The sequence below is a fragment of the Cryobacterium serini genome (genome assembly GCF_004404025.1).
In the GTDB taxonomy this organism is placed as follows: domain Bacteria; phylum Actinomycetota; class Actinomycetes; order Actinomycetales; family Microbacteriaceae; genus Cryobacterium; species Cryobacterium serini.
The window spans coordinates 288,358-475,562 of sequence record NZ_SOHN01000008.1; the positions used below are offsets into that span (position 1 = coordinate 288,358).

General features: G+C 64.9%; 169 protein-coding genes (1 of these 169 running past the window's edge). 88 read left to right on the forward strand and 81 right to left on the reverse strand.

The genetic code is table 11. The features are described 5' to 3' along the window. The 3 genes in view from E3T51_RS04700 to E3T51_RS04710 are tightly spaced (each overlapping or abutting the next) and all read left to right on the forward strand, a layout consistent with a single transcriptional unit that may run on beyond the window. Window positions 1-672, forward strand: partial view of an aldo/keto reductase gene (locus tag E3T51_RS04700; RefSeq protein ID WP_134528125.1) — the 3' portion only. It extends 285 nt beyond the left edge of the window; only the last 672 of its 957 coding nucleotides appear in the window; its start codon lies beyond the left edge, outside the window; it ends in the stop codon at window positions 670-672. After that, window positions 669-1,538: an amidohydrolase family protein gene (locus E3T51_RS04705; RefSeq protein ID WP_134528128.1), complete on the forward strand. Its 870-nt coding sequence runs from the start codon at window positions 669-671 to the stop codon at window positions 1,536-1,538. Before E3T51_RS04700 ends, E3T51_RS04705 begins: the two co-directional genes overlap by 4 nt. Further along, entirely contained in the window at window positions 1,532-1,945 is a 414-nt protein-coding gene (locus E3T51_RS04710) for an RbsD/FucU family protein (RefSeq protein WP_104191734.1), read from the forward strand. Before E3T51_RS04705 ends, E3T51_RS04710 begins: the two co-directional genes overlap by 7 nt. A gap of 45 nt (window positions 1,946-1,990) precedes the next feature. On the opposite strand, the gene E3T51_RS04715 is transcribed toward E3T51_RS04710, so the two are convergent. Beyond that, the gene (locus E3T51_RS04715) at window positions 1,991-2,860 is read right to left on the reverse strand and encodes a sugar phosphate isomerase/epimerase family protein (RefSeq protein ID WP_134528131.1); all 870 of its coding nucleotides are present in this window, start codon (window positions 2,858-2,860) and stop codon (window positions 1,991-1,993) included. Window positions 2,861-3,071: 211 nt separating this feature from the next. Between E3T51_RS04715 and E3T51_RS04720 the strand changes: the two genes are divergently transcribed. From E3T51_RS04720 to E3T51_RS04730, 3 genes are all read left to right on the forward strand, one after another. Then, the gene (locus tag E3T51_RS04720; protein ID WP_134528134.1) at window positions 3,072-4,583 is read left to right on the forward strand and encodes a sugar ABC transporter ATP-binding protein; all 1,512 of its coding nucleotides are present in this window, start codon (window positions 3,072-3,074) and stop codon (window positions 4,581-4,583) included. A 5-nt stretch (window positions 4,584-4,588) separates the two neighbouring features. Then, complete coding sequence (locus E3T51_RS04725; protein WP_174844560.1) at window positions 4,589-5,608, forward strand: ABC transporter permease; 1,020 nt, start codon at window positions 4,589-4,591, stop codon at window positions 5,606-5,608. A 169-nt stretch (window positions 5,609-5,777) separates the two neighbouring features. Beyond that, window positions 5,778-6,758, forward strand: coding sequence for an ABC transporter substrate-binding protein (locus E3T51_RS04730; protein WP_134528137.1), 981 nt, complete (start codon window positions 5,778-5,780; stop codon window positions 6,756-6,758). Between the two features lie 96 nt (window positions 6,759-6,854). Here E3T51_RS04730 and E3T51_RS04735 read toward each other — a convergent pair whose 3' ends face one another. From E3T51_RS04735 to E3T51_RS04785, 11 genes are all read right to left on the reverse strand, one after another. Further along, window positions 6,855-8,492: a fucose isomerase gene (locus E3T51_RS04735; RefSeq protein WP_134528140.1), complete on the reverse strand. Its 1,638-nt coding sequence runs from the start codon at window positions 8,490-8,492 to the stop codon at window positions 6,855-6,857. Continuing rightward, on the reverse strand, window positions 8,489-10,057 hold the full coding sequence (locus tag E3T51_RS04740; protein WP_134528143.1) for an FGGY-family carbohydrate kinase: 1,569 nt from the start codon (window positions 10,055-10,057) through the stop codon (window positions 8,489-8,491). The genes E3T51_RS04735 and E3T51_RS04740 overlap by 4 nt, the downstream gene beginning before the upstream one ends. Before the next feature lie 73 nt (window positions 10,058-10,130). After that, entirely contained in the window at window positions 10,131-11,093 is a 963-nt protein-coding gene (locus tag E3T51_RS04745; protein WP_134528146.1) for a LacI family DNA-binding transcriptional regulator, read from the reverse strand. A gap of 28 nt (window positions 11,094-11,121) precedes the next feature. Beyond that, window positions 11,122-12,132, reverse strand: coding sequence for a phosphotriesterase family protein (locus E3T51_RS04750; protein WP_134528148.1), 1,011 nt, complete (start codon window positions 12,130-12,132; stop codon window positions 11,122-11,124). Then, complete coding sequence (locus tag E3T51_RS04755) at window positions 12,129-13,043, reverse strand: shikimate dehydrogenase (RefSeq protein ID WP_134528151.1); 915 nt, start codon at window positions 13,041-13,043, stop codon at window positions 12,129-12,131. Before E3T51_RS04755 ends, E3T51_RS04750 begins: the two co-directional genes overlap by 4 nt. Beyond that, complete coding sequence (locus tag E3T51_RS04760) at window positions 13,040-13,693, reverse strand: bifunctional 4-hydroxy-2-oxoglutarate aldolase/2-dehydro-3-deoxy-phosphogluconate aldolase (protein ID WP_134528154.1); 654 nt, start codon at window positions 13,691-13,693, stop codon at window positions 13,040-13,042. The genes E3T51_RS04755 and E3T51_RS04760 overlap by 4 nt, the downstream gene beginning before the upstream one ends. Window positions 13,694-13,695: 2 nt before the next feature. Continuing rightward, window positions 13,696-14,679: an NAD(P)-dependent oxidoreductase gene (locus E3T51_RS04765; RefSeq protein WP_134528157.1), complete on the reverse strand. Its 984-nt coding sequence runs from the start codon at window positions 14,677-14,679 to the stop codon at window positions 13,696-13,698. Continuing rightward, window positions 14,652-16,151 (reverse strand): xylulokinase, encoded by a 1,500-nt coding sequence (gene xylB / locus E3T51_RS04770; protein WP_134528160.1) that lies wholly within the window; start codon window positions 16,149-16,151, stop codon window positions 14,652-14,654. The genes E3T51_RS04765 and xylB overlap by 28 nt, the downstream gene beginning before the upstream one ends. Beyond that, a complete protein-coding gene (locus tag E3T51_RS04775; protein WP_241989175.1) occupies window positions 16,148-16,735 on the reverse strand; it encodes a glucose-6-phosphate isomerase family protein in 588 nt (195 codons plus the stop codon). Before E3T51_RS04775 ends, xylB begins: the two co-directional genes overlap by 4 nt. 90 nt (window positions 16,736-16,825) lie before the next feature. Further along, entirely contained in the window at window positions 16,826-17,677 is an 852-nt protein-coding gene (locus tag E3T51_RS04780) for a GntR family transcriptional regulator (RefSeq protein ID WP_134528165.1), read from the reverse strand. Between the two features lie 39 nt (window positions 17,678-17,716). Then, a complete protein-coding gene (locus E3T51_RS04785) occupies window positions 17,717-18,679 on the reverse strand; it encodes a ribokinase (protein ID WP_134528167.1) in 963 nt (320 codons plus the stop codon). A 130-nt stretch (window positions 18,680-18,809) separates the two neighbouring features. On the opposite strand from E3T51_RS04785, the gene E3T51_RS04790 reads away from it, so the two are divergent. Then, on the forward strand, window positions 18,810-19,475 hold the full coding sequence (locus E3T51_RS04790; RefSeq protein ID WP_134528171.1) for a transaldolase family protein: 666 nt from the start codon (window positions 18,810-18,812) through the stop codon (window positions 19,473-19,475). A 6-nt stretch (window positions 19,476-19,481) separates the two neighbouring features. Here the strand turns inward: E3T51_RS04790 and E3T51_RS04795 are convergent, their stop codons facing one another. The 3 genes from E3T51_RS04795 to E3T51_RS04805 all read right to left on the reverse strand — a co-directional run bounded on the left by E3T51_RS04795 (window position 19,482) and on the right by E3T51_RS04805 (window position 22,582). Then, on the reverse strand, window positions 19,482-20,162 hold the full coding sequence (locus tag E3T51_RS04795; protein ID WP_104191717.1) for a FadR/GntR family transcriptional regulator: 681 nt from the start codon (window positions 20,160-20,162) through the stop codon (window positions 19,482-19,484). A 69-nt stretch (window positions 20,163-20,231) separates the two neighbouring features. Then, complete coding sequence (locus E3T51_RS04800) at window positions 20,232-21,212, reverse strand: Gfo/Idh/MocA family protein (protein ID WP_134528174.1); 981 nt, start codon at window positions 21,210-21,212, stop codon at window positions 20,232-20,234. Window positions 21,213-21,271: 59 nt separating this feature from the next. Further along, on the reverse strand, window positions 21,272-22,582 hold the full coding sequence (locus tag E3T51_RS04805) for an MFS transporter (RefSeq protein ID WP_134528177.1): 1,311 nt from the start codon (window positions 22,580-22,582) through the stop codon (window positions 21,272-21,274). A 204-nt stretch (window positions 22,583-22,786) separates the two neighbouring features. Here E3T51_RS04805 and dnaK point away from each other — a divergent pair, with 204 nt between their 5' ends. From dnaK to E3T51_RS04830, 5 genes are all read left to right on the forward strand, one after another. Beyond that, a complete protein-coding gene (gene dnaK, locus E3T51_RS04810) occupies window positions 22,787-24,661 on the forward strand; it encodes a molecular chaperone DnaK (protein WP_134528180.1) in 1,875 nt (624 codons plus the stop codon). A gap of 9 nt (window positions 24,662-24,670) precedes the next feature. After that, a complete protein-coding gene (locus E3T51_RS04815; protein WP_104191713.1) occupies window positions 24,671-25,297 on the forward strand; it encodes a nucleotide exchange factor GrpE in 627 nt (208 codons plus the stop codon). After that, entirely contained in the window at window positions 25,290-26,291 is a 1,002-nt protein-coding gene (locus tag E3T51_RS04820; RefSeq protein ID WP_134528183.1) for a DnaJ C-terminal domain-containing protein, read from the forward strand. Before E3T51_RS04815 ends, E3T51_RS04820 begins: the two co-directional genes overlap by 8 nt. A 2-nt stretch (window positions 26,292-26,293) precedes the next feature. Then, window positions 26,294-26,707 (forward strand): heat shock protein transcriptional repressor HspR, encoded by a 414-nt coding sequence (locus E3T51_RS04825; RefSeq protein WP_104191711.1) that lies wholly within the window; start codon window positions 26,294-26,296, stop codon window positions 26,705-26,707. A gap of 171 nt (window positions 26,708-26,878) precedes the next feature. Continuing rightward, window positions 26,879-28,003 (forward strand): class I SAM-dependent methyltransferase, encoded by a 1,125-nt coding sequence (locus tag E3T51_RS04830; protein WP_241989189.1) that lies wholly within the window; start codon window positions 26,879-26,881, stop codon window positions 28,001-28,003. Between the two features lie 12 nt (window positions 28,004-28,015). Here E3T51_RS04830 and E3T51_RS04835 read toward each other — a convergent pair whose 3' ends face one another. The 4 genes from E3T51_RS04835 to E3T51_RS04850 all read right to left on the reverse strand — a co-directional run bounded on the left by E3T51_RS04835 (window position 28,016) and on the right by E3T51_RS04850 (window position 34,093). Further along, window positions 28,016-28,609: a histidine phosphatase family protein gene (locus E3T51_RS04835; protein WP_134528189.1), complete on the reverse strand. Its 594-nt coding sequence runs from the start codon at window positions 28,607-28,609 to the stop codon at window positions 28,016-28,018. After that, window positions 28,606-29,928, reverse strand: coding sequence for a glycosyltransferase 87 family protein (locus tag E3T51_RS04840; RefSeq protein WP_134528191.1), 1,323 nt, complete (start codon window positions 29,926-29,928; stop codon window positions 28,606-28,608). Before E3T51_RS04840 ends, E3T51_RS04835 begins: the two co-directional genes overlap by 4 nt. 76 nt (window positions 29,929-30,004) lie before the next feature. Then, window positions 30,005-33,472 (reverse strand): DEAD/DEAH box helicase, encoded by a 3,468-nt coding sequence (locus E3T51_RS04845; protein WP_134528194.1) that lies wholly within the window; start codon window positions 33,470-33,472, stop codon window positions 30,005-30,007. A gap of 120 nt (window positions 33,473-33,592) precedes the next feature. Further along, on the reverse strand, window positions 33,593-34,093 hold the full coding sequence (locus E3T51_RS04850) for an Lrp/AsnC family transcriptional regulator (RefSeq protein WP_134528197.1): 501 nt from the start codon (window positions 34,091-34,093) through the stop codon (window positions 33,593-33,595). Between the two features lie 294 nt (window positions 34,094-34,387). Here E3T51_RS04850 and E3T51_RS04855 point away from each other — a divergent pair, with 294 nt between their 5' ends. Genes E3T51_RS04855 through E3T51_RS04870 form a run of 4 tightly spaced genes read left to right on the forward strand, consistent with a single transcriptional unit; the run spans window position 34,388 to window position 37,477 of the window. Beyond that, on the forward strand, window positions 34,388-35,359 hold the full coding sequence (locus tag E3T51_RS04855) for a thiamine pyrophosphate-dependent enzyme (protein WP_241989190.1): 972 nt from the start codon (window positions 34,388-34,390) through the stop codon (window positions 35,357-35,359). Further along, window positions 35,352-36,386, forward strand: a complete 1,035-nt coding sequence (locus E3T51_RS04860) for an alpha-ketoacid dehydrogenase subunit beta (protein ID WP_134528202.1) — start codon at window positions 35,352-35,354, stop codon at window positions 36,384-36,386. The genes E3T51_RS04855 and E3T51_RS04860 overlap by 8 nt, the downstream gene beginning before the upstream one ends. Continuing rightward, window positions 36,379-36,708: a biotin/lipoyl-containing protein gene (locus E3T51_RS04865; protein ID WP_134528205.1), complete on the forward strand. Its 330-nt coding sequence runs from the start codon at window positions 36,379-36,381 to the stop codon at window positions 36,706-36,708. Before E3T51_RS04860 ends, E3T51_RS04865 begins: the two co-directional genes overlap by 8 nt. Next, the gene (locus E3T51_RS04870; protein WP_134528208.1) at window positions 36,698-37,477 is read left to right on the forward strand and encodes an alpha/beta fold hydrolase; all 780 of its coding nucleotides are present in this window, start codon (window positions 36,698-36,700) and stop codon (window positions 37,475-37,477) included. Before E3T51_RS04865 ends, E3T51_RS04870 begins: the two co-directional genes overlap by 11 nt. A gap of 82 nt (window positions 37,478-37,559) precedes the next feature. On the opposite strand, the gene E3T51_RS04875 is transcribed toward E3T51_RS04870, so the two are convergent. From E3T51_RS04875 to hisC, 4 genes are all read right to left on the reverse strand, one after another. Beyond that, window positions 37,560-38,351, reverse strand: coding sequence for an ABC transporter ATP-binding protein (locus tag E3T51_RS04875; RefSeq protein WP_134528211.1), 792 nt, complete (start codon window positions 38,349-38,351; stop codon window positions 37,560-37,562). Between the two features lie 7 nt (window positions 38,352-38,358). Beyond that, window positions 38,359-39,273, reverse strand: coding sequence for an ABC transporter permease (locus E3T51_RS04880; protein ID WP_134528213.1), 915 nt, complete (start codon window positions 39,271-39,273; stop codon window positions 38,359-38,361). Window positions 39,274-39,305: 32 nt separating this feature from the next. Then, on the reverse strand, window positions 39,306-40,301 hold the full coding sequence (locus E3T51_RS04885; RefSeq protein WP_134528216.1) for an ABC transporter substrate-binding protein: 996 nt from the start codon (window positions 40,299-40,301) through the stop codon (window positions 39,306-39,308). A 67-nt stretch (window positions 40,302-40,368) separates the two neighbouring features. Beyond that, entirely contained in the window at window positions 40,369-41,436 is a 1,068-nt protein-coding gene (gene hisC, locus E3T51_RS04890; RefSeq protein ID WP_198417839.1) for a histidinol-phosphate transaminase, read from the reverse strand. 267 nt (window positions 41,437-41,703) lie between these two features. Here hisC and E3T51_RS04895 point away from each other — a divergent pair, with 267 nt between their 5' ends. Next, window positions 41,704-43,866, forward strand: coding sequence for an ATP-dependent Clp protease ATP-binding subunit (locus E3T51_RS04895; RefSeq protein WP_134528221.1), 2,163 nt, complete (start codon window positions 41,704-41,706; stop codon window positions 43,864-43,866). A 45-nt stretch (window positions 43,867-43,911) separates the two neighbouring features. Next, complete coding sequence (locus E3T51_RS04900; RefSeq protein WP_134528224.1) at window positions 43,912-44,961, forward strand: zinc-dependent alcohol dehydrogenase family protein; 1,050 nt, start codon at window positions 43,912-43,914, stop codon at window positions 44,959-44,961. A 78-nt stretch (window positions 44,962-45,039) separates the two neighbouring features. Here the strand turns inward: E3T51_RS04900 and E3T51_RS04905 are convergent, their stop codons facing one another. Further along, window positions 45,040-45,225 (reverse strand): nitroreductase family protein, encoded by a 186-nt coding sequence (locus tag E3T51_RS04905; protein ID WP_134528227.1) that lies wholly within the window; start codon window positions 45,223-45,225, stop codon window positions 45,040-45,042. Window positions 45,226-45,397: 172 nt separating this feature from the next. Between E3T51_RS04905 and E3T51_RS04910 the strand changes: the two genes are divergently transcribed. Then, complete coding sequence (locus tag E3T51_RS04910; RefSeq protein ID WP_134528230.1) at window positions 45,398-45,757, forward strand: hypothetical protein; 360 nt, start codon at window positions 45,398-45,400, stop codon at window positions 45,755-45,757. 9 nt (window positions 45,758-45,766) lie between these two features. Here the strand turns inward: E3T51_RS04910 and E3T51_RS04915 are convergent, their stop codons facing one another. The 9 genes from E3T51_RS04915 to E3T51_RS04955 all read right to left on the reverse strand — a co-directional run bounded on the left by E3T51_RS04915 (window position 45,767) and on the right by E3T51_RS04955 (window position 56,224). Continuing rightward, on the reverse strand, window positions 45,767-47,452 hold the full coding sequence (locus E3T51_RS04915; protein WP_134528233.1) for a long-chain-fatty-acid--CoA ligase: 1,686 nt from the start codon (window positions 47,450-47,452) through the stop codon (window positions 45,767-45,769). Beyond that, complete coding sequence (locus E3T51_RS04920) at window positions 47,449-48,531, reverse strand: threonine aldolase family protein (RefSeq protein WP_134528236.1); 1,083 nt, start codon at window positions 48,529-48,531, stop codon at window positions 47,449-47,451. The genes E3T51_RS04915 and E3T51_RS04920 overlap by 4 nt, the downstream gene beginning before the upstream one ends. 24 nt (window positions 48,532-48,555) lie before the next feature. Then, window positions 48,556-49,668: an ABC transporter permease gene (locus E3T51_RS04925; RefSeq protein WP_134528238.1), complete on the reverse strand. Its 1,113-nt coding sequence runs from the start codon at window positions 49,666-49,668 to the stop codon at window positions 48,556-48,558. After that, the gene (locus E3T51_RS04930; RefSeq protein WP_134528241.1) at window positions 49,665-50,549 is read right to left on the reverse strand and encodes an ABC transporter ATP-binding protein; all 885 of its coding nucleotides are present in this window, start codon (window positions 50,547-50,549) and stop codon (window positions 49,665-49,667) included. Before E3T51_RS04930 ends, E3T51_RS04925 begins: the two co-directional genes overlap by 4 nt. A gap of 98 nt (window positions 50,550-50,647) precedes the next feature. Then, a complete protein-coding gene (locus tag E3T51_RS04935) occupies window positions 50,648-51,343 on the reverse strand; it encodes a response regulator (RefSeq protein WP_134528243.1) in 696 nt (231 codons plus the stop codon). Then, window positions 51,340-52,671, reverse strand: coding sequence for a sensor histidine kinase (locus E3T51_RS04940; RefSeq protein ID WP_134528246.1), 1,332 nt, complete (start codon window positions 52,669-52,671; stop codon window positions 51,340-51,342). The genes E3T51_RS04935 and E3T51_RS04940 overlap by 4 nt, the downstream gene beginning before the upstream one ends. A 69-nt stretch (window positions 52,672-52,740) precedes the next feature. Next, entirely contained in the window at window positions 52,741-53,931 is a 1,191-nt protein-coding gene (locus tag E3T51_RS04945) for a hypothetical protein (RefSeq protein WP_134528248.1), read from the reverse strand. A 224-nt stretch (window positions 53,932-54,155) separates the two neighbouring features. Beyond that, window positions 54,156-54,824, reverse strand: coding sequence for an SDR family NAD(P)-dependent oxidoreductase (locus E3T51_RS04950; RefSeq protein WP_134528251.1), 669 nt, complete (start codon window positions 54,822-54,824; stop codon window positions 54,156-54,158). Then, on the reverse strand, window positions 54,824-56,224 hold the full coding sequence (locus E3T51_RS04955; RefSeq protein ID WP_134528253.1) for a DUF6421 family protein: 1,401 nt from the start codon (window positions 56,222-56,224) through the stop codon (window positions 54,824-54,826). The genes E3T51_RS04950 and E3T51_RS04955 overlap by 1 nt, the downstream gene beginning before the upstream one ends. Window positions 56,225-56,536: 312 nt before the next feature. Here E3T51_RS04955 and E3T51_RS04960 point away from each other — a divergent pair, with 312 nt between their 5' ends. Together E3T51_RS04960 and E3T51_RS04965 are read left to right on the forward strand one after the other, a co-directional pair. Continuing rightward, a complete protein-coding gene (locus E3T51_RS04960) occupies window positions 56,537-58,219 on the forward strand; it encodes a multicopper oxidase family protein (protein ID WP_134528256.1) in 1,683 nt (560 codons plus the stop codon). 1 nt (window position 58,220) lies between these two features. Further along, window positions 58,221-59,246 (forward strand): hypothetical protein, encoded by a 1,026-nt coding sequence (locus E3T51_RS04965; RefSeq protein WP_134528259.1) that lies wholly within the window; start codon window positions 58,221-58,223, stop codon window positions 59,244-59,246. Between the two features lie 208 nt (window positions 59,247-59,454). Here the strand turns inward: E3T51_RS04965 and E3T51_RS04970 are convergent, their stop codons facing one another. Both E3T51_RS04970 and E3T51_RS04975 read right to left on the reverse strand, forming a co-directional pair. Then, entirely contained in the window at window positions 59,455-60,345 is an 891-nt protein-coding gene (locus tag E3T51_RS04970) for an amidohydrolase family protein (protein WP_241989177.1), read from the reverse strand. Between the two features lie 171 nt (window positions 60,346-60,516). Further along, window positions 60,517-60,654 (reverse strand): hypothetical protein, encoded by a 138-nt coding sequence (locus tag E3T51_RS04975; RefSeq protein ID WP_420898404.1) that lies wholly within the window; start codon window positions 60,652-60,654, stop codon window positions 60,517-60,519. Between the two features lie 94 nt (window positions 60,655-60,748). Here E3T51_RS04975 and E3T51_RS04980 point away from each other — a divergent pair, with 94 nt between their 5' ends. Beyond that, complete coding sequence (locus E3T51_RS04980) at window positions 60,749-61,150, forward strand: DUF3592 domain-containing protein (RefSeq protein ID WP_241989178.1); 402 nt, start codon at window positions 60,749-60,751, stop codon at window positions 61,148-61,150. A gap of 68 nt (window positions 61,151-61,218) precedes the next feature. On the opposite strand, the gene E3T51_RS04985 is transcribed toward E3T51_RS04980, so the two are convergent. Further along, complete coding sequence (locus tag E3T51_RS04985; RefSeq protein WP_134528261.1) at window positions 61,219-61,506, reverse strand: MmyB family transcriptional regulator; 288 nt, start codon at window positions 61,504-61,506, stop codon at window positions 61,219-61,221. Continuing rightward, window positions 61,397-61,687 carry a helix-turn-helix domain-containing protein gene (locus tag E3T51_RS17495; RefSeq protein ID WP_420898405.1) on the reverse strand — a complete coding sequence of 97 codons (291 nt, stop codon included), beginning with the start codon at window positions 61,685-61,687 and terminating at the stop codon, window positions 61,397-61,399. Before E3T51_RS17495 ends, E3T51_RS04985 begins: the two co-directional genes overlap by 110 nt. On the opposite strand from E3T51_RS17495, the gene E3T51_RS04995 reads away from it, so the two are divergent. Next, entirely contained in the window at window positions 61,668-62,396 is a 729-nt protein-coding gene (locus E3T51_RS04995) for a class I SAM-dependent methyltransferase (RefSeq protein WP_134528264.1), read from the forward strand. The two genes, E3T51_RS17495 and E3T51_RS04995, sit on opposite strands and share 20 nt — an antisense overlap. 134 nt (window positions 62,397-62,530) lie before the next feature. Continuing rightward, window positions 62,531-62,890, forward strand: a complete 360-nt coding sequence (locus tag E3T51_RS05000) for a hypothetical protein (protein WP_134528266.1) — start codon at window positions 62,531-62,533, stop codon at window positions 62,888-62,890. 31 nt (window positions 62,891-62,921) lie between these two features. Here the strand turns inward: E3T51_RS05000 and E3T51_RS05005 are convergent, their stop codons facing one another. Then, the gene (locus E3T51_RS05005) at window positions 62,922-64,064 is read right to left on the reverse strand and encodes a cation:proton antiporter (protein ID WP_134528269.1); all 1,143 of its coding nucleotides are present in this window, start codon (window positions 64,062-64,064) and stop codon (window positions 62,922-62,924) included. A gap of 73 nt (window positions 64,065-64,137) precedes the next feature. Here E3T51_RS05005 and E3T51_RS05010 point away from each other — a divergent pair, with 73 nt between their 5' ends. Together E3T51_RS05010 and E3T51_RS05015 are read left to right on the forward strand one after the other, a co-directional pair. Then, window positions 64,138-64,974: an SDR family NAD(P)-dependent oxidoreductase gene (locus tag E3T51_RS05010; protein ID WP_134528272.1), complete on the forward strand. Its 837-nt coding sequence runs from the start codon at window positions 64,138-64,140 to the stop codon at window positions 64,972-64,974. 191 nt (window positions 64,975-65,165) lie between these two features. Next, window positions 65,166-67,040, forward strand: coding sequence for an HNH endonuclease signature motif containing protein (locus E3T51_RS05015; RefSeq protein ID WP_134528274.1), 1,875 nt, complete (start codon window positions 65,166-65,168; stop codon window positions 67,038-67,040). A gap of 10 nt (window positions 67,041-67,050) precedes the next feature. Here the strand turns inward: E3T51_RS05015 and E3T51_RS05020 are convergent, their stop codons facing one another. Further along, the gene (locus E3T51_RS05020; protein ID WP_134528276.1) at window positions 67,051-71,007 is read right to left on the reverse strand and encodes an SCO7613 C-terminal domain-containing membrane protein; all 3,957 of its coding nucleotides are present in this window, start codon (window positions 71,005-71,007) and stop codon (window positions 67,051-67,053) included. A 335-nt stretch (window positions 71,008-71,342) separates the two neighbouring features. Then, a complete protein-coding gene (locus E3T51_RS05025; protein WP_134528279.1) occupies window positions 71,343-72,158 on the reverse strand; it encodes an alpha/beta fold hydrolase in 816 nt (271 codons plus the stop codon). An 80-nt stretch (window positions 72,159-72,238) separates the two neighbouring features. On the opposite strand from E3T51_RS05025, the gene E3T51_RS05030 reads away from it, so the two are divergent. From E3T51_RS05030 to putP, 3 genes are all read left to right on the forward strand, one after another. After that, a complete protein-coding gene (locus E3T51_RS05030; RefSeq protein WP_134528282.1) occupies window positions 72,239-73,159 on the forward strand; it encodes an AEC family transporter in 921 nt (306 codons plus the stop codon). 16 nt (window positions 73,160-73,175) lie between these two features. Then, entirely contained in the window at window positions 73,176-73,898 is a 723-nt protein-coding gene (locus E3T51_RS05035; protein ID WP_134528284.1) for a fumarylacetoacetate hydrolase family protein, read from the forward strand. Window positions 73,899-74,241: 343 nt separating this feature from the next. Next, complete coding sequence (putP, locus tag E3T51_RS05040; protein WP_134528287.1) at window positions 74,242-75,744, forward strand: sodium/proline symporter PutP; 1,503 nt, start codon at window positions 74,242-74,244, stop codon at window positions 75,742-75,744. A 111-nt stretch (window positions 75,745-75,855) separates the two neighbouring features. Here putP and E3T51_RS05045 read toward each other — a convergent pair whose 3' ends face one another. Continuing rightward, window positions 75,856-77,808 carry a PKD domain-containing protein gene (locus E3T51_RS05045; protein WP_134528290.1) on the reverse strand — a complete coding sequence of 651 codons (1,953 nt, stop codon included), beginning with the start codon at window positions 77,806-77,808 and terminating at the stop codon, window positions 75,856-75,858. A gap of 87 nt (window positions 77,809-77,895) precedes the next feature. After that, window positions 77,896-78,732 (reverse strand): exodeoxyribonuclease III, encoded by an 837-nt coding sequence (locus E3T51_RS05050; RefSeq protein ID WP_134528293.1) that lies wholly within the window; start codon window positions 78,730-78,732, stop codon window positions 77,896-77,898. A 109-nt stretch (window positions 78,733-78,841) separates the two neighbouring features. Here E3T51_RS05050 and E3T51_RS05055 point away from each other — a divergent pair, with 109 nt between their 5' ends. Both E3T51_RS05055 and E3T51_RS05060 read left to right on the forward strand, forming a co-directional pair. Further along, window positions 78,842-79,843: a TIGR03557 family F420-dependent LLM class oxidoreductase gene (locus tag E3T51_RS05055; RefSeq protein WP_104190980.1), complete on the forward strand. Its 1,002-nt coding sequence runs from the start codon at window positions 78,842-78,844 to the stop codon at window positions 79,841-79,843. A 48-nt stretch (window positions 79,844-79,891) separates the two neighbouring features. Beyond that, window positions 79,892-80,686, forward strand: coding sequence for a coenzyme F420-0:L-glutamate ligase (locus E3T51_RS05060; protein WP_134528613.1), 795 nt, complete (start codon window positions 79,892-79,894; stop codon window positions 80,684-80,686). Here E3T51_RS05060 and E3T51_RS05065 read toward each other — a convergent pair. Beyond that, window positions 80,683-81,033 carry a nuclear transport factor 2 family protein gene (locus E3T51_RS05065; RefSeq protein ID WP_134528296.1) on the reverse strand — a complete coding sequence of 117 codons (351 nt, stop codon included), beginning with the start codon at window positions 81,031-81,033 and terminating at the stop codon, window positions 80,683-80,685. The two genes, E3T51_RS05060 and E3T51_RS05065, sit on opposite strands and share 4 nt — an antisense overlap. Window positions 81,034-81,141: 108 nt before the next feature. Between E3T51_RS05065 and cofC the strand changes: the two genes are divergently transcribed. After that, window positions 81,142-81,822, forward strand: coding sequence for a 2-phospho-L-lactate guanylyltransferase (gene cofC, locus E3T51_RS05070; RefSeq protein ID WP_134528299.1), 681 nt, complete (start codon window positions 81,142-81,144; stop codon window positions 81,820-81,822). A gap of 1 nt (window position 81,823) precedes the next feature. On the opposite strand, the gene cofD is transcribed toward cofC, so the two are convergent. Genes cofD through E3T51_RS05090 form a run of 4 tightly spaced genes read right to left on the reverse strand, consistent with a single transcriptional unit; the run spans window position 81,824 to window position 85,605 of the window. Further along, window positions 81,824-82,801, reverse strand: a complete 978-nt coding sequence (gene cofD / locus E3T51_RS05075) for a 2-phospho-L-lactate transferase (protein WP_134528302.1) — start codon at window positions 82,799-82,801, stop codon at window positions 81,824-81,826. Next, window positions 82,798-83,586: an ABC transporter ATP-binding protein gene (locus tag E3T51_RS05080; RefSeq protein ID WP_134528304.1), complete on the reverse strand. Its 789-nt coding sequence runs from the start codon at window positions 83,584-83,586 to the stop codon at window positions 82,798-82,800. The genes cofD and E3T51_RS05080 overlap by 4 nt, the downstream gene beginning before the upstream one ends. Beyond that, window positions 83,577-84,593 carry a putative F420-0 ABC transporter permease subunit gene (locus E3T51_RS05085; RefSeq protein WP_134528307.1) on the reverse strand — a complete coding sequence of 339 codons (1,017 nt, stop codon included), beginning with the start codon at window positions 84,591-84,593 and terminating at the stop codon, window positions 83,577-83,579. Before E3T51_RS05085 ends, E3T51_RS05080 begins: the two co-directional genes overlap by 10 nt. A 22-nt stretch (window positions 84,594-84,615) precedes the next feature. Continuing rightward, window positions 84,616-85,605 (reverse strand): putative F420-0 ABC transporter substrate-binding protein, encoded by a 990-nt coding sequence (locus tag E3T51_RS05090; RefSeq protein ID WP_134528310.1) that lies wholly within the window; start codon window positions 85,603-85,605, stop codon window positions 84,616-84,618. Between the two features lie 203 nt (window positions 85,606-85,808). On the opposite strand from E3T51_RS05090, the gene E3T51_RS05095 reads away from it, so the two are divergent. After that, window positions 85,809-87,260 carry an FGGY family carbohydrate kinase gene (locus E3T51_RS05095; protein WP_134528312.1) on the forward strand — a complete coding sequence of 484 codons (1,452 nt, stop codon included), beginning with the start codon at window positions 85,809-85,811 and terminating at the stop codon, window positions 87,258-87,260. Window positions 87,261-87,315: 55 nt separating this feature from the next. Here the strand turns inward: E3T51_RS05095 and E3T51_RS05100 are convergent, their stop codons facing one another. Beyond that, complete coding sequence (locus E3T51_RS05100; protein ID WP_134528315.1) at window positions 87,316-88,683, reverse strand: aminotransferase-like domain-containing protein; 1,368 nt, start codon at window positions 88,681-88,683, stop codon at window positions 87,316-87,318. 152 nt (window positions 88,684-88,835) lie between these two features. Between E3T51_RS05100 and E3T51_RS05105 the strand changes: the two genes are divergently transcribed. From E3T51_RS05105 to E3T51_RS05145, 9 genes are all read left to right on the forward strand, one after another. Beyond that, window positions 88,836-89,699 (forward strand): nitrilase-related carbon-nitrogen hydrolase, encoded by an 864-nt coding sequence (locus tag E3T51_RS05105; RefSeq protein ID WP_134528318.1) that lies wholly within the window; start codon window positions 88,836-88,838, stop codon window positions 89,697-89,699. Between the two features lie 27 nt (window positions 89,700-89,726). Continuing rightward, window positions 89,727-91,160, forward strand: coding sequence for a dihydropyrimidinase (hydA, locus tag E3T51_RS05110; protein WP_134528321.1), 1,434 nt, complete (start codon window positions 89,727-89,729; stop codon window positions 91,158-91,160). 8 nt (window positions 91,161-91,168) lie between these two features. Then, the gene (locus tag E3T51_RS05115; RefSeq protein WP_104190969.1) at window positions 91,169-92,185 is read left to right on the forward strand and encodes a TIGR03842 family LLM class F420-dependent oxidoreductase; all 1,017 of its coding nucleotides are present in this window, start codon (window positions 91,169-91,171) and stop codon (window positions 92,183-92,185) included. Window positions 92,186-92,193: 8 nt separating this feature from the next. After that, entirely contained in the window at window positions 92,194-93,150 is a 957-nt protein-coding gene (locus E3T51_RS05120; protein WP_134528323.1) for an ABC transporter permease, read from the forward strand. Beyond that, a complete protein-coding gene (locus E3T51_RS05125) occupies window positions 93,147-93,974 on the forward strand; it encodes an ABC transporter ATP-binding protein (protein ID WP_134528326.1) in 828 nt (275 codons plus the stop codon). Before E3T51_RS05120 ends, E3T51_RS05125 begins: the two co-directional genes overlap by 4 nt. Continuing rightward, entirely contained in the window at window positions 93,971-94,741 is a 771-nt protein-coding gene (locus tag E3T51_RS05130) for an ABC transporter permease (RefSeq protein WP_134528329.1), read from the forward strand. The genes E3T51_RS05125 and E3T51_RS05130 overlap by 4 nt, the downstream gene beginning before the upstream one ends. Window positions 94,742-94,789: 48 nt before the next feature. Further along, a complete protein-coding gene (locus E3T51_RS05135) occupies window positions 94,790-95,938 on the forward strand; it encodes an ABC transporter substrate-binding protein (RefSeq protein ID WP_134528332.1) in 1,149 nt (382 codons plus the stop codon). A gap of 88 nt (window positions 95,939-96,026) precedes the next feature. After that, window positions 96,027-97,349, forward strand: a complete 1,323-nt coding sequence (locus E3T51_RS05140; protein WP_134528335.1) for an aspartate aminotransferase family protein — start codon at window positions 96,027-96,029, stop codon at window positions 97,347-97,349. A 23-nt stretch (window positions 97,350-97,372) separates the two neighbouring features. After that, on the forward strand, window positions 97,373-98,872 hold the full coding sequence (locus E3T51_RS05145; protein WP_104190963.1) for a CoA-acylating methylmalonate-semialdehyde dehydrogenase: 1,500 nt from the start codon (window positions 97,373-97,375) through the stop codon (window positions 98,870-98,872). Window positions 98,873-98,952: 80 nt separating this feature from the next. Here the strand turns inward: E3T51_RS05145 and E3T51_RS05150 are convergent, their stop codons facing one another. Beyond that, on the reverse strand, window positions 98,953-99,867 hold the full coding sequence (locus E3T51_RS05150; protein WP_134528338.1) for a LysR family transcriptional regulator: 915 nt from the start codon (window positions 99,865-99,867) through the stop codon (window positions 98,953-98,955). 392 nt (window positions 99,868-100,259) lie between these two features. Here E3T51_RS05150 and pyrE point away from each other — a divergent pair, with 392 nt between their 5' ends. Next, complete coding sequence (gene pyrE / locus E3T51_RS05155) at window positions 100,260-100,808, forward strand: orotate phosphoribosyltransferase (RefSeq protein ID WP_134528341.1); 549 nt, start codon at window positions 100,260-100,262, stop codon at window positions 100,806-100,808. After that, entirely contained in the window at window positions 100,808-102,091 is a 1,284-nt protein-coding gene (locus E3T51_RS05160) for a hypothetical protein (RefSeq protein ID WP_134528343.1), read from the forward strand. Before pyrE ends, E3T51_RS05160 begins: the two co-directional genes overlap by 1 nt. A 62-nt stretch (window positions 102,092-102,153) precedes the next feature. On the opposite strand, the gene E3T51_RS05165 is transcribed toward E3T51_RS05160, so the two are convergent. From E3T51_RS05165 to E3T51_RS05185, 5 genes are all read right to left on the reverse strand, one after another. Continuing rightward, entirely contained in the window at window positions 102,154-102,954 is an 801-nt protein-coding gene (locus tag E3T51_RS05165) for an HAD-IIA family hydrolase (RefSeq protein WP_134528346.1), read from the reverse strand. Window positions 102,955-103,044: 90 nt separating this feature from the next. Then, window positions 103,045-103,689, reverse strand: a complete 645-nt coding sequence (locus E3T51_RS05170) for a metal-dependent transcriptional regulator (RefSeq protein WP_134528349.1) — start codon at window positions 103,687-103,689, stop codon at window positions 103,045-103,047. Between the two features lie 19 nt (window positions 103,690-103,708). Beyond that, window positions 103,709-104,980 (reverse strand): Nramp family divalent metal transporter, encoded by a 1,272-nt coding sequence (locus tag E3T51_RS05175; RefSeq protein WP_134528352.1) that lies wholly within the window; start codon window positions 104,978-104,980, stop codon window positions 103,709-103,711. Window positions 104,981-105,066: 86 nt separating this feature from the next. Then, window positions 105,067-105,891, reverse strand: a complete 825-nt coding sequence (locus E3T51_RS05180; protein WP_134528355.1) for an ABC transporter permease — start codon at window positions 105,889-105,891, stop codon at window positions 105,067-105,069. Further along, on the reverse strand, window positions 105,888-106,805 hold the full coding sequence (locus E3T51_RS05185) for an ABC transporter ATP-binding protein (RefSeq protein ID WP_134528358.1): 918 nt from the start codon (window positions 106,803-106,805) through the stop codon (window positions 105,888-105,890). The genes E3T51_RS05180 and E3T51_RS05185 overlap by 4 nt, the downstream gene beginning before the upstream one ends. 122 nt (window positions 106,806-106,927) lie before the next feature. Here E3T51_RS05185 and E3T51_RS05190 point away from each other — a divergent pair, with 122 nt between their 5' ends. From E3T51_RS05190 to E3T51_RS05225, 8 genes are all read left to right on the forward strand, one after another. Continuing rightward, window positions 106,928-107,566, forward strand: a complete 639-nt coding sequence (locus E3T51_RS05190) for a TrmH family RNA methyltransferase (protein ID WP_420898409.1) — start codon at window positions 106,928-106,930, stop codon at window positions 107,564-107,566. A gap of 42 nt (window positions 107,567-107,608) precedes the next feature. After that, window positions 107,609-107,977: a nuclear transport factor 2 family protein gene (locus E3T51_RS05195; protein WP_104190955.1), complete on the forward strand. Its 369-nt coding sequence runs from the start codon at window positions 107,609-107,611 to the stop codon at window positions 107,975-107,977. Between the two features lie 61 nt (window positions 107,978-108,038). Continuing rightward, window positions 108,039-108,524, forward strand: a complete 486-nt coding sequence (locus E3T51_RS05200; RefSeq protein ID WP_134528361.1) for a DUF3151 domain-containing protein — start codon at window positions 108,039-108,041, stop codon at window positions 108,522-108,524. Continuing rightward, complete coding sequence (locus E3T51_RS05205; protein ID WP_134528364.1) at window positions 108,525-109,811, forward strand: adenylosuccinate synthase; 1,287 nt, start codon at window positions 108,525-108,527, stop codon at window positions 109,809-109,811. Window positions 109,812-109,895: 84 nt separating this feature from the next. Then, window positions 109,896-110,753, forward strand: coding sequence for a GNAT family N-acetyltransferase (locus tag E3T51_RS05210; protein ID WP_241989180.1), 858 nt, complete (start codon window positions 109,896-109,898; stop codon window positions 110,751-110,753). Window positions 110,754-110,900: 147 nt separating this feature from the next. Then, window positions 110,901-111,875, forward strand: a complete 975-nt coding sequence (locus tag E3T51_RS05215) for a DMT family transporter (RefSeq protein ID WP_241989192.1) — start codon at window positions 110,901-110,903, stop codon at window positions 111,873-111,875. Between the two features lie 4 nt (window positions 111,876-111,879). Continuing rightward, window positions 111,880-112,269 (forward strand): chorismate mutase, encoded by a 390-nt coding sequence (locus E3T51_RS05220; RefSeq protein WP_134528367.1) that lies wholly within the window; start codon window positions 111,880-111,882, stop codon window positions 112,267-112,269. 4 nt (window positions 112,270-112,273) lie between these two features. Continuing rightward, on the forward strand, window positions 112,274-113,197 hold the full coding sequence (locus E3T51_RS05225; protein ID WP_134528370.1) for an SDR family NAD(P)-dependent oxidoreductase: 924 nt from the start codon (window positions 112,274-112,276) through the stop codon (window positions 113,195-113,197). A 179-nt stretch (window positions 113,198-113,376) separates the two neighbouring features. On the opposite strand, the gene purL is transcribed toward E3T51_RS05225, so the two are convergent. After that, complete coding sequence (gene purL / locus E3T51_RS05230; RefSeq protein WP_134528373.1) at window positions 113,377-115,683, reverse strand: phosphoribosylformylglycinamidine synthase subunit PurL; 2,307 nt, start codon at window positions 115,681-115,683, stop codon at window positions 113,377-113,379. 221 nt (window positions 115,684-115,904) lie between these two features. On the opposite strand from purL, the gene E3T51_RS05235 reads away from it, so the two are divergent. The 3 genes from E3T51_RS05235 (at window position 115,905) to E3T51_RS05245 (ending at window position 117,319) form a co-directional block, all read left to right on the forward strand. Further along, the gene (locus tag E3T51_RS05235) at window positions 115,905-116,270 is read left to right on the forward strand and encodes a GNAT family N-acetyltransferase (protein ID WP_134528375.1); all 366 of its coding nucleotides are present in this window, start codon (window positions 115,905-115,907) and stop codon (window positions 116,268-116,270) included. Then, entirely contained in the window at window positions 116,267-116,656 is a 390-nt protein-coding gene (locus tag E3T51_RS05240) for a GntR family transcriptional regulator (protein WP_134528378.1), read from the forward strand. Before E3T51_RS05235 ends, E3T51_RS05240 begins: the two co-directional genes overlap by 4 nt. 138 nt (window positions 116,657-116,794) lie before the next feature. Further along, window positions 116,795-117,319, forward strand: a complete 525-nt coding sequence (locus tag E3T51_RS05245) for a GNAT family N-acetyltransferase (RefSeq protein WP_134528381.1) — start codon at window positions 116,795-116,797, stop codon at window positions 117,317-117,319. A 214-nt stretch (window positions 117,320-117,533) separates the two neighbouring features. On the opposite strand, the gene E3T51_RS05250 is transcribed toward E3T51_RS05245, so the two are convergent. Both E3T51_RS05250 and E3T51_RS05255 read right to left on the reverse strand, forming a co-directional pair. Continuing rightward, complete coding sequence (locus tag E3T51_RS05250; RefSeq protein ID WP_134528384.1) at window positions 117,534-118,310, reverse strand: hypothetical protein; 777 nt, start codon at window positions 118,308-118,310, stop codon at window positions 117,534-117,536. Further along, window positions 118,307-119,020, reverse strand: a complete 714-nt coding sequence (locus tag E3T51_RS05255; protein WP_134528387.1) for an ABC transporter ATP-binding protein — start codon at window positions 119,018-119,020, stop codon at window positions 118,307-118,309. The genes E3T51_RS05250 and E3T51_RS05255 overlap by 4 nt, the downstream gene beginning before the upstream one ends. Before the next feature lie 160 nt (window positions 119,021-119,180). Between E3T51_RS05255 and E3T51_RS05260 the strand changes: the two genes are divergently transcribed. From E3T51_RS05260 to E3T51_RS05305, 10 genes are all read left to right on the forward strand, one after another. Further along, window positions 119,181-120,308 carry a sensor histidine kinase gene (locus E3T51_RS05260; protein ID WP_134528390.1) on the forward strand — a complete coding sequence of 376 codons (1,128 nt, stop codon included), beginning with the start codon at window positions 119,181-119,183 and terminating at the stop codon, window positions 120,306-120,308. Continuing rightward, complete coding sequence (locus E3T51_RS05265) at window positions 120,305-120,952, forward strand: response regulator (RefSeq protein WP_134528393.1); 648 nt, start codon at window positions 120,305-120,307, stop codon at window positions 120,950-120,952. Before E3T51_RS05260 ends, E3T51_RS05265 begins: the two co-directional genes overlap by 4 nt. Window positions 120,953-121,029: 77 nt before the next feature. Beyond that, window positions 121,030-121,368, forward strand: a complete 339-nt coding sequence (locus E3T51_RS05270) for a hypothetical protein (protein WP_134528396.1) — start codon at window positions 121,030-121,032, stop codon at window positions 121,366-121,368. 93 nt (window positions 121,369-121,461) lie between these two features. Continuing rightward, window positions 121,462-121,989 (forward strand): PadR family transcriptional regulator, encoded by a 528-nt coding sequence (locus E3T51_RS05275; RefSeq protein WP_134528399.1) that lies wholly within the window; start codon window positions 121,462-121,464, stop codon window positions 121,987-121,989. After that, entirely contained in the window at window positions 121,986-122,669 is a 684-nt protein-coding gene (locus E3T51_RS05280) for an ABC transporter ATP-binding protein (protein ID WP_134528401.1), read from the forward strand. The genes E3T51_RS05275 and E3T51_RS05280 overlap by 4 nt, the downstream gene beginning before the upstream one ends. Then, window positions 122,666-124,885 carry an FtsX-like permease family protein gene (locus E3T51_RS05285; RefSeq protein WP_134528404.1) on the forward strand — a complete coding sequence of 740 codons (2,220 nt, stop codon included), beginning with the start codon at window positions 122,666-122,668 and terminating at the stop codon, window positions 124,883-124,885. Before E3T51_RS05280 ends, E3T51_RS05285 begins: the two co-directional genes overlap by 4 nt. A gap of 137 nt (window positions 124,886-125,022) precedes the next feature. Beyond that, window positions 125,023-125,397 carry a hypothetical protein gene (locus tag E3T51_RS05290; RefSeq protein WP_134528406.1) on the forward strand — a complete coding sequence of 125 codons (375 nt, stop codon included), beginning with the start codon at window positions 125,023-125,025 and terminating at the stop codon, window positions 125,395-125,397. Beyond that, window positions 125,394-126,377 (forward strand): hypothetical protein, encoded by a 984-nt coding sequence (locus tag E3T51_RS05295; protein WP_134528409.1) that lies wholly within the window; start codon window positions 125,394-125,396, stop codon window positions 126,375-126,377. The genes E3T51_RS05290 and E3T51_RS05295 overlap by 4 nt, the downstream gene beginning before the upstream one ends. After that, window positions 126,374-127,561 carry an alpha/beta hydrolase family protein gene (locus tag E3T51_RS05300; protein WP_134528412.1) on the forward strand — a complete coding sequence of 396 codons (1,188 nt, stop codon included), beginning with the start codon at window positions 126,374-126,376 and terminating at the stop codon, window positions 127,559-127,561. The genes E3T51_RS05295 and E3T51_RS05300 overlap by 4 nt, the downstream gene beginning before the upstream one ends. A 172-nt stretch (window positions 127,562-127,733) precedes the next feature. After that, the gene (locus E3T51_RS05305) at window positions 127,734-129,101 is read left to right on the forward strand and encodes an NAD-dependent succinate-semialdehyde dehydrogenase (protein ID WP_134528415.1); all 1,368 of its coding nucleotides are present in this window, start codon (window positions 127,734-127,736) and stop codon (window positions 129,099-129,101) included. A gap of 20 nt (window positions 129,102-129,121) precedes the next feature. Here the strand turns inward: E3T51_RS05305 and E3T51_RS05310 are convergent, their stop codons facing one another. Continuing rightward, entirely contained in the window at window positions 129,122-130,714 is a 1,593-nt protein-coding gene (locus E3T51_RS05310; protein WP_134528418.1) for an AMP-binding protein, read from the reverse strand. A 195-nt stretch (window positions 130,715-130,909) separates the two neighbouring features. Between E3T51_RS05310 and E3T51_RS05315 the strand changes: the two genes are divergently transcribed. From E3T51_RS05315 to E3T51_RS05325, 3 genes are read left to right on the forward strand one after another with little or no spacing between them, the layout of a single operon-like run. Then, a complete protein-coding gene (locus E3T51_RS05315; RefSeq protein WP_241989181.1) occupies window positions 130,910-132,442 on the forward strand; it encodes a TIGR03364 family FAD-dependent oxidoreductase in 1,533 nt (510 codons plus the stop codon). Further along, window positions 132,439-133,185, forward strand: coding sequence for a phosphonatase-like hydrolase (locus E3T51_RS05320; RefSeq protein ID WP_134528421.1), 747 nt, complete (start codon window positions 132,439-132,441; stop codon window positions 133,183-133,185). The genes E3T51_RS05315 and E3T51_RS05320 overlap by 4 nt, the downstream gene beginning before the upstream one ends. A 2-nt stretch (window positions 133,186-133,187) precedes the next feature. Beyond that, the gene (locus E3T51_RS05325; RefSeq protein WP_241989182.1) at window positions 133,188-134,390 is read left to right on the forward strand and encodes an alcohol dehydrogenase catalytic domain-containing protein; all 1,203 of its coding nucleotides are present in this window, start codon (window positions 133,188-133,190) and stop codon (window positions 134,388-134,390) included. 97 nt (window positions 134,391-134,487) lie between these two features. Here the strand turns inward: E3T51_RS05325 and E3T51_RS05330 are convergent, their stop codons facing one another. The 7 genes from E3T51_RS05330 to kynA are packed head-to-tail and all read right to left on the reverse strand — an operon-like array spanning window position 134,488 to window position 140,397. Continuing rightward, the gene (locus E3T51_RS05330; RefSeq protein ID WP_134528424.1) at window positions 134,488-134,949 is read right to left on the reverse strand and encodes a DUF3817 domain-containing protein; all 462 of its coding nucleotides are present in this window, start codon (window positions 134,947-134,949) and stop codon (window positions 134,488-134,490) included. 37 nt (window positions 134,950-134,986) lie between these two features. After that, complete coding sequence (locus E3T51_RS05335) at window positions 134,987-136,276, reverse strand: MFS transporter (RefSeq protein WP_134528427.1); 1,290 nt, start codon at window positions 136,274-136,276, stop codon at window positions 134,987-134,989. A gap of 3 nt (window positions 136,277-136,279) precedes the next feature. Then, window positions 136,280-136,978 carry a phosphoribosylformylglycinamidine synthase subunit PurQ gene (purQ, locus tag E3T51_RS05340; RefSeq protein WP_134528430.1) on the reverse strand — a complete coding sequence of 233 codons (699 nt, stop codon included), beginning with the start codon at window positions 136,976-136,978 and terminating at the stop codon, window positions 136,280-136,282. Next, complete coding sequence (locus E3T51_RS05345) at window positions 136,978-137,262, reverse strand: phosphoribosylformylglycinamidine synthase subunit PurS (protein WP_104190931.1); 285 nt, start codon at window positions 137,260-137,262, stop codon at window positions 136,978-136,980. Before E3T51_RS05345 ends, purQ begins: the two co-directional genes overlap by 1 nt. Window positions 137,263-137,315: 53 nt before the next feature. Further along, complete coding sequence (locus E3T51_RS05350; RefSeq protein WP_241989183.1) at window positions 137,316-138,650, reverse strand: kynureninase; 1,335 nt, start codon at window positions 138,648-138,650, stop codon at window positions 137,316-137,318. Continuing rightward, window positions 138,647-139,546, reverse strand: coding sequence for an amidohydrolase family protein (locus tag E3T51_RS05355; RefSeq protein WP_134528433.1), 900 nt, complete (start codon window positions 139,544-139,546; stop codon window positions 138,647-138,649). Before E3T51_RS05355 ends, E3T51_RS05350 begins: the two co-directional genes overlap by 4 nt. Further along, window positions 139,543-140,397, reverse strand: a complete 855-nt coding sequence (gene kynA / locus E3T51_RS05360) for a tryptophan 2,3-dioxygenase (protein WP_104190928.1) — start codon at window positions 140,395-140,397, stop codon at window positions 139,543-139,545. Before kynA ends, E3T51_RS05355 begins: the two co-directional genes overlap by 4 nt. A 96-nt stretch (window positions 140,398-140,493) precedes the next feature. Here kynA and E3T51_RS05365 point away from each other — a divergent pair, with 96 nt between their 5' ends. Beyond that, window positions 140,494-141,228, forward strand: coding sequence for a TetR/AcrR family transcriptional regulator (locus E3T51_RS05365; protein WP_134528436.1), 735 nt, complete (start codon window positions 140,494-140,496; stop codon window positions 141,226-141,228). Between the two features lie 54 nt (window positions 141,229-141,282). On the opposite strand, the gene E3T51_RS05370 is transcribed toward E3T51_RS05365, so the two are convergent. From E3T51_RS05370 to E3T51_RS05380, 3 genes are all read right to left on the reverse strand, one after another. Continuing rightward, on the reverse strand, window positions 141,283-142,134 hold the full coding sequence (locus E3T51_RS05370) for a VOC family protein (RefSeq protein WP_134528631.1): 852 nt from the start codon (window positions 142,132-142,134) through the stop codon (window positions 141,283-141,285). Between the two features lie 111 nt (window positions 142,135-142,245). Beyond that, on the reverse strand, window positions 142,246-143,196 hold the full coding sequence (locus E3T51_RS05375; protein WP_134528439.1) for a phosphoribosylaminoimidazolesuccinocarboxamide synthase: 951 nt from the start codon (window positions 143,194-143,196) through the stop codon (window positions 142,246-142,248). A 14-nt stretch (window positions 143,197-143,210) separates the two neighbouring features. Beyond that, on the reverse strand, window positions 143,211-143,912 hold the full coding sequence (locus E3T51_RS05380; protein WP_134528441.1) for a FadR/GntR family transcriptional regulator: 702 nt from the start codon (window positions 143,910-143,912) through the stop codon (window positions 143,211-143,213). Window positions 143,913-144,039: 127 nt separating this feature from the next. Here E3T51_RS05380 and E3T51_RS05385 point away from each other — a divergent pair, with 127 nt between their 5' ends. The 3 genes from E3T51_RS05385 to E3T51_RS05395 are packed head-to-tail and all read left to right on the forward strand — an operon-like array spanning window position 144,040 to window position 148,181. Beyond that, on the forward strand, window positions 144,040-145,407 hold the full coding sequence (locus tag E3T51_RS05385; protein ID WP_134528444.1) for an SLC13 family permease: 1,368 nt from the start codon (window positions 144,040-144,042) through the stop codon (window positions 145,405-145,407). Window positions 145,408-145,444: 37 nt separating this feature from the next. Continuing rightward, complete coding sequence (locus E3T51_RS05390; RefSeq protein ID WP_134528447.1) at window positions 145,445-146,653, forward strand: CaiB/BaiF CoA transferase family protein; 1,209 nt, start codon at window positions 145,445-145,447, stop codon at window positions 146,651-146,653. 19 nt (window positions 146,654-146,672) lie between these two features. Further along, complete coding sequence (locus E3T51_RS05395) at window positions 146,673-148,181, forward strand: acetyl-CoA carboxylase carboxyltransferase subunit alpha/beta (RefSeq protein ID WP_241989184.1); 1,509 nt, start codon at window positions 146,673-146,675, stop codon at window positions 148,179-148,181. A 79-nt stretch (window positions 148,182-148,260) separates the two neighbouring features. On the opposite strand, the gene purD is transcribed toward E3T51_RS05395, so the two are convergent. Continuing rightward, window positions 148,261-149,541, reverse strand: a complete 1,281-nt coding sequence (gene purD, locus E3T51_RS05400) for a phosphoribosylamine--glycine ligase (protein ID WP_134528453.1) — start codon at window positions 149,539-149,541, stop codon at window positions 148,261-148,263. Window positions 149,542-149,593: 52 nt separating this feature from the next. Between purD and E3T51_RS05405 the strand changes: the two genes are divergently transcribed. Next, a complete protein-coding gene (locus E3T51_RS05405; protein WP_134528456.1) occupies window positions 149,594-149,971 on the forward strand; it encodes a sterol carrier family protein in 378 nt (125 codons plus the stop codon). Window positions 149,972-150,403: 432 nt separating this feature from the next. After that, entirely contained in the window at window positions 150,404-154,969 is a 4,566-nt protein-coding gene (locus E3T51_RS05410; RefSeq protein ID WP_134528459.1) for a lamin tail domain-containing protein, read from the forward strand. 66 nt (window positions 154,970-155,035) lie between these two features. Here E3T51_RS05410 and E3T51_RS05415 read toward each other — a convergent pair whose 3' ends face one another. Further along, window positions 155,036-155,953 carry a ribokinase gene (locus tag E3T51_RS05415; RefSeq protein ID WP_134528462.1) on the reverse strand — a complete coding sequence of 306 codons (918 nt, stop codon included), beginning with the start codon at window positions 155,951-155,953 and terminating at the stop codon, window positions 155,036-155,038. 38 nt (window positions 155,954-155,991) lie between these two features. Here E3T51_RS05415 and E3T51_RS05420 point away from each other — a divergent pair, with 38 nt between their 5' ends. From E3T51_RS05420 to purM, 3 genes are read left to right on the forward strand one after another with little or no spacing between them, the layout of a single operon-like run. Then, complete coding sequence (locus E3T51_RS05420; RefSeq protein WP_134528465.1) at window positions 155,992-156,417, forward strand: hypothetical protein; 426 nt, start codon at window positions 155,992-155,994, stop codon at window positions 156,415-156,417. 12 nt (window positions 156,418-156,429) lie between these two features. Beyond that, a complete protein-coding gene (gene purF, locus E3T51_RS05425; protein WP_134528467.1) occupies window positions 156,430-158,019 on the forward strand; it encodes an amidophosphoribosyltransferase in 1,590 nt (529 codons plus the stop codon). Next, entirely contained in the window at window positions 158,016-159,119 is a 1,104-nt protein-coding gene (purM, locus tag E3T51_RS05430) for a phosphoribosylformylglycinamidine cyclo-ligase (RefSeq protein ID WP_134528470.1), read from the forward strand. Before purF ends, purM begins: the two co-directional genes overlap by 4 nt. A gap of 144 nt (window positions 159,120-159,263) precedes the next feature. Here the strand turns inward: purM and E3T51_RS17315 are convergent, their stop codons facing one another. Then, window positions 159,264-159,560 carry a DUF3073 domain-containing protein gene (locus tag E3T51_RS17315; protein WP_104190914.1) on the reverse strand — a complete coding sequence of 99 codons (297 nt, stop codon included), beginning with the start codon at window positions 159,558-159,560 and terminating at the stop codon, window positions 159,264-159,266. Between the two features lie 152 nt (window positions 159,561-159,712). Here E3T51_RS17315 and E3T51_RS05440 point away from each other — a divergent pair, with 152 nt between their 5' ends. Beyond that, window positions 159,713-160,798: an NAD(P)-binding domain-containing protein gene (locus tag E3T51_RS05440; protein ID WP_134528473.1), complete on the forward strand. Its 1,086-nt coding sequence runs from the start codon at window positions 159,713-159,715 to the stop codon at window positions 160,796-160,798. A gap of 18 nt (window positions 160,799-160,816) precedes the next feature. On the opposite strand, the gene E3T51_RS05445 is transcribed toward E3T51_RS05440, so the two are convergent. The 4 genes from E3T51_RS05445 to E3T51_RS05460 all read right to left on the reverse strand — a co-directional run bounded on the left by E3T51_RS05445 (window position 160,817) and on the right by E3T51_RS05460 (window position 165,587). Then, window positions 160,817-162,958, reverse strand: a complete 2,142-nt coding sequence (locus tag E3T51_RS05445) for an APC family permease (RefSeq protein ID WP_420898406.1) — start codon at window positions 162,956-162,958, stop codon at window positions 160,817-160,819. 132 nt (window positions 162,959-163,090) lie between these two features. Then, a complete protein-coding gene (locus E3T51_RS05450; protein ID WP_134528478.1) occupies window positions 163,091-163,828 on the reverse strand; it encodes a PadR family transcriptional regulator in 738 nt (245 codons plus the stop codon). Next, window positions 163,825-164,748 (reverse strand): DUF4097 family beta strand repeat-containing protein, encoded by a 924-nt coding sequence (locus E3T51_RS05455; RefSeq protein ID WP_166806389.1) that lies wholly within the window; start codon window positions 164,746-164,748, stop codon window positions 163,825-163,827. Before E3T51_RS05455 ends, E3T51_RS05450 begins: the two co-directional genes overlap by 4 nt. Before the next feature lie 86 nt (window positions 164,749-164,834). Next, complete coding sequence (locus E3T51_RS05460) at window positions 164,835-165,587, reverse strand: CPBP family intramembrane glutamic endopeptidase (RefSeq protein WP_338145144.1); 753 nt, start codon at window positions 165,585-165,587, stop codon at window positions 164,835-164,837. A gap of 154 nt (window positions 165,588-165,741) precedes the next feature. Between E3T51_RS05460 and E3T51_RS05465 the strand changes: the two genes are divergently transcribed. Continuing rightward, the gene (locus E3T51_RS05465; RefSeq protein WP_134528483.1) at window positions 165,742-166,902 is read left to right on the forward strand and encodes a M20/M25/M40 family metallo-hydrolase; all 1,161 of its coding nucleotides are present in this window, start codon (window positions 165,742-165,744) and stop codon (window positions 166,900-166,902) included. Here E3T51_RS05465 and yczE read toward each other — a convergent pair. Beyond that, entirely contained in the window at window positions 166,899-167,522 is a 624-nt protein-coding gene (gene yczE / locus E3T51_RS05470; protein ID WP_198417840.1) for a membrane protein YczE, read from the reverse strand. The genes E3T51_RS05465 and yczE overlap by 4 nt on opposite strands. A gap of 52 nt (window positions 167,523-167,574) precedes the next feature. On the opposite strand from yczE, the gene E3T51_RS05475 reads away from it, so the two are divergent. After that, window positions 167,575-170,685, forward strand: coding sequence for an efflux RND transporter permease subunit (locus E3T51_RS05475; protein ID WP_134528489.1), 3,111 nt, complete (start codon window positions 167,575-167,577; stop codon window positions 170,683-170,685). Between the two features lie 47 nt (window positions 170,686-170,732). On the opposite strand, the gene E3T51_RS05480 is transcribed toward E3T51_RS05475, so the two are convergent. Continuing rightward, window positions 170,733-172,307, reverse strand: a complete 1,575-nt coding sequence (locus E3T51_RS05480; RefSeq protein ID WP_134528492.1) for a M23 family metallopeptidase — start codon at window positions 172,305-172,307, stop codon at window positions 170,733-170,735. A gap of 225 nt (window positions 172,308-172,532) precedes the next feature. After that, window positions 172,533-174,119 carry a histidine ammonia-lyase gene (hutH, locus tag E3T51_RS05485; protein WP_134528495.1) on the reverse strand — a complete coding sequence of 529 codons (1,587 nt, stop codon included), beginning with the start codon at window positions 174,117-174,119 and terminating at the stop codon, window positions 172,533-172,535. A gap of 143 nt (window positions 174,120-174,262) precedes the next feature. Between hutH and E3T51_RS05490 the strand changes: the two genes are divergently transcribed. Next, complete coding sequence (locus tag E3T51_RS05490; protein WP_134528497.1) at window positions 174,263-175,033, forward strand: IclR family transcriptional regulator; 771 nt, start codon at window positions 174,263-174,265, stop codon at window positions 175,031-175,033. 96 nt (window positions 175,034-175,129) lie between these two features. Here E3T51_RS05490 and E3T51_RS05495 read toward each other — a convergent pair whose 3' ends face one another. Next, on the reverse strand, window positions 175,130-175,591 hold the full coding sequence (locus tag E3T51_RS05495; RefSeq protein ID WP_104190988.1) for a GNAT family N-acetyltransferase: 462 nt from the start codon (window positions 175,589-175,591) through the stop codon (window positions 175,130-175,132). Between the two features lie 259 nt (window positions 175,592-175,850). Between E3T51_RS05495 and E3T51_RS05500 the strand changes: the two genes are divergently transcribed. The 7 genes from E3T51_RS05500 to paaZ all read left to right on the forward strand — a co-directional run bounded on the left by E3T51_RS05500 (window position 175,851) and on the right by paaZ (window position 184,974). After that, on the forward strand, window positions 175,851-177,902 hold the full coding sequence (locus tag E3T51_RS05500; protein WP_134528500.1) for a DEAD/DEAH box helicase: 2,052 nt from the start codon (window positions 175,851-175,853) through the stop codon (window positions 177,900-177,902). 187 nt (window positions 177,903-178,089) lie between these two features. Next, window positions 178,090-179,334 (forward strand): metal-dependent hydrolase family protein, encoded by a 1,245-nt coding sequence (locus E3T51_RS05505; protein ID WP_134528503.1) that lies wholly within the window; start codon window positions 178,090-178,092, stop codon window positions 179,332-179,334. A 64-nt stretch (window positions 179,335-179,398) separates the two neighbouring features. Further along, the gene (locus tag E3T51_RS05510) at window positions 179,399-179,629 is read left to right on the forward strand and encodes a hypothetical protein (RefSeq protein ID WP_134528506.1); all 231 of its coding nucleotides are present in this window, start codon (window positions 179,399-179,401) and stop codon (window positions 179,627-179,629) included. Between the two features lie 38 nt (window positions 179,630-179,667). Further along, on the forward strand, window positions 179,668-180,645 hold the full coding sequence (locus tag E3T51_RS05515; protein ID WP_134528509.1) for a hypothetical protein: 978 nt from the start codon (window positions 179,668-179,670) through the stop codon (window positions 180,643-180,645). Window positions 180,646-180,788: 143 nt separating this feature from the next. Continuing rightward, window positions 180,789-181,973, forward strand: coding sequence for a thiolase family protein (locus tag E3T51_RS05520; RefSeq protein WP_134528512.1), 1,185 nt, complete (start codon window positions 180,789-180,791; stop codon window positions 181,971-181,973). Beyond that, window positions 181,973-182,866, forward strand: a complete 894-nt coding sequence (locus tag E3T51_RS05525) for a 3-hydroxyacyl-CoA dehydrogenase family protein (protein WP_134528515.1) — start codon at window positions 181,973-181,975, stop codon at window positions 182,864-182,866. Before E3T51_RS05520 ends, E3T51_RS05525 begins: the two co-directional genes overlap by 1 nt. Before the next feature lie 50 nt (window positions 182,867-182,916). Further along, window positions 182,917-184,974 carry a phenylacetic acid degradation bifunctional protein PaaZ gene (paaZ, locus tag E3T51_RS05530; protein WP_134528633.1) on the forward strand — a complete coding sequence of 686 codons (2,058 nt, stop codon included), beginning with the start codon at window positions 182,917-182,919 and terminating at the stop codon, window positions 184,972-184,974. A 108-nt stretch (window positions 184,975-185,082) separates the two neighbouring features. Here the strand turns inward: paaZ and E3T51_RS05535 are convergent, their stop codons facing one another. Together E3T51_RS05535 and E3T51_RS05540 are read right to left on the reverse strand one after the other, a co-directional pair. Next, window positions 185,083-185,460 (reverse strand): DUF7882 family protein, encoded by a 378-nt coding sequence (locus E3T51_RS05535; protein ID WP_134528518.1) that lies wholly within the window; start codon window positions 185,458-185,460, stop codon window positions 185,083-185,085. A 179-nt stretch (window positions 185,461-185,639) separates the two neighbouring features. Further along, entirely contained in the window at window positions 185,640-186,890 is a 1,251-nt protein-coding gene (locus tag E3T51_RS05540; protein WP_166806390.1) for a low temperature requirement protein A, read from the reverse strand. Window positions 186,891-187,205 lie beyond the last annotated feature (315 nt).

Here is a 187,205-nt window from a genome sequence, read left to right on the forward strand (position 1 = left end):
TTTGCGGTGCCGGCTGATCAGAAGCGGGTATGGGATTTCTCACCCGACGGCATCCGCTCAAGCCTCGATGAGTCGTTGCGGCGCACCGGGCTGGACCGCTTCGACGTGGTCTACCTGCACGATCCAGAACGTCATGATCTGCAGGACGGCATCGACCGTGCTATTCCTGCCCTCGTCGGCCTGCGCGAAGCCGGCCTGGTCGATCGAATCGGAGTGGGATCGATGACCACGGCCGCTCTGCTGGCGTGCGTTCACACCGGTTACCTCGACCTCGTGATGATCGCCGGCCGCTATACCCTGGCCGACCAGTCGGCGGTGCCCGAACTGGTGACGGCTTGCCGTGAACACGGAGTCGGAATTGTGAATGCCGCTGTGTTCAATTCCGGGCTTCTAGCCACGGATTTTCCCGGATCCGATGCTCGCTATGACTACGGCGCGGCTCCCGACGGGCTGCTGCACCGCGTGCAACGCATTGCCGCGCTGTGCCGGGAGGCCGGAGTCTCGCTGGCCGCCGCGGCGCTGCAGTACTCTCTGCGGGAACCCTTGGTTCGAACCGTCGTCGTTGGCGGAAGCAGCCCGCAGCAGATCCGCCAGAACGCGTCCCGGCTGCACGAAGTGATCCCGGCCGAACTCTGGCAGCGATTGATCGAGCAAGAACTCACCACGGCATGACCGGATCGGCCCCGCGCATCGACGGACACCTGCACGTGTGGGACCTCGACGTGTCTGCCTATGGCTGGCTCGGCTCGCAACACGGCCTTCTGAACGCCAGTTGGACACCGCAACAGGCGGCGGTCGAACTGCAGACTGCCGGCATGCACGGCGCCGTGCTGGTGCAGGCCGAAGATTCGCACGCTGACACGGCCTACCTGCTCGATGTTGCCACGCGCTACCGCTGGGTGCGCGGCGTCGTCGGCTGGGTGCCACTGGACGACCATCGGGCGAGCGCCGAGGCGCTCGCCCGATGGAGCGAGCATTCGGCTTTCTGTGGCGTGCGCACCCTGCTCAACGATGACCCGCGCGAGGATTTTCTGGAGTTACCGGCCGTGCGGAACTCCCTGGCTGACGTCGCGGCGCGCGGGCTTCCGTTTGACCTGCACGATGCCTGGCCGCGTCACCTCGGCCAGGCCGAGCGCCTCGCGGGGGACCTCCCCGGGCTGACCCTCGTCGTCGACCACCTCGGCAAGCCGCCGCGGGAATCGGACGCTTTCGAAGCCTGGCACCTGGCGCTTGCCCGCGTCGCCCGCCATCCCCACACCGTGGCGAAATTCTCCGGACTGTGGAACGTGAGCGGCCCGTATTCGGTGGATGCGCTGCGCCGGGTGTGGGAGATCGCCCTCGATCTTTTCGGCCCGGACCGCCTCATGTACGGTGGCGATTGGCCCATCAGCGAGCTCAACGGCGGCTACCAGCCCGCCTGGCAGGTCGTCGACGGACTTGCAGCCGAACTGAGCGAACCCGAACGCTCAAGCATTCTGGGCGGCACGGCCGCACGGATTTACCATCTGCCCCTTAACGATTGGACCTGGCCATGCTGAACGGAATCAACCCCCTCCTCACCGGAGAACTGCTCAACCACCTCGATGCCATGGGGCACTCGGACACGGTGCTCATCGTGGATGCCCATTTTCCGGCCGCCCGCCTCGCCAACCGCCTGGTTGAACTTCCCGGCACGACGTCGCCGGAGGTGCTCGCGGCTATTCGCAGCGTACTGCCCCTCGATGATTCCCCTGCGGTGGACCTTATGACCTCAGCCGATGGCTCGGTGCTGCCGGTGCAGACCGAACTGCTTCGGGCCGCCCAGGTGGTGTCGGACGCGGCTCGGTTCGTCGACCGCTTCGATTTCTATCGTGACGCAGTCGACGCCTATGTAATCGTGCGCACCGGTGAAACGCGCACTTACGGCTGTGCCATTGTGCGCAAGGGCCTGGTCGGGATCGAATAGCCACGTACAGCGCCGCTCGCGCCGTGCGGTCGAATGCCCTCCAACCTAGTGCAGGGCGATCGACTGCACCGCCCGCAGCTGATTGCGGATAAACGTGTTGGCATGCGCCGCCAGGTCATCGGAGTCTTCCCACAGGTTGCGCCAAATACCCAGGGTGCGGCTCAGGTCACGATTTACGACGGACGAGGAGAACGACTCAAACACGACGGGTCCGTCGTACTCGATCCGGGCCAGACCGCGGAAGAACGATCCGAAATCAACCGTTCCGGAGCCCAGGTAGCCCCGGTGGCTTTCGCCGATGTGCACGTACCCGAGGCGATCCGCCACATCCAGTACCGGGGAGAACAAATCGGACTCTTCGATATTCATGTGGTAGGTGTCGAGGTGCACGGAGACGTTGTCGTGATCGATCTCATCGAGAAACCCCAGGGCCGCTCGCCCGGTGTTCATCACGTTCGTTTCGTACCGGTTCACCACTTCGAGTGACAAGTGGATGCCGAGCCCGGCCGCCCGAGACGCCAGCCGGTTGATTGCGGCCGCACTCGACGCCCGACCTGATGGAGTAACGGGTTCCATGTATTTCTGCATTGCGCTGTAGAGCACACCGCACAGTCGCGTGCCGCCGAAAGCATGCACGATGTCCAGGCACTCCTCCAGCATCCGCTCACCGGCCGCGACACACGCGGGATTCGCGCTCGTAAGGTCCGTTGATTGGCTGAGTCCCAGCGACGCCGTGGCGACGAGGTCGTAGTCGGATAGTAGCCGACTCGCCAGCGCACGGTCGAAAGTCGCCGGATCCATCAGCGGAATTTCGATCAGGTCGAAACCCGCCTGCTTGGTCTTCTCGATCGCGAGAGTTAAGCCTGCCTGGTCAAAAGATCCTGTAAAGACGAGGGCGTGGGCGCCGATTTGCATGTGGACTTCTCTCTGAAAAATTTCTTCATCGAATGCTGATTTGCGAAAAATCCAACACCCTCGCACTATTGTTCCTGGCTGGTTTTAGATACATTATGATACAACTCAGAGTCAATCGATTGTTTCGCAATTGGTCTGATCTTTGACGCAATATCTGTCATGATCGAGTTGCTCATAATCCAGGTCCATCCTCCGATGAAGTAGGTGATGTATGTCAAACCAGTTGTTGAGAGTCACCGGAATCAGCAAGAGCTTTCCGGGCGTTCAGGCGCTCAAAGACGTTCAGTTTGAACTCGATCGTGGGGAGGTCCTCGCGCTTGTCGGAGAGAACGGTGCCGGCAAGTCCAGCCTGATGAAAATCTTGTCCGGGATCTACACAAAGGACGAGGGCAGCATCTTCCTCGACGGGGTGGAGGTGAACATTGACAGCCCAAAGACCGCCCAGGCGCTTGGTGTCAGCATCATTCATCAGGAGATGAACCTGATGGCGCACCTCACAATTGCGCAGAACATCTTTATTGGACGTGAGCCGCGGGACGGATTGTTTTTGCGCGAGCGGGCGCTCAACCGCAAAGCGGACGAGTTGCTCAAGCGCCTCGGCATCAACCTGGACCCCAAGGCTCTCGTGGAAACGCTCACAGTCGCGAAGCAGCAGATGGTGGAGATCGCCAAGGCTTTGTCTTTCGACGCCAAGGTGCTCATTATGGACGAGCCCACATCGGCACTGACTGATGTGGAGACCGAAACGCTGTTCACGCTGATCGAAGCACTGAAGCGCTCGGGCACCGGCATCATCTATATCTCGCACCGCATGGACGAATTACGTCGGATCACCGATCGCGTCACTGTGCTGCGGGATGGTGAATACATCGGAACCTTGCAAAAAGAGCAACTGGATATTCCGACGATCATTGAGATGATGGTCGGTCGCCATATCGAAGAGGGTGCGCGGCCGAAGGCGCGCGAGCATTCGAGCGACGAGGTGGTGCTCAAGGTGGAGGGTCTAAATACCCGCCAGCTGCTGAAAGACATCTCCTTCGAACTCAAGCGTGGCGAGATTCTCGGCTTCGCCGGCATGATGGGTGCGGGGCGCACGGAGGTGGCCAGGGCCATTATCGGTGCCGACCTCTCGGAGGGCGGGCGCGTGCACATCAACGGCAAGCAGGTCAAGATCAGGCAGCCCTCAGATGCGGTTTCGCACGGAATTGGCTATCTCTCGGAGGACCGCAAAGCTTACGGTCTCCTGCTCGAGCAAGACGTGAACACCAACGTTTTGCTGGCCTCCCTGCGCGACTACACCGATGCCCTCGGCTTCGTGCACACCATGAAGGGCAAACAGAAGTCGCGCGAATACGTCGCTTCTCTGCGAATCAAGACCCCTTCGATTTCGGCGACGACCAAGAACCTCTCAGGGGGTAACCAGCAAAAGGTCGTCATTGCCAAATGGCTTGCGCGGGACTGCGACATTCTGATCTTCGACGAGCCGACCAGAGGCATCGATGTCGGCGCCAAGGAGGAGATCTACAAGCTCCTAAACGATCTCGTGGCCGCCGGTAAGTCGATCATCATGATCTCCTCCGAATTGCCGGAAGTGCTGCGTTTGTCGCACCGCATCGTAGTGATGGCGAATGGCCGAATCACCGGAATTCTCGACAACGAAGATGCCGATCAGGCAAAAATAATGGATTACGCCACCCGCATGGGTGACGAGAGAGAGTTGTGACGGCCATGAACGCTACCCCCGTAACTGACCAGACACGCGTTGGGGGAGGGGCCCCGGAACCGCGTCGTTCGGCCAAAAGCTTTTTGCGCACCCAGATCCAGCAATCGCTCGCGTTTGCAACGCTCGTCGTTTTGCTGGTCTTCTTCTCGTTCGCGAGCAGCAACTTCTTCACCTGGAGCAACATCTCCGGCATCCTGCTCTCGACGGCCGTAATCGGAATCCTCGCCCTCGGTACGACCTTCGTGATCATCACGGGCGGGATCGACCTGTCGATCGGCACCGGTATGACGCTCGCGGCGGTCATGACCGGAATCTTCCTGGTCAATCTCGAGCTCCCGCTCATCGTCGGAGTGATCGGTGGAATCCTCACCGGTGGCCTGATGGGTTTTGTAAACGGCTTCAATATCGCCATTTTGAGACTTCCGCCGTTCATCGCCACCCTTGCGATGATGCTTATCGCGCAGGGACTCGCGCTTGTCATCTCCGGAGTGCGCCCGATCTATTTCAGCGGCGTCGTCGGGTTCAAGAACATCGCGCTTGGGTCCGTCATCCCTGGCCTGCCGAACGCAGTGTTGATCTTGTTCGTGCTCGCACTGCTGGCGTATGTGCTGCTGAGTAAGACCTTGCTCGGGCGCTACACCTTTGCCATCGGCAGCAATGAAGAAGCGACTCGGTTGTCGGGCGTCGATACCCGCAAGTGGAAAATTGTCATCTACACGGTCGCCGGCCTGTTCACCGGTGTCGCCGGCGTCGTCATCGGCGCCCGACTGGACTCAGCCCAGCCGCAGTTGGGCACCGGCTATGAGCTGCAGGCCATCGCTGCCGTCATCATCGGCGGAACGTCGCTGTTGGGCGGTCGAGGATCGATCCTCGGTACCCTGATCGGTGCCCTCATCATGAGCGTGCTGATCAACGGGCTGCGGATCATGTCGATCCAAACCGAATGGCAGAACGTGGTCATCGGCGTCGTAATTCTGATCGCCGTATTTACTGATGCCCTGCGGCAACGTCGGGACGCGTCCTAGCGCTGACGCGTTCGCGGGACTGATTTTTGAAATCGGTTGCATCCGCGTGATTGCGCCAATGTAACGATCTTGTACCTGCCTGTACTCAAGCGGTATTTTAAGCACTAATTTCGCTAGCATTACGTGATAACTACGAAGTTGTCCGCCGAATAAACAATGGAGTTAATCGATGAAAAAGAAAGTTGTCTTTCTAGCCGCTGCGGCTGCGATCTCGCTCGCCCTGGCCGGTTGTTCGGCTGGCGGCTCAGACGCCGGTGACGCTGCTGCCGACAGTGACAAGCCGTATATCGCCCTGGTCTCCAAAGGCTTCCAGCACCAGTTCTGGCAGGCCGTAAAGAGCGGAGCGGAAAGCAAGGCCGAGGAGCTCGGTGTGACCGTCACCTTCGACGGACCGGCTTCCGAAACCGAGGTCGACAGCCAGCTGCAGATGCTGCAGGCCGCCATCGACAAGAAGCCGGACGCGATCGGCTATGCAGCACTTGACCCGGAAGCCTGCGTCTCTCTCATGGACGCGGCGAAGACAGCATCGATTCCCGTCGTGCAGTTCGACGCTGGCTGTAACAGTGACTACCCACTGAGTATCGCTAAAACCGATAGCCTCGGCGCCGGTGCGCTTGCTGCCGACCACATGGCGGAGCTGATCGGTGGAAAAGGTGAAGTAGCCATTGTCGGCCACAGCCAGATCAACTCCACCGGAGTTGAACGTCGCGACGGGTTCGTCGAACAGATTGAAGCCGAATACCCCGACATCACGATCGTCGACATCCAGTACGGCGACGGCGACCACCTCAAGTCGGCAGATATCGCCAAGGCCATGATCGCGGCGCATCCCGACCTGAAGGGTCTCTACGGCACCAACGAGGGCTCTGCCATCGGCATCGTCAACGCCGTCGGCGAGCTCGGACTGGACGCGGGCGAACTGACCGTGATCGGATTCGACTCCGGCCAGGCACAAATCGATGCGATCACGAACGGCCTGATGGCTGGCGCGATCACGCAGAACCCCATCGGAATCGGCGAAGCAACGGTTCAGGCCGCCTTCGACGCCATTAACGGGAAGACCCCGGAAAAGGTCATTGACACCGGCTACTTCTGGTTCGACAAGACCAACATGGAAGACTCGGAAATAGCAGCAGTTCTCTACAAGTGACCCCGTGGCCGGGCCGTAACGGCCCGGCCGCATCACGATAGACACAAGGAAGCCCCCACCCGATCGGGTGGGGGCTTCCTTGTGTGGCGCGGGCTGCTACGCGATCACGTCACCGCACAGGTGTACGAGAACTCCGAGCTCCTGGAACAAGGCGGCCTTAGCGACCAGCGCGCGGTCGGCGGTGTCGGCATCCGGCGCATAGACGACCTGCGCGTGGTTAGCCTTGTGCCGACCCATCAGCTGGTTGCGAGTGACGCCGTGCAAGACGGCGTTCATGATCGGCCACTGCGGATCGGTCGCGTCGAGGCGGCGCTGGGTCTCCGCGGCTGGCAGATCCGCGACGTGCCCCCGACCCAGGTCAACGTGGAGCACGCCGTCCATGATGAACACCCGTGACCAGACAATTTCACCGGGCCTGGAAATTCCACTGAGTGTTCCGCCGCCGAGGGGGAAGAACATTGGGGGCTGACGCATGCTGTAGCTCTTGTCATAGCCGCCGTTGTGGGAGGCCGGAACGGAACCGGAGATCTCGAAGACCCAGACGAACTCACCGTTGTATTCTTCACCCCAGCGCACATCGTGCAGGGTATTCGCTGGGTCGAGACCCATCGCGGTCCAGACCCGGTTGGTGATCAGAGCATCGACGGCGACGCCCTCATCCACCTCGTTGAAGTGGGGCAGCGCGAGGCCGGCATAAAGCTCCCGGCTGCCATCCCGCGAGAAGACGGGAGGACGTTCGACGTTATTGAGCAGACCCTCGGCGAGGTCGCTTGCGGGAACGAGGTCCTTGAGTCCCTGCTGATATTGGATTCCGACCGCATCAAGTCCGTAGTCATCCGAGATGCGCAGCGCAGCGATGTACATTTTGAACTGGCTGTGCACCTGGTCGGGGGTCAGTTCGGCGGCGTCGTCCTGGCCGAAGTGGAACGTAAATCCGGCGTCGTCCAGCCAAGTCTTGACCGTCTCGGCCTCCGCGTCGGTCACGCGAGCCATTTCGGCGAACAGGGCGCTCTGCGAGAGGCGTTCCTTGTAGATTCCAAGCGGGTTGAGCAGCTCGTCGTCAATGATCGCGTTGTACATGCCCATGCAGCCCTCATCGAAGATCCCGATGATGGCTTGCTCCTGCTGCAACTGGTGCGCCAGCGCCACCCCCAGAACAACTTCGGGCTGGGCTGCATCCAGCACGGGAAGGTCACGCACGTGGCTTTCGTCGGGAACGATGCGGCCAGTTTGGAGCCAGGTGCGCAATTGCGCGACGGCCCATTCGTCGGTGAAGTCGGCACTCCACAGCGAGGAGTACGCGATACCGGCCTTGGTGAGGCTTGCTGTGAGATTGAGCAGGCCGACCAGGCCGGGGAAATCGCCGGCCCAGTTGGCCACGACGAGAATTGGCCCACGGTGCGCCCGCAAACCGGCGAGTACGTGGTGGCTGTACTGCCAGACTGCCTCGACCACCACGACTGGGGCATCGCTCGGGATGGTCTTGAAGACCTCGATACCCATGCGTTGGCTGTCTATGAATCCATGGCCGCTTGCCGTATCGGCGGAGTGAGCGCGCTGCACCGACCAACCGATCCGATTCACCGCTGAACTGAAGTCTGCTTCGAGCTGTTCCTGTGTTGGCCAGCATTTGAGATTCGCGGCCTGGCGGAGATCTCCGTTAGCGACGGTGAAAATTGTTCGTTCCGGCGCCGGCGCCCGAACGAGTGGTGTGGGCAGGAGGTAGCTGGTCATACGGGATTCGCTTTCTGATCGCTGGTGCTGGAAGGGGACGTACTGGTCTGGGTTGCGGCAGTCGCGGAGTTACCAAGTCGGCCGGCCCGAGCGGCGAGAGCATGGGAAATATCGCGGGTAGCCGGATACAGCTGGCGGTACAGTGAGTACAACTCGTTGTACTCACCCGCCAGGGTCGGATTCGGTCTGCGCACTTCGGCCGGCGGATTCCACGTGTCGATGTCGACTGTCGTGACGGCCAGTGCCGCGAGGAATGCGGCGCCGTAGCTGGCTCCGATCAGCACACTGGGGATCACCTGCGGTAGTCCGGTGACGTCGCTGACGATCTGTGTCCACAGGTTTCCCTGGGCGCCGCCCCCGACCGCCACGATGCGCTCGATCGACCCACCGGCGTCCCGCATGGCCTCTATGTTGTGCCGCACGCCGAACGCGGTTGCTTCCAGGGCCGCGCGATACAGATCGCCGGCGGAATGCGAGACGGTGAGGCCGGCGATGACGCCGCGTGCCTGCGGATCTTGAATCGGTGTGCGTTCTCCGGCGAAGTAGGGCAGCATGAGCAACCCCCGCGCGCCGGGACCAGACGCCGCAGCCAGCGCGATGAGCTCTGGAAAATCACCGGCGCCGAGCAGGTCGCGCAGCCAGCCGGTGATCGCACCGGAAGTGGCCATTCCGCCCGCGAGGTTGTGCGTGCCGGGAAATGCGCCCACTGTTCCCCACAGCCCGACGGCCGTGACCGGTTCGGGTACCGTGTTGACCAGGAACATTGTGGTCCCGTACATGAGCATGAGGTCTCCGGCACGTTGCGCGCCGACGCTTACCGCCTCCGACCAAGCATCGATCGTGCCGGCGATCACGGGAATGCCAGCTGGCAATCCCGTTTCGACGGCAGCGGCAGCGGTGACCTGGCCAGCCACGTCGCCGGGCCAGCAGAGCGCGGGAAGTTCGATGGGGCCAATGATGGGCACCGCCCACGGTTCGTACCAGGAGTGCGAACCGGCATCGTAGAGCGGCGTGCACTGGCTGGCGGAGTGGTGGTCAAGCAGGTACGCCCCGGTCAGGTGCCAGGCCAGCCAGGAACTCGGCATGAACAGGCGGCGGGCGCGGGCGAAGATCTCGGGTTCGTTGTCGGCGAGCCAGGCCAATTTCGGCCCGACCGCCTGGGTGGACAGCGCGGAGCCGCTGCGGGCCATGATCACGTCATCGCCGCCCAGTGCGAGCGTGAGATCCACGATTTGCCGGGTGGCCCTGGTGTCAACGCCATAGAGGATGGCGGGGCGCAGGGGGAAGCCGGCCGCATCGGTGACCAGCACGCACGGGCCCATGCCGCTGACTCCCACCGCTACAATCACCACGTCAGCGGCCGTGGCAGCTTCGGCCAGTTCGCGGGAGATGGCTACGAATTCGCTCCACCACAGCTCTGCGTCCATCTCGACCCAACCCTCTCGGGGTCGTGTGGGGTCGTGCGTGCGGCTGGCTGAACTCAGAACGGTTCCGTCGAGGGCAACGAGCACGCCCTTGCTGCTTGACGTGCCGATATCTACTCCGATAATCGCGTCAGTGCTCATGCACTCAGCCTAAATGAAATCGATTTCAGGGTCAAGGATGCGCCGCGCCCTGCGGCCCAGAGCGGTGCCAGATTCAGGCCGAGTTGCCGAGCCTGATCGCTTGACGAGGTCGGTCGTCGCCATGCAGGCGCTCGATCAGCAGTTGGGCGGCTGCTTCACCGAGCAGGCGTGCCGGAAGCCGGATCACGGTGACGCCACGCGGCGACAGCGTCGCGAACGGCAAATCGCCAAAACTGGCCATGCCGACGAGCGGGGGGGTGAGGTCGTGCTCGATCAGCGCTCGGAGGGCGCCGACCGCCATGAGGTTGTTGGCGACAAACACGGCATCCGGGGGTTCCGGAAGATTCAGCAGATCGACCATTGCCGCGTGACCACCCTCGACCCGAAAATCGGCATGGCGCAGGTAGCGATCTAAGTCTGCGTGCACCGTGGAAGTGGTCATCAGCACCTCTCGCCATCCATCGGCGCGGCCCTCGGCGGTGGTGCGCCCGCGCGGTCCGGTGATGCAGGCAATCCGTCGGAAGCCCTGTTCGACCAGAGCCCGAGTGGCATCGCGTCCGCCCGCGACATTATCGACGGTCACGGTATCCACATCGGGCAGGCTGCGGTCAACGGCGACGACAGGTCGTCCGCGCCGGGTCAGGTCGGTCAAATCCACGAGGTCGCTCGCCGCGGCAAGGATGATGCCCGCCATATTCTCCGACACGACGACGTCGAGATAGCGTGCTTCCTTCTCGGCGTCCTCGTCGGTATTGCACAGCACCACCGAGTACCCGGATGCCTGGGCCACGTCTTCGACGCCGCGCGCCAACGCCGTGAAAAACGGGTTTTCAATGTCCGGAATGATCAGGGCGATGACCTCGGACGATTGCTTGCGCAGCGTGCGGGCGGTCCGGTTGGGAGTGAAGGACAGCTGCTCGGCCGCCGCACGAACCCGCTCGCTGCGTTCGGCCGAGACCGTGATGCCGTTGAAGACCCGGGACACGGTCGCCGGGGAGACTCCGGCAAGCGCGGCGACGTCGTAAATCGTGGCCATGGAGGTCCTTTCGTGGAGCGTCTCCACTTTACTGATCCTGGCCGACGCTCGGCTCGTCTGGTTGGGAGGACAGAAGACGGCCGGATTGACCTGGCGTCCAGGTGAGAAACCGTGCCGCGTTTTCACGCAGGATCGTGTCTACTGGCCCCTGACCGATTCTGGCGCGCAGCGCCGGCAGATAGCGGGTGCCGAGATAGGCCAGTCCCGGCATTCCGCCATAGGCAATGTATCGGCTGCGCCTCGCCACATCGCCGCCGATGAGAATGTGTTGCAGGCCCCCGCCAACGATGACGGCTTCGGTGAGGTCGAGCAATTCGGCATCGCTTCGGGTGCGCGGCCGGGCGATGCCGTCGTAGCCGAGCCAGGCCCCCCTCGCCACGAGTTCCAGGTGCAAGGCCGGGTTTGGATCGCGATCGGCGTGAGCCAACACCACCCCGCTCGGCTGAACGCCGAGCGTCAGGAGAAGGTCAAGCACTTCGTGGGCCGCCGTGCAGTATTCAAGGTGCACCATGATCGGAGCGCCGGTCGCTGCGTGGGCGATGGCAACGGCCACGAGAGTCTCGCGTTCAAAGGCGGAGATCGACCAGTAGTCGATGCCCGCCTTCAGCACACCGGCACGTACGGGGTCGCCGGCCGGCGTCTGCGCCCGTGCCTGGTGATGGTCGAGGCGGGGCATGCCCTCACGCAGGTCGGTGAGGAACAGGTCGGCGCGACGACGGGCATCCAACCGGCGCAGCCAGTGATCGGGCGAATAGTGCGCGTCGCGGTGCGCGCCGGTGGTGGCGATCACGGTCAGCCCGGTGGACTGACTGATTCTAGCCACCGCTTCCGGGTCGCGGCCGAGCCCAATCGGGGTCGCGTCAATCATGGCGTCGAACCCGCTCGTGCGCAGAAGCTGAGCTTCGGTTGTTGATGCCGATTCATCGCGCAACTCATCACCGACGAGCAAAGGGCTGACCTGAAACAGGTGCTCATGATAGTTGACCCGGCCGAGCCCGGACGGGTCTACATCGCCGAGCACACTGCGAATCAGGTTCATCGCGCGATCAACGCCGCCTCGGACAGCGCAGTAACCAGATCTTCGGTGAGTTCGATGTCGAAGACCTCGGCGATGACCTGCGACCAGCCGTGGATGAAATAACGCCAGCCGTCAACGATCGTCAGTTGCGCTGCATCCGCTTGCGTACGTGCCTGCGCGAGAAACTCCAGGGTGCCGCGGTAATTGAATTCCCACACGTAGGCGGCTGACGGAAACGGTGTTTCGGAGGGCAGGGGGCTTCCTGGGCGGTCCTTGCCCAGGCCGCTCGCATTGACGATCAGGCTGTGCGCCGGAGCGGAAGCGACTACGTCGCGGGTGACCTGGTCGTCGTCCACCAGAACGTAGCGGATGAGGCCAGCGGGTGTTCCGCGGCGCTCATGCACACCCCTGAGGTGATCGAGTCGGCTCTGAGCGGTGTCAGTCACGACGATCAACTCTGGGACGTCTGTTCGCTCGGCCAGATACCAGGTAAGTGCGGCGCCGGCGCCGCCGGCGCCCAGGCAGACGACCTGGCCGGCGGTGCGCGCGAAGTGATCGTCGGGCAGGAATTCGCGAGCCGCCAGCCCCGCGGTCAACGGGTCTTTGGCGTGGCCGATCAGTCGCCTTCCACGTTTGGAGATGCTCGACAGCTCTCCGCAGAGGATGCTGAACTCGTCGAGTTCGTCGAACAGGTCGTGGGTTGCCGAATACAGGCCCATCTTGTGGGTGGTGACGAGGGCGCCCAGATGATTCGGGTCGTCGCGAATCTGTTCGACAAGCTGCACATACTGCTGCGCGGTCGCCCCAACGGGGAGGTCATGGCCGATCAGGGTTCGGGTAGGCAGGTCGAGGATCCGGGCCCACACCGGAAAGATTGACATGATCGACGACTGCGCGGTGCTCACACCGACGAAGCCCATATAGCCGTTCATGCCCCGACCTCCGTCGTGTGCGGGTGCACGCCGGCAGAGATGAACCGGGCCGCCAGACGTTCGATGTTGCCATAATTCTCGGTCGCCAGATCGACCGCGGAGACCAGATCGCCACCAACGCCGACAGCGATCGCACCCGCATCGAACCAGGCACCGATATTGTCCGGCGTGACACCGCCGGTGGGCATGAGCGGAACATGGGGAAACGGACCGCGAAGCGACTTGAGAAAAGCCGGCCCGCCCAGGGAGGCGGGAAAGATCTTGACAACGTCGGTGCCGTATTCCACCGCAGCCATCAGTTCACTCGGGGTGAGTGCGCCGGTGATGACGAGCAGCCCGGTGGCCTTCATCGCAGTGGTAAGTGCCCGCCGCGTGCCGGGGCTGACCAGAAACTGCGCCCCTGCCGCTGCCGCACGCATCGCTTCATCGCTCGTCGTCACGGTTCCGGCGCCTAGATAGATATCGTCGCCGTAGCGTGCGGACAGCTCGCGGATGACGGCTGGTGCGTCGGGCGTGGAATAGGTGATCTCGAGCCCGGTGATGCCGCCCGACACCAGGGCATCCGCTGCCCGCAGTGCGCTGGCGGCGGAGGGGGCGCGCACAACAGCCAGCACGCGAGTGTTCTGGAGTCGGGTCAGGGGATTCGTCATGGTCACGCTTTCGTTGAGACGGGATTGGCCGGGGGGTCACCCGCAAGAACGGCGAGCAGGTTGTCGACGGCCATCGAACCCATGTTGTCGACTGCCTGCACGGTTTGCGCGCCGAAATGCGGGGTCACGATCACCCGGTCCGCCAGGTCGGCTGCCAGCAGCGGGGACGACAGGCCGCGGGCATCGCCGGCGAGGGTGTCGGCGGCGAATCCGCCGACGGACTGCGCGCGCAATGCCTGGGCGAGAGCGGGTTCATCGATGAGCTCCGCGCGGGCGGTGTTCACGATGACGATCCCGGGCCGGGTGCGGGCGAGCCACTCGTTGGTGATGATACTGGCGCCGCCGGGACTGTGCAGGGTGACCAGATCGCATTCCGACGCCATGGCGAGGATTCCCTGCGGGATGGCCCCTGCCTTATGGACGGCGTTATCGCCGAGCCACGGGTCGTGCGCCAGAATGCGGGAGCCGAAGCCCCGGAGGCGCCGAGCGACGCCCTGCCCGATCCGGCCGAAACCAATGATTCCGACGGAGAGGGCTCCGAGTTCGCGCCCGCGCAGCACGGACCAGTCGTTGGCGCGAACGCGACGGTCTCCCGCCGTGGTGCCGCGCAGAATGGCGAGCATCAGCCCGACCGCGTGATCGGCGACCGCATCGCTGTTGGCGCCGGGAGTGTTGGTCACGACGATTCCCTGCTCGGCGGCCGCGGCAATATCCACGGATTCCACGCCGACGCCGTAGCGGGCAATCACCCGCAGGTGCGGCGCCGCGTCGAGGTGTTGCCGGGTGATCACACCCGTCCCGGCGATCCACCCGACCGCGTCGGGCAGGAGCGCGCGCAGTTCGGCGATATCGTGGCTCGGCGAAGCTGTGACGACGGTGTGCCCGGCGTCGGCGAGCCGGCCCACCTCATCGATACTGCCGGAGGAAAAGGACCGACTGGTGACTAGAACGGTACCCATCAGCGGCCGGCCCGAGTCGCGAACCACGGTTCCAGGCGCTCATAGCCGTCGACGAAAACGACGTGGCGGTCGAGATAATCGTTGTGACGGCCGTGGTCGGGGATGAATTCTGCCGATACCTCGGAGAGACCGCGCGCGGCACTGAAATCATCGACCAGTCCGAGGCCGACGGCCGCGGTGACCGCGGCACCGAGGCTGTTTGCCTCTTCGACGATGGTGCGGCGCCGTACGGGAATTCCCCAGACATCCGCGAGGATCTGCAGCCAGACGTCGCTGGCCGCTCCGCCGCCGATCGCGTCAACGCGTTCAATGGACGCGCCGGCCTCCCGGAAGGCCTGCACGCAGGTGAGCAGGTTGAAAGCCACGCCCTCAAGCACCGCCCGGGTCATTTCGGCACGCCCATGATGACGGTTGATTCCGATGAACGCTCCCGCGGCATCCGGATTCCAGTACGGCGAACGCTCACCGAGCAGGTATGGCAGAAAGTAGAGACCGCTTGATGCGGCTGATGCGGTCGATGCTTCGGCGACGAGGGCCGCCAGGCTCGCGCCCGTGGGCGCCGGGTCGAGCAGTTCCGACACCCAGGCCATCGCGCCGCCGCCGGCCTGCATTGTTGCGGTGGGCACGTAGTGATGGGGAATCACGTGATCGAAGGTCATTGTGCGCTGCAGCCGGTCGTGCACGGGGGCCGTGCTCGTGAAGGAAATCCACGACGAGGTGCCCAAGCACACGTAGGCGCCGTCTTCGGGGGTGACAATGCCTGCCCCGACCGCGGCGATGGGGCCGTCGCCGCCGCCGAGCACAACCCGGGTCGTTCGGGGCAGCCCGATCGCGCTCGCCGAATCGTCAGTCAAGGTGCCCACTACGGCAGTGGCATCGAGGATCTCAGGAAAGAGGTGCGCGCCCAGGCCTGCAGCCGCGAGCATTTCGGACGACCACTCGCCGCGTTGCTGGTCATAGGCGTTCGTGGCGGATGCGTCGGACCGATCGGTGACGAGGCGCCCAGTGAGCCGGTGCACAACGAAGTCTTTGGCCAGGCAGAAGTGGCGAACGCGAGAAAACTGGTCGGGTTCGTTGTCGCGCACCCACATGATTTTTTCCAGCGAGTAGGTGGGGTTGAGCCGATGCCCGAGCAGGGAGTATGCACGGTCCTGGCCGATGATGCTTTCCAAATGTTGCGCCTGTTTCGTGCTGCGCGTGTCTGCCCAGATGAGTGCGGGACGCACCGGCAGGTAGTCGGAATCCAACAGCACCGCACCCATCATTTGGCCGCTAACGACGAGCCCGGTCACCTGGGAGGGGTCGACGCCGGACCGGGTCAGGAGCCCGCGGGTGGCTTCCACCACCGCGTTCCACCAGTCATCTGGGTTTTGCTCCGCGATACCGCCGTCGGCGAAGAATGCGCCGTAGTTGGCGGTCACCGAGGCGACGAGTCGTCCGTCGTCGCGGTGCAGGGATGCCTTGTTTCCGGTGGTGCCGAGGTCGTGGGAGATGATCATGACGAGGCCTCCGCGAAGTAGCCGCCGAAGGCCACGCCGTCATCCTGACGCCACACTCGCTGGCCCAGGCCGTATTCCAACACCCAGCCATAGTCATGGCCGGCGCCGCCGGGGTAGACGGCGAGGAACGAATACGGTTTACCGCCGACGTTGACGCTGCGGTGCGCCCAGCCCGGTGGGATATAACCGATGGTGCCAGGGGTCATGTCCACCCAGCGGGTATCCGTCCCGTCGAACATGAGCAGCCCCCCGCGTCCCGAAATTCCGAGATAGATTTCACCCTGGTGGTTGGGATGCTGGTGGCCCTTGGTCATCCAGAATTCCCCACCGGTGGAGCCCGGCTGGATGGTCGTGATCGATTGCGGAAGTTCGCGATCGGCTTCCGGTACCAGGCTCGACACGACGGAATAAACGATCGGGTCGCCGTCGGCGACGGCGGTCCGCCACGCATTCTGATCGAGGAACAGCCCTTCGAGGTCGGACATGCGTCGAGTAAGTTCCGGACCTGCGGGGCTCAGAGTGCCAGCCGCTTGGTCGAAGCGGATAGACATGGGCGGAACGGGCAGTACGGAGTAATCAGACAAGTCGTCTCCTGGCTCGGGGCAGCGGCGGTGCTGCAGATCCAGAGTACCTGTACTTACAGGTGACATGTAATTACAGGCAAAATTCTTTCGCTATGGTGCCGTTTGCCTGGCGGTGCCAGTATGGCGTAGCGCAGCCGTGCTCTGGGTGGCGGACGAGGCGCTCAACTGGAACTCGAAGCGACTGCGGTCTCCGCGATGATACGCAATGAAGTATTCCATTGGCTGTTCCTGCTCGTCGTAGCTGACGCTTCGCAGTACCAGCAAAGCCTGGCCGGAACCGACCTTGAGCAGTGCTCCCTGTGCCCGATTCGCGGATACCGCTTCGGCAGACCGGACTCCACGCACTGCGCGGATTCCGTGGGTAGCCAGCAGCGCATACAGTGACTTGTCCCGCAGATCTTCGTGCAGGACCAGCAATCCGATGTCGTGCGGCAGGTACGTCGTCGTCCACGACCAGGGTTCGTCATCGACGTAGCGCAGCCGCTCGATCACGACGACCGGCGACTGCGGAGGGACACCGAGGGACTCTGCAACATCGTCTTCGGCCAGGATCACCTCCTGCCGACGAACCTCGCTGAGAACGTGCCCGCCGCGGGCGGCTACTTCTTCGTACAGCCCGGTCAGCGTGTGCACGAGGCTTTCCGGCACCTTCTGGTGCGCTACAAACGTGCCTTTGCCTTTGACCCGTTCGATGATCCCCTGATTCTCCAGCTGGGAGAGCGCCTGCCGCACTACTGTCCGGGAGACATTGAATTTCTCACACAATCGGTGTTCGCCAGGGAGCAGATCGCCCGCTCGCAACCCCTGGCTGGCGATGTCGTCGATGATTCGACGCTTCAGTTGGTGGTACATGGGTGTCGCGGCGAGCCGGTCGATATCTGGGGGCGTATGGGTGCTGCGGGCTGGCCCGACGGAGTCGAGCGGGGACGGTTGCTTGTTCATCGTGTCACTCTCTGTGGGTCGGCATGAGAACATCCGGAGTCAGTGCGCCACACCGGCATACACGTCGAGCAGCGCCTCCACGGCGGCGCGCTGCGGAAGGCTCGGCGATGCGCCGCGCTGGGTGACGGTGAGCGCGCCGGCGGCCATCGCCTGGCTGATGGCATCCGCTAAATCATCGCCGCGTGCGAGTGCCGCGCCGAGGTAGCCGGCGAAGGCATCGCCGGCCGCTGTCGTGTCGACGGCTACCACCGGAATGGCGGGAAAATGTTGGGTCGCGGTTTCTGAGACCAGGATGGCGCCGGCCGACGCCATGGTGATCAACGCGTGGCCCGCTCCCCGCGCGGTAAACCACCTGCCGGCGGCCGTGGCGGAGTCAGCGTCGCTCACGACGATGCCGGTGAGTCGGCTGGCTTCCGTCTCGTTGGGCGTGACGATGTCAACCAGGGGCCAGATCGCTTCGTCGAGCGGGGTCGCGGGGGCCGGGTCGAGGATTACGATGAGCCCGCACTCGTGTGCCCTGCGGATCGCGTGCTGGGTGAGTGCCCAGGGGATTTCGAGCTGGGTCAGGAGCACCTTTGACGACGAGGCGCGGGCCAGAAAGGCGGCGTCGATCTGCGCCGCGCTTAGTGCGGCATTGGCCAGGGGAACCATGACGATGTCATTCTCACCGGAGTCATCGACGCGGATATGGGCGATTCCGCTTGGGCCCGGAACCTGGGCGACATGTTCGATATTGACTCCGGCCTGCTGCAGGCCATCCGTGAGCATCGGTGCGAACAGATCGGTGCCGACGCAGGAGACCATATAGGCCGAGCCGCCGGCGAGAGCGGCTGCGATGGCCTGGTTGGCACCCTTGCCGCCGAGCACCAGCGTGAAGTCATCGCCCAAAATGGTCTCGCCCGGGGACGGGAGGCGGTGGGAGAAGGTCGTGAGGTCTGCCGTGGTACTTCCCACGATCAGGATTCCGTCGGTGCGGGGTGCCGACGACTCTGTCTGGCTCATTGGTGCCTTTCCTGGTGCGTGCGCCATGTGACGTGTAAGTACATTACCGGACAGGTGGCGACAGGGCCCTATTCCTGGTTGCTAGTGTCGAGTGCCGGAGCTTATCGGCGGATCGAAGGAGAGAGCCTCGATGAGTCGAGATCGTCGTTTTTATGTTGACAGCGCCCAGGTAGCCGATGTCAGTGAATTGCTTCGTGACGGGCTGGTGCACGGTGTGACAACGAACCCCACGATTCTCGAACGAGCCCAGCGCAGTGCCGCGGATTCGCCCGAACTCTACGCGCGCTGGGTGGCCGAAGGCGCGCAGGAAGTGTTCTTCCAAGCCTGGGGGGAGAATACCCGGGCGCTTCTGCGCAATGCTGAGGGCATCCTGGCGCTCGGGTCGAAAGTCGTCGTCAAGGTTCCGGCGACGCGCGCCGGGTTCGCTGCGGCCGTCGCACTGCACGGGGAAGGGGCGACGGTTCTGCTCACGGCCGTCCACTCGCCGAGCCAGGCCCTCATGGCGGCGAGTCTGGGTGTGCGCTACATCGCTCCCTATCTCGGCCGAATGCAGGACAGCGGCCTCGACGGCGTCGCCGAAATAGCTACTATGACCACCATGGTGGCCGACACCGCCACCGACGTTCTCGCCGCGAGCCTGCGCTCCCCGGACGCCATCGTGGCGCTCGCCGAGGTGGGGGTGCGCTACTTCACCGCGGCACCGGCAGTTATTCTGGCCGTGCTGCAGCACGACGTGAGCGACCGCTCGAGTGCTGAGTTCGAGGCGGCCGTCGCCCGCGGAGCAGCGCGGATCTAGGTGCGGTCAGGCCGCGACCAGCGCGTCACGCAGCCACTGTTCAATACCGGAGATATGCACGATGGTCAGGGCGTGTGCGAGCTCTGCATCGTGGCCCTCAAGGGCGTCGGCAATCGCTTCATGTTCGGCAAGCGTGCGTTCGACGGAGTGCTCCTGGGTGAGGCCACGCCAGATCCGGGCGCGCATCGTGTGGCTCGATAGAGAATCGATCAGGCTGGCCAGGTAGGCATTTCCGGAGGCCGCGGCGATGGCTCCGTGAAATTGGATGTCCGCCGTCACCAACCCCTCGACGTCGGTCGACTCGTTCACCAGCTCGAGCAGGGCGCGCAGTGTGGCCAGCTCGTCTGCGCTCATGCGCACTGCGGCGAGTGCTGCTGCGGCCGGTTCCAGGATGCGCCGCACTGCGAATAGTTCCAGCACGGACGAATCGGTGTGCAGGTCTGTGATGAACGTCATCGCTTCAAGAAGGAGGCGTGGTTCCAGGCTGGTGACGTAGGTGCCGTCACCGCGCCGCACGTCGAGCACACGAATGACTTCGAGCGCCTTGACCGCCTCCCGCAGTGAGCTGCGGGAAAGGCCGAGCCGCTCACTCAACTCTTTCTCCGGGGGGAGTTTGTCGCGGGGTTTGATCTCACCGCTCAAGATCATGTCTTTGATCTTGAGAATCGCTTCATCGGTGACGGCCATAAGCAGATTCTATCTGTCGTCGAAATCCCGACCCGGCTGCAGGGCCAGCATGTACCGGGCCGGGACGACTCAGTTGAACTGTCGGTTGATGCCGGCCGCGGCATAGATGGCATCGATGACGATCATGTTGTTGACCGAGTCAGCACCCTCTGTGGGCATCGGAGTGTGCTGGGCCAGGGCGGTGACGATCGCATCCAGCTGGTGGTCGTAGGTGGTGAGACCGGCTACGGTGCTGACCCGGGTTATGCCATCGACGGTTTCACTGATGCTGTGGCCAGCGGAGGGGAAGACGAGATTATCCACGTGTGCGGTGCCGCGAGAACCGACGATGTCAAGTGTTGACGTCTCGTTCGGGCCGGCTTCCATGCTTGCCGAGACGTGGGCTGTGGTGCCGGACGGGAAGCGCAGCTCTGCCTCAATGCTCATGTCGGCGCCGAGTGGGTTCGTCGTTGCGATTGCACTCACGATGGCGGGTTCCTCGTTCATCAAGCTGCGCACCCAGTGCAGGGGATAGCAGCCAAGGTCCATCAGCGCCCCGCCGCCGAGGGCGGGTACGTGGCGGATACCGCGGGGTTCGAACGGGTTGCCGACCGAGAAGTCTGCGCGCAGCGCCACGATGTCACCGAGCCGGCCCGACGCGATCAGGGCATCGATTTCGAGGCTTAGCGGATGGTAGCGATCGTGGAAGGCCTCGATCAGGCGGTGGCCGGTAGCCTGCGCCGATTCGAGCATACGCTCGGCCTGTGCGGCATTCATGGCGAACGGCTTTTCGCACAGCACGTCCTTGCCGGCTTCGAGTGCCGCGATCGACCACTCGGCGTGTTCGGAAGGAGGCAGAGCGTTGTACACGAGATCGATGTCGGGGTCGGCCAATAAGGCGCGGTAGTCGTCGTAAAAACGCTCGATTTTGTGGACGGAGGCATAGTCGGCGGCCGCCGACGGGCGGCGTGACGCCACGGCCATAACGGTGACGTCGGTTCGGCGCTCGGCCGGGTGGATGATTGCTGCCGGGGCTATACCTGACGCGCCAAGGAGGCCAATACGAAGCACAGTGTCTTCCTTCAAAAGCTGTTGTCGGTACGAAGTCGTGTTGTGTTGCGCTCCACAGGCTACGCGATCTGCTGCTGTCTGGCCGAGACGGGAATGAGCAGCAGCAGGCCCAGGAGCAGCACGAGCATGATGCCGAGAATGCCCCAGTAGGTGGCGCCGAAGATCGACACGAAGACCGCGAAGGCAGTCGGGGCCAGAAAGCTGACGGCGCGACCGGTCGTCGCATAGAGCCCGAAGACTTCGCCCTCGCGGCCGGGGGGAATGAGACGCGCCAGAAAGGTGCGACTGGCCGATTGGGCCGGGCCGACGAACAGGCACAGGGTCAGTCCCGCCGTCCAGAACACGATCTGCCCGCCGTCGTGCAGCAGAAACACGAGCATCCCGCTCACTAACAGGCCGACGAGTGCGGTCACGATCACCGGTTTCGCACCGAGACGGTCATCGAGCACGCCGACCGCCATGGTGGCGATGCCGGCGACCACATTGGCGGCGATAGCGAAAATGATCACCTCGCCCGGCGAGAATCCGAAAACGGATGCCGCGAGCACTCCACCGAAAGTGAAGACGCCGGCCAGGCCGTCACGAAAAACGGCACTCGCCATCAGGAAGTAGACGGTCGGACGGCTGGTGCTCCAGAGGCGCTTGACGTCGCGGGCGAGAACGGCATAGCTCTGCAGGAAGCCGATCTTCTCGCGGCGCATGGCCGCGGGCGCCCGATATTCGGGCACCTGCAGCAGCACCGGCAGCGCGAAGAGCGCGAACCAGGCCGCGGCAACGAGCATGGTGACGCGCACGGCCAGACCGTTCTCACTGGTCACGCCAAATAGTCCCACCTCGGGAGCGATAAAGCCGAAGTAGACGATGAGGAGCAGCACGATCCCGCCGAGGTAGCCCATGCCCCAGCCGAACCCGCTGACCTTGCCGATGCTGCGGGGAGTGGATACCTGGCTGAGCATCGCGTTGTAATTGACGCCCGCGAATTCGAAGAAAACGTTGCCCGCGGCGAGCAAAACGAGCCCGAGCATCAGATAGCTGGGACTGGCCTCGACGAAGAACATCGCCGTGGTGAGGCCGACGACCACGAAGGTGTTGGCACCCAGCCAGAATTTACGCCGCCCCGAGGTGTCAGATCGTTGCCCGGTGATGGGGGCGAGTACCGCCACCAGGAGTCCGGCAATGGCCAGTGCCCAGCCCAATTGCGCGGAGACGACGTCTTCGTCGCCAAAGGACGAGCCGGTGATGTAGACGCTGAAGACGAACGTCGTGACGACGGCGTTGAAGGCCGCCGACCCCCAGTCCCAGAACGCCCAGGCCACCACCCGTCCGCGCGTTGGAGCGGTTCCCGCGTCTACGGCGACTGTCTCGGTCATGTCCACAATCTACTGCCCGGTGGTAAACATCTGGATTCGCCGCGTTGCCGCATCCGCTTCTTAAAGTTGAGTCACTCACACTCAACTTTCAGCCGCAGAAATTGACAGGGATGCGACGGCGCTGGAATACTTGAGCCATCGAGGCTCAAGTCTTGAGATTACTTAGTAGTTCGTTTCGCACATGAATGAAGGAGAACAACCCACATGGCTCGTGCAGTAGGTATTGACCTCGGAACCACCAACTCTGTGGTGGCCGTGCTCGAAGGTGGAGAACCCACCGTCATCGCCAACGCTGAAGGCTTGCGCACCACCCCCTCGGTGGTCGCGTTCACCAAGGACGGCGAGGTTCTCGTCGGAGAAACCGCCAAGCGTCAGAACGTCACCAACGTCGACCGCACCATCTCCAGCGTCAAGCGCCACATGGGCACCGACTGGAACGTCGCCATTGACGACAAGAAGTACACCCCGCAGGAGATCTCCGCTCGTATTCTTGCCAAGCTCAAGCGTGACGCCGAACAGTACCTGGGCGAAAAGGTCACCGACGCCGTCGTGACCGTACCCGCGTACTTCAACGACGCCGAGCGTCAGGCTACGAAGGAGGCCGGCGAGATCGCCGGACTCAACGTGCTGCGCATCATCAACGAGCCCACCGCCGCCGCGCTGGCCTACGGCCTCGACAAGGGCAAGGAAGACGAGCTCATCCTGGTCTTCGACCTCGGAGGCGGAACCTTCGACGTGTCGCTGCTCGAGGTGGGCAAAGACGACGACTTCTCTACCATCCAGGTGCGTTCGACCGCCGGCGACAACCGCCTCGGCGGCGACGACTGGGACCAGCGCATCGTTGATCACCTGATCAAGCGCTTCAAGGAGACCACCGGCGTTGACGTGTCCAAGGACAAGATTGCCAAGCAGCGCCTCAAGGAAGCCGCTGAGCAGGCCAAGAAGGAACTCTCCTCGAGCATGTCGACGAGCATCCAGCTGCCCTACCTGTCGCTGACCGAAAACGGCCCGGCCAACCTCGACGAGACGCTCACCCGCGCCCAGTTCGAGAAAATGACCGAAGACCTGCTCGACCGCACCAAGAAGCCTTTCCAGGACGTCATCCGTGAAGCCGGCGTCAAGGTCGGCGACATCGCCCATGTCGTTCTCGTCGGTGGTTCCACCCGTATGCCCGCCGTGTACGAGCTCGTCAAGAGCGAGACCGGCGGCAAGGACCCGAACAAGGGCGTCAACCCGGACGAGGTCGTCGCCGTTGGCGCAGCCCTGCAGGCCGGCGTGCTGAAGGGCGAGCGCAAGGACGTTCTGCTCATCGACGTCACCCCGCTGAGCCTCGGCATCGAGACCAAGGGCGGCATCATGACCCGTTTGATCGAGCGCAACACGGCCATCCCCACCAAGCGCAGCGAAACCTTCACCACGGCCGACGACAACCAGCCGTCCGTGGCGATCCAAGTCTTCCAGGGCGAGCGCGAGTTCACCCGCGACAACAAGAACCTCGGCACCTTCGAGCTCACCGGCATCGCGCCGGCACCGCGCGGCATCCCGCAGGTCGAGGTCACCTTCGACATTGACGCCAACGGCATCGTGCACGTGTCCGCCAAGGACAAGGGCACCGGAACCGAGCAGTCGATGACCATCACGGGCGGATCCTCGCTCGCGAAGGAAGACATCGAGCGCATGGTGCGCGAGGGTGAAGAGCACGCCGCCGAAGACAAGCGCCTGCGCGAAGTCGCCGAGACCCGCAACACGGCCGAGCAGCTCGCCTACTCGATCGAGAAGCTGATCAAGGACAACGTCGACAAGCTCCCCGAAGACGTGAAGAATGAGGTGCAGGCTGATGTCGACGCCCTCAAGTCCGCTCTCGCCGGCGACGACGACGACGCGGTGAAGACCGCGTTCGACAAGCTCAACGAAAGCCAGGGCAAGCTCGGCGAAGCCATCTACAAGTCCAGCCAGGCGGATGCCGCAGCCGGCGCCGACGAAGCCGGTACCGACGAGACTCCCACCGCGGAGAACAAGGATGAAGACGTTGTCGACGCCGAGGTTGTTGACGACGACGAAGACGACAAGAAGAAGTAGGCCGCAACCATGGCTGACAAGAAACATCCAGACAACGACGCTGCGGGGGTGCCCGATGACGGCACCGCCGCGGCCGGCGCGGGCGTCCCTTCGGAAGCGGCGCCCGATGCGGCATCCGCTGCTGACGGCCAGGCTCCGGCCTCGGCCGACGGGATCGAAGAAGACGAATTGACCGTTCAGGATATTCTGGACGCGGCAGAACGCGAAGTTGCCGAGCCGACGAGTGAACACCTCGCCGACCTCAAGCGAGTGACGGCCGAGTACGCCAACTACCGTCGGCGCACTGAAGCCAACCGTGCCATCGAAAAAGAGCGCGTGACCGGGGATATCGTCAAGATACTCATTCCGGTACTCGACGACATCTACCGGGCGGAGAAGCACGGCGACCTCGTGCCCGACTCCGCCTTCGCGACGATCGCGGCCAAGCTGCGTTCGAGCGTTGAGCGTCTCGGACTCACCTCGTTCGGTGCGGTCGGCGACCCCTTCGACCCGACCATGCACGAGGCGATCTTCCAGCAGCCCAGTGCAGCCGTCGACACCGAAACCGTCGGCGACGTCGCGGAGACCGGGTATTACCTCGGTTCCACGCTGTTGCGCGCGGCCAAGGTCGTCGTTCAGGTACCGAGCGATGGCTAGCCAAGACTGGTTCGACAAAGACTTCTATAAGGTTCTCGGGGTATCGAAAGATGTCACGCCGGCCGAATTGAAGAAGGCGTACCGCAAGCTCGCTCGCAAGTACCACCCGGACTCCAACCCGGGGAACCCCGCCGCTGAGGCGAAGTTCAAGGAACTGAGCGAGGCGCACTCGGTGCTGAACGATGCAGCCCAGCGCAAAGAGTATGACGCCGTGCGGGCCATGGGCAGCGGGGCGCGGTTCGCCGCGCCCGGCGGCCGGGCTCAGAGTGGCGGCTTCGAGGATGCTTTCGGAGGCATGTTCGGCGGCGGAAGCCGTCAGCAGAGTTACACCTTCGAGCAGGGCGGTTTCGACGATATCCTCGGGGGTATGTTCGGCAGAGGTGGCGGAGGCGGGGGCGGTTTCGGCAACCCCACCGGCGGCTACCGCGGGTCAGGCGCACCCACCCGCGGCCGCGACGTGATCGCCTCGACGACCATTGACTTCATCACCGCCACGCAGGGCGATCAGATCAGCCTGCAAACCCAGGACGGGCGACCGATCAAGGTCAAGGTTCCGGCCGGAGTCGCCGATGGGCAGAAGATTCGTCTGCGTGGCAAGGGGCAGCCAAGTCCGGACGGCGGAGAAACCGGCGATATCGTGCTGACGATCACCGTGCGCAAGCATCCGGTTTTCGAGCGCGACGGCCTCAACCTGCGGGTTACCGTACCGGTCACTTTCGTCGAGGCCAGCCTCGGCGCGACGATCGAGGTACCCACCCTCGGCGGCAGCCCGGTCAAATTGCGCGTAGCCCCCGGTACTCCCGGTGGCCGTGTGCTGCGGGTCAAGGGGCGTGGCGTCACTACGGCCAAGGGTACGGGCGACCTGCTTGCCGTCGTGCAGGTCGCTGTGCCCTCGCACCTGTCGAAGGATGCGGAAGAGAAACTCGCCGCGTTCGCCGAGGCGCTGCCCAAGGAAAACCCGCGCGATGAACTGATCGCTCGGGCCAAGGGCTGATTATGGACGAGACCACCCGGGTTTTCGTGATTTCCACGGCCGCTGAGCTTGCGGGCATGCACCCGCAAACCCTGCGCCAATACGATCGCCTGGGCCTCGTCAGCCCGGAACGCACCCCCGGCAAGAGCCGACGGTACTCCATGCTCGACGTGGCAAAGCTCCGTGAAATTGCGGAACTAGGCTCGGAAGGCGTGAGTCTGGAAGGCATTCGTCGTATCCTCGAACTCGAGGATCATGTGCGCGGGCTCGAAAATCGCCTGCGCGAGTTGGAATCGACGCTCGCCGACGAACTACTGAACCGACCGGGCCGCCGCGTTTTCGCGGCTGGCTCGGCCGGCGACGTTATTTCGATGAAGGCGGGCACCCGCACCAGGCGCAGCAACCAGATTGTCATCTGGCGGCAGCCCAGACCATAGTCAGTTATCTGTATCAAGCTTCACGTTTCTGTTTCACAGCACGAACTGGTTGCACCAGCACTACTCTCAGGGGGAACCATGTCCAAATTGGACGCGTTTGACCAGTCCGCGCCGCGGAACACTACCGCCGGCACCACAGCGAGCACGCAGTTGAAAGGCGCCGCCCCGAACGTGAACGAATTTGATTTTGACCGGCTGCGTCGTCGCCCCGATATCGAGGCGGAGAACCTCTTCGCCGTCGACGCGAGCGACCGGCTCATTCTCGATGAGGCCGCCGGCGCGATCGCCGCCTACCGTTCCGGCGGCGTCGTCGTGCTCGAGGACCGATACGGCGCCCTGACGCTCGGTGCCGCAGCCCTGCACAACGCCCGCGGTATCCGCGTGTACCAGGACGCGCTCTCGGGCGAATACGCGCTCGACAGTAACGCCTCCGGCGTCAACCTGACGGAGGCCTACCGCTCACTGCCGCTCGGCGAAGAACTGCTAAGAGACGCCCATGTCGTGCTGCTGCAGCTGCCGAAAAGCCTCGACGCGCTCGACGAGATCGCCGGTGTCATCGCCAGGTACGCCGCCCCAGACGTGATCGTCTTTGCCGGCGGCCGCATCAAGCACATGACCGTGAGTATGAATGAGGTGCTGCGCCGCCACTTCGGCGCCCTCAACGTGCGCCCGGCCCGCCAGAAGTCCCGGGTTCTCATTGCCTCCTCGCCACTGGCCGCTCTAACGACCGACTGGCCGCACAGCGAACGGCACGACGACTTCGACCTCACCGTGCGCGGCCACGGTGGCGTGTTCGCCGGAACCAGCATCGACATCGGCACCCGCGCGCTGCTCGAGGTGCTCGACCGGATGAAGCCCGACGCCGAGCGTGCCATCGACCTGGGCTGCGGCACCGGAGTGCTCGCTGCGGCATTGGCTGCCCAGCGCCCGCTGCTGCAGGTACTCGCGACGGATCAGTCAGCCGTGGCCGTCGCATCCGCTCGCGCAACCGTTGACGCCAACGCGCTCGCCAATCGCGTCACTGTGGTGCGCGCCGATGGACTATCCGGCCAAGCGGATGACTCCGCCGATCTCATTCTGCTCAACCCGCCGTTTCATATTGGAGCGTCGGTGCATGCGGGCCTCGCTGAGAAACTCTTCATCGACGCGGCGCGCGTGCTCGCACCGGGCGGCGAACTGTGGACCGTGTGGAACACCCACCTCGGCTACCGTCCGATGCTCACCCGTATCGTCGGTTCGACCCGCCAGGTTGGCCGCAACACCAAGTTCACGGTGACGGTGTCGACCGGTCGTTGACGGATCGCCCGCTCAGGCGCGAACGAGCGCCTCGCCGTTGAGCACGTCGAGCTGCCACGCTGCCCCGCCATTCGCGGGGGCGTAGTGGTGGTGCACGAGGTTGATCGAGGCGTTATTGATGCTGCCGATGGGCTGGTCGAGGGCGTTTTCGAGGCTCAATCGAATGAGCGTGCCGTGCGCGACGACGATGATGCGGGCTCCGGGGTGATTTCGAGCGAGCTCGCACAGGGCATCGATGCCACGCGCGGCGACGGCCGCCTCGGTCTCGGCGCCGTGGAATCCGCCTGGAAAACGCAGGGCGTCGAGCTCGGCGCCAGCGTGGAGGCCCTCGGCTGGTCCGTAGTCGCGCTCGATCAGCCCCGGAATGCGTCGGGCCGCGTCGAGGCCGAGCTCTTCGCCGATCAGGTCAGCGGTTTCGGCCGCACGCGAAAGCGGCGACGAGACGATGAAGTCCCAGTCGTAGTGTTTTAGCGGGGCAACGGCATCCGCTGCCTGGCCTCGCCCCACGTCGTTGAGCGGTATGTCGGTGGCGCCCTGGATGCGCGCGGCGGCGTTCCAATCGGTCTGGCCGTGGCGGATGAGGGCGAAGGTCGTCGTCGTGGTCACTCGTCTATTCTGCCTTGGCCGACTGGGAGTGCGCGGCGGGCCCCAATGTGAGCTTCCCGTTCCGGCGCGGCCCAGGCCATCCGGGCCAGGGCCGTGATCGCCCAGCCCAGCAGCACGACGAGCAGCGCATTGCGCGCCGTCAGCAGCAGCAGGGAGAACAGGTCGCCGTCGATGAGCGGTAGATAGAAAATGGGAAAGATCAGCGTTGTCAGGCCGGAGATGGCCAGCGTCAGCACGGCGGGCACCCGCCACTCAGCCCAGCTTCGGCCAACCCCGACCGCGACCACCGGCACCAGCCACAACATGTACTGCGGTGAACCGACCTTGTTGAAGACGATGAACGCGCCGACCAGGGCGAGGGCTCCGAGCAGCAGCAGCTGGGCGGCATCCGCTCGCCGATGCTGGGCGATGAGCATCAGCACGAAGATCGCCGCGATGGCGCCAAACATGACCGGCGTCATCAGGGAAGCGACAAGGTTCGTGCCGGGTCCGCTCACCTCACGGGTAGCGATGGCAAAATTCTCGTAGATGACCGTGCTGGGCTGACCGAGCGTGGCCAGCCACACCCACACAGTAGTGATGGGCGCCTCGAGTTGCAGGGCGCGGTCAGACTGCTCGGTGACGAAACCGGTAAGAAATTGCAGGCCCCCGACCAGCCAGACGAATGCTGCCACCCCCGCCGACACCGCCGCGCCGGTGAGTACCACCGTGCGACGGCGAGGCGAGACGGTGACCACCGCGAGGAACACGGCGGCTGGCCAGACCTTGATCCAGGTGGCGAGGGTCAGAACGACCGCGGCGACAACCGGCCGGCGCGCGAGCAGCACGAGCGCGACGATGACGAGCGGTGCCGTGAGTCCTTCCAGTCGGAGCAGCCCGACCGGGCTCAGCAGAAACGATGCGAACAGCCAGTACCAGGCGGATTTGAAGCCGCTGCGGCGGCGTCCCCAGTCGGTGAGCGCACCGACCGCGACGGCATTCAACGTTGTGGTGAGCAGAAACCAGAGCAGCTGGTAAAGCAGCGGACCGGCGATGCCCGCGAACGCGATCGGCAGCATGGCGCCGATCGGATACACCCACTCGGTATCGATACCCTGCCAGACGCCGTACTCCAGGCCGAGTTCAGCCCAGGTGCGGTACAGCGGAAGGTCACCGAGTACCCCGCCGGTCAGGATGGTGGGCAGCAAGGCGAACAGGAACACCGCGTGCAGGCCGAGAAAACCGAGCGCAAGGGTGCGAGGGCGTTGCAGCGTGAGGCGGCGAGACGGAGTCAGCGTGCGCGCCAGGCGGGCGTCGACCCGATCGAAAATGGTGGACATGGGACCGTTTCTGCAGTGTGCGACATGGTGCTGTCGCGTGCAGTCTAGGGGGGCTGGATGAACTGTTGGTGTCGCCTCAGGCCAGGAGTTCGCGAATATCAGCGGCGGTCAGGGCGGTACCCTGCGGTGCTCCGTCGGTCATGACGCTTTCGAACAGGCGCGCTTTGGTGGCCTTGAGAGCCATGACCTTTTCTTCGATGGTGTCCTTGGATACCAGACGATAGACCATGACGTTCTTGGTTTGGCCGATGCGGTGCACGCGGTCGACGGCCTGGGCTTCGGTCGCCGGGTTCCACCACGGGTCGAGCAGAATGACGTAGTCGGCCTCGGTGAGGTTGAGGCCGAATCCGCCGGCCTTGAGGCTGATCAAAAAGACGGAACTCGTGCCCTCTTTGAAGTCGCTGATGGCTTTGGCCCGGTTGCGGGTCTTGCCGTCGAGGTAGGAGTAGCTGATGCCGGCGGCGTCGAGCCGGTCGCGTGCCTTACCGAGGTACTGCGTGAACTGGCTGAAGATGAGGGTGCGGTGGCCCTCGGCAACGGTGTCTTCGAGTAGCTCGAGCAGGGCGTCGAGTTTGGTCGAGGGAACACTGTCGTACTTCGCGTCGTACAGGCTCGCATCGAGACTGAGCTGGCGCAGCATGGTGAGCGAGCGAAAAATCTCGAAGCGGTTCGCGTTCATGTCCTCGATCAGTCCGAGCACCTTCTGACGCTCGCGGGCAAGGTGCATGTCGTAGACCTTGCGGTGCCTCGGGTGCAGGTCGAGTTCGAGCACCTGTTCCTGCTTCTCCGGCAGGTCGCTGGCGACTTCGGCCTTGGTGCGCCGCAGCATGAAGGGACGGATGCGGCGGCGCAGCTGCGCGAGCCGGTCGGCGTCGGCATCCGTTTCGATGGGCTTGCGGTAGTAGTCGGCGAAGCGGCTCGGGCTTGGGAACAGGCCGGGCGCCGTGATGGAGAGCAGCGACCACAGTTCCATCAGGTTGTTTTCCATGGGGGTGCCGGTGATAGCGAGCTTGAACGGGGTGCGCAGACGGCGGGCGCAGACGTGCGCCTTACTCTGGTGGTTCTTCACGAACTGCGCTTCGTCGAGCAGCAGTCCGGCCCAGTCCTTGGCGTTGTACTCCTCGAAGTCGAGTCGGAACAACGTATAGGAGGTGATCACGACATCCGCTTCGCCGATTTCATCCTGAAGGCTGGAGCCGCGCTTGCCGGCGGTCTGCGTGATGGCTGCTGTCGCGAGGTCTGGCGCAAACCGCGCGCATTCGGTGGCCCAGTTGGAGACGACGCTTGTGGGAGCGACCACGAGGAAGGGCTTGCGAGTGGCGCCTTGCGTGGCGCGTTGGCTGTCGCGGGCGTGGGCAATGAGGGCGATGGCCTGCAGGGTCTTGCCGAGTCCCATGTCATCGGCCAGCACGCCGCCAAGCTGGTGGTCGTAGAGAAAGCTGAGCCAGTCGAATCCGGTCTGCTGGTAGGCACGCAGGGTGGCGTGCACGGCCGGCGGGAGCGGGCGTTCGGCGAGGGGGGCGGCCTCGGCCGAGCCCTGCAGGGCGGCGAGACCCTCCACGGCGCTGCGCCAGGACGCGGCCTGCTCGGCGACGACACCGAGCAGCTGCAGCTCGTCCCACAGGTCGGCCTGAAAGCGGCTAAGACCGAGCGCGCCTGCGTTGCTCTCCTGCAGGCCTCGCGCCTCTTCGATCAGCCGTCGCAGCTGCTGCAGTTCGGGGCGGTCGAGACTGAAGTAGGTGCCACTGTCAAGGATCATCAAGTCCTGATCGGTGGCCAGTGCCCGAAACAGGTCGTCGAAGGGGATGTCTTCGCCCTCGATAGTGACGGTCACGGCGAGGTCGAACCAGTCACGGGTGTCGGTACTTTCGGTGGTGGCGAGGCTGATCACCGGCGCTTCGTCAGCTTCGCGGTAGCTCGGAGCGTCGGCCGAGACCTGCACGACAATGCCGGCAGCCTCGAGTTTTGGCACGGCCTCGCTAAGAAACGTGATCATGACGGCGCTGCGAAGCTCCGACCGCTCGAGCAGCCGGGCCGGGCTGATCGGCGTGGCAGGTTGCCAGAGCCCCGCGAACGAGGCGATCTCGCGGTCGACCGTTTGCAGCGTTTCGTCTTCGCGGGTCAGGTCACGAAACCGGGTGTCGCCGGGCGTCGGGCGCAGCGGGTGGCGGTACAGCACGGGGGCCGGTTCAACGGCGTCCGTGCTGACTGCGTTCGGGGCTGGGGCGGTGCCCGATTCGGTGGGGGCGAGGTACTGCCATTCCCAGGCGAGGGTGATCCGGGCATCCGTTTGATGGATGATCGTCAGCGCCAGCTGGGGGCGGGCCGTTTTGGGCAGCTCGAACGAGGCGTCATGGCTGGTCAGGGTCAATTTTTGCTGCAGGAACGGGTAGTAATCGGAGAGGAACGAGGGCTCGTCGTCGGCTGGAATGTCAAAGCCCCCGGTGACAGCAAGCGCGCGGATCTCAGAGCTGACCAGCACATTCAGCGGTGCGAGCACGAGCTGCCTGCCGGTCGCAAGCGGGTCAGCGGGGCCGGTGAACGTGTAGGCGCCGTGCGCCGGATCCCCGATGAAGCCGAATTCGGCGCCGCGGTGCAGCCGTTCGCCCAGCATGAGCAACGGGGTCAGTTGCAGGCCCGCATCGTCGCGGCGAATATTCAACTCCAGCGCGGCCGGCGTGGGTGAGAGCAGAACCGGATTCTGGGCATCCGTCGCGCAGACCAGCGGCAGCCCGCTCAACTGTGCTTCGTGCAGCAGGTCCCAGAGGGCCTTGTTTTCGAAGTTGTCGAGGTAGAGCCAGTGGTCGGTGTAACTGTAATAGCGCTGGCCCGTGGCCGAGAGTGCGTAAAGGGCGTTGAGAATTTTGCGGTGGCCGCGATTGTAGGTTCCCGGGGTCCAGGACAGGTTGTCCCAGGTGAGGGAGCCTCGAATCCACTTGCCCTTCTTGCCCATCACCATGGGGCGTGCGCCAAGACGGCGGGGTCCCGGGCGTCTGTTCGCGCTGTAGGCCGGGTCGAGCAGGTCGAATTGCAGCGCCAGGGCCGTGCTTGTGACGGTGTCGCTGGCAGTCGGCTTGGCGATCGGTGCCAGGGCGGCACGCCAGGCAGGCACCGGCGGGCGAATGGGAATGACCGGTGCAGGGGAGGGCGGCTGGTATGCGCCTGGGACGAAAGTCGATTCAAACACCGGGGTGCGGCGGTCGCCGATGGCGCGCACGTTCGACGCGGCGCGCTCAGCGTTCAGCTCGGCGGGAGTACTTCGGCTGGCCAGGAGCAGGGCGGCGACGTGCTTGCAGTTGCTGCCCATGGGGCAGGTGCAGGTTCCGCTGGCCCGAACCGCCTGGCCGGCGGCATTGAGCGTGAACGAGACGAGTACGGTATACGGTTGCGGGCTGGTGCCACTGACCCGACCGGTGAGGTGTGTTCCCGACTGGGCCCAGGACTGTTCGGTGACGTGCCCGTTTCGGGCGTAACGTTCACCGCGCGAGAACGACTGGCTGCCGACGATGCGAGCGATCTCGTGAGTGCTGAGGGAATGGGCCATAGGTGAGGGAGCTCCGTAAGAAAAAGGGACCAACCTCTATTATCTCACGGGAGCCTGAAGGGCCCCGCTCAATGTGAGGTGTCACGGGGCTGCGCGGTGGAGCGTGCCAAATCTCCTGAATTAGCCGCCAAAACCGGCCGGTGCGGCGGCGGGAGTGGCGGCGGTGGCCTGCAGGAGGGCCAGGGCCTGCGCTTCAATGTGGGTCTGCAGCACGATCACGCTCGACGAGCGCACGACCGTCTGCGTTGCGACGATCAGGTCGAGAACGCGCTGCACGTCGGCGTTCGACCGGGCGACGACCCGTGCCAGCATGTCGCTGTCGCCGGAGACCGTGTGCAGTTCGAGGATCTCGGGGATCTGAGCGAGGGCCGCGACGACAACGGCGTGGCCGGAATCCTGCCGCACGGTGAGTGAGCAGTAGGCGGTGACCGGATAGCCGAACTCGCTTGGGTTGAGCATGGGCGCCCACGATTTGATCACCCCGCGGCTCATCAGCCGGTCGAGGCGGGCCTGCACCGTGGCTCGCGCGACCTTTAGCAGCCGCGAGGCCTCGAGTACCGAGAGCTTGGGCCGTTCGCAAAACAGGGTGACGAGGCGGGAATCCAAAGAATCGACATCCATGGGCGTGACCTTTCGTGTGCCAGCGGAGCTGCGCTGCCGCGCCGGGCCGCTTTGCCGAACAGCATTGTGTACCAATTGTATGGTGTTTAGCGCAAAGAGCAAACAAATATTCGCAAACTGTGCACTCTAATTAGTCACTGTGGCAGACGCCCGGCAAAGTCACTAACTTTGCTGTACCCCGCCCGAACACCCATTAAAGGAGCCAGCATGGCGCCTCGCGCCCTTGACACCCTTTCTACGCGAATAGCGGATGCCGGAGCTCCCGGCCCGGATCAGCTCCGCGACCTGTACCGGATGCTGTCGAACGTGCGGCAGCTCGACACGGCGGCGGTCGCCTGGCAGCGGCAGGGCCTCATTCCCGGCTACGCGCCCATGCTCGGTCAGGAGGCCGCCCAGGTCGGTGCCGGCGCCGTAGTGGACACAACCCGGGACTTCGTTTTTCCGACCTACCGCGAGATGGGCGTCGCCTACACGCTCGGCGTGAACATGGTCGAGTACATGTCGACGCACAAGGCGCTCTGGCATGGCGGGCTCTACGATCCGGCCGCCACCCACTTCGCACCCTTTCAGGCGGTCGTCGGGGGATCCGTACTGCACGCGGTCGGCTGGGCGCACGGCCAGACCCTGAACGGTGCGTCCACTGTCGGGCTCGGCGTCGCCCTGGCCTTTCTCGGCGATGGCGCAAGCTCGCAGGGTGATGTGCACGAGGCCATGAACTTCGCCGCCATTTTGACGGCGCCGGTGGTGTTCTTCGTGCAGAACAACGGTTGGGCCATCTCGGTGCCGACCGAGCAGCAGGTGGCTGGCGGTTCAGTCGCCGCGCGCGCTGCGGGTTACGGAATGCCGGCCGTGCGGGTTGACGGCAACGATGTGCTCGCCGTACTCGATGCCACCCGGCGTGCCGCCGCCCACGCCCGGGCCGGCCTCGGCCCTGTCGTGGTTGAGGCCATGACCTATCGGCGCGGTCCGCACTCCACGAGCGATGACCCCGGCCGCTATCGCACCCTGGATGACGAGAAAATCGATGGCGGAGAAGACCCGCTGAGCCGGTTCCGTGCGGTGCTGCTCGAGCGCGGCGTGGCCGATGCGGCTTTCTTCGCCGAGGCCGACGCGCAGGCCCAGACACGGGCCGACGAGATCCGCGACGGCGTCACAGCCCTTACCAGCCGGCCCGGCAGCGAAATGTTCGACTTCGTTTTTCAAGAGTCAACCCCGACGCTCGGCGCCCAGAAACGCCAGTGGAAAGAGGAATCCGAGCATGTCTAAAGTCCTTGAAGGTGTGCGGGAGACCGCGCCAACCCCGCTCGTGCAGCTCTCGATGCAGCAGGCCATCAACCGGGCGCTCGGTGAGATTCTCGAGCGCGACGACCGCGCCCTCATCTTCGGTGAAGACGTCGGCGTGCTCGGCGGTGTTTTTCGGGTCACCGACGGTCTGCAGCAACGTTTCGGCGCGAACCGGGTGTTCGACACCCCGCTGGCAGAGTCGGGCATTCTCGGCACCGCGATCGGGCTGGCCATGGCCGGGTTCCATCCCATTCCCGAGGTGCAGTTCGATGGCTTCGCCTACCCGGCCGTGAACCAGATCATCACGCAGCTCGCCCGCATGAACTATCGCAGCCGCGGACGCCTGCCGATGCCGGTCACGCTGCGGGTGCCGAGTTTCGGCGGCATCCGCGCCCCTGAGCACCACGGCGAGAGCCTCGAATCGCTGTTTGCACACGTGCCCGGGCTCAAGGTTGTCTCGCCGTCCAACCCGCAGCAGGCCTATCACCTGCTCAAGCACGCCGCCTCGATGCCAGACCCGGTGATCTTCATGGAGCCGAAGGCGCGTTACTGGAACAAGGCCGCGGTCGACCTGACTGATGACCAGGGCAGCGTTTCCCTCGAGGGTTCGGTGATTGTCCGGCCGGGCAAGCACGCCACCCTCATCGCGTGGGGCGCCATGGTTTCCCGCTGCCTGCAGGTCGCGGAGCTGGCCGCGGAAGACGGCATCGAACTCGAGGTGCTCGACCTGCGCTGGCTGAAGCCGATCGACGAGGCGGGGCTGGCGACATCCGTTTCGCGCACCCGCCGCGCCATCGTCGTGCACGAGGGGCCACGCACCGCTGGCCTCGGTGCCGAGGTCGCGGCGCTCGTTTCGCAGAGCTGCTTTGAGACGCTGCGGGCGCCGGTTGAGCGAGTGACCGGCTTCGACGTGCCTTACCCCTCTGGCGATCTCGAAGACGAGTACGTCCCGAACATTGATCGAATTCTCTTCGGAGTTCAGCGAGTATTGGAGTACCGCCGTGGCTGAAATCTCATTTCCACTGCCCGACCTCGGTGAGGGGTTGCTCGAAGCGACCGTACTCGAATGGCTCGTCAAGGTGGGCGACCAGGTTGAACGCAACCAGCCCTTCGTCGAGGTCGAAACGACCAAGTCGTCGGTAGAGCTGCCCTCGCCGATCGCAGGCATTGTGCTCACGCTGCACGGCAAGCCTGGCGATGTCGTGCTCGTCGACAGGCCGCTGATCACCTTCGCGGTCTCCGACGATTCCGCCGGCATTGTCGGCACAGTGCCGCAAGAGGCCGCTCCGAAGCGCCGGGTTCGTCTCTCGGTCGTGCTCGATGAGGACTGACCTCGCCAGCACCCTGCACTGGCAGCAGCACGAGCCCGCTCTCGACGCTGGCCGCGCTCCGGTGCTGCTCGTGCACGGCTTCGCCTCGTCGACCGCACTCAATTGGGAGGCGACCGGCTGGGTGCAGGGCCTCAACAACGCCGGGCGGCGCGTGCTCACGATCGACCTGCCCGGTCACGGCGAGAGCCACGCCCCGCTCGAAACGGATGCCTACGCCCCCAGCCGCCTGCGCGCGGCCGTTCTCGAGGTGCTCGCGCTGGCCGGCGCTCGAACCCGTGAGACCGGCAACCCCGCCTCCGGCGTCGACCTGGTCGGCTACTCGCTCGGCTCACGCCTGGTCTGGGAACTCGCCGCCGAACGCCCCGACCTGTTTAATCGCGCGGTGCTCGGCGGAATGAGCGGCGAGGATCCGCTCGCCGACTTCGACCTCGATGCGGCCCACCGGTTTCTCGCCGATTTCAGGGCGATCGCGCACGAGTCGACCGCGTCCCTGATGACCCTGATGCAGCTCGCACCTGGTGCCAACACCCCCGCCCTGCTTCGGTTGGTCGCTGCGATCAAGCAGGAACGGTTCGAGCCGGGCGCATCCGTTCCTGTCCGGCCGTTGCTCTTTGTGACCGGCGACCGCGACGTGCTCGCGACCGGAACCGCCGAGCTTGCGGCGCTCGCCGCCGATTCTGAGATGCTGTGGTTGCCCGCCCGCACCCACACCAACGCGGTGAGCTCCCGAGCCTTCAAGCAGGCGGCGATCGAGTTTCTCGCCCGCTGAGCCACTAAACCGCTAGACCATGAAAACGCCGATCCGGCCCGCTCTGACGCAGTTCCGGGTCGGTGTGTTTCGGCGTCGCCAACTACCCGAGCAGCGCCCGGTCGTCGAGCGAGGCACCCTTGATCTTCGCGAACTCGGCGAGCAGGTCTGGCACCGTCATGGTGGCCTTGCGCTCGGCGTCGACGTCGAGAATGATCTGGCCTTCGTGCATCATGATGAGCCGGTTGCCGAGGCGCAGCGCCTGCTCCATATTGTGCGTGACCATGAGCGTGGTCAGATGGTGCTTCTCGACGATGCTCTCGGTGAGAGTCGTCACCAGCTCAGCCCGTTGCGGGTCGAGGGCGGCGGTGTGCTCATCGAGCAGCAGAATGCGCGGCTGGGTGAAACTTGCCATGAGCAGCGACAGCGCCTGCCTCTGGCCGCCCGAAAGCAGCCCTACCCGAGCCTTGAGCCGGTTTTCGAGGCCGAGTTCGAGTGAGAGTAATTCCTCACGAAAAAATGCGCGACGCTTGTGGGTGACACCCCAGGCGAGCCCGCGACGCTGACCGCGGCGCAGCGCGAGCGCAAGGTTTTGTTCGATGCTCAGATCGGGCGCGGTGCCGGCCATGGGATCCTGGAACACCCGGCCGACGTGCGCGGCGCGCGCGTAGTCGGGCATCCGCTTGACGGAACTGCCATCGATCGACAGGTCGCCGGAGTCGATGGGCAACTTGCCGCTGATCATGTTGAGCAGGGTGGATTTGCCGGCGCCGTTGCTGCCAATGACGGTGACGAAATCACCGGTTTTTAGCTGCAGTGATACGTCGTTGAGGGCGACGCGTTCGTTGATTGTGCCGGGAAAGAAGGTCTTGGTGATGTTCTGAATGAGCAGCATGAGACTCCTAGGTGGCCTTGCTGTAGTTGGCACTGCCGGCGGCGCCGGAACGCATTTGGTGCAGCGAGGGGATGCGTTTCAGGACGCCCCAGCGCGGCAACAGCAGCGCTGCGACGACGAGCAGCGCCGAGATGAGCTTCATGTCGTTCGGGTTGAGGCCGGCGCCGAGGGCAAAAAAGATCACCAAGCGGTAGATGACGGCGCCGCCGATGACGGCGAGCGAGGCTAGAAAAATGGTGCGACGCCCGAAAACGGCCTGGCCGACGATGACGGAGGCGAGTCCGACCAGAATGAGACCGATGCCCATGCTGACGTCGGCGAAGCCCTGGTACTGCGCAATGAGTGCGCCGCAGAGTGCGACAAGCCCGTTGGAGATCGCGAGGGTGAGAATCGTCGTGCGGTGCGTGTTGACACCGAGGCTGCGGATCATTTGTTCGTTGTTGCCGGTCGCCTGAATCGACAGACCGAGGTCGGTGCTGAGGAACCAGTCGATGGCGAACTTGATGATGAGGGCCGCAACGGCGAAGATCAGGATGCTCCAGGGTCCGCCGAGCAGACCGGCGTCACGCAGCGGCGTCATCATGGTGTCTTCGCGCAACAAGGGCAGGTTGGATTTACCCATGATGCGCAGGTTGATCGACCACAGCGCGATCATGGTCAGGATGCCGGCGAGCAGGCCGTCGATGCGCCCCTTGGTATAAAGCACACCGGTGACCAGACCGGCCACCGCTCCCGACGCCGCACCGGCGAGGGTGGCGAGGGGAGCCGACACACCATTGATGATGAGCGACGCGGCTACCGCGGCCCCGGTCGTGAAACTTCCGTCGACGGTGAGGTCGGGAAAGTTGAGGATTCGAAACGTCAGGTAGACACCCAACGCCATGATTCCGTAGAGCAGGCCGAGTTCGACAGCCGCATTCATCTGGTTATTCCTTCGGGTATGAGGAGCGGCTGTTATTCGATGATTCGGTCGGCCTTGGCGATGAGTTCTTCGGTGAGGGTCACTCCCATGCGCTCGGCAGCGGCCGGGTTGAGGATGAACTCGATCGTGTCAAGGGTTTCAACGGGCATGTCGCCCGGGTTCTCCCCGTCTTCGAGGATACGGATGGCCATCTGGCCGGTCTGGTAGCCGAGGTCGGTATAGCTGATGCCGTAGGTCGCGATGGCGCCACGCTCGACCTGGCCGTTTTCGGCACCGAACAGCGGAATCTGGTTCGACTCGGAGTACTGAATGACGGCTTCAAGGCCCTCGGTGACGCGGTTGTCGGTGGGAATATAAATGGCGTCGACATCGCCGAGCGATACGGTGGCCTGGGCGACCTCGCTCGAGTTGGTGACGGTGGCTTCCTTGATGGTCAAGCCCAGGTCTTTGGCCGCCTCCTTGGCGAGCTCAACCTGCACGTCGGAGTTGACCTCGCCCGAGCTGTAGATGATGCCGACCGACTGGGTGTCGGGTAAAATCTCCTGGATCAGTTCGAGCTGTTCCTTGACCGGGTTCAGGTCACTCGTGCCACTGATGTTGCTGCCCGGCTTCTCCCAGCTCTCGACCAGTCCGGCTTCTTCCGGCTCGGTGACAGCGGTGAACAACACGGGAATGTCGATGATCGTCTGCGCGGCGGCCTGCGCGGTGGGCGTGGCGATCGCCAGCACGAGGTCGACCTTGTCGGCGGCGAACTTAGCAGCGATGGTGCTCGCGGTTGCCTGCTCGCCCTGCGCGTTCTGCTCGTCGAACTCAATGTCGGTGCCCTCGACGTAGCCGGCGTCTGCGAAGGCCTGCTTGAAGCCCTCGCGGGCGTCGTCGAGCGCCTGGTGTTGCACGATCTGGCTGATGCCGATCGTGATCATCTCGTCTGCAGTGGATGCTGTCGGCTCGCTCCCCGCGCAGCCGCTGAGTGCGAGGGCGCCCGCGGCGACCAGGGCGAGGCCGGATAAAGACCTGGTGTGTTTCATGCTAGAAATTCTCCTTTGAATTTATGCTGGTACGGCACGCAGGAATCTGCGGCCGGACGGTCAGGGGCTAGACGGTTGCCGGCGCGAGGGCGGCTGTCGCGGCGACCAGGAATCGGTCGTTTTGCTCGGCCGTGCCGATCGTCACGCGCAGTCCCTCGCTGGGGAAAGCCCGGGCCAAGATGCCTCCGGTGATGAACGCGGCGTTCACCCGGTCGGTGTCGTCGCCGGTGCGCAGCCAGATGAAGTTTCCCTGCGAATCGGTGACGCGCCATCCGTTCGCCCGCAATGCGGTCAAAACCCGGGTGCGTTCGGCGACAATCTGGTCGATGCGCACGGTCAGTTCGGCCTCCGCGTCGAGGGAGGCGAGGGCTGCGCGCTGGGCGAGCGCGGTTACGCCGAACGGCAGCGCCACTCGGCGCAGGTTCGCAGCAACAGCGGTCGGTGCAATCGCGTAGCCGATGCGCAGGCCAGCCAGGCCGTAGGCCTTGGAGAAGGTGTGCAGCACGGCCACGTTGGGGTAGCGGTGAAAAAAATCAATGCCAACGGCGGAGGAGGCGTCGCGGTTGAAGTGCACGTAGGCTTCGTCGACGACGACCAGCACGTTCTCGGGTACCCGCGCCAGGAACGTGTGCAACTCGTCGATGGTGACGAAGGCGCCGGTTGGGTTGTTCGGATTGCAGACCAGAATGAGCCGGGTCTGCGGGGTGATCGCGTCAGCCATGGCGTTCAGGTCGTGGCGTTCATCGCTCGTGAGAGCGACCGGAACGGGCGTCGCTCCGGCGACCTGCACCAGGATCGGGTAGGCCTCGAAGGATCGCCAGGCGAAGATGACCTCGTCGCCGGCTCCGGCGCTCGCGTGGATGATCTGGGACAGTACCTCGACCGAGCCCGCACCGAAGGCCACGTTCGAGGCGTCAACGTCGAATCTGGCGGCGATGCGGTCGGTGACCTCGGCCACGGCCATGCTCGGGTACAGGTGGATCTCCCCAAGAGCGGACGCGAGGACCCCAGTCACCGAGGCGAGCGGTGGGAACGGGTTCTCGTTCGACGACAGTTTGAATGCTCCCGAACCATCCGCTGCGGCGCCCTGCTTGTAGGCGGGCAGCCTGCTGATGGCTTCGCGTTGCTGCACCATAATCTTTCAACCTCACTCGTAACCGGGTGCCAGACATGCTCGGCGAGTAAAGCGTCGGCAATGACGGGTCTGGTTTAAAGCGTAGTGATGTAGCAGAAGTTTGACAATTCGACTAATCAGCACGTCACAAACTGCACTATCTGACTGGTGCTAAGCGGGCTGTACCGAACAAATTGTCCAGTTTTGGAATTTTCGGTGGCCTATTTCGACTGTCGGCCGCGGGGGACTAAACTTGAGCCAATAAGGCTCAACTTTGAGGAGACAGCGATGCAAGCTGGTCAGCGACCACCGCAGCACGACGCCAAGACGGCCCTCGAACTGTATGGGGTGAACCTCACCGACATTGCCCGCAGCGGCAAGCTCGACCCGGTGATCGGGCGTGACGCCGAAATTCGCCGGATCAGCCAGGTGCTCACTCGGCGCACCAAGAACAACCCCGTGCTGATCGGCGAACCCGGCGTCGGCAAGACGGCCGTGGTCGAGGGGCTGGCCCAGCGCATCGTGGCCGGAGACGTCGCCGACTCACTCAAAGACAAGCAACTCGTCTCACTCGACCTGGCTGCCCTCGTGGCCGGCGCCAAGTATCGCGGCGAGTTCGAGGAACGACTCAAGGCCGTACTCAAGCAGATCAACGACGCCGACGGGCAGATCATCACCTTCGTCGACGAACTGCACACCCTGATGGGTGCTGGTGGCGGCGAAGGCTCCGTGGCGGCCAGCAATATGCTCAAGCCCATGCTCGCCCGCGGCGAACTGCGCCTGATCGGCGCCACGACGCTCAACGAATACCGCGAATTCATCGAGAAGGATGCCGCGCTCGAGCGCCGCTTTCAGCCGGTGCTCGTCGATGAACCGTCGGTCGAAGACACCGTGGCCATTCTGCGGGGGCTCAAGGAACGCTATGAAGCTCACCACAAGGTGACGATCGCCGATTCTGCCCTCGTGGCCGCGGCATCCCTCTCGAATCGCTACATCACCGCGCGCCAGCTACCCGACAAGGCCATCGACCTCATCGACGAGGCCGCGAGCCGGCTGCGTATGGAGATCGATTCCTCCCCGGTGGAGATCGATGAACTGCGGCGCAGCGTCGATCGGCTCAAGCTCGAAGAGCTCGCTCTCAAGAAGGAGAAGGACGAGGCCTCGAAGGCGCGGCTGGTGAAGCTGCGGAGCGATCTGGTGGAGCGCCAGGCCACCCTCAAGGAGTTGCAGGCGCGCTGGGACAGTGAGCGGGCCTCGCTCAACCGGGTCGGCGAGCTGCGCGAGCGGCTCGACGCCGCCCGCATTGAATCTGACCGGGCGCAACGTGAGGGAGACCTCGAGAAGGCGTCCCGGCTGCTCTACGGAGACATTCCGGTCATGGAGCGGGCACTTGCCGACGCCGAGAAGGAAGAATCCGTCGGGCCGCGTATGGTTAACGACCAGGTCGCGAGCGAGGACATCGCCGCCGTGGTCGCCGCCTGGACCGGCATTCCGGTCGGCCGCCTGTTGCAGGGCGAAACCGACAAACTGCTCAACCTCGAAAACGAGCTTGGTCACCGCCTGATCGGCCAGAAACGCGCCGTGCGAGCGGTCGCCGACGCTGTGCGGCGTTCGCGGGCCGGCATCTCCGACCCCGACCGGCCGACCGGATCCTTTCTATTCCTCGGCCCGACCGGTGTCGGCAAGACCGAGCTGGCCAAGGCGCTCGCCGAGTTTCTGTTCGACGATGAAAAAGCCATGGTGCGCATCGACATGAGCGAGTACGGCGAGAAGTTCTCGGTGTCGCGCCTGGTCGGAGCGCCTCCGGGCTATGTCGGCTACGAGCAGGGTGGCCAGCTGACCGAGGCAGTTCGGCGTCGCCCCTACTCGGTGATTTTGTTCGACGAGGTGGAGAAGGCACACCCCGAGGTGTTCGACGTGCTGCTGCAGGTGCTCGACGACGGCCGCCTCACCGATGGCCAGGGACGCACGGTGGATTTTCGCAACACCATTCTCGTGCTCACCTCGAACCTCGGCTCGCAGTTTCTGGTCGACCAGAGCCTCTCGGTGCAACAGAAGGAAGACGCCGTGCAGGCGCTCGTGCGGCAGGCCTTCAAGCCCGAGTTCATCAACCGGCTCGACGACATCGTGGTGTTCTCCTCGCTCACGACGGAGGAGCTCGGCGAGATCGTCGAACTCGACGTCGACCGTTTGCAGAAGCGTCTCGCCGAGCGCCGGCTGGAACTGGCCGTGACACCGGATGCCCGCCGCTGGCTGGCCGAGCGTGGTTACGACCCGATCTACGGCGCTCGCCCCTTGCGCCGCCTGATGCAGCGCGAAATCGACGACCGCCTGGCCCGGGCGCTGCTCTCCGGTGATATTCGTGACGGTGACACGGTGCTCGTGGAGCTCGCCGAAGGCGGCGACGCGCTCACCGTGGCATCCGCTCCGGCGCTCGCAGCAAAAATGTGACCCGAAAGGGGGGTAGATCCGGGTTGGGCGGGTTAGGGTTTAGCAATGAAAGCAACCGTGATTTATGGCGAAAGAGATATTCGTCTCGAAGAAGTTCCTGACCCTGTACTTTCGACCGGTGGCGACGCCATCGTTCGGGTGGTCGCGGCCTGCGTCTGTGGGTCTGACCTGTGGCCATACCGCGGTGTGACCGCCACCAAGGAGCCCCACCGCATTGGGCACGAGTTCGTGGGCATCGTCGAAGAAATTGGCCCAGACGTTTCCACCGTCAAGGTAGGAGATTTTGTCATTGCGCCGTTCTACGACTGCGACAATACCTGCGTCAACTGTCGCAATGGCGTGAGCTTTTCCTGCCTCCACCTTGTTCCGTGGGGCGAGAAAGACGACATGGGCGGCTTCGCCGACGGCGCCCAGGGCGAGCGGGTTCGCGTTCCCCATGCCGACGGTACGCTCGTGGCAACCCCCGAAGTGCCGGACGACGCCCTGATTCCGGGACTGTTGACCCTCTCGGACGTGATGGGCACCGGACACCACGCGGCCCTCTCGGCCGGTGTCACCGCCGGAAGCACCGTCGTCGTCGTCGGCGACGGAGCCGTCGGGCTTTGCGCCATACTCGCGAGCAAGCGACTCGGCGCGAGCCGTATCGTGGCCATGTCGCGCCACGCTGACCGCCAGGCTGTGGCCCGCGAATTCGGTGCGACGGACATCATCGAAGAACGTGGGGATGAGGGTGTTGCCGCAGTGCAGGCACTGTTTGACGGAATCGGCGCCGACTGCGTGCTCGAGTGCGTCGGCACCAAGGAATCCATGGATCAGGCCATCCGGTCAACCCGCCCCGGTGGGATGGTGGGCTATGTCGGCGTGCCCAACGGCGGCGCCGAGCTGCCCATCCGCTCGCTCTTTGGACGCAACGTGGGCGTAAATGGCGGCGTGGCATCCGTTCGCGGCTATATCGAGGAATTGCTGCCCGAGGTGCTTTCGGGCCAGATCAACCCCGGACGGGTCTTCGACCTAGAGCTGCCGCTTGCTGAGGTAGCCGAAGCCTACGCCGCGATGGACGAACGCCGGGCCATCAAGGTGTTGCTCCGCCCATAATTAATTCGCGAGAGCGAAAAAAGTGCCGCTTCGGATGCCTCGAAGCGGCACTTTTACGCTCTCGTGAGCAGTTGAGACCTAGTCGCTCGTGAGGAGCAGCTCGGCGAGGGGCTTGCGGCTGCGGGGGGCGATTTCACGCTCGCGGAGCTCCGGGGTGAGGTCGCTCGGCTTGCCGAGCACTCCGATCGCTGTGACGGAAACGACGGCCTGGTCATCGGTGAGTTTGCGTGCTGCGGCGATGGCGCCGGCGTGCAATCCGCCCATCTGGTGCGTGTGCAGTCCTTCGTGCTGGGCCTGGACGGTGAGGTGTGCGACGGCTTGGCCGAGGTCGCAGCTGCAGGATGCGGAGCTGGGCGCGCTCGGCTACCGGACACTGAAAGTAGCCCCAGACGGGGTGCAGACCCATGTTGACACTGAGTTCAACTACGCGCCCACCATGACCAGCGATGATCTTCTGGCTAAGGCGTACTACGAACCTCAGTGGCTCGACTTTCTGGTGGGCGAATTCGGCCGCACCGGCCAAGTGGGTGCTTATAGCGGTGGCCAGGGTGATTTCTTTGAGTCTGCGAAACCGTCCGATCCCCAGATCGGGGTGTCCATCATGGGCTTTCAGACCGGCCAAGTCAGCGTTCCCTTCGACCTCACCTGTGCCGGTGACGAGGTTGGCGCCGGCGTGCTGACCACGAGTGCGAGCCCGTTGATCAGCACCATGGTGTTCTGTGGCGAGCAAGCCAGTGCGCCCGCCATCGACCAGAACTGTCTCGTGCAACTCCGCACCTACTGCCCTGCGAGTTAGCGGCGCAGCCTACTTTCCCTGGAGGCGGTTGCGCACCTCGCGGCGCAGCACCTTGCCGAGGAGGCTGCGCGGCAGGTCGTCGACCTCCACGATGCGGCGCGGTACCTTATAGGACGACAGCCGGGTGCGGCAGTACTCGCGCACCGCGGAAACGTCGAGTTCGACCCCGGGCCGCAGCACCACGACCGCCACGACGTCTTCGCCGCCGTTTGGGCTCGGCAGCCCGACCGCGGCCGCGTCCGTGATGTCGGGATGCGAGAGCAGGGTCTCTTCAACCTCGGACGGCGACACGTTGAAACCGCCGGTGATGATGAGTTCCTTCAGGCGATCGACGATGGTGATGAAGCCGTCGGCGGAGACCCGCACGATGTCACCGGTGCGCAGCCAGCCGCCGGGCAGCAGCACCTCGGCGCTCTCGCTCGGGCGATCCCAATAGCCGGAGAAGACCTGCGGGCCGGCTACGAGCAGCTCGCCCTCCTCGTCGAAGCCGCGCTCGATCGTGGGGTTCTCCGGGTCGACCACGCGAATATCGGTGCTCGGAAATGGCACACCGACCGTTCCGGGGCGTCGGCTCGGGCCGATCGGGTTGCCGGCGACGATGGGTGACGCCTCTGTCATGCCGTAACCCTCGACGAGCAGTCCACCGGTGGCCGTCTCCCAGCGTTCCACGATGGACACCGGCAGGTTCATCGCACCCGAAATAGCAAAGCGGATGCCCGCGAGGCTCACCTTTTTCTTCGCCGCGGCCGTGACTAAGCGATCGTAGATCGGCGGCACCGCCGGCAGGAAGGTGGGCGGCGCGTGCCTGGCCGCGTCGAGCACGAGCTTCTCGTCGAACTTCGGAAACAGCACGAGGCGGGCGCCGATGCTCATCGCGAAGGTGAGGCAGAGAGTGAGGCCGTAGGCGTGGAACATCGGAAGAACACCGTAAACGGTCTCCTCGCCGGGGCGGAGGCCTGCCACCCAGGCGGAACCCTGTGCGGCATTTGCGCGCAGGTTGTAATGGCTCAGGATGGCGCCCTTCGGGGCACCGGTCGTGCCGCTCGTGTACTGCAGCACAGCCGTATCCGTGAGCACAGGCCGCTGGTGTGTCGGGTGCAGTTTGCGGGCACCCACGATCGACTCCCAGCTGATCGCGCCCTTTCCGGGCCCGGCGGTGAGCGAAGCGCGGGCGTCCTGCGCCTTCTTGATCGGCAGTTTGAGGGCCAGCCGTTTTGAGAACGGCATCGCACGGGTGAGGTCGACGGTGACGACATCCGCTACCCCCATGTCTTTGGGGAAGGCGCGCACCGACTCATACACTTTGTCCCAGACGATCGCGATGCGCGCGCCGTGGTCTTCGAACTGATGGCGCAGTTCCCGGTCGGTGTAGAGCGGATTGTGCTCGACCACGATGGCGCCGAGGCGCAGCACGGCATAAAAAGCGACGACGTGCTGCGGACAGTTCGGCAATACGAGGGCAACGCGGTCGCCCGGACTCACGCCAAGCTTGCGCAGGCCGTTCGCGGCGCGAGAGATCTGCTCACCGAGCTCGGCGTAGGTGGTGCTGGAACCGAAGAAGTCCAGTGCGACGGCCGGCGCAAACCGCTTCGCCGAGGTCTCCATCATGTCGGTGAGGGTTTCGGTGGTCTCGGCGATCGTGTCGGGAACGCCGGGCGCATACGAGGCAAGCCACGGCTGGTGCTGGAAGGTCACGACAACTCCCGGATGATCGCGGCCACGAACGTGTCGATGTCGTCCTCGGTGGTGTCGAAGCCGCACATCCAGCGCACCTCGTTCTTGGTAGCGTCCCAATCGTAGAAGCGAAAGGATTCGCGCAGCCGGTCGGCGACGCCGGCGGGCAGGGTGGCGAAGATGGCGTTTGCCTGGGTGGCCTGGTTGAAGGCCAGCCCGGTGATGGTTCCCTGGGCGAGCTCGGTCTCCAGCGCACCGCGCAGCCGAGCGGCCATGGCATTCGAGTGGCAGGCGTTGCGCAGCCACAGATCGCCGTCGAGCAGCGCGATGAGTTGCGCGGAGATGAAACGCATCTTGCTGGAGAGCTGCATGTTCGACTTGCGCAAAAACTTCAAACCAGTGGATGCCGCCGGGTTCAGTACCACGATGCACTCACCGAGCATCATGCCGTTCTTGGTGCCGCCGAAGCTGAGCACGTCGACGCCGGCGTCGCGGGTGAAGGCGCGCAGCGGCACCCCGAGGCTCGCCGCCGCGTTGGAGATGCGAGCACCGTCCATGTGGAGCGTCATACCTTTGGAGTGGGCGTGATCGGCGATCGCGCGCACCTCGTCGACCGTGTAGGCCGTTCCAAGCTCGGTGGTCTGGGTGATGGCCACGACGAGCGGCTGGGCGCGGTGCTCATCGCCCCAGCCCCAGGCCTCCTGGTCAATGAGTTCGGGGGTGAGCTTGCCGTCGGGGGTGACGACCGGAAGCAGTTTGAAGCCGCCGACGTGCTCGGGGGCGCCACCCTCGTCGTTGTGGATGTGAGCGGTGGCGGAGCAGATCACGGCGCCCCAACGTGGCAGCATCGACTGCAGCCCGGTGACGTTGGCGCCGGTGCCGTTGAACACCGGAAAAGCTTCGACGCCCGCGCCGAACTGTCGGACGAAGACCTCCTGCAGCCGTGCCGTATAGACGTCTTCGCCGTAGGCGATCTGGTGGGCGCCGTTAGCCTCTGTCATCGCCTCCAGAATTTCCGGATGAATCCCGGAGTAGTTGTCGGAGGCGAAACCGCGGGAAGTCAGATCATGGAGTTGGGTCACTCCTCCATCCTCCCGCATTCGGCTGGACGCCGCCCAACCTGCCTACTTGTGCAGAGCCTCCCGCAGCGAGACCCGGGCACCCATGCGCAGCAGCGCGTTCGAGTAGATGCGTGATCCGATCAAAATCACCACCATCGTCGACAGAGCGAGCACGATAAGGGAGAGCACGGGCTCCCACCATTCGGCCTGACCCAGGAAGATGCGCACGGGCATGCCGACCGGCGCGGAGAACGGAACGTACGACATGATCGCCAGCACGAGCGGGTTGTCGTTGAAGAAGATCACCAGAAAGTACGGGATCATGACGAGGAACAGTACCGGTGAGGTCGCCGAGCCCACGTCTTCCTGCCGGGAGACCATCGACGCCGTTGCCGCATAGAGCGCGGCAAGCAGCACGAATCCGAAGGCGAAGAACACGGCGAACCAGACGATGGCCGGGCCGACATCGGCCAGGAGCACCCGCTGCCCGGTCACCGCCAGGCCGATCGATACCAGCAGGCCGATAGACACGATCTGCCCGAATGCCATGAGGCTGTTGCCGAGCACCTTGCCGGCCAGCAGTGCCCGCACCGAGATGGTCGACATGAGAATCTCAACGATGCGGGTTTGCTTCTCCTCGACCACACTCTGGGCGATGGTGGCGCCGAAGGTGGTCGCCGACATGAGAAAGATGACGCCAAAGCCAATGGCAACGAGGTAGGCGAGAAAACCATCCTGCGAGGCCGGCTCAAGAATTTTTACATCGGGGCTCACACTCAGCGTCCCGAGGACATCGCGCGGCGTCGAATCCAGAGCGATCACCGTGATGCCGAGCAGCGAATCGACACTGTCGGATGGCACAACGGCCGCGTCCACTGTGCCGTCGCGCACGAGCGCTTCGGCGCCCTTGACGGTGTCGGATTCGACGATGTCGAAGGCCTCGGTCTGTTCGACGACACTGATGGCCGTGCCGACTACGGCGACCTTGGTCAGGCTTTCATTCTGGCTGACCAGACTGCCGACGACGACCGACGCCACGGAGATGAGCAGCAGAATTCCCGTCGCAATAAGAAAGGACTTGCTGCGGAGGCGTGCCGTGATCTCGCGGTTGGAAACCAGCCAGACGCTCTGGGCGAAGGTGGGCGCGGTGTGCACGGGGCGTGTGAGGTTGCTCATGCGATGACCTCCTTGAAGATGGTGGCGAGTGAGGGTCTTTGCTGACTGAAAGTATGGACTGCGCCGAGCGTGATCGCGTGTTGCAGAACGGCCTGGCTGGCGACATCCGTTTCGGCTTCAAAAACAGCGAAGTCGCCGTCGAAGTCGATCACGGTGATGCCCGGCTGCGCACGAATCCAGCCGGTATCGCCCGCCGTGCGAATCTCGAAGCGGGGGCTGCTGTGCTGCTCGCGCAGGGCCTCGCGCGAGCCGTTCGCGCGAATTTCGCCGTCGGCGATAATGACGAGGTCGTCGCAGAGCCGTTCGACAATATCGAGCTGGTGCGAGGAGAACAGAACGGGCGCGCCCTGGGCGGCGTAGCCGGCGAGCACGCTCATCACCACCTCCACCGCGAGCGGGTCGAGGCCGGAGAATGGCTCGTCGAGCACGAGAAACTCGGGATCGTGCACGAGAGCGGCGGCGATCTGCGCGCGCTGCTGGTTACCGAGCGAGAGTGACTCGACGGTGTCGCCGGCGCGTGCGGTGAGGCCGAGACGCTCGAGCAGGTCGTCGGTATTGCGGCGAGCGGATGCCGGTGACAGGCCGTGCAGGCGCGCCAGGTAGACCAGCTGTTCGGCGACCTTCATCTTCGGGTAGAGGCCGCGTTCCTCTGGCATGTAGCCGAACCGGCGGCGGTCGTTCGCGGTGACCGGCATGCCGTCGATGAGCACGGTGCCCTTATCGGGCGAAAGCACACCGAGGATGATGCGCATCGTCGTGGTCTTACCGGCGCCGTTCGCGCCGACGAAGCCGGTCATGCGCCCGTCCCCGACCGTGAAACTCACGTCGGTGAGCACCTCCCTCGTGCCATAGCTCTTGGTGACTCCCCTGATGTCGAGCATTCCCCGCCCTTTCGTTGTGCGTGTCTTCACGGTAGCGCGGGGGCGTACGCCCTCACATCCGCCTGGCGGGTGAACCGGGTCTCCGCCATGCGGGGGATCTACGCGTCGAGCGCGCCGCCAGGCACGATGACACGGTGCTCGTAGGCGTAGACCACTGCTTGGATCCGGTCGCGCAGGCCCAGCTTCATCAGCACCTTCGAGACGTGCGATTTCACCGTGGCCTCACCGAGGAAGAGTTGCGCGGCAATTTCAGCGTTGGCCAGCCCCTGGGCGAGCAGCGCAAACACCTCGGACTCGCGTTCGGTCAGGTCGTGCAGTTCCCTGGGCGGGGCAGCAGCCAAAACGGATGCCCCGCCCAGGTTCACGCACCGCTCAATCACGCGCCGGGTGACGTCGGGGGCGAGCAGGGCGTCGCCGCGGGCCAGCACCTGCACGGCCTCGATCAGCGCCTCGGGTGTGGAGTTCTTCAGGATGAACCCGCTCGCACCGTGTTGCAGTGCGGCAAAGAGATAGTCCTCGCGGTCGAAGGTCGTGAGCATGAGTACAGCAGCGTGGATCGACGGGTCGTCGACGATGGACCGGGTGGCGGTGAGGCCATCGACGCCGGGCATCTGTACGTCCATGCAGATGACGTCGGGGTGGAGGGTGCGGGCCAGGTCGAGCGCTGCGGCGCCGTCGGAGGCCTCCCCGACGATATGAATGCCCGGCTCGGACTGCAGAATAATGCGAAACCCGGCGCGCACCAGCGCCTGGTCGTCGACGAGGAGCACGCGGATGCCGGCCGGCTCGCTCATGCGTTCTCTCGCTTCGTGAGCGGAAACCGCGCGCGTACGAGGTAGCCGCCGCGTGGGCGACCGCCGAGGTGCAGATCGCCGCCGACGGCAGCGACCCGTTCGCGCATACCGCGCTGCCCTAGCCCGGTCGTGGGGCTGGTGGCCTCCCCGGAAGCGCCGCCCGGCAGGACCGTCGCAAATTGTCGCCGGGGGCCGACTCCGTCGTCGGTAATCTCAAGCTCGACGGCATCCGTTTCGTAGCGCAGCCGCAACTCGGTGCTGACGCCGGGGCCGGCGTGTTTTCGGGTATTGGTCAGGGCTTCCTGGGCGATGCGATAGATGCTCAGGCCGATGATCGCAGGAATCGCCCTTTCGTCGCCGACGACCGACAGGCGCACGGGAACGCCGGCGGTGCAGCTTTCGTCGGCGAGCTCACCGAGCTGGGCGATGCCACGGGTGCTGTTGCTCTGGCTGGTCGGTTCGGCGCTCTGAGTGTCGTCACCGCGCAGTGCGCCAAGCATGGTGTGCAGCTCGTCGACGGCGCTGCGAGCGCTCTGTTCGATGATGGTGAGCGCGTCGGCCGCCTGATCCGGATCGCTTGAGAGGATGCGGCGGGCCGCGCCGGCCTGCACGCCCATGACCGACACGTGGTGAGCGACGACGTCGTGCAGCTCGCGGGCAATGCGCACGCGTTCCAGTGTGATCGCCTGGGCGGCGCTGCGTTCGCGCTCGCTGGCGAGCTCGGCGGTGCTGTTCTCCAGTGCGGCGTTATTACGGGCGGACTTCCAGGCAGATTCCCCGAAATACCAAGCGGCACCGAAATAGACCAGGTTGATCAAGACCTGCAACACCCCGAATGCCGCGTACGGCGAGAAGAAGCCGTCGCGCGAGAGCTCGGGCATCATGGTCATCTGGTTGGCCTGCACCATGATCTGCGCGAACAGCCAGATGAACATGCCGGCAACGATCACGACACGCACCCACTTGGCGGCGTCTCGGTGGCGACTCCAGGCCCCAACCGAATAGAGAGCGATGTACAGGCAAATGTTGGAGAAGAGCATGTCGCTGGCTTCGAGCATGGCACCGGCGGTGAAGACGACGGAAGCCCCGACGGCCACTATCTCAGGCCACCGACGACGCAGTGCGAGCGGCAGGCTGATGAGCGCTACCCAGAGCGCCACCTGCCAGACCGGCGCATCGGTGAAGACGCCGGCGCTGCGAGTGAGCGACACGCTCAGGGCGGTCGCGCCGGCAAGAACCAGCGCGACCCACAGGTCTGTGCGCAGGCTCGGCCCGCTCGGGGTCGGCCTCTGCCACTCGTCGCCGAGGGGGGAGTCTGTGGTGCTCATGACTACACGCTAGCGTGCACGCAAAAGGGGCGTGGCCAGTTGGCCACGCCCCTCCATGTTGTTGCGGAGTTACGCGAGCGTGCGTCGGCGACGCACGACGACGAGCGCTGCACCGAGCAGAAGCAGCAGCGCTGCAGAACCGAGCGGCACGATGGGATCGACACCGGTGGCGGCGAGGGTCTTCGTGATGCTGAATGCGACGGCCTGAACGGCGCCCGAGGACTGGCCCGAGACGACGAGGGTGTGCGAGCCTGCAGCAAGCGCGCTGAGCATGGCGCTGCTCAGCACGACGTGCACCTGACCGTTGACGATGGGGAACGTGCCGACAAGGGTCGGCGTTGAGTACGCGTAGACGTCGACGAAACCGTCGGCGGCCGCCCAGTCCACGGTGGCCGTGTAGGGCTTGGTCACGTCGAGGCCGGTTGCCGGCAGCCCAGCGGATGCCGCGGTGCCGGTTACGACGCCCGCCGCGGTGAGGAAGGCGGTCAGCTGGGCCGAGGTGGCGACCGGTGCGGTATCGGCGGGCGCCTGCGCGGCGGGCACGGTGGCGACCAGTGCGGTATCGGCGGGCGCCTGTGCGGCGGGCACGGTGGCGACCGGGGTGGTGGCTGGGGGAACAATATCAGTCGTCGTAGCGAGAAAATACTCCTCGAAGCCAGGGAGGTTCACGTAAATCATGGCAGCAATGTGCAGACCTACTTTATCTGCGGGCACGGTGAACGTTCTGCCGGTGGCGCCTTCGATCGAGTCTCCGAACTCGCCATCGTTATAGCCCCAGTAGTAGTTGATCGTGGCGCCCTCGGGCCAGTCGGCGGCCGTGGCGGTGAGCACATTGCCGACGACGGCCGAACCGGAAATGGACAGCGTGCCTGCGGTCATGAGCGGCCGCAGGACACGAACACTATTGGAGGACGTGATTTCCGTCGCGGTGCCAGATAGGGTTCCAGTCACCGTGACCTCGAGATAGTCCCAGCGCTCGGCGTCAGTCAGCAGCAACGAATCCGAGGTTGCGCCCGCAACGTCGGCTCCATTGTGCGACTGGTGCCACTGATACGTGAAGGTCGTCCCGGCGTCCCAGTCACCCTTATCAACGGTCAGGGTCTGCCCGATGATCGGCTCGCCGATGATGGTTACCGGGCCCGATTCAGCACTGTTGGCGCTGGCCGGCGCGGCGAACAACGTGCCGAATGCGAGTACGGCCGCGATCGTCAGGGCCACGGCAGAGCCGCGGTGTCGAAAACGAGAACGTGCAAAAGTCATTGGAGCCAATCTTGATGTTGGGACGTGGGAGTCGCGCTGGTGGCGAACCGCTGGTCGAAAAAAGCTGATCGTGGCAGGGAGTCGCCTATCCGCTGGCTCAAGTTCTGACCACAAAGCATTGTGGTGCTGCAAGGATCGCCACGTGCAGCTTATGGAATACACACAGTGCAGAAACGCGTTTCGGCCAGACTGGGGGTGAAAAAAGCCTGCGACCTGAGTGCGCGTCAGGTTTTGGGGTTCTTCGGCACCAGCACAACTCGACTGCCATTAGCGGATGCTGCCGCCTCGTCCCAGAGCCCCGTCACGCGGGTAGCCAGCTCGGTTTCGAGCCCGTCGAGCGACTGCACGACGAAAATCACCGCCGCGGCGGTGTCACCGGCCTTCGCGAATCCCGCACCGACCGCTCGCACCCACGTTTCGGCCGCGGACTTCGCGGCCGCATAGTTCGCGCCGCCGGCTTGAGGCCGGTCCACCGATACGCTCGAGATAATCGCGAGGCGCCCAGCGGGCGAGGCCAGCAGGTCGGCGTTGAAGGCCCGGGTGGTGTTTCGCAGCGTGGTGACCACGTGCGAGTGCAGAAAATCCCAGTCTTCGTCGGTCTGGCCGGCGAGGCCCCCGCCGCCGCGCCAGCCGCCAACGAGGTGGATGAGCCCGTCGATAGGCGAGAGCTGAGCCGCCAGAGCAGTCACTGCGGAAAAATCCGTCAGGTCGCACTCATACAACGCAGCGTCCGGCGCGACAGCGAGTACCGACTGGAGGCGTGCGAGATTGGAGCCGACGGCGATGACGCGCGCGCCGGCATCCGCCAGTGAAGCGGCGACGGCCAGACCGGCCGTGCTGGTCGCACCGGCGATCAGCACGGTGCGGCCAGCGACGGCCGGTCTGGCATTCATCAGTCGACCGCGCTGCCGGTGATGCCGGCCGTCGACTCGATGACCGTGCGCATCTTCTTCTCGAGCGCCTCGAAGAACATCGACAGCGGAAATTCGTCGTCGAGCACCTGGTCGGTGTAACCCTTCGGAGAACCGGCGAGCACCTCGTTCGAAAGCCCGCGGGCCCAGGTGGAGGCCGGGTTCGGCGTGAGGGTCTTCGAGATCATCTCGTAGGCTGCGAGCCAGTGTGCCTTCTTCGGTCGGTCGATCGACGCCCAGTACAGCTCGTCGATCTGCGCTCCGAGCGCGATGACCACCTCGGGCACGGCGTCCCAGTCAAAGCTGAGGCGGGTATCGGTCCAGTGCAGCACGCCGTGCTGGTGCATCCAGGCGAACAGTAACTGACCGCCGAGGCCGTCATAGTTGCGCACCCGGTTGCCGGTGATCGCGAACCGAAAGATGCGGTCGAAGATGACCGCGTACTGCACCAGTTTCGCGTGCCGACGCGCCTCCGGGCTCGCCAGCTCACTGCCCTCGATCGTGACCGATTCGCGAAAAGCGGTCAGGTCGCAGCGCAACTCCTCAAGGGAGTAGAGGAAGAACGGCATGCGCTGCTTGATCATGAACGGGTCGAACGGCAGATCCCCGCGCATGTGCGTGCGGTCGTGGATGAGGTCCCACATCACGAAGGTTTCTTCAGTGAGGTGCTGGTCGCCCAGTAGCAGGGCGGCGTCGGCGGGCAGCTCGAGCCGGGTGATGTCGGCTGCCGCGCGCACGACTCGGCGAAAACGGGCGGCTTCGCGGTCGGCGAAGATCGCCCCCCAGGTGAACGTGGGAATCTCGCGCATCGCGACCGTCTCGGGAAACAGTACGGCCGAGTTCGTGTCGTAGCCCGGAGTGAAATCGAGAAAACGAATCGGTACGAACAGCTTGTTCGTGTAGCCGGCTTCGAGTTCGCCGATGAATTCCGGCCAGATGACCTCGATCAGAACGGCTTCGACCAGGCGATTGGCGCTGCCGTTCTGGGTGTACATCGGAAACACCACGAGGTGTCGCAGCCCGTTCACGCGGTGCTGCTGCGGCTGGAAGGCCATCAGGGAGTCGTAGAAGTCGGGCACGCCGAATCCGTCTGACGCCCAGCGGTCGAAGTCCACGACCAGGGCCGCCAGATATGCGGCGTCGTGTGCGAAGTGCGGCGCGAGGTCGTCGAGTGCTGCGGTGATGCGCGCAACAAAGACGTCAGCATCCGCGTGCCGTTCGGCGTCGGTTACCGACCCGTTCTGCGACTGCACAGCCTGCAGCGAGGTCGCAGCTGCCTTGAGGCTGAGCCAGGAGGGGTGCTGCGCGAGGCCGTCTTCGAGAACCTCGGGCTCTCCGACCAAAGCGTTAGCTACGTGTGCTTTTTCAACAGATATCGACATGGGAACCTCCGATTCGAATGAGTGCCGCGGTCGCAGCGGGCGTGCAACTTCAGCGTATCGGGCGATGCGCGGCGTTTTCTTGCGATTTCTCGCAACGAATCATCGCTTCTGAGGCGTAATGGCGCTTGAATTCACCGCGGCAGGCCGAATGCTGAGAAACGACGACGGCATTTCGATTGTCACAGGTAAGCAGGGCAACGGGTCAGTTCTCAAGCGTGCACACAAACACCGCGCCCGCGCGCAAGGTTTCCACAAGGCCGCGGCGGCAGTATACATCATGGACTCATCTCGACGCACCGCTCTGGAGTGATCATGTCAACACGTAGGGAAATACTGCAGTTGGGCGCAATCGGTGCCGTCGGCGCGATGGGCACCCTCGGCATGGCCAGGATGGCGGACCCGGTCCCCACCCCCAGCCTGCTGGCGCCAGTGAACATGCCGGTTCCGTACGCGGGCGTATTCCGCCGCCCGCCCGAACTGGTGCCGTATGCCACGGGGTTCGACGATGGCGACCCGGCGCGGCCATTCGCCAAGTTCGCCCTCACCGAGAAATTAGGGCAGGCCCAGATCCTTCCGGGGCTCTCCACCACCCTGGCGGGGTACAACGGTATCTTTCCCGGCCCGACCATTCGGGTGCGGCAGGGTACCCGAACCGAGATACGCATCCGCAACGCTTTGCCGGCGGCAGGGCTCCTGCACCCGGCGGCGTTCAACACCGTCACCCACATGCACGGCTCGGCGTCGTTGCCCCAGTATGACGGGTACGCCAACGACTTCACGGCTCCGGGCAAAGTCAAGAACTACCAGTACCCCAACTGGCAGTCCGCGCGCACGCTCTGGTACCACGACCACAACCACCTGGTCACGAGCCAGAACGTGTATTCAGGACTCGCGGGGTTCTACCCGATGTCGGACCGGTACGAGCAGGCGCAGCTCCCTCAGGGCGAGTTCGACGTGCCGCTGATGATCTCGGACGCAATGTTCAACGCCGACGGCTCCCTGGGGTTCAACGACAACGGCCACGCGGGGCTGTGGGGCGACGTGATCATGGTCAACGGGATACCGTGGCCGACGATGAAGGTCAAGCCGCGCATCTACCGCTTTCGAGTGCTCGTGGCCTCGATCACACGCTCCTATCGACCCACACTGTCCACCGGTGACCCCTTCTACGTCGTCGGCACCGACGGCGGTCTGACGCCCAAGGTGGAGGCGGTGCAGTCCTGGCGGCAGGGCACGGCAGAGCGCTACGAGATCCTGATCGACTTTCGCAAGTACAGGGTCGGCCAGATGATCGAGATGCGCAACCTGAGCAACAAGAACAACGTCAGCTACGCCAACACGAACAAGATCATGCGGTTCCAGGTGGTGGCCGACTCGGGCTCGACGACCGGGTCGATCTCCGCCATCCCCACCACCCTCGACGACGGCGGCTCGGCAAACCCCGAGCGCGGCGGCCTCGACGTGATGAAACTGACCCCGGAGATGGCGGTAGCGAAGCGGATACTTCGAGTGCAGCGCCAGGGCGGAGAGTGGACCATCAACGGGGAGACGTGGGAGGACGTTGAGGCATCCGGGTTCTCCCGGTGCTTCGGCAGCCCCCAGCCGTACTCCGTTGAGCAGTGGACCATCACGAACGAGTCCGGAGGCTGGTTCCACCCCGTGCACATCCACCTGATCGACGCCAAGATCATCGCCCGAAACACCAATGGCGGTAAGCCGTTCCCGTGGGAGGGTGGGCCCAAAGACGTCTTCTATGCGGGAGAGAACGAATCCATCACCATGCTGATGCAGTTCAACACCGGTGCCCACACCGGCGGGCGGTACATGGTGCACTGCCACAACCTGGTGCACGAAGATCACGACATGATGGTGCAGTTTTCGGTAGGCGACTGGCGAAACAACGACCCGATCAGCTCCGACTATCCGGTCGTCGACACCACCCCCATGAATTCCTATCCGCCGGTGTACCGGCCGGGGTTTGCGACGGGAACCTAAGATGAACAATCTCACCAAGATTGTTACGGCGGCACTTATCGCGTTCGCACTGAGCGGATGCACTGCAGTGGCGGCACCCCCTACAACCGCTCCCGTTTCGGCCGGCCTGATCGGCGATGCTGAGACGGGTACCGATGCGGGCAACGACCGACCTACCGTGACCTACGACGGGCTGATGGTTCGACGCCGGGTGGCGATCGCAATCCACTCGACTCCCGACGCTGATCTCGCCGCGCTTCGCACGGTGCTCGATGATGCGGCGAATCAAAGCCAGATAACCCTGTCCGACATCTCTCCCGACGTACTCGACCCCGCCTCGCTTGAGCACCTCGTGCCGGAGCTGATCGTGGTCCTGCCGATGGGGGGTACCGTTGCCGAAGCTGGCGAACTGGTCAACCGAGCGTACTTCCAAGACCCAGTGGTTGCCGGGGTGGACCATTACCACGTCGCCGAGGTCTTGGTACACGATCTCCGGTTCGCGGTTCGGGCGACCAGCCCTGCTGCACTGGAGGAGTCCATCGCGAGGGAAGGCATCTTGTCGGACGCGCTCGGCAACTACTTCACCACCCTCCGCACTGGTGAGCTCGACGTGACCTACACCGGCCCACTACTCAGCGATGATCTTATAAAGTCCGTTCAGAACGGCATCGCGCGCGCAGCGCAGACCAAGCTGGAAGCCGTCACCGTTTCCCCCCGCTCGACCGTCGGCGTCGGTGTGGACATGGCAAAGGAGCCAGCGCCGGCAGTCACCGAAGCTGCTTCGGACCATAACCACGACGCCGTGCCCGACGACAGCGACGGACGCATCGGATCGGGCAACGGTAGTGACGACGCTCCCGATGACAGCGACGGACGAGGGGAAGGCAGCAACTCCGGCCCCGACGTCGACGACACGGTCGACGACAGCGGCAGCTCGGGCCATGGGACTAATTCGGGCCACGACGTCGACGAGAACAGCGGCCACGGCAGCCAGGACGACTCCGATAGTGGCGACTCGGGCAACGAAAACGAAAGCAACGACGATTAGCGCCGGGATGCTTTCAGCCGGGCGATCAACACAGACGAGTCGGTAGCCCGCTCCGCGTACCGTCCAGGCAGGAGGAGCTGGACCAAACCGTATATTTCTACTAGTGGGCCTGGTGGATCTGGTCGGTAGCCTATTGGAAGCTGACCGGAGGATCAATGAATTCACCAGTCCAAGCTCGGTGAGGACCCAAAAGTACATGCGCGGCGTTTTATTCGCCGATCAGCCGCAGACCGTTGTACCAGCAGACGGCGCGCAGCCAGTCGTCATCGAGGCGCGGCTCTCGGTCGCGCAGGCGTTCGAGCGACTCCAGCTGGTGCGCGTACGGGTACGGGATATTGGGAAAGTCGCTGCCCAGCACTACCCGGTCGGGCAGATCGGCCAGCCGCGGCAGCAGCGCGGGGTCGAACGGCGCGAGTTGCTCGAAGTAATCAGTGAAGGCCATGGTGGTGTCGAGGTGCACCCACGGATAGCGCTCGGCGAGATCGAGGAACTCTCCGTATTCCGGGGCGCCGAGATGGGCGACGACGGCCGTCAACAGCGGATGCCGCGCCAATACCCCCGCAAGCTTGTCCGGCCCGGTGATACCCGGCCGCGATACCGGCGCGCTGCCGACATGGATCACGACCGGAATCCCGGCGTCTGCGAGCAACCCCCAGACCGGGTCGAGCACCGGTTCCCGCAGGTCGAAGGCGCCGACCTGCGCATGGATCTTGAATACCCGCGCGCCGCGATCGAGGGCGGACTGCACCTGCCCGAGCACGCCTTCCTCCGGGTAAAACGTGGCACTCGGCACGCAATCGGCGTGTTCAGCGGCCAGATCGAGCGAGAAATCGGTCAGGGAAGCCGCCATGCCCGGGCGATGCGCATAGGACAGCGCGGTGAAACGGCGCACACCCAGCCGGCGAATCGTTGCTAGCCGAGACTCCTGGTCGTCGCGGTACTGGATCGGCCACTCCTGGCCGATCAGCGGTTCGATCTCGTCGAAGTGGGCCCAGACGCGCCGCAGCATCCGCTCTGGGAGAAAATGGGTGTGTAGGTCGACCAGTCCGGGCAGGCCCAGGCCGCGCCACCACACCGGTACCTCGTTGTCGAGCATCATTGACCCCAGTGTGTCAGACCTTGACAGGCGGCTGCCCCAAGCCTATTTCTTGCGGCGAGAAGGGGTAACGAAATGAACACTCTGACGGTCACCGTCGCGCCCAACTTGTGACGACCCGCTGAGGCCCTATTTCAGCAGCGTCATGCAACCGCTGACGCCAGCACAAATTCCTTATGAGACCCAGATCGATTCCCACGCACCGGCATCAGCGTGAGCGGCCAAGCCACTCATCGTTGCCCACTGCAGAGCCGGTTCGATTCCGACCAGATCGCGTCGCCAGTCCTGAGGTACAAAGAGTCCAAATCGCATGGTTTGAGCCTAGAGACCCGTCGGTGCGGAGCTAAACGATACGCTTTAGCCATCGGGGTATGCGCCGCGAGCAGACGACAGAAAACGGACGGCGGTGGCAGTGCACGCGCTCGACTTCGCCGGTATCATGAGCGAGATTCTCACACTCGTCGGCCTCATCATCGGAGCGGTCCTCTATATCGTCGGCCTGTCCGTACGCGGCATTAGTGGCCGCTGGACTCGCACGACCGCCGTAATCGCCGCGTCGGGGCCGGCCACGGTCATCCGCTGGTTTGATAACGACGGCGATGTGCACGAGTGCCCTGCCGACACCCACGAGACGCAGAATCTGGTAGCGGGCGATGACGTGCGCGTCTGGTTTCGCAATCGCTGGCCCGAAAAGTGCCGCACGCACGACCCCGACCTCGACGGCAAGGGCCTGCGCCTGATCGGCCTGGTGCTGCTCGGCATTGGTGTTCTCGCCGGTGTCGCCGGCATCGTGCTGATGTTCCTCTGACGCATCCCGGTTGGGGAACGAAGCGGTTGCCTGTGGCGCGACAAAGGCTCAGAGGTTTTCCGACCCCGTCAGGTTTCTGGAAGCCAGATGGTTACGCGTATCCCTTCGTCGGGGAGGCGCAATACTTCGTAACGGCGCGCAATGGTCTCGCCGTCTGGGGTGCGTAGGTGCTTGAGCGAGGCTCGTCGGCGCTCGACGATGTGCTCGTCCCACCACTCCCCGAACAGGGGGCTCTGCTCGCGCAGCTCAGCGACAAGCGCCTTCAACTCGGTGTCGTGAAGGTTCGAGTGCGTAGGCGGGGTTCGGCCGGACGGCCTCGACCAGAGCCGCCATGCGTTGGCCGAGTATGAACTCATCTCCGCGCGCACTCCGGGGCGACGAGGTAGCCGCGCGGAGACGGTAGAGATGCTCGCTGGCATCGACGTTTAGCTGGAGCGCGCGAGCGAGCGCATCTAGCACCGGGTCGCTGGGATGTGTTTCTCGTCCTTGCTCAAGGCGTGTGTAATGGTCGACGCTGATGCCCGACGCGGCCGCCACTTCTTCGCGGCGCAATCCAGCTACCCGGCGGCGGTTCGCACCGGCGTTCGTGAGAGGTTCCAGTTCTGCGTCGCTTCGCTGTTGCCCGGGTCAGATCGACACCGCCGCGCTCGATCTGACCCGGGCAACAGCGAACGAGCGAGGCGTGACCAATATCGATTTTTTTTCGCCTGCGGACATCCACGCTCTAGAGTTCGACGACGCCACCTTCGACGTAGCCCACGCGCATCAAGTGCTGCAGCACGTCGCCGACCCCGTGCAGGCATTGCGCGAGATGGCGCGGGTGACCAAGCCGGGCGGCATCGTGGCGGTGCGCGACAGCGATTACGCCGGCTTCTGCTGGTGGCCGCAGATCCCGGCTCTCGATAGGTGGCTTGAGCTGTATCGCGCTGCTGCGCGAGCAAACGGTGGTGAGCCAGACGCTGGACGCCGCTTACTTTCGTGGGCTCGCGCCGCTGGGCTCGAGGAAGTCACCGCTACCTCGAGCACCTGGTGCTACTCCACTCCCGCAGAGCGAGCCTGGTGGGGAGGCATGTGGGCCGACCGCATCCTCAACTCGGCGATTGCAGGGCAACTCATCGAATCGAAACTAGCGACATCAGAGGATCTCCAGGAGATCAGCGACGCGTGGAAAGAGTGGGCCGCGAGCAAAGACGGCTGGATCTCCATCCTCCACGGCGAGCTGATCTACCGCGTGATCCCCACGTAACCTCCAGGCCCTGTAACCCATGGTACTCATCGGCGGGCACACCCCAGAGGGAAAACCATCTCTGCCTTTTCCTCGGAACAAAGAAGGACAGTATTACTACCGACTATCAAGGAATCGAGATGAGACTGACCTAGATGCGCAGGCTTGCGTGGGGGCAGTCTGTGCATGTCGCGATGGCGCGCATTGAGCTGCTGCCGCGTGTCACTTCCGTGAAGGTGAGCCAGGTCACGTCCTTGAACGGCTTCACTCGAGTTGGGTCAACCTTTGTAGACATAGGGTCCGGCGGCGAGGGCCGGGGTTTGCGCGGCGTTGCCCGCCCGAGTGTTGCCCCGGTCGTGCGCGTGGAAATCAACATGTTTACACGACCGGAGACTCCGATGCTTCCCGCCCGGTCGAAGGTCGCCAGCGACAGGGTGCTGGTCACCTATGTCCGCGCCGCAGCAGATGCGCCCCTGCCGACGTTCCTTCGGGTGGGTCGCGCCGCGGGAGCCTAGCTTCGTGCTTCGCCAGCCGTGGACCGTCAGGTCAGGCCGGCGCAGCGGATGCCGCGCGCGGCTTGGCCCATCCGCTCGCCACCGCGGTCACCGCGATGGTCACGAGCGCTCCGAGCAGCAGGGCCGCAGCCTCCCCGGGGGCGAGCACGCGCAGCTGGGTGCCGATCGTGGCGGCCGCGATCGGAATGCCGAGCTGGGCGGCCGAGAGCATTCCAAACGACAGCGGGAGGCCCAGCACGCGCGTGGTCGCGTGGGTGAGCAGGGTAGCGACGCCGAGCACGAGTCCGAGCGCGATCATCTGCGGCTGGTCGACAAGGTCACCCAGGGCGAGCGAGGCGCCGAGCCACACGAAAAACAGCGGTCCGAAGAATCCGTCGGCGAGGGCGAAGAGCTGCCGGGCCAGGCGGCGCGGTTCGCCGACCGCTGCGACGGCGAGGCCGAACGCGAACCCGGCGAGCATGACCGAGACGTGGCTGAACACGGCCACCGCTGAGAGTGCGAACAGAATGGCCAGCTGGATGCGCAGCTCGAGCGCGAACTTGCGGTTCTCCGACAGCTTGTGCAACTGGACGCGAGAGCCGTTGCGTTCCAGCCAGGCCAGCACGAAGTAGAGCGCCACTGCCAGTACCCCGACCAGGGCAGCGCCGAGGGCGGCACGGCCCGCATTCGGCGGGTCAATGGCCAGCGGCAGCGCCACAATCGCGGCAATATCGGCGATCGCGACCTGCGCCGTGAGCTCGAGCATCGATCGGCCGCGCAGCCCCAGCGAATGGATGAGGGGCAGAACAAGCGCGGCCGACGAGGAGGCGAGCAAGACTATATAAAGGAGCGCATGATTTGTGCCGAAGATCATCGCGATAACCACGCCGAGGGCGATCGCGGCGAGCGTCACCAGAATTGCGCGCACCAGGCCGGCCGACAGCGCCGCACGAATCGCGCCGGAGCGAACGGGCACGTGCGTGCCGGCCACGAACATGATCAACGCGAACCCGACATCCGCTAAGAGGGTCAGCGTGGGGTCGCTCGCGTCAACAAAGCCGAAACCGGTGCGGCCGACGATCACACCGGCGCCGAGCTGACCGATCACGACGGGAATGTTCCACCGGCGCGGTGTCGCAAGCAGCGGCCCGAGCAGTGCGATCACGGAGATGATCGCGAGGGTCTGAAAGTCCATACGCACCTCCCCGATTCTGCCGCTGGCCCGAGCGTAGTCCCGCAATAGAGCGCGCAGGCGGCATGATGGGGGTATGAGTCGAACCGTCGCCGGAGCCCGCGTGCTGATTACCGGAGCCGCTATGGGAATGGGCCGCCTGTATGCCGAACGCTGCGTCGCTGAGGGGGCGAAAACGGTCATTATGTGGGACCGCGACGGTGCCGCGCTCGCCCAGGCCGCCGCCATCCTGTCTGAACGTTCCTACGGACGGACGCAGGTCGTCCCCTACGTCGTCAATATCGCCGACCTCGGCGCCATCGCGCAGACCGCGCAGCGGGTGCGCACCGAGATCGGCGACCCCGACGTGGTCATCAACAACGCCGGAATCGTGCGTGGCAAGTATTTCTGGGAACACGACAACGGCGCCGACACCCGCCCGACCATGCAGATCAACGCGCTCGCCCCGATGTACATCACCCGCGAGTTTTTGCCGGCGATGATTGCGAGCGGATACCGCGAGTCACGCATCGTGAACATCGCGTCGGCCGCCGGCACCCTCAGCACCCCGCGTATGAGCGTCTATGCCGCTTCGAAAGCGGCCATGATCGGCTGGAGCGATTCGCTGCGGCTCGAACTGGTGCAGCAGGGACACGGCCATGTCAAGGTGACAACGGTATGCCCGAGCTACATCGACACCGGAATGTTCACGGGGGCCCGCGGGCCGCTGCTCACCCCGTTGATGACGCCGGAATACGTGGTTGATCGGGTCTGGCGGGCGATGCTCGCCGGCAAGCCGCAACTGCTGTTGCCGTGGACGGTGAACCTGTCGAAGGTGCTGCGCGGGGTGCTGCCGTTGGCGGCCTGGGACGCCGTGGCCGGTCGCGTTTTCGGTGTCTACCGGTCAATGGACCGCTGGGTCGGTCGCGGGTAGCTGCCCAATTCGCGGTAGGAGGACAGGCTCCGGGCAGACCGGTACTGGCATCGAATTCTGCGCGTTGATCTCTTTTTCAACGCGAACCGGTCTCGAAAAGCGAAATATGGCCCGAATGTAGCTTCGCATAGAAATCCAAAAGTCACTGAGAATCCCTCGACTTCAGGCAATGGTTTTGGTAGAATCGAAGCATGAGCCAGAGCGGCGACACCCCCCGACCGGGCTTCGTCGATTCCGGCTTCGACGACGTTTGTGAGGGGGAGTTCGTCGAGTGGTCGTTCTCGGCTGAAGAACGCGCATTCTTCGACGCGTTCCGGCTGCAGTGCCTGTGTGAGTGGCAGGCCGAAGACGAAGCCGAAGCGGCGGCACAGGCTGCCGCCGCTTCACTTGCGGTGAAGTTTCGGCAGGACGTGCAGCTCGCCGACGGTCCGACCATCCCGACCGACCTCGATCTCGCCGAAGTGTTCGCCGCCGTGCCGCCCGAGCACTTGTTCGACGAGAACCTCCGCGAGGAGTTTATCTTCGCCGAGTACAACGCTCTCCAGCACCACGCCGATCCGTGCGTCGCCGACCCGTCCTCCGCTGACCCGTGCGCTGCCGATCCGTGCGCCGCTGACCCGTGCGCCGCCGATCCGTTCGGCCCTGTCCCGTTCGACTCGGCTGCCGCTGGCTCAGCCGAATTCGACCCGGCTGCTGCTGGCTCAGCCGCGCTTGGCGTGCTCACTGACGTGAACCCGTTCCAGCGGCGGCAGGCGCAGTTCGTCAACCGGGTGCTTTATTTCGAGAGGGTCATTGCTTGGGCGCAAGCGAGTAAGGCTGAGGTTCTTACGGAGGCGTGGGATTACACTACCAACACCGCCGAAACCGGCCGGCCGCAGGCTGGGCCGCAACACGAGCACGATTGGGACGCCACGTTCGCCGCCCAGCAGGGCTTGGTCGCGGAGGTGGCGTGTGCGCTGCGCATCCCGGCCGGCACCGCGTCCGGTCTCCTGCAGGAGAGCCGGGTGTTGGTCGAGTCCCGCCCGCAGACCCTCGATGCGCTGCGCACCGGGGACATTTCCCTGCGGCATGCGCGGCGGGTGCTCGACCAGCTCGACTCCGTGCCCCCGCCCGCCCGGGCCGAGCTGGAAGCGGTGCTGCTGCCGCACGCTCGCAGGCTCACTCCGGCGCAGTTCGACGGCAAGGCCCGCAAGCTGCGGGAACGGTTCCATCCCGATAGCATCACCGTTCGCCGCACCAAATGCCTGGCCGACCGCAAGGTTATGTTCTACCCGGACAAAGACGGCATGGCCACGCTGTGGCTGCGCGCTGCCGGTGACGACCTGCACGGCATCTACACCCGCGTCACCGACGCCGCCATTAGCCTGCAGGGCCCCGACGAGCCCCGCACGCTCAGCCAGCTCCGCGCCGATGTCGCCGTCGACCTCCTCGCCCACGGGGTCACCAGCTCCGGTCTCGGCGCCGGCCTTGCCGCGAACGTGAATATCACCGTGCCGGTTCTCACCCTGATGGGCACGAGCGAGGAGCCGGGCGAACTCGAAGGGTACGGGCCGATCGCCCCGGAGGTCGCCCGCCGCCTCGCGGGCACAGCGACGAGTTTTCTGCGCATCCTCACCCACCCGCACACCGGCATCGTGCTCGACGTCAGCGCGGAACCGTTTCGGGTGCCGGCAAGCTTGAAGAAATATTTGCGCCTGCGGGATGGGACCTGCCGGTTCCCTGGCTGCAACCGCTCCGCCGGGCACAGCGACCTCGACCACACCCGCGACAAACAATTCGGCGGCCCCACCATTGCCGCCAACCTGCACCACCTCTGCCCCGCTCACCACAACCTCAAGCACTACTCCGCCTGGACCGTCACCGCCGACCTTGACGGCACCCTCAACTGGACCAGCCCCGCCGGCAAACACTACGCCACCGACCCCGCCACCCGCATCAGCCCCCTGCGACAACAGGCCGACACGTCACCACCCCCACCGCAACCCGAGCCCGCAGTCGAACCGGCTCCGCCCAACCCGTGGGCCTCGGCCTGGGACATCACCGACCCCGACCCGCAGCCGTTCTAGGTGTAACCGGCTACCGCAGCGCGCTGATGCGCAGGGCAACCGACTTGAAGTTCGCTATGCGCTGTTCGTAGCGTGCAGCGAGAACGATAAGCAGGATGCCACCGCCACCGAGCCAGAGGAACCACGGAACCACGCTGTAGGCGAGGGCGATCCACGGCCAGAGCTGGGCGACACCGTGGATCAGCAGTACGGCAGCACCGATCACGAACGGCGCTTGCAGTCGCCGCGTGCTGCCGATCACGAGCACCATAATTGCTACGACACCGAGGCTGACGATGCGCCACAGGTCGTTGTAAGTGAGATCGAGCAGCAGCGACGGCACCAAAAGTAACAACAGTCCCGGACCAAACCAGGGCCAGCTGCGTGCTCGTGGATCGCTGTGCAGGCGCAGCCAGCCCGACCCAATCAGCGCGAAGGCTACCGGCACGGTGACGAGTTCGAATGGGTCGACCACGCCAGAGCTGGCCACCGTGATAGCGGCCAGGGCAGCCAGTGCGAGCACGCTCCAGGCGGTGATTGCCCCCAGCGGCGCCCGGGGCCGCGCGAGGGAAAATACATGTACCGCAGAGAGAGCGAGCACGAGTAGAACAGCCCGGGGCGTCGACAGTCCGGCATCTGCGGGGGCGCTGACAACGGTGACTTCGACCCAGGTCAGAACGGATGCCCACGCCAGCACAAGCGCGATGCCCGCGCCGCGTCGGAGCGCCATTGTTTCGGCATCCGTTTGGCGAACCAGTAAAACCGCGGTCGTGATTGCCGCCATGGCGGGAAGGACCAGCCAGAGTTCGAGTCGCCCATCGGGGGCGCCGGGCGCACCGACCAGGCGCTGCGTCTGTGCGAAGGCTGTCACGACCAGGGCAATCGCGCCGACCAGACCGGCCGCAGCCAGATAGGTCGACGACGGTGGAGCCCAGCGCACCAGTGCGGCACCGATCATGAGGGTTACAGACACGAGAGCCAGCACGATTGGACGCACCAGCGACCCCGACTCGGGCGACACGGCGAGCGGTACCAGAGCAATGAGCAGTCCGGCGAAAGTCAGGAGGCCAGCTACCGGACTTGCTTCACTCGAGCGATCGGTTGTGCCGAAGCGGCGAATCAGTGCGGCCGTGGTGAGCACGATGCCGGCGACCGGCAACACGTACGGTTCGAGTGCGACGATCCCGGCTCGATCGAGGCCGAGCCAGAGGCCGGCTGTGCCGAGGAACAGGGCAAGCCAGCCGAAGTGGCGGCGTTTCGACCGGGATCCAAACAGCCCGTCAGGCGCGATCGCCATGATGAGTGCAACGATGCCGGCGAACACGATCACCAGCCAGCCGAGGGAACGGAACGTGACTACTGCGGTGAACAGGGCTGGCACGAGCACAATCGCGGCGCCGATTTCGAGGGCGACCCGGTCGCGGCGGGCAAACGAATCCACGTCCAGCGCACCGGTCGCACCAGCCGCGTCGTTGACAGCGGGGCTGGCCGTGACGCTGTCGGTGTTGCCGCTACGGTTTGTACCGTGCAACAGCGCGAGCGAGCAGACTACGAGGGCGACAGCCGGTGCTGCGAGTATGAAAACGGATGTCACGGCAGCCGTTGCGAACAAAATCTCGCGAACAAGTAGATACATTGCCGGAGCCAGGACGATGGCGGCGATGGCACGTTCCCAGTGCAGCACGCCATCGTTGGCGCGCAGAAAGACCCACAAAGCACACGCGGCGACCAGAATGCCGGCGCGCAGGATGGATCCAAGCGGTTCGGGCTGCAGGAGAGATTCGTCGGCGGCAAGAGACCACAATCGAATCGGAAGGACGAAGACAATCGCGGTCGGAACGAGAAGGGCGAAGAATGCCCAGCGCCGATCGAGAGATGAGAGCGCCGTCGGCCAAAGCGCTGCCGCAGCGACGAGCAGGTGCAGGAGGGCCGTGGCGAGGGCAATGGCAGCCGTGACGTTGGCCAGATTGATCGCGTCAGACCAGAGCTGTTCCGGCGCGAGGGCCAGGGGAACGTGGCCAACCCCGACCAGGGCGATCATGATCGCCGCGGCCAACAGCGCTCCGCGGGCCTGAGCCCGGGAATCACTGGCGAGCACGGGGCTGGCGAGCACGGGGCTGGCGAGCATGGGCCCTGCTGCCCTGCGCGTGACCAACAGTCGGGAGAACCAGAGCGCGACGACGAGCGATACCGTGCCAAACCACCAGGTTGTGGGATGTCCCCAGCTGATGACATAGCCCAAGGTCTCGCCAGCGACGAGGAGCGTGATGATGGCCGGCACCAGAAAGCCGAGCGAGAACCGACCCCTGTCATCGTTTTTGGGCGGCACCGCTGTTGGCACAGAGGATCGCGCGAGGAGCAGACCGATGAGGGCGCCCGCGCCCAGCAGCAGGTAGAGCGCGACGATAACCCCGATGGGCGGGGAGAAGGGCACAGCGAGAACGACAACGGCCAGGCCGAGCGCGGTCACGATCTGGCGCCGGGCGCGGAGCAAACCGCCTAGGGCCCAGCCGATGAACAGGATTGCGCCGACTCCGACCAGCGCAAGCAATGCCCAGACGTTATCGGCGTTGGCGAGGTCAGGGACGACCTCACGGTCGCGTAGTCCGTTTGCCGTGGCTTGGATGAGTGGCCAGGCGGCGTACCCGGTAGCGAGGAGCAGCGGAATGGCCGCGACAATGGTGGCCGAAACGGCTGCCACCAACCCGGCCGTGCGTGCGGCTGAGGCCGCGGCGAGGTGACGAGCGAAGAGTTCGAGTGCCACGGCCAAAGCGGAGGCGACGAGCACGGGCACGGTGAGTGAAAACGGCAGACTGTCGTAGCGACCGGCAACGACCGGCGCGATACCAGCCGCCGCGAACGCGGCCAGAGACGCCGCCAGATAGGCGAAAGCCCGGTATTCCCCCATGAGCCGGGCTGGCTGCGCCATGTCGACGCTCTGAAGGATCAACGCGGAATGCGGTGCACGCACTACGAGCACGGCGTGCGCCGTGGCAACGAGCGCGACCGCGCCGAGACACCAGACAGGCGCGATGAGGCGGTCGGACTCTACGAAGACCGCGACAACGGCCGCCGTGACCAGGGCCAGCGCGCCCAGCGCGAGCAGCAGTATCCGCTCGAGGAATCGATCGGTGGCCGGCCGCCGGCGCCCATCCGTGGGCCGGGGCAACGTTGCGCGGTGCAGCAGGGCAATGATGGCGGCACCGAGAAAGCCGACGAAAACGCGAGTGAGCGTGTCCTGGCTCTGAAAGAGACCGGCCGCGAAGAGCCCGATGCCGGGAACCGCAACGACGAAACCGGCGATACTGCCCACGCGCAGGTTCGACCGGCCGTGCCAGCCAAGAAAAAGCATTGCGCAAACTGTCAGGGCGATTCCCCAGTAGAGCGGCCCGTCTGCGGCGGCGAGGCCGAAAAGGTTGTTCTGCCGAATACCCCAGACGTCGAGAAGCACGAGTACCACGGCAAAGCTTCCGATTCCCTCGGCGGTGGACGTCAGCTTCGAACGACGCATCCGGGCGGCGACCACGAGAGCCGCCACGGTCAGCAGCGCGACGACAACAAAGCGGAACCCCAGCCCGGCGACGATCCACGCAACGGTGAGAAAGAAGATCGCAGCAACCGAGACCAACAGCACCCCGATGGAGAGAAGCACGACCTGCACGCTGGAACGCCGGGGTTTTGACGGCAGGGCCGGCGCAGCGCTTCGGTCTGGGGGGAGCAACGCTGGTGCCTGCGGAGATACAACCGCCCTGGGGCCGCGCGTGCGGGCGGTCGGGTCGAACACCGTCGGCGCGGCGGGGAGTGCGCTGCGCTGCGCTGCGGAAGCGGCTGTCGGCAGAACCGGCAAGAGCGTCGGAGCCGGTAACGCCAACGTCGTGGCGACTGAACTAGCAGCGACCGAATTTGTGCTCACCGGCAGGGTCACGGCGACCCGGCCGGTCTCCGTTTCGTAGCGGATGCGCCCGATCAGCTCGGCGCGACGCTGCAATGCTGCTGCGGCCTCTCTTGAAAGAGTCAGTAATTCCGTTGCCGCCCCGTGCTGCAGGTCGAGTCGGCAACTGGTACACACCGGCGACCTCAGCGGTGCGTGGCAGGCCGGGCAAAGCGCCGTGTCGCTAAGGTCTCTGGCATTGCGCGGCCAAATGATGAGACCGGCATGCCGAAGGTAGAATTCTCCGCTCCGGATTGGCTCGTGCTCTGACATCGATCTCCCCGCGGTCGGTCACTCTGCACACAGGCTACCGGGCACAGAAAATCTGGGCAGACCGCGCCGCAGGGTGTAGACAATTGCCCACGACGCGGGCGGGGGAGGAGACGGAAGGATCAGAGGCTGTTGGTCGCGAGCCAGCTGACCAGCACGCGCTGAAACTCCAGCGGATGCTCGACGCTCGGCAGGTGAGCGGTGTCGCGGAACGTGCAGCCGCTGGCCTGCGGCAGCATTTCCAACAAAAATTCATAGTGAGCCAGCGACGACGTGACATCGAGCTCGCCCACGGTCACCAGCGCCGGAACGTCAATGTCACTGACCCGGTCGAGCGCGGCGGGCTCGAGCGGAATCGGGATTGGCGCTTCCGTGGCGTGGATGACGTTGCGAAGGTTGAGCTCCTGCGCGAGGGCCAGAAAAGCGGGGTCGACGTCGGCCGCCTTGCGGGTCGGCCCGACCGCCCAGAGTGCAACTTCGAGCCGCGCCAGCCGCGGCCATTGCCGGCCGGTGAAGGCCGCGTCGAGTTTGTCGAACAGAGCGTCTTCACGTTCGGTGAGCTCCACATCGGGAAACCCGCTGGGTCCTGACCCAATGGTGACCAGGCCTGCGACGCGCTCGGGGCTTGCCACAGCAAGATCGATCGCGATCGTGCCTCCGCGCGAGCACCCGATCAGGGTGGCTCGAGCCACGCCAAGATGATCGAGCAGCGCCGTGGCATCCGCTCGGTTGGAGAATTCAACATTCTCGGTCGTGGTCTGGCCGAAACCACGGGTATCGAAGCGGATGACATAGTGGTGGGCCGAGAGGGCCGCGACCTGCGGGTCCCACATGCGCAGGGTCGCGATGCCCGCGTGGAGCAGGAGCAGGGCGGGCGAGTCGGGGTCTCCCTGGGTCTCGTAATAGAGGGAAGCGCCAGGAACGTCGAGTCGGGGCATGCGTTGAGCGTAGCAACGTCGATCGCACGGCCGAAACGGCCGCGCCGGTTCGTGCTCGGGTAAGCCTTAGGCTCGTCAGAATGGGCGGTGTATTGGTCGGTTTTTCGATTATCGGGTTTGTCATCCTGATCGGGTATTTTGTCGAGCGGTTCGGCATTGTCGGCGCGGGCGCAGGCCGGGTACTCAACCGAATGGCCTTCTTCGTCGCCACTCCCGCGCTGCTGTTCACCGTGCTCTCGCACGCGGACGTATCGGTGATTTTCTCTAAATTTCTGGTCGTCATCGTCTGCACCATCGTGGTCGGCGTGCTCATCTACCTCGCCTTCGCGCGGCTGTTCTTTCGAACGCCGCTGGCCGAGACGGTACTCGGCGCCTCGAGCGCGACCTACGTCAACGCCAACAACATTGGGCTGCCCGTGGCCATCTACGTGCTCGGCAGCGCCCAGTATGTGGCGCCCGTACTGCTGCTTCAGCTGGTGATTCTGGCCCCGACCATCCTGGCCGTTCTCGACGTGGCCACCAGAGGCCGGGCCTCGTTCGTGTCGCTCGTGACGCAGCCGTTTCGAAACCCGATGATTCTCGGCTCGCTTGCCGGCGTGCTCGTGGCGACCTTCGATATCACCCTGCCAGCCCCGGTGTTGGCGCCGTTCGAACTGATTGGCGGAGCCGCCATTCCCCTGGTGCTGCTCTCGTTTGGCATGTCGCTGCACGGCCAACGACTGCTGAAGGCTGGAACCGGGCGTAAACAGGTCGTGGCGGCCACCATGATCAAGGTCGTACTGATGCCGATCATCGCGTTTCTGTTCGGACGCTTCGTGTTCGATCTTGATGGCGCCGAGCTCTTCGCCGTAGTCGCCGTCTCGGCTTTGCCGACCGCGCAGAACATCTTTAATTTCGCCTCGCGTTACGATCGAGCCATGGTCGTCACCCGGGACACCGTTTTTCTCACCACGATTTTGTCGATGCCCGCTCTACTCGTCATCGCGGCCCTGCTCGCCTGAGTCCCGAAAGGACCGCATGTCTACTTCTGGCCCGTTTACCGCACCCGAGGCCACCAGCCTGCCGATCGTTGGTAGAGCAGAGCGCTTCTATATACACCGGGTGTACTGCGTCGGACGCAACTACGCCGATCATGCCCGCGAAATGGGCAACGACCCCGACCGCGAGGCGCCGTTCTTCTTCGCCAAGCCGGCCGACGCCGTGTTCGCCGTCGACGAGGGCGTTCCCGCGTACAGTGTCGCTCCGCACACGGTTCCCTTCCCGTCAGAGACCGACAACCTGCACTACGAGATGGAACTCGTGGTCGCGATCGGCGTCGGCGGCGCCGACATTGCGGCGGCGGATGCCCTCACCCACGTCGTCGGCTACGGCGGCGGCGTCGACCTCACCCGGCGCGACCTCCAGGATGCCGCCAAAGCACTGCGTCGCCCGTGGGATCTCTCCAAGGGCTTCGATTTCTCAGGACCCTGCACTGCGCTCGTTGCCGCCAGCGAGATCGGCCATCCCGCTTCGGCACGTATCTGGCTCAGTGTCGACGGCGTGACCCATCAGGACGGCGACCTTGCCGACCAGATCTGGCCAGTGCCCGACGTGATCGCCGCTCTGTCGCGGTTTGTCGCCCTGCGGCCCGGTGACCTTATTTTCACCGGTACTCCTGCCGGTGTGGGCCGAATTGAGCCGGGAAGTGCCGTCACCGCCGGCATCGACGGGGTCGGCGACCTCGCCTTTCACGTGGTCTGACGGCAACCTCAGTGCTCGAGTAGCGCACCGAGGGCAGTCGTGGCATGGCCGCGATGCTCATCGAGCAAGCGGATGACCAACTCGGCATCATTTTGAGACTGTATCCAATTCTGCAAAACAACGGAAGGGGCAACGGGGTCGTCGGCCGTGTGAGGTCATTCTGGACCGGCTGCGCGCAACCTTGGACAGGGGGTAAGCCCCTCTGTTACCAAACGGTTACGTGGGCAATTGGGTGGTATGACATGGCATAAAGCCCGTATTTCTGCGAGACTGGCACTTTGACCTTGCCCGCAGCGCGGGTAATCACGTCCAGTACGTCGGGCATCCCAACAAAGGAATCCCATTGACGGATCAAACATTTCAGATAATCGCGATCGTTTTATACCTCGCTGGCATGGTCGCCATCGGGTATTTTGCCTTTCGGCAGACCAAAGATCTTGACGACTACATGCTCGCCGGCCGAGGCCTCAAACCCGGTACCGCTGCGCTGAGCGCCGGCGCTTCGGATATGTCCGGCTGGCTGTTGCTGGGACTCCCCGGGGCCATCTACGTATCCGGCCTCGTCGAGGCCTGGATAGCGATCGGCCTCACCATCGGTGCCTGGCTGAACTGGAAGTTCGTTGCTCCGCGGCTGCGCTCCTATACCTTCGTGTCGAAGAACTCCATCACCATTCCGAGCTTCTTCGAAAATCGGCTGAAAGACACTTCGCGTTTGCTGCGCGTGGTCTCCGGCCTGATCATCCTGGTGTTCTTCACCTTCTACGTCTCCTCGGGCATGGTGGCCGGCGGCGTCTTCTTTGAAGAATCCTTTGGCTCCACCTTCCTCACCGGCATGCTCATCGTGGCCGGCGTCACCCTGCTCTACACGCTGTTCGGCGGTTTTCTCGGCGCCACCCTCACCGACGTCGCCCAGGGCATCCTTATGCTCGTCGCACTGATCGCGGTCCCCTTCGTGGCGCTCAATGCCACCGGCGGAGTCGTCGCCACGCTCGAGTCCATCCGCGAAATCGATCCGAACCTGTTGTCCATCACGGCCGGCGGATCCGTGCTCGGTGTGATCTCGGCTGTTGCCTGGGGGCTCGGTTACGTCGGCCAGCCGCACATCATCGTGCGTTTCATGGCCCTGCGCACCCCGCAGGATGCCACGGCCGGACGCCGCATCGGCATCGGCTGGATGGTCGCCACCTCTCTCGGCGCTGTCGCAACTGCCCTGATCGGACTCGCGTACTTCCAGCAGAACCCGGACCTGACGCTCGCCAACCCGGAAACGGTGTTCCTGCTCCTCTCGCAGACCCTCTTCCACCCCTTCATCGCGGGCCTCGTTCTGGCCGCTGTGCTTGCCGCCATCATGAGTACGATCTCCTCGCAGCTGATCGTTTCCTCGTCGGCTTTGGTCGAGGACCTCTACAAGATCGTCGGCAAGGACGCGGCCCCGAAGCAACTCGTCATGCTCGGACGGGTCGGCGTACTACTCGTTGCCGTTGTCGCCGGACTCATCGCGCTGCAGCAGAACTCCACCATTCTCGACCTGGTCGGCTTCGCTTGGGCCGGTTTCGGTGCCGCCTTCGGACCTGTGGTTATCCTCTCGCTGTACTGGAAGAAGCTGTCCACCTGGGGTGCCCTCGCCTCGATGGTCACCGGCGCCGTCGTCGTCTTCATCTGGGGCAACTCCCCGCTCGGCGACATCCTGTACGAGATCGTGCCCGGCTTCGCGGCCAGCCTGATCGTGGCCGCCGTGGTTTCCCTCGTGACCTACAAGCCCAACGCCGACATCGACGCTGAATTCGATGCCGCTGCGGAGCAGGCTCACCCCAAGTATCAGGCTCGCGAAAAGGTTTCGGTCTAACCAACCGGCACTACGCACTGTAACGGCACCTGCCGTCGGCCGTCTGGTCGCGCGGCAGATGTCGTTGCGCAGACTCCTGGGCGCCGGCGGCGATACTTTCGGGGTGAGCGCTCAGTTTGGGGGCTGCACGACGAGCAGATCGTCGATGGTGCCGATGACCGGAGTGTTCGTCGCCGCACCCGACACATAGATGCTGACCCCAACACCGCCGGCAGCCTGCAGGGCGGCCGTCGCATCCGCTATGGATCGGTGCCAGGTTGCAGGTTCGGTCGTGCCCAGCTTCCAAACCCTGGCTCGAATTGTGGTGGGGCTCGTTCCGGTTACCTGCATCCGGACCTTGAGCTGATCGCCGGCGGCGAAGCTGAGTCCCGGCGCGTTGATCGCCGGCTGGAGCGAAACTTCTCCGCCGCCCGACGCATTCACGCGCACGAGGGAAATTCCGACCAGGCCAGTTGAGCGCAGCACGATCTTGGCGCGGTAGGCGCCGACGCCGACGACGTTTCGACCACTGGCCGAGATATAGGTGCCGGTTCCGATCGGAGGTTTGTCTACCGACACGGTGAACAGCAGGTCGCTCGCGGTGGAAGACACCTGGTTGAGGAATCCGTTCGCCGTGGTGCCTGCCGTGGCGAGGCGCATCCGGCCGGTGGCGTTGACGGAATACATACTGGCGCTACCGGTCGTGGACCAGGGACCGCCGGGCGTTGCCGTTCCGAGACCATTCGTGACCGTGCGCGTGAAGGCGTCGGTCGCGAGCACGGTGGCGTCCGGAGGCTGCGCTGCAACGATACTGCGCGTGGTGCTCCCGGTAGCGAGCGCACTGTCAGTCACGGTCAGGGTGACCGTATAGTCACCGGCAATCGCATAGTCGTGGGAGGCTACCCGGCCGGTTCCGCTCGTCCCGTCACCGAAGTTCCACGCATAGCCGGAGAGTGTCCCGTCCGGGTCCGACGATCCTGACGCATCCAGGCTGCAGTTCAGGTTGGTGCACGATGCGGTGAATGAGGCGACCGGAGGCTGGTTTTGCTGCGGACCCCCCGCTGCAATCGTGAAGGAATCCGTGAACGCGCCGGTTGCCGGCACGAATTGGGCGGTGAGGGAGCCCGGGGTGACTGAAACGTCGAGGTTTCCGAAACTGGGATTGCTATTGAGTCCGGAAGATGCGGCAAAATATGGTGCCTCCTGGTCGGTGGCGAACACATCCCGAAGCGGAGTCCCACCGGTGCCGACGATGGCAAAAACCGTTCCGGCTCCGCGAACCAGGGTGCTGTCTGCATCGGCGACGCAGCCGGCGGAGAAGCTGCCAGGCACGATCTGGGAACAGGTAGCTCCCAGGGCGAGCTGCTTGCTGCGGGCATACACGTGCTCATGACCGTTCAGCACGAGGTCCACCCGCTTGCTGACGAGCAGGTTCATGAGTGCAGCTCCTGGGTCGCACCCGTATTGCCCGACCGTCAGGCACGGCTTGTGCATCCCGACCACCACCCACGGAATAGCGGCAGATCTGGCACCGTCGATGGTGTCAGCGGTCCATTGATAGCGGGGACTGCCAGCGGCGTAAGACCAGACCCCGTCGGAATAGGTGAGCGCCGGCGAGATCATGATGAAGCGCACGAGTGGATTGACCTGCGGAACGTCGACATAGTATTGCCGCCCGTACGTTCCGACCACGCCCGGAAGCTGATTGGGCAGGCAGGCCGTGAAATCGTTGACGTTGCCGTTCAAACCGTTGCTCTCATGGTTTCCCGACACGAGTTCAAATGGGAAGCCGGCTCCCACCCGTGCGGTGACGAAATCACACCAGGTCTGCTCGGCGCCGGTCTGGCCGTAGGACAGGTCACCGAGCGCGAAATGGAGATCCGGTGCGATGGCGCCAATCTGATTGAGCGTCGCTGCTGCCGCAGCACTGGAGGAAATGTCGCCGGAAGCCGTGAAGTGCACCGACGTCGAGGTAGCGGCACCGACATTCTCGAAGCGGTCGGGTGACGGCGCCCGACCCGCGCACGCTGTTAGGACCAGAGCTGCACCCGCAACCACTGCGAACAGAGATTTGACTGCCTTCATGACTGAGTTCCTTGCGTTCTCAGAGCACAGTAAACCCCGCAGGGGAGGGCGACAACCCCTCCCGGTGGCCGAGCAATCTGGATTGACCTAGAAGATCATCGGGCGATCGTCGTCATCGCCGCCGAGATCGAGGTCAACAAGCACCGGCACGTGGTCGCTCGGGGCGTCGCCCTTGCGTTCGTTACGGTGGATGCTGGCATCCGTCACGAGATCGGCGAAGGCCGGCGAGCCGAGGATAAAGTCGATGCGCATGCCCTCGTTGCGCGGAAAACGCAGCTGCTTGTAGTCCCAGAAGGTGAAACCCTCCGGCACGATCGGCCGCACGACGTCGCTCAGACCGGCCTGCTCGAAGGCGTCGAACGCTGCACGTTCTTCGGGCGAGATGTGGGTTGACAGACCGGGTACGAAGCTCGGGTCGCCCATATCTTCGTCGCGGGGGGCGACGTTCCAGTCGCCCATCATCGCCAGGGCGAGTGCGGGGTGCCGGCTGAGTTCCTCGGCCGCATGGGACTTGAGGGCGTTCAGCCAGGCCAGCTTGTAGGCATAGTGCGGGTCGCCGAGAGCGCGCCCGTTCGGCACATACAGGCTCCACAGCCGCAGGTCATTCACGGTCACGCCGAGAGCGCGCGCTTCGAGCGGCTGATCTGGACCGGCGGCACCTTTTTGAAAGCCGGGCATATTCGGAAAGGCGGTGACGACATCCGTCATCGGTTCGCGGCTCGCGAACGCCACGCCATTCCACTGGCTCAGGCCGTGAATGGCGAGGTCGTAGCCGGCGTCTTCGAATACCTGGGACGGAAACTGTTCGGGCTTGCACTTGATCTCCTGCATGGCCAGAACATCGATGTCCTCGCGTTCCATCCAGTCGACGATGCGCCCGGAGCGGGCACGAACGGAGTTGACGTTCCAGGTGGCAATGCGCATGCTCTCAGCCTATAAGGCGCCACGCGGATGCCGGCTCGGCGGTATCGAATGCGCTTCTTGTTGTGTTGCGATTGAATGGGTACAAAATCTTAGGCGCAGGAAGGTCACAATGACGGAGTTGCAGATTGGCTATGCGGCCATGTTGGAGCAGTTCGCACCGGCTGAGGCGGTCGCCCTGTCGGCCTACGCCGAGGAGCACGGTTTCACCGGCGTTATGGCGGCCGATCACTTTCAGCCGTGGGTCCCGGCCCAGGGGCAGTCGAGTTTCGTCTGGAGCGTGCTCGCCGCGATCGCCGAGCGCACCAAGGGAGACTTCGGTCCCGGCGTGACCGCCCCGACTTTTCGCTGGCACCCGGCGATGGTGGCCCAGGCTTCGGCCACACTGGCGTCAATGTATCCCGGTCGGCACTGGCTGGGCTTGGGTTCTGGCGAGGCCCTGAACGAGCACATCGTTGGTGGCTACTGGCCCGAAGCTCCCGAGCGCATCAACCGCATGTTCGAGGCCATCGAAATCATCTCGAAGCTGTTCGCCGGGTCGATCGCCGGCAAGGACGTCAAGCACTCCGGTCAGTTCTTCAAGCTCGAGTCGACCCGGCTGTGGACCATGCCCGAGGTAGCCCCCGAGATTCTGGTCGCCACCGCCGGCCCGGTCACCGCCAAGCGTGCTGGCCGGCTCGCCGACGGCCTCATTACGGTCGGCGCCCCGCTGGAGAAGATCTCGATGCTGTTCGGCAAGTTCGACGACGGTGCCCGCGAGGCCGGCAAGGACCCGTCGATCATGCCCAAGGTGCTGCAACTGCACATGAGCTGGGCCGAAACCGACGAGGAGGCCATGACCAGTGCGCTGCACGAGTGGCCGAACGGTGGCATGAAGTTTCCGAAGGGCGACATCCGTTCGCCGTTTGAGTTCGAGCAGATGGCCAAGCTCGTGCGTCCGGAAGACTTCGAGGGCCGCATGATCATCTCGGCCGATCCCGACGAGCACCGCAAATACATTCAGAAGTTCGTCGACCTCGGCTTTGATCGCATCTACCTGCACAACGTCGGCCGCAATCAGAAGCAGTGGATCGACGTCTTCGGTGCATCCGTTCTGCCGAAGCTCGTTCGATAGATGCCGTACGATTCCCGGCCCGACGCTGCCGCCGCAGAAGTGGGCGCTATGGAACTGTTCGGCCTCAAGGTGTTCACGCTCGGTGGATTCGGTGAGATTCAGGCCGGCGATGACCTTGCCAGCCTGATCGCTGAGGCAGCACAGTCGCGCCTGCTCGACGGCGATATCGTAGCAATTACCAGCAAAATCGTCTCAAAGGCCGAGGGCCGCGTCGTGGCGGCGGTGAATCGGGAGCAGGCGATCACCGACGAGACCGTGCGCGTCGTGGCGTCGCGGGCGCACCCCGGCGGTGTCACGCGCATCGTCGAAAACCGGCAGGGCCTGGTCATGGCCGCGGCTGGCGTCGACACCAGTAATGCCCCCGATGGCGTGGTGCTGCTACTGCCGGTTGATCCGGATTCCTCTGCGCGCGTTATCTGCGCTGCCCTTCGTGAGCGCACCGGGCTGCAACTCGGCGTGCTGGTGACCGATACCGCCGGGCGTCCCTGGCGGGAAGGCCAGACCGACATGGCCATTGGCGCGGCCGGGTTCGCGGTGCTCGATGACCTGCGCGGCACAGCGGATACTTCCGGCCGCCGGCTCGACGTCACGGTCGCGGCCGTCGCCGATGAGATCGCTGCCGCTGCCGACCTGGTCAAGGGCAAGACCAGCGGCAACCCGGTCGCCGTGGTGCGCGGACTTGGCCGCCTGGTCGGTGCCCTGGCGCTTCCCGGCGCTCGGGCGTTGCAGCGGCCGAGTGACAGCGACATGTTCCGGCTCGGCACGGCGGAGGCCTGTGCCGAGGGGTATGCAGAGGGGTATGCCGAGGGATACGCCGCGGGGCTCGCGGCTGGAAGAGACTAAATCGAGATCGTGAGGGCCTCGATCAGGCCGCTTTCGGCGTCGAGCTCGAAACGGTAGTTCAGGTCGACGCTGCGGCCGGGAAAGTTGCCCTCGACGCGGTTGACGACGGTCGTCGACGACTGATCTGTCTCGGTGCGCAGCAGGGTGGTCGTGTACTCGAACTCGGCAACGCTGCCGGCGAGCCAGGCGGCGATGGCCGTTTCGCCCGTGTAGGTCTTGCCGTCATCGATGACGACCGCGTTCTCGGTGAAGGTCGCTCTGGCGGACGCGGGCTTGGGGCTCGCGCTGCGTTCAAGGTAGGTGGTGATCGACATGGGCAGCGTGCGTGCTTGGGTGGTGACTGACATGAAACCTCCTGGGTAGTTCAAACGAATGTATTCGGGTCGACGGATGTTTGCCGTCGACCCTTGAGGCTACCGCGCGCCGACTGTGCACGACGCTGCTAGCGTTTTGCCATGGACGAAACACGCGGCACCGTCGACCGAACGTCGTCGCCGCCCGCCGCGGCCAACTGGGTGGTCGTCGTTCCCATCAAGGGGAGCTCGGAGGCGAAGAGCAGGCTCGGGGCTGGGCCCGAACGGGCCGAGCTCGCCGATGCGTTCGCGCTCGACACGGTGACGGCGCTGGTGGCGGCATCCGCTGTGGCACGCGTGTTCGTGGTGACCGCGAGTGCACGTCTGGGAGCGCTGCTCGCCGGGCTCGGCGCGGTCATCGTGCCCGAGGTGCCCGGCGCTGAAACGGGGCATGCCCGGTTGAATGCAGCGATCATGCAGGGCGTCGTGGCCGCCCGGCTCCACCAGCCCGACGCGAATCTGGCCGTGCTGACCGGGGACCTGCCCGCCCTGGACCCGGCCGACCTTGACGCTGCTTTCGTGCTCGCCGCCCAGCACGAACGGTCCGTGGTACCCGACGCCGCAGGCGTGGGAACGACGAGCCTGTTTGCCCGTGCCGGCATCCCGTTCACGCCGCAGTTCGGAGTTGGCTCATGCGCCGCGCACCAGGCCGCCGGGCACGTTGTGCTCGACCTGCCGCCCCCCTCGACGCTGCGTCACGATGTCGACACCGTTGTCGACCTCGACGTGGCCCGTACACTCGGGCTCGGCCCGCACACGAGCGCGCTGCTCGCCGTGCTCTAGTTCACAGGGCGAGTACGGCGGCGGCCATCGCGGTCGTGGCGGGCAGGTCGGTCATCCACAGTGGCGCCGCAGCAGAACGGATGCCGGCGGCCGCCAGGGTGGGCAGCGCCGCGGTATCCGTTTCATCGACGAGCCAGGCGTCCAGGAGCCCACCTTGACTGCGGGCGCCGTAGTGCAGTCCGACGGCGAGGGCGCTCGTGTCGACTCCGATGGTGTGCAGGCAGGTGTCGGCCATGCCGCGCACGGCCGCGCCGCCGATGATCGGGGACACCCCGGCCACCCGGGCCCTCGTGGAACGCAGGGCGTCGCGAACGCCGGGTACGGCCAGAATCGTGCCGATCGACACGACCGGGTTTGAGGGCGGAAGCACGATGAGGTCGGCCGTCTGGATGGCGTCCAGCACTCCGGGCGCTGCGACCGCGTTGGCCAGCCCTCGCTGCTCAAACCCGGTTACGGCCACTCGGGCGCGGTAACGCACCCACCATTCCTCAAAATGAATATAGTCGCCGGCCGCATGCTCATCGATATTCTCAGCGAGGCATACGTGGGTTTCGATGGGTTGGTCGCTCATCGGCAGTAGCCGCACTCCGGGCTGCCAGCGCCGGCAGAGAAACTCGGTCGCTTCGCTGAGGGTCGACCCGCTTCGCAGTAGATCGGTACGCACGATGTGCGTGGCGAGGTCGAGATCGCCGAGTGTGAACCACGACCAGCCCCGGCCGTAGGCGGCAATCTCGGAGGAGGCCCGCCGGGTTTCCTCGGGTCGGCCCCAGCCCTGCTCTTCGTTGATGCCTCCGCCGAGGGTGTACATGACGGTGTCGAGGTCGGGGCAGATGCGCAGCCCGTCGAGCCACAGATCGTCGCCGGTGTTCACGATCACCGTCACGGCTGCTTCGGGGGCGGCGGCAGCGAGGTGGGCGAGCAGCCCGCGGGTGAAGCGGGCGCCACCGACGCCGCCGGCCAGTACGGTTACGTTCCTCATGAGTTGCCCTTCGACGTGGCGGCGGAGTACACGATGACCGGGTGGCCGCCGCGCGGGTGTGGCAAAACGAAGCAGTCCACGCCGTAGACCTCGCCGATGATCTCGGGGGTGAGCACCTCGTCGGGGGTGCCGGTGGCTACGAGCCGGCCGCCGTCGAGCAGCAGGATATGGTCGCAGTACGCCGCCGCGAGGTTGAGGTCGTGCAGGGCCATGATCGCCGTGACTTCAAGCTCTCGCACCTGCCCCAGCAGCGAGAGCTGGGCGCTGACGTCGAGGTGGTTGGTCGGTTCGTCGAGCAGCAGCAGGCTCGGCTGCTGTGCCATGGCCCGGGCAATCTGCACGCGCTGCTGCTGCCCGCCGCTCAAGGTCTGCCAGGAACGTTCGGCCAACGGCGCCGCGCCGACGGTCATGAGGGCGCTGAAGGCGACGGCGCGGTCATCGTCACCGCCGAACGACCCCATCAGCCTGGTGCGGTGCGGGATGCGGCCGAGCAGCACGACCTCGAGCACGGTCAGCTCCACGCTCGGCGCCGCGTTCTGTTCGAGCAGCGCGATGCGGCGGGCCGCTTCGCGCCGGGGCAACGACCCAACCGAGGCGCCGTCGAGGGAAACAGTGCCGGTATTCGCTTTGTCGATGCCGGCGATGAGCCGCAGCAGGGTGGACTTGCCGGCACCGTTCGGCCCGAGCAGGCCGGTGACGCTGCCGGTGGGAAGCGACGCCGAAACGTTCCGCAGAATTCTGGTGTCGTCGATGGAAAACGACAGCTGGTCAAGGTCTACGCCCACAGGTGCGATTTCTTTCTCTTGATCAGCAGAATGAAGACCGGCACGCCAATGAATGCGGTGATGATGCCCACCGGCAGCTCGCGCGGATCGAACACCGTGCGCGCGAGCGTGTCGGCGATGACCAGAAACAGCGCGCCGCAGACCGCTACCAGCGGCAGGAGCCGGCGGTGCCCCGGGCCGCTGACGCCGCGCACGAGGTGCGGCAGGATAAGTCCGACAAATCCGATCGACCCGCTGACGGCCACCATCGCGCCGGTCAGCAGTGCGACCGATCCAAGCAGCGCCCAGCGGGTGCGGTTCACGTTGATGCCGAGGCTTGCCGCCGCGGTATCACCGAAGGCGAAGGCGTCGAGCCGGGTCGCCGACAACAGGATGCCCGTTCCCACGACGGCCACGGCCGCTGCGGCGATCGTGACACTCTGCCAGGTGGCGCCAGCCACCGAGCCGAGCAGCCAGTTGAGAATCTCGCGGTACGAGTCGCCCTTGGCGGCCCAGAAAATGATGAATGACGTCAGGGCGCCGGCGAGCTGCGCGATGGCAAGTCCCGCCAGTACGGCCCGCACGGGGGTGATCGTGCCGCCGACCCTGGCGATGCTCAGCGTTGCGACGAGGGCGAGCAAAGCGCCGGCAAATGCCGCGGCCGGCAGAAAAAACCCGATACCGAGAATCACGACGCAGACCGCACCGACGGATGCCCCGTTTGAGAGCCCGAGCAGGTATGGGTCGGCGAGGGGGTTGCGCGTTACGCTCTGCATCACGGCGCCGCTGAGCGCGAGGCCCGCGCCGACCAGCGCAGCCGTGAGCACGCGGGGCAGTCGCAGCTGCCAGACGATGGAGTCGATGAGGATCGGAACGGGCTCCGTCGCGAGGCCGAGGTGGGCGCCGATGCTGCCCGCCACCTGCCCAAGGGACACGGCGGCGGGCCCGATGGTCACGGCCACACCACACCCCAGAATCAAAGTGACGGTGGCCGCGAGGAGCCACCCGAGGTATCTGCTCCGAGTCACCGCAGTTCCCGACTGAACAAGATCACTCGTTCAGGTCGGCTAGCTGGGTGATCGCGGAGGACGCCGCTTCTACGTTGCGGATGCCGGCTTCGGTCGAGGCGAACGGCAGGATGATATAACGCTGGTTCTTCACGGCATCGAGCACCTGGGTGGCCGGGTCGGATTCGAGGTGGGCGATCTTTGAGGCGGCCGTGTTCCAGGTGGCGTCGACCAAAACAATGACGCTCGGGTTGGCCTCGATGACCGATTCCCAACCCACCGAGGTCCAGGTGTCGCTCACGTCAGCGAAGATATTGCTCAGGCCGGCGGCCTTCATGATCATTTCCGGCGAGCCGATGCCGGCGCCGACGTAGGGCGTGGTGGTGCCACTGGAGTACCAGAGGGCGGAAGTGTCGGTGGAGACCGGTTCGAGCGTAGCCAATTCGTTCCGCAGGGTGCTGACCAGGTCGGCGGCGGCGGGTGCTGCCCCAAAGATTGCGCCGGCTTCCTCAATTTCACTGAAGACGGTGTCGAAGGTGAGAGGGTTGGGCATCCGCTCGCCCTTGCAGGCAGCGGGAGAGACGTAGGTGCCCACACCGAGCGTCTCTAAGGCGTCACGTTCTCCTGCACCGTCCGCAGTGAAATTGGATTCCCAGCCCCCGTAGATGAAGTCGGGGTTCAGTCCGAGTACAGCCTCCTGACCGGGCAGAAAGTCGCTGATCACGTTGAGGTCGGCGCCTGTCGTTTCGAGCGACTCTGGCAGCGGGCCGTCGAGAAAGGCCGAACCCACGATGCGGTCGCCGACGCCGAGGGCCAACAGCAGTTCGGTCGCCGACGATTTGATCGACACGATGCGTTCGGGGGCTGACTCGACAGTGACGACCCGGTCACAGTTAAAGGCTGTCACCGGATAGCCGGCGCCAGCGGCGGGAGTCTGGGCGGGCGTGGCGGCCGGCGACAAGGCGGCGGCGCATCCGCTCAGCAGCAGGGTCGAAGTGGCCAGCGCAGCCAGGCACACGGTAAGTCGATTCATGAGGTCTCTTTCGGCTCGTCGCGGCTCGTCGCACGCGGCAACGCCACCGCAAACTGGCGGAATAATGGTGGACCTCAGCCCAAATCCAGGCCAGCAGAACCGGTCAAAGCAAACCGGTGGTCTGCCTAAACTCTAGATCAATGAGACCGGGTCCGACTCCGCGACCCCGACAACATCGACCGATCAATTCCTGAAGGAAGAACATGGCTGACACAGAGTGCGTTCTTGGACTGGATCTGGGAACGAGCGGGCTCAAGGGCACTCTTCTTCGCCATGACGGACGCGTCGTGGCGACGGCTTCCGCTGAGTACGAATTCGACTCCCCGCACAGCGGATGGGCTCAAATCGATGCTGCCAAATGGGAGTTGGCAGCACGCTCGGTCGTCGGTCGACTCCGGCAGCTTGCACCAGATGCACAGATAGAAGCAGTCGGCATCGATGGGCAGATGCATGGGGTCCTCCTCGTCGATGAGCGCGGCGAGGCTATCGCCCCAGCGTTACTGTGGCCGGATACTCGAGCACTGGCCGAAGTCGAGATGTGGCGCACACTTGCGCCGCATTTAAAGAGTGCATTGGCCAACCCTTTGGGCCCCGGAATGGCGGGTCCTCTTCTGCTCTGGGCGGCAGGTCACTGGCCGGATCAGTACCGTAGTGCCCATCGGTTCCTGTCCCCAAAAGATTGGCTCCGTACACGACTCATTCCAGACGTTCTCGTCACCGACGCGTCCGACGCCTCCGCAACGCTGCTATGGGACGTTGTGAACAATGGATGGCACCGTGAACTCGCTGCCGAGTTGGGCATTCGCGCCTCGCTGTTTCCCGAAATCCGGCCCAGCAGCAGCGTTGCCGGGCGTCTGGATGCTGCAACTGCGGCAAGTTGGAGTCTTCCTGCGGGTATCCCGGTTTCTGTTGGATGCGGTGATGTCGCCGCCACCTTGACAGCGATCAACACCGGGTCTGCAGCATTGTCGATCATCGTGGGTTCTGGTGTACAGGCGCTCGTGGCCGACATCACCCCCGCCGCCACTGCGCACCCTACGTTTCATTCATTCCGGTCCGCGACCGGGTCCTATTTCGGAATGGCCGCCCCGTTGAACGGTGGCCTCGCCCTCCGACGAGTGCGTGACCTGCTCGCAATGGAATGGAGCGAGATCTATGAATCGCCATATTTATCGATTCCCAACGATGAAGCCGTCTTCCTGCCGTACTTCGCCGGTGAACGAATCCCCGCGCTCACTCACGCATCGAACGCAGGCTGGCAAGGAATGGGGCTGAGCACCAGTCGTGAAATGCTCGCCGCCACGGCCGTCGAAGGGATGCTTTTTGGCCTCCGGCGAGCGATCGACCAGCTGCCCGGGCATGCGGGACTCATCCAAATGGTCGGGGGTGGCAGCAAACACCACGGAATTCGGCAACTAGCGGCAAACGTTCTGGGGCACCCCGTGGCCGGTCGACGCATCGAGAACGCCACCGCATTGGGAGCGGCCCTTATCGCCGGAAAGATTGCAGGATGGCCGGCCGTCGTCATCGACGAAGATGAAGCACTGCTGTCTCAACCAGAGCCATCCACCCGCATCGAGGGGCGATTCGCCCGCTTTCAGGAAGCATCCGATCGAGTCGTGGCACAGGTGGCCAACGAAGGAACGACTCGATAACTGGGTTCTGTATTCAGGTCTGCTGAACGAGCGGCCCAACCGCGTTTGGCCACGGCTACGACCAGCGCGCAGCGACCGGGTGCACAGTAGCGTCGAGCGGATGCGCCGCAGCGCGCAGGGCCTCGGCTACGGGTCGTATGTCGTCGGGCAGGGCGCCGGCGGTCACCCGAATGAACTCGGGACCACCGGTGTTCGACAAAAAGGGCGAGCCGCCGGCCACGCGAATGCCGGACGCGGCGAGACGCACAATGGCGTCACGCTCGTTCTGCACCGGCAGCCAGGTATTGATGCCGTCGGCTTGCACCACACCGAGCCCGCACTCGGCCAGGGCGTCGGCGAGGGCACGCTGGCGGGCGAAGTAGATGCGGCGGGCCTCGCTGACCTGCGCCATGCTCTCGCCATTAGTGAGCAGGTCGTGCAAAATAGTTTGCAGCATGCGGCTGGTCCAGCCGGGACCGAGCATGCGCCGTGACACGATCGGGTCGATGAGCGTGGTCGGTCCGCCGAGGGCGGCAATGCGCAGGTCGGGGCCGTGCGATTTAGAAAAGCTGCGCACGTGCAGCGTGCGCTCCGGCAACCAGACGCCAAGACTCACGTCGGGCGCGATGCTGATCTCGGCGGAATGGTCGTCTTCGATCACGATGGTGTCAGCGCTCGCGAAAGTCGTGCGTAGCAGCCGGGCCAGTTCTTTGGCCCGATGCGCCGTCATCGACGCTCCGGTCGGGTTCTGCGCGCGCGGCTGCAACAGCACAACCGCTGGGCCGAGCTTCAGTGCCGCAGCGAAGTCGGCCGGAACGATGCCGTGCTTGTCGACGGACACCGGCAGCCGTTCGAGGCCGAGCTGGTCGAGCAGATCGAAAAACGGCGGAAACGACGGGTTCTCCACGATGACTCGGTCGCCGAAGTGGGTCACCGCGTCGAGGCTGCGCGAGATGGCGTCGAGGGCGCCGTCGACGATGGTGATGGTCGGGGCCGGGTAGGGCCAGGAAGCCCGCAGCACCTCGAGCAGCTCCGGAATAATCGGCAGATCCTGGTAGCTCGGCGTCACCGCACGCTGGGAAACCCGGGAAAGCGCCGGCCCCAGCGACGGCAACAACTTCGGGTCAGGCGTGCCGCGCGAGAGGTCGAGGCGAACCGCGCCAACCGCACCAACCATGGACTGGCTGCGGGCCGGCAGCCACTTGGGTGCGGCTTCCTGCACGAAGGTGCCGCCGCGCCCACGTGACGTGATCAGGCCGACCGCGGAGAGCGCCTGCCAGGCGTGGCTGACCGTGGCGGGGCTCACGCCGAGCTCGCCGGCCAGCGCTCGAACGGTGGGCAGGCGGTCACCCGGTGCGAGTTGGCCGGAGGCAATCAGCCGGCCGATGGCCGCGGCTATCCCCGCGGGGGAGCGCTGCTCGATCTCGCCGATAAAGTTCTGCATTGCCCTTGCCCTTGGGTGCGTTGGCCGACAGGATGAATAATGCGTGCGATACACAGAGAAACACATTTGAAATGTTTACGTCAAATAATAACAATACGAACAGCGCGGTTCGCATTGTCCCTTGACTAACGAAAGCAAGTGGAAGGCACAGCATGACTGTCGACAGTAGGAACATCGTTCGAACAGCGATCACCCAGGCCACCTGGACCGGCGACGAGGAGTCCATGATCGCCAAACACGAGGGTTTCGTGCGTACCGCGGCCGCCCAGGGCGTGCAGGTGATTTGCTTTCAGGAACTGTTTCATGGCCCCTATTTCGGCATCGTGCAGGACTCCAAGTACTACGACTACGCGCAGGCCGTGCCCGGCCCTATCGTCGAGCGCTTTCAAAAGCTCGCCGCCGAGTTTAAAATGGTCATCGTCGTGCCGATGTACGAAGAAGAACAGCCCGGTGTGCTCTACAACACCGCCGCGGTCATCGACGCTGATGGCACCTACCTGGGCAAGTATCGCAAACACCACATCCCCCACCTGCCGCAGTTCTGGGAAAAGTTCTACTTTCGCCCCGGTAACACCGACTACCCGGTTTTTGACACGAAGTACGGCAAGATCGGCGTCTACATCTGCTACGACCGCCACTTTCCCGAGGGCTGGCGCGCACTCGGCTTGAACGGCGCCGAGATCGTGTTCAACCCCTCGGCCACCAAGCCCGGACTGTCCAACCGCCTCTGGGAACTCGAGCAGCCGGCCGCCGCGGTGGCCAACCAGTACTACGTCGGCGCCAACAACCGTATCGGCAACGAGAAAGCCGAGTTCGGCGAGGAGGCCGTGACCTTTTACGGCAGCTCCTATTTCGTTGATCCCAAGGGCAACTACGTCGGCGAGCGGGCGTCGACCGACACCGAAGAGATCCTGGTACGTGACCTCGACCTCGGCGTGATCCGCGAGGTGCGTAACTCCTGGCAGTTCTACCGCGACCGCCGCCCCGATTCCTATGAGCCCCTCGTCGCGCCGTAGCCCCAGCCGACCACAACGGAGGATGCCATGAAGACTTTGATCAAGAACGGCACCGTGGTCAACGCCACGGGCCGAGGGCTCGCGGATGTGCTGATCGACGGGGAGAAAATCGCCGCGGTGCTCGCACCCGGCGCGAACCTGCTCGGGTTCGACGTGGCGGGCAATGTCGATCGCGTCATCGACGCGGGCGGCAAGTACGTCATTCCCGGCGGCATCGACGCCCACACCCACATGGAGATGCCGTTTGGCGGCACCCAGGCCAGCGACACCTTTGAAACCGGCACCCGCGCCGCAGCCTGGGGCGGCACCACGAGCATCGTCGACTTCGTCGTGCAGTACGCCGGCGAGGACGTGCTCGAGCGCTACGCCGCCTGGCAGCAGAAGGCCGCCGGACAGTGCGCCATCGACTATGGCTTTCACCAGATTCTCTCCGACGTGCAGGACACCTCTCTCACCGCGATGGACGAACTCGTAAACGAGGGCGTCTCAAGTTTTAAACTGTTCATGGCTTATAAGGGCGTGTTCCTCAGCGACGACGGCCAGATCGTCAAGGCCATGCAGAGGGCTGCCCAGAACGGCAGCATGATCATGATGCACGCCGAGAACGGCAGCGTCATCGACCTGCTCGTGCAGCAGGCCGTCGCCGCCGGCAACACCGGCCCGCTCTATCACGGCCTCACTCGGCCCTGGCAGGCCGAGGAAGAAGCCACGCACCGGGCGATTATGCTCGCCAACCTCACCGGCGCTCCCCTTTATATTGTGCACGTTTCAGCCAAGCAGGCGGTGGACCAGATCGCGACAGCCAGGGACAACGGCCAGAACGTGTTCGGCGAAACCTGCCCGCAGTACCTCTACCTCTCGCTCGAGGACAACCTCGGCGCAGAGAGCGACGAGTGGGGCCGTTTCGAGGGCGCCAAGTGGGTCTGCTCCACGCCGCTGCGCGCCAGGGCCGAGGGCCACCAGCACCATATGTGGCAGAGCCTGCGCACGAACGACATCCAGATGGTCTCCACCGACCACTGCCCGTTCTGCATAAAGGGCCAGAAGGACATAGGCCTGACCGACTTCTCCAAAATTCCCAACGGCATCGGCTCGGTCGAACACCGCATGGACCTTCTATACCAGGGCGTCGTCGATGGCAAGATCTCCCTCGAACGCTGGGTCGAAGTGTGCTCAACCACCCCGGCACGCATGTTCGGCATGTACGGCCAGAAGGGCGTCATCGCGCCCGGCGCCGACGGCGACGTGGTGATCTACGACCCGAACGGACACACGTCCATTGGCGTCGAAAAGTCACACCACATGAACATGGACTATTCCGCCTGGGAAGGCTACGAGATCGACGGCCACGTCGACACCGTCATCTCCCGCGGCAAGGTCGTCGTCGACGATTTCGCCTACCTCGGCACCAAGAGTGACGGCCGATTTATCAAACGCGGCCTGAGCCAGTACTTGATTTAGGGGCAGACATGGATTTCGGAGCAGTACTCCAGACCAACCCGCCGTCATCGCGCACCGTGCAACTGGCCAAACTCGCCGAGGCACACGGCTACAGCCACGTCTGGACCTTCGACTCACACCTGCTCTGGCAGGAACCCTATGTGATCTACAGCCGCATCCTGGCCGAAACCAGCAGAATCATCGTCGGTCCCATGGTCACCAACCCGGCCACCCGCGACTGGACGGTCACGGCGTCGACCTACGCGACCCTCAACGAGATGTACGGCAACCGCACCATCTGCGGCATCGGCCGTGGCGACTCAGCCGTGCGCACCACCAACGGCTCCCCGACCACCCTGAAAACACTGCGCGAGTCGATCCACGTCATTCGAGAACTCGCCAACTCAAGGCCGGTCGAATACAACGGCGCCACCGTGCAGTTTCCGTGGAGTCGCGGCTCCAGCCTGGAGATGTGGGTCGCCGCGTACGGTCCGCTCGCGCTCAAGCTCGCCGGTGAGGTGGGCGACGGTTTTATCTTGCAGATGGCCGACCTCGACGTCGCCAAGTGGATGATCGAAAGCGTGCGCACAGCAGCCTCCAACGCCGGCCGCGATCCGCTGTCGATCAAGTTCTGCGTCGCCGCCCCCGCCTACATCGGCGAAGACTGGGAACACATGCGCAACCAGTGCCGCTGGTTCGGCGGCATGGTCGGCAACCACGTGGCCGACATCGTCGCCAAGTACGGTGCCGATTCCGCCGTGCCCAAGGCGCTCACCGACTACATCAAAAACCGCGAGGGCTACGACTACAACCAGCACGGCAAGGCCGGCAATGAACACGCTGCCTTCGTGCCCGACGAAATCGTCGACCGGTTCTGCCTGCTCGGCACCGCCAAGGACCATATCGAAAAGCTGGAGGCGCTCAGAGACCTTGGCGTCGACCAGTTTGCCGGCTATCTACAGCACGACAACAAGGAAGAAACGATGCGCGTCTACGGCGAGACCGTGATTCCAGCCCTGGCCGACTCGATCATGGCCACGAAATAGCCAAGCGGATGCCGACGACCAGCGAGCAGGCCGCCCCACTCACGCGCGGGGCGCTCGGAGTGGCGAAACAGCACCAGCCCCGGCGTTCGGGGCTGCGCACTCGCCTGCGCGGTGGCCTGTTCGGCCTGGCCGGTCTCGTGCTGCTCGCCCTGATCTGGGAGCTGTACAAGACCTTTGGTCCGGTCGACGGCGTTGTCATCGGCACGCTTACCGTTCTGCCGCGCACGAGCGACCTGGCTATGCCCCATCTCTGGGTCATGTTCGAGCGCGTGCTCGAGCCGGTGACCGGCGCGGCATCCGCTCTGCCGCTGTGGGCGGCGGTGCTGGCCGGTTCGCTGTTCACCCTGGGTATCGCGGCGGTCGGCTGGCTGGTCGGGGTGACCGTGGGGCTCGCCCTGGCGCTGCTCATGCAGCGCTTTCGCCTGGCCGAGTCGGCCATCCTCCCGTGGATCATTCTGAGCCAGACCGTGCCGCTGATCGCGATCGCCCCGCTCGTGCGACGCTGGGGCGCACAGATCCAGTTCGGTGAATTCAGTTGGGAGAGCTGGATGTCGGTGGCCCTGATCGCCTCCTACCTCGCGTTCTTCCCGGTGTCCGTCGGCGCCCTGCGAGGCCTCACCTCGCCCGACACCAACCACGTCGACCTCATGCACTGCTACTCGGTGGGGTGGTGGAAGACGCTCTGGCGGCTGCGCCTGCCAGCCAGTGTCGGCTACCTACTACCGGCCCTGCGCCTGGCCGCGGTCAGCGCCGTGGTCGGCAGCGTCGTCGCCGAGGTGTCGATCGGGCTGCGCGGCGGCATTGGCCGGCTCATCGTTGAATACGCCGGCGCGGCTGGCAATGATCCGGGCAAGCCCTGGGCGCCCATCATCGGATCAATCCTGGTCGGCCTGGTCGCCGCCGGTTTTGTAGGTCTGATCGGCCTGTTCCTTCGGCGCTTTCGCAGGGAAGAGGTGTCAGCATGACCAACACAACGGGTGTGCCTGCCGTGGATGTGCACAGTGTCAGCCGCATCTTTGCCGCCCGCAAAGGCCCGGGGGTCACTGCCCTCGACGATGTGAGCCTCACGGTTGCGCCCGGTGAATTCGTCAGTCTGATCGGACCGAGCGGATGCGGCAAGAGCACGCTTCTCAGACTCGTCGCCGACCTCGACGTTCCCACCAGCGGCAGCATCGAGGTGTTCGGCAAGCCGGCCCGGCAGGCCCGCATCGATCAGGACTACGGCATCGCCTTTCAGCAGGCTGGCCTGCTGCCCTGGCGCACCGTCGCCGGCAACATTGAGCTGCCGCTCGAACTGCACGGAGTGGGCAAGGCGACCCGGCGCCGTCGCGCGGCCGAACTGATCACGCTCGTCGGGCTCGCCGACTTTGCGAGCCACTATCCCGACCAGCTCTCCGGTGGCATGCAGCAGCGCGTAGCGATCGCCCGTTCGCTCGCCGAAAGCCCGAGCCTGCTGCTCATGGACGAACCGTTCGGCGCTCTCGACGAGATGACCCGGGAGCGCATGCAGAACGAACTCGTGCGCATCTGCGTCGAGACCCGGGCGGCCGTTGTGTTCGTCACCCACTCCATTCCCGAGGCGGTGTTTCTTTCCAACCGCGTGGTGGTCATGTCGCCGCGGCCCGGGCGCATCCGCTCCATTGTGAGCGTGGGACTTGGCGATATGAGCGGCCGCAGCGAGGACCTGCGCGAAAACGAGGGCTTCTTTCACTCCCTCAGCGAGGTGCGCGACCTGCTGCACGGCGATGCCGCTGCCCCAACGGGAGCGCGGGGGGTCGAAACCCGATGAGAACCGCTCAGCCGCGGCTCGTCCAGACCGTACTGGCCCCGATCGTGTTCGGCGTGGCCGTCATTGCGCTCTGGCAGGCCCTAATCACCGGGCTGGGCATCAAGGCCTTCATCCTGCCGGCACCCTTTGCGATCGGCGCTGAATTCGCCGGCAATCTAAACAACGTTGCCAGCGGAATGGCGGTCACCGGCCGCAACTCCCTGATCGGCCTGATCATCGGCGCCCTGTTCGGTATCACGCTCGCAATCCTGGCAGCCCTCGCGCGGCTGCTCGATGAGATGGTCGCGCCGGTCGTCGCCGCCCTCTCGGTGGTGCCGATCGTGGCGCTCGCTCCGGTGCTCTACACAATGTTTGGCGCCGGCGCGGAGACCGCCCGGCAGCTCGTCGCGGCACTCGCCGTGTTCGTGCCGGTCTACTTCAACACCCTCAAGGGCCTGCGCCAGGTGCGTCCGGTGCACCGCGACCTCATGCGTGCCTACGCCGTCACCAGTTGGCAGGCCACCCGGGCGGTCACCCTGCCCACCGCCTTGCCCTATGTCTTCACCGGCCTGCGCGTAGCGTCCTCGCTCGCCGTGATCAGCGCCCTGATCGCCGAATATTTCGGCGGACCGGTCGGCGGCCTCGGCAAGTCGATCACGTCAGCCGCGTCGAGCAGCAACTATGGCCTGGCCTGGGCCTACGTGCTTGGCTCGATCATTCTTGGTCTCCTCTTCTATTGCGCAGCTCTCGCTGTGGAGAAGCTCGTGACCCGCCGATCCGGCGGCTAACCGGTCCACCTGGAAACACTCACAGCACCAGCAACCAAGGAGGTAGTCATGAAACAGCGCATCAAATGGTTCGGCACACTCGGTTCTCTCGCGGCAGTTGGCGCTCTGGTTCTCAGCGGATGCAGCAGCGACGGCAATGCGCCGACCTCGAGCGACGCGAGCGGCGCACTCACGCCCATGACCCTGCAGCTGCAATGGTTCGCCCAGGCCCAGTTCGCGGGCTACTACGCTGCCGTCGACCAGGGCTATTACGAAGATGAGGGCCTTGACGTCACCATCGACGAGGGTGGCGCTGACATCGTTCCGCAGGATGTGCTTGCCGCCGGCGACGCCGACTATGCCATCTCGTGGGTGCCCAAGGTACTCGGCTCGATCGAACAGGGAGCCAACATCACCAACGTTGCTCAAATCTTCGAGCGCAGCGCCACCACCCAGATCTCACTTAAAGACAAGAACATCACGACGGCGTCCGACCTGGTGGGCAAGAACGTGGGCAGCTGGGGCTACGGCAATGAGTGGGAACTCTTCGCCGGCATGCAGAAGAGTGGCGTCGAGCTTGGCGACATCAACCTGATCCAGCAGGCATTCGACATGACCGGCTTTCTGGCTGGCGACATTGACGCGGCCCAGGCCATGACCTACAACGAATACGCCCAGGTTCTGGAAACGGTCAACCCCGACACCGGCGAACTCTTCCAGCCCGATGAGCTCAACGTCATCGACTGGAACGATGAGGGCACCGCCATGCTCCAGGACTCCATCTGGGCCAACGCCGACGAGCTTCAAAGCGACGCAGACTATGCCGACAACACGGTGAAGTTCATCAAGGCGTCGATCAAGGGCTGGATCTATGCGGCCAACAACCCCGCCGAGGCCGCCGGCATTGTCACGGCAGCCGGTTCGACTCTGGGTGAGAGCCACCAGCTGTGGATGACCAACGAGGTCAGCAAGCTGATCTTCCCGTCCAGCAACGGCGTCGGCATGATCGATGAATCGGCCTGGTCCAACACGGTGGACATCGCCATGAACACCAAGAACGAGACCGGCGCGACCATCATCACGACCGAGCCGCCAGTAACGGCCTACACGAACGAGTACGTCACGAAGGCCCTCGATGAGCTGAAAGCTGAGGGTGTCGACGTTTTAGGCACCGATTGGAAGCCCACCGAGGTCACCCTCAACGAGGGCGGCAACTAACTGCACCCGGCCGGGCGGCGCAGGTCGCCCGGCCCCACACCTTTCTCATGACGACAACCATCCACTACAAAGAAAGCCAGCGATATACGTGACCGACACCAGCACACAAACCCTCAATGCGCACACCAGCGAACTCGACCGCGCGCACGTCTTCCATTCCTGGTCGGCGCAGGCGGCACTGAAGCCGCTCGTCATCGCCGGCGGGCTCGGCTGCCGCGTCTGGGATCACGACGGACGAACGTACCTTGACTTCTCGAGTCAGCTGGTGAACGTGAATATCGGCCACCAGCATCCGGCCGTCGTGAAAGCCATCACCGAACAGGCCGCCCTGCTGACGACCATCGCTCCGTCCACCGCCAATCTCACCCGCGGCGAAGCGGCCAGGCGCATCACCGACCGTGCCCCGGCCGGGTTCAACAAGGTCTTCTTCACCAATGGGGGAGCGGATGCCAATGAGAACGCCATACGCATGGCCCGCCTCTACACCGGCCGCGACAAGGTGCTCTCGCTCTACAAGTCGTACCACGGCAACACCGGAGCGGCCATCGTCGCGACCGGCGACTGGCGCCGCATTCCCAACGAGTATTCGAGAGGCCACGTGCACTTCTTCGGCCCGTTCCTCTACCGCAGCGAATTCTGGGCGACCAGCGAGGCCGAGGAATGCGCGCGTGCCCTGCACCACCTCGAACGCGTCATCCAGAGCGAGGGCGTAGCCTCGATCGCCGCCATTTTGCTCGAGTCCATTCCCGGCACCGCCGGCATCATGATGCCGCCGGCCGGCTACCTGCCCGGCGTGCGCGCGCTCTGCGATAAGTACGGCATCATGCTCATCCTCGACGAGGTCATGTGCGGCTTCGGCCGCACCGGCCACTGGTTCGCGTTTCAAGCGTATGACGTCATGCCCGACCTGATCACTTTTGCGAAGGGCGTCAACTCCGGTTACGTGCCCACCGGCGGTGTGATCATCTCCGATGCCGTTGCGGCTACCTTCGACGAGACCGTCTTTCCCGGCGGACTCACCTACAGTGGGCATCCACTCGCCATGGCGTCGATCGTCGGCGCGCTCGACGCGATGGAGGCCGAAGGCATCGTCGAGAACGCCGCCCGCATCGGGCGTGACGTGCTCGAGCCGGGCCTGAAAGCGCTGCAGGCCAAGCATCCGATCATCGGCGAAGTGCGCGGTGTCGGCGTCTTCTGGGTTCTCGAGCTCGTGGCCGACCCGGCGACCCGCGAGCCGGTGAGCGCCGCCGTCATGGCCCGGGTGAAGGCCGAACTGCTCGGCCGCGGCCTGCTGCCGTTCCTCATGGAGAACCGCATCCACGTTGTGCCGCCCTGCGTCGTCACCGACGCCGAGGTGGCCGAGGCGCTCGCCATCTACGACGAGGTTCTCAGCCTCGCCCTCCTGTCCTAACCGATCCACTGAAAGGCTCAACCATGACCGACCTTCCCACCATTTCGCACTACATCAACGGCGCAGCAGCAGCCGGCACCTCGACCCGCACCGCGCCGGTTTTCAATCCGGCCACCGGCACAGTCGCCAAAAACGTGTTGCTCGCGAGCGCTCGCGACCTCGACGACGCCGTCGCGGTCGCCCGGGCGGCCTACCCGGCCTGGCGCGATATGAGCCAGGCCCGCCGCCAGACCATCATGTACAACTTTCGCGAGCTGCTCAACGCCCGCAAGGGCGACCTGGCCGAAATCCTGACCGCCGAACATGGCAAGGTCACCTCCGATGCACTCGGCGAGATCATTCGCGGGCTCGAGGTCGTCGAATTCGCGCTCGGCATGCCGCATCTGTCCAAGGGCGAGTACTCCGAAAACGTCTCGACCGGCGTCGACGTATACTCGGTCCGCCAGTCGCTCGGCGTCGTTGGCATCATCAGCCCGTTCAACTTTCCGGCGATGGTGCCGCTCTGGTACTTTCCGATCGCCATTGCGGCTGGCAACACCGTCGTGCTCAAGCCGAGCGAGAAAGACCCATCCGCGTCGAACTGGCTCGCCGAGCTTTTCACCGAAGCTGGGCTGCCCGCCGGTGTGTTCAACGTCGTGCACGGCGACAAGGAAGCCGTCGACGCGCTGCTCGTAAACCCCGACGTGCAGGCGATCTCCTTCGTGGGCTCGACGCCCATCGCCCGTTACATCTACGAGACTGCCGCCAAGAACGGCAAGCGCGTGCAGTCCCTCGGTGGCGCGAAAAACCACATGCTCGTGCTGCCAGATGCCGATCTCGAGTTGACAGCGGATGCCGCAGTGAATGCCGGTTTCGGATCCGCGGGGGAGCGCTGCATGGCCATCAGCGTCATCGTGGCCGTCGAGCCGGTCGCCGACGAACTCATCGCGAAGATCGCCGAACGCGTCAAGAGCCTCACTGTCGGAGACGGCACGCGCGGCTGCGACATGGGCCCGTTGATCACGAAGGTGCACCGCGACAAGGTGGCCGGTTACATCGACATCGCCAAGGCTGACGGCGCCGACATCGTCATCGACGGTCGCGGTGTCAAGGTCGACGGCGATCCCAACGGTTTCTGGCTTGGCCCGACCCTGTTCGACAAGGTCAGCGTTGACTCGGCCGTGTACCTCGACGAGATCTTTGGACCGGTGCTGTCGATCGTGCGGGTGGCCAGCTACCAGGAGGGACTCGATCTCATCAACGCCAGCCAGTACGGCAACGGCACCGCCATTTTCACCAACGATGGTGGGGCTGCCCGCCGGTTCCAGAACGAGGTGCAGGTGGGCATGGTTGGCATCAACGTGCCCATTCCGGTGCCGGTCGCGTATCACTCCTTCGGCGGCTGGAAGAATTCGCTGTTTGGTGACGCCAAGGCCTACGGCCCCGCCGGGGTCAACTTCTTCACTCGAGAGAAGGCCGTAACGAGCCGTTGGCTCGACCCCAGCCACGGCGGGATCAACCTGGGCTTCCCCCAGAACCAGTAGTCCCGCATCTCTCTCCCGCGAGAGCGCAAAAAGTGCCCGTTTGATCCGTGCAATCGGGCACTTTTTGCGCTCTCGCCGACCTACTTCGCGCTGTGAGAGCGTTGCACCTGCGAGGCTTGGGCTCGCAGCGCCTCTATGACGGTGCGCACGGCCAAGCGCTCAGCTCGGTCGGGGCGCATGAGCGCCACGATCTGGCGCTCGGATTCGATGCCCCGCAGGGGCTTCAGTACGAGGCGGCCGGGCTGGCCCCCGCCGGAGGTATAGCGCGGCACGAGGGCGATGCCAAGCCCGGCAATCACAAACGATTCAATCAAGGCGAGGTCGGCAAAGCGCTGCGCCATCGACAAGTGAGCGCCGGCTTCCTGCTCGATCGCGTGCAGAATGCGCTCGAAGGGGTACCCGTCGGTCACCCCGATCCAGGTCTCTCCGATGAGGTCACTCGGGCGCAGCCAGGCGCGATCGGCAAGCGGATGCCCCACCGGCAGCCCCACATCGAGCGGCTCGGTCATCAGCGGAACGACGCTGAGGCCCCGGCCGGCCCAGGACAGCTGCCCGCTCATTGCATGGGCCAACACAATGTCATACTCGGCGGTGAAGGCGGGAAAGTCGCTCAGTTCGGGGTCTTCGTCGGCGCAATTCAGCACGAGCCCGGGCCCCAGGTTTTTTATGACGCCGGGCAACAGCATTTGACCGGCCGTTGGAAAGGTGACCAGACTCACCTCACCAGTGGCGTTATTGCGAAATTCGTCCCAGAGTGCGGTTGCTTTCGCCAGCGACACTGCGACATCCGTTGCGCTGCGGGCGAGGGCGCGGCCAGCGTCTGTGAGTTCGAGGCCGCGTCCGTGCCTCTGGGTGAGCGGCAGACCGGCCTCGCGTTCGAGCACCTTGAGCTGCTGCGAGACGGCGGAGGGGGTGCGGTGAGTGGCCAAAGCGACCGCGGTGACGCTGCCGCGGGCGGCAAGCTCGCGGAGTAGTTCAAGTCGTTGCACGTCCATGTAGCCACTCTAAACAATCCATGCAAAATAAAGCGATTGTGCTGCATGGTCCAGGGTGGTCAAATAAAAGAGTCACACACGAGCAGTGTCGCCTCCGTGCCGGGCCAGTTCACCTCCTTCGAAAGGCACCCCGTGTTCATCCTCATCGCCATCTTGCTCGTTGCTGTTGTTTCAATCGTTGCCCTCGTTGTCGAGGTGCATCGCGATGGCTACCGCCAGATCGAGCGTCGCAACCTGGTTCGCATCTTCTAACACAAGAGTTCGGCTATCCGCGCGTGGACGAGTCGTAGCCCAGGCGACGGCTCGCCTCTGGCCTCTGTGAAAAAGCCCCCTTCACTCACGCCCGTTTGCGGCCACGTTCGGCCTGCTGGGCATGCCCTAAACTGGCGATTGTGACTGATACACGGCAAAAACTCATCGACTTCATCTCGGCCGAGGCCGTTTTTCACGGAGACTTCGTTCTCACCAGCGGCAAAAAGGCCACCTATTACGTGGACCTGCGCCGGGTGAGCCTCGACCACCGGGTTGCGCCGCTGATCGGGCAGGTCATGCTCGACCTCATCAAGGACGTTCCGGATGTGGTTGCTGTTGGAGGCATGACCATGGGGGCCGACCCAATCGCCGCTGCGGTCATGCACCAGGGCGCTGCCCGCGGCGCGACCTATGACGCGTTCGTCGTGCGCAAGGAACCCAAGGACCATGGTCGCGGCCGCCAGGTTGAAGGCCCCGACCTCGCCGGCAAACGCGTGATCGTGCTCGAAGACACCTCGACCACCGGCGGCTCCCCTCTCGCCGCCATCGAAGCCTTGCTCAAGGTCGGTGCTGAGATCGCTGGCGTCGCCGTCGTGGTCGACCGCAACACCGGTGCCCGCGAAGTGATCGAGGCTGCTGGCTACCCCTACTTCGCCGCGATCTCCCTTGAGGATCTGGGGCTCAACTAGTGGCACCAGACGATGACGAGCGGGGAATTGACTGGCTCGCATCGCAGCTCAACCCGGGCGCCGCTGGTGCTGACTTGCCTGTCGAAGCTTCAGATGACGCCAAAACGGATGTCGTCGCGCCCGCGAGCCGCTTTGGTCGCCGCGCGCGGCGCGCCAAACCGGTCGTCGCCGAGCCCGAGGTTGCCGAGCCCGAGGTTGCCGAGCCCGAGGTTGCCGAGCCCGAGGTTGCCGAGCCCGTTGAGGTGCCCGTTCCCCCAGCGCCCGCCGGGCCGGCTCCCTGGTGGACCACTCCGCTACCGCAACCGGTCGAAGTTGAAGCTGACCCCAGCGAGGTTGACAGCGCTGAGGCTGAGCTCAGCGGACACTCCGATTCAGCGCATGACGATGAAGCGGCCACCGCTGTCGAACAGGAGGTCGTCCCACCGACCGATAGTGAGCCGGAGCCGGAGCCGGAGCTGGAGCTGGCCGCGCAGCCCGCTGCAGGGGGCGAGCCGATCACACCCGACCCGACCGCGCCCGAACTAACCACACCGGCACCGGTGCCCACTGTCGTGCCCGAGGCGATCGAACACCAGGGCACGGCAGCAACCGAGTTGCTTCCCGTCTCTGCAAAGGATGCTGACGCGAGCATCCGCTTAGCCGAAGCCGACGAGCCAACGCACGCCGAGGCGCAGAGCCGCCACCGGTCCAGGCGCGGCGCTCCCGGAGCGACCCAGGCAGCCCTGGTCTGGACCGCCGTCGGGTTACTCGCCCTCATCGTGCTCGTGGGGTTGTTCTATCTCGGCCAGCGCCTCGTCGAGAGCCCGGCAGCGGCGCCGGCACCGACCCAATCCGCGACACCGACACCGACACCCACACCCACACCAACGCCGACCCCGGAGGTCACGGCGGCGCAGACTGCCGGAGTGCACGAGTGGGACACCCTGTTTGGTGGCGAGTGCCTCGAACCGTATGCGTCCCCATGGGCCGAGGAATTCACGGTCTTCGATTGTGCAGCCGCACACACGGCCCAGCTGGTGTATCGCGGCAATTTCGGCGGCGACGCAACCACCGCCTTTCCGGGGGAAGCAGCACTCGCGGCCCAGATCAACCTGCTGTGCACGGCACCCGGCATCCTCGACTTGAACGCGGCCGGCGCCTACCCGAATCTGCAGATGCAGGGCAGCTATCCGATCAGCGCAGAACAGTGGACCGATGAGCCGCGCTACTACTACTGCTTCGCGAGCCGCGCCGCGGCCGAGCCGCTCACGGCGAGCATCGTGGGAGCCGGTCCGACCGCTTAAAGCGGTCGCACCGCCTCGCGCCTAGACGGATCACTAAACAAACCGGCTGGGGAGGAAGGCGTCTAGATCTCGTCGCTTTCGATCGGCTCGGTCGAGAGTAGCTCGTGCACGCCGGCCACGATCTCGTCTGGCCGAAACGGGTACCGGTTGATTTCGGTCTCGTCGCTGATGCCGGTCATCACGAGGATCGTGTGCAGCCCCGCCTCCATGCCGGCGACGATGTCGGTGTCCATGCGGTCGCCGATCATACCGGTGTTCTCCGAGTGCGCGCCGATCTTGTTCATCGCCGAACGGAACATCATCGGGTTGGGTTTGCCGACGACATAGGGCTCCATACCGGTGGCCTTGGTGATCAGCGCCGAAATCGCGCCGGTAGCCGGGGTGGGGCCGTCCTTGCTCGGCCCGGTCGCATCCGGGTTGGTCGAGATGAATCGCGCCCCGCCGAGGATCAACCGAATGGCCTTGGTGATCGCCTCGAACGAATAGTTGCGGGTCTCGCCGACCACCACATAGTCGGGGTCGGTCTCGGTCATGATGAACCCGGCCTCGTGCAGCGCTGTCGTGATGCCGACCTCGCCGATCACGAAGGCCGTGCCGCCGGAGACCTGAGACTTGAGAAAGTCTGCCGTTGCCAGGGCGGAGGTCCAGATGCGGTCCTCTGGCACGTTCAGCCCGCTCGCGCGCAGCCGGGCGCTCAGGTCGCGCGGCGTGAAAATGGAGTTATTGGTGAGCACCAGAAACGGCGTGCCAGCGTCGGTCCATTGCTGCAGCAGTTCGGCCGCCCCCGGGAGGGCCTGGTTCTCGTGCACGAGCACACCGTCCATGTCGGTGAGCCAGCATTCGATTTCGTCGCGTCGTGCCATCAGGCGCTCCTTTTCGTCGTGTTCAGCCTAGCCGCGCTGAGTTTCGCCACGGTAACCGGCCGCACACAAATAAGCGGATGCCGCGCTAGCTCAGACGGTCACCCAGATCGACGCTGCCGCAGCCGTCGTCAGCAGCCGGCTCTGGCCATCCGCTAGAACGATGGTCAGCGCCGCCGCCAGCGTGAACTCGGTGCCCGGTCCGATCAGATCGGCAGCGAGTTCGCGCAGTACGGCCGGGTCGCGGTCGCTGATGCGCAACACGGTGCCCGTATGCCCGACCGTGACCTCCGCCAGCAGCACGGCCGGCGGTCGCTGCACTGTGCCATCGGCGGACGGAATCGGATCGCCGTGCGGATCGTGCGCCGGAAACCCGAGCCGCGCATTGATCGCCGCGAGCAACCGGTCCGAGATGGAATGCTCGAGAATCTCGGCCTCGTCATGCACCTGGTCCCAGTCGTAGCCCATCTCGCCGACCAGCCAGGTCTCGATCAGGCGATGCCGCCGCACGACGGCGGTCGCGCGCAGCCGGCCGGTATCCGTCAGCGCCAGCGGACCATAGGGAACGTGGGTAATGAGCCCGCTTGCAGCAAGTTTCTTCACCATTTCCGTAACGGATGACGGCGCCACGCCCAGCCGAACGGCGAGGGCTGAAGGTGTGATCAGGTCGGACTGCCACTCGGTGTGAGCATAGATGGTCTTGAGGTAGTCCTCGGCTGCGCCGGAAGTGTGCGTCATATCTATTTCAGGTTACCGTTCAGGCTCCGGTGAAAACGAGTACCAGGAGCACGACGTTCAGAGTGACCAGAGCGAGGGCGCAGGCAACCCCGGCGGCGGTCGTGAACCAGCGGTTGGTGAAGGTGCCGAGGAGGCCGCGCTGCGCGGTGAGCCAGACCAGCGGAATCAGGGCAAACGGAATGCCAAAGGACAACACCACCTGGCTGAGCACGAGCGCCTGGGTCGGGTCGAACCCCACACCGAGAATGAACAGCGCCGGAATCAGTGTGACCAATCGGCGCAATATCAGAGGGATGCGCACGTGCAGCAAGCCGTGCATGATCTCCGCCCCGGCATAGGCGCCGACCGAAGTAGAGGCCAGACCCGAGGCGAGCAGTCCAATAGCGAACGTTGTCGCAATCGCCGGCCCGAGTGTGTCTTTGAGCGCCGCATACGCCCCCTGCAGGGTGTCGGTTCCGTCTACACCCTGCAAAGCGGATGCCGCGAGCAGCAGAATGGCCAGGTTCACCGTTCCGGCGATCACCATGGCAATCGTCACGTCCCATTTGGTAGCCCAGATCAACCGCCGGGTGGCGACGATTCCCTGCCATTCGGGAAATCTGTCCCGCGCCAGAGAAGAATGCGCGTAGATGGCGTGCGGCATGATGGTGGCGCCCAGGATCGATGCGGCGAGCAGTACCGAGTTGGAGCCCTCGAACCGCGGCACCAGTCCGGAGAGCACCCCGCCGGCCTCGGGCGGCGAGAAGAACACGCCAGCGGTGAAGCCCACGGTGATGATGAGCATGAGCGTGATGATGACGCGTTCGAAGACGCGCGGTCCGCGTCGCGTGTGCACCATGAGCACGATCATTGAAATGGTGCCGGTGATCACGCCGCCCCAGATCAGTGGCAGGTTGAATAGGAGATTGAGGGCCACCGCGCCGCCGATGATCTCGGCGAGGTCGGTAGCCATGGCGACGAGTTCGGCCTGCACCCAGTACAGCCGACGGGCCGTCGGTCGTTTCATGCGCACGCCGAGAATCTCGGGCAGGCTCGCCCCGGTGACGATGCCGAGCTTGGCCGAGAGGTATTGGATGAGCCAGGCCATGACGTTGCCCGCTACGACGACCCACACCAGTAGGTAGCCGTAGCGGGCTCCGGCGGTCATGTTGCTCGCCACGTTTCCCGGGTCGAGGTAGGCGACTCCCGCAACCAGAGCCGGTCCGAGCAACCACAGTAAGCGGCTGGAGGCGACCGTGGTGGGAGCTTGGGAGAGCAGGCGATCTGCGGCCAGGACATCCGTTTTAGACATACCGAAACCATAGCCAGAATTTAGGCTAACCGAAACCTTGCTGTCGACAATTTTTATCGTTCTGTCGACGAATGTGGCGATTGCGATTAATTGACCGCTGACGAGAACGACGCGATCAGACCGGCCGCGTAGGGTGCCAGGGCCAGAAGCGCCCACGCCGGGTGCGCGCGTCGCGTGGCGTTCTTCGGATCCCAGCTGAAAAGGGCGACCGCCAGGACGAAGGCGACGGCTCCTCCCGCAACGAGGATCGCGAGCGACCACCATGGCTGCGTTGCCGCCTGCCCCATCGCCAGCCCGGCGAAGGCATCCATCGCGTGGGTCGTCGGGAGGAGCAGCGCGACCTGAGCAAGTGTCGGGGGAAGAATGCTGGCGGGGAGCATGAGGCCGCCGAGGATCATTGACGGCAGAAAGACAAGTTGAGACAGCAGGACCGTTGAGCGCGTGTTCGCCGCCACAACGCCGATCAGCGCCCCGGCCCCGGCGAGCGCGAAGGCCGACGCCAGGAAGACGAGCAGGAATCCCGCCCAGTTGACGGGTGCTTCACCGCTAAAGATCAGGGGCGCCGTGACAGCGATGACTACCGTCACCAGGAGTGCATGGAGCATGCTGGTGATCACGGGGATCGACAGCAGCGACGGGGCGGGCACGCCGTTGATTTTGAATGAGCGAAACACTCCCGCGTTTCTCGCGCTGACGAGCGTGTCCGGCATTCCCAGCAGGGCTCCGCTCATTATCGCGAACAGCGACATCGCTGGCACGATGGTGATCAGGAAGCCCGGATTGATCTCGCCCAGGAGGGCCCCGAACATTAAGTAGCCGCCCAGGGGAAACAGGTAGTTCATCAGCATCAACGTCTTATTGCGGATGCCGACTCGAAGCTCGAAGCCGAGGTGCATGGTGAAGGCCTTCATGGACTCGTCTGCTCCGTCGTGATTTCGAGGAAGCGCTCTTCAAGGCTCGGCCGCTCGACGCGCAGATCGATCAGCACGTCTTTCCGGTCCGTGATGAACGAGATGAGTGCGGAAACGGTCCGCCCGACATCGGTGCTGAAGTAGATCTCGTACGCATCGCGATTCTGCGTGTGTTGCACGGCCGGGAAGACAGCATCCGGCAGGCTCAGGCAGTCGCCCTCGGTGCGCACCGAGATGCGGGTGAGGCCGCCGCCCGTGGCCGTCAGTTCCATCGGCGTGCCGATCGCGGCGATCCGCCCCCGGAGTAGGATCGCGACCCTGCTGGCCAGCTCGGACGCCTCGGCCATGTCATGCGTTGCGAGAAGGATCGTTGTACCGTCGCTCTGGAGCTCCCGGATGAGGTCGTGAAGCATGACCCGAGACCCCACGTCCAGGCCGGAGGTCGGCTCGTCGAGGATGAGCACCGCGGGACGGTGCGCCACTGCGAGCGCGAGAGCCAGTCGGCGCTGCTGGCCACCGGACAACTCGTGGTACTGGGCATGGCGCTTCTCCGTGAGGCCGACTCGTTCGATCAAATCGAAGCGCGGTGCGATCTTGTGGTATGGGCAAAAGAAGCGCATTGCCTCGTCCACGCGGATGCTGTCCGGCAGGGCCGAAGCCTGAAGTTGCACTCCGATCAGTCGACTGAGCCGTCGCCCGACCCGGCCGGGGTCGACATCGGCCACTCGCAACGTACCGCCGTCGGAGCGTCTCAACCCCTCGAGACATTCGAGCGTCGTGGTCTTGCCGGCACCATTAGGTCCGAGCAGACCGAAGACCTCTCCACGGCTCACATCGAGGGTGATCCCGTCGACCGCGATGAAGCCACCATAGGACTTGCGAAAGTCCTTGATCAGGATCATGGTCTCGCCCATAGCCTCACCTTAGTAAGGACTGCCCGCGAGCGGAATCGGGGAAGGACGCGGCCGGTCTCGCAGTGAGTGAGATCGTCTCGGCCGCGGGATACGGTTAAGCAGTGAACGAAACAGAAGTCAACCTGCCAGTGCCCGCGGCGGCTGAGAATCCCACGCCCGAGCGCTCGACCTACGGCGTCGGCCCGTGGCCGGGGGAGTGGCCGAGCGAGGACCGCTACGACGCCGACCTGCTCGAGCACGGCGACACCCGCAACGTGATCGACCGCTACCGCTACTGGAACATGGCGGCCATCGTGGCTGACCTTGACGAGCACCGGCATCCGTTCCACGTGGCCATTGAAAACTGGCAGCACGACATGAACATCGGCTCCATCGTGCGCAGCGCCAACGCGTTCGGCGCCGACACCGTGCACATCATCGGCCGAAAGCGCTGGAACAAGCGCGGCGCCATGGTCACCGACCGTTACCAGCACGTTCTGCACCACACCGACGTCGCCGCCTTTGTGGACTGGTGCGAGAGCGGGGCACTGCCGATCATCGCCATCGATAATGTGCCCGGCAGCGTCATTATCGAGACCTTCACCTTTCCCGAACGCTGCGTACTCCTGTTCGGCCAGGAAGGCCCCGGACTGTCGGAGGAGGCTATCGCCGCCGCCGATTCCATCGTCGAAATCAGCCAGTTCGGGTCAACCCGGTCGATCAACGCTTCGGCCGCCGCGGCCGTGACCATGCATTCCTGGGTGGTTCAGCACCGGTTCTAACGTTTTCTGCATTCGGTGACGGTTTGGGGCTAGCGTGACGGTATGACTGCGATCACTGACGATCTTCCCGCCCGGCTCCTCCACGAAGAAAACGCCGGCTGGCAGGCGATCCTGGGCGGGCGGGGCGGCGCGTACTATCAGCGCGAAATGACCGACGATGCCCTGATGATCGTGCCCGGTGCTGTCATTACTCGCGACCAGGTCACCGCATACTTCGACCAGGCGGCTCCATGGGAGAGCTACGGCATTCACGAACCCGCCATCATCCGTCTCGGTGAGCATGCCGGTGTCGTCGTTTACAAGGCAATCGCCCGCCGGGGCGAGGTGGTCGCCGAGTTGAATATGTCGACGACCTACCTGTTCGTGAACGGCGGCTGGCGCGTCGCAGCCCGGCAGCAAAGCCCGGCCTAGCCTTTTCGGCCGACCGGGCCCGTCGCGGGGGTGGGGCTCCGCGGCCTTGGTAGGATTCAGTGTGACCGGCGACAATTTGATTTCAGAGCCCGAGACCCTTCTTCCCGCAGAACCGGAGGTGCTCGAGGCCCTCCGCCGAACCGCGAGGAGCGAGATCGCCGCGGTGGCGCAGGTATACCCGACCTCTCCGCTGGCCTGGGCCGAACTGGCCGACGCCACCCACCACGAGGGTCGCCTCCTGGAGTCGTACGCGTACGCCCGGGTCGGCTACCACCGCGGGCTCGATGCCCTGCGCAAAGCCGGCTGGCGCGGCCATGGTCCCATTCCGTGGCGCCACGAACCCAATCGCGGCGTGCTGCGCGCCCTGTTCGCGTTGCGCCGGGGCGCCGAAGAGATCGGTGAGACCGACGAGGTCTCCCGCCTGACTGCTTTTCTGATGGATGCCGATGCGAGCGCCATCGACATCATCGCTAATTTGCACACCGGCAGCCCCGGCTTCGACCCGGCGCCGCCCACCGAAGCTTTTGTTATTCGAGGAGAAGACTAGATGCCCGCGATCGTACTCATCGGAGCCCAGTGGGGCGACGAGGGCAAGGGTAAGGCCACCGACCTGCTCGGTAGCCGGGTCGACTACGTCGTCAAGTTCAACGGCGGCAACAACGCCGGTCACACCGTCGTCGTCGGCGACGAGAAGTATGCGCTGCACCTGCTGCCGTCGGGCATCCTGAGCCCCGGAGTCACCCCGGTCATCGCCAACGGCGTCGTCGTCGACGTCGAGGTGTTGTTTGAAGAACTCGATGCGCTGGCCGAGCGTGGCGTCGATGTGTCGCGGCTCAAGGTCAGCCTCAACGCGCACGTCATCACCGCCTACCACCGCACCCTCGACAAGGTCACCGAGCGTTTTCTCGGCAAGCGCCAGATCGGCACCACCGGGCGTGGTATTGGCCCCGCCTACGCCGACAAGATCAACCGCGTCGGTATTCGTGTGCAGGACCTGTTCGACGAGAACATCCTGCGGCAGAAGGTCGAGGGAGCTCTCGACCAGAAGAACCACATGCTGGTCAAGGTCTACAACCGTCGCGCCATCGAGGTCGAGGAGATCGTCACCGAACTGCTCAGCTACGCTGAACGCCTGCGCCCGATGGTCGCCGACACCGCCCTGCTTCTGCACCAGGCCCTGAACGCCGGCAAGACCGTATTGTTCGAGGGTGGCCAGGCCACCATGCTCGACGTCGACCACGGCACGTACCCCTTCGTCACGTCGTCGAACGCCACCTCGGGTGGCGCGGTCACTGGTTCGGGTATCGCTCCGAACCGCATCGACCGGGTCATCGCGGTCGTCAAGGCCTACACGACCCGGGTTGGCAGCGGCCCGTTCCCTACCGAGCTGTTCGACGAGTCGGGCGAATACCTGCGCTCTAACGGCTTCGAGTTCGGCACCACCACCGGGCGCCCGCGCCGTTGTGGCTGGTACGACGCTCCGATCGCCCGCTATACCGCGCGCATCAACGGCGTCACCGACTTTGTGCTGACCAAGCTCGACGTGCTCACCGGCCTGGCCGAGATCCCGGTCTGCGTGGCTTACTCGGTTGATGGTGTGCGCGTCGACGAAGTGCCGGTCTCACAAAGCGACTTTCACCACGCCGTTCCAATCTACGAGAACTTTCCCGGCTGGACCGAGGACATCACCGGTGTGCGCACGTTTGACGCGCTGCCGCAGGCCGCGCAGAACTATGTGCTTGCAGTCGAAAGCATGAGTGGATCGCGCATTTCGGCGATCGGCGTCGGCCCCGACCGTGAAGCCATCGTGGTGCGTCACGACCTGATCGACTAGAACGAAATCGTCAGCCGGCACGTAATGTGGCCGGTTGACGTAATAAGCAGGGAATTCCTCACGTTCACCTGTCACACTGGGCGAGTGAGCGCCGTGAGACCCCATTCCCTGACCCTGACCGGTCGTTTTGTACAGCTTCAACCGCTCGGTAGTGCGGTGCTGCCCGATCTGGCGCGCGCTATCGCGCACCCCGAAGTGTTTGCGGCCGGCTTCGGTGGAGGCCCGGCAGCCCTGCACCGCGACGTTGACGGCTTCATCAAGTGGGCGCATGATTACTTTCAATGGGAAGGGCTGCCCTATGTGGTGCGGCTGCTCGGCGGCCCGAACGACGGCGACGTCGTCGGCACGACCACCCTCGGCGACATCGACGTCGTCAACGAAGCCATCCACCTCGGCTGGACCGCCTACGACCCGCGCGTCTGGGGCACCGCCGTCAATGCCGAAACCAAACTGCTCGTGCTCGGTACCGCCTTCGACAACGGCTTCGGCCGGGTCAAAATTCAAGCGGATGCCATCAACGAGCGTTCCCGCGCCGCCATCCTCGGCATCGGCGCCACGTTCGAGGGCATCCTGCGCCGTGATCGTGCGCGCGCCGACGGTACCTGGCGTGACAGCGCCGTGTACTCGATCCTCGCCGATGAATGGCCGGCCGTGCGCGCCGGGCTCGAGGCTCGCCTCGACGCCTTCGAGGGCCGGTTCGTGACCTATCGTGATCTGCGTCCCGCCGGGCTGAGCGGCACAATCGTGGGCGGTGGGCCACGCGGCGGCTTTGGTCGGGCCGCCGGAACTGCGCCGGGTGTGTCGGGTGCGCCGGATGTGCCGGGTGCGCCGGATGTGCCGGGTGTGCCGGGTGTGCCGGGTGTGCCGGGTGCGCCGGGTGTGCCGGGTGTGCCGGGTGCGCCGGATGTCGAACGCAGCGCCGGGGCCGACGCGTCTCAGTAGGCAGCGGCATCCGGTCTTGCTTGTCGGTTGGATTTTTTGAATTAGCCACCAAGAGCATCCACTGCCATTGTTCGGCGCATTGCAGACGTTGAGCTCCGCCGAGCCCGTGCCTGGCAGCGGCCGCTATAGGCTCGGTGAGTGTCCTCAATGACTGCTGCCAGCAAAAGCCTGATCGTGCTGCAATTTCTCGGCATGGGAGTGATCTGGGGTTCGAGCTTTCTTTTCATGAAGGTCGCGCTCGATGGCGTCAGCTTCGGGCAGATCGCCTGGTCGCGACTCGTGCTCGGCGGGCTGACCCTCGGGCTGATCGTGCTCGTGACCCGTCCACGCATCGGGAGGGGGCCGGTGCTGCCTCGCGAGGGCGTGGTCTGGCTACACTTTCTGGTCATCGCGATCAGCGGATGCGTGATTCCGCACCTGCTCTTCGCCTGGGCCGAACAATACGTCTCCTCAAGCCTGGCGAGCATTTACAACGCGGTCACCCCGATCATGACGGCGTTGATGGCGACGCTCGCCTTTCGAGTGGAGAAACTCGTGCGCGCGCAGGTCGCGGGCGTCGTGCTCGGCATCGTCGGTGTTGTCGTGATCATCGGTCCGTGGCAGTATTCCTCGCTCACGGGCGATCTTTGGGGCCAGCTCGCCTGCCTGGGCGCGGCCGTCTGCTACGGCTTCACCTTCGGCTACACCCGGCGTTTTCTCAGTGGGCGGCCGATCGCGGCATCGACGTTCGCCTTTTTGAACATCGGCATTGCCGGTGTCATCATGCTGTTGCTGACGCCGGTTCTGGCCTGGAGTCCGGTGGCGCTGACCGTGCCGATCGTGCTGTGCCTGGTCGCGCTCGGTGCGCTCGGCACCGGTCTGGCCTACATCTGGAACATCAACGTGTTGCGCGCCTGGGGTCCGACCAACGCGTCCACGGTGACCTATGTGACGCCCGTGGTCGGCGTGGCGCTGGGGGTGCTCGTGCTCGCGGAAACATTCTCCTGGCACGAGCCGACCGGGGCGCTGTTGGTGCTGCTGGGCATACTTCTGACACAGAAACGATTGCGGCTGCGGTCGTTCGGGGCGCGCAGCCGGGCGGCGGCAGCATCCGCTCGACGGCGTGGGCATGCATTATCGTAAAAGTATGGCCGTACACGAGGAATTACCCGCCGACGCCGACGCCGACGCGGCTGCGACCCTGCAGCTACACAGCATTCGAGAGAGCATCGACAACATTGACGCCGCGCTCATTCACCTGTTGGCCGAGCGGTTTAAATTCACCCAGCAGGTTGGGCGGCTCAAGGCTGCCCACGGACTGCCGGCCGCCGACCCGGCCCGTGAACTCATGCAGATCGACCGACTGCGCGGCCTCGCCGAGGATGCTCATCTCGACCCGGCATTCGCCGAAAAGTTTCTCAACTTCATCATCGCCGAGGTGATCCACCATCACGTCCGAATCGCAGGCGGCGAGCCGATGGAGCCGGGGCGCTCTGCCGGATCGGCGCCAGCATCGTCGTCGATTTCAGCGTCGTAGCCTGGTGAGCTGGAACCCGCGTTCGCTGCCAGACCAGTCAGGCAAGACCTTTGTCGTGACCGGCGCCAACGCTGGACTCGGTTACTTCACGAGCGAGCAACTCGCCGGCACGGGCGCCCACGTTGTGCTCGCCTGCCGCAACCTCGCCAAAGCGGACACCGCGGCGGCGGCCATCCGCACCCGCGTGCCGGGGGCATCCGTTTCTGTGTTGCAACTGGACGTGGCCGACCTGCAGTCGGTGCGAGGCGTGAGCGAGACCTTACGCGCGCTGCCGCGCCTCGACGGCCTGATCCTTAACGCCGGAATCGTGCATCCGTCCCGGGACCGTCAGGTGAGCCTCGACGGCAACGAGCTGATCTTCGCCACGAATTTTCTCGGGCACTTCGCGCTGACTGCGGGTTCGCTCATGGCGCTGCGCCGCACGCCCGGGAGTCGGGTGGTGTCGCTCGGGTCGCTGATCTCCCGGCTGATGGATTCCTCTCTTGACGACCTCCAGCTGGCCACCACCTACAACGGGTGGAGGGCCTACGCGCAGTCCAAGATCGCCATGCAGGTGTTCGGGTTCGAGCTCGACCGGCGCCTGCGGGCTGGTGGTGCCGGAATGGTGCAGTCGCTGGTGGCGCATCCGGGATATTCCATTTCGGGGTTGACCCCTGGTATCCGTGCGGTGAACGATGTGTCACGCGGTAAACGGGTGATCGACGGCCTGCAGCTGCTCGTCGGCGCGCAGGGCAAGGAACAGGGAGCCTGGTCGACCGTGCGCGCGGCCATCGACCCGGATGCGCATGGCGGCGACCACTTCGGCCCGCGCCTGCTGACCCGCGGCGCTCCCACCCGCCAGCCCGCCACCCGCACCTCCCGCGACCGCGCCGTGGCCGCCCGGCTCTGGGAGCGAGCCGAAACCCTGATCGGCGAACCGTTCCTCTAGGCCATTTCCAGGTGGTCGGCCGGTTCTCGGCGCATAACTCCTGCAATTTGCGCGCCAATGGTGACAGTGCCGCGTGTTTCCGGGACCTGGCTTGGCGCGCCGCGGAATTTGCAGGAGTTACGCGCTCTGGACGTCTCGAAAACCAGGGACGGGGACGTTAGGCGAAGGCTGCGGGGAAGTTAGGCGAAGGCGGCGGGGAGCGGGGATTGGTGACGGTCACGCATCTCGGCCAGCGAGGCGGCGAAGACGTCCTGCACCTCGAGGGCGTGCAGGGTGGCGTCGGTCACGCCGATGCGCAGCACCGGAATGTAGCGGCCGGCACACAGACCGAGAAACTTCACGTCGTCTTCGCGCGGCACGCTGACGATGACGCGACCGGCTGACTCTGAGAACAGGGCAGTGGATGCGTCCACCCCGTCCCGATCCAGAATGTCACCGAGCCAGACCCGAGCGCCCACACCGAAGCGCATCACGGCTTCAGCGAGGGCCTGGGCGAGCCCACCCTCGCTGAGGTCGTGGGCGCTGTCGATGAGGGCTTCTTTCGACGCGGCGTGCAGCAGCCCGGCGAGGGCCTTCTCGCGGCCGAGATCCACGATCGGCGGACGACCACCGAGGTGGTTGTGCACGACTCCGGCCCAGGCCGAGCCGTCGAGTTCGAGGCGGGTGTCGCCAAGCAGGTAGATGTTGTGCCCGTCATCCTGCCAGCCGCTCGGGATGCGGCGGGCGACGTCGTCGATCACGCCGAGCACGGCCACGACCGGGGTGGGGTGAATCGGCTGGTCGCCGGTCTGGTTGTAGAACGAGACGTTGCCGCCGGTGACTGGAATCTCGAGCTCCAGGCATCCGTCGGCGAGGGCCGTTACGGCCTCACGGAACTGCCACATGACCTCGGGGTTCTCCGGGGAGCCGAAGTTGAGGCAGTCGCTGACGCCCGCTGGCACCGCGCCGGTCGCGGCAACGTTGCGATAGGCCTCGGCGAGGGCGAGCTGCGCGCCGCGGTACGGGTCGAGCTGGCAGTAGCGGCCGTTCGCGTCGGTGGCGATACTGAAGCCGAGTCCGCTCTCTTCGTCGACGCGAATCATTCCGCCGTCGTCGGGAAAAGCCAGAGCCGTGTTGCCCTGCACGTAGTGGTCGTACTGGTCGGTGATCCAGCTCGGGTCGGCGAGGTTGGGCGAACCGAGCAGGTCGAGGAACTGCTCTCGTAGGGTCTCGCCGTCGAGCGCGCGCGGCAGCACGGAGGCGGTGTCGGCCTGCAGGGCGTCGATCCAGGTCGGGTAGGCGAGCGGGCGTTCGTAAACCGGGCCGTCGACGGCGACGGTGCGTGGCAGTACGTTGACGATTTCTTCGCCGTGCCAGTTGATGATCAACCGGCCGGTATCGGTGACCTCGCCGAGCACGCTGGTCTCGACATCCCATTTCTTCGTGACGGCCAGAAAGCCCTCGAGCTTTTTGGGTGTGACGATGGCCATCATGCGTTCCTGGCTCTCGCTCATGAGAATCTCTTCGGCGGTCAGCGTTGGATCGCGCAGCAGCACCTTCTCGAGTTCGATGAACATGCCGCCGTCGCCGTTTGAGGCGAGTTCGCTGGTCGCGCACGAGATGCCCGCCGCCCCGAGGTCCTGGATTCCCTCGACGAGTTTGCCTTGGAACAGTTCGAGGCAGCACTCGATGAGCACCTTCTCGGCGAACGGGTCACCGACCTGCACCGCGGGGCGCTTAGTGGGCCCGCCGGCGCTGAACGTGTCCGAGGCAAGAATGGATGCCCCGCCGATGCCATCGCCGCCGGTGCGGGCTCCAAACAACACGACCTGGTTGCCGACGCCGCGGGCGTTGGCAAGGTGCAGGTCTTCGTGGCGCAGCACACCAACCGAGAGAGCGTTGACGAGCGGGTTGCCCTGGTAGACCCGGTCGAACACGGTTTCGCCGCCGATGTTGGGCAGGCCGAGGCAGTTGCCGTAAAAGCTGATGCCCGAGACCACGCCGTGTACGACGCGGGCGGTATCGGGGTCGTTGATGTCGCCGAAGCGCAGGGCATCCATTACGGCAACCGGGCGGGCGCCCATCGAGATGATGTCGCGCACAATGCCGCCCACGCCGGTCGCGGCGCCCTGGAACGGTTCGATGTATGAGGGGTGATTGTGCGATTCGATCTTGAACGTGACCGCCCAGCCCTCGCCGACGTCGAGCACGCCCGCGTTTTCGCCCATGCCGACCATGAGGTTCTTCTTCATGGCGGGGGTGACCTTCTCGCCGAACTGGCGCAGGTACATCTTCGAGCTTTTATAGGAGCAGTGCTCGCTCCACATGACCGAGTACATGGCCAGCTCGCCCGACGTTGGGCGGCGGCCCAGAATTTCGCGGATCTTTGCGTACTCGTCGGCCTTGAGGCCGAGCGCCCCGTATGGCTGCTCCTTTTCGGGCGTCGCAATAGCGTTGGAAACGGTGTCGGCGACGCCGCGGGAAGAGGTTTTAGAAACAGCGGTCACGTGTGGAATTCTCCCCGAGATAGCGGATGCTTGACCTGGCAAGTCTACCGGTCGCCCCGACCCCGCCCGCAGGCAGTGAACTTGAGCGCCCTTGCCGCCCCTTGTCGGCTGGTCAGCCGACAATCAGGATGGCGGCAGTACGGTCGCTTGTCCATGGAGCCAGCACCCTTATCCAGGGTAGAAGTACTTCTCCGGGGCGTTCCAGTCCGTACTCTTGGTACATGGCAGCCAGTGTCCGCTTCGCCCGATCGAGAGACCTCGACGCTTTCGAGAAAATTGAAAACGACGCTGATCGGCTTTTGATCAACAAACTCCAGCCGGATGACTGGGCTGCCGCACCCACGGGCGTTGCTCGTGCATCGGAGCCCGGCTTCATCCTCGTCGTCGAGCTCGACGACGGTCACGTAGCCGGCTTTGTCCATGTTCTAGAGGTCGACGACATCTGCCACTTGGAGCAGCTGTCCGTAGCACCGGGGGATGCGCGAAAGGGCTGGGGTCGAGCGCTCGGGTTCGCATTGTGCGTCGCTGTCGTCCTGTCGGCGATTCCGTCGCGGCGGTGGGCGGGGGCCGCGGTTACAGCACGATGATCATCTTGTCAGGATCTGCTCCGCCCACGCAGCAGATCCGCGATCAAATTCGTGGGCTGGTCGCATCCGGACGACTCGCAGCCGACGAGCGTCTTCCCTCGGTGCGTCAGCTCGCAAAGGACCTCGGTGTCGCCCCCGGAACTGTGGCAAAGGCCTACAAGGCACTCGAAGCTGAGGGCTTCCTCACCGCTCGCACCGGTGGAGGAACCCGTGTGAGCCGAAGCGCCACGACAATACCGCGGCCAGTGTTGGAAGCCGCCCGCCACCTTGCCGCGACCAGCACCCACGCCGGCACGGGGCTGGAGGACACCATTCGTATTCTCCGTGCAATCTGGCCCGAGCGGTCAATCGAACCCGAAACACCGGATGCGTTGAGAGCGCGCTGAGCGAGCCTCTCGGGAAATATCTCGGATGCCTCGTTAATTGTCCCGCTTACGGTGCAGCACCCGCGCGCCGTTATGTCAGACGACGTCCCACAGGACGTTCCCCTTACGAAGACCTCAGGACTCTGCCATTCTCGAAGAATGGCTTGGCCGAAGACTGAATCCATTATTTCTGCGCGACTTTTGTTGGAACCTCTGTCGGTGGAGCATGCGCCTGCGATGGTAGAGGTTCTGGCTGACCCCTCGCTCTATGAATACACCGGCGGAGAAATACCATCGCTGCAGCTGCTGGAGCACCGTTATGCCGTGCAAGCAGTTGGGCATTCTGATGATGGTTTGCAGTGGTGGCTGAACTGGGTTGTCCGCAATCGAGATTCAGGGAAGCCGGTGGGATTCGTACAGGCAACCGTCGAAGACGACGGGTCAAGTCTGGTGGCTGACATCGCGTGGATGATTTCGCCGAAATGGCAAGGGCAAGGGATCGCTTCTGAGGCAGCCCAGGTGATGGTCGCGTGGTTGCGATTACACGGAGTTCACCGTCTCACGGCGCATATTCATCCGAACCATCAGGCCTCTATGAAGGTGGCGCAAAATCAAGCACTGCACGCAACCTCATGCAAGAAAGATGGTGAAACTCGCTGGGAATCCCAGCATCCGCGCTGCTGAGCATGAGTTCGCCGATGAGCTGGGTCAGTTCGGCGTCGTCTTGGTGTTGTGCGGCGAACCGCACGGATGCCACCGCGATGGAGTTCTCGTCGCGCCAGTTGCGATGGAGGTCTGTCGTGTGGGGGCGAGGAAGAGCAGCCGGCTGGATCCTTTTCCTCCTCGTCGCCACCTTCATCGGGGGTGTCGCAAAATCTCAGCGGTCCGCAGGTATAGCTCAGCGCACCTCGCGTCGCACCACTCGTACGGCGCCCAATATCAGCGGCAGTAGTACCCACACCGCGATCGAGACCCCGATACGTTCGATATCACCAGCGGAGGCGCGACCATCGAGGAGTGCTGTCGTGGTCGTGCCGATGTCGAGCCACGAAGCGATGGCGGCTCCGTTCGTGCTGGAGACGGCAATGAGGTTCCAAGCCATGGTGCTTGTGACGACGAAAATGATTGCGGCAGGGGCGTTGAGGAATAACGTGCCGAGCGCGACCCCACTGAGCACGAGTATCACGTTGACGACGAACCAGCCTGCAGTGGCCGCCGGATCGATAGTCCAGTCGGCGGCGACGCCCCGAGCCGCGGCGACGGTTCCCGTAATGACAAAGGCGACCCCGACGAGTACGGTGCAGGTCAGCGCAGTCGCGATCACCGGGGGGAAGAGTTTTGCTGCGACGATGCGCACACGTCGGGGTTCGAGGGCGAATGTCGTCGAGGCGGTGCCGTGGCTCCATTCGCTTGTTACGGCGAGGATGCCCATGGCCGGAAGGAGAATTGAGAGCACCGCTCCGGAGATCATGATCACGCCTTGCACCGTTGGCTCCATGAACCAGGCAAATCCGGTCATGATGCCGATTGCGAGCACAATCGTCGCGACCGTGAGCAGCTGCCCGACGAGTGTGTCGAAGAACTTTCGGGTCTCAACGTTGATGAGGCGGTGAAACGGGATGGACGAGCTGCGGACGCTGATGGCCGGCGTTGATGAGACTGTTCGGGAGATCATGCTGCGCTCCGATCGGTGGGGGTGGTGAGCTGAAAATAGAGGTGCTCGAGGTCGTGCCCGGCAGCGAGTTCGCGGGTGGAGCCGGCGGCGAGCACGCGACCGTTGCCGATCATCACAATCCGATCGGCGACCTGCTCGACCTCATGCAGAAGGTGTGAGCTGAGTAATACCGCGCAGCCGTCATCGGCGAGGGATCGGACGAGGGTGCGCAGCCATGCCATGCCCTGCGGGTCGAGTCCGTTGGCCGGTTCGTCCAAAACGAGCACGCGGGGCTCGCCGAGGAGCGCCTGAGCAATACCGAGACGCTGCCGCATACCCAGCGAGTACCCGCGCACACGGGTCGTGCCTTCTCTCTGGGTTAGTCCGACTCGGTTGAGGACCTCGTCGACATGGGAGATGGGCACGCCCATCATCCGTGCCGCGAGTCGGAGCGTTTCCCGGCCGGTCCGGCCCGGGTGCACAGCTCCCGCATCGAGCAGACTTCCGACGTGGCGACCCGGATTGTGAAGTTCGACGTATCGGGAGCCGAGGACTGTCGCGGTGCCAACGGTCGCCCGGGCGTGGCCGAGGAGAATTCGCATGGCCGTTGTCTTGCCGGCTCCATTTGGGCCGAGAAACCCCGTCACGGAGCCTGGCGGCACCGTGAAACTGACATCGTCAAGAGCCGTGCGGCCTCGGTAACGTTTGGTGATTCTGGTGAATTCGATCATGCATCCAGTTCAGCCCGTCGCGCACCGCAGCGCATCGGCCGAAGGTCGAGGAGATGATGACCGTGTGGTGCGACGATGGCGCCATATTGTCGAAAGCTGTCCAGGTTGAAATAGACGAAGGTCAGTTCAGCAGAAAGCGTCGCTCCCGTAGGCTCGGAGCATGGACCAGCCGAAGTGGATGCGTGCGATTCCTTACGCCTGCGCACTCGCCGTCATGGGATTTTTTAGCATCATCCTTGTCTGGATTGCCGTGACCGAGCCCGAACGCAGATGGTGGGTGGCCGGTGATCTCGCCGTCGGTATCGGCGGACTGGTCCTCCTGCGAGCCCGACACCGTGCACCATTCACCGTCGCGCTTATCACCGCTGCCGCTGCGCTCCTGTCGACCACCGTCATCGGGCCAGCCTTCGTCGCCTACGTCTCCCTCACGAAGCATCGTCGTTGGGGCCGCATCGTGCTGGCCGCCCTACTGCTCTGGACCGCAACCGCCATTTACTCCAGCGGTGATGGCCTCACCCAGCAGTTGATCCTCGCCGTCTCGACGATGACATTATCGATCATCGCGCTGACCGTCGCGGGCCTGTACCTGCGCAGCCGCCGAGATCTCGAAACCGAGCGCGCCAACCGGCGCGCACAGGAACAACTCCGCCAACTCGAACAGCTGGAGCAGGCCCGACTGAGCGAACGAGCCCGCATCGCTCGCGAGATGCACGACGTGCTTGCCCATCGCATCTCGCTGCTCTCCCTGCACGCCGGAGCGCTCGCCCACCGAACCGATCTCAGCGCAACCGACGTGCGCGCGGCCGCAACCGTGATCCATGAGAGCGCGCATCAAGCCCTTACCGAGTTGCGCGCGACCCTCGGCAGTCTCCGTGACACTTCGTCGACCGCGCCGCCTCAACCGTCATGGACCGAACTCCCCGCGCTCCTCGACGAAGTTCGCGAGGCCGGCCAGATCGTCGAAGTCAGCGACGAGGTGACGGATGCCGCGCAGTTACCCGCCCAGATCGGGCGTCACGCCTACCGCATCGTACAAGAAGCGCTCACGAACGCACGCAAACATGCACCGGGCGCGCGTGTCGAGGTGCTGATGCGCGGGCGACCTGGGCAAGAACTCCACCTGCGCATCAGCAACACGCTATTGGGCGGCGTCGATCCTTCATCCGGTGGCCTCGGACTGATTGGCCTGACCGAACGGGTGAACATGGTCAGCGGCACCCTGACGAATATTGTCGCCGATGACCGGTTCATCCTCGATGCGACACTGCCCTGGGAGATGCCCTCGTGATCCGTTTGGCGATCGTGGACGACGACGCGTTGGTGCGCACCGGGTTACGGCTCATTCTCGGTGGTGAAACTGATATCCAGATCGTCGCCGAAGCAGCCAACGGCGTGGAGGCAGAAAAACTTGCCGGGGACGTCGACGTGATGCTGATGGACATCCGCATGCCGGTACAAGACGGAGTGACGACGACAGAGAAGCTCATGGCGCACGCCACAGCGCCGGCCATCATTGTGCTGACTACTTTCGACGCGGACGACCTCGTCCTTCGCGCTCTGGGTGCCGGCGCTGCCGGCTTTCTGTTGAAAGACACCTCGCCCGCTCGCCTCATCGCAGCAATCCATGCCGTCGCAGCCGGCGAACCCATGCTCTCTCCAACGATTACACGCCGGTTGATCGCGGCAGCCACCAGTACCGCTGCAACAGCGCTAGTGGACTCCGCCGCGTCAGCGTCACTTGCCACGCTCACCGACCGAGAACGCGAAGTCGCTATCCAAATTGCATACGGACTGCCCAACGCAGAAATAGCCACTCATCTGTTCATGAGTGTCGCGACCGTGAAAGCAACGATCACACACATTTTCCAGAAGATCGGCACCACCAACCGAGTGCAGCTGGCGATAATCGTGCGCAACGCCGGACTGCTCTGATCTCCAACCGGCGCCTGCCTTTATAGCGGAGAATCTTTTCGTTGTAGTCCCGGTCTGTGGGCACTAGGTTATGACGCATGGAGCGACTTCAGCCGCGTGCGACCGTGGCAGTACCGGTTTTCGCCCTCGCGCTGGCAGTTGGCGCTGCGGCTTCCTTCGGCATAGGCGACGCCGTCGGTATCCTCAGCGGGGCCGCGGAAGGTGTGTCCGTGCTCACATGGCTGATGGGTTGGGTGCTTCTCACCTGGGCCGTAGTCATCGGCGGAAGCTACAGTATTCTGCTCGGCGTGCGGTCGCTTTCTCGGCGCCCGATATCCGTTGTGCAAGTTGCGCTGATCGCCTGCGCTTTCGCACTCATCGCGGTCGTGCTGGCGACCTATCCACTCTGGGGAACCGGTTCGGGCGTCAGCAGCTAACCGAGGGTTCACCAGCTCGTTGAACTCCGGGCTGGTTTTGCCTGACCACGGAAGCATGACGTGTGACTATACACTGTGTGTATAGTTGGCGTCATGGACAACTCTTTGACCTTGCTCGGGTTGCTCAGCGTCGAACCCAGCTATGGCTATGACCTTAAGCACACGTACGATCGATTTTTCGGAGTGCGCAGGCCCCTCGCCTTCGGTCAGGTCTACGCGAGCCTCGCGCGCATGACCCGCGACGGGCAGATTCTTGCGCTTGCCGACGAGGCCGGCGGCGGTCCTGACCGCAAGAAGTATGAGGTGACCGACCTTGGCCGGCACCGCGTTTCGCAGTGGATGTTCACCCCCGACGTCCCCTCAGAGACTTTGCAGAGCAACCTTTTTGCCAAGACCATCATTGCCCTTCTAGTCAACGACAATGCCGACCGGCTCCTCGACGTGCAACGCACCGAACACCTCGCGCGGATGCGCGAACTCACCCGTGAAAAGCAGGGCGCGGATTTGATGCGCATGCTGCTGTGCGACCACGCGCTCTTCCACATTGAGGCGGACCTGCACTGGATCGACCTGACCGCCGCCCGACTCACCCAACTGCGAAACGAGATCATCCTGCCATGACCGTCTTCATCCAGGCCCGGGGCCTGCGCAAGTCCTTCGGCACGACGGATGCCCTCCGCGGCATCGATCTCGACATCCACCGCGGCGAGGTCATCGCCGTGATGGGCCCCTCGGGCTCTGGCAAGTCGAGCCTTCTGCACTGCCTCGCCGGTGTGCTGGTGCCGGACAGCGGCACGGTAATCGTCGACGGTGTCACCGTCAGCGCCCTCAACGAGGCTCGTCGCTCTGCCCTGCGCCTGGCCGAGTTCGGCTTCGTTTTTCAGTTTGGGCAGCTCCTGCCCGACCTGACTGCGGTCGACAACATCACCATCCCCCTCCTGCTCGGAGGTATGAAACGCCGGCAGGCGCTGAAGGAAGCGCACGGATGGCTCGACCGCCTCGGCCTCGAGGCTGCCGCAGCCAAGCTGCCCGGCGAACTTTCCGGCGGTGAGGCCCAGCGCGTAGCGATCGCGCGGGCCCTCGTGGCGCATCCGTCGGTGCTCTTTGCCGATGAGCCCACCGGTTCCCTGGACTCACTCGCCGCCGAGAACGTCCTGACGGCGATGCTCGAGCTCGTGCGACAGGCGGGAACTACCCTGGTGATGATCACCCACGACCCTCGCACGGCAGCCTACGCCGACCGAGAGATCATCGTGCGTGATGGCCAGCTGGCCGCAACTGACCGAGTCGGGATCTCATGAACCCGAGCATCGTGCGTCTAGCCGTGATCGGCAGCCGTGCCTCCGGGGGTCGGCTCCTGGGTATCACTGCCGGTGTCGCGGTGGGTGTCACGCTCGCGCTCTTGCTCGGCGGCGCCTACCAAGGCCTCGACGCTCGCGACGAGCGGTCTAGCTGGATGAGCGCCTCCGGGGGCTACGTGGTTGACGGCGACACAAGCCCGCGCGCGGTGACCGGTGACATGGCGTCGCTCGGCACTGACCGAGTGCTGCTGGCCCGGACGACCGACCGGCACGCGGGGGCACGGATCGTGCGCTTTGATGTCGCTGCACTGACAACGTCGAGCGTCACGATTCCGGGCATCACCGACCTGCCGCAGTCGGGGGGATACTACGCATCGCCCGCGCTCATCGACCGCATTGCGAGGGTTCCAGCCGACGAGCTCGGCGACCGTTTCGGAACACTCACGGGAACCATTAGTGACGCGGGTTTAGCGAGCCCCGACTCGCTCGTCGTGGTTGTCGGTGCCACTGCGAACGACCTGCTCGAGCGCCCCACGGCCCAGATTGTGACCGACTTCACGGGCCTGCCCTACCGAGCGAACTCCAATTACCAAACCGTCGCGATCGTGGGCGCCATCGCCGTACTGTTCCCAGTGCTGCTGCTGGTGAGCATCGTGACCGGGCTCGGTGCCGCCGCCCGGCGGGAGCGCTTTGCCACACTGCGTCTGATCGGCGCTACCCCGCGCACGGTCGCCGCGATCGCCGCGTTGGAGACGGCGGCCACTAGTCTCGTCGGCGCGCTGATCGGCGTGCTGATGGCCGCGCTGCTCGGCCCGGTCGCCGCGCTCGTTCCCGTCGACGACGGCGTGTTCTTTGCCGCAGACCTCGCCGTGACTCCGCTCACGGCAGCCCTGGTGGTGGCGGTGACCGTCGCGGCATCCGCGGCGACCGCGGGCTGGCGCATCCGTCGTGCGGGTATCGGGCCGCTCGGCCAAACGAAGCAGCGACAAGAGAAGACCCCATCAATGCTTCGCCTGCTGCCCCTCGCCGGCGGGCTGGGCATGCTCATCGCCACGACCCTGGCCGTGCTCGCCGGACTACCAGTTCCGCGCGTCGGAACGCTGATCATCATCGGTTTCACCATCACCACCGTTGGTCTGCTCGTGGCAGGCCCCTACCTGACCCTGATTGCTGGCCGCATCATGGCGCGGCGCAGCGGAAAAGCGGCCGGAATCATCGCGGGCAACCGCATCCGTCGCACGCCCGTGGCCACGTTCCGCTCCGTGAGTGGCCTCGTGATTGCCGTATTCATGGTGAGCGTCTTCGCGGGCGCCGCGACAACCGCCGATCGAAGCGCGGCCCCCATCGTTGGGCCTGGATCACTTGCCGTCACTACCCTCATCCAATACTTGGAGCCCACCCTAGACGCGGCCGACCCCGCCGAAACGGATGCAGAACGCGCGCGCCTTGCCGCAACCCCGGGCGTCACCGGGGTAGTCACCGTGTACACGCTTGATTCGGGTGACGGCCCCGACGTGGGCCGGCTCTTGCTCGTGGCGGAAGCGGCGAAAGGCCTCGGCCTCGGGGCTGTTCCGCCTGCGGCCGTCGTCTCCGTCAATAGCGACGTCATAACGGGTGCGCCCGCCGTGTTCACCCCGGCGGAAGCGACCGATGTGGCGGAGCTCACGCCGAGCATCCTGCTCCTTGGCACCGACGGGTCAACGGCCGCGCTCGAACGGGCACGAACGGCGTTGCAGGCGAGCACGATTTTCAAAACTGGATGGGTGCCCGCCGTCACCCGAACGGATCTCGCCGATGATCGACTGCAGTCCATGGCGGCCAGTTATGCCACCCTCGCCTACTTGGGAATCGGCGTGGCGACGCTTATTGCCGGGCTCTCACTCGCCATCGCCACCGTATCGGCCATGATCGACCGCCGACGGATACTCGCCCTGCTGCGGTTGCTCGGCATGAACCTCGCCGGCCTTCGCCGCATCATCACTCTCGAAGCGGCCGCACCGCTACTGGCCGTGATGGCCCTGTCAATCGGGCTCGGCTTTCTCGTCGCCGACCTCATCCTGGTAGGGCTGACCGACGGCGGCCGATCGGTCGGCTGGCCCGATGCGCGCTACCTCGGAGCGCTCACAGCCAGCGTGGTGCTGGCCCTCGCCGCGGTTGCTGCCGCCGCCGGTCGGCTGGGGAAAAACACGGATCTGGCCGCGATTCGCTACGAATGACCTCCTGATGCAGGATGGATCTGATGAGAACAAGAACTGACGAATCGGCCCCGGGGGATGACCGCACCTCTCGGGGTCACGCCGTGGCCGCATTTACGGCATTAGGCCTCCCCGTTCGTGTGTCCCTGCCGAGCCTCGTGTCCCTCGTCGAACAGTCAAGGAAGACGCGAATCTCGATCGCCTCCACGCCACTGCTGAATGGAACCGAAATTTGCGGGCTCTGGTTGTCGCGCGAAACCGACGATTTGATCTTCCACGTCGAAACGGATTCGGAACATCATCGGCAGCAGATTGTCTGTCATGAGTTGGCGCATATGATCTTGCGCCATGACGAGGTGGCCGATCCGACGTTACATGGCATGCTCGGAACGGATGGTCCGCTCATCGCGTTCGGCCGTTCCGATTTTCGCGACGAGTTCGAGTTGGCGGCGGAGTCGCTGGCCGATCTCCTGACCGGCGCCATTCGCACCAGCACTAAGGAGCCTGAGGGCTTCGAAGGAGTGTTTGGATGATGCAACTGATCGTCGCCCTGGCCCTCTGGGGACTCGTAGGCGCGCTGTCCCTCGGTACCCGCCGACGCACGGATCAGAGCATTCTCTATGCCGCCGTCATGATTGCGGTCTCGCTGACCCTGAACATCGACGCGGTGTACTTCGCAGCAGACGGCCTTCTCGGGGGCCAAAATTACGCGGACCTGCCCGCAAATCTTTTACTCCTCCTCGGCGTTTATTTCCTGTCGCGAGCCATTCTGCGAGCATCGTCGCCCAGCCGCGCGAACGCGGCGGCCAGGCCGTTTCGGATCGGGGCCGTCATCACGGCCAGCCTCATGGTGACGACCTTCGTCCTCATTGACGCGCCCACAACCTCGGGAACGTTTATGCAGGACTTCGGCAATCAACCCGCAGCTGCCGCCTACTCCCTGATCCAATTTACCTATTTGGGCATCGTCGTGGCCCTGACTGGAACGATCTGCCTGCGCTTTGCCGGACGCATGAGCACCCCGGCTCGTCGACTCGGGTTCCGTGTCGTGGGCGCCGGTTGTGGCGCGGCCGTTCTCACTGTGCTCAGCGTCGTGGGAATGGATCTTGCGCATGTCTTCGGGTCGCTGTCGCTGCTTTCCCTCTTTGCGAGTGCCTACGATGTGCTGAACCTGGCCGCTATCCTGCTTCTCTGTTTCGGATTATCTCTCCCGCCGATTCTGGGCTGGGTCAGCACTAAGCTCCATCGGCGCAAACTACAGGCGGCTCTCCCCGACCTCACGCGCATTTGGGCTGATGTTTCTGCCCAACGCATTGAGTTGGGTGATGGGTCTCACCCTTACGCGCCAGGTTCGGTATCGCGCGACGTTGACACCGTTGTGCACCGCATGCTGGTGGAGATCCGTGACGCTCTTCTGTTCAACCCGACTGCTCGCGACCGACTTAGAGATAAAGATCTCACGTTGCTCGCAGCGACCGAGACGCGCATCGGTGCGCAGCGGACATCCGCTTGAGAATCGGTTATCTGCTGTTCTCCGGCGGTTTGTTCTCCGGCGGTCTCCTGGTTGCGAGTCTGGCTGTCGTCAGGAAGATCATCAGAACGGATGCGCCGAGGCGCGAACGACTCCGCGTCCTCGAGGTCGATGATGTCTCGTCGTCGCCATACGCCGTGACCCTGCCCTTGAACGATGCGACACAGGCGCCGGGACACTACGCGATCTGGTTCGACTCCGGCCGTGGCTACGCACAGCTCGGTGCAGTCCTCGCCGTTGATGAGCGCGCCTCCATCGTTACGCGTGCGGTCGTCATCGCGCGCGGCACACCGCTGCGAGCGGGCCTCTCGGTGAGGTGGAGCGGGGTCGTACCGTCGCAAGCAGTGGATGTCGCACTGCCGTTCACCGCCGTCACCGTCCCGACCGCACTCGGTCCTGCGCCCGCCTACCGCTTCGACGCCCCGATCGACCGGCTACCCGCCTCGACGTGGGCGATCCATATCCACGGGCAGGGCGCGAGCAGGGCGGGCCCGCTGCGCGGCGTTCCGGTCGCCCACTGTGCCGGCCTCACATCGCTCGTGGTCTCGTACCGGAACGACCACGAGGCCCCGAGCTCGCGCGATAGAAAATCAATGCTGGGCCAGACCGAGTGGCGCGATATCGACGCGGCCCTTACGTACGCCGTGGCCCACGGCGCCGAAAAGATCATTCTCGTTGGCTGGTCAATGGGCGCGACGATCGCTCTGCAGCTCACCCGGTCATCACAGCATCGGAAGCGCATCATCGGGCTGTGCCTCATCGCCCCGATCGTCAATTGGCGGGCGACGATTCTTGCCGCCGGCCGTCGAGCGCGCGTGCCGGCTCCCGTGACTCGCTTGGCGCTACATGCCCTCGAAAGTCCCTCGTGGCGACGGGCAACCGGCCTGCAAGAGCCAATACGCCTCGGTGATCTGAACTGGATCGACAACGGCTTTGACCTCGAGGTCCCAACGCTGGTACTGCACAGTTTTGGCGACCTCTCCGTTCCGATCGCCCTGTCGCGGGCGTTCGCGGATGCCCACACCGGCCTGGTCGAGCTCGTCACGCTACCCCCGGCTCCGCACACGCTGGAATGGAACAGGAGCCCCCACCTGTGGGAATCCGCTCTCTCCGAGTGGCTGCATCGCATACAGCTATCGAGAAGTCCCTGGCGCAGCTCGGAATAAGGCCCAGAGCCAACGCTGGGTCTGCAGCTGCCCGTGATTCGAGGACCAGCGCGCGCTGAAACTAGCGCCTCAACTCCACTGGCCTCCTGAGCCTTGACAATTCGCGCGAACATGATTGGCTCGTAATACGTGATTTTCTCCGGAACAGTAGCCCCGTGAAAGGAGGTGGCTCGTGAGCCACCACGCCGTTATCAACCCCGCCACCGGCGAGACCGTCAAGACGTACCCCCAAATTTCGAGTGATGAACTCGAGCAGGTCATCGCATCGGCGGATGCGGCGCACGTCGGCTGGTCACGAAACTCGACGACCGACGAGCGGGCCGCACTCCTGCGCCGGGTCGGCGATTTGCATGAGGAGCGCCGCGACGAGCTGGCGGCCATGATCGTGCGCGAGATGGGCAAGCCCGTCGATCAGGCGCTCGGCGAGGTCGATTACGCCGCCGACATCTACCGGTACTACGCCGAGAACGCGCAGGTTTTTCTGAAGGACGAACCCATCACCCTTCGCGGCGGCGAGGGTTCCGCCTTCATGCGCTCCAAATCGTTCGGTGTGCTGATCGGTGTCATGCCGTGGAATTTCCCGTATTACCAGGTTGCGCGCTTCGCTGCACCAAACCTTATGACGGGCAACACGATCATCCTCAAGCATGCGTCGCAGTGCCCGGAGTCTTCCGCGGCGATCGAGCAAATCTTCCACGACGCAGGCTTCCCGGCTGGCGCCTACACCAATGTCTACGCGGACAGCGAGCAGGTCGCCACGATCATCGCCGATCCGCGGGTACAGGGCGTCTCCCTCACCGGTTCGGAGGGCGCCGGCGCGGCCGTTGCCGAGGTCGCCGGTCGCCACCTCAAGAAGGTCGTGCTGGAGCTGGGCGGGTCAGACCCGTTCATCCTGCTGAGCACCGATGACATGGCCGCCGCAGTGGATGCCGCCGTCGCCGGTCGCCTCCGCAATGGCGGACAGGCCTGCGACGCCGCCAAACGATTCATCGTGATCGATGGACTTTACGAGGAGTTCACACAGAAGTTCACCGCCGCTATCCTGGCGTGCTCTCCCAGTGATCCGACCGTTCCCGGGGCAGACTACGGACCCATTTCGTCCCTCGCCGCGGCCGAGCATCTCGAGGAGCAGGTCGAGCGCGCAGTCGCGCAGGGCGCGACCCTGGCGACCACGGGCAAACGGTCTGGCACCTTCTACCCTTCGGCCGTGCTCACCGATGTCACGCCAGACAACGACACGTACCATGAGGAGTTCTTCGGCCCCGTAGCATTCGTCTACCGGGCAGCCTCAGAAGATCACGCCGTCACCCTCGCAAACGACACTCCCTTCGGCCTGGGCTCCTACCTGTTCACGACCGATCCCGAGCAGGCCCTGCGAGTTGCTGACCGCATCGAAGCCGGCATGGTGTTCGTCAACCTCGTCGACGCCGGCAGCGCAGAGCTACCGTTCGGCGGGGTGAAAAGAAGCGGCTTCGGGCGCGAACTCGGACGCTTCGGTGCCAGCGAGTTCGTGAACAAGAAACTCATCCGCATCGGCTGACCCCATGCCGACCGTGGCGGCTAAACCGTCGCTGCACGCTCCTGCGCCCGAAGGTCCTTGCGCAGAATCTTGCCGGAGGCCGACTTTGGAATCACCTCGATGAACTCGACCGCGCGCACCTTCTTGTGCGGGGCGACCCGCTCGCCGACAAAGGCCATGACCTCCTCGGCCGTGACACCAGACTCAGCCACGGTGACGACAAAGGCCTTCGGTATCTCCTGGCCGTCGGCATCCGCTGCACCGATCACGGCCGCATCCGCGATCTCTGGGTGGGTGAGCAGCAGCGCCTCGAGTTCGGCCGGCGCGATCTGGTAGCCCTTGTACTTGATCAGTTCCTTGCTGCGGTCGACGATGGTCACCTCGCCGAGCGCGCTGACCGTGGCAATGTCTCCGGTGTGCAGAAACCCGTCGGCGTCGATGGTCTCGCGGGTGGCCTTCTCGTTGTTGAGGTAGCCGAGCATCACGTTCGGGCCGCGCACCAGCAGTTCGCCGCGTTCGCTCACCCCGTTTTCTGGAGCCTCGATCTCGTCCCCGGTTTCGGTCGAGACGAGCTTGCAGTCCATGTTCGGAATCGTCACACCCACCGAGGCGCGCGACAGGTGCGGAGCATCGATTGGAATCAGGTGACTCACCGGGCTCACCTCCGTCATGCCGTAGCCCTGCAGAATGCGACAGTCCAGCCGGGCGGCGACGGCCGCGGCGAGGGCGCCGTCGAGCGGCGCTGCCCCGGAGAGAATGGTGTGAACGCTTGACAGGTCATATTCTTCGACCAGCGGATGCTTCGCGACGGCCACCGCGATCGGTGGCGCGATGAAGACGTAGCTGCAGCGGTGGTCCTGGATCATGCGCAGAAATTCGACGAAGTCGAACCTGGCCATAGTGATGAGGGCAGCCCGCTGTTTGAAGGCGAGGTTCAGCAGAACCGTCATTCCGTAGATGTGGTAGAACGGCAGCAGCGCCAGCACCTTGTCCTCTGGGACGACGCCGATCAGGTCGCGCGCCTGCTGCACGTTCGCGATGAGGTTGCGGTGGCTGAGCATGACGCCCTTGGGCGCTGCGGTCGTGCCGGAGGAGTAGGGCAGAACGGCCACGTGCGTGGCCGGGTCGATGGTCACGGTCGGCGCTGCGGCATCCGCTGCCAGCAAATCAGCGAGCGACGGATGCCCCGTCTCGCCCTCGATGACCACGATGCGCTCGTCGGGAATGCCCGACGCGTGCGCTGCCGCCTTGGCGCCCGGTAGCAGCGGCGAGACGGTGATGAGCCAGGTGGCGCCGGAGTCGTGGAGCTGGCGGTGGATATCGTCGGGGGTGTAAAGCGAGTTGATGGTGGTGACGGTGGCGCCCGCGCGCAGGATGCCGTGGAAGACGGCCGTGAATGCAGGCGTGTTCGGGCAGAGCAAGCCCACGACCGTGCCGGGACCGACACCTTCTGCGGCAAGAGCACCAGCTACCCGGGTGATCTGATCGACCAGAGTGCGGTAGCTGAGTTCCGCGCCGCTCACCCCGTCGATGACGGCAATGCGATCGAGTTCAGCCTCGCTCAAAGCGTCGAACAGGTAGTCAAAAATGGTGACGTCGGGAATCTCAACGGGAGCGTAGGGGCTCGTGAACACAAAGATCTCCTTTGATCGGGCGTGAACCCCCCACGGTACCGTCCAGCGCCGGGACGAAACTGTGCATGTGACCACAGACACGCTCGTGCAATTGCCGCTGCCCGTTCACCTGCTGGTTACCCGGCGCACCATCGTTGTTGGCGTGGCCTGCTTAACGTGGCTAAACATACTGGCCTTGACTCAGGAAGGTTTCACGTGGCAATCCCCAGCCCTTTTTCACGCACCTCTTCTCGTACCGCCACGACGGTGCTCGCCCCGATCTCCTCGATCGTGACGACCAAGGGTGAGGCGCCCGGGTATTTCTCCCAGGCGATCGTGCCGGCGGACAGCAGCATTTCTTCACTCGAGGAATTCGCCGGCAAGCACGATGTGAGCGTGCAGAAGGTGGGCGAAGGCAAGGAATGCGAGGTCGGCTTCGCCGAAGACAGCGAGGTCGCCAAGAGTGACAAGGTGAAGGTCGTCGCTGAGACCATGGTTCCCGGTGCACCCGATCGTGCTGATGATTCTCGTGACGGTAGTCCGGGTCGAAGGGCTGGCAGTGTGGATGCGGTGGGTGTTCCGATGACCCGCTTCGACGTGGTCGTCGTCGGCAGCGGAATCGTCGGTCTCGGGCACGCGCTCGCCGCCGTCGACCGGGGCTTGTCCGTGGTCGTTGTCGACCGGGCGGGAGCCATCGGCGGGGCATCCGTTCGAAATTTCGGTCACCTGTGCTTCACGCCGCAAAGCGGCCTGGCCCGTGAATTTGCGCTGCGATCGCGCCCGCTGTGGCTGCGACTGGCAGCGGATGCCGGAGTCTGGCTGCGCGAGTCGGGCACCGTCGTCGTTGCTAGGGCAGACGACGAACTGGCCGTTTTATCCGAACTGGCGGCCCAGCGGGGAACCGAATCGCTCTTTGGTAGTGGTCAACCCGACGTGGTGGTGCTGAGCGCTGCCGAGGTCAACGCTCGTTTGCCGCTGGCCCCCGATACGGCACGCGGCGGAGCGATGCTTGCGTGGGACCTTCAGGTCAATCCGCGCCAGGCCGCGGCCGGTCTCGCCGCGTACCTGGCCAGTCGGGGCGTCGAATTTCGATACCGAACCGCGGTGACGGCCGTGCGCCCCGGTCGGGTCACAACGACTCGGGGGTCGATCGATGCCGGAACGGTCATCGTGGCGGTGAACCATGACATCGACCAGTTGTACCCGGAAATCGCGGAGCGCGACGGCATTGTGCGCTGTGGCCTGGACATGCTGCGCGTCGACGCAGGCCTTCGTGCGCCCCTGCCTGCGCCGGTGCTGACCGGCTGGTCGCTTCTGCGCTACGGGGCATTCTCCGGTCTGCCGGCCGCCGCGGTTTTGGGCGAACGGCTACGTCGAGAGTACCCGGCGCTCGGCGAACTCGACCTCAACCAGATGTATACCCAGTTGCCCGACGGATCGCTAATTGTGGGGGACACGCACTATCGCGGGGCTTCCGTTTCTCCATTCCAGAATGAGCACGCCTTCGAGCAGCTGCTGCACCTCACAGGTGAGCTGTTCGGCGTGACGCGCCCGCACGTGCTGGAACGGTGGCAGGGCGTCTACGCCTCAGGCCGTGCCGACTTTCTCATCGACCAGCCCGAACTCGGCGTCTATCTCGTCGCGGCAACCACCGGAATCGGTATGACGACCGGGCTCGGTCTCGCTGAGCACGTCATCGCAACCGTGTGCGATTCACCCATCTCCCTTACCCTGAAAGGCACCCCATGAGCACTGCACCACTTTCCCTCGATCTCGATCTCGACGATTTTGACACCGAAGACGTTGACGTTGAGCTCGTAGTCTTCGACATGGCCGGCACCACCGTGACCGACGACGGACTGGTCGAGCGGGCGTTCGTGCTCGCGGCCGAGCGTTGCGGATTGGCGGACACCGCCGATGAGGTCGCCGAAGCCATCGATTTCGTGCGCGAGACCATGGGGCAGTCCAAACTTGACGTCTTTCGCGAACTGACCGACTCCGAAGAAGCGGCCGTCGCCGCGACGGCCGAGTTCGAAGCCGCCTACGGTGAACTCGTCGAACAGGTCGGGGTGACGGCGATCGCGGGCGCGGCCGACCTGTTCCAGGAACTGAGGGACTCCGGTGTGAAGGTGGCGCTGGTGACCGGATTCTCCCGGGCAACGCAGGACACGCTCATCGACTCACTCGGATGGAACGACCTTATCGACGTCAGCCTCTGCCCGGCCGAAGCCGGCCGTGGCCGCCCCTACCCAGACCTGCCGCTCAACGCGCTACTGCGTACCGGGGCGTCGAGTGTTGCAGCCATGGTTGTCGTCGGCGACACCACGAGCGACATGCGCTCAGGCCTGAACGCTGGCGCCGGCCTGATCGTGGGAGTGCTGACCGGCACACACGACAGCGACACCCTCGAAGAAGCCGGGGCCGACGTCGTCATCGCGAGCGTCGCCGACCTCGCCGAACTGCTCGGCCTGCGTGAGGAGACGATCGAGTAGCCATGCCCAAACACGATTCAGTTGCTGAACACCTGACGCTGCCAGCCCTCACCCGCGGAGTCGGACGTGAGGTGGTGTTGCCGCGCGCCGCAGAGGCCATGGTCTGGTCGGGGGCTGGCCAGCCGCTCGCGTGCGTGGCGGTACCCGGCGTGCTGCTGCGACCCGGTGACGTGCTGGTCGAAGTTGAATTGGCCACGGTCTGTGGCTCCGACGTACACACAGTGCTCGGTCACCGTTCGTCTGCCAAACCGCTCGTGCTCGGGCACGAGCAGATCGGCCGCATCGTCGCCGTCACCGAACGATCATATGCAGCAAATGGAATGCCCCTGCGGGTCGGGCAACGAGTGGTCTGGTCGGTCGCCGTAAGCTGCGGAACGTGCCCGCGTTGCCGCCGTGGCCTGCCCCAGAAGTGCCTCGAGGTGGTCAAATACGGCCACGAACAGATGCAGCGCGGCTGGGAACTCAGTGGAGGTTTCGCCACCCACGTGCAGGTGCGCGCCGGGACCGCGGTCGTCGTCGTCGACGAGCAGGTTCCCGCCACGGTCCTGGCCCCGGCTTCCTGCGCGACCGCCACGGTTGTCGCGGCGCTTCTGGCGGCATCCGCTCTGGTGCCGCTGGCTGGAGCTACCGTGTTGATAACCGGCGGGGGAATGCTCGGAGTTACGGCCTGCGCAATGGCGACGGATGCCGGGGCGCTCGTGCTCGTCAGCGACCCCGATGCCGCGCGCCGACGGCTCGCGCTCGCGTTCGGGGCCGCAGCGGTCGCGGACCCTGAGGCGCCGCGCGAATCGCCGACCGGGGTTGCGAGCGTGCTCGCCGCACTACAGGATGCGGGTGCTGCCGAGCCGACGATCGCACTCGAACTGAGCGGCGCGCGGCCGGCCGTGCAAACGGCGATAGACCTGATCGCTACCGGCGGCGTGGTCGTGCTGGTCGGCAGCGTCTCACCCGGGGCGCCGGTGCTGCTCGACCCGGAGTCGATCGTGCGCCGCCTGATCACCGTGCGCGGCGTGCACAACTACACACCGGGCGACCTGCAGCAAGCCGTGACCTATCTCAGCGGAGCGTGGCACCGGCATCCGTTCTCGGCCCTCGTCGGAACAACGTTCCCCCTCGAGAAAGCGGATGCTGCGCTCGCGTTGGCCGTCATCGCGCGGCACCCCCGTGTGGGTATCACCCCGCAGCCGCCCGCGACGCTCGGCTGAGTCACCCCGGTCGTTCTTCACCGCGCCAGCTACTGGGGGACGCGCCAGTCTTAGTGGGGGCACCGACCGGTAACTGATGCGGTGACCAATAAGGGCGCTAGCTGCCGGCGCCGGGTGGACCGATCGTGAGCAGAGTCGCCATAATCGACACCAGCGCGATACCCATGATGCTGGCGAGCAGGACCGGTCGGGCCAGCATCCAGCGCAGCAGGGCGCTGAGCCGGGTGTGGTCGCGTCGATCGCTCGTGCGCGTGGAACGCCAGCCGCCGTCGAGGGCCCCGCGGCGTTCAAGGGCCCGGTCGAAGGCAATCGTCGCGAACGGAATGATCGCCGTGAGGCAGGCCAGGGCGATCAGCCGGGCTTTCCAATGCTGGTTGACACCAATGAAGACGGCCGTCATGGCGTAGGCGATGAAGACGAGACCGTGCAGGAACCCGCCGATCTGCACTCCCCACTCACCGGCCCGTACGACGTATTTCAGTAGCATGCCGATGATCAGCAGCGACCAGGTGATCGCCTCGGCAATGGACACGAAGCGGTACAACGAGCGGGGAGACACGAAAATACTCCAGAAGTTGGTAGACGGTAGGCGAAAGTTACGCCCGAGGATGCGCCTGATCTTTTAGGTCATCCGCGGCCGGGTGTTGGTCAGGGTCAGGCGCACGAGTCGAGCGGGGCAGTTGGACGACCTTGGCCAGCACTGGAGAGAACAGCACCACGAGCAGCCCCGCCGCCGGAACAATGAGCAGGCCGAATCGGAGGGACGAGGCATCTGCTATCGCACCGACGAGCGGCGGCGACAGGAGAAACCCCGCCCGCAGGAGCCAACTCACGATCGTGAGGCCCGTGCCAGGCTTGAACCCTGGGAGTTCATTGGCGGCATGCATCGCTGCCGGGATGAGCGTTGCTACGCCAAGCCCGGCCAGGCCTAATCCGATCACCGTTCCGACGATTGTCGGGAAGATCAGGGCAACGCCCATTCCGACAAAGACGATCACGCCGCCGGTGCGAGCCACGGCGCGCTGGCCGAAGCGATCCACCAGTCGGTCCCCGAAAATCCGCCCGACAAACTGCATCCCCTGCAGGGCGATGAAGCCGAGACCCGCGACGAATGCCGATGCGCCGAGGGAATTCGACAGGTAGATCGCAGACCAGGAGCTTCCCGCATCTTCCACGACAGCGCCCGATGCCGCGATCATGACCAGCGCGGCGAGGACCGCGTATTTAATCAACGATCCCATCGTGAGCCCGGCTGCTTTCGGTCGGCTGTTTTCCGGAGCCAGAAACGGGGTGACCTCGGACGGTTCCGGACCATCCAGGAGCCATCGGTAGGCAACGAGCGCCATGAGACTGAACAGAACGGCTGAGACGGTGAGGTGAGCGGACAGCGGGATTGCCAGTTGCGCCGCCACCGCGCCGAGGATGCCACCGCACACCGCTCCAACACTCCACACCGCGTGGAAGGAGTTCAGGATCGATCGTTGGTAGAGCCGCTGCACTCGTAAGCCGTGCGAGTTCTGAGCGACGTCGGTGATCGAATCCATCGCTCCGGCGAGAAAGAGCCCGGCGGCGAGAGCAACCCAGACGGGGGCAACTCCGGCCAGAAGTATTCCGATGGCCGTCAGTGCGGTGGCCACGATCGCCACTCGAGACGAGCGGAAGCGGCGAACCAGTACTCCGGCCGTCAACCCAGCGATGAGCGCCCCGAGGGGGAACGCGGCGACAGCGAAGCCAAACGCCGCGTTGGTGAGTTCGAGGTCGGCTTTGATCTCGGGGTAGCGCGGCAAGAGGTTGGAGAAGAGAGCCCCATTGGTGAAGAACAGCACCCCCACGCCGGTACGAGCTCGACGCACACGGGTGGGGGGTTGCGCGGAGGGGCCCGGCATGGGCTAGCGCGCGACGAGCGCCCCGGCGATGACCGAGGTGAAGAAAGCCAGGCCGTCGACGCCGCTCGCCATGGCATCGTCGGTGTCGGGGCCGAACCCGGCCTCAACGGCGTGCTCGGGGTGCGGCATGAGGCCGACAACATTGCCGCGGGCGTTGGTCACGCCGGCGATGTCGTTCAGCGACCCGTTCGGGTTGCCGCCAATGTAGCGGGCCACGATGCGACCCTCGCCTTCGAGTGCCTTGAGGGTCTCGTCGGAGGCCATGAACGAGCCCTCGCCGTTCTTGAGTGGAATGACGATCTCGGCGTTGGCGGAGAACTCGCTCGTCCAGTCACTCGCGTTGTTCTCGATGCGCAGGCCCTGGTCACGGCAGATAAAGCGGCCCTTGTCGTTCCGAATGAGTCCGCCGTCAAGCAGATGGGCCTCGGTGAGCATCTGGAATCCGTTGCAGATTCCGAGCACGGGCATGCCTTTGTTCGCCGCGTCGATGACCTCGGTCATGATCGGTGAGAGGCTCGCGATGGCTCCGGCCCGCAGATAGTCGCCGTAGCTAAATCCGCCCGGCAGCACGAGGGCATCGACACCGTGCAGGTCGTGGTCGCCGTGCCAGAGAGACACGGCGTCGGCGCCGGCCAGACGAATCGCGCGCGCAGCGTCGCGATCATCGAGCGAGCCGGGAAAGGTGACGACGCCGATGCGCATCAGGCGACCGCTGACGAGGGGGCGTCCTGCACGTGGATGCCGACGACATCTTCGATCACGGAGTTGGACAGCACCGTGTCGGCGAGCTCGCGCACGGCGGCTAAAGCGTCGGCATCCGCTTCACCTTCGATGGAAATCTCGAAGCGCTTGCCGACGCGCACGCCGGTGACGTTTGCCAGCGCTGACTGGGTCTGACCGAGGCGACCGAGGGCGCCGGCGACGGCCTTGCCCTGGGGGTCAAGCAACTCGGCCTTGGGCATTACTTCGACGACGATCGTTGGCACAGGGCACTCCGCATACAGTCTGGGGCTTATAGTCGTGGCAAATCCCTACAATTCTATAGGCCGGGTCGACCGCGCTGGCCCGCCTCGGTGCGGGCCGACTCTGCTACGCCGCTCTGACCGAGCAAAATGCCGCGCAATACGTCGCGCACGGCGGCCACCCCGTCGTAGGTCTCCACGAAGCTCGTGCTGAACGGGGCGAGGCCGAGCCGCAGCCCGTTGGGTGCCCGAAAATCCGGGATCACATCGTTGTCCCACAGAATCTTCGTGACCTCGCGCATAAGCGGATGGTTGATGGTCACGTGCCCGCCGCGGTGGGTCTGCTCGCGCGGCGAGGCAACGGTGACCCCCATCGGCGCAAGCCAGTCATCAACAAGCGTGATCGCGAACTCGGTCAGCGCGACCGACTTGGCTCGTACCGCCCCGATCGTGGCTTCGCCCAGCATGGCGATGGTGTCCTGCATGGCGAGCATACCCAGCACGGCAGGCGTGCCGCTCATGAATCGACGGATGCCGGTGGCCGGCCGGTACCCCGGCCCCATCTCGAAGATGGCTTGAGAACCCATCCACCCCTGAACCGGCTGGGTCAGCACGGACTGCAGGTCGCTTTTCACATAGCCGAAGGCCGGAGCGCCCGGGCCCCCGCTCAGGTATTTGTAGGAGCAGCCGACCGCAAGATCCACGTCGCAGCGGTCGAGTTCGATCGGAACAGACCCGACCGAGTGGCTCAGATCCCAGAGCACGAGGGCATCATGCTCGTGGGCGACGGCCGTGATGGCCCGCATGTCGGCGAGGTAGCCGGAACGGTAGGCCACGTGGCTGAGCAGCACGAGCGAGGTCTGCGGGCCGACGACGCTGCGTACCTGTTCGGCGGTGACCCCGCCCTCGGTATCGGAATCGATCCACCGGAGTGTCAGGCCGCGCTCGCGCGCGATGCCTTCCAAAACGTATCGGTCGGTGGGAAAGTTGTCACTGTCGAGCACGATCTCGGTGCGTTGCGGCCGTGAATCCACGGCGGCCCTGGCCAGTTTGTAGAGCAACACGGTGGTCGAGTCACCGACGAAAACCTGCCCGGGCTCGGCGCCGAGGCAGGCCAGGCCGAGGTCGTCACCGATCTGCAAGGGCAGGTCCATCCACTGCTCGTCCCAGCCGCGAATGAGCCGGGTACCCCAGTCGTGTTGCAGAAAGTCGGCGATGCGTTCGGCGCTGGCCCGCAGCGGGCGTCCGAGAGAGTTGCCGTCGAGGTAGGCGCGTGGGTTGGCGGTCTCGGCGTCGGCGTCGGTTCCCAGAAACCTGGCGCGATAGTGCGCCAGACCGTCAATGCGGTCCATCCGCCGGGCAAAAGCGAGGGGGACATCGAGGCCATTCGCACCGTTCATAGTGGGTGTCATGCGAGAACCTCCAGTTCAAAACGGGTGAGGGCGCGAGCGGTGACGAGCCAGTCGGCGAAGTCTTCGGGGTTACGTGGTCGTTCGCCCGGAATAAAGGTGACCCGAGTGTCGGCCAGGGTCAGGCCGAGCGGTGCCGGCGAGCAGAGCGCGGTCAGGACGTCGTCGGGGGACAGTCCGGCGCCAAGCAGCGCCGTGATCTCACGGGAGTTCAAACCGAGTGGGAGTGGCCCGTTGCCGAGATCGGTACCGTAGAGCACCCGGCCACCGGCCGCATGGAACCGACGCAGATTGTCGCTCGCAATCTCAAATGCGGGGGTGGGGCGACCCCAACCGTGAATGTCCAGCGTGCTGATCCAGGTCATGCGTGCGGCCATCGCGGTCACGAGATCGTCGGCGAGGCGCTCCGAAAAAGGGGTGTGGGCGAAGGCATCCGCTCCGGCCACAAACGCGCGATCGGCCTGTCCCGCACCCTCGGCGTGTACGACGACCGGCAGCTTCAACTCGTGTGCCCGGCCGACGACCGCGGCCAGAGCCTCGGTGCCGAGCATCGGCCCGGCCAGTGAGTTCAGGGTGATTTTTAGAACGGATGCCCCGGCTGCCGCCTGCAGATCGACCGCGGCGGCGGCGTCCGCTGCTGAGGCGACCGCACAGCTCCAGCCGCGCTCGGCCCACCCGGCACGCAGAGGGTAGCCGCCGAAAGCAGTGATGAACTGGTGTGCGCATGCCAAATCGGGCATAGAAGAGTTGAGACCGTCCGGCAGCCAGCCGCCGAGGTCGAACACCCGAGCGATTCCGCCACCGGGCAAGAGGGTCGCGTCGATCAGGGCGAGGTGCACGTGGGCGTCGAGAAAGCCCGGCAACACCGAGCCTCGACCGACCAGAAAATGAGTGGTCACGCGCCGATCTCCGTGCGTACGGCGAATAACTCCGGGAAAAAGGTGAGTTCGAGAGCTTTTTGCAGAAAGGCTGCGCCGCTCGACCCCCCGGTGCCCTGCTTCGTGCCGATGATGCGCTGCACCGTCTTGAGGTGGCGAAACCGCCAGAGTTGAAAATTGTCTTCCAGGTCGACGAGTTCCTCGCAGGCCTCATAGGCGGCCCAGTGTTCGCTGGCATTCTCGTAGATTCCGCGAAAAGTTTGCACGAGCTCTGGGCGAAATGTCCAAGCCTCGGTCACGTCGCGTTCGAGCACATCGGCCGGAATATGGAAGCCGTCCCGGTGCAAATAGCGCAGAAACTCGTCGTAGAGGCTGGGCGCTTCGAGTGTTGCGGTCAACAGGGCGTGGGCCGGGGCATCCGCTTCGAAAACCGTGAGCATGCGGCGGTTCTTGTTGCCGAGCACGAACTCGACCGCGCGGTATTGATACGACTGGAACCCGCTGGAGTTGCCGAGATAGTGCCGAAACTGGGCATATTCAGTGGGTGTCAGGGTGGCGAGCACCGACCACTGCTCGGTGAGGGTGCGCTGAATATGCTTGACCCGGGCGATACCCTTCAGGGCTGGCGCGAGCTGGTCCTGACGCAGTGCCTCGATGGCCGCGTGCAGTTCGTGGAGCACAAGCTTGAGCCAGAGCTCTGTGGTTTGATGCTGGATGATGAAGAGCAATTCATCGTGGTGTTCCGGAACGCTGACCGGCTTCTGCGCATCGAGCAGCGTGGGCAGGTCGAGGTAGGCCCCGTAGCTCATCTTCTCTCGAAAATCGGTGACAATCTTGGGGTCGAATTCGCGAGTGTTGTTCTTGAGAGTCATCGGGTTCCGTTCGGCTTGTTCAAATTGTGCGCAGGTTGCAGCGATGGGCGCAACACCAAAGCGAACCGTGCCGGCCGAAGTTCTAGACTGGACCGCATGACCCCGCCGACCCGAAAGCCTCAGGATGGCGTGCCAACCCCGTCTGCACCCGAGAAGTCTGCCCCCGAGAAGCCAGCACCCGTGCCGCCTCGTCGTCGCGACGCCCGGCTGAACCGTGACCGCCTCATTGTGTCGGCCCGCGCCCAGTTCGCGCAGCACGGTATCGATGCTTCACTCGAGGAGATCGCGCGTCAGTCCGAGGTTGGCGTGGCGACCCTGTACCGCAACTTTCCGACCAGAGACGACCTTGTGCGCGCGCTTTATGACCTCGCCCTCGCCGAACTGCACGCGGTGCGCGGAGAGATCGAGGCGGCGCCCAACCCGTGGGAGGCGCTCGTCATCTACACCGAACGGGTTGCGGAATGGCTCGTCGCTGACCCGGCGCTGCCGCCGATTTTGCGCCGCATGGCCCAACTGGACCCGTCGGCGCGACCCGCCGCCGAGTTCGACGGCTTCATCGCAAGTCTCGTGGCCCGCGCGAAAAAGGACGGCACCCTGCGCCGGGACGTGGACGCGGTCGACCTCGCTGTGCTTGTCACTATGGTTGGATCGCTGGGCGGCCTCGGCGCCGGCTATGCCGGCCAGTGGCGTCGGCAGCTCTCCATCGTGCTCGACGGCCTGCGCGTGGCCGACGCGCCCCGGCCCAAGCTGCCCGGCCGCCCGCTCAACGTCAAGGACTACCAGGCCACCGTGCACGGGCTCACCCGTCGCGCCGCTCGCGCCGCACGCTGATTCGTCGCCGGCACGTCGGCGTCCCCGGTGCTGCCCGCGGTGCTGCCCGCGGTGCTAGAGCGTCGCGACCGGGTCCGAAGCGGATGCCGCACCGCTGGCGCGCACCCGGATGCGGTTGGCCCACGGGTCGTCAAACGCGAGGGTCTGCCCGTCGTGACTGGTGGGGACTTTGTAGTGGGTCATCCGCTCGTCGAGGGCGCCAATGTCGTCGGCGCCGGGCACGGTGATGCTGATCTCCCCAAGACCCAGCGCCAGGCGGCGCTTGCCGCTGCCCGAGCTCTCCCAGGTATTCATGGCCATGTGGTGGTGGTAGCCCCCGGCCGAGACGAACAGGGCGGAAGGACCAAAGTTTGCGGTCGCCTCGAAGCCGAGACGGTTCACGTAGAACTCGCGAGCGCTCGCGACATCTCCGACCGAGAGGTGCACGTGACCGACGACGGCGCGGCCCTCACTCGGCGCCGCCGACAGATGCTCAGAAATGAAGGCGTTCGGGTCGAGGTGGAGCGAGGCCATTTCTACCTGGCCGTGGGTCCAACTCCACAGGGTGCGGTCGCGGTCCCAGTACAACTCGATGCCGTTTCCCTCCGGGTCGGTGAAGTAGAAAGCCTGGCTGACCAGGTGATCGGCGCTGCCGGTGAAGGTTCCCGGGGACTTCGCGCCGATCGAGTACACGGCGGCAGCGAGGTCGGCCTGCGTGTCGAACAAAATGGCTGAGTGGTAGAGCCCAGCCGAGCGCGGTTCAGCCGCGGCGAGCTCGGGCGCGTGCTGCAGAATAACGAGCGGTGTCTGGCCGCGCCCGAGCACCGCGACCGGCCCGTCATGGCTCTGTAACTCGAGCGTTACGACGTCTCGGTAATAGGCGATCATGGCGTCGAGGTTGCCCACGCGCAGGGTCACCGCGCCCATTCCGGTGTCGGCGGCCAGCAAGTCCTTCGCGCTTAGAGTCACAGCAGGCACAACTCAGGCGTTGCCCGGGCTATTCCGCTATCCCCAGGCATCCGGACGGCAGTTTGCGTCTCAGGCGCCGGTGAGGCGCTCGAGCAGTTCGCGATAGCGGGCAGCCGTCTGCTCCACGATCTTGGCCGGCAGCTCGGGCGGGGCGCCGGTACCGTCCCAGTGGGCGGCGAGCCAGTCGCGCACGATCTGTTTGTCGAAGCTCGCCATGCGCTCGTCGGGCGTCGTGCCGGTGTGCCAGGCTTCTGCGTCCCAGTACCGACTGGAGTCGCTCGTGAGCACCTCGTCGGCGAGCACGGTCATGCCGGTCTGCCGGTCGGCGCCGAATTCAAACTTGGTATCGGCGAGAATGACGCCGGTCTTCTCGGCGATCGCTCCGGCCGTGGCAAAGAGGGTGAGCGAGAGGTCGCGGAGTTCGGCGGCAACGCCCGCCCCGACGAGTTCGATCGTGCGCTCGAACGTGATGTTCTCGTCATGCTGGCCCAGTGGAGCCTTCCACGCGGGGGTGTAGATGGGTTCCGGCAGGCGGTCGCCGTTCTGCAGGCCGGCCGGCAGCGCAATGCCGCACACCGACTGGGACTCGACGTATTCCTTCCAGCCGCTGCCCGTCAGGTACCCGCGCACAACGCATTCGATTGGATACATGTCGAGGGTGCGGCAGAGCATTGCCCGGCCAGCGACGGGCGCCGGGATGAGCTCGCGCACGGTGCTTCCGAGCTGTTCGTGGTCGGCGACGAGGTGATTGGGGATGCCGGTCAACCGGTCGAACCACCACAGGCTGAGGGTCGTGAGTAGCTCACCCTTGCCCGGGATGCCCGGCTCCAGCACATGGTCGAACGCGCTCACTCGGTCGCTGGCGACCACGAGCACCCGGGAGGCGCTCGCCAGGTCGGCCGGGGCATCCGTCGTGCCGCCGGTCGGAATATAGAGGTCTCGCACCTTGCCCGAGTAGGCATGAGCCCATCCCTGCAGTTCGCGGGCGACGGATGCTGAGGGCTGCGCGGATTCGGTCACGCTTGTATTCTCTCCTACTTCAGCAGGGCAACGTCGGAGACGAGCTTGATGTGCGAGAGCATCGCCGCGCTCGCGGCCGCGACGTCTCGTGCCCGGATCGCCGCGGTGATCGTGCGGTGCGAGGCCAGGGACTGCTCGGGCCGGCCGGGCTGGGCCAGGGACTCCAATCTGGTTTCGAGGATCATCTCGGCGATGAACGCCATGAGGTGGGCGAGGACGGGGGAGTGGGCGGCGGCCGTGACGGCCTGGTGAAAGAGCTCGTCTCCCTGCGCGCCGCGGTCGCCGAGCGCGATTTCCTCGGCCATGACCTGCACGGCGTTCTCGATTGCCGCCAGGTCGGCATCGGTTCTTCGCAGCGCGGCGAGCTCGGCCAGTTTCACCTCCAGGGTGCTGCGAGCCTCAACGATTTCCGGCAGCCGGTTTCGGTGGTCACGGAGTCCCTTGATCACCGTGGCGATGCTGGGCCGGTACACGAGTACGGCGCCGGTGCCGTGCTGAACGTCGATGACTCCGAGCACCTCGAGGGCGACGAGCGCCTGCGCCAGCGTGGCGCGAGAGACACCGAGGCGTTCCGCAAGATCGCGCTCGGCGGGCAACAGGTCGCCGGGGCCCAGATGGGCCGACTCTATATAGGACAGAAGCTGCGCCACGAGCTGTTCGTACAGCCGTGGTTTCGACACGCGCGACAGGGGCTGGGGTTCAAGGTCCTGGGCCACGCGGGTGCCTCCTCATCGAAGTGTGACCCTCAGGGTACACGGGCATTGACAAACTCACCTACTATCTAGGAGGCTAGTCCAGTGAGCCAATAGCCCACTTTCGCTTAAAAATCATGGAGGAACAAGGATGTCCGCTCCCATCATCTCGATCATCATCCTGGCGGTGATGTTTCTGACCGCCACGCTGCTTCCCGTCAACATGGGGGCGCTGGCTTTCGTTGGTGCCTTCCTGCTCGGCGCCGTCTTCCTCGGCATGGAGACCACCGACATTCTCGCCAATTTTCCCGGCGGGCTCTTCCTGACCCTCGTGGGGGTCACGTACCTCTTCGCGATCGCGCAGGGCAACGGCACGATCGACCTGCTCGTGCGCGGATCGGTGCGACTGGTCGGTGGACGGGTAGCCCTCATCCCCTGGATCATGTTCATCATCACGGCCGTGATCACCGCCGTGGGTGCTCTGTCCCCGGCCGCCGTGGCGATCGTGGCGCCGATCGCGCTCGGCTTCGCCCGCAAGTACAAGATCAGCCCACTGCTCATGGGCATGATGGTGATTCACGGAGCGCAGGGCGGCGGATTCTCGCCCATCGCGGTGTACGGCGTGATCGTCAACAGCCTCATCTCGACCACGGGACTCGACGCGAGCCCCACGGCGGTGTTCCTGTCGAGCCTCATCTTCAACTTCCTGATCGCCGTCGTATTGTTCATCGTGCTTGGTGGCCGAGGGCTGCTCTCCAGCCGGGTCGGCCATTTTGTGGAGCAGGCAGCCGAGGCTCGGATGGCGGTCAGCGTGGGCGCCAGAGCCGGTGGCGACGTGGCGTTCAAGGGCTTCGGCTCCGGCATCTACGGCCCCCGCGACCCGGCCGGTGATGGCGCACAAGAGGCGCCGAGCCGTGCCGAACGCATTCCTCAGCTGATCACCATCGCCGGCCTCATCGCCCTGGCCGTCATCGCGCTCGGCTTCAAGGTTGATGTCGGCTTCGTAGCCATCACCATCGCCGTCATCCTCGCCCTGGTCTCACCCGCTGCGCAGAAGGGTGCCGTCAACAAGATCAGCTGGTCGACCGTGCTGCTCATCTGCGGCATGCTCACCTTCGTTGGCGTACTCGAAGAGGCCGGCACCATCGAATACGTATCGGATGCCGTAGCCAACCTGGGCATGCCCCTGCTGGCAGCGCTGCTGATTTGCTACATCGGCGCCATCGTCTCGGCGTTCGCCTCCTCGACCGCCATCCTGGCCGCCCTGATTCCCCTCGCCGTGCCGTTCCTGGCCACCGGCGAAATCGGCGCGATCGGCGTGATCTGCGCCCTCGCCGTGGCATCGACCATCGTGGACGTGTCGCCGTTCTCCACGAACGGTGCTCTCGTGCTGGCCAACGCCCCCGACGACGTCGACAAGGACCGCTTCTACAAGCAGATCCTGGCCTACAGCGGCATCGTCGTGGTGGCCGGCCCCGCCATTGCCTGGGCGGTGCTGGTTCTGCCCGGCTGGCTGTAGACGCACCCGCATACCGCACATCGAAAGAGGACTGACTATGAGCACGGACACCCAGACCCGAGCGCGTGGTCCACTCGAGGGCTATCTGGTCGTTGACCTGAGCCGTGCCCTTGCCGGGCCGCACGCGAGCATGATGCTCGCCGACCTCGGGGCACGCGTCATCAAGGTGGAAAATCCCGGAACGGGAGACGATACCCGGGGCTGGGGTCCGCCGTTCGTCGGTCCCGACGACAACCTGCAATCCACCTACTTCCTCTCGTGCAACCGCAACAAGGAGTCGATCGCCCTCGACCTGAAGAGCGACGACGGCCGCGCGGTGCTGCGCGACCTGCTGCTGCGCGCCGACGTGGTGGTCGAGAACTTCCGCCCCGGTGTTCTGGACCGCCTCGGGTTTTCGCCTGAGGCGATGCACGAGCTGAACCCCTCGCTCGTTATCCTCTCGATCACCGGTTTCGGCCACGACGGCCCCGAGTCGAGCCGCAGCGGCTACGACCAGATCCTGCAGGGCGAAGCCGGCCTCATGTCACTGACCGGATCCGGCCCCGACGACCCGCAGCGGGTGGGGGTACCGATCGCCGATCTACTCTCAGGCATGTACGGCGCCTTCGGGCTGCTCGCGGCCTTGCTGCAGCGCGAGCGCACGGGGGAGGGGCAGATCGTTCGTACGTCGTTACTGGCCGCGCTCGTGGGAGTGCACGCCTTTCAGGGCACCCGTGCCACGGTGGCGGGCGAGGTGCCCGAGGCCCAGGGCAACCATCATCCGTCGATCGCACCCTACGGACTGTTCGCGTGCCGCGACGGCAGCGTGCAGATCAGCATCGGCAGTGAGAAGCTCTGGGCCACCTTCGCGGCCGAGTTCGGCCTCGATCCCGCCCGAGCCGAGTGGGCCACCAACGCGCAACGTGTGCGCAACCGGGAGAGCCTCAAAGCGGCGATAGCGGATGCCTTCGCTCACTTCGATGCCGTGCCGCTGCTGCAGAAACTTGCGAAAGCCGGACTTCCGGCCGGGAAGGTGCGCTCGTTGGATGAGGTCTACCAGTGGGACCAGGTGTTGTCGCAGGGGCTGTTGATCGACGTCGAGCATGACGTGCTCGGTAAGATCAGCCTCCCGGGCCCGCCGCTGCGGTTCTTCGGACCCGCCGACACGGCCGAGACGACCAACACCACGCACTCTGCCCCGCCGGTGCTCAACCAGCACGGCACCGAAATACGTGACTGGCTCAATCGCGCTGTCGAAGGGATCTAACGTGCCGAACAAAAGCGTCGTGACCGAACCGAAAACCCGCCACCTCAGCGCCGCCGAACTCATTGGGGTGGTACTGGATGAGGGATCGTTCTCGAGCTGGGACCAGCCCGTAATCGATCCCGACCCGGACGAGGCGTACCGCCTTGATTTGGTGAAGGCTCGGCAGAAGAGCGGCAGTGACGAATCCGTGCTGACGGGTGAGGGCCTGATCCGCGGGCATCGGGTAGCGATCGTGGTGAGCGAGTTCGCGTTCCTGGGCGGATCGATCGGACTCTCTGCCGCGGACCGTATCGTCGACGCGATCGAACGCGCCACCCGCGACGGGCTGCCGGTCCTGGCCGGACCGGCCTCCGGCGGCACCCGTATGCAGGAGGGCACGCTCGCTTTTCTCTCCATGGTGAAGATCACCGCCGCCGTGCGGGCGCACCGGCAGGCGGGGCATCCGTATCTTGTCTACCTGCGGCACCCCACCACGGGCGGGGTCATGGCGTCGTGGGGATCGCTCGGGCACGTCACGGTGGCGGAGCCGGGCGCGCTGCTCGGGTTCTTAGGCCCGCGGGTCTATGAAGCGCTCTACGGAAAGAAGTTTCCGGAAAACGTGCAGGTCGCCGAAAACCTGTTCCACCACGGCCTGATCGACGCTGTCGTTACGCCCGAGCAGCTGCCGGAAATCGTCGACCGGGCGCTCACCATCCTCACCGGCAAGGCGACTACCCCGGTGCCGGCCCCGGAGACGATGCAGGTGCTCCCCGTTTCTGCCGGCGCATGGGCATCCATTCAAATCTCGCGAAACCCGCGCCGGCCCGACCTGCGCCAGCTGCTCGCCTATGGCGCGCACGACGTGCTCCCGCTCAACGGCACGGGCGAGGGCGAAAACGACCCGGGGCTCATGCTCGCCATGGCGCGCTTCGGGCAGCAGAGCTGCATCGTTCTCGGCCACATCCGCCCGCGGCCGTCGCGAGACACCACGATGGGCCCGGGGTCGCTGCGCGAGGCCCGCCGGGGTATGCGCCTCGCCGAAGAACTCGGCTTGCCGCTGCTCACCGTCATCGATACGGCCGGGGCGGCTCTGTCGAAAGAGTCAGAGGAGGGCGGGATGGCCGGTGAAATCGCCCGTTCCCTGAACGAGCTCATCGGACTGCGGTCGGCCAGTGTGTCGGTTTTGCTCGGCCAGGGGGCCGGCGGTGGGGCGCTTGCACTGTTACCGGCCGACCGCACCATAGCCGCGCAGCATTCCTGGTTGTCACCGCTGCCGCCAGAGGGCGCGAGCGCCATCGTGCACCGCACGACGGAATTCGCCCCGGCCATGTCGGAGGCGCAGGGTGTGAACGTTGCGTCGCTCTTTGCCAATGGGATCGTCGACCATATCGTCGACGAGCGCCCCGATGCAGCCGAGGAAGGACGGGCATTCTGCCAGCGGATGGCGGCGGCGATCGAGTACGAGCTGTCCACACTTTCAAGCGTGCCCGTAGACCAGCTGCTCATGCGCCGGGTGTCGAAGTTTCGCGCAATGGGGCGACGCACCTAAGCCCACTGGTCGGCGACGCTCCTGGCGCGTTGGCCGCCGACGGCCCGGCCATCACCGTCGCGCGGTGGCGGGGACTCGCTCAGGCGACGCGGGCAGCTATGTCCGTTCGATAGTGCGAACCCTCCAGCGACACCTGCCCGAGCGCCTGGTAGGCGCGGGAGCGGGCCTCGGAGAATGAGGCGCCCACGGCGACGACGCTGAGCACTCGGCCGCCGGTGGACACGAGCGTACCACCTTCGTCGCCGTCGCCCGCGGTCGCGGTCGCGGCGTGTGCGACCGTGACGCCGGGCACCCGCAGTGCGGCGTCCAATCCGGTGATCTCGCGCCCGACCAGCGGGTCCTGGGGGTAATTCTCGCTCGCGAGCACCACGGCCACGGCCACGTCGGCACTGAACTCCGGCCGCGGCAGCGTGCCGAGTGTGCCGGCCGCCGCCGCAAACAGCAGACCCGACAGCGGCGTGAGCAGTCGCGGCAGCACGACCTGCGTCTCGGGGTCTCCGAAGCGGGCGTTGAATTCGATGACGCGGATGCCGGCATCCGTCAAGATCAGTCCGCAGTAGAGCAGCCCGACGAACGGGGTGCCCTCGGCGGCAAGCTGCCGCACGGTCGGCAGCGCAACCGTCTCGATGATCTCATCGACGAACTCGTTCTCACTGCCGAACTCGGCGTCAAGCCAGGGCAGGGGCGAGTAGGCGCCCATGCCACCGGTGTTGGGGCCGGCGTCGTGGTCGAGGGCGCGTTTGTAGTCCTGGGCGGGCGAGAGCGGTAACACGCTGTGGCCGTCGCTGAGCAGAAACAGCGAGATCTCCTGGCCGTCGAGAAACTCTTCGATAAGCACGCTGCCGTGTTCGAGCCAGAAGGCGGCGTGCGCGAGGGCTGCGGCGCGATCCGGCGTGACGAGCACGCCCTTGCCGGCGGCGAGGCCGTCGGCCTTGACCACGTAGGGCGCTCCGAACTCGTCGAGCGCAGCCTCGGCCTCGGCGAGGGAGCCAGCGCGCACGGCGCGGCCGGTGGGAACCCCGGCCTCATCCATGATGCGCTTGGCGAAAGTCTTACTGCCCTCGAGGGCAGCGGCGGCCCGGTCGGGCCCGAACACGGCGATACCGCGGGCGCGCAGGGCGTCGGCGACTCCGGCCACGAGAGGAGCCTCCGGCCCGATGACGACGAGTTCGATGCTGTTCAGCACGGCATAGTCGGTGACGGCGACCGGGTCGTTGGCATCGAGCGCTACGACCGCAGTTTCGGCGGCGATACCGGCGTTGCCGGGGGCGCATACGACGTTCGGTCGCGGCGTCTCACGAAGCAGTGCGGTAATGATGGCGTGCTCGCGGGCACCGGAACCAAGGATCAGGATTTTCACCGTTTCAGGCTACCCGATGCCCCGAGCCCGGCGGATCGGGCAGACTAGAACCATGGCACGAGCACGCATCGACGACGGAGCCGGCCGTGCGGCCGTGCGGGCGGCCCTCGCCGCGCTCGCCGCTGGATCCAGCGCGAGCCGAGACATTCGGGCGCAGGCGGTGCGCTACACCCTGCAATTGCTGGCCGAACAGGCCGAGGGCAACACCGTCGAGGTGCGCGTGCCGCCGTTCGGCGCTGTGCAGTGCGTCGCCGGCCCTCGCCACACCCGCGGTACCCCGCCCAACGTGATCGAAACGGATGCCGCCACCTGGCTCGCGCTCGCGACCGGCACCCTGCCCTGGGCGGACGGCCTGGCGAGCGGCGCCATCCACGCCTCCGGGTCCAGGGCCACCCTGATCGGGCATGTGCCGGTGCTGCCCCTGCCTTAGTGGTTGAGCTTAAATGTCCGGCGTAAGTTCGCGTTGAGTGAATAGTGCTGGTGCGTCTTATTTGTGACGAAAATCGTTGTTATCTTCGATAATGCACAGCTCGCTGCGGCGCTGAATCACTCGACATGCGAGACGGCCGGCCCTGGATCCGCGGCCTGCTCGCGTTTGACCCCGCCCAAACCTGGCGCCCCGCCGGTCAAAACCGTGCTGCCACGCCCGTCGAAAAACCCACCTGGCACAGGTGACACCCTCGCCTCGCTGCTGCAGGCAAATCAAGCTCGCGCTGCCGTGACGGGCCACATCCTGAGGCTCTGACCTCGGGACACGCGTGGCAGGGGTAGAAACCCCGTTTGTTCATGTGGAAGACATGTCCGCGATAGGTGCCGACCATAGCTTGAGCGAGACCGCTCCCATGAAACAGAGGCCTGCTCCGTGCGCAAATCGACTCGTCCGTTTCGTCCGTCGATGTTTGCGCTCGGCCTGGTGCTGCTAATCGGTGGGGGCGCCGGAGCCCTTGCACCAGGGGCGTCAGCGACGGCGGCCGAAGCGGCACTGCCCCCGCTCCTGGTCACCGAAGTCACCCCGGACAACGTCGGGTACGACAATTTCGAGTTCTTCGAGGTCACGAACACAACGACCGTGGACATCGACTTCGCGGCCGCCGGCATCGGCCTGGCCTACATCTTCACGGACTCGGATGACCGCACCAAAGACGTACCCTTCGTCATCCCGGGCGGCACCGCCATCGCTGCCGGGACAACCACGGTGTTCTGGGTCGACTACACCACCGCGACCGTCAACACCCAGGCGTTCACCGAAGCCGATTTCCGTGCGCATTTCGCCACCGAGACCAGCTCTGCCGACGTGTATCCGGTGGTGCGGATCACCGGACAGCCGGGTATGGCAAACGGCGGTGGGCGCGGAATCCGCATCGTCGACGGCACCAACGCTTCGATCAGTTGGGCTGTCTACCCGGCCGGCTCCGTCTCCGTCGACAAGAGCGCCCACTTCAGCGCCCCGGCAACGAGTACATCGCCATCGCAGGAGCTGGTGCAATCGCTCGGCACACCGACCCCTGGCAACCCCGGCCCGGACACAACTCCGACCCCGACCCCGACCTCGAGTGCGACCCCGAGCGCGACCCCGAGCGCGACCCCGAGCGCGACCCCGACGCCGCCGGCCCCCTCCAATGCCGACACCGCACCGCTGCAGATCACGGAGATCACGCCGGACACGACCAACGTCGGATCGGCCGACGGCGGCGAGTTCATTGAGGTCTACAACGCCACCAAGGCTCCCATCAATTTCGGGGACTACACGCTCAACTACCTGTATCCGCTGGCCGACCTCACCAACAGCTCGACCGTGCGCTGGCCGAGCACCCCGAACGACATTATCATCGCCGCCGGCGGAAACCTGGTTTTCTGGATCAAGAACGGCCAGAACGACGCCCTTACCGACACGGATTTCAACGCTGCATTCGGCTCCGACCTCAGGATGGGGCTGGATTTGGTCGAGGTTTTCAGTGGTGGAATGGCCAACGGTTCGGCGCGTGGCATCGAGATTCTGACCAACACCGGTTTCAGCGTCAATACCGCCTATTACAACCTCGCCGGCGCCGACGACGTCGATGCCAACCAGGGAATCCAGTATGGCAACGACGGGAGTAACCCGGGTCGCCAGCTCAACCTCGGCAAGGCCGCGGCCAATCCGGGCAAGGTTTTCGCGGCGCAGGTGCCGAGCGACCTCAAAACGGTCGCCTCCGACACGACCGCGCCGGTGATCGACGACCATACCCTCGCCGAGATCGATCCGGCCGTCAACTTCGCTCTCGCGGCCACCGTCACCGACGACGTGCAGGCGCGAACCGTCGAGCTGCACCTGAAGAGCAACATCGACACCGACTTCGCGACCACAAACCTGTCCACCGACGGCGCCGGCGGCTACCGGTACGACCTGCAACGGGTCGACCTCACCGGCAAGCGCTGGTACGAGTACTACTTCACGGCCGGCGACGGCAGTACCGAAACCAGCACCGCGGTCGTGCGGGTCGAACTCACCGGCGTCGACAACTCACCGGTGCGACTGAATGTCACCGACGGCCAATTCGTCGCCGGCAACACAGTGCTCTCGGCCGCCGGAGACAGCAGCACCATGAGCTTGAGCATCGACGACCAGATCGTGCCGACCAACCCTGAGCTGGAATTCGCCCCCCAATTCGTGTTCGAGGTCACCGCTGTCAATACCTTCTTTCAGAACGGCGTGCGCATCGGCACCGACGTGCTGCGCATCTTCGACGACGGCATCCCCGAGGGCTGGGAGACCATCGCGACGCCGGTGCCGCTCACCTACGTGAAGCAGGGCGAGAACCTCGTTGTCAGTGTCTGGGCCGGCTCCAAGGTCGCCCCCGAGATCAACCCGAACGAGAACAACGACGACTTTCAGATTAGAAACATGCGCCTGGTTCTGCCCGACGGTCGCAGCCTGCAACCCACCGGCTACAGCGACCCCAGCCTCGCGCTCAACATGGGCGACAGTGCCGGCAAGCTCGACTTCTACAACTCGAGCTTTACCGTTCCCCAAGACGCCTACCAGGCCGTCGCCTACGACTGGGACACCACCGCGGTTGCCGACGGCGCACACAGCGTAAACGCGAGCAACGGCATCGACACGGTGCGGCGCTCTGTGACGGTCGACAACACGGCTCCCGTCGTGACGACAACCGCTGTTGCCGGCCAGCTCTACCAGGGTGAATTCATGCTCGAAGGTGCCGCGACGGATGCCGGTGCCGGCTCCGACACGCTCGCCGCGACCCTCGACGGCCTGCCCATCGAGCTGCCCTACGCCACCTCGTCGATCAAACTCGCAGACGGGGAGCACACCCTGTTGCTTACCGCCCGGGACAACGTCGGCAACGTCGGCGAGCTCAGTACCGTCTTCTCCACCCCGGTCGAGGAGCCCGGCAACGAACTGATCACGCCCCTCGACGGCGCCATCGTCGAGGAAGGACCGCTCGACCTCAGCGCGCGGGCGACCGACCCGACCGGTGACCAACTGAACGTCACCCTGCGGCGGGGATTCACGGCATCCGCTGCCGACAGCACCGTGCGCGGTTTTTCGGGCACCACCGCCATTGCGAACGGCACGGAGCGGGCGACCAAGACCCTGCTCACCGGCGACCAGGTCGCCGCGATGGCGCGGCTGGACGGCGCCGTCGAACCGATCACCTCAGACTCGCAGTTTCCCTACCAACTGTTCGAGGTTGATGTGCCGGCCGATGCCGGCGCTGATTTCACCGCGCGGGTGCGCTGGGACGGCACCGCGAATGCCGACGCCAAGGTGTTGCTCTACGTTCAGAACCTCAGCACGGGCGTGTGGGAGGAGTTCGACCGCCACGTGACCATCGGTGAGGGCGCAACCGCCTTCACCCTCGAGGCCATGGTGCCGGCACTGGGCCACGTGCAAAACCAGATTCTGACCGTACTGATTCAGCACTCCGAGGGCTTTGCCGGTGCTGACCTCTCGGACCGGTCGAGCGCCCTGCCGGTCAACAACGTGAACGACACCGCGCGGGCGAACTACGACTTCACGCTCGCCGTGGAATCCGACACGCAGTACTACAACGACACGTTCTACCAGCGTCAGCTCGACATTCACGACTACCTGCTCGAGCAGCGCGCTGCCATCAACCTGCAGTACCTGTTCCACACCGGCGACATCGTGGACAACTTCGAAGCCGAACACCAGTGGACCAATGCCAATGCGGCCTACAGCATGCTCGACGACGCCCAGCTGCCCTACGGCGTGCTCGCCGGCAACCACGATGTCGGCCAGAAAGATGCCGACTATGCCGCGTACAAGGCCAATTTCGGGGCCGAACGCTACGAGGCCAACCCCTGGTACGGCGACAGCTTTGAAGACAACCGCGGCCACTACGACCTGATCACGGCCGGCGGAATCGACTTCATCATGCTCTACCTTGGCTGGGCGCCGAGCGCCGAGGGTATCGCCTGGCTGAACGAGGTGCTGGCGCAGTATCCCGAGCGCACCGCCATCCTCAACCTGCACGAATACATGCTCACCACCGGCGGACTCGGGGCGGTGCCGCAGCAGATCTACGATGATGTCGTCGCGCCGAACGCCAACGTGGCGATGGTCTTCTCCGGCCACTACCACGACGCGTTCACGCGCGTCGATCAGTTCGACGACAACGGCGACGGCACCCCCGACCGTTCGGTCTACCAGATGCTGTTCGACTACCAGGGCCTGCCAGAGGGAGGCCAGTCGTTTCTGCGGCTGCTGCACTTCGACAACGCGGCCGAGCAGATCAGCGTGCGCACCTACTCGCCGTACCTCGACGCGTATAACTCCGACGACCCCACCCTCGACTTGGAGCACCAGGAATTCACGGTGCCCTACGCGGCCTTCGGCATGACGTCGATGCAGAAAGAGCTCGCAACGGATGCCTTCACCGTCGATATCCTCAGCGAAACCGCGATCGCAGCGTTCGAGGCAGTGGTGAGCGGCACCACCGTGACTGCCAGCTGGAACCCCGGCGTTGGTACGCACGGCTGGTTCGCCTACTCGAAAGACCCCTACGGAGCCGTTGCGTATTCCGAGGTGCGCACCCTGACCGTCGCGGCGCCGGTCGTGGTGCCCGAGGTGACGAGTTCCGAGCCGGTGATTCCCAGCGTTTCGGTGCCCACCGCGTTCGATTCGTCGCGGAGGGTGGTCGCGGCCGTGTTGACGCCCGCCTCGCAGGCCTTGGCCGACACAGCGCGCGCGGCGCTCGCTGCAGAGATTGCCGCTGTACCAACGGATGCTGCTGCCGCAGCCCCGCACACCGCGGCCGACGACGTCGGTGTCGTGGGTGAGGTCACTGCCGTCGACGACGTGGTGCCGTTCACCATCTGGACGATCGCCCTGATCCTGCTCGGTACCCTGGCCGCCGCGGCGACCGCGGTGGTCACTATTCGGGTGGTGCGCACCCGCTCCTGAGTCGGGTCAGGAGAGAGCAAAAAGCGCCCGTTGAGCCACCCAATCGGGTCGTTTACTACGCGTTCGTTAACGGAGGATTGCGTCGACCTCGGCCTGGGCGGGCATCGAGGTGGTCGCCCCGGCGCGGGTCACCGCGATCGAGGACGCGACCGTGGCATAGCGCACGGCGTCGATCATCTGATCGGGCGTGACATCGGTGCCGCGCACGTAAACGACCGCGAGGCGTGCCACGAGCGCCCCGACGAAGGTGTCGCCAGCCGCAGTCGTATCGACCGCCGTCACCGGGCGAGCCGGGGCGAGACCCAGGGCTTCGCCGTCGAACGCCACGACCGAACCCTCCGAACCCAGCGTCACGATCGCCCAGGTACCGCCGGCGCTGAGCACCTCGGCTGCGCGCACCGGGTCGCTCTCCCCGGTGAGTTCGGCGGCTTCACCCTGGTTGGGAACGACGAGGTCCACGGAAGCGAGAAGGCCGGGCGGCAACGGCACTACCGGCGCTGGCGTGAGCACGGTGAACACACCGGCCGCGCGAGCGAGGGTGATCCCCTCCTCCACCACCCGGGACGGCAGCTCGCACTGCATCACGAGAAAGCACGAATCGGCAACAACCGCGCGCTGCTCCACGCTCAGGGTGGTGACCGTGGCATTGGCCCCCGACACCACGACGATCGAATTCTCGCCGCTGTCCACGACGGAGATGTGGGCGGTGCCGGTGGGGGCATCCGCTGTGGCAAGTTCGGTGGAACGGATGCCCTCGCGCACCAGCAGCGCGCGCAGCTCGGTTCCATAGGCATCCGCTCCCACCGCTCCCAGAAAGGTCACGTCCGCGCCAAGGCGAGCGGCGGCAACCGCCTGGTTGAGCCCCTTGCCGCCCGGGACCGTGCTGAAACCGGCCCCGAAGATTGTCTCACCGGGCAGGGGGAGGCGCGCCTGGCGCACGACGAGGTCCATATTGGCGCTTCCAAGTACCGCAATCGTGTTCATATAGCCAGTCTCCCATCTGCCCATGGGACAATGGACGGGTGAGTTCCCCCGAGCAGCCCCAGGACCCGTCGGCCGACATCGTCGCCGACAACCCGACCGCCAATGAGACCGTACTGGCGGAGACGACCGTGACCGTGCATCGGGCGCCGCGATACCGCAATTTTATGCTGCTCGGCGCCATTGTCGGGGTGCTGCTCGCCCTGATACTCACCATTTCCTTCCCCGAGAACGACGAGTACGACCGGGTGCAGATCTTCGGATTCCTGCTGCTCGGCGGTCTTGCCGTCGGCACGACGCTCGGTGCGATCGTGGCCCTCGTGATCGACCGGATCATTGGTCGCTCAAACGTGTCGGTCATCGCCGATAGACTAGGGGCGAACGAAGTAAGTACCAACGAACTGCGTACCGCTGAGCCTGGCTCCGGCGCTCCCAACGATGATTTTCAAGCGTTCAACGAGAAGTAAAGAGGCTGCGGCTTGCCCGGTGGCGACGGACTGTTAAATCACGATCTTCTTCCCAATGAAAAAGGCCCGCAAGATGCCTGTGGCGTCTTCGGTGTGTGGGCTCCCGGTGAAGAGGTGGCCAAACTCAGCTACTTCGGGCTGTATGCCCTGCAACATCGGGGTCAGGAATCGGCCGGAATCGCTACGAGCGACGGCACCAAGATCCTCATCTACAAAGACATGGGACTTGTCTCCCAGGTCTTCAACGAGGCCTCGCTGAGCACCCTGCTCGGGCACATCGCCGTCGGGCATACCCGCTATTCCACGACGGGTTCGTCGAGTTGGCAGAACGCCCAGCCGACCCTCGGCCGTACCTCGAGCGGAACGGTGGCCCTCGGCCACAATGGCAACCTCACCAACACCGCTGAGCTGCTGCAGCTCGTGCGCGAACGATATCCGCAGGTTGATGGCGAACTCGCTCGCGGTAACACCACCGACACCGCAGTGATCACCGCCCTGCTCACCGGCGACCTCGATCACACCCTCGAAGCCACAGCGCTGGAGGTGCTGCCGCGTCTTCGCGGTGCCTACTGCCTCGTTTTCATGGATGAAACCACCCTGTATGCGGCCCGCGACCCGCAGGGGGTGCGGCCACTGGTGCTCGGCCGCCTCGAACGCGGCTGGGTCGTCGCCTCCGAGACGGCAGCCCTCGACATTGTCGGGGCGAGCTTCGTGCGCGAGGTCGAGCCGGGTGAGCTCATCACCATCGACGAGAACGGGCTGCGCACCCAACGATTCGCGAAGGCCGAGCCCAAGGGCTGCGTCTTCGAGTACGTCTACCTCGCGCGACCAGACACCACCATCGCGGGTCGCGGCGTGCACGAGGCCCGGGTCGAGATGGGGCGCCGCCTCGCCGCCGAGCACCCGGTCGAAGCCGACCTCGTCATTCCCACCCCGGAATCCGGCACCCCAGCGGCCATCGGCTACGCGCAGGCGTCGGGCATCCCGTTCGGCCAGGGCCTGGTCAAGAACTCCTACGTGGGGCGCACCTTCATCGCGCCGTCGCAGACCATCCGCCAGCGCGGCATCCGCTTGAAGTTGAACCCGCTCAAGAACGTCATCAAGGGCAAACGCCTCATCGTGGTCGATGATTCGATCGTGCGCGGCAACACGCAGCGTGCCCTCGTGAGCATGCTGCGGGAGGCCGGCGCCGCCGAGGTGCACGTGCGCATCTCGAGCCCGCCGATCACCTGGCCGTGTTTCTACGGCATCGACTTTGCCAGCCGCGCCGAACTCGTCGCTACCGGCCTCGAGATCGACGAAGTGCGCCAGTCGATCGGCGCCGACAGCCTCGGCTACCTTTCCGAAGACGGCATGATCGAAGCCACCGAGCAGCCGCGTGAGCGCCTCTGCACGGCCTGCTTCACGGGCGTGTACCCGATCGCGTTGCCGGAATCGCAGCACCTCGGCAAGAATCTGCTCGAGCGACCTGCCGCCTCCAACGGATGCGACCCCGGTCCGGATTCCGAACTGGAAGCCGTTCTGGCGCCCGCCGTGCGCCGAGAAGAAGCCCTCGCCCGTTTGGGCCAGGTACCGTTCGGTGACCCGGGAAGACCAGAATGAGCAATTCGTCCTATGCAGCAGCCGGAGTCGACACCCGGGCCGGGGACCTCGCGGTCGAGCTCATGAAGTCGGCCGTCTCCAAGACACACGGCCCAGAGGTCTGGGGCGGGGTCGGCGGCTTCGCTGGATTGTTCGACGTGTCGTTCCTCACCAAATTTCGGCAGCCCCTGCTGGCCACGTCGACGGATGGTGTTGGCACCAAGGTCGCCATCGCCCAGGCGATCGACAAGCACGACACCATCGGGCAAGACCTGGTCGGCATGGTCGTCGACGACATCATCGTGGTCGGTGCGCGCCCGCTGTTCATGACCGACTACATCGCCTGCGGCAAGGTCGTGCCAGAGCGCATCGCCTCGATCGTGGCCGGCATCGCCCGTGCCTGTTCCGAGACGGGAACCGCTCTCGTCGGCGGAGAAACCGCCGAGCACCCGGGCCTCCTCGGGCAGGACGACTACGACGTGGCTGGCGCGGCCACCGGCGTGGTCGAGGCCGACCAGGTGCTCGGCGCCGAGAAGGTCGTTTCGGGTGACGTCGTCATCGCGCTGGCCTCCAGCGGTCTGCACTCCAACGGCTACTCGCTCGTGCGCCACATTCTGGCGCAGCGTGGCATCGGCTACACCGATACGTCGGCTGAACTCGGCGGCATGGTCGGTGAGGTGCTCCTCGAACCGACCCGCCTGTACACCGGCCCGCTGCTCGACGTGATCAACGATCCAGAACTGGCCGGCGCCATCCACTCGCTCAGCCACGTCACCGGCGGCGGGATCGCGGCAAACCTGGCCCGCGTGCTGCCCTTCGGGTCCTGGGTCGAGGTTGACCGGTCCACCTGGTCGCCCGCCCCCGTGTTCCGGGTGCTCGGCGACATGGCCGGGTCCACGTTGGAAAGCGCGGAGGGAACCTGGAACCTCGGAGTGGGCATGTTCGCGGTCGTGGATGCGGCATCCGCTTCATCGGTCATCGCCCGTATGGCCACGAGCGGTATCCCCGCCTGGGTCACCGGGCGCGTCTCGCGCGCCGCGCACGACCTGACCGGCTTCGAGCAGGGTGCCAAGGGCGTCAACGGCGGCGCTGTGCGCCTCGTCGGGGCCTACGCGAACTAACGCGCCCGAAGACTGCGGCGCACGCGTTGCGGGCTCCGGGCGCAGACGCCTGCGACGAGCGCTGATTTCTGCGGTCGTTGCTGGATGGGCGCCGAACCGCCGCGCCTACGTCAGGAACGCCCGGACAGCGGACGCAGAGGGAGCTTAGGCGCGCTTCTGCTCGTCTTCGGTGGCGTAGTGGTCGACGTAACGGTCATCGTCGCCGTCGGGATCGTCATCGTCGTCGTCATCGTCAGAGGAATTCGCTGCGCCATCGGTGGCGGCACTCTTGGCCTTGTCCGCTTCGTACTCGGGCCACTTGGCGAGGTCTTCGTCGAGGCGCGGGTCGGACGGATGCCCGGTCAACTCGCGTTCGAGCGCGTTGTAATTGGTATCCGGGCTGAAATACTTCAGCTCCCGAGCTACCTTGGTGTGCTTTGCTTTTTGACGGCCGCGCCCCATGCGTGACCCCCTTACGATGCCAGGCCGAGCGAGTCGCGAGACCCTCGGGATTTGCCGAACGGAATGTGTAAAAACTAGAGTTTAGTTTAGCATGATGGGCCTTGTGCCCCGCGGACGCCGTTCGCACGGCTAATCCGTAGGAATGGGGTGACATGACGGGTAACGTCAGCGTGCCCATCGTCATCATCGGCGCCGGCCAGGCCGGGCTCTCCGTTGGTTTCTACCTACGTCGGTTTGAGCTCGTGGCCGGGCGCGATTTTATTATCTTCGACCGGGGCCCGGGCACGGGTGGCGCGTGGCAGCACCGCTGGCAGGCCCTGCATCTCGGGTCGGCGCACCGCGTCAACGACCTTCCCGGTATGAAAGAACTTGGCCTGAGCTTTAATACGGCCGACCATACCGTTCCGGCCCGCGACGTCGTCAGCGACTACTACCGCGACTACGAGCAGCACTATGAACTCAATGTCGTGCGTCCGGTGACCGTGACCAGCGTGGCTCCGATGCAGTCCGACCTCGTCGTGGCCACGAGTTCGCCCGTTTTCGGCGACCAAAAAACCAACGCGCGCATGATCGTGAACGCGACCGGGACCTGGGGGGCGCCGTTCGTGCCGCACTACCCCGGTGCGCGCACCTTCGGGGGAGCGCAGGTGCATACGGCGAACTACGTCTCGAGTGAAGAGTTCGCCGGTCAGCGTGTCGTCGTGGTCGGCGGCGGAACGTCAGCGATCGGGTTCCTGCTCGAGCTTGAGGGGGTGGCGAGCGACCTGACCTGGGTGGCACGTCGTCCGATCGATTTCAGTCACACCGACGAGCTGGCAGAAGTGACCGCCGTGGCGGCCGTGATGTCGCAGGATCGTGCGGCTCGGGCAGGCAAAGCCCTCCCGAGCATTGTCAGCGGTGCCGGGGTACCGGTCACGCGCCGCATCGCGGCCGGCATCGACCGGGGAGTGCTCGTGGCTCGCCCCATGTTTTCGAGCATTGAGCCGACCGGTGTGCGGTGGAGTGATGGAACCTTCACCGAGGCGGACGCGATCGTCTGGGCATCCGGTTTTCGGCCAGAGCTGCGGCACCTGGCCCCGCTCAAGCTGCGGGAAAAAGCCGGCGGCGTTTCGGTGGGTTCCGGTGTGTCCGGGACCGACCCGCGCATCTTCTTCGCCGGATACGGCCCGCAGGCGAGCACTGTCGGTGCCAACCGGGCCGGTCGCATCATCGCAAGGCAAATCATGGCCAGGTTGTAGCCGGACGCCGCGTTCGTTTTACTTGCGCTTACGGCGACGGGATGCCGACGGTCGCGACTGCGACGGAACGGTTCCGACGATCGGAGCCGACTTTGTTGCCCCGTCCACGGTGCCCGCCGACGGGGCGAGCGGTCGGCGCGATACCGGCCGGGAGCGCACCGGCTCTCCACGACGGTCCTGACCGGGGATCGGGCGGGAGCGGCGGCCATAGATGAGCTCAGAGGAGTCGAGCAGCCACGGCACGAGGGCAATCGTGACACCGTGCACGAGCATGAGCTTCTGGCGCAGCCGACGTGCCTTGTGGTTGTGCAGCAGGCCTTCCCACCAGTGCCCGACGATGTAGATCGGCGTGTACACGGTGATGACCTCGGAACCGTGATCCTGGCGACGCTCCTTGATATAGCTGATCAGCGGCCAGCTGATGTCGCGGTAGGGCGAGGCGACGATGCGCAGGGGCACCTGAATGTTCTGTTTGACCCAGGCACGTTTGAGTTCCTTGGTCTCGGCGGTGTCAATGGAGACGTGCACCGCTTCAAGACTGACATGCCGCGCCGCGATGGCGTAGTCGAGGGCCTTCAGCACGGGCTTCTGCATTTTGCCGACGAGCACGATTGCATGGTCGCCCTGCGAGCCGAAGGTCGTGATCGGGTCGACCTCGATCTCTTTGGCGACGTCCCGGTAATACCGGTTGACGCCCATCATGAGAAAGAAAAGAATCGGCATCATCACGAAGACGAGCCAGGCGCCGTGGGTGAATTTCGTCACCGTGACGACGATGAGCACGACGCCGGTCAGTGCGGCTCCAAAACCGTTGATCGACAGGCTCAGAATGATCGAACCCCGGTTCGGAGGGTTCTTCTTCAGCAGTTTCAGCCAGTGCCGCACCATGCCGGTCTGGCCGAGGGTGAACGACACGAACACACCGATGATGTAAAGCTGAATCAGCACGGTGAGGTTGGCCTGATAGACGACCATGATCGCCACTGCGGCCAGGGCCAGCAGAACGACACCGTTGGAATAGATGAGCCGGTCGCCGCGGGTACTCAGCGACTTGGGTGCGTAGGAGTCCCGGGCGAGAACGGAGCCGAGGAGTGGGAAACCGTTGAAGGCCGTGTTCGCGGCCAGCAGTAGCACGGCCGCTGTAGCTGCCTGCAGCACGAAGAACATGATGGAGAAATCGCCGAAGGTTGCGGCGGCGACCTGGGCGATCAGGCTGCGCTGCGGAGCCGTGGCGCACTCGGCCCAGCCGATCAGGTCGCAGGCGCGCTCCGCGTAATGCACCTGGGAAATGAGGGCGAGCGCCGTCAATCCGACGAACAATACGATGGCGATGCCGCCCATCAGGGTGAGCGTGCGCTGGGCGTTCTTGACCTTGGGATGTTTGAAGGCGGGCACCCCATTGGCGATCGCCTCCACGCCGGTCAGGGCGGAGCATCCGCTCGCGAAGGAGCGCAGCAACAGCAGGATGAACGCGGCCTGGGCCAGGTTCTCGCCTTGAACGGTGTACCCGGCGGACTCCGCAACCGGGGCATCGCCGAGGAGAGCCCGCCCGAGTCCGACGATGATCATGAGCAGCACGCTGCCGATGAACAGGTAGGTCGGAACGGCGAAGGCCTTGCTCGACTCCCGGACGCCGCGCAGGTTGGCTGCCGCCAGCAAAATGATGAACACGACGGCGAGCTCGACGCGCAGGGGGGCCAGTGCGGGTATTGCTGAGATGATGTTGTCCACGCCGCTCGCGACCGACACGACCACGGTCATCACGTAATCGACCAGCAGAGCGGATGCGACGACCAGACCGGCCTTCTCGCCCAGGTTCTTGTGGGCGACCTCGTAGTCGCCGCCGCCAGAGGGGTACGCCTTGATCAGCTGGCGGTACGACGCGACCACGACGACGAGCAGCACCACGACTACCGCGGCCACCCCCGGCGCGAAGCTCAGAAAAGCGAGCCCGCCGAGGGTGAGAATCATGAGCAGTTCCTGCGGCGCGTAGGCCACGCTCGACAGCGGGTCGCTCGCAAAAATGGGCAGGGCGAGGTGTTTGGGCAGCAGTTGGCCGTCCAAGTGCTCGGTGGGGAGCGGATCGCCGATGATCCACCGCTTGGGTGAACGGTTCTCTGGTACGGGGGCATTCGCCTCGGGTGTCACGAGGGATGACACTACACCTACCCGGTTCCCTATCAAATCGAATAGCCGATGCAAAACCGGTAAAATTCCGACACGCCGTGCGTTTTGGCCGAAAAAAGCGGCGTGTCGCGAAAATCACCGGCCTTGCCTACCAGTTTTGCAGGGCTACGGTTCCAGAGTGGCGAGAACGCTTGCGCGCACGTCGGCGAGCTTTCGGCGGAGTGACGAAACAGTGTCGGGCGGCAGGACCGACCGGTAGGCCTTTGTGCGCAGGTCGGCGCGCAGCTGCTGCCGAAACTCGTTGAGCACCATGTCGGCCTCACGCAGAGCACGCGTGGAATCGTGGCGCGCGCTCGGGGCAGCGTCACTCGGTGAAGCGTCGGCCGGGGCAGTGGCGGCCGAGGGTTCGGCGGGCGGGTGCTCGGGGGGCATCGCGCGCTCCCCGGTCGACACGCCCGATGGATCCCAGGAACCGGGCGTGCCGTCGTAGCCGCGCGGTTCAGAAGCGGTGGAACCGCGCGCCTGCCGCGCGGCCGAGGCGAGGTCGGCGCGCAGGGTTTTCATAGCGGAATTGACGCCGCTGCGCACCTGGTCGGCGAGGCGCCGCACGGAGTCGGTTACCTCGTCTTCAATTGCTCCGAGTTCGCCGTCGCGGGCGAGCACCTCGGCGCGGCCGGCATCGGTAATCTGGTAGACGGTCTTGCGGCCGTCGGCCTGCTTGGTGACGAGGCCCTCCTCTTCGAGCTTCGCCAGCCGCGGGTAGATCGTGCCGGCGCTCGGGCTGTAGGTGCCACCGAACCGATTGCTCAGCGCCTGGATCAGTTCGTAGCCGTGTCGGGGCCGTTCGGCGAGCAAGCTCAGCAGGTAGAGGCGCAGGCTGCCGTGGGCGAACATGGCGCTCATGCCGGGTCCTGCACGGTATCAACGGAGGCTGGCGGCACGGCATCCGCGGCGCTGGTCGAGGCTGTACCGGTCGAGGCTGTACCGGTCGATTCGGCGCCGGTTTGTGCCGCGCCCGCGGTCTCGCTGCGCACGACCGAGATGTCGCCAGACACGGAGTTGGAGCGCAGGTCGAGCCAGCTGCCGTCGAGGGCGCCGGTGGAACCCTCATAGCCCTTCCCGAACGCGGTGCGCACGGTGTGGTCATCCAGTTGGAGTGTGCCAGAGAGGGTGTTGAGGTGATAGCGCGCGGCAACGCGGGGCTCAAGCCGCACGGTGAGGTCGCCGCTAACCGAGTTCGTCACGATCTGGTCCGGCGCGCCGGCCAGGTCGAGGAACACGTTGCTGGAAACCCCGTCGAGCGTGAACTGACGGATGCTGCCGCTCGCCGTGATATCGCCCGATACGGTTTGCACGGAAATCGCTCCGACGTGATTGCGCACCGAGATTTCGCCGTTCACCGCGTTGAGGTCGAGGTCGCCCTGTACGTCGTCGATGACGAGATCGCCGGAAACGGTGCTGAGTTTCGCGTCATTGCGGAGGCCAGAGACGAGAGCATCGGCCGAGACGACCCCGAAGCGCAGCGCGACGTCGCGGGGAACGGAGATGCTCACCTCGGCGCGTGCGGTGCCGCGAAACGACGCGAACACGTCGATGAAATTATCCCAGCGCAGCTGCGGGTGATCGATCTCGAGGCGGTCGCCGTCCATCGATATCTTCAGGTCTTTGCCGGTGACGCCGTGCACTTCGATGCGCACACCTGGCTCGTCATGGCCGATGATGTCGACCGTACCGCCGATGAGGCCGACCTTAAGCTTGCGCACCAGTTCGATATCGATGATCTTGGTCTGCCCGGGGGCGACCAGCCATTTTTCCAATGACACCGTATGTCCTTTCAGAGGTGTGAACTCGCGCTATATCGCGTGTTTAGGTAACACGATATATCGCGTTCCTAAGAGGTGCAAGAGGGTCAGTACAGAAAAATGGCCAGCCAGTCGCGATTGTGCGCGTGCACGAGTACGAGAAACACCACGACATCGAACAGAAGGTGCACACAGACCACGTAGGTCAGTGACCGGGTGCGGGCGAAGGTGTAGCCCTGCAAGAGAGCAAATGGAACCGTCAGCAGCGGACCCCACGACTGGTAGCCGAGCTCCCAGAGAAACGACGAAAAGATCACGGCCTGCAAAATATTGGCCTGCCAGTCGGCAAAATGCCGGCGCAACAGGGCGAAGGCAATGCAGATGAAGAACAATTCGTCCCAGATGCCCACAAAGCCCACGCCCACGAACAGCCGGGCGATCTCATCGGGCGCGGTCACCGCCGGCCAGTTCTGGTACGCGCCGCTTCCGATGAAATAGCTCGGCAAAATGAGATACCCAAGTAGCACCACGATCGGCAGATAGGCGCGTTCAAGAGTGGTCCAGCGCTGCCCGGTGCGAATCGGAAACCGAATCGCGTGGTCCTTGAAGTAATACCGCGAGAGGAGGTACGGCGTGAGCACGGAGAGGCTCAACACCGTTCCCATGAGGGCGATGTTGGGGTAGCTGATGTTCGCCTCGACCGAGATCGTGCTGATGATCACGAGGCCGACGGCAAGGAGCAACAGGTCACGAAACAGGGCCCGGTTGATCAGAAACGCGAGCACGAGCGCCGCGGCCAGCGTCGCGTAGCCGGGAAGCGGCATCCGCAATGCGAAGAGCAGCACAGAAGATGCGCTCACCAACCCCGCCGGAATCAGCCCCCACTGCCTTGTCTTGCCCATGCTGCACCCTACCCAGGGCAGCGCCCAATTTCGGGAGAGCGGGCAAATGGTTGCTGGAGCACCTGCGAAGCAGCGACGTACCCGCTTTCGCGAGAGGGCCTAGATTCAAGGAATGACCCGTCTACCCTCTGAGATTCATCCCGTCGCGATCTTGCAGCAGCTCGTGCGCATCGATTCGGTGAACCCCGACCTCGTACCGGGAGCCGCCGGAGAGGCCGAGATCGCGGCCTGGTGCGCTGACTGGCTGCGCCGGCAGGGTTTCGACGTCTCGGTGCTGGAGCAGACTCCCGGGCGCCCGTCGGTCGTCGGCGTGAAGCGTGGAACCGGCATCGGCCGCTCGATCATGCTCAACGCCCACCTCGACACGGTCGGCGTCGCAACCTATGCCGGCGACCCGTTCAGCGGTGATCTCCGTGACGGCCGGGTGTACGGGCGCGGGGCCGTCGATACCAAGAGCGGGCTCGCGGCCATTCTCGTGGCGGCGGCGCGGGCATCCGCGCACGGGCTGGCCGGGGACGTGATCGTGACGCTGGTCGCCGACGAAGAATTCAGCAGCATCGGCACCGAGGAGGTGCTGCGCAGTTTTCGAGCCGACGCCGCCCTGGTGGTCGAGCCGAGCAGCCTCGAACTCACCACAGCGCACCGCGGCTTCGCCTGGTTCGAACTTGAGCTGACCGGCCTCGCCGCGCACGGCTCACAGCCAGAGCTCGGCGTCGACGCCATCTGGCACGCCGGCCTGGCCCTGCGCGCCCTCGACGGCCTGCGTCAACGGTTAAACGCTGCCCCGGCGCACGCGACTCTCGGCCACGGCGCGGTGCGGGTGTCGAAAATCGCCGGTGGTGACGATGCCGCCACCGTCGCGGCCCGCTGCGTACTCACGCTGGAACGGCGGATGCTGCCTGGCCAGTCACCCGACAGCGTCGAGGCCGAATTAAGTGCCCTGTTCACCGAGCTGGCCATTGAAGAACCCCAGTTCCAGTTCACGCTGACCAGACTGGTAGCCCGCGCTGCATTCGAGGCCGAGCCGCACTGGCCGATCCTGCGTGCGCTGTCCGGCAATGCCGAACGCGTACTCGGCCACCCGGCGGCCACCCGCGGCGAACCGTTCTGGACCGACGCCGGACTCATTCTCGAATCCGGCATACCCTGCGTCGTGTTCGGTGCCGACGGCGAGGGCCTGCACGCCGACACCGAGTGGGTCGACGCGCAGTCGGTGCTCGCGCTCGCCGACATTCTGACGGGCACGATCACCGAATTCTGTAGGCCCAGCTAGAGGGGCGTAGTGAGGGCGGGATCGGCCGCACGAACGGTGCCCACGGGGCGTTTGATCGCGAAGAAAGGGATCGTGCGCTGGCAGAGGGGACCGATCAGCACGGCGAAGAGTGCGGTGCCGATTCCCACGTTGCCTCCGAGCGCCCAGCCGATACCGAGCACGATCACCTCGATGCCGGTACGTACGATCCAGATCTTCCAGCCGGTGCGCTCGTGCAAACCGGTCATCAGGCCGTCGCGCGGGCCGGGGCCAAAGTGCGACCCGATGTAGAGGCCGGTGGCGACCGCAATCAGCAGCAGCCCCGCGGCGAAGAGCAGAATGCGCGCCCACAGATCGAGGTCGGCGGGAATCAGCCACAGGCCAACATCCGCTGCCGGGCCAACAAGGACGGCGTTCAGCAGCGTTCCGGCCCCGGGCTTCTGCCGAATCGGGATCCACAACAACAGCACCGCCCCGCTCAAGAGAATCGTGATCAGTCCGAAGCCCAGGTGGGTGTGGTTGTCGATGCCCTGGGTCAGCACATCCCAGGGGGCCACGCCAATTCCAGCACGCACAATCAACGCGATGCCGATTCCGTAGAGGAAGAGGCCAATCAGCAATTGGATCAGTCGACGAGTCACGAAGATTTAGTCTAAAGGTCGGACCGTCTGTGTGCACTGACATACTAAGTTGGTGCATTTTCTCGCGGTAGTGAGCATGAAGAATCGGGCGCTGATCGCCCTCATCACCATTGTGGCGGCCGTGTTCGGCAGCCTGGCCCTGACCGGGCTCAAGCAGGAGCTCATTCCGTCTTTGCAGCTTCCTCAGCTGCTCGTGTCGACGAGCTACCCGGGGGCGTCGCCGCAGGTCGTCAACGACGACGTGTCGACCCCGATCGAGACCGCCATACAGGGCCTCGTCGGCCTCGAGACGACGTCGACGACGAGCGACACCAACTCATCGCTGGTGAGCGCCACCTTCACGTACGGCACCGATCTGGTCAAGGCGGAATCCCGCATCGGCCAAGCCATCAACCGCATAAAAAACGTGCTGCCGGCCGATGTCGACCCGCAGGTGATCAGCGGAAGCATCGATGATTTTCCGGTGATCTCGCTCGCGGTCGCGTCGAGCGATACCGCGGCGCTCGCCGACGAACTGAAACGCAGCGTGCTCGGCGACATTCGCGACGTAGCCGGCGTGCGCGCCGCCGCCCTGGTCGGCGACATCGGACGCCGGGTCACGATCACACCCAACGCCGCTGAGCTCGCCGCGCGCGGGCTCAGCGCTCAAAACATCACGTCGGCGCTGCAACAGAACGGGTCGCTGATTCCGGCCGGCGCGATCACCGAGGGGGACACGACCCTGTCAGTGCAGGCGGGCTCGCGGCTCGGGTCGGTCGACGACATCGCGGCGCTGCCGCTCATTGCCAGCTCGGCCGGTTTCACCGGTGCCACCACCCCCGCGGATGCCGGAGCCACGACCATCGGTGACGTCGCCACTGTCGACCTCGTCGAGAACCCGGTCACGAGTATTTCCCGGGTAAACGGCGAACCCGCTCTGACCATTGCTGTCACCAAGATTCCTGCGGCCAACACCGTGGACGTGTCCGAGGCGGTGCGCGCCATGCTTCCGCAGCTCGAGGCGGCCGTCGCGCCGGCCACGTTCACGGTCGTGTTCGACCAGGCGCCGTTTATCCAACAGTCGATTGATGCGCTCACCCAGGAAGGCCTGCTCGGCCTCGGCTTCGCGGTCATCGTGATTTTGCTGTTTCTGCTCTCGGTGCGCGCGACCCTGGTCACGGCCATCTCGATTCCGACCTCGGTGCTGATCACCTTCATCGGCCTGCAGAGCGTGGGCTATTCGCTCAATATCCTCACCCTCGGAGCACTCACGATCGCCATCGGCCGGGTTGTCGACGACTCGATCGTGGTCATTGAAAACATTAAACGGCACCTTGTTGCCGGCGCCGACCGCGCTGCCACAATCGTCTTCGCAGTGCGCGAAGTGGCCGGAGCGATTACGGCTTCGACCGTCACGACGGTCACGGTGTTCCTGCCGATCTCCTTTGTGGGCGGATCGACCGGGGAATTGTTTCGTCCCTTTGCGCTCACCGTGACGATCGCTCTACTCGCCTCGCTGCTCGTGTCACTGACCATCGTGCCCGTGCTCGCGTACTGGTTTCTGCGGGCGCCGAAAGCCGTCGTGGCCGCCGTATCCGCTTCGACCGGGCTGTCGGAAGCGGCCGAGGCCGGCGAAAACCCGGGACGACTGCAGAAGGGCTACCTGCCGGTCATTCGGTTCACCCTAAAGCACGCCGTCGCGACCTTGCTGCTGGCCGTTTTCGTGCTCGGCGGCACGGCCGCGCTCGTGCCGTTCATGAAAATCAACTTTCTCGGGTCAACCGGGCAGAACACCTTTCGGGTGACGCAAACGCTGCCGGTAGGCAGCAGTCTCGCGGCGCAGGATGTGGCATCCGCTTCGGTCGAGACCGCGCTGCAGGGCCTCGACGGCATCGACATCGTGCAGCTGTCGATCGGCGGTGGAAGCGCAGCGAGCGCCTTCCGCGGCGGAGCTCCCACCTCGAGCGCCGTGACCTATTTGATCACCACCGTCGACGGTGCCAACGCCGATGCGGTGCAAAACCACGCGCGCATTGCCCTCGCCAAACTGGGCGACGTGGGCGAGATCTCGGTGGCTGCCGCGAGCGGTTTCGGGGCCTCCTCCGACATCGCCGTCGATATCACAGCGGCCACGGATGCCGACCTTCAGGCCGCGACGACGTCCATTCTCAGCGCGGTGCAGAAACTCCCCGCCATCAGGGAGAGCGCGAGCACTCTCGCCTCCTCGCTGCCATACCTGGCCGTCACGGTTGACCGTAAGGCCGCAGCTGCTGCCGGGTTGAGCGAATTTGCTCTCGGCACGCTCGTGTCGCAGGCCATGCAGCAAAGCGCCATTGGATCGATTGTGATAGACGAGACCAACCTGACCGTGTACCTGTCATCGGAGTCGCCGCCGACGACATCCGCTGATCTCGCAGCCGTGCAGATTCCGACCCGCACCGGATCGGTGGCCCTGGAAACCCTCGCGACCGTCGAACAGGTCGAGGGGCCGAGCACCCTCACTACGACGAAGGGGCTGCGCACGGCGACCGTCTCAGCAACCCCTGCGAGCAACGACCTGGGCGCGGCGAACGCGCAACTGAGCCGGATGCTCGATAACACGAAGCTACCGACCGGGGCTGCCGCTACGCTCGGCGGGGTCAGCGCCGACCAGGCCGAGGCGTTTCAGCAGCTCGGCGTCGCCATGCTCGTGGCCATTCTCATCGTGTACATCGTGATGGTGGCAACGTTCCGGTCGCTGCTGCAACCGCTGCTGCTGCTCGTATCGGTGCCGTTCGCGGCGACCGGGGCGATTGCGCTCCAGGTTGCAACCGGCATTCCGCTGGGCGTGCCGTCCCTGATCGGGGTGCTCATGCTGATCGGGATCGTGGTGACCAACGCCATCGTGCTGGTCGACCTGGTCAACCAGTACCGGCGGCGCGGCCTGTCGGTGCCTGACGCCCTGGTCGCCGGCGCAAGCCGCAGGCTGCGGCCCATTCTGATGACGGCGCTCGCTACCATCTTCGCCCTACTGCCGATGGCAACCGGCCTCACCGGCCACGGCGGATTCATCTCCCAGCCGCTCGCCCTCGTCGTCATCGGCGGGCTCGTATCGTCGACCGTGCTGACGCTGATTGTGCTGCCGGTGCTGTACCTGCTGGTCGAGGGCGCTCGAGAGCGGCGGGCGCTTCGTCGAATCGACTGAACTCGGCCGAATCACACCCTGTCCCGCCCTAGCTATTCAGGGACCAGCTAGCCGCCGAGAACGACGCCGCGATTCAGGAAGAATGATTGCGGGTCGATGCGTACGCTGTCGACCCGAACCTCGACGTGGGAGTGGCAGCCGGTGGACAGACCGGTGTTGCCGATGCTGCCAATCTGCTGGCCGGCGGTGACCCGATCACCGGTAGCGACCGAGGTTTCACCGCTGGCGAGGTGCGCATAGCCCGTCTGCACACCCTCCCCATGGTCGAGCAGAATCCAATTACCGTAACTGCCCACGGAGCCCGCTGCCCGCACGATTCCGGCGGTGGCGGCGAAAACAGGGGCTCCGCAGCTCGCCCCAATGTCAGTGCCGTAGTGGAACGCGCCGACTCCGGGGAGTGGGCGAATCGGGCGTGGCCCATAGGTATCCGTTATGGCACCGTGCACGGGGTTGGCCCAACCCTGCGCGCTGAGCTGGCCGACGTCGGTGCGAATGATCGGCCGCACATCGAGCGCGGCCAGCGTTGCTGCAGCGTTCGCCGCCTGCGATGCCGCGGCGACCAGCGCCAGACCCGCAGCCTCGAAGTTGATCGAGGCCGCGTCGAGTGTCGCCTGGCTCGCGTCGACCGGCACTGAGCTCGCAGCAGCGCGCGTTTCAGCGTCCTGCTGACTTAGCTTTACTGCTCGCGCCTGGTCAGTTTCGGCATCGGCCCTGAGCGTTTCGATGTTGTCGGTCACGCGGTCCAGCTGGTCGAGCGTGCTGAGCTGGTCGAGCACGTTGTCCAGCGAGTGCCCGCCGAGAAAGACGTCGGCGATTCCAGCACCGTTTTGTTGTTGAGCGAGCTTGCGTGCGAGCACGGCGAAGCTGCGGCTGGAGACGCTCGCTTGCTGCGAGGCCTCAACGGCTAGCCGATGAACGAGAGCGGCGCGGCCCTGCGCGATCGTCTGACTTGCTCGCGTTGCTTCCAGGTCGTCGCGAGCGGTGTCGAGCGCGGCTTGCGTGGTTTGCGAGCGAGTGAGGGCTGTCGCCAACGCTGCGGCCCGTTCCACGCTGAGTTCCTGGGCGGAAGCGCGCTGCGCTACAGCCTGATCTGCCGCGGCACGCTGTTCGGCGAGCGCTCGTGCAGCAGTTGCCCGGGCGGTGGCCGCCGCCTGCGCGGATGTCGCGGCTGCTGCTTCTGCCGCCGCCACGGAATCGGTGGGTGCGCCCGGGGTTGGGTCGACCGACGGTTCAATGGTTGGTTGCGGGGTTTCAGACACCGGCGGGATGGGGCCATCACTCGGTTCCGGCGCGGGCTCCTCCGTTGGGGGCGGGGTCGGCGTTGGTGTGGAATCGATGTCCGGTGTCGGTGTCGGTGTCGGTGTCGGCGTTGGTTCCGGTTGCGGGGAAGGGCTGGTGATTGGCTCAAGGGCTGGTTCTGGTTCTGGTTCTGGTTCTGGTTCTGGTGTGGGTGTGGGTGTGGGTGTGGGTGCGGTTGACGGTTCAGGCGTAGGCGTTGCGGCGGGGGTCGGCTCCGCCGTCGCGATCGGTGCCGGGCTCGCGGCGGAGCCGGCGGGCACCTCGTCGGCGCTCGCCGCGACCGGTGCGCCGAACAGTGCGAGTGACATGATGACGACTGTCACCAGCCAGCCTTCAGCGCCCCGCGGCACTCGACGCCGTGGTCTCGCTCGCCCAAGCCGAACGGTGTGAGAGCGGGCGGCGGGTAGCAACATTGAAGTACCTGATCCATTCGGGTAATGGATTTCCGCGGCTCGGGCGGGCCAGCGTGGCGCAAGTATGGCACGGTACTGCAATGCTTACAACGGGTTGGAGGCGTTGTGCAAGGTCGCTACAAGGTTGGCCGAACCTTAGGCCAATCCGGTTCCGGCAGCCAAGCGCACCGCACCCGACGCCACGAGACCCGCAACGCCTTCTATTTCGAGGGAGAGAAAGCGGTCGTGGCCGGGGCCGCCAGCGACGGTGCGCACGAGGTCGCGCACCGCTCCGGTCGCCGCAGCCGGGGCGAGCGGCGCCCTCAGGTCGAGCGATCGGGCGGCGGTCATGATCTCGATCGCGAGCACCCGGCCGAGTCCGTCGAGCGACCGGCGCAGCTTGCGCGCGGCATGCCAGCCCATCGAGACGTGGTCCTCCTGCATCGCCGAGGAGGGAATCGAGTCAACTGATGCCGGCGCGGCGAGGCGCTTAAGCTCCGACACGATTCCGGCTGCGGTGTACTGCGCGATCATGAGTCCGGAGTCCACGCCAACCTCGTGTGCCAGAAACGGTGGCAGGCCCTTGCTGCGGCTCGCATCGAGGTGACGGTCGGTGCGTCGTTCACTCATGCTGGCGACATCCGCTGAGGCGATGGCGAGAAAGTCCAGCACGTAGCCGAGTGGGGCGCCGTGAAAGTTGCCGTTCGACAATACTCGCCCGTCGATGGTGACGACCGGGTTGTCGATGGCGCTGGCCAGTTCGCGGCCGGCTACCAGGGCGGCATGGGCGGCCGTGTCGCGCGCGGCGCCGTGCACCTGCGGGGCGCAGCGCAGGGAGTAGGCGTCCTGCACCGACGCGTCTTCCGGGCCGGCATGGCTCGCCAGCAGGCCCGAGCCATGGAGCAGGTGGCGCAGATTCGCGGCGCTGTCGGCCTGACCGAGCTGGGGCCGCAGCTGCTGCAGATCAGCCGCGAAGACGGCGTCCGTTCCAAGCAGAGCCTCCACGCTCATCGCCGCGGCGATGTCCGCCGTTACGAGCAGACGCGTGAGATCGTCGAGGGCGAGCACGAGCATGCCGAGCATGCCGTCAGTGCCGTTAATCAGGGCGAGGCCCTCCTTTTCGGCGAGCACGACCGGTGCGATTCCGGCGGCGGCCAGGGCTTCTTTGCCACCGACCAGAACACCGGTTGCGTCGCGCGCCTGGCCTTCGCCCATCACAACGAGGGCACAGTGGGCGAGGGGGGCGAGGTCGCCGGAACAGCCGAGCGAGCCGTATTCGTGCACGACGGGAGTGATCTCTGCGTTCAGCACGGCGGCATAGGTCTCGGCGGTGGCGGGCCGCACGCCGGTGCGACCCGTCATCAGGGTGCTCAGGCGCAGCAGCATCAGAGCGCGCACGACCTCGCGTTCCACCTCGGGGCCGCTGCCGGCGGCGTGCGAGCGCACGAGGCTCGCCTGAAGCTGGGCGCGCCGGTCGGGCGTGATGAACGTTGTCGCGAGGGCGCCGAATCCGGTGGAGATGCCGTAGTGCGGCTCGGTATCGGCGGCGAGGGCGTCGATGATCGTGCGCGTCGCAGCGACCTGCGTGAGGCTTGCCGGGTCGAGCGTCACGCGCGCGTTGTGGCGCGCGACGGCAATGACATCGGAAAAAGTGAGCGCGGCGGTGCCGATGACGACACCCCTGCCAGCGGATGCCCCGCTCGGGCCGTGCGCGGATGTGCCGAGGGAAGTCGCGATGGTCATTCTTTGATTGCACACCCGCGCCGAGGTGGGCGATACGCCGATAGAGTGGAAACTGTCCGGGATACCGGACATGCATCCGCTTTGAACGCATACGGAACATGTGCAGATGGGCGGCCCAGCGCCAGCGCAGACGAGGACCTGCCATGAAAGCACCGTCCAAGGTTCCGGCCGCCCAAAGCGTTCTGCGCGTGTTGGCACACCTCGCCGCGCAGCGTGGGCCGACGCCGGCGGCCGTGGTAGCAAGCGCCCTCGACCTGCCGCGCTCGACCGTCTACCAATTGCTCGACGTGCTCGTGGCCGAGGGGTTCGTCGTGCACCTGCCCGAGGAACACCGCTACGGGCTCGGCGTCGCCGCGTTCGAGCTGAGCTCCGGGTTCAGTCGCCAGGAACCGCTTTCCAGGCTCGGCCGCCCGCTGATTGCCAAGCTCGTCGACCGGTTGGGGGAGAGCGCACACCTCGTCGTGCTGCACGGACGCGACGTCATCTACCTCGTCGAGGAACGTGCCGCACATCGCCCCTCCCTCGTCTCCGATGTCGGGGTGCGTCTGCCCGCCCACCTCACCGCGAGCGGACGCGCCCTGCTCGCAGCCCTGCCCGCAGCCCAATTGCGTGCGCTCTTCCCGACCTCGGGCCTCGAACAACGCGACGGTCGGGGTCCGCGCACGAAGCTCGAGCTGAGGGCCGTGCTCGATCGTGTCAGAACGGATACCTACGCCACCGAAGACGGTGAGATCACGCCCGGCATTGCCTCGGTCGCGCTCGCCGTGCGCGACCATGCCGGCTGGCCGGCCGCCGCGATCGCGGTGACGTTCGCGCACGACCGGTTCGCCGAGGCCTACTGGCCGGAGATCGCCCAGATTGTGGCGGCGACGGCCGCAGAACTGTCCAGTCGCATCGGCGGCCGCCCGCGCTGAGGCGTGGCCGGGCACCGCCGCGCCTCGCGGCACTCCCTAAAGAAACGGGCACTCGTTCCTCAGGGTGCCAGCTTCTTCAACGAGTGCCGCGAGCGGTTACAGGCTTTTCGCGAAGCAGACGCTGAGTTCTTCGCCGACATACGGGCCGAACAGGTCGATTTGCTCGTAGCCGCGCCCGCGGTACAACGCCATCGCCGCGTGTTGCAGCGTGCCCGTTTCCAACGCGAGAGAACGGATGCCGCGGCCAGCGGCATCCGCTTCGATGCGGTCGAGCAGGCGGCCGGCCACACCGCGGCCCCGAGCCTCTGCGTGCACGAACAGTCGCTTCAATTCAGCGCAGGTATCGGGACCGAGCGGAACGAGGGCGGCCATGCCGCAGGCGTTGCCGAGCGCGTCGCGAGCCACGTACACGTCGACGCCGGGACGCTCGAGTTCGTCGGTGCTGAGCAGAAACGTGTTCTCCACCGGGTACAAGGAGTACGCGAAAACGGTGCCGGCGGCGAGAAGTGCCTCGACGTCGGCCTGCCGGGGTGGCTCAATACTGATCGAAATGGTCATGTCACCAGAATAGAGCGAGGCAATGTGTGCCCCGCTGCGTGACTTTTCAGGATGCATCGGGTAATGTAGATAAGTCGGCTCTTGACACCGCGCTGTGCGCGGATGGGTTTGTAAGTCAAGTTGGGCCGGTTTCCCAGTAATCCGCTGGTGAAAAATCACTGTATGTGAACGGCCCCGACCAAGATTGCTCGGGTTCTCAGTTACGTCGCACGTGCGATGTTGTTCTGCCATGTACTGAACACAACCCAGAGATATTTTTATGCCTCAAGGCAATTCGCACAACTCCTCCGTCGGTCGCGGCGGTAAGAACTTTGATCCCAAGTACGCCTCCAAGGGTGGACCGGGCCACGGCGGCTCCAACAACGCCGGCAGCAAGAGCCCCGGACACCGCGGTTATCGCGCTGACGAGGGCGCGCCCAAGAAGCAGCGCTGGAACGCCGACGAGCGCGCCGCGCGTTCGAACGAGCGGCCCTCGAGCGAGCGCCCAGCCTACGGCTCGCGTTCCGTTCGCCCCGAAAACGGCGGCCGTACCAACAGCGAGCGCAACGAACGTCCCGCCTACAATAACGATCGTCCCCGCACGGATCGTCCGGCCTACAACAACGACCGTCCGGCGCGTACCGAGCGTCCCTCCTATGGTGACCGCAACAGCGCTCCCCGTACCGAGCGTCCGTCCTATGGCGACCGGGCGCCGCGCACTGACCGTCCGGCCTACAACAATGATCGTCCGGCCCGTACGGAGCGTCCGTCGTATGGCGACCGTGCGCCGCGCACGGATCGTCCGGCGTACAACAATGATCGTCCGGCCCGTACGGAGCGTCCGTCGTACGGCGACCGTGCCCCGCGCACGGATCGTCCGGCGTACAACAATGATCGTCCGGCGCGCACCGAGCGTCCGTCCTATGGAGACCGCGCCCCGCGTAGCTTCGACGACCGCGCCCCGCGTAGCTTCGACGACCGCGCCCCGCGTCGTTCGAACGACGACCGCCCGCCCCGTCGTGACTTCGGTAGCGACCGTCCGAGCGATGGCGACAGCAAGTTCTACCCGAAGCGCAGCGAAAACGGCGCCAAGCCGACCTTCGCCGGTGGCGACGACGTTGTACTCGAGCGTCTCGAAGCCATCGCGACGACGGCCTCCGATGTCGTCGGTGTGACGTTCGGCGACCTGGGTCTCGGCGAGAACATCGTGCGCGAGCTCGCCGCCCTCGGCGCTCCGTCACCGTTCCCGATCCAGGCTGCGACCATCCCCGACGTGCTCGCCGGGCGCGACGTGCTCGGCCGTGGCAAGACCGGATCCGGCAAAACCATCGCCTTCGGCGCTCCCCTGGTGGAGAAGCTGATGGAGAACAACGGTGCCAAGGACCGCAAGATGGCCCGCAAGCCTCGCGCGCTCATCCTGGCCCCGACCCGTGAGCTCGCCCTGCAGATCGACCGCACCGTGCAGCCCATCGCCCGCAGCGTCGGCCTCTTCACCACCCAGATCTACGGCGGCGTTCCGCAGTACCGCCAGGTCAGCGCCCTCCAGCGCGGCGTGGACATCATCATCGGCACCGCCGGCCGCATCGAAGACCTCATCGACCAGGGTCGTCTCGACCTGAGCGAAGTCGTCGTGACCGTGCTCGACGAGGCCGACTACATGTGCGACCTCGGGTTCCTTGAGCCGGTGCAGCGCATCCTGCGCCAGACCAAAGCCGGCGGCCAGAAGCTGCTCTTCTCCGCGACCCTCGACAAGGGTGTTGCCTCGCTGGTCAAAGAATTTTTGACCAACCCGGCCGTGCACGAGGTTGCCGGCGAAGACCAGGCCTCTTCAACGATCGACCACCGCGTGCTCGTCATCGAGCACCGCGACAAGGGCCGCATCATCGAAGAGCTCGTCAACCGTGAGGGTAAGACGCTCATCTTCAGCCGCACTCGCGCCTACGCTGAGCAGCTCGCCGACCAGCTCGAAGACGCCGGAGTCAAGGCCACGAGCCTGCACGGTGACCTCAACCAAGCTCGTCGTACCCGCAACCTGCAGATGCTCACGAGCGGCCGGGTCAATGTGCTCGTCGCAACGGATGTCGCTGCTCGCGGCATCCACGTCGACGATATCGACCTGGTCATCCAGGCCGATGCCCCCGACGAGTACAAGACGTACCTGCACCGTGCCGGGCGTACCGGTCGCGCCGGCAAGACCGGAACTGTCGTGACGCTCATCCCCAAGCAGCGCAAGCGCCGCATGGACGAGCTGCTCGATCGGGCCGAGATCGACGCGAGCTACACCTCCGCCACCCCCGGTGACGCGGCTGTGCGCGAACTCGCCAACATCTAGTATCAATTCGCACATTCGCTTGTAGCCAAAATGGGCATCCACCGTTCGGTGGGTGCCCATTTTGTTTTCTTTCCCATTAGGGGCACGATCAGTTGTAGGCACCAGGGGGGAATGCACGAGGATCGGCTGCACTGAAGCAGCCGATGGGCTCCCCGGTCGCCCCGCCGGCACCCACTGAAAGGTCCTCATGACTGTCTCTTCAACTGTTTTCCAGAATGCCCATGTTTTTGACGGCGAACGGTTCCTTCCCGAGCCGACGGACATTGTCTTCACTGGACCCACTGTCGCGGCGGTCGGCCCGCAGGCCGGATCTGACCCGGCTTTTGCGAACGCCAGCGTGATCGATTGCACCGGCAAGACGGTGTTGCCCGGGCTGATCGACCTGCACATCCACTCCACAACCTCGAACCCGGGATCACTTCAGGCTTTCACCGAACCGTTCTCCCTGCAGTTTTACGAATCAGTTCGCAATCTCGAAGCCACCCTCCGCGCCGGAATCACCTCGGCTCGCGACGCTGGCGGCGCCGATCTGGGCACCAAGCTTGCCGTTGACAGTGGACTGATCAAGGGTCCGCGCCTGCGGTTGGCAATCAGCATCATGTCCCAAACCGGCGGACACGCGGACTTCTGGCAGCCTTCCGGAGCGGAGTCCCCGACCATGGGTTCACACCCCGGCCGTCCAAGCGGAATCGCGGACGGAGTCGAAGAAGTGCGCAAGGTCACTCGGCGCATGCTTCGGGCCGGCGCCGACCAAATCAAGATCTGCTCGACCGGCGGCGTGCTCTCGCCGACGGATGACCCGCGGCACTCGCAATTCACCGAGGCCGAGATTCGGGTCATCGTGGAGGAGGCCGAAGCGCAGGGCAAATATGTCATGGCGCACGCGCAGGGAGCCGCCGGAATCAAAAACGCCCTCCGGATGGGGGTGCGCACGATTGAGCACGGAATCTATCTCGACGACGAAGCCATCGCCCTCTTCCTGGAGAAGAACGCGTACCTCGTTCCCACCCTCGCCGCACCGGAGGCTGTGATTCGCAAGGCCGCAACGGGACAGAGCGGACTCTCGCCGCTGGTTATCGCGAAAGCTCATCAGGTCATTGACATTCACCGGGAATCCATCAGACGAGCAGTCACCGCCGGTGTGCGTATCGCCATGGGCACCGATTCCGGGGTGGGCGTGCACGGCGAAAACCTACAGGAGTTAGCCCTGCTTGCCGGGGTGGGCATGACGCTCGAGCAGGTACTCGCCGCCACGACGTCGGTGGCCGGAGAACTCATCACGCCCCTCGGATCCGTCGGGCGATTAGCTCCGTCGTATGTGGCAGACGCCGTGGTCCTGAACGCTCGCCTCGACTCCGTCGAGCAACTCGCAACTCTCCCCACCATGATCGACCAGGTGTGGAAGGACGGCCGAAACCAGTTCCCCGTCTAGCCGATTTCGCATCGCTGCATGTCGGACCGTTTCGCTCAGTGCTGAGAAGAAAAGACCTGGACTCATGTTAGATCAACCCATTTATGTCGCTACGGTGATCATTCTGCTCCTCGCCGTCGGCGAGGTGATTTCTATTCTCTCGAAAGCATGGATACCTTCCCTGCTGATCATCTTCGTCGGATATCTCGTGCTTATCTGGACCGGCGTACTTCCGGCCGACCTGATCCCGAACTCGGCGTTCGCGGCCGTGGGTCGCTTCTGGTGGCGGCCGTCATCACACATATGGGAACGCTGATACCGATCAATCAACTCCGTTCGCAATATAAAGCAATCTTGATCGCGCTGTTTGGAATCGTTCTCGGTGCGGGGCTGATCCTCCTGGTCGTGTCGCCGATTCTCGGCTATGCCACGGCCGTGGCGGGCGCCGGGCCGGTGACGGGGGGCATCCTCGCGTACATCATCACCGCTGACCGCCTGACGGAGTTGGGCCTGAACCATCTCGTCGTCATCCCCGCCCTCGTCTTAGGCATGCAAAGCCTCATCGGCATGCCGCTCGCGAATATTCTTCTCCGTAAGTACGCGGTGAAACTTCGTGACGGCGGCCAACTGCAACCGGCCGCCGCATCAGATTCGAACACATCGAGTGCCCGTGATGGCAGCGACCGCGTGAGCGCCGTGGGTGCGCGCACCGCGCTTGCCACGAACCTGAAGGTGCGCACGACCATCGTGACAGCGAAAAAATTTCAGCTGCTGCCGGAACGCTTTCAGGAACCGACCATCATTCTGATGCTGTTACTAGCTTCGGGAAGCTTGGCCACGTGGCTGGGATCGCTCACCGGTGTCAACTATGGAATTTGGGCGCTGGCAATCGGGATTATTGGCCACGTGCTGGGAGTTTTCCCGCCCAAAATAATGCAGCAGGCAAATGCTTTCGGACTCGCCATGGCCACGGTTATCGTCGTCGTCCTTGCGAGCATGAGCGCGGTCACTTGGAATGACATGATGCAGGCGTTCTGGCCCGTGCTGTTAATTCTCGGTGTTGGGGGAATTGGCATTATCGCCGGAGGGTGGATCGCCTCAAAACTTTTCAAATGGGACCCGTTGAAGGGCATCCCCGTAGCTCTGACGGCACTGTTTGGTTTTCCGGGGGATTACATTCTCTGCCAGGAAATCAGCCGCTCCGTAGGGCGCGACGGGGAAGAGCAAAAGGCAATTTTTGACGAGCTGATTACGCCGATGCTCGTAGGCGGTTTCACCACGGTCACGACGGCGTCGATCGTGGTGGCGTCGATTCTGGTGCAGACCATCTAGTCGGCGCGGACGTTCGCGTCGCAACGATCAGAATTCGGGAGTTGCCGCGCGGGCATCCGTCTGCCAGAATTACCTTCCGAACGGTCGGTAATTTATTCCACGTTCCCGCAGATGCCCGCAGACACCGTCGTCAGGAGAGAAACATGGCTGAGGCCTACCTCGTTGGAGGAGTACGCACCCCCGTAGGCCGCTACGGTGGAGCGTTGGCCGCAGTTCGACCCGATGACCTCGCCGCGCTCGTCGTCGGCGAGGCCGTGCGCCGCGCCGGCATCGATTCGGGACTCATCGAAGAGATCATCTTCGGTGCCGCCACCCAGGCTGGCGAAGACAATCGCAACGTCGCCCGCATGGCCGGGTTGCTCGCCGGACTGCCAGACCACGTACCGGGAATCACCGTCAATCGGCTCTGTGCCTCCGGCATGTCGGCGATCACCATGGCCGCCCAGGCTATTCGCGCCGGCGACGCCGACCTTATGATTGCCGGCGGCGTCGAGTCGATGACCCGCGCCCCCTGGGTGCAGGCCAAACCCGACCGTGCCTGGGCCAAGCCCGGCGCCCAGTTCGACACCTCTATCGGCTGGCGCTTTGTGAACCCCAAACTCGCCGCCCGCGATAAGGCCACCTTTTCCATGTCGGAGACCGCCGAGGAGGTCGCCCGGCTCGACGGTATCACCCGCGAAGAAGCGGATGCCTTCGCCCTCCGCAGCCACCAGCGCGCCGCCGCCGCGATCGACGCCGGCCACTTCGTCGATGAAATCGTCGGTGTACCCACCAAAAAAGGTGAGGTGCTCGTTGATGAGGGCCTGCGTCGCGACACCACCCTCGAGGGCCTCGCCGCTCTGCGGCCCATTGTTGCCGGCGGTTCGGTCGTCACGGCCGGCAACGCGAGCTCGCTCAACGATGGCGCGTCCGCGGTTCTCGTGGCAAGCGGTGAGGCCGTGAAAAAGTACGGCCTCACGCCGCGCGCCAGAATCGTGGTCGGCGCCAGCGTGGGCCTGGCCCCGGAGATCATGGGCCTCGGTCCGGTCGCCGCCACCCAGCGTGCCCTCGACCGCAGCGGCCTGAGCATCGCTGACCTCGGGGCGATCGAACTCAACGAAGCCTTCGCCACCCAGTCGATCGCGTGCATCCGCCGCCTGGGCCTCGATGAAGAAATCGTCAACCGCGACGGCGGCGCGATAGCGCTCGGGCATCCACTCGGATCAAGCGGAGCTCGCCTCGTCGTCACCCTGCTCGCCCGCCTGGAGCGGGAAAACGCCCAGCACGGCCTGGCCACCATGTGCGTGGGTGTCGGCCAGGGCTCGGCCCTCATTTTGGAGCGTGTCTGATGTCTGTATCTGAACTTGAGCTCGGTGATCGCGGTGAAAGCGGCGTTCCCGATCGCGTCGGCATACTCGGCGGCGGTCGCATGGGCGCCGGCATCGCGCACGCCTTTTTGCTTGCCGGAGCCCATGTCGCCCTCGTCGAACGCAATGACACCGAGGCGACGGCCGCCCGCGAGCGGGTGCTGCGCGCCGTCGACGCGAGTATCACCCGCGGTGCAACCGGTGAAACCCGCCCGGAACTTACGGCTCGTCTCGTCGTTGGCGTCGATTTCGGTTTGTTCAGCGACCGGGAACTCGTCGTCGAAGCCGTTCCCGAGGTGCGCGCACAGAAGATCGAGGCCCTACAAAAGGTCGAGGCCCAACTTTCGGCCGAGGCCGCCCTCGCGAGCAATACCTCCTCGATCTCGATCAACGACCTCGCCGACGAGCTTGCGCGCCCAGCGCGTTTTCTCGGCCTGCACTTCTTCAACCCGGTGCCCGCCTCGAACCTGGTCGAACTCGTCACCGGCAGCGCTACCTCACCCGAATTGGTAGCGGATGCCCAAAGCTGGGTTTCTGCCCTCGGCAAAACTCCCATCACCGTCAGTGACGCGCCCGGCTTCGCCTCGTCCCGGCTCGGAGTGACCCTCGGGCTTGAGGCCATCCGCATGCTGGAGGAGGGCGTCGCTAGCGCTGCGGATATTGATGCCGCGATGATGCTGGGCTACAAGCATCCGGTCGGGCCGTTGAAACTGACCGATTTGGTCGGCCTCGACGTGCGTCTCGGCATCGCCGAGTACCTGCATAAGCAGCTCGGCGCCCGTTTCGAACCGCCGGCGCTGCTGCGCCGGCTCGTGGCCGAGGGCAAGCTCGGCCGCAAGTCTGGCCAGGGCTTCTACCACTGGGACGAAGCCTGATGGCCGCCCAAACCGAGGCCGCACCCCGCACGCAGCATGAAGGAGAACTCATGACGACCATTCTGCCCAGCTACGTCCAGGGCGCCTGGTGGACCCCCACCGACGCATCCGCTGCCGTCGACGTCTGTGACGCCTCGACCGGTGAGGTCGTCACTCGTGTCAGCACCTCGGGCCTCGACCTCGCCGCCGCGCTCGAGTACGCCCGCAGCGTCGGCCAGGAATCTCTCGGCGAGCTCACCTTTCACCAGCGTGCCGTGCTGCTCAAGCAGATGGCACTGCTGCTGACCGGGCGCAAACCGGAGCTCTACGCGCTGTCGAGCCGCACCGGCGCCACCAAGCTGGACTCCTGGGTCGACATCGACGGCGGCATCGGCGTGCTGTTCAGCTATTCATCGAAGGGCCGCCGGGAGCTTCCGAATGCCCGCGTCTACGTTGACGGGCCGGTTGAGCCGCTGTCCAAGGACGGTTCCTTCATTGCCCGCCACATCTACTCGCGCCTGCCCGGTGTTGCCGTGCAGATCAACGCGTTCAACTTTCCGGTCTGGGGCGCCCTCGAGAAGTTCGCGCCGGCCTTCCTGGCCGGTGTGCCCACCGTGGTGAAGCCCGCGACCCCCTCCGGCTACCTCGCCGAGGCTTTCGTGCGCATCCTGGCCGACTCCGGCCTGCTGCCGGAGGGTTCGCTGCAGCTCGTCTCGGGCAGCGTGCCGACCCTGTTCGATGACGTGCGCCTCGGCGACCTCGTCGCCTTCACCGGATCCGCGTCGACCGCCGAAAAACTGCGGGCGAGTGACTCGGTGCAGACCGGGGGAGTGCGCTTTACCAATGAGACCGACTCGATCAATGCCTCCGTTCTCGGAATGGATGCCGCCGCCGGAACCCCCGAATTCGACGCCTTCGTCAAGCAGGTCGTCACTGAGATGACCGTCAAAGCCGGACAGAAGTGCACCGCCATCCGCCGCGTTATCGTGCCGCGCGCGGCCATGGACGACGTGGTCGCGGCGGTGCAAGCACGCGTGAAGCAACGCATTGTGCTCGGCGACCCCCGCGCCGAGGGCGTCACCATGGGCCCGCTCGCCTCGACCGCGCAGCGGCTCGAGGTGCTCAAGCAGGTAGCCCGCCTGCAGGCCGCCGGCGGCGAGCTGGTTGTCGGCAGAACAGATGCCCCCGCCGTGTTGCACGCAGACGGCACGACCGCGCTCGCTCCCGATGGCGCTTTCCTCGAGCCGCTACTGCTGCGCTTCGACGACGCCTCGGCCGCCGCCGTACACGAGGTCGAGGCCTTTGGCCCGGTGTCGAGCGTGCTCGGCTACGACACCCTCGACGAGGCCATCGCCCTGGTGCGGCGGGGCGGCGGGTCGCTCGTGACCAGCCTCGCCACCCACGATCCCGAGGTTGCCGTCGCCCTGATGACCGGAATTTCCGCCTTCAACGGTCGCGTGCTCGTGCTCGACCGCGACGATGCACGCACCTCCACCGGGCACGGATCGCCGGTGCCGCAGCTCGTGCACGGCGGCCCCGGCCGGGCCGGCGGCGGCGAAGAGCTCGGCGGCATCCGTGCGGTGCTGCACCACATGCAGCGCACCGCCATTCAGGGTTCGCCCGAGATGCTCACGGCCATCACTGGAATCTGGCACCAGGGTGCGTCTGCGCGAGCCGGCGGCACGCATCCGTTCCGAAAGAGCCTCGCTGAACTCGTGATCGGTGACCAGATCGTCTCGGATTCACGCACGGTGACGCTGGCGGACATCGAGACCTTCGCCCAGTTCACCGGGGATACCTTCTACGCCCACATGGACGAAGCAGCGGCGGCGGCCAACCCGTTCTTCCCGGGCCGGGTGGCACACGGCTACTTGCTGGTCTCGTGGGCAGCCGGCCTGTTCGTCGATCCGGCGCCCGGGCCGGTTCTCGCGAACTCCGGCCTCGAGAACCTGCGGTTTGTCACGCCGGTCTCGCCCGGCGACAGCATCCGTGTCGCGCTGACTGCGAAGCAGATCACACCGCGCGAAACTGACGAGTACGGCGAGGTACGCTGGGATGCCGTGCTGACCAACCAGAACGATGAACTCGTCGCGTCCTACGACGTGCTGACCCTCGTTGCCAAGCACTAAGTCGCGGCGGATTCGAAAGCGGGCCTGCGCTGTGAGCGTGGGCCCGTATTTTATGAATCAGCCGTAGGTCCGGTCACCGACCTGTCTGCGGTGGTGCCGTGACGCGGACTAGGTCAAGACTGTGTCGGTGTGAGCGGTCGTTCGCGCGTCAATTGTCGTCTTCGGACGCGCTGCCAAAGTGGCGACCGGCAGGGAACCCGCCTCACTGACGATCACGAGCCCCTGGGCGCTGTTGGCCGAGCGGCTGAGTTCCTCGATCCACTGTCGATTCAGCGTGGCTGCGTGTCCGCCCACGTATTTGAAATACAGCGGGATGGCCTGGTTTAGCCAGACAGAGCTGCGACCAGACCCCACCGAGGGGGAATCCTGCCAGGACAGGAGAAAGCTCTCGCCCCGGCGCAGCTTCTGCACAATCACGAGTTGTAGGTGCGAGAGGATGCGATCATCGACCTCCACGACGACGCGGTCATACGTGAGAGAACCCATGATTGCCTTCCTTGTGTTTCAGCGACCTTGCTTATTTCAGTATCTCGGTTGCGCGGGCGCAACAGTAGAGTCGAACGACCCCATTGGTCATTCACTCGCTGCGTTCGGGGCGTGGGTCCAGTCCCTGGGCTCAGGTTGTAAAGTGGGCCCGGGTTCTTACGGTGGGGCCCGGCATACGCTCAGCCGGCGTCGTCGTCGGTCGTACCGGCGTGAACCCGCGTGATGGTCTCCCATGCCGCAACGGTGACCAGAATCACCGAGGTCACCACCCCCAGCCCGAGCGGAGTCAGGACCGTTGCCGCCACACCGGCCAGCGCGAGCAGCCCGAGCCCGACCAGATGGGAGACGAGCAGCGTGCGCGTGACAATCCAGCGAAAGAGCAGCAGTCCGATCAGGTAGCACAACGGCCCGCCGACAATGGTCACGGCCACCGGGAGCGTCATTGCACCGTCCGGATGCTCCAGCAACGACTTGTCCGCGACCGAGGTCAGCACGATTGCCGCAATGATGATCGCATGCACGTAGGTGTAAGCCAGCCGAGTGATGCGGCCCGGCTCGTTCGATGCCGCGATTGCTTTGCTCCCCGCTCGCTCTCCATGATCGAAGTAGAGCCACCACATGGCCACGCCGTTCACAAAGGCGAGAGAGAGCCCGGCTATCCCGAGAGCGGATGCCGGCTGATCGACAAATGCAAACCCGGTCACGAGAAAGGACTCACCGATGGCGATGATTACGAAAAGGGCACTGCGCTCGGCGATGTGGGGACCGGAAACATCCCAATCGTCGACGCCGGGCGCTTTCAGCCCAGGAATCCGAAACCCGAGACTCGCGGAGCCGTACTCGATGACGAGGGCGATTAGCCAGGCCGGGAGACGAAAGGCCAGCGGAAGCAGCGCCCCGACAATCCAGAACGCCCCGGCGACCGACAACCACAACAGAATACGCAAGAACGTTGCGTGTAGCGCCGGATCGTGCCGGGCGAGGGCGAGCACCATGAACACCGTGCGGCCCAGTTGCAGGGCGACGTAAGCGATCGCGAAGACCAGCCCTTGGTCGCCGAAAGAGTCGTAGATTGACGTGCTGATCACGAGTCCTACGAGAGAGAGCATAATCACGACGCCGCGCACGGGAAGCCTGGCCGGGTCGAGCCAGTTAGTCACCCAGGTCGTGTATACCCAGAGCCACCAAAGCGCGAGCACCAGAATGATCGACTCGAGCGCGCCGCCCCAGGACTGGTTGGCGTAGAGATAGCGCGACAGTTGGGTGAGGGCGAAGACGAAGATGAGATCGAAGAACAACTCGATGTAGGTCACCCGGTCGCTGCGCTCCGAGTCTGCTGGCCGCAGCAGGCTGCGATGAAACCCGAGGCGCAGTATCCACCCGCGGTGTTCGAGCGGATGCTGCTGGGTCGTCTTCACTGGTCGGCTCACCTCTTCAGTCTCCCCTGCACACCGGGCATTTGGCACTTTTACTTGCGTCCCATTTACCCGCCGGCCCAGCGTTCCGGCCCGGCCCGCCCAACGGACGGGGCATGGGCCCCGTCCGTTGCCCCATGTTCAGAAGGTGGGCCGGGTGGGCTGGGTGGGCGTCTACGGGTGGGGGAGCGGATGTTGGCGACGCGACACGCCCGGGTGGGGGGCGTTTTGACGGGTGGGTGTGGGGACCGTAATGTATCTATACGTACCCCAAAGGTGCGAAAAGCCGCAGTGCTTTTCGGCCTCACGTGGGACCATCTTCTAGTCAGA

Coding starts and splice junctions, on each gene's coding strand:
- E3T51_RS04705 (WP_134528128.1), top strand. CDS start 669: ATGACCGGATCGGCCCCGCGCATCGACGGACACCTGCACGTGTGGGAC.
- E3T51_RS04710 (WP_104191734.1), top strand. CDS start 1,532: ATGCTGAACGGAATCAACCCCCTCCTCACCGGAGAACTGCTCAACCAC.
- E3T51_RS04715 (WP_134528131.1), bottom strand. CDS start 2,860: ATGCAAATCGGCGCCCACGCCCTCGTCTTTACAGGATCTTTTGACCAG.
- E3T51_RS04720 (WP_134528134.1), top strand. CDS start 3,072: ATGTCAAACCAGTTGTTGAGAGTCACCGGAATCAGCAAGAGCTTTCCG.
- E3T51_RS04725 (WP_174844560.1), top strand. CDS start 4,589: ATGAACGCTACCCCCGTAACTGACCAGACACGCGTTGGGGGAGGGGCC.
- E3T51_RS04730 (WP_134528137.1), top strand. CDS start 5,778: ATGAAAAAGAAAGTTGTCTTTCTAGCCGCTGCGGCTGCGATCTCGCTC.
- E3T51_RS04735 (WP_134528140.1), bottom strand. CDS start 8,492: ATGACCAGCTACCTCCTGCCCACACCACTCGTTCGGGCGCCGGCGCCG.
- E3T51_RS04740 (WP_134528143.1), bottom strand. CDS start 10,057: ATGAGCACTGACGCGATTATCGGAGTAGATATCGGCACGTCAAGCAGC.
- E3T51_RS04745 (WP_134528146.1), bottom strand. CDS start 11,093: ATGGCCACGATTTACGACGTCGCCGCGCTTGCCGGAGTCTCCCCGGCG.
- E3T51_RS04750 (WP_134528148.1), bottom strand. CDS start 12,132: ATGAACCTGATTCGCAGTGTGCTCGGCGATGTAGACCCGTCCGGGCTC.
- E3T51_RS04755 (WP_134528151.1), bottom strand. CDS start 13,043: ATGAACGGCTATATGGGCTTCGTCGGTGTGAGCACCGCGCAGTCGTCG.
- E3T51_RS04760 (WP_134528154.1), bottom strand. CDS start 13,693: ATGACGAATCCCCTGACCCGACTCCAGAACACTCGCGTGCTGGCTGTT.
- xylB (WP_134528160.1), bottom strand. CDS start 16,151: ATGATCATCTCCCACGACCTCGGCACCACCGGAAACAAGGCATCCCTG.
- E3T51_RS04780 (WP_134528165.1), bottom strand. CDS start 17,677: ATGAACAAGCAACCGTCCCCGCTCGACTCCGTCGGGCCAGCCCGCAGC.
- E3T51_RS04785 (WP_134528167.1), bottom strand. CDS start 18,679: ATGAGCCAGACAGAGTCGTCGGCACCCCGCACCGACGGAATCCTGATC.
- E3T51_RS04790 (WP_134528171.1), top strand. CDS start 18,810: ATGAGTCGAGATCGTCGTTTTTATGTTGACAGCGCCCAGGTAGCCGAT.
- E3T51_RS04795 (WP_104191717.1), bottom strand. CDS start 20,162: ATGGCCGTCACCGATGAAGCGATTCTCAAGATCAAAGACATGATCTTG.
- E3T51_RS04805 (WP_134528177.1), bottom strand. CDS start 22,582: ATGACCGAGACAGTCGCCGTAGACGCGGGAACCGCTCCAACGCGCGGA.
- dnaK (WP_134528180.1), top strand. CDS start 22,787: ATGGCTCGTGCAGTAGGTATTGACCTCGGAACCACCAACTCTGTGGTG.
- E3T51_RS04815 (WP_104191713.1), top strand. CDS start 24,671: ATGGCTGACAAGAAACATCCAGACAACGACGCTGCGGGGGTGCCCGAT.
- E3T51_RS04820 (WP_134528183.1), top strand. CDS start 25,290: ATGGCTAGCCAAGACTGGTTCGACAAAGACTTCTATAAGGTTCTCGGG.
- E3T51_RS04825 (WP_104191711.1), top strand. CDS start 26,294: ATGGACGAGACCACCCGGGTTTTCGTGATTTCCACGGCCGCTGAGCTT.
- E3T51_RS04840 (WP_134528191.1), bottom strand. CDS start 29,928: ATGTCCACCATTTTCGATCGGGTCGACGCCCGCCTGGCGCGCACGCTG.
- E3T51_RS04845 (WP_134528194.1), bottom strand. CDS start 33,472: ATGGCCCATTCCCTCAGCACTCACGAGATCGCTCGCATCGTCGGCAGC.
- E3T51_RS04850 (WP_134528197.1), bottom strand. CDS start 34,093: ATGGATGTCGATTCTTTGGATTCCCGCCTCGTCACCCTGTTTTGCGAA.
- E3T51_RS04855 (WP_241989190.1), top strand. CDS start 34,388: ATGCTGTCGAACGTGCGGCAGCTCGACACGGCGGCGGTCGCCTGGCAG.
- E3T51_RS04860 (WP_134528202.1), top strand. CDS start 35,352: ATGTCTAAAGTCCTTGAAGGTGTGCGGGAGACCGCGCCAACCCCGCTC.
- E3T51_RS04870 (WP_134528208.1), top strand. CDS start 36,698: ATGAGGACTGACCTCGCCAGCACCCTGCACTGGCAGCAGCACGAGCCC.
- E3T51_RS04875 (WP_134528211.1), bottom strand. CDS start 38,351: ATGCTGCTCATTCAGAACATCACCAAGACCTTCTTTCCCGGCACAATC.
- E3T51_RS04880 (WP_134528213.1), bottom strand. CDS start 39,273: ATGAATGCGGCTGTCGAACTCGGCCTGCTCTACGGAATCATGGCGTTG.
- E3T51_RS04885 (WP_134528216.1), bottom strand. CDS start 40,301: ATGAAACACACCAGGTCTTTATCCGGCCTCGCCCTGGTCGCCGCGGGC.
- hisC (WP_198417839.1), bottom strand. CDS start 41,436: ATGGTGCAGCAACGCGAAGCCATCAGCAGGCTGCCCGCCTACAAGCAG.
- E3T51_RS04895 (WP_134528221.1), top strand. CDS start 41,704: ATGCAAGCTGGTCAGCGACCACCGCAGCACGACGCCAAGACGGCCCTC.
- E3T51_RS04900 (WP_134528224.1), top strand. CDS start 43,912: ATGAAAGCAACCGTGATTTATGGCGAAAGAGATATTCGTCTCGAAGAA.
- E3T51_RS04905 (WP_134528227.1), bottom strand. CDS start 45,225: ATGGGCGGATTGCACGCCGGCGCCATCGCCGCAGCACGCAAACTCACC.
- E3T51_RS04910 (WP_134528230.1), top strand. CDS start 45,398: ATGACCAGCGATGATCTTCTGGCTAAGGCGTACTACGAACCTCAGTGG.
- E3T51_RS04920 (WP_134528236.1), bottom strand. CDS start 48,531: ATGCGGGAGGATGGAGGAGTGACCCAACTCCATGATCTGACTTCCCGC.
- E3T51_RS04925 (WP_134528238.1), bottom strand. CDS start 49,668: ATGAGCAACCTCACACGCCCCGTGCACACCGCGCCCACCTTCGCCCAG.
- E3T51_RS04930 (WP_134528241.1), bottom strand. CDS start 50,549: ATGCTCGACATCAGGGGAGTCACCAAGAGCTATGGCACGAGGGAGGTG.
- E3T51_RS04935 (WP_134528243.1), bottom strand. CDS start 51,343: ATGAGCGAGCCGGCCGGCATCCGCGTGCTCCTCGTCGACGACCAGGCG.
- E3T51_RS04940 (WP_134528246.1), bottom strand. CDS start 52,671: ATGAGCACCACAGACTCCCCCCTCGGCGACGAGTGGCAGAGGCCGACC.
- E3T51_RS04945 (WP_134528248.1), bottom strand. CDS start 53,931: ATGACTTTTGCACGTTCTCGTTTTCGACACCGCGGCTCTGCCGTGGCC.
- E3T51_RS04950 (WP_134528251.1), bottom strand. CDS start 54,824: ATGAATGCCAGACCGGCCGTCGCTGGCCGCACCGTGCTGATCGCCGGT.
- E3T51_RS04955 (WP_134528253.1), bottom strand. CDS start 56,224: ATGTCGATATCTGTTGAAAAAGCACACGTAGCTAACGCTTTGGTCGGA.
- E3T51_RS04960 (WP_134528256.1), top strand. CDS start 56,537: ATGTCAACACGTAGGGAAATACTGCAGTTGGGCGCAATCGGTGCCGTC.
- E3T51_RS04965 (WP_134528259.1), top strand. CDS start 58,221: ATGAACAATCTCACCAAGATTGTTACGGCGGCACTTATCGCGTTCGCA.
- E3T51_RS04970 (WP_241989177.1), bottom strand. CDS start 60,345: ATGATGCTCGACAACGAGGTACCGGTGTGGTGGCGCGGCCTGGGCCTG.
- E3T51_RS04975 (WP_420898404.1), bottom strand. CDS start 60,654: ATGCGATTTGGACTCTTTGTACCTCAGGACTGGCGACGCGATCTGGTC.
- E3T51_RS04985 (WP_134528261.1), bottom strand. CDS start 61,506: ATGAGTTCATACTCGGCCAACGCATGGCGGCTCTGGTCGAGGCCGTCC.
- E3T51_RS04995 (WP_134528264.1), top strand. CDS start 61,668: ATGCCCGACGCGGCCGCCACTTCTTCGCGGCGCAATCCAGCTACCCGG.
- E3T51_RS05000 (WP_134528266.1), top strand. CDS start 62,531: ATGCGCAGGCTTGCGTGGGGGCAGTCTGTGCATGTCGCGATGGCGCGC.
- E3T51_RS05005 (WP_134528269.1), bottom strand. CDS start 64,064: ATGGACTTTCAGACCCTCGCGATCATCTCCGTGATCGCACTGCTCGGG.
- E3T51_RS05010 (WP_134528272.1), top strand. CDS start 64,138: ATGAGTCGAACCGTCGCCGGAGCCCGCGTGCTGATTACCGGAGCCGCT.
- E3T51_RS05015 (WP_134528274.1), top strand. CDS start 65,166: ATGAGCCAGAGCGGCGACACCCCCCGACCGGGCTTCGTCGATTCCGGC.
- E3T51_RS05025 (WP_134528279.1), bottom strand. CDS start 72,158: ATGCCCCGACTCGACGTTCCTGGCGCTTCCCTCTATTACGAGACCCAG.
- E3T51_RS05030 (WP_134528282.1), top strand. CDS start 72,239: ATGGGCGGTGTATTGGTCGGTTTTTCGATTATCGGGTTTGTCATCCTG.
- E3T51_RS05035 (WP_134528284.1), top strand. CDS start 73,176: ATGTCTACTTCTGGCCCGTTTACCGCACCCGAGGCCACCAGCCTGCCG.
- E3T51_RS05045 (WP_134528290.1), bottom strand. CDS start 77,808: ATGAAGGCAGTCAAATCTCTGTTCGCAGTGGTTGCGGGTGCAGCTCTG.
- E3T51_RS05050 (WP_134528293.1), bottom strand. CDS start 78,732: ATGCGCATTGCCACCTGGAACGTCAACTCCGTTCGTGCCCGCTCCGGG.
- E3T51_RS05055 (WP_104190980.1), top strand. CDS start 78,842: ATGACGGAGTTGCAGATTGGCTATGCGGCCATGTTGGAGCAGTTCGCA.
- E3T51_RS05060 (WP_134528613.1), top strand. CDS start 79,892: ATGGAACTGTTCGGCCTCAAGGTGTTCACGCTCGGTGGATTCGGTGAG.
- E3T51_RS05065 (WP_134528296.1), bottom strand. CDS start 81,033: ATGTCAGTCACCACCCAAGCACGCACGCTGCCCATGTCGATCACCACC.
- cofC (WP_134528299.1), top strand. CDS start 81,142: ATGGACGAAACACGCGGCACCGTCGACCGAACGTCGTCGCCGCCCGCC.
- cofD (WP_134528302.1), bottom strand. CDS start 82,801: ATGAGGAACGTAACCGTACTGGCCGGCGGCGTCGGTGGCGCCCGCTTC.
- E3T51_RS05090 (WP_134528310.1), bottom strand. CDS start 85,605: ATGAATCGACTTACCGTGTGCCTGGCTGCGCTGGCCACTTCGACCCTG.
- E3T51_RS05095 (WP_134528312.1), top strand. CDS start 85,809: ATGGCTGACACAGAGTGCGTTCTTGGACTGGATCTGGGAACGAGCGGG.
- E3T51_RS05100 (WP_134528315.1), bottom strand. CDS start 88,683: ATGCAGAACTTTATCGGCGAGATCGAGCAGCGCTCCCCCGCGGGGATA.
- E3T51_RS05105 (WP_134528318.1), top strand. CDS start 88,836: ATGACTGTCGACAGTAGGAACATCGTTCGAACAGCGATCACCCAGGCC.
- hydA (WP_134528321.1), top strand. CDS start 89,727: ATGAAGACTTTGATCAAGAACGGCACCGTGGTCAACGCCACGGGCCGA.
- E3T51_RS05115 (WP_104190969.1), top strand. CDS start 91,169: ATGGATTTCGGAGCAGTACTCCAGACCAACCCGCCGTCATCGCGCACC.
- E3T51_RS05120 (WP_134528323.1), top strand. CDS start 92,194: ATGCCGACGACCAGCGAGCAGGCCGCCCCACTCACGCGCGGGGCGCTC.
- E3T51_RS05125 (WP_134528326.1), top strand. CDS start 93,147: ATGACCAACACAACGGGTGTGCCTGCCGTGGATGTGCACAGTGTCAGC.
- E3T51_RS05130 (WP_134528329.1), top strand. CDS start 93,971: ATGAGAACCGCTCAGCCGCGGCTCGTCCAGACCGTACTGGCCCCGATC.
- E3T51_RS05135 (WP_134528332.1), top strand. CDS start 94,790: ATGAAACAGCGCATCAAATGGTTCGGCACACTCGGTTCTCTCGCGGCA.
- E3T51_RS05145 (WP_104190963.1), top strand. CDS start 97,373: ATGACCGACCTTCCCACCATTTCGCACTACATCAACGGCGCAGCAGCA.
- E3T51_RS05150 (WP_134528338.1), bottom strand. CDS start 99,867: ATGGACGTGCAACGACTTGAACTACTCCGCGAGCTTGCCGCCCGCGGC.
- E3T51_RS05165 (WP_134528346.1), bottom strand. CDS start 102,954: ATGGCACGACGCGACGAAATCGAATGCTGGCTCACCGACATGGACGGT.
- E3T51_RS05170 (WP_134528349.1), bottom strand. CDS start 103,689: ATGACGCACACTTCCGGCGCAGCCGAGGACTACCTCAAGACCATCTAT.
- E3T51_RS05175 (WP_134528352.1), bottom strand. CDS start 104,980: ATGTCTAAAACGGATGTCCTGGCCGCAGATCGCCTGCTCTCCCAAGCT.
- E3T51_RS05180 (WP_134528355.1), bottom strand. CDS start 105,891: ATGAAGGCCTTCACCATGCACCTCGGCTTCGAGCTTCGAGTCGGCATC.
- E3T51_RS05185 (WP_134528358.1), bottom strand. CDS start 106,805: ATGGGCGAGACCATGATCCTGATCAAGGACTTTCGCAAGTCCTATGGT.
- E3T51_RS05195 (WP_104190955.1), top strand. CDS start 107,609: ATGACTGCGATCACTGACGATCTTCCCGCCCGGCTCCTCCACGAAGAA.
- E3T51_RS05205 (WP_134528364.1), top strand. CDS start 108,525: ATGCCCGCGATCGTACTCATCGGAGCCCAGTGGGGCGACGAGGGCAAG.
- E3T51_RS05215 (WP_241989192.1), top strand. CDS start 110,901: ATGACTGCTGCCAGCAAAAGCCTGATCGTGCTGCAATTTCTCGGCATG.
- E3T51_RS05220 (WP_134528367.1), top strand. CDS start 111,880: ATGGCCGTACACGAGGAATTACCCGCCGACGCCGACGCCGACGCGGCT.
- E3T51_RS05235 (WP_134528375.1), top strand. CDS start 115,905: ATGGCAGCCAGTGTCCGCTTCGCCCGATCGAGAGACCTCGACGCTTTC.
- E3T51_RS05240 (WP_134528378.1), top strand. CDS start 116,267: ATGATCATCTTGTCAGGATCTGCTCCGCCCACGCAGCAGATCCGCGAT.
- E3T51_RS05245 (WP_134528381.1), top strand. CDS start 116,795: ATGGCTTGGCCGAAGACTGAATCCATTATTTCTGCGCGACTTTTGTTG.
- E3T51_RS05250 (WP_134528384.1), bottom strand. CDS start 118,310: ATGATCTCCCGAACAGTCTCATCAACGCCGGCCATCAGCGTCCGCAGC.
- E3T51_RS05255 (WP_134528387.1), bottom strand. CDS start 119,020: ATGATCGAATTCACCAGAATCACCAAACGTTACCGAGGCCGCACGGCT.
- E3T51_RS05260 (WP_134528390.1), top strand. CDS start 119,181: ATGGACCAGCCGAAGTGGATGCGTGCGATTCCTTACGCCTGCGCACTC.
- E3T51_RS05270 (WP_134528396.1), top strand. CDS start 121,030: ATGGAGCGACTTCAGCCGCGTGCGACCGTGGCAGTACCGGTTTTCGCC.
- E3T51_RS05275 (WP_134528399.1), top strand. CDS start 121,462: ATGGACAACTCTTTGACCTTGCTCGGGTTGCTCAGCGTCGAACCCAGC.
- E3T51_RS05280 (WP_134528401.1), top strand. CDS start 121,986: ATGACCGTCTTCATCCAGGCCCGGGGCCTGCGCAAGTCCTTCGGCACG.
- E3T51_RS05285 (WP_134528404.1), top strand. CDS start 122,666: ATGAACCCGAGCATCGTGCGTCTAGCCGTGATCGGCAGCCGTGCCTCC.
- E3T51_RS05295 (WP_134528409.1), top strand. CDS start 125,394: ATGATGCAACTGATCGTCGCCCTGGCCCTCTGGGGACTCGTAGGCGCG.
- E3T51_RS05320 (WP_134528421.1), top strand. CDS start 132,439: ATGAGCACTGCACCACTTTCCCTCGATCTCGATCTCGACGATTTTGAC.
- E3T51_RS05325 (WP_241989182.1), top strand. CDS start 133,188: ATGCCCAAACACGATTCAGTTGCTGAACACCTGACGCTGCCAGCCCTC.
- E3T51_RS05335 (WP_134528427.1), bottom strand. CDS start 136,276: ATGCCGGGCCCCTCCGCGCAACCCCCCACCCGTGTGCGTCGAGCTCGT.
- purQ (WP_134528430.1), bottom strand. CDS start 136,978: ATGCGCATCGGCGTCGTCACCTTTCCCGGCTCGCTCGATGATCGCGAC.
- E3T51_RS05350 (WP_241989183.1), bottom strand. CDS start 138,650: ATGACACCCACTATGAACGGTGCGAATGGCCTCGATGTCCCCCTCGCT.
- kynA (WP_104190928.1), bottom strand. CDS start 140,397: ATGACTCTCAAGAACAACACTCGCGAATTCGACCCCAAGATTGTCACC.
- E3T51_RS05365 (WP_134528436.1), top strand. CDS start 140,494: ATGACCCCGCCGACCCGAAAGCCTCAGGATGGCGTGCCAACCCCGTCT.
- E3T51_RS05370 (WP_134528631.1), bottom strand. CDS start 142,134: ATGGGCGCGGTGACCCTGCGCGTGGGCAACCTCGACGCCATGATCGCC.
- E3T51_RS05385 (WP_134528444.1), top strand. CDS start 144,040: ATGTCCGCTCCCATCATCTCGATCATCATCCTGGCGGTGATGTTTCTG.
- E3T51_RS05390 (WP_134528447.1), top strand. CDS start 145,445: ATGAGCACGGACACCCAGACCCGAGCGCGTGGTCCACTCGAGGGCTAT.
- E3T51_RS05405 (WP_134528456.1), top strand. CDS start 149,594: ATGGCACGAGCACGCATCGACGACGGAGCCGGCCGTGCGGCCGTGCGG.
- E3T51_RS05415 (WP_134528462.1), bottom strand. CDS start 155,953: ATGAACACGATTGCGGTACTTGGAAGCGCCAATATGGACCTCGTCGTG.
- purM (WP_134528470.1), top strand. CDS start 158,016: ATGAGCAATTCGTCCTATGCAGCAGCCGGAGTCGACACCCGGGCCGGG.
- E3T51_RS17315 (WP_104190914.1), bottom strand. CDS start 159,560: ATGGGGCGCGGCCGTCAAAAAGCAAAGCACACCAAGGTAGCTCGGGAG.
- E3T51_RS05440 (WP_134528473.1), top strand. CDS start 159,713: ATGACGGGTAACGTCAGCGTGCCCATCGTCATCATCGGCGCCGGCCAG.
- E3T51_RS05450 (WP_134528478.1), bottom strand. CDS start 163,828: ATGAGCGCCATGTTCGCCCACGGCAGCCTGCGCCTCTACCTGCTGAGC.
- E3T51_RS05465 (WP_134528483.1), top strand. CDS start 165,742: ATGACCCGTCTACCCTCTGAGATTCATCCCGTCGCGATCTTGCAGCAG.
- hutH (WP_134528495.1), bottom strand. CDS start 174,119: ATGACCATCGCGACTTCCCTCGGCACATCCGCGCACGGCCCGAGCGGG.
- E3T51_RS05490 (WP_134528497.1), top strand. CDS start 174,263: ATGAAAGCACCGTCCAAGGTTCCGGCCGCCCAAAGCGTTCTGCGCGTG.
- E3T51_RS05495 (WP_104190988.1), bottom strand. CDS start 175,591: ATGACCATTTCGATCAGTATTGAGCCACCCCGGCAGGCCGACGTCGAG.
- E3T51_RS05500 (WP_134528500.1), top strand. CDS start 175,851: ATGCCTCAAGGCAATTCGCACAACTCCTCCGTCGGTCGCGGCGGTAAG.
- E3T51_RS05505 (WP_134528503.1), top strand. CDS start 178,090: ATGACTGTCTCTTCAACTGTTTTCCAGAATGCCCATGTTTTTGACGGC.
- E3T51_RS05510 (WP_134528506.1), top strand. CDS start 179,399: ATGTTAGATCAACCCATTTATGTCGCTACGGTGATCATTCTGCTCCTC.
- E3T51_RS05520 (WP_134528512.1), top strand. CDS start 180,789: ATGGCTGAGGCCTACCTCGTTGGAGGAGTACGCACCCCCGTAGGCCGC.
- E3T51_RS05525 (WP_134528515.1), top strand. CDS start 181,973: ATGTCTGTATCTGAACTTGAGCTCGGTGATCGCGGTGAAAGCGGCGTT.
- paaZ (WP_134528633.1), top strand. CDS start 182,917: ATGACGACCATTCTGCCCAGCTACGTCCAGGGCGCCTGGTGGACCCCC.
- E3T51_RS05535 (WP_134528518.1), bottom strand. CDS start 185,460: ATGGGTTCTCTCACGTATGACCGCGTCGTCGTGGAGGTCGATGATCGC.